Here is a 230,686-nt window from a genome sequence, read left to right as displayed (position 1 = left end):
AGTTGCCCATGAACGGGTTCACCGACGGCGCCAGCGAACCTGGCATGGGTGTGCGCATTACCTCGCCGGTCTCCATGCCCTGGGTGACGCTCGCGCCCGCCGCCCACCAGGCGGTGCTCAGCAGCGACACGTCGAGTTCGACGGCTTCACCGGTGCGTTCGCGGTGCAGCAGAGCGGCCGAGATGCCACCGGCGATGAACATGCCGCCGATAGAGTCGCCGAACGCGGGAATGCCTTGTCCCAGTGCGCCGCCGAGTTCCGCGGGAGTCAGCGCGTAGCCGACGCCGCTGCGGGTCCAGAACGCGGTTCCGTCGTATCCGCCGGTGTGCCGCTCAGGGCCCTTGTCGCCGTACGCCGACCCGCGCGCATAGACGATGTCGGGATTGGCCGCACGGATGTGTTCGACGTCGAACTTGTTCTTCTGCCGCTGCGCCGGCAGGTAATTGGTGAGGAAGACGTCGGAAACCTTGGCCAGTTCGTAAAGCACGTCCTGACCGCCGGGCGTGGACACGTCGACACCGACGCTCCGTTTGCCCCGGTTGGGATGCTCCATCAGGGGATGGCGATCCGGATTGATCTGAATGCCACCCATGTTGAGAAACCCGCGCTGGGTGTCCCCCCGCGCGGGGTGCTCGACCTTGATGACGTCAGCTCCCCAGTCGGCGAGGATGGCTCCCGCCGCGGGGACGAAGGTGAACTGCGCAACCTCGAGGACCCGAATGCCCTCCATCACTTTGATCATCTGCCGGCCTGCTTTCGTCGAGCGGTCACCCAAGTCCCCTACTGTAATTACCACAGTACGAACGTATGCGGGTTGCGCTGGGTGGATCCTGTCGGGCCAGCCGCCGAAAGTGCTCATGAGCAGGCGGTTTGGGCCGCGATTTGGGGCCTCGCGGCGACCTCGGGGAACATTGCAGAAAGCAGTACCGATAGGTATACAGTATGTACTGTGCGCCCGTCCCTCGGCGGGCCGCGCAGCAGCACGAACAGGGATTGGGAGGACGTCCACGATGGCAACGCTGGGCTACCGGGCGATCGACGTCGACAATCACTACTACGAACCGATCGACTCGTTCACCCGTCATCTGCCCAAGGAATTCAAGCGGCGGGGGGTGCAGATGCTGCGCGACGGCAAGCGCACCTGGGCGGTGATCGGGGAGCGGATCAATCAGTTCATCCCGAACCCGACCTTCGACCCGATCATCGAGCCGGGTTGTCTGGATCTGCTCTTTCGCGGCGAGATTCCCGACGGCGTCGACCCGGCCTCGCTGATGAAGGTCGACCGGTTGGAAAACCATCCCGAATACCAGAATCGCGATGCCCGGGTGCGGGTGATGGACACCCAGAATCTCGAGACGGTTTTCATGCTGCCGACCTTCGCGTGTGGCGTCGAGGAAGCCCTCAAAGACGACATCGAGGCCACCGTGGCCTCGGTGCACGCGTTCAATCAATGGCTCGATGAGGACTGGGGATTCGATCGGCCCGATCACCGCATCATCTCCGCACCGATCATCTCGCTGGCCGATCCGCAGCAGGCGGTGCAGGAGGTCGAGTTCGTACTCGGACGGGGAGCCCGAATGGTGCTGGTGCGGCCGGCCCCCGTTCCGGGCCGGGTGAAGCCGCGGTCGCTGGGTGATCCGGTGCACGACCCGGTCTGGGCCCGGCTGGCCGAAGCCGGTGTTCCGGTCGGTTTCCATCTGAGCGACAGTGGCTACCTGGCGATCAACGCGCTGTGGGGCGGCAAGGCCACCTTCGAGGGGTTCGGCAAGAAGGACCCGCTCGACCAGGTGCTGCTGGATGACCGGGCGATTCACGACACCATGGCGTCGATGATCGTGCACCAGGTCTTCACGCGGCACCCGACACTGAAGGTCGCCAGCATCGAGAACGGTTCCTACTTCGTCTACCGCTTGATCAAGCGGCTGAAGAAGGCGGCCAACACCGCGCCCTACCATTTCAAAGCGGACCCGGTGGAGCAGCTGAAGAACAACGTCTGGATCGCGCCGTACTACGAGGACGACGTGAAGTTGCTCGCCGAGACGATCGGCGTGGAGAAGATCCTGTTCGGCTCGGACTGGCCGCACGGCGAGGGCCTGGCCGATCCCATGGCGTTCACCGCCGACATTCCGCAGTTCCCCGAGTTCAGCGCCGAAGACACCCGGAAAGTCATGCGCGACAACGCCCTTGACCTGCTGGGCGGGGCCGGACCGGGCGCGACTGTCAATACTGCGACGGGACACGCCGAACCGGCGTCGCCGGATTCCCACTCGCGGCGCGCGTCGGTGTAACAACCCCGATGAGCGAGTGGACCATCGGAGCGGTACTGGACGCGGTTGCCGACGCTGTGCCCGATCGGGTGATGACTGTCTGTGGCACTCGGCGAAGCACATTCGCCGAATCGGCAGACCGGACCCGTCGACTCGCCAACTATCTGGCCGGTCGGGGATTCGGCGCGCACACCGAGCGCGACGCGCTGGGCAACTGGGAATGTGGCCAGGACCGGGTGGCGCTCGTCATGCACAACGACCTGTACCCCGACATGGTCATTGCCTGCCTCAAAGCGCGGGTGGTGCCCGTCAACGTCAACCACTACTACACGCCGCGCGAAGTGGCCGAGCTGCTGGCTTACGTCAGGCCGCGCGGCGTCATCTACCACCGCTCCCTGGGCGCCAAGATCGCCGGAGCAGACGTCGAACTGCTCATCTCCATTGACGACCGCAGCGACGCTCCCCAACTCGACGGCGCCGTCAGCCTCGAAGAGGCTCTGGCACAGGGTGATTCCGATCATCCCGATACGCCGTCCCCGGACGATCTGCTGATGATCTGCACCGGTGGCACCACCGGCCGGCCCAAGGGCGTGCTGTGGCGGCAGGCCGACATGTACGTCGCATCGATGAACGGTGACGACCATGAGGAAGTGGGTGAGATTCACCAGCGGGCGCAACGCGCCGGAGCGCCATGGTTCGCGGTGTCCCCGCTGATGCACGCCGCCGGCATGTGGACCGCTTTCTCGGCGATCCTGTCCGGGCAGACGGCCGTCCTGTACGACACGCAGCGCAAGTTCGACCCGGCGGCCGTGCTCGAGATCGCCGAACGTGAGAAGGTCGGCCTGATGACAATGGTGGGCGACGCGTATGCGGGTCCCCTGGTCGACCAACTCGGGCGGCGCAGCTATGACCTGTCCGCCTTGTTCGCGATCGGCACCGGCGGAGCGGCCACCAACGTCCGTCACCAGCAGGCGCTGCTGAACTACCTGCCGCATATCACGGTGATCAACGGCTACGGTTCGTCGGAGACAGGCAACATGGGTTTCGGGCACAGCCGGCACGGTTCTCAAACCGACACCTTCACGATCCGGACCGGCGGACTGGTGCTGGCCGAGGACTACAGCCGGTTCCTCGAACCGGGCGAACCGCAGATCGGCTGGGTGGCCCGCACCGGCCGTATTCCATTGGGCTACTTCGCCGATGAGGCCGCGACCGCCAAGACGTTCCCGGTCGTCGGTGGCCAGCGGGTGGTGATCTCGGGCGACCGGGCCTCATTGGAGGCCGACGGGACGCTCCGCCTGTTCGGCCGGGATTCGCTGGTGGTCAACACCGGCGGCGAGAAGGTGTTCGTCGAAGAGGTGGAAGAGGTGCTGCGGGCGCACCCCGCCGTCGCCGATGCCCTGGTGGTGGGCCGCGCCAGCGAGCGGTGGGGACAGGAAGTGGTCGCGTTGGTCGAACCGCGCGACGGCGGCGAACCCGACCTCGACGCGCTACGGGCGCACTGCGCGACGGAGTTGGCGGGCTTCAAGGTGCCGAAGGCTTTCATCGTGGTAGACCGGGTACGTCGGCTCGGCAACGGCAAGGCCGACTACCGGTGGGCCACCTGCCACGCCGAAACCGCCAGCAGCGCAAGGACGGTGCAGTAATGACAGCTGCCGCCCGGCCAGTCATCGACTGCCTCGTCAACGTGCATTTCGGTGAGACAGAGACCCAGCCCGAGTTCATGACCAAGGTGCGCGACGACTACTTCAAGGGCCCGCAGTCGATGTTCGACCCCGTCGACCTTGCCGCGCTGCTCGACGAGATGGACGAACGCGGGGTGCGCAAGGCCATCCTGATGGACAACCTGGCCAAACCGTCGGTCACCGCGCGCAAATTCGTAGACGAACGACCCGACCGGTTCGCGCTGGCCATGGGCGGGATGAACCTGCTGCGTCCGGTGAAGTCGCTGCGGGAGTTGACCGCGGTGGCGGCCGACCTGCCGGTGGCCTACGCGGTGATCGGTCCCAGCTTCTGGGCTGACGGCCAGTACCCGCCGAGCGACGCGGTGTACTACCCGCTGTACGCCAAGTGCGCGGAGATCGAACTGCCGCTGTGCGTCAACACCGGCCTGCCCGGACCGCCGATCCCCGGCGAGGTGCAGAACCCGATCCACCTCGACCGGGTGTGCGTGCGGTTCCCGGAGCTGAGGTTGTGCATGATCCACGGCGCCGACCCGTGGTGGGACATCGCGATCCGGATGCTGATCAAATACCGCAACCTCCGGCTGATGACCTCGGCGTGGTCGCCGAAGCGGTTGCCCGACAGCCTGATTCACTTCATGCGCACCCGCGGTCCGGACAAGGTCATCTTCGCCTCCGATTGGCCGGTGCTGCGCCAGCACCGTGTGGTGCCGGAGGCTCAAGCCCTCGACCTACCCGCGGATGTCCTGGACAACTACCTCTACAACAACGCCAACGAGTTCTTTTTCGGCGCCGACACAAATCAGGAGCGCTAACGCATGGATCGCTACGAATTACGCCGAATCGACTACAGCCTGACCGAGGATCACAAGGCTCTGCAGTCCGCCTACCGTCAGTTGCTGGACACCCATTGCCCGATCGAGACGGTCTGGGCGGCGCAGGAGACCGGGTTCGACAAGAGTCTCTGGGAGCGGTTGTGCGCCATGGGCGCCACCTCGATGGCAGTGGGGGAGCACGCCGGCGGTGACGGGGCGACGCTGGTGGATCTGGCGCTGGTCGCCGAGGAAGTGGGGCGGGCGCTCGCGCCGGTGCCCTGGATCGACCACGTCTGTGCGACGCGCCTCGCCGAGCGGCTCGGTGCAGTGACTTCGGATGCGGTAGAAGGCAACAGGATTCTCGGCCTGGATATCGCCCCGGAACCTGTGGTGGGCCGGCGCCTGGTCCCGACCGCTGCGATTGCCGATGGTCTGATCGTGCGCGACGGTGCGGATATCGTGCTGCTGAGTTTCGCAACCCGGCCCGAGCGGGTGCCCAACCTCGGCCAGCTGCCGATGGCCTGGGTGGATCCCGGCACAGCCGATTCCCGCACGGTCCTGGGTTCGGGCCCGCAGGCCGTCGCGGCGTACGGTCGTGCCGTCGACGAATGGCGTGTGCTGACCGCCGCCGCGCTGACCGGCCTGGTCGAGCAGACGATGACCATCGCGGCCGAGTTCGCCAAGTCGCGTTACACACTCGGAGTGCCGATCTCGACGCTGCAAGCGATTTCGCATCCGCTGGCCAACATGGCGATCGCCGTTCAAGGTGGCCGCAACCTCGCCCGTCGCGCCGCGTGGTTTCTCGACAACGAACTAGACGAGCGACCCGAATTGCCGGGGTGTGCGTTCGTGTTCATGGCCGAGGAGGCGCCCAAGGCGGCCACCATGGCCGTCCACATCCAGGGCGGCCTCGGAGTCTCCGTGGAGGCCGCCGCGACGGCCTATCTGGTCCGGGCCCGGGGCTGGGCGCTGGCCGGAGGCGATCCGGGCCTGACGGCCAGGCAGGTCGGTAGGGTTGTCGCCGAGCGGGAAAGCGCGTAGCCACAATGGATTTCAGCCTCGTTGAGCTCAACGCCGACGACCGGGCCTTTCTCGGCGAAGCCCGCGCCTTCCTCGCCGAACACGTCACCGACGAAGTCCGACGGCGTGACCGGGAAACCGGCGACAACTTCGACGAAGGCGTGCACCTGGCTTTCGGCGCGGCCGGGTACCTGGAAAAAGAGTGGAAGCCGTTGTCCGACGACGGTTTCACCCGCGTCCGTCGCCGTATCTGGGAGCTGGAGAAGCGCCGCGTCCACACCCCCTGGGTGACGTGGGGGACCACGGCGATGGTGGCACGCGCCGTCGCCGCGTTCGGCAAACCCGAACTCGTCGAAGAGGTGATGCCGAAGGTCTTCACCGGTGAGGTCCGAATGTGCCTGGGCTACACCGAACCCGAAGGCGGCTCAGACATTGCGACCTGTAAGACGCGTGCGGTGCGGGACGGTGATCAATGGGTGATAAACGGCTCGAAGATGTTCACCACGGGCGCGCACAACTGTCAGTACGTCTTCCTGATCACCAACACCGATCCGGGTGCGCGAAAGCACAAGAGCCTGACCATGTTCCTGGTTCCCCTCGACCTGCCCGGCATCGAGATCCAGGGCATCCGCACCGTCGACGGCGACCGGACGAACATCGTGTACTACAGCGACGTGCGGGTCGACGACAAGTTTCTGCTCGGTGAGGTCAACGGCGGGTGGACGGTGCTGCGCGGGCCGCTGGATGCCGAGCACGGCGCCGTCTCCGCCGCTTCGGACGGGTTGCAGGACGTCGCGATCATGCAGCACCAGACCGGGTTCATGTCCGCGGCGCTGGACGCCGTGGCCGCCCGCGCCGGACAACCCGATGCGAGCGGGAGGTGCCCGATCGACGACGGATCGGTGGCATATCGGCTGGGCCGCAGCGCCGCTCGCCTGGAGGCTGCTCTGTCGACTCCGAGCATCTTCGGTCGCGTCGCGCAGGCGCAGACCATGCGCGACATCGGCCCGGACCTGATGGATATCGCCGGGCCGGCGTCGGTGCTGCCCATCGAGACCGACGGTGCCGCCGACCACGGGACCTCGGAATACCTCTACCGCTTTGCCCCGCTGGCCGGGATCTACGGCGGCACGCTCGAGGTGTTCCGCAACATGATCGCCCAGCACGTGCTGGGCCTCGGCAAGCCGGCCTACTCAGCCCCCGTGAGCTAGGTGCGCGACGTGGGGCTCTGGGCGGACTCCCACTTCGACTCCAATGACCTTTTGACTGTGGTGCCGGCCGCCAGGTCGACCTGGAACGTTTCGCCATTGTCGCCTTCGAGCGTGACCACATACCCCGAGTCGGTGGAGTCCTTGAACACGACCTTGTAGGACTTCTCACCCGATCCGCGGTCGACGGCGATGACGTCGCCCGGGGCGACGTCGTCGATTCGATCTTTTCCGGAGATTTCGGCCATGCCTCCGACGTTAGACGACGGGAACAGCGACGGTGGCACCGGCGTTGCACCACGCAATGACTTCTGTTGCGCTGGCCGATCGCCTTCTGGATATCCGACGGATCTACCACGAACCCGGCATCGAGCGCTTCGCCCGTGCTCGCGAGGTCCTCGACCGGTTCCCCGATGCCGCACGCATCGAGGTGCCTACGCACCAGTCGATCCCGGGTCTCTACGGCAATGAGGGCAACGTCGACGACTGGGTGCGCATCAAACGCGAAGTGCTGGTCCTCGGAGAGAAGAAGAGCTTGTCCGCGCGCCGCAACGAGCGCTCCAGCGACTGGATCGCGCCGTCGACGTCCAACGGCTGTGCGATGTCCTGCTCGTACTGCTATGTGCCGCGCCGCAAGGGTTATGCGAACCCCATCACGGTGTTCGCCAACATCGAGAAGATCATCGGCTACCTGGAGCGACACGCCGCGCGCCAGGGGATCAAGTCGGTGCCGAACCAGTGCGACCCCGTCGACTGGGTTTACGACATCGGTGAGAACAGCGACTGCTCGGCCGACGCCCTGGTCTCCGACAATGTCCGGGATCTGGTCGACCTGTTCGGCCGGATTCCCAACGCCAAGGCGAGCTTTGCGACCAAGCTCGTCAACCGCGAACTGCTCGATTTCGAGCCGCGTGGTGGCACCCGGGTGCGGTTCAGCTTGATGCCGCAGGAGACATCTCGCGTCGTCGACATCCGTACTTCGAAGGTGGCCGACCGGATCGCAGCGCTGGACGATTTCGTCGAGGCCGGTTACGAGGTCCACCTGAACTTCAGCCCGGTGATTGTGTACGAAGGCTGGCTGGACGACTGGGCGGAACTGCTCGACCAGATCGCCGAGGGCGCCAACGAGCGCACCCGACGACAACTCGCCGCCGAGATCATTTTCCTGACCCATAACGAGGGCCTGCACGACGTCAACCTCGGCTGGCATCCCAAGGGCGAAGAGCTGTTGTGGCGTCCGGACCTACAGCAGCTCAAGCGCAGTCAGAGCGGCCAGTGGAATGTCCGCTACAAGACCCCGTGGAAGGGGCGGTGGGTGCAGCAGCTGACCGATCTGCTTGCGGTGAAATTGCCGACTTGCCGGGTGCGATACGCGTTCTGAAGCTGCGACTTTTTTCGGTCTGGTGCGGACTTTGCACTGTCATTCGCGGCGGCCGCGGGTGCGGCGCAACCACCGTCCGCGCCTGATGTCTTTTCGCTCGGCGACCTCGTTCTTCTCCAGGACACGAGTGTCCTTGGGCGGCAGCTGCAATTCGTGTTCGGCCTCGATTCCGGCCTGCAGCTGCCGTCCCCGTTCGAGTTCGGCGTCGAGTTCGGCACCGAACAACAACGCCAGATTGGTGATCCACAGCCACAGCAGGAACACGATGACGCCGCTGAGTGCGCCATAGGTTTTGTTGTAACTGCCGAAGTGGCTTACGTAGAAACCGAACCCGACTGAGGCGGCGGCCCACACCACGATCGCGACGCCGGCACCGATGCTGAGCCAGCGAAATTTCGGCTGCCGGACGTTGGGGGTGGCGTAGTAGAGAATCGCCACCACCAGCGTGACGATCGCCAGTATGGCCGGCCACTTGGCGATGGCCCACGCAGTCTGGGCGGCGCTTCCCACTCGCACGGCGCGACCGACCGCTTCGGTGACCGGGCCACTGATCACCAGCATGAAAGCCACTGCGGCGGCCAGCACCAGGCCGGCCAGCGTCAGCACCAACTGCAGCGGCCGTAACTTCCACACCGGGCGGCCCTCGCCGATCTCGTAAATCCGGTTCATCGCCCGCCCGAACGCGCCGACATATCCGGACGCCGACCACAGCGCGGCCAGCGCGCTGAACACCAGCGCCAGGCCGGCCGAAGGATTCTCGACCACCTGCTGGATCGGCTGACGCAGCATGTCGACCGCCGACGCCGGAGCCACCCCGGCCACCACCTCGAGCAGGGCGTCGGTGGTACGGCGACCCTCTCCGAAGACGCCGAGCAGCGAAACCAGCACCAGGAGTGCCGGAAAGAGCGACAGCACCGCGTAATACGTGAGCCCGGCGGCCAGGTCGAGGCACTGGTCTTTGTTGAACTCATACGCGGTCTTGCGCAGCACGAACAACCAGGACGCCCTGGTCAGGTCGTCCGGGGAATCCGGTTTGCTCGGGTCATCGGGATCGGGCGCGTGTTTGCGCTCCGTCCTGGGGGCGTCGTGGGCATCGGATCGGGCCATACCATCCGATTCCCGCCGGGGAGCCGGTCCACACTCCGGCGGGCGATTTCGCCGCGCGGGGCCGCGTCTCCCCGCGCCGCGCCAAGTATCGCCCAAGAATCCTCCAAGACCCCCGGCCCAGGATGGAGGTCACTGGCAGCGCTGAGGCAGCGTTCATCACGGTCCAACAGGGGAAAAAACGAATGTCCGCCGACGTCGCGCAAGACAGCCCACCGACTCCGCACCGGCGACTGCTCGGTTACTGCGCGGCATTGGCGTTCAACGCCGGTTTGGTGAACGCGGTGGCGATCATGATCCTGGCCGTGCCGGTCGGCAACCTCACCGGCGTGACCACTCAGCTCGGCATGGACACCGCCAACCCGTGGCGATACGAGAGCCACGTGCTGATCGCCATCTTGTTGGGGTTCCTGGTCGGCTCAGCCGTCGCCGGCGCGCTGGTGACCTCCAGCCGAGTCCCACTCGGCGCGCGCCACGCCACCGTACTGACGATGCAGGCGACACTGCTGTTGTCGGCCGCCGCCGGGGTGGAGGAAACCGCGCTCGGCACCGGGGCACAGGCGTTACTGGCCGCGGCCGCGCTCGGTCTGCAAAATGGCCTGACCTCAAGCTTCCGCGGAATGGCCGTGCGCACTACGCATTTCACCGGCACCATCACCGATCTCGGTCTCATGATCGGTCGCAGCCGCACGCACGGCATCGACCGGGAGAAGGCCGCGATCCTCGCGGTGACGCTGCTGCTGTTCCTGGGCGGAGGGGTGGTGGGGATACTGGCCGGCGCGCAATTCGGCGGATACGCGCTGCTGATTCCCGCCGCGGTCTGCCTGGCTCTGGGCAGTGCCTATCTGCTGCAGAACCGCCACGCCGGCGCCGCGATCACCGAGGGCGCACCGCAGCCCGCAGCAGGTAACTAGGCAGTTGCAGATAGCCGCGAACATCGGTGCATTCGCGTTGCGTCACCTGGAATTGGGATATCCGTCGAGCGCGTCAGCGATCGCCTGGTCCACCCGCACCGTCCCGCGATCGGCGAGTCCGGTGATCCGGGAGGTCACTCACAAGGGTAAATTTCTCGCCCTTCCGGCAGGTAAACCGCCGGATTTCCGCCGAGCAGTCGCAAAGTCGCACTCCAGCGCCCATTTCGGTGCGAGTTTGTGTCTGGTCGGCTTCCGACCGGCACTTGTCTGTATTACTGTAATGATTACCGTAACCGGGCCAGGCGGGAGATGACGAGTTAATGACCACTGCCATGGTGGTTTTCGATCCGTTCTCCGAGGACTTCTTCAATAGTCCCTACGAGACGTACCGGCGGATGCGCGACGAGGCTCCCGTCTACTACAGCCGGCAGTACGACTTCTACGCGCTGACCCGCCATGCAGACGTGGCCGCCGCGTTCAAGGACTACGAGACCTATTCGTCGGCATACGGGGTGGATCTCGCTCAGGTGCGCAAAGGCTGCGTGACCGAGCACGGCTCGATCATCGCGATGGATCCACCCGCCCACCGCCGGATGCGGGGGCTGCTCAACAAGGTCTTCACCCCACGGGCTATCCAGGCGCTGCGGCCGCTGGTGACGCGCGTGGTCGACAAGTACCTGGCCGCCGTGGATCCGGCGCACTTCGACTTCGTCCAGGATTTCTCGGCGCTATTTCCCGTAGACGTGATGACCACCTTGCAAGGTGTGCCGGAACGAGACCGTCAGCAGATCCGGTTGTGGATCGACGACCTCTTACACCGCGGGCCTGGTGAGGTCGAAATGGGTGAGACCGGGCAGAAGTCGGCCATCGACATGGCCATCTACTACTACCGGCTCATCAAACGGCGGCGCGAAAATCTCGGTGACGACCTGCTGAGCCGGTTGATCGAAGCGGAGATCGAACGCGACAACGGCGAAATGGGTCCGTTGGACAACGTCGAAATCACGGAATTCGCAACGCTGTTGGGCGGTGCCGGCGCGGAGACCGTCACCAAGCTGATCGGCAATGCGGCGGTGGTGTTCGCCAAGTATCCGGACCAGTGGCAGAAGCTGCTCGATGATCGCAGCAAGATCCCGCTCGCGGTGGAGGAGCTGCTGCGTTACGAGGCGCCCGCGCAGTACAACGTCCGGCGCTCGACGCGCGAGGTCTCGTTGCACGGTGCCACCATCCCGACCGGCAAACCGGTATTTCTGGTGGGCGCTTCGGCCAACCGAGATCCGTTGGCGTGGAGCGATCCCGACACGTTCGAGATGGATCGCGACCGCACGCAAGCGCAGAACCTCGGACTCGGCTACGGCATCCACAGCTGCCTCGGCGCCGCGCTGGCGCGGCTGGAAAGCGCGATCGCGCTGGACCGGATGCTCGACTTCATGCCCCGCTACGAGGTCGATTGGGCCGGCTGCAAACGGGTCAACATGCAGAACGTGGCCGGCTGGAGCAACGTGCCGGTCCGGGTGTTGGGTTAGCGGTCGCGGCGCCAGACCAGTGTGCTGTGCGTGGTGCCGTCGGCGGAGGTTTGCCGCGCCAACAACGTCAACCGGTCGCCCGCGATGTGCGCGGACCGAATCTGAGGCTCTAGCAACAACTCCGGCATCGTCGCGATCAGCACGTGGTGAGTGACCGTTCCCGCCGCCTCGTCGATCTCGAATCGTCCTCCGTAGGAGACGAATTCGCGACCGGGGCCGGGGGTCAACTGCGCCGACATATGGCCGTCGGTGGTGTAGAGGATGAGACCGGAGGGTTGGTCACCGAACGGGCGGCGGACCGGGCCGTCGTGACGTCGGGAGACGAAGGACTCCAGCAGCCAACCGCCGGGCAACGCCTGTCGCAGGGTCACGGATTCAGCGCCTGCTCGCGCGCCCATCGGTAGTCGGCCTTGCCCGACGGGCTGCGTTCGATCACGCTGCGGAACACGACGGCCTTGGGCAGCTTGTAGCGGGCCAGGGACTGACCGGCGTGAGCCACCAGCTCCGCCGCCTCGACGCTGGCGCCCTCGGCGACTGCGACCACCGCGACCACCTCCTGGCCCCACCGCTCGCTGGGCCGGCCGGCCACCACCACGTCGGCCACCGCGGGATGCGACGCGATAGCCGTCTCGACCTCCTCGGCGAAAATCTTCTCGCCACCGGAGTTGATGGTCACCGAGTCACGTCCCAGCAACTCGATGTGCCCGCCCTCGTGGTGGCGGGCGCGGTCACCGGGAACGGCGTAGCGCACGCCCTCGATCACCGGGAAGGTCGCGGCGGTCTTGGCGGCGTCTCCCTTGTAGCCCAACGGGACGTAGCCGCGTTGGGCGAGCCAGCCGATGCCGTCGTGGCCCGGTGTGAGGATCGTCGAAAAGTCCTCGGCAGCAACGAAAGTGTCCGGTCCGGCATTGAAGGTGCCGGTCGACACCGCGCCCGAAGTCGACATGTGGTGCATTTGCGCGCCGGTCTCCGAGGACCCGACTCCGTCGACGATCATGGCGTTGGGCAGGGCGTCGATCAGGCGTTGCTTGACGTACGGCGTCAGCAGGGCGCCGCCGTTGGCGACCACGAACAACGACGACACATCGGCGATCCCCTTCTCGATCGCGGCCACCAACGGGCGGGCGATGGCGTCGCCGACCACCGACACGACGGCCACGCCTTCGCGCTCGATGGTGCGCACCACGTCTTCGGCGTCCAGATGGTCGACCACCGTGGGGAAGACGATGGTCTGTCCGGTGGTCACCGCCATCATCACCGTCCACTGCGCGGCGCCGTGGATCAGCGGCGGCAACACCATGACCTTGGTCCCGGGACCGGCGGTCACCCGCGCCACGACTTCCTCGACAGAACTCACGAACTGCCCTGTCATCAGGTCGCGACCGCCGAACGAGGTCATGAAGATGTCGTGCTGGCGCCACAGCACGCCCTTGGGCATGCCGGTGGTGCCGCCGGTGTAGAGCACGTAGAGGTCGTCGGGGGAGTGCTGGACCGGCGGCGGCTCGGCGGGCTTGGACACGATGCTCTCGTAATCGACTGCCCCGTAAACCAAGTCGTTGCCCGAGTCATCCGCGATCTGAATAAGTACGCGCAGGTTCGGCAGGTCGGGCAGCACTTCGGCCACCCGCGGCGCGAACGCCGCGTGATAGAGCAATGCGCTCGCTCCGGAATCTGCCAACAGGTACTGCAGTTCGCTCTTGACATAGCGGTAGTTGACGTTGAACGGAGCGACGCGCGCCGCGAAGCTGCCGAACAACGCCTCGACGAATTCGTTCCCGTTGTAGGCGTACAGGCCGAGCAGATCCTGGCCCGCTTCATGACCGGGCAGGTCGGCGCGCTCGGTGTGGCAGCCCAGCCCCCGGGAGTGCAGGTAGGCGGCCAGCCTGTTCGATCGCTCGACAATCTGCGCGTAGGTGAAGCGTTTGTCACCCTGGACCACCAGTTCGCGGTCGGGTATCGCGGCGGCCACGGCCGCCGCAACAGCCGGCACAGTGAATTCAGGCACGTGGTTCCTTCCTGCCGAGCAGTCGCACAATCGCACGCGGGAGTCCCGACGGGTGCGAGTTTGCGTCTGCTCGCGACATCACGGTTGGTGGGGGAGCAGGCGGACCATCAGCCCGCTCGCTTCAGTGAGTACCGCACCATCGGAGCTTGTCATGCTCGCGGTGATGAACACCTTGCGGCCCTCGATTCGGTCGACGCGGCCGTGGGCGGTCAGCGGCGCGTCGATCGGCGTGATCTTGCGATAGTCGACGTGCAGGTAGGCCGTGCGGGTGGGACGGATGTCCGCGCCGGTGACCACCATGCCGAACAGCCAGTCGTAGAACAACGGGATCATGCCGCCGTGCACGGCATGATTTCCGCCGACGTGGGACGCGGTGAAGTGTCCGTGCATGCTGACGCCGTCGGACTTCATCTCGGTGAGGGTCCATGGCGGCATCAGCGGATGGCCCAGTCCGGGAATCTCCAGGACGCGCCCGGCCGGCACCTCGATCTCCGGAGCCCGATGGGTTTCCAATAAGGCACAAGCACTTTCGAGTTGCTCACTGGCCGCATCCCACGCCGCGGCATCCGGTTTGGTGGACACGGTCAGGTCCTGCAGGCGGCGCAGCGCGGTGATGTAGCGCTCCAGCCCGGGCGGTGCGTCCAGTGGCCGCACGTCGGGGAAACCGCCCCGGATTTCGCTGGCTGTGTCTGTCCTGGCTGTGTGTGTCATCGTGTCCCTTCAGCCCAGGCCTCGAGCAACTGGTCGGTGGTGGTGATGGTGGCGAGTAGCGACAGCGTGTTGGTCAGGACGGCGTCGCCGTAGTCGGCGGGGATGCCGGCGACGGCGTCACGCGGCACGACGACCCGGTACGCCTTGTTGACCGCGTCCATCACCAGGTTGGGAATCGCGATGTTGAGCGAGACGCCGACCACCACGATGGTGGTCACACCCATATTGCGCAGCACCGCGTCGAGATCGGTACCGCCCATCGGCCCCACCCCGTGCCACCGGTTCAGTGTCAAATCCGTTGGCTCCGGGCCCAACTCGGGCAACAGGGCCGCACCCGGTGTGCCGGGTGCGATGTCGACGCCGGCGCCGCTCATGGCGAAGATCCTGGCGTTGTGGTTCGAACCGAGACCGTCGGGCCGGCGCCTTACCAGGCAGTGCACGACGTGGACGCCGGCCTTTCGGGCGGCGGGCAGCAGGCGCACGATATTGGGTAACGCGACGCGCCGGGCTTCCGCCGCCAGCAGGGCCAGCCCGGCATCCGGGCCCATCACCGCACCCTGGCATTCCTGGGTGACGACGGCCGTGTGCCCGGGCGACACCAGCGGAGCAAGCGCGGGCTTCATGCGGACGCGGTCACGTTGCCGGCCGCCGGTACGTCGTAGAACTGTTGGGCCCACTTCCGCAGGGCCATATACCCTTTCGCGTCGGCCTTGGAAAGCGCCGGATGCTCCACGTACTTCTGGTAGCGCCAGATCTCCAGATCGTCGAAGACGGTGGACAGGAACTGCTTTTCGATCAGCTCACGCAGCCTGCCCTCGGGCACCTCGCGGTTGTCCCCGGGGGTCCGCGGCCACCAGATCGAGTAGAAGAGATCCGAACACTCGTCGTCGACCGGCGTGCAGGTGAAGATCAGCCGATGATTCTGCGCACCCTCGAAAACGCTGATCGCCCCGCCGAGGCCGAACAGGTGGCTGTGGAACCGTAACGCGAGATCGTCGGGGTTGTCGCTGCGCGCATCCGGCCAGCCGGCCACGAACTGCCATTCCTGGTCGACGATCTTCCAGTCCAGTACCCGTGGCGTCACCGTGGCGTGGTGCACGTACTCGAAATGGGCGCTGTCCGGAGCGTTCTCCGCCACGATCTGTGGGTGCACCGGTTCCCGCTCGGCGCGCCGGGAGAACTCGGGGTACGCACGGTAGTAGGCCGCCGGATCGGTCTCGAATTGCGGGAACTTGCCGAAGATGTCCGGCATCGTCCAGTGTGGCTGCTCCCCGTGCGGGTGGTGCCACAGGAACACGCAGTCGTACTGCTCGGTGACCGGGTAGGCCCGCAGCGTCAACGCCTTGTTGGGCCGGTCCGGTTGGTAGGGGATGTAGCGGTTGGTGCCGTCCGGCCCCCAGCGCCAGCCGTGGAACGGACACTGCACGCAGTCGCCGACCACAGTGCCGCCGTGGCCGATGTGGGCGCCGAGATGCTTGCAGTGCGCTTCCAGAACGTGCAGTTCACCGGACTCGTCTCGGTAGGCAACCAGGTCCTCGCCGAAGTAGCGCAAGGGCCGGACCTCGCCGACCGGAAACTCCGGCGACCAGCCGATCATGAACCAGCCGGTGACCTTCCAGGTGAACGGAACCCTCATGCCGGACACCTCCTGCCGTCTGATACTAAATTCGTTACAGTATAGATTTCAGCAGTTCGGCACCACCCATCCGGTGTCGCGAGGAGCGAGATGACTGAAGCGGTTGCCGGCACCGCGGCGCCGTCCGACGCCGACGTCGTGGTGATCGGCGCGGGCTTCTCCGGGCTGTACATGCTGCATCGCCTGCGCGAGCTCGGTATGCGGGTCCGGGTGTTGGAGGCGGCCGAAAACGTTGGCGGCACTTGGTTGTTCAACCGGTACCCGGGTGCGCGCTGCGACATCGAGAGCATCGAGTACTCCTACAGCTTCTCCGAGGAGATTCAGCAGGACTGGGTGTGGACCGAGTCGATGCCGGCCCAGCCCGAGATCGAGGCCTACCTGAACTTCGTCGCCGATCGCCTCGACCTGCGTCGCGACATCGCGTTCGACACCACCGTCGTGGCCCTGACGTTCGACGAGCAGACGGCAACCTGGCAGCTGCGCACCGAGGCGGGCGAAACGATCACCGCTGCGTTCGTCGTCGCGGCGACCGGGATCCTGTCCGTACCCCTGGAGCCGGACATACCCGGCATGACGTCATTCGGCGGAATGTCCCTGTACACCAGCCGCTGGCCGCGTGAAGGCGTGGATCTGGCCGGCCGGCGGGTCGGGGTGGTCGGTACCGGGTCGACCGGCGTGCAACTCATCCCCGTCATAGCGCGAGAAGTGGAGCAGCTGTTCGTCTTTCAGCGTTCGGCGCCCTACACGCTGCCTTGGCGGGTGCACCGGTTCGAGCCCGGTGAACTGGATGCGATGAAGGCCCGGTACGGCGAGATCCGGGCGGCGCAGCGCGCCCACCCGATCGGGGCGGCCCGGCTGAGCGCGTTCTCTGTGCTGCTCGAGATGCTGGGCAGTCCGCCCGTGAAAGCCGCCACCCGAGCGGAGCAACTCCGTGCCGTCGACGAAAAGGGCGTGCTGGGCGCGCTGAACTGGAGTGACGTCTTCTTCGACATCGACGCCAACCGGATGGCCGCCGAACTGTACGGCGAGGCAGTGGCCCGCATCGTGCGGGACCCGCAGACCGCCGCCGCGCTGGTGCCCACGCACCCCTTCGCCTGCAAGCGGCCCATCATCGACCAGGGCTACTACGAAACGTTCAACCGAGACAACGTGACCCTCGTCGATCTGCGCGCGAATCCGATCGACGCGGTGACCCCGGCCGGGATCCGCGCCGGAGGCCGCGAGTACGAACTCGACGTGCTGATCTACGCCACCGGGTTCGACGCCATGACCGGGGCGCTGAGCCGCATCAACATCCGCGGGCGCGACGGTATGGAGCTGGGCCGGTTCTGGGCGGACGCGGGCCCGTTGTCCTACCTCGGCCTGGCGGTTGCCGGGTTCCCGAACCTGTTCACCATCCAAGGTCCCGGCAGTCCGAGCGCGGCGACGAACTTCGTTGCGGCGCTGGAGCAGCATGTCGAGTGGATCGGCGACTGCATCGCATATCTGCGCGCCAACGGCATCCGCACCATCGAGGCGCTGGAGAGCGCGCAACAGGATTGGGTCGAGCACACCACGGCGCTGGTGGCGCCGACGGTGCTTGTTCACCCGTCCTGCAACTCCTGGTACAACGGCGGCAACGTGCCCGGCAAGAAGCGGATGTACATGGGCTATACCGGCGGAATTCCCGAATACCGCCGGCGCTGTGAAGAAATCGCGGCGACCGGCTACACCGGTTTCAAGCTGAGGTAGGTGATTGGTCATGTCGTGGGCACAGCGTGGACTCGGTATCGGCCGGGAATTGGGCATGGTGCTGCCCAGGACGGTGGCCGGATTCAACGAGTCGACCCGATCGGGCCCTACGGCCCCGCGGGGGGTGCGTCAGTTCGGCGAAGTCTTTCTCGATGAGCTTGTGCTGACCGGTTTTTCGGTGCTCGGGGGCAGCGGGCCGCGCAACGTCCGATCGCTGGAGGCCTGCGCCCCGGCGGCGCAGGAGTTGGCGGCGCTGGGCATCGACGGCGCGCACGCCGACCCGGCTCCGCTGCGGGTGCGGGCCATCAAGCGCCATCGGATCGCCGGGCTGCACTACGAGCGGATGTCCTTCGAGCACGATCCTGCGCTGCCGCAGACGTTGGTCGACGAAGGATTCGGCGGTCCGTCGCGGGCCGCGGTACACCTGTGCCGCCACCGCTCACCCGGTCCGAATGGCCAGCGGCCGTGGCTGATCTGGATTCACGGTGCCGGCCAGGGTGGCGCCGAAGACATGCTGATGTCGCGCATCGACCGGATTTACCGGGAGCTGGGGTTCAACGTCGCGATGCCGATCCAGCCCGGCCACGGAAGCCGCCGGGGCTATTGGCCGACCTATCCGGACATGGATCCGCTGGGCAACGTCGCCGGCATGATGCGGTCGGTGTCGGAGATCCGGGCGGTGGTGCGCTGGGCCCAGCGGCAGGCGAGCACCGTTGTGGTGGCCGGGGTTTCGATGGGCAGCCCGGTGTCCGCGCTGGTATCGCACCTCGAGCGGGAGGTTGACGCGGTGGCGCTGTACACGCCGATCCTGGGACTTAACGCGATGATCGCGCGACACCTCGGGCGCTCAGGATCGGCGCACCGCGAATACCGGCGGCTGCTGCAGTCGGAAGTGGTCTCCCAACTCACCACCGTGATCGACCCGCTGATGGCCGACCCGGCACCACCGCCGCACCGTCGGCTGATCGTCGCCGCGCGCCACGACAGGATGGCGATGCTCGAGCCGGCCCTGGTCCTGCAGGAGAAGTGGGGCGGTCAATTGCACTGGTATGGCGGCGGCCACGTCAGCCACGTCTTCTCCCGCCGTGTGCAGGCCATCTCCGAGCGGTTCCTGCGTGAGGTCCGAGACGACATGGCGCTGCGAGCGGCCGATTGATGGGCGCGGTGCGCACCGCACGCGAGGTCGTCGAGCTCTACAACCTGGTGGTGTGGAACAAGCACGATCTGCGACTGGCCGAGGAGTTGTTCGCCGACAACGTCATTCGGCACGGTGTCGGCGCGGCTCACACCCTGACCCACCGCCAGGCGGTGCAACGCGTCGCCGAAATGTGGCAGGTGTGTGATTCGCTGCGCTTCGAACTCAATATCGTCATTGCGGGTGATGACGGCGAGCACGTCGCCATCGTCTACGACTCGGCCGTCGTGGCCGACGGCGCCGAAACCAACGTGGCCAGCATCGAGGTGTTCCGGGTCGTCGACGGCCGGATCACCGAGGTCTGGAATTGCGGCTACCAGCAAGGGGTTTGGAAGTGAGTGAACGGTTGCTCGACGAACTGGGCTACTATCTGCTGGCCGGGGCGGGCGGTGAGGGGCCGGCCACGCTGATGGACGAGGCGCGCCGCGGCGAAGAACTCGGCTTCGGCACCGCGTTCATCTCCGAACGCTGGAACGTCAAGGAGGCCTCGTCGCTGGTCGGGGCGGCGTGCGCGGTGACCACCCGCATGCAGATCGCCACTGCCGCAACCAATCACAACACCCGTCATCCACTGATCACCGGGTCGTGGGCGACCACCATGCACCGGCTGTCCGGTGGACGGTTCACGCTGGGTATCGGTCGTGGCATCGCGGCGATCTACGGGGCGTTCGGCATACCGGCGGTGACAACGGCGCAGATGGAGGACTGGGCGGGGGTCATGCGCCGGTTGTGGCACGGCGAAGTGATCTTCAATCACGACGGACCGATGGGCAAGTACCCCATCCTCTTCCTGGACCGGGACTTCGACGAAGACATCCGCCTGGCCCTGGTGGCCTTCGGCCCCAACACGCTGGCCCTGGGCGGGCGCGCCTTCGACGACGTCATCCTGCACACCTACTTCACGCCGGAGACGTTGCAGCGCTGCGTGACCACGGTGAAGTCCGCGGCGGAGAAAGCCGGCCGTGACCCGGACAGCGTGCGGGTGTGGTCGTGCTTCGCCACGGTGGGGGATCACCTGCCGGAGCCGTTGCGACTGAAGAAGACCGTCGCCCGGCTGGCCACCTACCTGCAGGGGTACGGCGATCTGATGGTGAAGACCAACAACTGGGATCCTGCGGTGCTGCAACGATTCCGCGAAGATTCAGTGGTCACGTCCATCGCCGGGGGAATCGATCACAAAGCCACGCCGGAGCAGATCGAGCACATCGCGACGCTGATCCCCGCCGAATGGCTGGAGCCGTCGGCGACGGGATCGGCCCAGCAGTGCGCCGAACGGATTCGTCGCGAATTCGACTACGGCGCCGACGCGGTGATTCTGCACGGCGCCACGCCCGACGAACTGGAACCCGTGGTCGCCGCCTACCGCACGTAGGCCAGCGCAACCCGACGCTAGGGCAGAATCACGGTGCGGGTCACCGGCTCCGGGACCGCCTGCCGCGCGTATAGCGCGCGCTGCAGCGAGGCCAGCAGCGCGTCCCGGGTCTCCCGCGGGTCGATGAGTTCGTCGAATCCGAAGCCCTCGGCCGAGCGGAAGGAAGCCTGCAACTCGGCGTCGCGCAGCTTGGCGGTCAGGTCCTCGCCGGCGTGGGAGGCGCGGCTGAGTGCGGCGGCACTCATCGCACCCATCGTGGCGCCCGGATAGGCGAAGGTGGCCGACTGGTGGTCGAAGCCGAGCAGCGACATCACCATGGAGCCGAAGCCGTAGGCCTTGCGCAACGTCAGATGCAGCTTGATCGTGGTCGCGGCGGTCTGCGCCGCGAACATCCGCCCGCCGCTACGCAATACGCCGGTGCGCTCGGAGCGGCTGCCGGGCAGCATTCCCGGGTTGTCGGCGAGAAAGACGATGGGCAGATGGAAGGAGTCGGCGACCAGGATGAAATGCGCCGCCTTGTCAGCGGCACTGGCGTCGATCGAACCGGCCAGCACCTGCGGCTGGTTGGCAACGACGGCGACCGGATGCCCGCCCAGATGCGCCAGTGCGCAGATGATCGCCTTGCCGAACGACGGCTGCACTTCGAACCAGTCGGGGCGGTCGAAGACCACGTCGAGCACCGCGCGCATGTCGTAGACGCGGCGATTGTCGCGGGAGACGATGTTCAGCAACTCCGGGGTCGGGCGTGGCCCCGTGGTCTCGTCGGCGGGCAGGACGGCAGGGTAGGACCAGGCGCTCGCCGGGAAATAGGACAGGTAGCGGCGGATCTCGTCGAGCACGGTTTCGTCGTCCTCGGCGACATTGTGAATAACCCCGCTGGGCAGCGCGACGTCCGGCCCGCCCAGGTCCTCTTTCGAAATGTCCTCTCCGGTCGATTCTTTCACCACCGGTGGGCCGGCCGTGAAGATAGTGCCGTGACGGCTCATGATCCGGAAGTCGCAGACCGGGGCCACCAGGGCGCCGTGTCCGGCCGAGGGCCCCAGCACCGCGGCCACCGTCGGCACCCGCCCCGAACACTGCGTCTGGGCCAGCAGGTCGGTGGGGGTGCGCCCGTAGTGCCCCCCGGTGGGCCGGAAGCCCGCGCCGTCGAGCAGCATCACCAGCGGGACGCGGTCGCGCACCGCAAGTTCGGCGATCCGGTAACGCTTGGAATTACCTCCGGGCCCGATGCTTCCGGCCAGCGTCGTGAAATCCTCCGCGCCCACCAGGACCGGCTTTCCGTGGACCAGGCCCGACCCCGTGATGATCGCGTCGGCGGCCACGTCACCGCCGACCAGGGTGCCGATCTCCCGGAACGTGCCCGGATCGACGAGTCGCTCCACGCGTGCCCGCGCGTCCAGCTTGCCTTTGCCGCGGTGCTTGTCGAGGCGCTCGGTCCCACCCATCCCGCGCGAGTGCCGGCGGCGCCGGTCGAGATCGTCGAGCGTCGCCTGCCAGTCCTGGGAGTTGGCCATGCCTGTGGTCCTCACTCGCTACCGGGCGCTGAAGAGTTTCTGTCGAAGTGCTCACTGTAGCGCCGCGTTGACGTTGACCCTACCGAATCGCTTACTGTAGCTTTTGCCTCATGGTGCGCGGGGGCCTCAAGATCGACGGTGGCATACCCAACAGACTGGACCGGGTGGTCGAGGCGGCCGGCGCCCTGGAAGACCAGGGATACGACGGCGGCTGGACCGCCGAGACGAGCCACGACCCGTTTATGCCGCTGGTCCTGGCCGCCGAGCACACCTCGCGCATCGAGCTGGGCACCAATATCGCGGTCGCGTTCGCCCGCAACCCGATGACGGTCGCGAACCTGGGCTGGGACCTGCAGGCGTACTCGCAAGGTCGTTTCATCCTGGGACTCGGCACCCAGATTCAGGCTCACATCGAGAAGCGGTTCAGCATGCCGTGGAGCCATCCGGCACGGCGGATGCGCGAATTCGTGGAAGCGCTGCACGCGATCTGGGCGTCGTGGACGGACGGCACCAAGCTTCGATTCGAGGGCGACTTCTACACCCACAAGATCATGACGCCGATGTTCACCCCGGAGCCGCATCCGTATCCGCCACCGAAGATCTTTCTGGCGGCGGTCGGTGAAGCGATGACGGAAATGTGCGGCGAGGTCGGCGACGGGCATCTCGGCCACCCGATGGTCTCGAAGCGCTACCTGACCGACGTAACCCTGCCCATCCTGCAGCGCGGCATCGAGCGTTCCGGTCGTGACCGCGGCGACTTCGAAGTGTCAGCCGAGGTGATGGTCGCCACCGGCACCAACGAGGACGAGCTCAAGACCGCGATGGCGGCCACCCGCAAGCAGATCGCGTTTTACGGGTCCACGCCCGCGTACCGCAAGGTGCTCGAATTGCACGGTTGGGGCGATCTGCACGACGAGTTGCACCGCCTCTCCAAGGAAGGCGAGTGGGACGCCATGGGATCACTGATCGACGACGAGATCCTCGGTACTTTCGCGGTGGTCGGCCCGGCCGACGAAGTAGGCAGCGCCCTGCGCGCCCGCTGCGAAGGTGTGACCGACCGGGTGCTACCCATCTTCTATGCCGCCTCGCAAGACTGTGTTCGACTGGCGCTGAAGGATTTTCGCCAATGAGCGCGCCGACGATGGATGAGGCCGCCAGATTACTGGCCGATCCGCAGGCCTACACCGATGAACAACGGCTGCACGCGGCGCTCACCCACCTGCGGGCCAATGCGCCGGTGTGCCGGGTCGAGGTGCCGGGTTACCGGCCGTTCTGGGCGATCACCAAGTACGCGGACGTGATGGACATCGAGCGCAACAACGCGCTGTTCACCAACTGGCCGCGGCCGGTGCTGGCGACCATCGAGGGCGACGAGCTGCAGACCGCCTCCGGCGTGCGCACCCTGATCCATCTCGACGACCCACAACACCGGGTGGTGCGCGCCATCGGTTCGGACTGGTTTCGGCCAAAAGCGATGCGGGCGCTCAAGATCCGGGTGGATGAGTTGGCCAGGATCTACGTCGACAAGATGATGCGGGTCGGCCCGGAATGCGACTTCGTGCAAGAGGTCGCGGTCAATTTCCCGCTCTACGTGATCATGTCGCTGCTGGGCATACCCGAGGCGGACTTCCCGCGCATGCTCAAGCTGACCCAGGAACTGTTCGGCAGCGACGACAGCGAATACAAGCGCGGCACCACGGCCGAGGATCAACTACCGGCGCTGCTGGACATGTTCGGCTACTTCAACGGCGTGACTGCCGCGCGCCGCGAGCACCCGACCGAAGACCTCGCCTCCGCCATCGCCAACGCCCGCGTCGACGGGGAACCCCTGTCGGATATCGAGACGGTGTCCTACTACTTGATCGTCGCCACCGCCGGTCACGACACCACCAGCGCCACCATCTCCGGTGGACTGCACGCGCTGCTGGAAAGCCCGGACCAGCTGAGGCGACTAAGTGACGACCTCAGCCTGATGCCGCGCGCGACCGAGGAAATGATCCGCTGGGTCACCCCGGTCCGGCATTTCATGCGCACCGCTGCCAGTGACACGACGGTGCGCGGCGTTCCTATTGCCGCCGGCGAATCGGTGTTGCTGTCGTACGTCTCGGCCAATCGGGACGAGGACGTGTTCGACGATCCGTTCCGCTTCGACGTCGGACGCGAGCCCAACAAACACGTGGCCTTCGGATATGGCGTGCACTTCTGCATGGGCGCCGCGCTGGCCCGGATGGAGGTCGCCAGCTTCTTCACCGAGTTGCTGCCCCGGCTGAAGTCCATCGAGTTGGCGGGCGACCCGCAACTGGTCGCCGCGACGTTCGTGGGGGGATTGAAGCACCTGCCGGTCCGGTACTCGCTCTCGTAGGATGCAATCGATATGACGCGCAGGACGATTTTGATCACGGGTGCCAGTGACGGCATCGGCGCCGCGGCCGCGCGGCAGCTGACTCGTAGCGGCGCAAAGGTTGTCGTGGTGGGCCGCTCGCAGGCCAAGACCACCGCGGTGGCACAGGAACTCGGCGCGGACTATTACGTGGCCGATTTCGCCGACCTGACCCAGGTGCGGGCGCTGGCGGACAAGATCCGCAGTGAGTACTCGCGCATCGATGTGCTGGCCAATAACGCGGGCGGCATGTGCCGGGAACTCGAGATGACCGCCGACGGCCTGGAAAAGACCTATCAGGTCAACTACCTGGCACCGTTTCTGCTCACCACGCAGTTGCTGGACATGCTGGTCGACTCCCGCGCGACGGTCGTCAACACCACCAGTTCGTCGCAAAGGCTGCTACCGAAAGTCACCATCTCCGATCTCGAGCACACCGCCCAGCGCCGGCCCGGCATCGCCTACGCGCTCACCAAACTCGCAATCGTGTTGTTCACCAAGGAATTACACCGGCGCTATCACGACAGCGGGGTGTCGGCGGCCACCTTCCATCCCGGCTATGTCAACTCCAACTTCGGCGAGGCCTCGGGATCGCGGTTCCTGCGATTCATGAAGTATCACGTCCCGGTGACGGCCCGGTTCACCGCCACCGTGGACGAGGGTGCCGAACAACTGGTCTGGCTGGCGTCGAGCACCCCCGGCGTCGACTGGCAGCCGGGCGAGTACTACTCCGCGCACAAGGTCTCCAAGGCCAACCGCGCGGCGTACGACCCCGTGCTGGCCGGCGAACTCTGGGATCGCACGCTGGCCGCTCTGTCCCGTAGCTAGGGTCGCTGTCCGGCTCTTGCCACGGGGGCGGTAATACTGATTGCGCGACCGGAAGGGGAATTCGTGCTGGGTGTTCATCACGCCGCCATCTGTACCGCCGATGTCGGACGCTCGCTGCGCTTCTGGCGGGACGGCCTTGGGCTGACGGAGTTGTTCGACCACACCTTCACCGGTGACTGGCCGGAACTGTTCGGGGCCAAGACGGATCAACTGAGATCGATCTTCCTGGGGGATCCGCAGGCACCCGACGGCGGCATCGTCGAGTTGGTGGAGCTGTCCGGCGCGGACGAGGAGCCGCGCGAGTACTCCGGTCCCCGGCACGGCTTCTTCCTCCTCTCGTTGCAGCGCGAGGTGGCCGCCACCCTGTCCACGCTGGCCGACCTGGGTTTCACCGACGGCGTCCGCCAGATCACCATGCCCGCCCCCAAGGGCAAGACCGTTCCGATGGCGGTGATCACCGCGCCGGACGGTGTGCTGGTCGAGTTGATCGGACCCGCGGCATGAGCGCCACTGGCGCGTCGGTGGCAGTGGTGACCGGCGGCGGATCCGGCATCGGGCGCGAAGCCGCCGCCATGTTGCGCGAGGCCGGCCACGACGTCGTCGTGTGGGACGTCGCGAATGGCGACATCGACTGTGACATCAGCGATCTCGACTCCGTGACGGCGGCGATGGAGCAGACCGTCCGCGAGCACGGGGTGCCGACCCGGGTGGTGGCATCCGCTGGTATCGGCTCCTCGGGTCTGCTGCTGGCCATCGATGCGGCCGAATGGCAGCGGGTGCTGGCCGTGAATCTGACCGGGACGTTTCACACGATCCGGGCCGCCGCCCGGGCCATGGTCGACGCCGAAGTGGAGGGCTCGATCGTCGTGGTCTCCAGCATCAGCGGCACGGTCGCGGACCGGGATATGGGTGCCTACTGCGTGTCCAAGGCCGGCCTGGACATGCTGGTGAAGGTCGCGGCGGTGGAGTGGGGGGTGCACGGCATCCGTGTCAACGCCGTCGGGCCCGGCGTCACCCGGACCCCGATGCTGCCCGACGCCGAGAAATGGCCCGCCTGGGTCGAGGGTATGTCCAAGCGGACCGCGCTGCGCCGGCTGGGCGAGCCGGGTGACGTGGCGCAGGCCATTGTCGGTGTCCTCGAGATGTCTTGGGTAACAGGCCAAGTGCTGCACGCGGACGGCGGGCTGTCGCTGCACAGCCCGATCGACGCCTACGGCCAGGTCGAGAAGCTGATGAGGCTGAAGAAGCTGCAGGAATTGCATAAGGCGAAGCAGCAGGCCGCCGAGGCTTAGCGCCGAGAGTGATCCTCACGACGCGGCAACGGCGTGTCGCGTCGCCGGATTCGCAGTCGGCGGCCAGGGGGTCGGCCAGCGGGGCGGCGGGGCTTACGAGAGCCCGTAATCGATGACGCCCCTGACGATTTCACCGTTCAACAGGTCGGCATAGGCCTGATTGATGTCATCGAGACGGTAGCGTCTGGTGATCATCTCGTCGAGCTGCAGTTGGCCGGTCTGGTAGAGCCGGGCCAGCCTGGAGATGTCGGCCTTGCCGTTGCACGACCCGAAGATGGTGCCCGCCAACGTCTTGTTCATCAGGATGAACTCCTGCAGATTGATGTTGACCGAATGCGTCAGTTGCGAGGTCATGCCGGTGAGCACGCACGTGCCGCCCTTGCGGGTCAGGGCTACCGCGTCCCGCACGTCGTCGGCGGTGATCAGGGATGGCGACACCACCACCGAGTCGGCCATCACCCCGTAAGTGAGGCCGCGCACCAGGTCGGTGGCCTCGGCCACCGATGCGACGGAGTGGGTGGCGCCGAACTGCAGGGCCGACTTCTGTTTGAACTCCACCGGGTCGACGGCGATGATCTGCGCGGCGCCGTTGATGCGGGCGCCCTGGATGGCGCCCGTGCCGATGCCGCTGGCCCCGATGACGACGACGGTGTCGCCGCCGCGCACCCCGGCCCGGTTGGCGGCCGAGCCATACCCGGTCGGAATCGCGCAGGACAGCAGGGCGCTGGGCACCAACGGTAGCTCACGATCGATCTTGATCAGCGAATTTACCGATGCCACAGTGTGTCTGGCGAATGCGCCGACCTTGGCCAGGTGGCCCAGCGGCTTGCCGTCGGCGGTGTGATGACGGAAGGTGCCGTCGGTCGGCATGCCGGGGATCATGGTGCCCATGCCCTGATCGCAGATGTACTCCATGCCGCTGGCGCACCAGCGGCACTGCCCGCACACCGCGACGAACGACAGCACCACGTGGTCGCCGACTTCGAATTCGGTGACGCCGGGGCCGACTTCGCGCACGATGCCCGAACCCTCATGGCCGCCGATCATCGGGAACATGGTCGGCAAGCCCAGGGCTTTCATCACTTCGTTGGGCGCCGACATGTCGCCCTTGAGGATGTGGTCGTCGGAGTGGCACAAGCCCGCCGCGGCCATTTCGATCAGCGCTTCGCCGGCCCGCGGCGCGTCCAGTTGGAAGTCTTCGACCGACCAGGGTCCGCCGATACCGTGCAGGATCGCCGCGCGGCTTTTCATGCTCGACTGTTCGAGGGGCTGAAGGTGACCGGAAGCTTGTTGGGGGAGCGGAACACCAGTCCGACGATCTTGGATTCGACGCCGGTGCCGTCGTCGGGGACGAACCTGAGATCTTTGACCCTGTCGAACAGGCTGTTGAGCATCACCCGCGTCTCCAGTCGGGCCAGGTGCATACCCAGGCACATGTGAATGCCGCCGGCGAATGCGATGTGAGCCTGCCGCGGACGGCGGATGTCGAAGGTGTTCGGGTCGGTCCAGCGGGCCTCGTCGCGGTTGGCCGAGCCCATGCACATGTCGATCTGTGCGTCGGCCGGAATCGTCTTGCCGCCGAACTCGATTTCCTTCGTGGTGGTGCGCATGACCATGGTGAGCGGGGTTTCGTAGCGCAGGCCCTCTTCCATCGCCAGCGGGATCAAGGAGCGGTCCCGGTACACCATCTCCAGCTGCTCGGGGTGAGTCAGCAACGCGTACAGCAGGTTTCCCGACGAGCGATAGGTGGTTTCCAGGCCGGCCGGCAGCAGCAGGCGCAGGAACGCGATGATGGCCTCGTCGGTCAACTTCTCGCCGTCGATCTCGGCGGCCACCAGGTCGCCGATGATGTCGTTGGTGGGCTTGCGGCGACGCTGTTCGACCTGGTTCAGGAAGTAGCCGTGTAGTTCTGCCGCGGCGGTCAGCCCGGCCATGATGTCGGTCGGGATGGAAATGAGGTCCAGCGACAGCCGGCGGAACATGTCGAGATCTTCGGGCGGCAATCCGAGCAGCGAGGAGATGATCCGGGTGGGGAACTCGAAGGTCACCGCCTTCACCAGGTCGGCCTCGCCCTGGTCTTTGATCTCGTCGATCAGTTGGTCGCACACCGGTCCGATCACCGACGGCTCCCACCGCTCGAGCGCGGTGGCCCGGAAGGCCTTCGCCACCAGGTTGCGGTGGTCGTGGTGCTCCTTGCCGCCCATTGCCAGGATGGTGTGGCCCATCACCAGCCCGATGGTGTTGTCGTACTTCTCCGAGGTGAACGTCCGGTCGTCCCGGAAAGCCTGGAAGACGTCGTCGTAGCCGAACAACGTCCATTCGTCGCTCGGTTTGAGTTCGTCGGGCATCTGCTCCTGATCCGAGAGCCCTCCATGCCACACCGGGTCGGTGTGGCGCATGTGCTCGAAGAACGGATACGGACTGTTCTCACCCGTGAAGTCGAGCGCGACGGGCGCACCCTCTTGATCGGTGCTGAGCGTCATCAGCGCTCCTCCCTGAGCAACCGAGTTTGCCCGTGCACGCGGGCAGGACAGTGGAATGTCGCTATCATAGTATAAATAGCAACCTAGACAACGGTTGGTTGACCGACCGGGCGGAAGGCGGTGATCCGGGTGCCGCAACGCCGATTCGTGTGCTCCCTCGACGAACTGCCGCCCGGGGCGATGAAACTGGTCGACATCGGGAAATTCGGCGTGGGCGTGTACAACGTGCGTGGTTCGCTGTACGCGATCGTGAACTACTGCTCGCACGAGGGCGCGCCGCTGTGCCTGGGCCTGCTGGGTGGCACCAACGAACCGGCGCCCGACCGGCCCGACGGGGTGCGCCGAGTGCGTGACGGTCAGATCGTCCGATGCCCCTGGCACAATTGGGAATTCGACATCACCACCGGGCGTAATGTGGCCGACCCGTCCCGGCGGGTCCGTACTTACCAGGTGGACGTCACCGACGGGGAAGTGTTCGTGACCGCATGATTATCGACACGAATGTGCAGCCGCATTTCCGCTACAACGCCGAGATCCGGCGGTATCTCCCGGCCGCCCACCAGCTGCGGTCGATCCCCGACGTCGAACAGCAGTGGTATCAGGCGCCGGGCGGCGATTACCGGGCCGACCTCTACGGCGACGGGTATCCGGGATCAGACCCGGACACCGTCAGCCGGCACCTGTTCGACGAGGGCCCGCCAGATTCGCGAGCTCGCTACGCCATCCTGAACCCGCTGACCCGGGGCAATATCGCCGACTACCTGTTGAACAGCCGCATCTGCGGTGCGGTCAACGACTGGCTGTTGGACCGGTGGCTCGAACCCGACACCAGCGACCGCTTCCGGGGCACCATCAGGGTCAACCCCGAAGACCCGAAGGGCGCGGTCGCCGAGATCGAGCGTCTGGCCGGCCATCCCAAGCTGGTGCAGGTCGGCGTGCCGATGCAGTCGCGCGAACCGTTCGGCAAGCCGATGTTCGAACCCATCTGGGAAGCCGCGGCCGCGCACGGGCTGCCGGTGGCGGTACACATCAACGGCGGCAACGGCGTCGACCATCCACCGACGTTCGCCGGGCACGCGCACACCTATCCGGGCTATGCGTCCTTCATGCCGCTCAACTACTTCGTGCACCTGGCCACGTTGATCGTCGAGGGCGTGTTCGGACGGCATCCGGGACTGAAGTTCGTGTTCGCCGACGGCGGCTACGACATCCTGACCCCGCTGATGTGGCGGCTGGACACCTTCTGGCTGTCGATGCGCGACCAGACCCCGTGGGTGGACCGCTATCCGAGCGAATACCTGCCGGGCCATGTCCGGTTCTGCTCCTCGGCGCTGGACGGACCGCCCGAGACCGTGCATGCGGCCCGATGGATGGACTTCTCCGGCAAGGCCGATCTGGTGATGTACGGGTCGGGCTACCCGCACTGGTCGACGACGGGGGCCGAGCGCACGGCCGCGGGACTGAGTGCCGAGCAACAACAGAAAGTGCTGTGGCGCAACGCAAGTGAGCTGTACGGGTTGACGGTGAGTGAAGGAAGCACGCTATGACGATCGTGGAACGGTCCGAGTCGGACCCCGAGATAAACACAGCGCAGGATGTCGCGGTCACCGTCGTCGACACCGACGTGCACCCACTGCCCGTCTCCGCCGACGTGCTCAAGTCTTACGCCCCGGCCGAGTGGGTGGACAAGATCTGGCCGACCGGGAACGCGGTGACGCCGGTGCCGCACTTCTATGACACCCCGGACTCGTACAAGACGATGTCGTTGCGATTGGACGCCGCCCCGCCGAACGGTGGATTCGCCGGCAGCGACCCCGACTACGCCGCCAAGCAGTTGCTGGTCGACGCCGGCGTCAGCATCGCCTCGCTGGAACCGATGTGCGACGCGCAGTTGCCGCAGGCCGAGCACGTGCTGAAGTCGACCTACAACGACTGGCTCGCCGACGTGTGGCTGGACAAGCACAACTGGCACGGCCGCTGGCGTGGATCGATCAGTGTCAGCGCGCAGACGCCCGAACAGGCGGCGCGCGAGGTCGAACGGTGGGCCGGCCATCCCCACATGCACCAGGTGCTGATGACGCCGCAGACCCGCGGAATACCGTTCGGCAACCCGCATTTCGACCCGCTGTACGCGGCGGCGGCGCGCAACGGCCTGCCGGTGGCCACCCATCTGATGGGGCAGACACCGTTCGAGCTGATTCCGCTCTATCCGGTCGGCAACCCAGCGCACTGGCACGACTTCTTCGCCTCCTGGCCGCTGCTCTACGTCTCTCATCTGATGAGCCTGGTCTTCGACGGTGCGTTCGACCGCCATCCCGATCTGCGGGTGGTGTTCATCGAGGGCGGCTTCACCTGGGCCATGCCGGTGATGACCCGCATGGACCGGATCTGGGAGGCTCGCCGCGGCGACCTGCCGCACGTGCGGCGGCGCCCTTCGGAGTATGTGCGCGAGCACGTGCGGTTCACCACCCAGCCCCTCGAGGACGCCGACACCGTGCAGTTCCGCGAGTATCTGGAAATGCTGGACCTGGGCGACAACCTGATGTTCTCGACGGACTACCCGCACTGGAGCTACGACTCCCCGACGTATGCGATCAACCGGTTTCCGCGCGAGCAGCGGGAGCGGATCATGCGCGGCAACGCGACCGCTCTCTACGGTCTGCCCGCGACCGTCAAGGCCCTGCCCGGCGAGCGCGCGGGCGGCGGTACGGTTCTCGATTAGCCGTACAAGTCCGTTCCAGGTCGAGCCGGAAGATCAGAGGGCATGACACAAACGAATCTCACCCGGCCGCAGGGCCTGGGCCGTATCGATCCTGAGCTCAGGGATGCCGCCTCGGCCCTGGAAATGGTCGAGTTCAGCTCCGACACGCTGGCCGCCGAGCGGGACCGTGCCGACCGGGCCGCCGCGCAGCGGGCCGCCGCGGTCGACACCACCGGAGTCACCGTTGAGTCACTCTCGATCCCCGGGCCGGACGGCGGCGAACTCAAGCTACGGCTGTACCGGGGTGCCACCGGAACGGGCGTGCCGTTGCTGATCTACGCCCACGGGGGCGCCTTCGTCACCGGCAACCTGGACACCGACCATGCGCACTGCGTGGAGTTGGCGCGCGACGCCGACTGCCTGCTGGTGTCCGTCGATTACCGACTCGCTCCCGAGAACCCGTGCCCGGCCGCGCTCGACGATGTCGAGGCGGCCCTGTGGTACGCCGTCGAGCACGCGTCCGAACTGAATGTCGACGCCGGTCGGCTGGCCGTGATGGGCCGCGACGCCGGCGGCGGGCTGGTGGCCGGCGTGGCCCAGCGCGTGTTCGACGCGGAGGGGCCGCGGATCGCGGTCCAGATCCTGCACCAGCCCATGCTCGACTCCGACGCGACGCCCTCGCGGCGGGAGTTTCAGCGCACGCCGGGGCTCAACGGTCCGGCGGTCAGCCGGGCGTGGGGGCACTACCTGGAGCACGCCACCGGGCAACTGGTACCCGCGCACCGCGCGAACCTGGAAGGGCTCCCGCCGGCGTTCGTCAGCTGCTCCGACGTCGACCCGTGCCGCGACGAGGCCATCGACTACGCCAACCGGTTGCTGCACGCCTACGTCCCGGCCAGCCTGCACGTCATCGCCGCCACGTTCCACGGCTTCGACTCCGTGGTGCCCGATTGGGTTGTCTCGCAGGAGAACCGGGCGCTGCACGCCCAGACGCTGCGGCGCGCATTCGCTGTCTGACCGCAGCGCACCCAGCGTAAACACAGGGCGAGTTTCGGCGCTGTTTCCCGCCCTCAGTTCACGCTCGGCGACGTGGAGGGGCCGGCCTGAACCCGCGCCTGCCTAGACCGGTGTGAACTTGGTGATCAGCCACTTACCGTCCACCAGGGCCAGGTTGACCAGCGCGCTGCTGGCCGCCATCGACGGTTCGGGGTTGTCCTTGCTGGTGGTGCTCTGGTCCACGAACACCAGCACCACCGCGGAGTCGGGGTGTAACTCCTGCACCGCGGCGCGCATGACGTGCGCCGAGGTTTTCAGCGACTTCTGCTTGGCCGCGGGTGCGACGATCTGCTGGGTGAACTGGTCGTAGTAGGACAGGAAGTCACCGGTCAGGTGCGAGCGGGCGGCGGCGAAGTCCTTGTCGAGGGTGTCCGGAGAGTAGGACAGCAACGCGACCGTCCCGTCCGAGGCCGCATTGACGGCCGCGCGACCCACGCTCGGACTGGTCCGCTGATCCGCCCGGTGATAGTGGGCGTACAGCCACGCCGTCACGCCACCGGAGATCAGCACCAGCACGATCAGGATCACCGGGATGGGCTTGACGGTGATCTTGCGGCTCCAGATATCGCGCCGCCAGTTGCGCTTGGGCTCGGCAGGCCGGGTTTCCTCGACGGCCGCAACCTCGGTTTCGCCTTCGGGTTCGTCTTCGCGCTCGTCTTCGAAGTCGTCCGAGACGGCTTCATCGTGGGTGTAGTCGTCGGCGTAATCGTCGGCGTAGTTGTCCGGGTGGTCGTCGGAGTAGTTGTCGAGTTCTTCGTCGTGCTTCTCGCCGACGGTGTCGATCACCGCGGTTTCGGTGTCGTTGGCCGGGTCACTCGTCGCGTCCGTTTCGCGCTTGTCGTCGCTCACGGCACGAACTCAACTTTCGACATCTTGTACTGTCCGTCCTCTTCGGTCACGGTCACCCGCAGACGCCAGGCGCGGGGCTCGTCCTTGGCGCCGGCGGAGTTGGTGACGCGGGAGGTCGCCGACACCAGTACCTGCGCGGTGCGCCCGTCCATGGATTCGATCGCTGCCGCGTTCACCGTTCCCTCGGTGACGACCTTGGACTGTTCGACCACCTTGGTGAAGTCGGCTGCGCGCTGCTGGAAGTCGTCGCGGAACTCACCGGTGGAGCTGTCGATGACCCGCTGAACGTCTTCCTTGGCCTTCTTGAAGTCCAGCGAAGTCATGTTGACCACACCTTTTTTGGCGCCGGCGATGAAAGCCGCTGCCTTCTGGTCCCGTTCGGTGGCGTCGTGGTGCTCCCACATGAAGTAGGTGCTCAGGCCGCTGAAGCCCAGGATGAGCAGCACCGCCACCACTTTGGCGATCATCGATGCACCCGGTAGTCGCACGGCCCCGCGCATGCGTTCCCGCCGCGACGGCTTCGCCGCTACCTCGGGTTCGACCTCGCTGTAGTTCTCCGACTCGTCGTAGTCTTCGGACTCTTCGTATTCGTCGGCGTCGTCCTCGTACTCCTCCGACTCGTCCTCGTCGTAGTCTTCGTAGTCGTCCGACTCGTCGTACTCGTACTCGTCGTCATCGTCGGCCGCGGCGAGTGCTTCACGGCGTAACCGGGCGGCGCGGGCTTTGGCGCGCGCCGCGGCGGCCAGCGCTTCGGCCTCCGCGGCCTCCGCCTCGGCCTCCGCGGCCAGGGCCAGCACGTCGGCCTTCGACGGCACCGCGTCGTCGTCTTTCTCAGCCATTACGGCCACCGCTCGTCATTATCGACTGAACTCCGGTATCTCTTACGGTATCGCCCATTGGTAACATCGGAGTCGCCAGCGAACTCCGACGAGGACCGATCAGGCGGATGATCAATCACCCAATCATTTCCCCCAGCTTCCTTCGCGACCGCGAAGGAATGCCGAGGAATGTCCGGTCGGCATCATGACCGCTGTCGACTCTCCCGAAAAGATACTCTTCACCACCACCAGCCAAGCGTTTCTGTCCAAAGAAGCGTCGCTGCGTCACGTCCGGGAACTGCACGCCGCGGGCGCTTCGTGGGATCCGGCGTGGTGGCGGCGAGCCGCCGAACTCGGCTGGACCGGCCTGTTGGTTCCCGAGGAACTGGGCGGCGGCAGCGTATCGGGGGACGGGGTCGCGGACCTGGCCGTGATCGCCGAACTGCTGGGAAAAACGGTGGCCCCCGGACCGCTGTATCCGGTCAGCACCGTGCTCGCCGCCTTGGTGGACTGCGCCGAACGGGACGCGCACGCGGCGTTGATCGATTCGCTGATCTCGGGCGAGACAGTGGCGTCATGGGCCGTGTCCGAGCCACGACGGGGATGGGCTCCCCACGAGCCGGCGGTCACCGCGACCGCCGTCGAGGCCGGGTACCGCATTGACGGCGTCAAGGACCGGGTGGAAGCCGGCGCGCAGAGTGCGGTGCTGTTGGTGGTGGCGCGGTGTGCTGATGGTGTACGCCAGTTCCTGGTCCCGGCGGACGCGCCAGGTGTGCGGATCACCCCGGTGCAGTCGGTAGACCTGGTCAAGCACTATGCGCGGGTGGAATTCGACGGCGCGGTCGCGTCAGCGGTGGTCGGCACCACCGCCGAGACCCCCGCCCTGATCGACCGGCAGGCCCAGATCGCACAAGTGCTGCAATGCGCGGAGTCGGTCGGCATCTTGCAGACCGTGTTCGACTTCACCGTGCAGTGGGCTCTGGACCGGCACAGCTTCGGCCGGCCTCTGGCGTCGTACCAGGCGCTCAAACACGGGTTCGCCGACATGAAACTGTGGCTGGAGGCGTGCCGCGCGACGACGGCCGCGGCGGTCGCCGACGTGGCGGCCCGGGCGCCGGACGCCGGGTTGTCGGCGAGTATCGCCAAGTCCTATGTCGGTGAAGTGGGCGGTGAGATCGTGCAGCGATGCGTGCAGATGCACGGCGGCATCGGCGTCACCTGGGAGCACGACCTGCACCTCTATCTGCGGCGAATCACGTTGTACCGCTCCATGTTCGGCACGCCAGAAGAGCACAACCTCAAGGTCTACCGGGCGGGTGTGAAATGAGTTCCACCGAGACCGTCGCCGAATTCGCCGCCCGCGCGAAAAGCTGGCTGGCCGAGAACATGCCCCGCATCGACCCGGACTCGCCGCCGGCCGTGCCGCGCGATGCCGAGCAGTCATGGCAGCGGGCACGGGAATTGCAGAAGCGGCTCTACGCAGGCGGATTCGCGGGCATCTGCTTCCCGCGTGAGTACGGCGGCCTCGGGTTGGACTACGAATACCAGCAGGCGTTCGACGTCGAATCCCTCAACTACGAGATGCCGTTGATCCTCAACGTGCCTACCTTCACCATCTGCTGCGCCACCCTGCTCGACACCGGCAGCGAGGAGCAGAAGAAGCAGCACATCGGCGCCGCGCTGCGCGGCGAGGAGATCCTGGTGCAGCTGCTCTCCGAACCCAGTGGCGGCTCGGATCTGGCCGGGGTCATCACCCGCGCCGAACGGCAGGGAGACCGTTGGGTCATCAACGGCGCCAAGACCTGGAGCACCAGTGCCTTCGCCGCCGACTACGGACTGTGCCTGGCCCGCACCGACTGGGACGTGCCCAAGCACGACGGGCTGACCATGTTCCTGGTGCCGATCAACCACCCCGGCATCACGCTGCGGCGCATCACCCAGGTGAGCGGCGGCGCCGAGTTCTGCGAGGAGTTTCTCGACGGGGTGGACGTCGGCGACGACGCGGTGGTCGGTGAGGTGAACAACGGCTGGTCGGTGGCGTCACGGCAGCTCTATCACGAGCGTCGCGCCGTCGGACAGGGCTCGGAGTTCGCCAGCGGCTCGGGCAGCGAGGGTGGGCACACCACGCCGGTGGACTATGCCGATCTGCTGTCCTGCACCGGGCAGGAAGACAACGAGCGTGCCCAGGAGATGGCCGGCCGCGCGCTGGTGCACCGCGCGGTCGCCGAGCAACTGATCAGTCACGTCTACCGCAGTGTCCGCGACGGCTCGCTGCCGCCGGCCGGCGGGACGCTGATCAGGCTCTTCCATGCCGAGACGGTGATGCTGGAAATGGACACCGCGCTCGCGCTCGCCGGAGCCGCCGGCGTGGTCGGGGAGGTCGGCGAAGGGTTGCAGTCCGGGCTGCGCTACCTGTCCCGCCAGTCGGTCGCCATCGGTGGGGGCACCACCGAGATGGCCCGCAACGTCATCGGTGAGCGGGTGCTGAACTTCCCACGGGAATACGCCGCCGACCGTGGAGTGCCGTTCAATCAGGTACGGCACGGCAAGACGCGCTAGTCGCCCGGTCAGTCCTCGACGAGGATGTCCTCGGAGTCTCCGCTGACGACGGGGATCTGAACCAGCGACAAGACGTGGTGGGCGGGGCTTCCCGGTGGTGCCACCAGGACGCAGTCGCCGCCCTGTTTGCGGGCCCGCTCGCGCGCCGCGGCCAGCGCACTGACGCCGGCTGAACCGAGATGGGTGACCGCGCTCAGGTCGATCGTCAAAGACGCTATGCCGGAGCGGCTTTCAACCGCGATCTGGCGATCCAGGGTGGACGCGGTGTTCGAGTCGACCTCGCCGCGCACCACGATGCGGCCACCATCGGCGACCAGCGAGACGAACTCGCGGTCGATCTCCCGCGGACGCCTGACCGGACTGGCCACCGGGTCGCTGACGAAATTCACCGGCCGGCTGAGCCGGTGGATGAGCGTGGCGGTCGTGCCGTCCAAGCTGTGTGTGACGTGAGATTCGGTCACCAGCGCCTCGGCCATCGCCAGCCCGCGCCCGCGACCTTTCTCGCCCTCCAGATGGTCCTTCCACTCCCCGCGGTCGATCACCGACGCGCGCAGCCTGCCGTCACCACCCAAGGACGCTTCAACGATGAGGCCGCCGGAAACGTCAGTGCCGTAACCATGTTCGACCGCGTTCTCCACGAATTCGGACATCGCGTGCACCACATCCGAGATGTCGGCGGCGTCGGCGCCGATCTCGGACAGCCATTCGCGCAACTTGGCCCGGATGCTGCGGGCGGCGTGGATCGTGGCGTCGGACATGATGTGCAGCGGCGGCACCGGTGTCCGGCGCTGCACCGCGAGCAGTGTCACGTCGTCGGTGTAACCTGTTGAGCGCAAAAGCAATTCAAGCGTTTCCGAACAGAGCCGGTCGATCGGCCGGGCAGGCGAATCGAGCACGAAGCCGCGGGTGCCGGCGGCGATACTGCCCGCCAGGTCGGCGAATTCAGCGGTGCTGGCCACCAGCGGGCGGCCCGGGCGCTCAATCAGGCCGTCGCTGTACAGCAGCACCGAGTCGCCGACGGCGAGGGTCTCGGTGCGCACCGGAAAACCGGTGCCGCTGCCCAGCGGGCCACCGCCCGACGGTTGCACGTACCGCGCGCTGGCATCGGCAGCGACGATCAGCGGAGGCGGGTGCCCGGCGGTGCAGTACTGGAAGTCACCGGTCGCCAGGTCCAGCGAGCCGACGCAGATGGTGGCCGACTTCGATCCCGGCACATGCTCGTGGAAGTCGTCGAGCGCCTCTAGCGCTGCGGCGATCGGGCGTCCGGCGGTGATCTGCATGCGCAGCGCGGTGCGCAGCTGCGACATCACCGCGGCGGCTTCGACACCGTGGCCCACGACGTCGCCGACGACGACCACCAGGCGGTCGCCGAGGGGCAGGGCATCGAACCAGTCCCCGCCGGCCGCGGTGTCTTCGGCGGCGACGAGGTACTCGGCGGCGATATCGGCGCCGGGAACCAACGGAACGGATGGGGCCAGCAACGTCTGCTGCATCAGGATGGCCGAGTCGCGCACGTTGCGGTACCGCTGCGACAGCTCCTCGACCCGCGCCTCCGCCGCCAGCCGCGCCTGCACGCGGGCGGTGACGTCGTCGAAGACCAGTTGCACGCCCTCAACGGATCCATCCCGCCCGCGCCGGGGCGTGACGAGGAAGTCGAAGTACCGCTCCTCCAGGCCGGAACCCTGTAGGTCCACCTGCAGGCGCCACTCGGCACCCGACTGCGATTCGCCGGTGTGATACACGCGGTCGAACATGTCGTAGATCTGTTGGCCTTCGAGCTCGGGATAGACCTCTTTGGCCGTCTTGCCCACGGTGTTCAGCGACGGGTTGAAGGCGCGGAAGGCCGCGTTGACCGCGATGAAGCGGTGGTCTGGCCCCTCCAGGCCGACCACCATGGCCGGGATGTTCTCGAAGATGCGCCGCACGTCGTCAGCCGCGCCCACCGTGTCATCCCAGTCCTTTTCGGCCGACATATGGCCGTACCTCCCGCGGACCGATGTAGCAAACTAGTCGGGTGCGCTGACGCCAGCGTCAAGCAACAACAACCAGACTAGCAATGTGCGGGACATGCACCACGCACCAAAATTATTGAGCCGCGCGCCGGCCGCTCAAGCTACGCCGCGGCGAGCGCCGATTCCGTCGTCGGGTGAACGGGCAACACGTGGCCGAACGCGCAGGCTTCCACGATGCGGGCGACGCCGGGGTTGCTGCTCACCAGGCGCAGAGTGACGCCCCGGCGGCGGCTCCGTTCGGCTTCGTCGGCGAGCACGGCGAAGGCGCAGGCGCCCATGAAATCGAGCCCCGTGACATCCACGATCAGCGGGCCGGGCCGGACGGCGACTGCGGACGCCTCGCGCAGCAGTCCCCGCCAGGTGTGCTCGTTGGCGGCGTCGACTTCGCCGCCGGCGCGGATGACGACGGCCGAGCCGCTGCGCACCGTGGTGGCCCGCAGCGTGCTGTCCGGTTCACCCAGCTCCAGGGACAACCGGTCGCTCAACGGCACCGGAATGGAGAAAGAGTCGGATGGACCCAGGTTCATCGTGCACCCCCAATGAGGGCCGCGCGGAAAAATCCCCCCGATGGAATGTCCACTGCGCGCCCGTAAGACGAACTGATGCCTTGTGTATAGCAGAAACTGTTGCCCGATTAGGGCGAATGGCGAGATCGGTAGCAGCTCGATAGACCCGGCTGTCTACCGACCCGCGGGCAGTCAGGCGGAGACCGGTTTTTTGGCCGGCGCCGAGACTTTCATCAGCTTCATCAGGTTGCCGCCCATAATCTTGGCGATGTCGGCCTCGTCGAAGTCGGTGAGTTCGTCGACGAAGGAGATGGGGTCTTTCAGGCCTTCGGGGTGCGGCCAGTCAGAGCCGAACAACACCCGGTCGGTTCCGACCATCTTTACGATCTCGGTGAACCGGTCCTCCCAGAACGGGGTGATGTAGACGCAGCGCTTGAACGCTTCGATCGGGTCTTCGCTGAACGACTGCGGCATCTTCTTGTAGACGCCTTTGAGGCCCTTGAAGAGGTCCGGCACCCAGTCGGCGCCGTTCTCGATCGACAGGATCCGCAGTTCCGGATTGCGGGACAGGGCGCCGTGGCACACCAGCGCACCCATCGCGTCCAGGATCGGCCGATGGCCCATCGCGAAGCTGCGGAATGCGGTCGGCTTGAACGGCAGGAACTCGTCACCGGGCTCCCACACATTCGCGAATTCCGAGTAACCGCTGTCCGAGGCGTGCATCGACACTGGCAGCTCGGCTTTGATGCAGGCCTGCCAGAACGGGTCGAACTCCTCGAGTCCGAAGGACCGGCTGCCCTTGTAGCCGGGCACCGGGGCCGGCCGCACCAGCACGGTGCGGGCACCCCGCTCCAGGCACCATTCGAGTTCCTCGAGCGCGCGCTCGACGATTGGAAGGGTGATCACTGGGGTGGCGAAGATGCGGTCCTGGTAGTTGAACGACCACTGCTCGTACATCCACTGGTTGAGCGCGTGGATGACGTCGTGGGTCATCTCCGGGTCGTCCTTCATCCGCTCCTCGACCAGGCTGGCCAGCGTCGGGAACATCAGGGCGTAGTCGATGCCCAGCTCGTCCATGACCTCCAGCCGGGCGCCCGGCTCGCGGAAGGCGGGAATGGCCTTCATCGGCTCGCCCAGGATCTCGCGGTAGCTCTTGCCCTGCGCGCCGTTGCGGAAGTAGTCCTCCTGAGCGCCCGGGCGGGCCACCACTTCGAACGTCGGGTTGGGGATGTACTCGCTGATGTGGCCGCGCACCACGATCTTGGTGCGCCCGCGAACCTGCACGTAGTCGATGACGCGCTTGCGGTTCTCCGGCAGGAACTTGGTCAGCGCCTCCTGCGGCTCGTACATGTGGTTGTCGGCGTCGAAGACGGGGAAGGGAAGTTCGCGAGACGGCATGGCGATCTCCTGTAGAAGTCTTGATCTCGTTGTGTGGTAATGACGTTACCATTTTTCGCAAGGGGTGCCGCAATCGGGCGTGCCGGTCAGCTGTCGATGGAGCCGGTGTCCGGGTCCGGGCGGCCGACGATGGCGAAATTCACCGTTGCCGTGGCCGCCAGCTCACTGTCGCTGTCGCCGTAGATGTCGATCTGCATGACCAGCGACCGGCGGCCGGCCCGCAGGACTTTGGGGACGGCCAGGGCCGAGCCGTGCCTGATCGGCCTCAGGTAACGGATGACGAGGTCGGAGGTCGTCATGGCGGTGCCCGGTTGGAGGTATTGCAGACCGAGTTGACCGCCCGCCACGTCGGCCAGGGTCGCGATGAGGCCGCCCTGCAATGCGCCGGAGGTGTTCACCACCTGCGGGCTGACCGGCATGGTCATCGCGAAGCCGTCGTCATGAAAGCTGGCCGGGCGCAGGCCGATCTGGGCGAAGAGTTCGGCCAGGGTGGGGTCCGGCGTCTCGTCGCCCGTTTCGCGGATGCCGAGGGCGCGGCTGCAGAAGTCGTACAGTTGGCCGGAGTCGATCGGTGTCCCGTTCAATTCGGTTCCGAGCCAATGCAATCGGAGCGCACCGACCATGGTCTGCATGACGATCGCGGCCGCGGCGCCGACGTCCAGGCCCGGGTTGAAGACACCCTCGGTGATGCCCTGGCCGATGATGTCGCGCATCAGCCGGTGCAGGGGCGAGAGGACCCTCGCATATTCGCGCGGCCGGGTTTCGGCGAGGTTCTGGTTGTACAGGCTCAGCGCGCGGTTCAGGCTGTCCTGCGTCGACGACTCCGGTTGGGCGCCGACGCGGTCGATGATCAGCTTGAGCGCCGCGGTGCTGTCCAGTCCCGCGGTCTCGGCACGCCAGGTCTGCGCCGCCTGCGTCATCGTCCGCTCGAAGAGCGCCAGCAGCAGTTCGTCCTTGCTGGAGAAGTGTTGGTAGAAGGCGCGCAGCGAAGTCTTCGAGCGGGCGACGACTTCCTGCACGGTGAAGTCGGTGCGCCCGGTCTGACCCAGGATCTCGACCGCGGTCTTGATGAAGCGGTCGGCGCGGGTGACTTCGGCTTCGTCGTCGGGTCCGGTCATGGGCGGTCTCCTGTTCGGCGACGTGGCGGACGCTGTGAGAATGAGGTTACCGCCACGCTCTTGGATAGGGTCGGGAGGTGAACGTCGGCGCCGCTGGTGGGGGAGCCACAGGTGGTCGTCTACTCGTGGAGGATGCCGTCACGCGGATGCTGGGCGAGGCGCCGCCCGGATGGAAACACCTGCGGGTGGAATTCGACACAGGGTCGTCCACGGTCACGGCTACGGTGACGGCGGACGCCGAATCGACGCACTTGGCCGTGCCACCCGAAGCCGTTGCGGCGCTGCACGAATACCACCGTCAGGCTTCGGCAAGGGGGTCGGCGTGGCGGCGGCTGTGGATCGATTGCGCATCCGACGGGACGCTCTCGATGCGCACAGATGCGCCCGGGCAGGCAGGTTCGCGCCGTTGGCCGCAACGGGTGTTGGCGGGCATCACGCTGGGGTGTCTGACCGCTGCCGCGGTGCTGTTCGCCGTGGGGTGGCGGTGGTCTCCGCCGCCGCGAGCGTCGATGATCGCGGTGCCTCCGCCGTCGCCTCGTGAGGGGCAGGTGTTCGAGGTGCTCAAGCGCTGGTATGACGCGGAGGATCGCGGTGACGGCGCGGCCATGCGCGCGCTGGCGTGCGTCCGCCCCGGCAAGAATGTCGAGGACGAGATCGAAGGCGTTGAGCAGAGCGGAATCCGCGACGGCGTCACCTACCCGGAAGCGATCACCGGCTTTCGCGACGAGGGCGCGCACGTCTGGGCCATGGTCGCGATGCGTGTGCACCCACTGAGCGAACGGCAGCGGAACGCAGTCGAAGAGAACCTGAAGCATGGCGGTTTTTTCTTCGATTCGTACACGCTCGTGCAGGAAAGCGGTGCATGGAAAGTGTGCGACGCAGACACGCCGCCACTGACATGGTGACGGGCGGATCGGGGCGATGAGGAATGCAAACGGGACGCGGGACCGCCGGCGTGATCGGGTCTGGATCGTGATCTGGGCGGTTGCAGCGGTGGCGTCGTCAGCGCTGTTGCTAGTCGCCATCCTCGGTCGTGCCCACGGTGATGGGCCGAGCCTGCGACCGATGGCTGCGAGTGAATCGATGTCCGATGACGAGGCCCGCGCGGTCGCCGCCAACACCGCACGGGTATGGATGCGAGAGCGCAACGACCGTCACCTGGCCAACCTGGAAGCGTTGTCGTGCAGTGAAACCCGCGATGGGGCGTTGGCACGCGAGATCGGCTTCGTCCGAAATGGTGAACCGTTTCAGAAGTTCGAGCCGTCCGCGGTCGCGAGATTCACCCGCGACGGCCCGGTCTGGACACTCGACGTCTTCCACGCCGGCGGCGGTGGCGAGATGTTCACCTTTCGGATTCGAAACGGCGAACTCCTGGTGTGCCAAGCAGATTCGGCTCCGATTCCGTAGGGCCCGCGTCTCATAAATCCCGCGACTGCCGCAGCACGGCGATAAAGACCAACCCACTTCTTTGTTGCTCGACACCCCAATCCTCATCTCAGCTGAAGCGAGCGCCGCCGGCATTTGATCGGCAAATCTGCGTAGCTGCCGAGTGGCGGCGTGGTGTAGTTAGCCTGGCCGTGACGTCATTGCCGGGGCGGGAGGTGTCGGGTGTCGGGTGCGGGTGCACCGCCGGGGGGCTATCGCTGGGTCGACTCATCCGGGTCGAGCGGTCCGGCGGCACAGCGCCGTCGCCGTCGGTGGTGGGTTGGCGCCGCTGTCGTTGTGGCGGTCCTGATTGTTGCGGTCGCGTGGTGGATGTGGCGCCCCGGGACAGGAGAGGGCCACGGCGGGCAGGCAACCGCCGGGCGGTCTGCGCCGCCACTCGGCACCCCGAAAGAGCTGCTGATCGGGTTCCCGTTGAACCGTCCGCTGACAACGGTCTGGCAGTCCAAAGCCGCCGAACTGGGGTTGCCGGCCGATGCGCCGCTGGGCGATCTGTTCGCCAGCGCGGGGGACAAGGCGTACTTCCTGTCCCAGTTCGTGGATCTGCACTGTTCGGGTCGGTGCCGGCCGCAGGCAGCCTGGGTGTACGGCGTCGACACCCGAACCGGCACCCGGTTGTTCAATCCCGTGCAGTTACCGAACTACCAGTTCGCGGTGACGTGTTTCGGCAACGGGCCGACGACAGCCGTGTGTCTGAAGGCTGACCCGCCGCTGACGGCTTGGGTTATCGATCTGGACCACGGCAAGCTGACCTTCACCGGACCCACCGATGTTGCTTACAGCGCATACGCGGGACAACCCGAGGCTCATCCGGTCGGCACCAGCGTCGGGCAGAGTCGCCTGGTCTCGACCGTCCGGGGCAAAGGTGTCTACGGCATGGGTTCGCACACCGAACGCACGTGGTTCGTTCCCGGAACCGGCTTCCTGTCGCCCGGCGACAATGAGGTGGCCGACGATATACCGGCGACCCCGATCGCCGTCTCGACGGGCGGCGGCAATGACTCCGACCGGGTGTTCTCGGTCATCGACGGCACCGACCTGACTCCCGCGCCTCCGGCGGGAGCCGCCCTAAGCCGGGCCGTCGTGTACAACGGCGGTTTCGCCTACGCGTACCAGAACCCCGGCACCCGGGCCACCGGCGTGCGGTTCTACGACACCAAGGGCACGCTCATCAGTGATCGCCCATTCGGCACGTCGTTCGTGAAGTTGCTGAACAACCCGGCCATGCCGATCATCGCAGCCGATGGCACCTTTCAGGTCTACACCGCCGACGGCAGACAACTCAGCCAGTTCGCCGCCCCGGAGGTCGCCCCGGATCTGCGCACCATCGGCACCAAGCTCTACGTGAACATCGGCGAGCCGAGTCAAAAACGTTGGCAACAATTCGATTTGATGACCGGGCAACCCGGGCCAACCTGCACAGGCTGGCAACTCAAGGGCACGGGTCCTTCCGGTGGTGGCACGTACGTCGCCTCCGACGGCGCGAACATCCTGACCGAGACCGAGGAACTCTCCGGACAATTCGAGGTCACCGACGCCGCCACGTGTCAGGTCCTGTGGCAAACCCCCGCCGACGCCAAACTGCAGATCTGGAAAGTCGGAACCGGACTCCTGCAGATCGACAAAGGCAGCAATGTCATGACGTGGCTACGCCCACCGGCCTGACCGCGCGTCGCCCGGCTAGAGATTCTTGATCCACTGCCCGACGCCACCGATCCAGGCCGCGGCGCCGAGCGCAAGCGCGACGAGCGGATTGAGTGCGTTCTGTGACGTGACGAACGCTGTGAGAATGAGGTGACCCCAATGCTGTTCGATAGGCTCGGGACGTGAAAGTCGGCGCCGCTGGTGGGGGAGCGGTCGATGATAGACGCCTGGTAGAGCAGGCAGTTGCCCTGGTGCTCAGCGAAACGCCGCCGGGCTGGACGCGCCTGAATATTGCATTCGACGCCGCGTCGTCGGAGGTGACGGCAGTTGCGGATGGAGGGGCGGTGCCGCTGCCGGTGCCTCCCCAGGCGGTCGAAGCGCTCAGCGAATACCACCGTCAGGCGGTGTCCAGTGGGTCGTCGTGGCGGCGCCTGTCGATCGACTGCGGGGTCGACGGAACCCTGTCGATGCGAAAAGATGTTGACTCACTTGTTGTTTCGAGCAGGTGGCCGCAGCGCGTGCTGGCGGTCATCACGCTGGCGTGCCTGGTCGCTGCCGCGGTGGTGTTCGCTGTCGGTTGGCGGCGGTCGGAGCCGCCTCGCCTGGGGGTACTCGCCGTGCCACCCCCGGCACGCGCCAAGGCTGCGTTCGCGGTGCTCGAGGACTGGTATGCCGCCGAAGACCACGGTGACGCCGCACGAATGCGGGATTTGGCCTGCGCTCATCCCACGCAGTCGCTCGTCGACTGGATCAACACCATCGCGTACTACGGACAGGATCAGGGCCTCATCTTCCCCGATGCGTTGACCCAGTTCCGCGACGACGGTGCGACCGTCTGGGTGAAAGTGGCGGTGCGGATCCGGCCGATCGACGACCGGATGAAGCGCGAAGTCGAGGAGGCGCAGTCCCGCGGCGGGTTCTTCTTCGAGACGGTGACCTTCGCCGACGAGGGCGGCAGGCTCAAGGTGTGCGATGGCCGGCGCTGAGCCGGGTGGGTCCCGGCGCCGGGCGCGAATGATGTTGTGGTTCTGGGTTTTCACGGCTGCGTCCTCGGTCGCGCTGTTGGTGTTCGCGGTCGTCGGTCGAGACCCGGACGACGGGCCGACATTGCGGCCGAGGGCGGTCGGCGACTCGATGAGCGAAGCGCAGGCTTACGAGGCTGCCGACAGCACGGTGCGGGCATGGGTGCGCGAACGCAACGCACGAAACCGGGCCAACCTCGAGGCGCTGACCTGTCCGGACAACGAGGGCACCGTGACCGCCGAGGTCAATGCGGTCCGGCGGAGGGAACCGCTCGGCAAGCCGATGCACGTCGTCTCCACTGGGGCACTCGGCCGTCACGAGTCGCTATGGACCTTGAGCACTCACTTCGACAATGACGTCAGTGTTCAGTTCGTGCTTGGAGTGCGGCGGGGCGAATTGCAGGTCTGCCGGATCGCTTCGGCCCCGGTGCCATGACTAGCGTGATCGCCAAGACACTGTCGAAGGAAGGGTGGTGACGGTGCCGGGTTCGTCATTGCCCCCGGACGGTTTTCGGTGGGTAGAGCAACCGCCGTCACCGCAGCCTCGCGCGCGGCGATTCTGGTGGATCGGCGCGGCGGTTGTCGTGGTGATTGCGGTAGTCGCGGTAGTTATCGTCGTTGTGCTGCGCCGCCACGCGCCAAGCCATGGCGCCGAGGCGCCCGCTGGGCGCCCGCCTATCGGGACACCGCAAGACCTGCTGGTGTCGTTTCCGCTGAATCGCCAACCGGTGCCGGGTTGGCAGGTCAGCGGCGCTGACATCGGACTGCCTCCCGGCGTCAAGGTCGGAGACCTGTTCTCCCGCAACGGCACCAAGGCCTACTTCATCACCCTGGAGGGCTGCGACAAGTCCTGCCACAATCCGACGGGTTGGCTGTACGGCCTCGAAACCACAACTGGCAGCAGGCTTTTCCCGCCGCTGGCGCTGCCGGGCTTCTTCGGCACCAACTCGGATTGCCATAGCAATGGTCCTGCGGTGGCCGTCTGCACGAGCCGCACCGAAGGCCAGGAAGCGCATCTCCCGCCACCGGGAGCATGGGTGATCGATCTCGATCACGGCGTCCTGACGTATCACGGACCAAACACCCTCAATCCCAGCATCATTGGCGGCGGCATGCAGCTCGAGGCGGTCGGTTACAAATATGGCCCTTCGTATTTGGTGGCCGCCCGCCCCGGAGAGGGCCTGCACGGTGTCGGCGCACACGCCGAGCTGACCTGGTTCCTGCCCGGCAGCGGGCAGATCAGCGTTCCGGGGGCGTGGAATTCCGACATCCCGCCGTTGACCCTCGCCGTACAACCGGTGAAATCTCCCGGCGATAACCGGGGAGATCAGGTCTTCTCGGTTGTTGACGGCAAAGACCTGACGCCCACGCCGCCTTCGGGCACGCGACTGGAGTCGGCCGTCGTGTACAACGGCGGGTTTGCCTACCAGGTCGACGCGGGCTCGGCGACGGGCACCCGGATGTATGACACCACCGGACGTGAAGTGGGCCGGCAGGAACCCGAGCGCAGCTACCCGCGGCAGAACGCCGCGATGCTGACGCTCGTGGTCGGAGCCAACTTTCAGATCTACGATGCGGCAGGCAAACTCGTCGCGACGATCCCGTCGCGCGGTCTCGCCGCCGATTTCGAAACCATCGGCCCCAAGGTGTACATCAGGACCGCGGGCAGCGGCGACGGCGGTAAAGCAGCCTGGCAGCAATGGGACCTGCGCACCGCAACGCCCGGTGCCACCTGCACCATGGCCCTGGGGCCCGACTACGCCGCCTCCGATGGAACCGTGGTGGTCACGAACAGTCATAGCGGCGACGGGTCCCACTACGTGGCCATCGACGCCACAAACTGCCAAACACAGTGGGAGATAACCGGAAAGACCTGGATCCACAAGGTCGGCACCGGCCTGATCCAAGTGGACCATGACCGGGACACGGTCTCTTCGCTGCGGGAACCTCCGAAGTAGCGGTCCTCAGCGACGCGACTCACGCAGCTTTGCAATGTCCTCGGCGATCATGGCGTCGATCCGGTCGCGAAGGTTTTGCACGGTCATCGGCGTCAAGTAGTCGAACGCTGGCGAGTAGATGTAGTCGCCGTCGTTCTTGACTGCTAAGCACGCGACAGTGGTCTTGCGACGGTCGAATCCCCAGTCTCGCGCCGGCTGCCAGCGACTTTGAATGCGGGTGTACCGCGTCACCGCGGTCCGAGATATCGACGATAGTCCCGATGTGCTATCACGTTGCAGGACTGCCGAATTCCCTTCAACGGGTATGCCGCGCTGAGGTGGTTGCCGCACTAAATCGGGAATCACGATTCGTGGGTGCATGCCGGGCTGCGTATGTGCGAGTGAACCGGCTACTGCCGAGCCGAGTTCATAAGGGGGGACTTCGAAGATGTCGACACAATGGTCCGCCGAGTTCTGGGCGGCGATGAATCCCAGTTGACCGTGGCGATGTGCCAGTATCCGTCCTCGTTGCGAGCCCACGATGCTGACAACGCATTCGACCCGGATATCGGCCTGCACGTACGAGGTGAGCCATCTGCTCGTGTCCCGAAGATCGCCGTGGGCGAGCCGTTCGGGTATTGCCGCCACATAGGCCTGGTACTCCTGGAAACTGCCGAAGCGTGACGGCCGAGTCACGACAAACGGGTGCGGTAGGAAGTCCCGCCCGAGACTGTCGCTGACTGCTTGCAGATCGACCAGATCGAGACTGGCGACTCGGCTCAACGCGGTGCGTTTCACGCTGGAATGCCTTGCGCTCGTTTACGTCCGATCTGTCGGATTGGTTTCCTTGGACTCGTCGCCGACGACGGGAACCACCCCTTCGGTTTCACCGATCACCTCTTGGCCGTGCTTGGTGTGACGCAACGCCTTGCTGACCTTGTGTTCTTTGGCGGCGCCACCTTGGCCGCGCTGGCCGGCGACTGGCGTGCCCGCGCCGGCCGACCCGGCCCCGGCTGCCACCCCTGACCTCGCGGCCTGCGCGGGAGTGACTGCCTTGCTCGGCGCCGTCAGTTGGCCGGAAGGTTTGCTGACGGCTGGAGATCGAGCACCCGCACCGCCGGCCCCCGCACCGCGGGCGCCCGATCCCGAACCGGTGGTGGCGCCCTTGAGCCCTTTCGGCCCTAAACCCAACACCCCCTCCGGTAGGCCGCCCGCGCCGCCCTGCCCGCCTTTCGGAGTCTGACCGAGTGCTTGATTTGCGGCGTTGCCAGCCTGGCCCGCGGCATTCTGCGCTTGTTGACCTGCATTGTTGGCTGCGTCACCGGCGCCCTTCGCCGCATCGCCGAGGCCCTGCAGCGCATTCGCCGATGGGGTCGACGCGCCGGGCTGGGGCGCCGGAGCGTCGGGCAGAGCGAGTCCTCCGGGGGACGGAGTCGCGGGCGCCCCCAGACCACCCGGCTTCAGGCCGCCCGGGGGTCCCCCTCCTGATCCACCCGCGCCCGTCGAGGGCGAGCCCCCGATCTGGGGCGGTGCGGTCGACATGTCGGGATGCCGTTGGCCGATCCATTCGATCGGCGGGTTGTAGAACGAGTGGATCGTTTGCTGCGCTTCACGATTGTAATGAGCTACGAGCAGGTCGTCCCTGGCTTCATTTTCCGGTATGTCCATATAAGCGGCCCTGGCTTTGGCGTCGTTATCCAACTGCGCCTTGGCCGCGATGAACCAGTCTCGTGTTTCTTTGATGTCCCGTGAGAATGTGTCGACCAGCGGATCCATGCGTTGAGTCGCGTCGGTTAACGCCATGAGGTAGCCGAGCGATTCCCTGGCCTTTTTGAAGACGGCAGTCGCTGTCGCGCCGGAAAGGCTGTTTTCTGCTGCTGCGATGGCGTCCTGGAAAGCATCGTGTGCACCCTGCAGAGCAGTGCTGATGTTGTTCCAGAGGTTGTGGTGCCCGACCGCGATATCGTCTGCGGCGTCCTTCAAACCGTCGTAGCCTTCGACGAAAGTGTTGATATGTTCAAGGGGCGCGGCTTTGGTTTTCTGGCCCGCACTCTTGGTGCTGTCGAGGTTATTCAAGTCGTTGAAGAGCGTTTGGCCGATATACGACTTTATGAGGTGGGGCAGCTTATAGTTTTCCGGACCCGGGTCGCCGAGATATTGATCGTCGTGAACTGTCCACTCTAGATCGGCCGGATCATTAGACATATGCGGCGCTCTGACTCATCAATGGCAGACACTGCTCAACGGTCGGCGTCGAGCAGTGCGTTGTAAGCCGCATTCGAGAAGTCTCGCAGCGCTGTGGCGAAGGTTGCATACTCGCTGATCCGTTGTCGAATAGCGTCGCCGGTCTCGTTTAAATTGCGCGCGGTGACTCTGGCCGACTGGAAGCTGCCGACGACTCCCTCGTTTATTTTGAGGTTGCCGGCAGAGGCTGCTTGCTCGTGCAGCGCGTCCGCCAGCCGCCCGGCGGCGGCGAACCATTGACTCATGGCCGCTCGGTCGAGTTTGAGAATGTCTTCCGGCACGTTCTGCCCCCATTGGCGCAGTTGTTGTGTCGAATCGTTCAACGATCCCAGTGACGGCGGCTCGTCAACAGACATGGCAGGTAACTCCCCTCAGTGTGCCGTCGGTCGCGTCGAGTGCCGGTTGACTCGACCTCGCCTATCCCCGGAATGGTCGCTGGTTGCCCAGTGCCAGGCGCGTGGCCAACGGAACGTCCTGCCAGCATAAGACACCGAGTCAGCACTATTCCTCGCCAGATTTCCGCACGGGGTTGCCCGGGTCGAGCTCGCGTTCCAACTCGGCCAGTCTTCGACGTGCCGCCGAGGGAGGGGTGGTCGACGCCGTTTGTTGGATGCGTCCGTCGCTACCGACAAGGAACACCGCCGTGTCGAACGGTGCGTGCACGGGCGTCGCCGCAGTACTGGGGTCGACCGGCGCCTTGGCATGTACCAGCCAGCCGTTACCGAGTCGTTCTGCCACCAAAGCTGTCGTGGGGTGATCGATTCCCGCCTCGCCGAGGTGCTCGATCACCGCGGTCACCGCCTGTTCCGCGGTGTTGATCGTCGTGGCGGCGAAAGCGCGGCGCAGTGCGGCCTGAGGGTTTTCGACGGATGGTCCGGCCATGCGGGTGTGCTGGACCCGTTCGCTGAGTCCGACGAGGGTCGCGTACCAGGCTGCGAAACCGAGGGGGACCGCGATGAGTGGGTAGTAGAACGTGGGCCCGCTCGCCCTGGCGGCGAGAACCACTGCCGTGAGGTAGATCCCGAAGAGCAACAGAGGCGGCACCGCAAGTGCTGCCGCGCGCTGCAGCGCATCGATTCGGCCAGGACGCGCCTGTTGCTGATCCATTGCGACGCCGGCGGTGAAGACGCCGAAGGGGAGGCCGAAGAAAATCACGAGCGGCGCGCTGACGACGAACGCGGCGACGGTGATCGCGGTATCGGTGGCCGGGCTCATCGGGTCAGGCCGGCCAGGGAGAGTTGTTCGTACGCGGCGTCGAGATCCGGGTGCCCGAACTGAGCGAAAACGGGGGCGAGCTCATCTCGACTGACCTGATGATCTTGGGCCGAGGACAGAAGCCGGTGACAGGCGGCCTCCACGCCCGGGCCCACGACGGAGGCCATGGCGCCAACTGTCTCCTCGGGGGTCCAGATCACCGGCAGCGGGTCGTCGAGTTCGTCGAAGGTGTCGGTCGCACCACGCCACCAGCGGCCGTCGGTCCACCAATAGCAGAAGCTGAGCAGGCCGTTTTGGTTTCGGCTGTTCAGCACCGAATCGTCGACCCAGACCGGGGCGCCGCAGTAGAGGTCGGGCAGCGGTTGTCGTCCCAGGTAGGCCTCTGTGAGCAGGGCGGAGTTCCACAGTCCGCCCGAGAGCACCGCCCGGTTGCCGGGAAGGAGGTACAAGCTCGATCCGCTGCGAGCGTCGGATTCATACGATGCCAAGCCCACGGCGATCCGCGGCCCCCACTGCGAACGGGCGCCCGCGTAGACCGCGGCGAGCACGGACCACCGGCTCCAGGTGTCGGGCAGCGGCTCGATGTCGTCCGTCTCGGCGCCTTGACGACCCGCCGACTGGTCCGTCGCCACTGCCGCTGCGGCTTGGGCCGCGGTGCGGCCCTGAGCGGCGGGCCCGGCGATGTAGCCGGCAAGCCAGACAGGTAGCCGCGGGCGTGGGTGGGCGCCGATATCGTCGCGGTAATTCTCCGCAGGCTGGAGTTGGTTCTCGGGGAAGGGTTGATCGCCGTAGTCGTAGTCGGCTCTCAATTGGCCATCACTGGTCACCGTGAGCAGCAACCGCCACCAGGGCCCGGCCGACATTTGGGCGCTCGTCTCGCGTTGGGCGTGCACGAGTTCCATCACCGAGCGCGGCACGGTGATCGGCTGCCAACCGTCGCCGGTGGCGAATGCGCACTGGGCGCTGCCGCCCCGTACCGTCAGCGCAAATACTGCGCTGAAGACCTGCCAGCCCGGTGGACCCAGCTGCGCCAGTTCCTGGGCGACCGGGTCCAGCATCGCTGAAGCTCGGGCACCGATCTGTTCATCGCGGCGCGATACCTCCGGATTCTGCGCCGCGCCGTCATCGACCATCGTGAAGTCACGGGCGACCGGCCGGCCTCCGTCGGGCCCCGGGCTGAACGACTCGGCGAATTCGGTCATGAACTCAGCCGAGTCGCCGAATTCACCCGCGTGGGCCAGGGCACGCTCCCGCTCGACGAACCTTTGTCGCGCCAGTTGCGGTGGCGTCGACGACGACGTCTGCTCGATCCGTCCGCTGTCACCGACCAAGAAAACCGCCCGGTCGACGGGCATCGCCAGGAACGCTTCGGGATCACCGGTGTCGACGCGTACCGGCTGGTATACCGACCAGCCCGCTTCAAAGCGGTCGGCGACCAAACCGCCCGTCGGATAGTCGATTCCCGTCGCCCGAAGGTAATCACTGACGGCGGCGATCGCCTCGGCAGCACTGATGCTCACCGCCACCGACCGCCTACATCGTGTGGTCTCCGAGGCGTCTCGCTCTGGACCTTCCGGAGTGTCAGGTTCATGACGGCCGTATCGCGCCTGCGAGAAGCTGGCTATAGGCGAGCCGGCCGAGCAATTGATAGCACGCATCCGTCTCGGTGGGCAGCCGGACGAGCCCGTTCTTGTTTCCGCGCTCTGACCAGTACACCTCCCATGCACCGTCCTGGGCCCGCTCGACGCACCACGAATAGTCCGCATGACCGCCCAAAGCCAGCACTTGGGAGGAAATGCCGATCGCGTCGAGTACGCGAGCCAGTTCGTCCAGGTTCACAGCGGGATCTCCCTCAAATAGCCGGCGTTCACCAGATCGACGATCGAGCGGGGGAAGTAGTACTGAACACCGCCGCCGGGCTGCCCCATGGCGGGTGCGATCGGACCCTCCCAGACCGGCACGGGACGCAGCACTTCATAGCGATGGAAGCCTGCGTCCAGGCTGTGCGGGGGCAACGCGCGTTCGGGAAACGACGTGCCCGCGGGCGAGCCGAACACGCCGAAACCCGGCCCGAATCGATCGAAAAACTGCCCCGGGTTGAGCACCACGGGTGTGCGTGACTCGGGAGAGGCGAAACCTTGCGGATGCATCCCGGGGTCCGGCCAGACGAGCTCCGGGTTGCCGTGCGCGTCGCGGTTGCCGGTCGGCCAATACCTGTCATTCCAGGCCTTCTCGCCGATGCCCGCGAGCGGGTCATAGCTGTCGGGAACCATGTGCTGAACTTCCGGATGTGTGCTGGGTACGCCTGGCGCCAACGCGTCGCTGACCCGGTGCGGGTTTGCGGCCGCGCTGTCCAACAGGCTCAGATCGAGTAGCTCGGCCTGAGGATGGACGAGTCGGTCGGTGGGAATTGTGTGGCCGCTGGCATCGTAATCGCGCTGCGGGGTGACAGCTGCAGGGCCGTCGTCGCCGGGCGCCGGCTCTGCGCCCGCCACGTGTCCTATCGAGTCGGCCGCCGCAAGCTGGCCGGGCCCGCCGGACATGGGCTCGATCGGGTTGCCGTAACGATCGAAGTAGCCGACGGCGGTCCTGTCGACCGCGTCTTGGCCCCACGGCGGCGGCCATCCCGATGGCTCGAAGCGGTCGACCAGATACACCGCGCCGCCGTCATTCACGGCGACGTAGGCATGTCCTCCCTGCTCGGGACCTCCTGCCCACTGGGACGTGAGAAGCGCAGCCGACCCATCACCGTGGCGTATCAGCGCATCGTGGATTTCGTTGTAGTTCGCAAACTTTGACGCGGATCCCCATGCTTCGAACAGATTTCTGGCGGGTACGCCCGCCGCTGTCGACCCGGTCCGCAAATCGACGTCGCGGCCGTAGCGCTCGGAGAGAAAGTCGCTGACATCGTGAGCACACCGACCCTCGTGCACATCGTGCACGCGAGGTTGCGCGCCGTCGTCAGCGATGAGGTGTTGTTGGGCATCGACATGGTTTTCGGCATGGCCGGAGTGCCAGTCAGGGTCCCAGATGCGGCGATTGACTGAATAGGGCTCGCCGTTCGTCGGCTCCAACCGCAGCGGACGGCCCACTACTGGTTCGTCGGTCAGCTTTCCGGCACTCCACCACCGTCGCGCGGTTCGATGCTGATCGAGTTGCACCTCCTCGAAGTGACCCGCTGCGATGCGGCCGAAGTTGGCGAGCGACTCGGTACGAACCCCGAGCCGGGTGTCAAACGCGTAGTAGGCCGTGTGAGTGCCTTTGGTGTCCCAATTGTCCATGTGGTGCGGGAACTCGGCGGTGATCCGCTGTGCCCCGAAACTGTGCATTGCGGGATCGATTCCGAGTCCGATGCCCCGGACCCTTCCCCGCCACACCGGGGCGCGTGCGCCCGCCGCGGTCACCGGGTCACGCGATGACGATGCGACGAAGACGCGGTCGCCGATGTTGAAGTCGGCGGCGCGGTGCTGGGCTGCGGCGCCCGGCGAGCCCAGCAGTGTGACGCTGCGGACATGTCCGGCCAGTCCTCCGTCGCGGCCGGCGAAGCTGGTGGTCGTGGAACCGTAGGAATGACCGAAGATGTGGTTGTCGTTGCGGCGACCCGCGATGACATCGACGGCGGAGTTGAACGCCGCGATGTCGCCGTGCAGGATGGCCCCTCCGGCCCGGGCGAGCCCTCGAAAAGGCGTCCGGATCAATCCCAGGCCGCTGGGCGCGTCGTATCCGATCCACGCGATCGAGGCGGCTGTGAGGTGCGGGTCTTCCCGGCGGGTCGATTCGAGATGGTTCAGCGCATTCGTCAGGTTGATGTCGAGGCTGTTGATGGTGGTGGTGATCCCGGGAACATGCCAGGACACCGACTCTGCGTGATGAGGTTCGTGTCCTACGCTGACCACGATCCGGCCGTCTCCGCCGAATGCGTGCGGATCAAACGCCAGGATGTGGACTTCACCGCCGCGGCCTGCCAGTTCGGCGCGGGCCTTGTCGAGGGTGCTTCGTAGTTGCTCATATCGCCTGAGCTCTTTGACTTCTCGTCGGCTCAGATGCTCGCCCGCCTCTCTGCGGGCCTGCAACTCGTCGTGCAGTCTCGACAGCCGGTGTTCGTTGGCTTCGGTGCGCGCCCAGGCGGGAACGCCTTCGGCGTTACCGATCTCGCGGGCATAGGAGTCGATCAGTGCGCGCTGTTCCTCGCCAGTGAGTCCGCGCCACCAGGTGGCGTTGTCCCTGGCCCGTTGCTCACCGAAGATGCTGTCCGCCAAGTGATGTCGGATCTCGTCCGGGTGCACCGGCGGAACACGTTTCCACAGCGCCTCATTCGCGAGAGCCAGCGCGTGTTCGGCATCGAGGTGCGAGGCGACCGTGCGCCCGCGATCACCGGCGTCGGGGTCGGACGCCGCAGTGTCGCCTGCTAACGCATCACCGTCGCTTCCTCGGGCCACGCTCCCCGGTTCTGCTGACTCAGCCAGAGGGCGCGAGACATCGCCACCCTCGACAGGGCGTCCCTCGGTTCGTGAGTGTAGGTCTGCTTGTTGATGGTCAGGCTGTGCTCCGCCGTGGGTTCGGGCGGCTGTGCCAGGGAGACCGCCGTCATCTGGTAGTCGATGGTCTCGGGATCCTCCCGGGTGCGCCGCAGGGTGATCCGCCATTGGTGCGGGTAGATCTGGTTTCCCGTCGGCCGCCCGGAACGCCTTGCCGTCGTGTAGGTTTGGGCCACCGCGCTGGTCGGCAGGCTGGGGTGGGTGGTGACGATCCCGGTCTCCGAGTCGATCACCAGCTTCGCCTGCCCGATCGGCTGCCCCGCGGTATTGTCCTCCGCCGGGATCGGTGAAACGACCCAACCCATCTCGAACTGGGTCACCCGGAAGGTGCGGTCGGGGAAGATCTGAGCCAGGTAGGCCTGTGCTTGTTCCTCGGTCGCCAGCTGCACCATGTCGGCCTCCTTGGTCGGGTGTGGGTCCGAAGTGATCGGCGGGGATCGGCGTGGACCACAGATACGCGGATTCGCTGACCAGCATGGCGGGCGGGTGGTCGCTGGTCAGGCTGTTCTGGGGATCCCACCACACTGGGCCGGCGCCATCGTGCGGGTAGACGACGACGGTGGCGTGCGAGCCGTCGAGCACCGGGGTTCCGTCCGGGTGGTACAGGAGGCTGCCCGCCGCGTCGCGCGCATGCCACTCGCTGACCACCAGCGCCGACGAGCCCGGCCCCGACAGCGTAATTTCCCGGTGCAGCGCGGCATACTGCTCGCGCACGGAGAGATTCTGATCGGACAGGTGCAGGTCGTCGCGCAACCAGGCCCGCGCCCGATCCAGCCCGCTCGCCTCTCCGCTGATCAAGTCGGTCGTGCCGTCGGGCCGCTGGTCGAGGAACCGGGGGACCGAGACCGTGGGGTCACCGTAGAACGACGCCAGCCCCGCCAGCGCGCAATCCAGGCAATTGTTAGCGCGTCCGTCGACGGTGGGGCCGCCGTCATTGACAAGGTCACCGTAAGCGTTGGTGCGTGGGTCGGCGCCCACCCGGTAGTCGCCGTCCGGACCTTGCAAAGCCTGTTCCAGCGCGGCCTGGTGCATCGGGTCTTCAAGCGGCGCAAGCTCATTGGGCCCGTAGGTGCGGTGGTTGGCCGGATTGTCGAAGCCGGTCGGGTCGATGGGGCCTGGCCCCGGTGGCGGGAGATCGTCACCACCGCGTGCCACGTCGGCGTCGGGACGGCGGGGTGACGGCTCGGATGTCGGCTCTTGTTGCGCGCCAAGTGGATCCGCGGCGCGCAGGTTATCGGACGGCATCGGCCGACCGGCGTCGGGTGACATCGCGGCAGCAAAGACCGATGGGGTGGCTTCGGCAGCGTGCGGCGAATGTGGATCGGGACGGTTCTCCCGCGGTCCGGTGGCACCGCTGCCTCGATCGGCAGCGGATTCTGCGCGCCGGACGGTGTCGGCAGGAGGCTCACCCCCGACGCGGCTCGCCTGTGCCGCAGGACGCGATCTTTCCTCGGCGGTCTCGCCTCGGTGCGGCGTTGCGTCCTTGGGCGACTGGGCATCTCGCGGCGCTTGGCCATCGCGTGACGGCGCTCCGTCGCGGGGCGGCGCTCCGTCCCGTCGCGGCTGCGCGTCGCGTGGCGGTTGCGCGTCGCGTGGCGGCTGCGCGTCGCGTGCCGGTGGGGTGTCGTGCGGGGCCGGGGCATCGCGTGGCGGCGGTGTGTCGCGCGGAGCCGGCATCTCACGCAGGGCCGAGCCGTCCCGTGAAGGTGTCGACTCTCTGGTGAATTCGTGGCTCGGCGGCGTGGCAATCTCACGAGCCGGTGCGACGGCCTCGAAGGTGCGAGCGGCCGGTGCTGCGGCGACGTCGGAAACTCCCGCGCGAGTTCCCGCAGCGTGGGGACCACCCGTCGACGGGCCGGCAGGGCCGGTCGATGGCGCCGTCTGTGGCCCCGTCGGAGCGGATGCGGCGTGGCCGGCTGCCGGCTGCGCGCCGGAAGGCGAGCCGGCCGTCGGGGCATCGGTCGAGGGAGGGGCGGAGTGATGCGGGGCACTGGGGTCCGCGCCGGTAATTCCGCTCGGGTTCAACGGAATTGCATCGTGCGAAGGTGAGCCCAGATTGAGCGGCACGTCGACATCCGGGGGCCGCGCGCCGCTCACGTCGCCGGAGCGACCCGCGGGGGTCGGGGTAGATTCAATCGGCGTTTGCTGATGTTGGGTCGCGGGCAAGGGTTCGACTAATGGTGCTGCCGGCCGGTCACCCGTCAATGCGGTCATTTCTGGGCCGCCACCGTGTACGCCGGGACTGCGCACCCCGTCCACCGCCCCGAAGACCGCCCCCGCGCCGAGGGCATCGGCGAGATTGACATGCCCGGTCAGGGCCTGTTGCGCTGCCGCCGCGCCACCGGCGTTGCCGACGAATGACGCGCCGAAATTCTTGACGCGGTTACCGAGGGCGGAGCCGGCGTCGAAATCGTGCGCGCCCTTGAGGATTGGGCCCATGACGGCACCGGAGATGGCACCGGATTTGACGTCGTTCTGCCAGGACTCCCAGTCGAATTCGTGTCGGTTGCCTTGTGCTATCTGCTGGCCCTGAATGCCCGCATTGAGCCCTGCTGAGATGCCGGCATTGACCGCTGCCCCACCGAGTGCGCGGGTGACGAGTTGCGCGATGACTCGGGCCAGGGCCTCGGACGCTACTTTGGCGGCTGCGGCCCGAATGCCCTGGCTGATAATAAGTTCGATGCCGGCGATGGCCGCGGCAGCTTCGACGGGAGCGCCCCAGTTGATCCATGCCGACGCGGCGAGCGCGACCAGAGTCGCCGCCAGCGCAGCAAGATTCGCGATGAACATCTCTTTGGCGAACTCGATTTCGGTCGCCACGTTGTCGACCGCGTCCGCCATCTGACGCAACTGCCCGGCGGTCTGGTCGATTGACGACGCGTACGGTTTGAGTAGCCCGTCCAGCGTGTCGTGCAGCGCACCGGAGGTGAACCCGGACAAAGTCGTCCGCGTGGCGGCGGCCAGTCCGTCTTTGTGCGATTCCAATTGATCCGCGTAGTACCGCCACCGGTCGGCCTGGCGGCGGCACGCCGTCTCGTCGCCTTCCGGAAACGGCTCGCCGATGAGGTCGCCCACCCACCGTAACCAGCCGGGAATTTCGATGCCCACGGGTCACTTGCCCGAGAGAGGTAATCGAACCCGAACGCGTTTCACGGGGATGGTTCCGGTCAGTTCGCGGCGGCGCTCAGCCGGCCTTACCGCCGTCCTGAGCGACGATGCTATTTGCCGCGTCGGTAAGTGTCGGCGCCACGCTCTGTACCGCCTTGCGCAGATCGCCCGCATTGCTGATCACTTTCGAACGATCCGGATCGAATTTACCGGCGAAACTCGAACCGATTTTGTCGTGCGACCACGGTGAGTCTCCGGACAGCTCGCTGCTCAGACTGTCGATCAAGGAGCCCAGCGATGCCCCGATTTCATCGAATTGGCTGATCCCAGCGCGGGCGGTTCCGTCGTCGTACTCGAAGTGTTCTGCCATGTGCCTCTCCTTGATTCGCTCGACGAGCAGTGCCGTTGCGGGTTAGTCCGTGTCGCGGATACTCGGTCGCCAGTCCTGCGGGTCGATGTGGTCGTGGTTGCCCCCTGCGCCGGGTTCGGCGGCGGTACGCCTGTCCCGCGAGCCCGGCGCCGACAGCGGCACCTGTGGTTGCAGCGCCTTGAACTCGTCGAGCTCGTTGATCGGCTGCACGCCGAACTGGGCCACCTGCTGCCACAATCCGCTCTGAAATTCGTCAGTCTTGGCCCGCATCCTGGCCGCCGCGGCCTGCGCGGCCTGCACCACCGCAGCGGCCGCCTCGGCGCTGGAAGCCGCGGCGAACAACTTGTCGTCGAACTCGACCTGCACGATGACCCCCTGGGCATTCACCCAGGCGTGGGCCAGGTCGTCCTTCGACCAGCCGTCTGCGGTTTCGATCGCCATCCGCTGAGCGGATTGCGCTGCCGCGCCGGTGAATTCCTGCAGATTCGACAGCAAACGCTCCAGGTCGGGTCCTTCCGAACCCACCCCCCCGAACAGGTCGCCGAGACCGCTCACGAATTCCCCCATAACGATCAGCTTGAGCTGTGCCGATAGTTTACGGTGCCGCCGCCGGACAAATATGCATGAGTTTGTGTCCGGGAATCAGTTGCGCGAACCGCGCGGGCGCCCGCGACGACGCGGGCGGACGTGATAACCGCCGCGTTCGGCCAGGGCCCGCAAGCGGCGCAGCGCGAAGTCCCGCGCCCGTCCGGATTCGGGGATGACGACTCCCGCCCATAGTCCCTCTACGCCGGTGACCTGGTACGCCTCGCTGGCGCACAGCCACCGTCGCGGGCAAGCCAGGCAGAGCGCCTTGGCGTCCTCGTCGGGTTCAGTGGTTGTCCACCGCTCGGGCTCGGAAGTGCACGCCGGAACGTATTCGTTCAGCGGTGTGGACAACGGAATTGCCGCAGCAGTCATCGCTTTCCTCCCTGTCCGGGCGCGCATGCGCCGCCGTTGCGACGACATAACCACAAATCTAGCATTAGTGCAACATCTAAAACGTAGCAGCTACAACTTTGTCTGGATCTTGCCGGTGTTAGACATGTGTACTACAACTGAAGCGTGGCACACGTCTTGTCCGGATTATTACCCGGCAGAAGTCCCGTGTGGGTGAAAACCGCAGATAAAGCGGTTGAAGAGAGGTTTGGGGGCCGTGTCGGCTGCAAACCCGTAGCGGGAAAGATGTAGCATCTACAAACGTAGTGCCGAAGGAAGGCTGTAGCGACGTGCCCGAAACTTCGGGGTTCGAGCCGGGGGAGAAGCGCTGTGACGTCTGACCAGGCCGTGTACAAGTGGCCACCGGCTCTGCTGGTGCGACTCGGCGATGAGGTTCACACGTTGGACCCGCGGTCGGGCATCGCCATCATCGGCCGGGACAACTCCGCCACCGTTCGGCTTTCCGACGACCGGATATCACGGTGGCATGTGCGCCTGGAACCGCACCGCGAAGGCTGGCAGGCCATCGACACCAGCACCAACGGCATGTACCTGGACGGCGTGCGCCGCAGTTCGGTGCTGGTCTCCGGCGCGACCACCCTGCACCTGGCCAATCCCGAAGGCTTTCCGATCACGTTGACACCCGAGGCCGACGATGTCACCGGCGTGATCGACCTACCCGAGTCCGACGAGGACGAGTGGTGGGACGCCGACCTCGATCCGGGTGTCGCGCGTGCCGGGCATGCCGTGGCGGCGCGCCGCAACGAACTCGAGATCACGCAGCGCGGCCTGGCCAAGGACAAGATCATCAACGCGGGCACCCTGATCGCGTTCGAGAAAGGGCGCAGCTGGCCGCGGCGCGGGACGCTGGCCAAGCTCGAGAAAGCGTTGCAGTGGTCTCCGGGCACGATCGCCCGCATTCGGAGCGGATCCGCCGTCATACCGATTCCAGGCCTCGCGACCGCGCCGTCCGAGATGCCGGCCGTCACCGACGAGGCAACCGAGTCGCTCACCGATACCGTTCGGGCGCCGCTGATGGCTGAGGCCGTCGAACTGGCGATGCACACCATCAGCGCGGCCACTGCCGATCTGCCCGAACCGTCGGATCCCGCGTTCACCCCGAAGGTCACCAAGATCCTGGCCGACTTGCGCAAGCTGGAGAACGTGGCGGCCAGCGCGGCCCGCAACGCCAAAGGCACCCCCTCGGTGGTGCTGGCGTTGAGCACGGTGCGGCGCACCTACAACGACGTGATGGCAAAGGCGGCACAGTCGCCGGACGCGACATTGGGACAACGGCTCTATCAGGCTCGCCACCGCGCGGAACTCACCATCGACGAGGCCGCGGCCGCAGCTGGTCTGCCCGCCGAACTTCTGATCGATGCGGAGGCCGACCGCCCGCTGCCGGATGAGGTCGCAAGCGCGATCACGACATTGATCGGGCAACTCTCGGTCAGTTAGACGTCCGGTACTCCGGCTCGCTGACCGTCTGCTGGGCGGGCGCCGCCGCCGAGTGCCCCACGTTGGGCAGGCCGGCGGCCGGCGAGGCGGCGTGCGGGGTGGGTGCCTGCCCGGGTTGTGGGTGATCGGCGACGAACTCGTCGTAACTCGCCTGCTGGGGCGCCGCTGCCCGGCGCGGTTCCGGGGCGGTTACCTGTTGCATCTGCTGGGCGTGCGCGGTCGCGCTTTCGATGGCAGCGTCAGGCTGCTCACCCTCGGCGTACTCGCCGTAATACTGCGCGGCGGCCTGCGCATATTGCTCGGCGTAGGCCGCATACCAGGCCTGCTGCTCGTCCGATGCGCTCGGCTGCATGATCAGGGCGCCGACGGCGGCGCCGGCCTGTAAACCGTTGAGCACCAGCACGACCCACATGGCCCAGCCGGGCTGGACGCCTTCGGGCAGCACGACAACCCGCGACAGCGCGTCGAGGAATCCGATGGCGGCCAGCGCCGCGACGAGCCTGCCGGCCTGCCCGGAACTTGACACCTGCCGGGGCAGTAACCCGAATGCGGCAAACAGACCCGCCAACACGGCGAATCGCACATCCCAGTCGATTCCGAAACCGTTGAGCATCGGCCCGAAACTCACCAGGTAGGAGCACAGACCCAACAACGCGACCGCCCAGGTCAATTGGCGGTGGGACACCTTGCCGCGGGTCTCCGGCTCGGGAGACCATGACGACTCGGGAGACCATGACGACTCGGGAGACGAATAGCCGTCGTAACCGGCGTTGGTGTGCTCGGCCGGGTAATAGCCGTGGCTGCCGGGGTAGGCCATGCTCACTCCTTTGAAAGGCTCTTTGAAAGGCTCAGTCTTCCGCGGCGAACGACGCCTTGAGGTAACGCATTTCTTCGTCGGTGGCCACCATGGTGACTACCGAGGAGCCGGTGCGGGTGCTCACTTTGACGGTATCGCTGTCGACGTTGAGCGACTCCAGCGCGACATCGGCGTTGGCCGTTACCGGCGTAGTGGGCGGGACCACCACGATTGCCGTCACCCCCACCCGGACCGATTGCTCGGCCACTCCGTCGAACATCTCCACCGAGTAGTTGCGATCGGCGCCGGCCTGCATGGACCCGCGGTTGAAATCGGAGACCCACAGCAGATCATGGTCGTCGACCTCGTCGACCATGGTGCGCCACTTGGCCGGACGACGACTGTGCACCAGCACATGCGCCCCCAGTGCCAGCGAGCGCAGCACCACCTGCTGCGCCAGATGCAAAGTGCCGGCGATCTCCACCCGCCGGATCTGCGGGCCGAACAGCGACAGAGCAACCGCGCGGCCGTGATCGTCGGCACCGATCACCTGCCCGCAACCGGAGGCCGGCACATCCAGGTGCTGGAAGTCGCGGTCGGCGGTGCCCGCACGGGTCGCGGAAAGGCTTGAGTACGACCAGTGTTGAACTGGACGCGACGGCGGAGGCACCGGCAGGCTGGCCGCGAGCGCGGAGAACTGCCGCCCACGCAGATGGGTCAGGCCGCGCAGTTGGATGCGGGCCCGGCCGTGGGTGTCGAACCGGGCCAGCCCGCGAACCTGGATCGGGCCGCGCGGATCGTCGCGGCGCAACGACAGCGTCATGGTGGTCGAGTAGCTGGGGATGGTCCACAGCAGCCCGAGCCCAGCAGTGGTGAGCATGCGCGGCTTGATTGCGAAGCTGCGCAACCGGAATCGACCTTCCCGGCAGGTGCGCCAGGTCTCCTCGACGGTGCTCAGATCCACACCGTCGGTCAATTGGTTTGTGGCCTGGCCGATTTCGCCGGCCGTCAAAACCCGGGTGCGCAGGCCGCCCTCGGTCAGCCTGTTCGCCACCCGTCGGGTCGCGGTGGTGGCCGCGCGGATGACGCCGTTGCGGCCGCCGCCGCGCCGGCGCACAGCGGCGGCACATCGGGACGGGTCGAGCCGGACCGCGATCCACACGTTGCGCTGGGCGATGGCGGGCAGCGGCCCCAGAACCGCGTCGTACACGGCGGCCACCTGGCTGTGTCCTTGCGACCGGGCGCCCTGGCTGATCACGTCGATCGAATCCAGGGTGATGTCGAACTGCTGTAGGCAGTCCACCAGAGCCTGCACCGGCACGGTCTCCCCGGAGACCGTCATGCCCGGCTCCATGATCGTCATCGCCTGCGGATTCTCTTCGATCTGCAGAAGGGACATCAAAGTGTTTCCGTCCCAACGAAATCCGATCAGTGCGCCGTCGGCCATCGGCACGTCGAAGGGTTCGGCCGGTGTCGTCTTCCGGGTGCGTTTACGGCGCTGCCACCAGAATCCGGTACGCAGCGCGACCAACCGCGGCAGCGTGGTGCCACGCAACCGGACCACCAGGATCAGCGCCAGGGCCAGTCCGGCGAGGCTGCCCTGCCAACCGGGGAAGCCGAGCAGTGGTGCCGCGACCGTCCCGGCAGCGACGATCAGTTGCAGGACCAGCAGGTCGGGCAGGGGCAGCAGGCGAGCGGCGCCGATGTCAGTCGTTGAGCGCAACTGGTTCTGTTCCGAGGTCGCGGCCCGGCGCGCGGGCAATTCCGCTGCGAGGGTTGGACGACGCGGCACAGAGCGATCCTATCCAGAGCGGCGGGCGAAAATTGGCGCGGATTTGCCCGCTGACGCTGTTATACGCTACCCAGGCTCGGTGCTTGCCCGACGCTGATGGGGGTGGATATGCCCGCGCAAGTGACTACGCGTGCGCAGGTCAATGGGTATCGGTTCTTGATCCGCCGGTTGGAGCACGCGCTGATTCGCGCTGACTCCCGGATGATCCACGACCCGATGCGCGGCCAGATTCGCTCGCTGCTGGTGGGCCTGGTGATTGCCGTCCTGATCACCGGGGCGGCCGGGGTGCTGGCCTTCTTCAAGCCGTCGCCCAACATCGGTGATGCGCAGATTCTGCTCAGCACGTCCAACGGCGGACTGTACGTCCGCATCGGTGACCGCCTGCATCCGGTGCTCAACCTCGCGTCCGCGCGGCTGATCACCGGGAAGCCGGACGCTCCCAAATCGGTCAGCGACAAATGGCTCAACCAGCTGCCGCGCGGTCCCATGGTGGGAATCATCGGCGCGCCCAACAGCATTCACGGTGGGGCGGACATGCGGACGTCGGGGTGGACGGCGTGTGACTCGGTGCAGACCCCGGACGTTGCCAGGAGCACGGGCGTGGCCAGCGTGCAGACCACGGTGATCGCGGGCGATCTGACGCTCAACGAGGACATCCGCCGCGCCGCGCCCGCGCAGATGCTGTTGGTGAAATCCGGCGACGCCGTCTATCTGATCTTCGACGGCGTGCGCGCGTTGATCGACCCCAACGACGCGGTGGTGCTCAACGCGTTGCACCTGCAGAACGCGGCGACCAGACCGATCTCGGGTGCGCTGCTCAACGCTTTTCCCTTGGCACCGCCCATCCGGCCGGTGACCATCGCCGGTGCCGGCAGCCCCATTCCCGGTTTGCCCGCCGGATATCCGGTGGGCTCGATCGTCAAGACCGTCGACTCGCGCGGTGAGCAGCTCTACGTCGTGCTGCCCAACGGACTGCAACCGGTTTCCTCGGCCGCCGCCGACATCATCCGGTACAGCAACCCCACCGAGGCCGCCTCGCAGGGAGCGCGCGAAGTGCCACCGTCGCTGGTGAGCCAGGTTCCCATCGTGCACACGCTGCCTGTCGACCACTACCCGAGCGTGTCGCCGCAGATCGTCAACGCCGAACCGGACCGGGTGGTGTGCATGGCATGGGAACGGGCGAACTCCGCCGCCCAAGCTACGGTCGGTTTGCTGGTCGGGCATCGGCTGCCCATTCCCGACGGTGCCCAGCCCGTCGGTCTGGCCACCGGGGATGGCAACGGGCCGGGCGTCGACTCGGTGTATGTCAAGCCCGGCACCGGCGAGTACATCCAGGCCACCGGCGCCGAAGCGGACAGCCGCGCCCTGGGGCAACTGTTCTACGTCTCCGACGCCGGGGTGCGCTACCACATCAAGGACCTGCCCACGGCTGCCGCGCTGGGAGTCAGCGGCGTGCACGATCCCCGGGTCGACGCCGACGTCCCGCAGCTGGCGCCGTGGCCTGTCGTGTCCCTGTTGCCGGCCGGCCCCGACTTGTCCCAGGAGGCCGCGCTGGTCGCGCACGACGGAATGGGCGCCGACCCACGCGGCTCGAAGGTCGAACCGCCGAAGTCGTGAACGCTCTACAGGCGCAGCTCGCGGAATACCGCGTACAGCCGCACGATCCAGAAACACAGCGGGAACACCAGGACGATGGCGAGGTATTCCAGGATCTCGACCTGGCGGCGCATCACCGGTGAGAACTCCAGCCGCGGCGCGACGACACCGCAGGCGATGATCAGCACCATCAGCATCCCCAGGGCCAGCGTGGCATAGAACTGCCGGCCGTCGAGGTCGGCCGTCACCTTGACGATGGACAGCAGCGCGATCGTCATGCCGGCGGCGACCAGCGTCGCCGACTGCACCAGGTCGTGGTGGCTGCGTCCACGCAGGCACAGCACGGTGGCCACTGCGGCGACGAAAACTGTTCCCTGCCAATAAAATCCGCTGCTGAAGTCAAGCGCGAGGTAGCAGCCGGCGGTCGCCGTGATCGCGGCGGCGGCCAGAATGCCGGTCAGGTACTGGCTGGCTCGCCGAACCCGTACCGTCATGCCTTCCTCGGTCGGGATCACCTGTTTGCCTACGGCATTGACACCTTCGACGGTGGTGCCGCCCTGGGTCTCGATGTCGTCCAGCGGCTCTCCCGCGGTCGGAACCCGCGGCACCGGCAGCTTGGCCAGCAGGATGGTCACCCGGGGCGAGAGGTAGACGACGATCACCGACACCGTCGCCAGTACCGCTCCGATGGCCCGCGGCGCCGGATTCCACAATAGGTCGGCCACGCCCGCCGTTCCACCGATGACCGCCAGCGAGATCACCGCGGTGTGCAGCGCGCGACCCCGGCCGGTGATCAGCAACACCAGCAGCGACCCGAGCCCGGTCAAGCCGAAGGCCATCGGCAGCGACTTCGCGCCGAAGCCGTCGGGAACCACGTACAGGGCGCCGCCGAACAACAGGGGAGTGGCGACGGCGGCCAGCCACTCCGAGCGCCGGGCGCCGGCAGAACGATAGGCGATGAGGCAGGCGATGATCACCGCGAGGACGCCGATGCCGAGCGCGGTCGCCGGCACGTATAACTCCGCGGTTCGGCGCGGCAGCAGGAAAGCGACGGTGACGGTGGCGGCCAGGCCGACGCCGAAGCAGGTGATCAGACGTGCGTCGCGCGAGAGCCAGCCGAGTGCTGCATGGTGTTGGTGGGTGGCCTCGTCGGCTGGGGCTTCCTGGATGTCGTCGAAGAGCAGCGGGCGGGCGGGCTGATCCATCTCCCGGATCACCAGCAACTCGCCGTCGTAGATGTTGGCTTCGCTCAGCGAGCGGCCCGGATCGATCGCGTCTTCACCGAGACGGGCGAGGGTCCACTTTCCCTCGGTCGTGTCGAACATGAGGTCGTCACCGCCGGGGTGCGCCGCGAGCTGCTCGTTGGCGATGTCGATCACTTCGTCGATGAACCCGGCAATGCTGTTGTTGGGCGGTAACCCGACGTCAAGCCGCAGATCGCCGACCACCAGGGTGACCCGGCTGAGCGTGGGCTCGGCCTCGGATTCTGCGTCTAATTCAGACAGCGACGGCGGTAGAGTCATCGCTGTCGGCCTCCTGCGGGTTGTGTCATTTGCTGGTGACATTACCTAGGCGCCGAGGGGCAAATCTGAGCCAATTTTGGAATTACGCGTGATTTGGGGGGATTTCAAGGGATGAGGCGTTGAGTACGCAGGGTTTCGTGCGCCGCCTGCGGGTTTCACCGCCACGGATGCCCGGCGGTGAAGTCAACCTGCAGCCGCCGCCTGAGGTGCCGCGGGTAATACCCGGCAACCTCCTGATGCGGCTGCTGCCCTTTGTGATGATCGTCGCCGTCGTCGGGATGATCGCGCTGATGGTGACCGTCGGGGGCCGGGACCTGATGAAGAACCCGATGTTCCTGATCTTCCCGATGATGATGGTCATGTCCATGGCCGGCATGTTCATCGGCGGTGGTGGCCGCTCCGGTAAGGCCGCCGCTGAACTGAACGAAGAACGCAAGGACTACTTCAGCTACCTGGCCAACCTGCGCGACGACGCCGATATGACCGGAGCGGGCCAGCGCACGGCGCTGGAGTGGAGCCACCCCGATCCGCGGGCGCTGGCCGACGTGGTGGGCACCCGCCGGATGTGGGAGCGGCGCCCCACCGACAACGACTTCTGCCATGTTCGCGTCGGTCTCGGCACCCACCGCCTGGCCACCCGGCTCCTCGCGCCGGAGACCGGGCCGCCCGAGGATCTGGAGCCGGTGTCGACGGTCGCGCTGCGCAGGTTCGTCAAGACGCATTCGGTGGTGCACGCGTTGCCCACGGCGGTCTCGCTACGCGCGTTCCCGGCCATCACCTTCGAGGGCGACCGCAAGCTGGCACGGCAGTTGGTGCGGTCAATGATCTTGGAGCTGTGCGCATTTCACGGACCGGACCACGTGCAGGTCGCGGTGGTGACGGCCAACCCCGACGGCGAGAACTGGAGCTGGGTCAAGTGGTTGCCGCACGCCCAGCACGCCTCCGCCCGCGACGGAATCGGTTCGATGCGATTGCTGTTCCCGGGGCTGGAGCTGTTGGAGCGTTCGCTCGCAACGGATTTGGGGGAGCGGGGCCGGTTCAGCCGCAACGCCGAGCCGACCAAGGGTCTCAAGCACCTCGTGGTGGTGATCGACGACGGATACATCACCGGGTCAGAGCGGCTGGTGACTGATGCCGGACTGGACAGCGTCACGCTGCTGGACCTCAACGGCGCCGACGCCCCGGCCAACCGGCGCGGGTTGCAACTCACGGTCGAAGGGGATGACGTCGGCGCGCGCACCGCGGTCGGTGTCGAACGATTCGCCACCCCGGATACGATCACCGTCGCCGAAGCCGAGGCGACGGCTCGCCGGATCGGTCGTTACCGCCTGGCCAGCGCCGCGCACATCGTCAACCTGGAGGCCGACGCACGCGCCACCGACCCGGGCCTGATGGCCCTGCTCAAGATTCCCGATGCCGCCGAGATCGTTCCCGAGCAGGTCTGGCGAAAACGCTCTCCACGCGAACGTTTACGCGTGCCGATCGGATACACACCCAACGGCCAGCCGCTGGAACTGGATATCAAGGAGTCCGCGGAATCCGGCATGGGCCCGCACGGGTTGTGCATCGGCGCCACCGGTTCGGGCAAGTCGGAGTTCCTGCGCACGCTGGTGTTGTCGATGGTCACCTCGCACTCGCCCGAGGTGCTCAACATGGTGCTGGTCGACTTCAAAGGTGGCGCAACGTTTCTCGGGTTGGAAGGGGTGCCGCACATCGCGGCGATCATCACCAACCTCGAGGACGAGCTGATCCTGGTCGACCGTATGCGCGACGCACTGGCCGGTGAGCTGAACCGCCGTCAGGAGTTGCTGCGGTCGGCCGGCAACTTTCCCAACGTCAACGAATACGAGCGCGCCCGGGCCAACGGCGCCGAGCTCGATCCGCTGCCGGCGCTGTTCGTGATCGTCGACGAGTTCTCCGAACTGCTCTCGCAGAAGCCGGATTTCGCCGAGCTTTTCGTGATGATCGGCCGACTGGGCCGGTCGTTGCACGTGCACCTGCTGCTGGCATCGCAGCGCCTCGAGGAAGGCAAGCTGCGCGGGCTGGATTCCCACCTGTCCTACCGGATCGGGCTCAAGACCTTCTCGGCCGGGGAGTCGCGCAGCGTCCTCGGCGTGCCGGACGCCTACCACCTGCCCAGCGTTCCCGGGTCGGCGTTCCTCAAATGCGATGCCTCCGAGCCGGTTCGGTTCAACACCTGCTACGTCTCCGGTGAATACGTCCGGCCGCGCCGGGCGCAGTCCGGCCGCGGCAGGCAATCGGGCGCGCTGGCGCCCAAGCTGTTCACCGCGACACCGGTCAAGAAGGATGCGTTGCCGGCGGCCCCGGTGGCCGAGCCTGATGCTCCCAGCATCTCGTCGTCGCCGGTGCGGACGACTCTGCTCGACGTCGTGGTATCTCGTCTGCGGGGCCACGGCCGCCCGGCCCACGAGGTGTGGCTGCCGCCGCTGGACGAAAGCCCCGCGGTGAATCAGCTACTGCCCGATGCGAACTGGTCCGCCCCCGAGAACCTCGACGGACGGCTGTGGCTACCGATGGGGGTGGTGGACCGGCCCTATGATCAGCGTCGCGACGTGTTGATGGTCGACCTGTCCGGCGCCCAGGGCAACGTGGCGGTGGTCGGTGGGCCGCAGTCGGGTAAGTCGACGGCGTTGCGCACCTTGATCATGTCGGCCGCGGCCACCCACACGCCCGAGCAGGTGCAGTTCTTCTGCCTGGATTTCGGTGGCGGCACGCTGACCAGCCTGGTCAACCTGCCGCACGTGGGCGGGGTCGCCGGCCGGATGGACGCCGACGGGATCCGGCGAACCGTGGCCGAAGTGGCCGGGGTGTTGCGTGCCCGCGAGGTGCGGTTCCGCGATCTGGGCATCGAGTCGATGCGCGACTTCCGCCAGCGCAAAGCGCACCTGGCGACGCTGCCACCCGAGGTGGCGGCACGGGATCCGTTGAGCAAGGACAAGTTCGGTGACCTGTTCCTGGTGATCGACGGCTGGGCATCGATCCGCAGCGACTTCGAGATGCTGGAGCCGACCCTCAACTCGCTTGCTGTCCAGGGTCTTTCGTACGGCATCCACCTGGTGATCTCGGCGACGCGCTGGATGGAGATGCGTGCTGCCGTCAAGGACATGCTCGGCACCCGCATCGAGCTGAAGCTGGGTGATGCGCTCGACAGCGACGTGGGCCGCAGGTTCAACGAGCTGATCCCGGTCGGCCGGCCGGGCCGGGGGATGAGTCACGAACGGCTGCACATCCTGATTGCGCTGCCACGGCTGGACTCCAGTTCAGGGGTCGAGGATCTGCCCGACGGAGTGTCGGCCGCGGTCAAGGCGATGCGGACGCACTACGGCAAACGGCAGGCGCCACGCGTGCGGATGCTGCCGCACAAGGTGGACCGTGCGGCGGTGGTCCGGGTGGCGGGATCGGCCCGAATGCTCGGCAAGGCCCGCTTCGCCATCGGCATCAACGAGGCCGAATTGATGCCCGTTGTACTCGATTTCGACGCGCAACCACATCTGGTCGTGTTCGGGGAAGCGGAATGCGGCAAGACCGGTCTGCTGCGCAACATCGCCACCGGCGTGATGGAGAACGCGAGCCCGGAGCAGTGCAAGATCGTGCTCGTCGACTACCGCCGCTCGATGCTCGGCGTCGTCGCGAACGACTATCTGGGCGGCTACGCCACCGCGTCCCAGTCCTGCACGGAACTGATGGGCGCCCTCGCCGAGACGTTGCGGGAGCGGATCCCGCCCAGCGACATCACCCAGCAGCAACTCAAGGAGCGATCGTGGTGGTCGGGTCCGGACATCTTCGTGATGATCGACGACTACGACCTCGTGGCGACGGGATCCATCAGCAGCCCGTTGAGCCCGCTGGTCGAATTCCTGCCGCAGGCGCGTGACATCGGCCTGCGCATCGTCGTCGCCCGGCGGATCGGCGGAGCCGGACGCGCGATGATGGACCCCTTCGTCGGCCGGCTCAAGGATCTGTCCTGTAACGCTCTGGTGATGAGCGGAACCAAGGACGAAGGAGCGCTGTTCGGCTACAAAGCCAGCGAAATGCCTCCGGGTCGCGGAATGCTGATCTCTCGCACCGCCAAGAGTGGAGTGATCCAGCTGTCCAGAATGGCCGACCTGTGACCGGCGTCAGTGAACTGAGACGGGTCCGGGTGGTCTCGGCCGCCCCCGATCACATCCGGGTGTCGGTCTTTGGAGGCCGGACGCAGCTGGATATCGCACTGCCACTTGATGTTCCGGTGTCCGGTTTCGTCCCCGAAGTGGCGCGCCTGATCAGTTCCCGCGACGCAGAAGAGGACTCGAAGGACGAGCGCCGGACGTTCTGGGTGCTCAGCCGTTTCCACAGCGGTGCCGAGCTGCGACCCGACCAGACGCTGCGTGATGCCGGGGTGGTCAACGGGGAGCTGCTGCGGCTTACGCCGCGACAGGCGCTGACGCCGCCCACCCTCTACGACGATGTAGTGGACGCGGTCGGCCGCTTGAACAAATCCGCCTATGCCGCTTGGGATTCGGTGTCGGCGCGCTGGATGGCGTTCGCCGGGGGGCATCTGGCTTCGCTAGCGATGGTCTACTGTTTGATCGCTGCGACCGGCGCGGTGAATCGGTACCTGATCGTCGGTGTGGCCGGCGCGGTGGTGCTGGCGCTGGTCGGCGGGGCCACGATGGCGCACCGCTCGTACGGCTTGCACGATGTGGCCGCGGCGCTGGGGTCGGCGGCGATTCCGATCACGGCCGGGATCGCCTTCGCGGTGCTGGGCCAGTACGGCTACTCAGGGCTGGCCGCTGCCTGCGGGTCGGTGTCGGTGCTGTGCGCGGTGTACGACCGGGTGATCGGGACGGGGCGCTGGGCGTATCTGGCCGCAGCATTGACGTTCGGGTTGGTCGGTGTCGTGCTGGTGGCTCGCGCCCTGCACGCTCGTGCCGACATCGTCACCGTGACCGGAGCGGTGGTGGCGACGCTCGGATGTCTGGTGGTGCGGCGGTTGACGTCACGGCTGGGGCGGTTCGAGACCCCGACCGTCACCGTCGAAACCAAGCGCGAGGACTGGGATTTCGAGAATCCGTTCGAGCCGTCGGCCGCGACCGACAACGGAGATTCGGGAACTGCGATGCCGACCGCGGAAGCGGTGTGGAACAGGGCTAAGTCCGCTTCGGTCACGCGAGCGGGGCTGCTGACCGGATTGGCCGCGGCCGCAGCGGTTTGTGTGATGTTGCTGCTGCGCACCGTCGTCGACTGGCCTGCGGTCGTGTTCGCGCTGGCGGTCGCCGCCGCGCTGGCGTTGCGCAGCCGGACGTTCCACAGCTGGTTCGAACGCGCCGCGGTGGCGATTCCGGCCGTGGTGATTCTGGTGAGCACCTGTGTGACGGCGCAGAACGGATCAGCGCCCATGCCGCTGGCGGCGCTCGGCGTGCTGCTGTCCGTCGCGGTGGGTGCCGCGTGCGCCGGCCTGATGATGCCGACCAACGGCGCGCCGCGTCGAGTGGACACGCTCCTTTCCTATGCGGATTACCTGGCGGCCGGATCGCTGATCCCGTTGGCGCTCTGGGTGGTGGGCGTCTACCAGCGCCTGGGAATCTGATGAACCGGTTCGTTGCGGTCCTGGGCGCGGTGCTGCTGACGGTGCTGGCCGATCCCGTGCCGGCATGGGCGATTCAGCCGCCGGTCGTCGAACCCGGACCGCCACCCAACGGCCCGGTGGGTCCCCCTGAGCCGACCGACCTCAAAGCGATCTGCGGAGTCCCGACCGGGGTACTGCCGCAAACCGACTTCACCCTGCAGACCAGCGCCGAGGCCATGCTGAACTACACCGCCGCCTGGCGGTTCTCCCGCGGCGCCGGCCAGAAGGTCGCGGTGATCGACACCGGGGTGAACCGGCACCCACGGTTGCCGCTGTTGGAGGGCGGCGGCGACTACGTGTCCAATTCCGACGGCCTGCAGGACTGCGACGCCCACGGAACCTTGGTGGCAGGGCTCATCGCCGGTGCGCCCAGCCCGGCCGACGGCTTCGCGGGGGTCGCGCCCGAGGCGACGATCCTCTCGATCCGCCAGAACAGCACCGTCTACGGCATCAAAGAGGGCGGTTCCGGCCAGGCCAACGACCCCAACGCCAACTCGCCGGGCTACGGCAACACCGTCACGCTGGCGTACGCGATCACGCGGGCGGTCAATCTGGGCGCCACCGTCATCAACCTGTCCGAGGTGGCGTGCAGCCCGGTCGGTGGCGGCTTGGACGACGCTCAACTCGGGCGCGCGGTGCGCTACGCCTACGAGCGCAACGTGGTGGTGGTGGCCGCGGCGGGCAACTTCAACAACCAGGGACTGTGCAAGGCCCAGAATGCGATGCCCGACCCGAACATGCCGCTGAAGAGCGGATGGGATTCGGTGCGCACCATCGCCAGCCCGGCCTGGTTCAGCGACTACGTGCTGACCGTCGGGGCGCTGACGACGTCCGGGGAGCCCGCCGATTTCAGCCTGCACGGTCCCTGGGTAGGCGTGGCGGCGCCGGGCGAACGGATCATCTCGCTGGACTCCGGCGGTCCCGGACTGATCAATGCCGTGATGAGCCAGCAAGGATTGGCGCCGATCAACGGCACCAGCTTCGCGGCGCCGTTCGTGTCCGGTGTGGTGGCTCTGATCCGATCCCGCTTTCCCGAACTGAACGCCGGTCAGGTGATCGATCTGGTCAAGCGCACCGCCCATACCCCGGGTGCCGGCCCCAACGAGGCCACCGGGTACGGCGTCGTCGACCCGATAGCCGCGTTGACCTATCGCCTTCCGGCGCCGAATGAGGCGCCCAACCCCGAGGCCGCGAAGCCTATAGCCGGCAGACCGCACGTCGACCCGGGCAGCCAGCGGGCGCGCATCATCGTGCTCTCGGTGACGGCGGGTGCGGTAGCGCTGGCTGCGGTGGCGTGGGCTTTCTCGGTGGCCAGAAGACGGCGAGAATCGGGGCAGCCGAAGTTGCGGCGCTAATCGAACCGGAAATTATGCGATTTGCGCTACGTAGAATTGAATACGGCGAATAACTGGTTCTAGTGGCGGAAAGGGGGGACGACATTGCCGAAGCAAACGCCCGAGTCGAAACAAACGCCTGAGTCGAATCAAACGCCTGACGACGACCGCGGGTCATTGGCGCGCCCTCCCTGGTTGCCCGGAGAGAAGAAGCGCCGCCGTGTCCAGATCGGCCGGGGGAAGCGGCACGACGAGGCCGACGAACGTCGCGACCGACCGGCCAAACCGGACGAGAAAGCCGAGCAGACCGGGCCGTCGCGCACCCTGGCCGAGGACGTGCCGTCGCCACCCAAGCGGGACCGCGTCCCGGTGTCGCGACACACGCCCGACGTCGAGACCGAGACCCCGGCGGCCGCGACGGACGAGACGGCGGAGTCCCGGCCCAGGCGGGTAGCGGTGCCGTACGACCGCATCAGGCGCTTGCAGCAACTGGAGCCCCAGCCGGTGCCGCCGGTTGCTGAGCTTCCGCCAGAGCCTGAGCCTGAGCTTGAGCCGCCGGTTGCTGAGCTTCCGGCGCAGCCTGAGCCGCCAGTTGCTGAGCTTCCGGCGCAGCCTGAGCCGACACCACCCGACGGACCGGCGGATGACATCGTCGACGCCGCGCCCCTCGCAGAACCGGAGCCGCTGTCCGCCGCGGAAGAGCTGCCGGTCGCACCGGAGCCCGAGGCAACCCCGGAGTCGGTCGAGTGGGTGTCGGAGGCGCTGACGCGGCTGGAATGGCAATACGATTCCCTGCTCGCCGAGTCATTGGTAAGACCTGAGGCGCCGTCCGAGTCAGCGCATGAATCCGAATTCGATGCGGCTGAGGAGATTTCGGCTGCACCGGACCCTGAGCCGGTGAACGAGACGCCGAGTGAACTTGCTTCAGCGGACTCGGCTCTCGAGCCTGACGTGAGCGGCGGGTTGCCAGAACTCTATTCAGATGTCGAGTACCCGCTCGAACCTGTTGAAACTGAGGCGTTTTCGGTGGAATCCGAGCCGGACTCCCAGCGTTGGGAGGAGCCGGAGCTTCCTGAGGCGGTGGCGGAGCCCGTGCCGGTGGAGCCTGAGCCCGCGCCGGTTGCGGCGGAAACGCAGTGGGAGCCAGAGCTGGCTGAGGCGCTGCCGGAACCCGAGCCGGTGGTTGAGGTTTCGACGGAGCAGGATTGGACTTTCGAGGTGGAGCCGGAGCCTGTGCCGGTGGAGCCTGAGCCCGCGCCGGTTGCGGCGGAAACGCAGTGGGAGCCGGAGCTGGCTGAGGCGCTGCCGGAACCCGAGCCGGTGGTTGAGGTTTCGACCGAGCAGGATTGGACTTTCCAGGTGGAGCCGGTGCCGGTGCCGGTGCCGGTGCCGGTGGAGCCTGAGCCCGCGCCAGTGCAGCCTGAGCCTGTGCCGGTCGCTGCCGAACCGCAGTGGGAGCCAGCGCCGCTGCCGGAACCCGAGCCTGTCGAAACCGTCGCCGTCGATTCGGAAACGTCGACGCAGGAGTCTGAATCCGGTGAACTCGACGACATCGAGTTGAGAGCCGCGGCCCTGCTTGAGCAGATGGCCGCCAAGAGGGCGCAGGCCACGGCCGCCCCGCAGGAAGCGGAGGTTGACCTCATCGCCGACGACGCACGGGACGCAGAAGTTTCGGATCGATTGCCCGCTGAACCAACGGACGAATTCGAGTCGCTGGCAAGCGAGGAGCACGCCGACGAGGCGGTGCCGACACAATGGCTGCCGACAGACCCGGTGAGTGAAGTCCAGCAGCCTGCGGCTGAGCCGGAGCCCGACGATGCCCGGTTCGAGGCCGCCCCCACCGAGTCTGTCGCCCCCGCCGAATCTGTCGCGCCCACAGAATCTTTCGAGGCGCCCGCCGAGTCTTTCGAGGCTGAATCGCCGACGCAGGACGTCGAGCGAGCCGCGCCCGCTGCCGAGGAACGGACCAGAGGGCCCCGCCGGCCGGCACCACCGCCATGGCAGACGCCGAGCTCCGCCATGGCGGCGGAGATCGAAGAGGTGGTGATGGACGCTCCTGTCGCGCAACACGAGCCGGCGCGGGCGCCCGAGCCGCCAACCCAACAGGGGCCGTTAATACCCGGCCCACAACCGTCCACGCCGCCGGCTCAGGCCAGAAGACGACCCCGCGCGGGCGGCCGGCCTCCCTGGCCGCCACCGCCACCACCTGGACCGTTCCCGCCGCCGCCTTGGTGGCCGGGTCCGCCGCCCGGCCGGCGTGTCCCGCCCTCACCAAGGCCGGCGGCGTCCACAGCACCGCCGCGGGCCGCGCAGCCGGCACCGCCGGGGGCCGCGCAGCCGACACCACCGCCGGGCCGCCCCCAGCCACCCGTCGGAGGCCCCCCGCCGGGATACCAGCCCTTCCGGATGCCGCCGTCGATCGACGAGGCGGAGATCACCCACCCGGATCGCTTTGCGCCGCCGTCGGGTTGGCGCCGTGCGGTGCACAACGCCACGGGCGGCCATGTCAATCCCGGAGCGTCGCGGAAGGAACGTCAGCAAGATCATCTGCTCGCCGAGATCCGCCAGCCGATCGTCGGTGACTTCCGCATCGCCGTGCTCTCGATCAAGGGTGGCGTTGGAAAGACCACCACCACTTTCGGATTGGGCTCAGCACTGGCCACGGTGCGGCACGATCGGGTGATCGCGGTCGACGCGAATCCCGACCGCGGCACGCTGGGGGAGCGGGTCGGCGACCTGTCGACGCGATCGACCGTGCGTGACCTCTTGTCGGATCCCAACATCAACCGCTACGCCGACGTTCGCAATCACACCTTGATGGCGACCAGCCGCCTCGAAGTGCTTGCCAGCGAACAGGACCCGGCGGTGTCCGAGGTCTTTGGCGCGGACGACTACCGGCGCACGGTGGACATCTTGCGGCACTACTACAACATCATCCTGACCGACTGCGGCACCGGCATCATGCATTCGGCCATGTCCGCGGTTTTGGACCTGGCGCACACCATCGTGCTGGTCAGCTCGCCCGCCATCGACGCGGCCCGCAGCGCGTCGGCCACGCTGGATTGGCTGATGCAGCACGGACATTCGGGTCTGGTGCGGGAAGCGCACGTGGTGCTGAGTGCCTCCCGCCCGGGTTCGGCCGCGCTCAAGCTGGACAAGGTCTACGAGCACTTCCAATCACGTTGCCGCTCTATTCATCTCATCCCGTTCGATCCGCATCTGGCCGAGGGTGCTGACGTCGATTTCGGCCGATTGAACCTCGCGACCAGGCAGGCGTACCTCGAACTGGCTGGCTCGGTGGCGGAGAACTTCGGGCGGCTGCGCGCGCCGCGGGAACAACCCTGAGTCTCGAATTCGCCGATTCACCCGACTGCGGGTGCAAGTCGAATGACGAAGCCCGGACTCACCGAATCCAGTGAGCCCGGGCCACGGTCAGATCGCCGGAACGATCAGCAGCTGATGTTGGCAGCCTGACTGTTGTCGAGGTCCTGAACCTGCTGGTTCTGGTCGACGGCACGCGCCCGAGTGGTGTGCAGATCGTTGATGATCTCGTCCATCTCGTTGGAGAACTGCGTGCGCAGCGCGTGGATCTCTTCCGGGGCGTGGCCGGTGTAAGCCCCCGAAGTGAGCGCGTTGAACAGTTGGTCGACTTCGTTGCGCATCTGCTCGGCGTCGGAGGTGATGCTGCCGATCAGGTCCAGCGATTCGTAGTTCGCCGCGAAGTTGTACTTGATGCTGTGCGTCATGATCTTCTCCTGAATTCCTAGCCGTCGAGGTTCTGGTGGGCCTGGATGTATTGCATCGAGCTTTCCGCGAGATTCTTTGTGCGGTGCTGGATTTGCGTCAGGTGCTCGAGGTGCTCGGTCATGCGTCCGTGGAACACCTGAGCCTGGTTGCCGGCCCAGTTCGGGCCGACCATCAGATTGACTTCATCTTCCATCTTGCGCAGCAGTCGGTCGGTCTCGACCAGGTGCTCGTGGATCGACTTGACCTGTGGTGGTGCGTCTTCGGTGACTTCAAATTGTCCGGGAACTGCCATGTCTACTCCTTTGTCGGGTGCCCTGGATCGTCGGGCACGACGGGTCTGGTCTCATCGAAATACCGTGCTAAACCAATGACGCCTCCCACTGGTCCGTCGATAACTCGACAAGCTGACTGATCGCCTGGCCGACCGAGTGATCCGAGCCAGGCTTCAACGTGGTCCACAGCTGGCCGCTCGGTGAGGCACTCGGCGCCGCGACGATGCGACCCTTCCTGGTGTAGAACACCCCCACCGCCGCCGCGCGTCGGGTGAACCGGTCCTGTTCGGGGCACAGTGCGTAGTACACGATCTCGGCGAACGCCATCCGCGACGAAAGTGCCGCTCCCAGAACCATTGCCGCGCGCGGCTCGGCACCCAGCGCGCGGACCCGGTCGGCCAGCAGCCGTGCGTCATGAGTGCCGATGAGGTTGCGGGTGACGATGTCCGTGGGCGCTCCGACCGGCGTGACCTCGGCGGCTTCCGCCCGCGGCAGCGCACCGATCAGCGCGTGCGTGGCCCACGAGAGACTCGCGGCATCGTCTGCCGCCTGCAGGCTGATATTGTTGCCCGCCCGTCGCGCCACCACACCCGAAGCGCCGCAACGGATCACACTCACCCGGGCAATGCCGTCCGGGGTGACCAGCCGCATCGCGAGCTCGCGCTCCGGCCGGCGCAGCGCCCGCAACAGCGGCACCAGATCAGGATCGATCGCGCCGTCGGCGATCAGGCCGCGTGCGATGAGGCTGCGGGTTGCCGCGTCGAAGGCGGCCTCGAGGGTGTCGACGCGTTCGTACCGCGGCCGCACATCCAGCACGGTGGGGAACCCCTGCACGCCGGCCCGCTCACCGACGACCTGCAGTTCGTCGTCGGTCAGGGTGAACCCCGACGTCACGGCGGCGGTCACAGGGTCACCTCCTGCTCAGCGCCGATCACCGGCGGGGAGACCCACCGATCGGACACCTGCTGCAGCGTGCGCTCGGGTTCCTCGGCGAAGCCCTCCGGTTGCTGCGGATCGGGCGCGGCCAGGTCGTCGAAGATCGCGGTGTTGGGGCCCCAGCTGACGTGCGACACCTCGAACGGAGCATCGCTCTGCTGTGCGGCCGGCAACCAGGTCTGGCCACCGTCGGATAGGCCGGCGCCCGCCTCCCCAGCCCCTTCCAGCGTGCCCGCCTCGCGGAACGACTCGTACGATTGGCCGCTGCCGTCGCGCCGGTTCCCGCCCATCGGGGCGTAACCGCCTGCGCCACGGCCCATTCCGCTGCCACCGGAGCCGTCGGATTTGAAGCTGGTCTTCTTCAGTTCTTTGGCCTCGGCGCTGCCCGCCACCGGCGTGGCCAGCATCGGCGACAGCTGTCGCGCCGCACCACCTCCGCCGCCACCGCCGCCGCGCGATCCGCCGCCGGACTTGCCGTCCTTCTCGCCTTTGAGCGCAGCGGAATTGGTGACCTGCGGCGGAACCGGCTGGTCCCACGGCTCGGCGAGTTCGGCGACGGCGTCCTCGTAGCGATGCATCACTGCAGCGGCGTCCGCCTGCTGCGCGGAAGCGGCCTCCTCGAACTCGGCGAAGCTGCCCTGCACTATCGCACCGTTGTACGCGGATAGGGACGCCATCATGTCTTGTGCCGCTTTGGCTTCGATGGCTTCGGACACGCTGGGCATGGAGAGGATGGCGACGGTATTGGCGACGGCAGCCTCCTCGGCCCGCCGGCCGTTGGCGGCCGCGCTCAGGCTGGCCGCCTGCAACCACTTGCCGAACGTCTCGAGTTTGCGGACCGCGGCCTCGGAGGCGTTGCTTTCCCACGACCCCCGGACGCTTTCGACCAGCCGGTCGTAGTCGGCCGAGATCCTGGCGAACTCGTTGGCCACCCGAATCCAGGCCGCACCGGCCTCACCGACCGAGGACGGGCCGGGCCCCTCGGTCAGGTCGCGCGCCAGCTGCTCGGTGCTGCGCGATTCCCACACCACGTTGCTGAATCCCATTGCCGTACACCCCCTTTCGGCCTCTTATCCGGTACCGCCGGTTGGTTTACTCAGTCAGCAAGATCGGTTTCGGAGATGCGTCCCGCGTGCGTGCGCATCGTCGCCGACACCTCGCGGATCTCGTTGGCGCCCTGGTCGGATGCCTTGGTGAACGACCCGTGCACCTCGTTGAGGGTGTGCGCGACGCGCTGCGACACCTCGTCCTGGCCCGAGGCGATGGTGGTCAGGTTCGCCCGCTCGGTTTCCAGCACGTGCTGCATGCGGTTGGCGAGCTCGTCGAGCTGCCGGGTGACGTCGGTGACCTCGTCGGGCCGGATCGACAGGCGGTTGTAGTCGGTCATGTCAGTGCTCCTAGATTCGAAGTTTGATGTCGGGGCTGTCGTCGGGATCGATTGTGGTGTCGCCGATTACGGCCGGGCTGGCGTGGCCGAGGTCGCCCACGATCTCGCCGCCCTGATCGGTCGTGTGCAGGAATGAGGCTGCGGTGTGGTTGCCGCCGGCGCCCGCTTTGCCACCGTGCGCCCCGGCCGCGCCGCCCATCATTCCCGCGCCGCCCATACCCATGCCGGCGGCGCCGCCGCCGACCGACGCTCGCGCGGCGCCGATGGATCGTGCCGCGGCGGCCCCGCTGTTCTCGTTCTGCACCATGGGCGAGGCGGCCGGGTTGCGGGCCGGAGTGGTCGCCCCGACGCCGCCGCCACCGCCGTGTCCGCCGCCGCTGGGGTGGGTCGCGCTGACCATCCGGCCGGTGTGACCGAGGGCCGAAGCGGGCGAGGCGGCGCCGGCGCCCTGCCCGGCCTGGCCGATGCTCGATATCAGCCCGGTGCCGGCTTGCATGCCCGCCTGCAGGGCCTGGGTGCCGGCCTGGACGCCCATCGTCAGCGGCATCATGCCCATCTGCATCGCGGGGCCGATCATGCTCATCCCGACCGACATCATCGGACCGAGCATTCCCATGGCCATCTGGGGGCCCTGCGCGACGGCGACCGGAGCGCCGGTGGCGGTGGTTGCGGCGGCCTGGCTGGTCAACGTGCTTTCCAGCTCGGTGATGCATTCGGTGGCCAGCGCGCTGGCCCGAGAGGCGGACTCGACCATGTTCGCGGCGGTCCACGGCAGCCCGGCGGCAAGGCCCTCGAGTTCGTGCTGGCACTGCTGCAGAATCTCCAGCAATCGCGCCTGGCCCTGTGCGACGTTGGCCGCGGCCGCACTGTACTCGCCGCCCAGCGCCGTGCCCTGCGCCGCGACGGCGGCGCCGTTCGCCAGGGTCTCGCCGGTCTTGGCGGCCGCGGCGCCGGCGCCTGCGCCGGACCAGCCTTGCCCGCCCATGCCGCCCATCATCTGGCTCATGGCCTGCTGCACACCGCCCGCGGCCTGCTGGAAGGCCTGCGTGATCCCGCCGAACATCTGTGTCGGATTCAGACCCTGGAACAGACCCGGTCCCAACGTGCCGAGCATGTCCGTGACGGGTTTGAGGAGCCCGCTGGTGAAGTTGCTGCCCATGCCGCCGGGGCCGGCGGCACCGGTGAGTTCGGCCGGGATGTCCTCACCGGGAATGCCCGAGAAGTCCGGGCCGCCGGTCGGCAGCTGTCCCATGTTGAACTGGTTCAGAATGTCCTGGACGGGCCGGTTCAGCCACGCCTGCAGGTCGTTTTCCATCTGGTTGACGACCGGGGTGTGATCGAAGTCAGGAATCGGCGCCGGCTGCGGCGCCGGGTCGGTGGTGCCCACGCCGGCTGTCTAGACGTCGGTGGCGTCGACGGCGGTGTGAGTCGCGCCGACGATGTGGCTTGCGACGCCGAGCATGCCGTGCTTGGCGGCCGTCATCATCCCGCTGGCGACATTGTTCGCGGTGGATTCGAACATCGCCGGGATCATGTTCGCCGCCGCGATCGGGCCGAGCGCCATCGAGAACGAACTCAGTTGCGCCGGGGTCACCGCGCTGAACGCCGTGGTGATCGCGGTGCCCGCGGCCTCCTGCGCGTCGGTGAGCGCCTCCATGAACTCGGGCTGCAATTCAAATGTCATCGTCGGCTTCTTTCCCCCAGGATTCCTGCTGAGCTGCCGCTAGCGCTGGTCTCTCAACCTTAAGCGCGGTCTCCACCAATAAATTGCACGAAATTTAAGCAGACTTTCGGAATGGCCGCAGTTCACATGTGTGCAATAAGGCAGCCGGTGGTGCTCGACATATGTGCAATAAGAGCCGAAAATCGACTATCTCGGTTCGATAACGGTGCCATCCGAGCGGGTCAGCGGGGCGTTCTGCAGTTCCTCCATGCGGGTGGTGAACTCCTTGAGGAGGAAGTTGTACCGCTCGGCCGCCACCCGGGCTGCGGCATGTGCGGTTTCAACGATCAGGGTGGCCAGCGCGTCGGTGTCCAGGCGGCTCGCCGGGGGGCCGAGCCACAATCCGGTCAGGCTGCCGAGTCCGTCTACCTCGGCACTCACTGCGCGGTCGCGGCTGGTGACCCGCGCGGTGATGGTCTTGGATTGCTCGGTCATCGCCTGCATCAGGTCGCGTTGTTTGATGGCCCGCGCGATCACGGACTGCGCCAGGCTGGTCATACCGACCTCATCCAGCTGGCCGGGAGTTCGTCGTCGTCTGCGCCGAACAGTTCCTCCTCGGCCCGGGCGAGATCTTCCTCGGTAGGCAGGCCAATCTGGCGAAGCGTCGCCGAGGTGTAGCCCTTGCCGGCGAGCTCCCGGCGGAATGCGACCTGCGCGCGCAACGCCGACAACCGGCACAGCGCCAGAATCTCGTTCGCCAGCTCCTGAGGGGGGCGGGCGAGTTCGGAGCGGTCGAGCTTGAGGGCCGTGGGCAATCCCCGCTCGGTGGTGACGACGGCGATGGTCCCGGTGCGCGAGCGCACCGGTGGCCGCTGTTGCGGCTGTTGCTGTTGTGGCATGCGGCCCTCGATTTTGCTGACTGGATTTGACGACGAATTCAAAGTCGCCAGATCGGTACAATAACTTTCTACCGCCATGTCGTGGCACCTGACGTTTACGTGCATGATTACGCGGGACACTCGAGGGGCAGCGGGTTTGTATGTGCGGCAAGACCACCGCGCGGTAGTAGTGAGGAAACCGAGTAGATGCCTGGCACCAGGGACGCGCAGCGGGTCTTCGACGCCGGCGTGCTGTCACTGGGGATACCCATCGACGGGCTGGAAACCGACCGCGATGTCGCTTATGCCGCACTGGCTTTCAAGCGTGCCACCGAGCATGACCCGCAGATGAGCGACGCCTGGCTGGGGCGCGCCGCCGCCGGCGACGTCAGTAGCGAGGTGCTCTACAACCTGTGGCGGACCAGCAAGGACAACCTCAACCGCGAGCAGCGCCGGCTCGGGCTGCCCCGGCATGCACTCAGCGGCCGGTTCCAGACCGGCCTCTACCTGGATTACACCCTGAGCACTCTCACCGAGGTGTGGCTCGCATACGCGGCGAGCATGATCGCGGGCAAGGACTATGACGAGGCCGAGCGGGTGCTCGACGAACTCGGAACCCTGCGACGGTCCATGCCCGACGGCGACGCCGAGAACAACGAGATCTGCGCCTACATCCGGGCGGTCCTGCACTTCACCACTCAGCGCTGGCCGGATGTCCTTACGGCACTGGCTAATTCAGCCTCATTCAGCGACGAGTACGTCAGTGCCGGATGCCACCTGATGGTGGGTTCGGCCTGTGCGCAGATGGGCTTGTTCGGCGAGGCGATCCGTCGGCTGGATCAGGCGATCGACGGGCCGATTCCGGCCGCGAGCCGGGCCGCGGAGTTTTGCAAGGGGCTGACCCTGCGCGAGATGGGCAAAGAGCCCGAGGCGCGGATCATCTTCGAGCGCATCTACAGCGAGGAGCCCGGCTTCGAGGCCAATGCGGCCGCCCTGCACGACCCGAAGTACCGCCTCATCGTCAGCACCCGGGACGACATCGACTCCCGCACCGACAGATGGGATCCGTCCACCGCGCGCAGCGCCCGGGAAGTCAGTGCCGAAAGCCTCTCCGAGCGCGGCAATGAATATCTGCGCGCCGCCCAGATCGAGCTGGACCGCCAGATCGGCCTGACCGACGTCAAGCTGCAAGTGGCAAAACTGCGCTCGGCCGCGAAGTTGGCCAAAGTGCGCGAAGGGAAAGGACTGAGTGCGGCCGCGCGCAGCCTGCACCTGGCGTTCACGGGGCCGCCGGGCACCGGCAAGACCACCATCGCCCGGGTCGTCGCGCAGGTGTACTGCGGACTCGGTCTGCTGAAGACACCGTCGGTGATCGAGGCCAAGCGCAGTGATTTCGTCGGCGAACATCTCGGTAGTACGGCGATCAAGACGTCGGCGCTGATCGATTCGGCGATGGACGGGGTGCTGTTCATCGACGAGGCGTACACGCTGATTCAGACCGGCCTGTCCGGTGGTGACGCCTTCGGCCGTGAGGCAGTCGACACGCTGTTGGCCCGGATGGAGAACGACCGGGACCGGTTGGTGGTCATCATCGCCGGATACGACGCGGAGATCGACCGGTTCCTGGCGTCCAACGAGGGCATGGCGTCGCGGTTCACCAAGCGGATCCGGTTCGCCTCCTACAACCCGACCGAGCTCGGCGACATCGGCCGGCTGATAGCCAAGACCAGGGATTCCGAGCTGACCGAAGGGGCGTACGACGAACTCGTCTCGGCCTGCGAGGTTCTCTACCGCAACCAGTCGGCGGACGACACCGGTGCGCTGCGCCGCGAGATCGACCTGGTGGGCAATGGACGTTTCGTTCGCAATGTCATCGAATCGGCCGAGGAGGAGCGGGAGTATCGCTTGAGCGAACGCGACGACATCGACGTGGAGGATCTCGGTGAAACCGAGCTGATGCGGATCGAACTCGGCGACATGCGGGCAGCGTTGGAGAATGTGCTCGGTATGACCACCGGCCAATTGATTTCGAGAACCCGATAGTGAGCGAATCCGACGCGCCGAAAACGGGATTCAAGCGCAGCAGCGACGCGGACACGAATCCGATTCCGGTCCGCGAGATTCGGGCCAAGCTGGCCCAGGAGGCTGCCGAGTCCGAGGCCCCGACTGTTGTCGAGGACGTGCCGGTAGCGACGGGCCCGTCGACAGCGGGGACGAAGGTGATGGACGTGCCGCCATCTTCAGAACCGGCGTCAGAGCCGGCGCCCGAGCCCGAGCCTGAACCCGAGCCGGAACCCGCGGCCGAGCTGGAACCCGAACCTGAGCCGGAACCCGTGGCCGAGGTGGAACCAGAACCGGTGCGTCCGGCTCCGACCACCGAAGGCACCCGGGTGATGAATCTTCCCCCGCTGCCGCGGCGTCCAGTGCCGGAACCGCCGGCGGACGCGCCACGGCCTCGTCCGGCCCCGGTGTTCAGCAGGCCACCGGTATTCAGTGAGCCACCGCCGCTACCAGAACCCCCGGCCCCGGAACCCACAGCCGTCATCGAGATCCCGGAGCAACCGCCGGTGCGCCCCGCGCCGATTCCCGGACGCCCCGTTCCCGAAGCGCCGCCACCACCGCCGCCGCCGGCACCACCACCGGCGCCGGCGCCGCCGCCGGTGGTTACCCAGCCGCCTGCGGATCCCAGGCTGAACCCGCCCGCGCCGCCGCCGGTGGCGACCCCGTTCACCCGGGCCGCCCCGAGCGCTCCGCCGCAGCACCACCAGGACCCGCGGATGCCCTCGCACACCGACCTGGGACTGGTGCGCCGCGTCCGGCCGCTGCCCCAGCGCGGCTGGCGCAAGGTGGTGCACCGCGTCACCGGCCTGAATCCCAAAGAGTCCGAACAGGAGAACACCCGCCAGAAGCTGGTGGCGCGGGTGAGCCAACCGGTACGCGGCGACTACAGCATCGCGGTGCTGTCGATGAAGGGCGGCGTCGGCAAGACCACGACGACGGTCGGGTTGGGGTCAACCTTCGCGGCGATCCGCGGTGACCGGGTCATCGCCGTCGACGCCAATCCCGACTTCGGCACCTTGGCCCAACGTGGTCCCGATCAGAGCCGCTCGACGGTGCGGGATCTGTTGCTGGACGACAACATCTTTCGCTACTCCGACATCCGCCGGCACACCTCACAGAGCACCAGCCGACTGGAAATCCTTGCCTCCGAACGTGATCCGGCGACCTCCGAGGCGTTCTCCGAGGCCGACTACCGGGTGGTGATCCGCCTGTTGCAGCGGTTCTACAACCTGATCCTCACCGACTGCGGCACCGGGTTGGTGCACTCGGCGATGTCGGCCGTGCTGGACGAGGCCGACGCGATCGTGCTGGTCGCCTCGCCGGCCATCGACGCCGCGCGCAGCGCGTTCGCCACGCTGGACTGGCTGGAACACCATGGCCGCGGACATCTGGTGCCCAACGCGACGGTGGTCATCAGCGCGTCACGGCCCGGGAGGTCGTCGGTAGACCTGGACAGACTGGCCGCGCAGTTCCTCACCCGGATTCGCGCGGTGCACGTGATCCCGTTCGACGACCATCTGGCCCAGGGGTCGGAGATCGTCCTGGATCTGATGGGCGGCCGCACGCGGCAGTCATTTCTGGAATTGGCTGCGTCCATCGCGGACGGGTTCGCGCATACGAAGCGGTCGGACCGGGCTTCGCGCGGCTGACGGAATCTCTCCTCGCGGCGAGCGTGAATTCTGCGACGCGACGCGTCGGGTAGGCGTCGGCGATTTCACGCTCGGCGTGCCGCTTCGTCGTGGCAGGCTCGGTTACCCGCCCCGCGCCGCCACCATCGCGGAGCGGTTCACCTTGGTGGCTGCGGTGCGGGGGATGCCCTCGACGAATTCGACTGTCTTCGGAACCTTGTAGGGCGCAAGGCGACTCTTGGCGTACTCGATCACCTGCTGCTCGGTCAATGGGTGCGCGGCATGAATGACCGCGTGGACCCGCCGTCCCCACCGCGTATCGGACAACCCGATGACGACGACATCGGCGATGCCGGGGTGTCCGATGAGCGCCGACTCCACTTCTGCCGGAAAGACATTGGCGCCGCCGCTGATGATCATGTCGGCGCGCCGGTCGGTGATGTGCAGATAGCCGTCCGCGTCCAAGTGACCGATGTCGCCGGCCGAGCGGAACCCGTCTTCCGTCGACGGCAGCGGCGGCGCCCCACCCAGGTACCGGTAGCCGGCGCTCATCGGCGCGCGCAGATAGATGTCGCCTTGCTCGCCCGGTCCCAGGGGCCGCTTATCGGCGTCCAGAATCCGTATTTCGGTGTCCCGGAATCCGCGTCCCACGCTGCCCGGATGACTGAGCCACTCGTCGCCGCGCAATGCGGTGAGCCCCAGGTTCTCGGTCATGCCGTAGGCCATCACGATCTGTTCCGGGCTGAGCAGCTCGAACCAGGTGTGCAGCAGCGATGGTGGCATCACCGCGGCGCCCTGCAGGATGAACACGATGCTGGACAGGTCGCGCCGACCGATGTCCGGCAGCGCGGCGACGCGGGACAACATCGTCGGCGTCGCCGTGAAATTCGTGATGCGGTACCGCTCGATCGTGTCCACAAATGTTGGCGCATGGAACTTTTCGAGGATCACCAGGTGGTCGCCGCCCAACAGCATCAGCAGCGGGGCGAACCCGTTGGTGTGATACATCGGGGCGGGCACCATGATCCGCTGCGGCTTGGGCACCGGCGTCCAGTTCTCCAGGAAAGGCTCACCCTGCTGGGGGATCCACAGCGACGGCGCCAGGTTGAGTATCACCTTGGGCACGCCGGTGGACCCGCTGGAACAGATGCCGTTGGCGGTGGGGGAGACCGCTGTCGGCAGCGGAGTCGCCGGCGCGGTGGCGGCGTACGCGTCCAGCTCCCAGCGGCTGACGTCATCGACCACGACGGCGGGGTTGATCACCGCCCGAACCCGCTCGCGTTCCCACTCGGGCAGGTCCCAGTGCATCGGAATCGGAACGGCACCGACCTTCCAGCAGCCCAGCGTCGCCAGCACCAGGTGCAGCGAGTTCGGAATGGCGATGGCCACCAGCGAACCCGTCTCCGCGCCGCGAGCCGCCAGCGCCCGGCCCCACTGATTGGCGCGGGCACCGAGTTCGCCGAAGGTGAGCGCCTGCACGCTGCCGTCCAGCGCCACGACCGTGACCGCGGTGTCGTCAGGCTGTTGCTCGGCCAGCTCGGTCAGCTTGGTCGCGAACGGGACACCGTCCTCGAACGGGTTGGCAGGCACCTCGCTGGTGGCGGGGCTGGGGACGGGGGCGGTGACGGGCTGGTTCATGCCGGGACACGTCCGTTGAACAGCGTCTCGAATGATCCGTCCTGCACGTCCGGGATCAGCCGCAGGGCCAGCGCCTCCGGACTTAGCGGCAACCGGATCAGCGGCTGCGTGTGCCGGTCGAGCACGCTGACGTCGGATTCGTCGCAGAAGCCCAGGGCGCCCAGCAGTTGATGTGCGGTGCGCAACACCTGGCGCGCCGTCTCCGCCGCCTTCAACCGCAGCACCAGGGCATCTGCCGAAAGGGTCTGCGCGGGAACCGTTTCCGGCCGGCACAGGGTGTACTTGGCGAGTTCGTGCAGTCCGCGCACCGCGACCGCGGCATCGGCGACGGTGAACCGGACGGCCTGGAAATCGGCGAGGGGCTTGCCGAACTGCACCCGCGCCTGCACATGCTGCGTGGCGATGTCCAGCGCCTGCTGCACCGCACCCAGAATCCGCCATGATCCCAGCACGAGATGAAGGTTAACGTCGGCGGCCGGCACCGTGCCGTCGGGTGCCGACAAAGTGGCCGGAACCAGGAATGGTCCCAGCTTGGCGGTGGTCCGCGGCGCGGGCCGGACCTGGTAACGCGTGCCGTCGAGGTCCGCGGCGAGCCAGGCGCCGGTCAGGTCGCCATGGTCGATGCGCGGCGCCTGCGGGTTCACCAGGCTCAGCCGGGCACCGTCGATCGTCAGCAGTTCTTCGACGAGCGGATACGGCAGGGCTGTCGCTCCGGCGGCCTGGCAGAGCACCGCGGCCGCCAGCAGGTCGTCGGATCCGGACCGGACGTCGAGGTCGAATGCGCCGACCTCGGTCAGTGCGTCGCGCGCCGCGAGCCGGACACCGTCGTCGGTCTCCGCACGCAGCGCGGCTGGCGGCCCGCCCAGCCGGGCCAGCCGCTTGATCGCAACGGCTGCGAAGTCGGTGATATCTTGTGGCAGTTCGGTATTCACCGGTGTTCTCCCAACACGTCACGTGCCACCATCATCCGCTGCACTTCGATGGTGCCCGAGGCCACGGTGGCGGCCTGCGCGTAACGCCAGTGGTCGTCGACCGCGCCGTATAGTGCCGCGGAGCTGCCGCTGTCCAGCGCCGTCGGGCCCAGCACATCGAAAAGCAACTCGGCGACCAGTTGGTCGCACGTGGTGGTGGCGATGCGGGCGGCGCTGGCCGCCGCGCCGGCCGCGGGGTCGTCCTGCAGCGACACGGCGCGGTAAGCCATCAACCGGGCCACCCGCAAATCGACGAGCGCCCGAACCCACCGAACCCGAATCGATTCGGGCAACCGGTCCCAATCTGCGCCGAGTTCGGCCTGCATCCGGTGCAGCAGCGACTCGCAGCGGGCGTAGCGGGCGATACCGACGCGCTCGAATGCCAACGCCTCGCGCATCACCCGCCAGCCGTCACCCGGCTCGCCGAGCATGTCACCGGGATACGCGGGCAGATCGTCGAGGAACACCTCGTTGAGGTGATGAGGCCCCAGCATGGACGGGATGCCGCGGACAGTGAAGCCGGGCCGGTCCATCGGAATCAGAAACAGGCTCAGCCGCTTGGATTTCGGTGCATCCGGGTGGGTGCACGCGGCCAGCACACACCAGGACGCCATCCGGGCATACGAGGTCCAAACCTTCTGGCCGGTGATCCGCCACCCGTCACCATCGGGGACGGCGCGGGTGCGCAGCGACGCGAGGTCGGTTCCGGCTTCGGGTTCGGAGAAGCCCTGGCACCAGATCACCTCGCCGGACGCAATCCCGGACAGATGCTTGGCCTTCTGCTCGGCGGTCCCGTAGCGCATGATCGCCGGACCGACCCAGTTGATGCCCATGTACTGCGGTCCGCGGGGCTCGTAGTTCGCCCACATCTCTTCGCGCAGCACCGTCTGCTGCCAGATCGAACCACCGCCGCCGCCATGCTCTTTCGGCCACGCCAGCGCCAGCAACCCCTCGGAGGCGAGTAGCTTGCAGAAGGATTCGGTGGTGGCCAGATCGTCGGGATCGTCGGTGCACGCACCCAGGAAGTCGGCCGGGATGTGTTCGGCAATCAACTGCCGCAACCGATTTCGCAGTTCACCGGCGTCGTCGCCGAGGTCATAGTCCATCCTGGTCATCCATCCTGGTCATCCATCCTCGTCATCCCTTCGGCAGCCCGAGCAGCCGCTCGGCGATGATGTTGCGCTGAACCTCGGAGGTCCCGCCGTAAATGGTCGCGGCCAGGGCGTCCTGCCGCTCGAACAGCAGGTCGGGATCCGCGGCCGAAGCTGGTCCTGCCGCCGCCGCGCTGAGCTCCCAAACTCGCTGCAAGGTCACCGATCCGAGCAACTTCATGGTGTCGGCTTCCGGGCTGGGCCGGCCGGCGAGCTCGTTGTCCAGGGCGCGGTATCCGGTGGCCCGCAGCGCTTCCGCGTCGGCGAGCAGGGCACCCAGTTCGGCGTAGATGTCCTCCGATGCGTTCCTGCGGACCGAGTCCAGGCCGCGCTGGATTTCGACCCAGTTCATGATCCAGATCATTTGGCGTTCATGGTGCAACGACGACATGGCGACCTGCCAGCCGCCGTGCAGCGGACCGAGCAGGTTCTGCACCGGCACCTCGACGTCGTCGAGGAAGACCTCGCAGAACGTCTCATCGGAGATCGACGCCATCCGGACCGGCTCGATCCGCACCCCGGGTGACTGCAGGTCGAGGATCAGGCAGGAGATACCGCGGTGTTTGGGCGCCTCCGGATCGGTGCGCGCATACAAGGTGCACCAGCGCGACTCGTGGGCCTGGGTGGTCCAGATCTTGTGACCGTTGACCCGGAACACGGGGCCGTCGCGCTCGGCGCGGGTGCGCAGGCCGGCGAAGTCGGATCCGGCCTCGGGCTCGGACATGCCCAGCGCCCACCATTCGTCGCCGCGCAGCAGCGGCACCAGCAGGCGCTCGATCTGTTCGGACGTGCCGAATTGCCGAATCCCGGGCGCCGCGACGCCGGGGCCCTGGATGTTGGGCAGCTTGGGTGCCGACCGCACCGCGGCTTCGATGCGGATCTCCATCGCATCGCGCAGACCCAGCGACCGGCCGCCGTGCTCGCGGGGCCAGGTGGGTTGCAGCCAGCCGGCCTCGAACGCGGCTCGTTGATAGTCACGCCGCAACGGGATGTCCCAGCGGTAATCGCGGTAGCGGTCGTAGTAGTCGTCGGGCAAAAAGTCGCGCAGCCAGATGCCGAATTCGTCGATAACGGAGGTCATTTCGCGCCCTCCGCAAACCGGCGGCCCACCTCGTGGTACAGCGCGCGACTGTCGCCCAATTGGGCCGCGCCCTGCCAGGCGTGTCGGACGTAGAGGTGGGCGTCGTGTTCCCAGGTCTGACCGAGCGCGCCATGCACCTGGACCATGGTGCGCGCACAGGAGCTCGCGGCATCGGCGGCAGCGGCTTTGGCCAGGGCCGCGGCGGTCCACGCGCCCCGTTGGTCCAACGCCGCCGCGGCCGCGTAGGTCAGGCTGCGGGCGCGCTCGACGCTGACGTAGTTGTCGGCCAGGGCGTGTTTGACACCCTGGAAAGCGCCGATAGGGCTGCCGAACTGACGCCGTGTCTTGGCGTGCTCGACGGAGCGTTGCAGGGCGGCACTTGCCACGCCGACCAAGTCTGCGGCGAGCGCCACCAGCGGCGCCGCCAGCGCGGAGTCGACAGATTCCACCGGCGCGACGGCCAGGGGGGCCGCGTCAATCTCGACCTCGGCGACGGGCTGAGCGGGATCGGTCGACTCGGCGGCCACGACGGTCACCCCGTCGCCGGCGCGCGCGACCGCGGCCACCAGGCCCCGCTCAGCGGCATCGGCCAGGGTCACGATCAGTTCCGCGCGCCCCGCATGGGGGACGGCTATTGCCCGTCCACGCAACCGGCCGTCGCGCAGCGTCATGGTCGGCCCTGGCAGCCGCGTGCCGGGGGAGTGCGCCGCCAGGGTGGCGACGACGCCCGAGGTGATCTCGGCAAGCGCCTCATTGGTCTCCGGGCCGGCTGCACGTAACACCCCGGCAGCCAGGCCCACGCTGCTCAGCAAGGGAACCGGTGCGATGGCGGCGCCGCATTCCTCGAGCACCACCGCCAGCTCGACCGGCCCGAACTCGCCCCCGGCGTCGTATGCGGCCAGTTCGGTCCAGCCCAGGTCGACGAACGTCTTCCACAGGGTGCGCCAGCGGTCCGGATCCGCGCAGGCCTGGCGGGCGGCATCGGGTGGACACTCGGCGCGCAGGATGCCACGCACGGTGTCGCGCAGCGCCAGCTGCTCCGAAGTCAGACCAACATCCATAAGACCCCTAACATAATAAAAATAGTAAACTAGCGACCGGCACGCAATCGCGGCCGACGGGATAAGGGTTGGGGTCGATGGTCGAGTGGTATCTGTTCCTGCCGCAGGTGCGCTTGCCGGTCGCCGACATCGTGGACCGGGCGCAGTGTGCCGAGGCGGCCGGGTTCGACGGCATCGCCTTCATCGATCATCTCGAGGCCCCCGGGCAGCCGGATGAAAACATCTGGGAGGCAATGAGCATTGCCGGCTGGGTCGCCGCCAAGACGCAGCGCCTACGTATCGGTCACCTGGTGCTCTGCGATGCGTTCCGCCAGCCGGCGGTGTTGGCCAAGCAGGCTGTCACCCTGTCGGCGGCTTCTGACGGGCGCTTCGACCTCGGCCTGGGATCCGGCTCCTGGCCCGCGGAGTTCACCAAATTCGAAGTCGGCCAGCAGGATCCGGTGGCCCGGGTCGAGCAACTCGGACGCCATCTCGAGTCGATCACCGAATACTGGGCCGGCGGCCAGAATCCGGGGCCGGCGCATCCGATCCCGCTGGTCCTCGGTGGCAGCGGTCGCCGGATGATGAAACTCGTTGCCGAGTATGCGGATTGGTGGAACCTGCAGGCCAATCACCTCGATCGGCTGCCCCGACTGGCCGGTTCCACCGGATCGGCCCGGATCTCAATTCAGCAGATGGTCGGCTTCGCACGGGCCGGGACCGATCCCGATGCCGTGCGGGAGGTCAGCGTCCGGCGATTCGGTCACCTCGGACCGGGTCTGGTGTGCGGCGACGCCGACGAGCTGATCGCCCATTTCGCGGGACTGGCCGCGCAGGGTGTGGAACGCTGCTACGTCTGGTTCGCCGACTTCGCGGCACCGCAGACGCTCCGGGAATTCGGTGAATCGGTGATCAGGAACTTTCCGAACGGCGGCGGTGCACTTCGGTAGGCACCACCGGCGGACGGGCGAACGGTCCGCGCTGCACCGCGCTGAGCCTGATCTCCGGCAGGTCGACCGAGGGTTCGACGGTGTCCAGCCATGCGACCGCGTTGGCGATGTCGGACACTTGAATCGCATACATCTCGAACGGAACATCTTGCAGCATCTCGGTTTCCACCGGGCCCGGAGTCACCAGGTGCACAGCGATGCCGTCCCGGTCGACTTCCATCGCCAAGGCACGGGCGAACGCGTTCATGCCGGCCTTGGACGCCGAGTATGCGGTCCGGGCCATCATGGGTTCGTGGGACGCCGATGATGAGATGAAGATCAGGCGTGAGCCCGGGCGCATCCGGGGCAGTACCGCGGAGGTCACCACGAAGCAGGAATCCAGGTTGGCCGAGATGATGGTGCGCCACTGCTCGAATGTCTGTTTGCGCGCATAGGTTCCACCCAGTGCGCCGGAGGCGTGCACAACGAGATCGATGTGCTCGAGGGTGTCTATCGCAGCCGCGAATCCGTCCGGGTCGGACGCATCGGCGACGACCGCGCGGGCACCGATCTCCTCGGCCGCGGCACGCAGTGGTCCCGGCCGGCGCGCCACCACCACGACGTCGTACCCGAGTTGACTCAGCTTGGCAGCACACGCTTTTCCGATGCCACCGCTGCCGCCGGTGACCAGCGCGGTCCGCGGGGTCGTCAAGGGCGCCGGACGTCCCGCGGACGCGACAGCGCCTGCGGGGACAGTGCGTAGATCCGTTGTTCCGGTCGGCCGGAGAGCACGTAGGTCTGCGTGTCGGCCAGGTGGCGGCCGGCGATGCGCCGGGCCCGGTCGACGTCGCCCTCGGCGATCGTCTCGGTGAGCTTGATGTGAGTGTTGAGCGCCGCGCGCCGCTTGGCCAGCGACGGATAGGTTCCGCGCGCCGAGCTCTCGTCGGCCCACTGTTGTTCGTGGCTGCTCCACAACGTTTCCAGGCTGCCGACGACGGCAATGATGGTGTGGTTGCCGCAGCCGCGGACGATGAGATTGTGGAATTCGCGGCCGATCTCGGTGAATAACCGCCCGTCTTCCAGGTTCTCGGCCATAGCGTCGTTGACCCGTTTGAGTTCGGGCACCAAAGTGTCCGCGCGGTCCGGTCGTTGGGCGGCCAGCGCGGCGCACGCAGGTTCCAGCTCCTGCAACGCGGCGCCGAGGTCGCTGACGGCGACGGACTCGCTCTGCAAGACCAGACCCAGCATGTAGGCGGCGCTGGTCTTGGCGGGGGCGTGTACGACGGCACCGCCGCGGTTGCCCCGACGTACCGAGACCAACCCCTCGGTCTCCAGGATTCGCAGGGCTTCGCGCAGCGAGACCAGGCTGACCTTGAACTGCTCGACAAGCACTTCCTGGCGCGGCAGCAGATCTCCGTCCGCCAGTTCACCGTCGATGATCTGGCGGCGCAACTCGTCGGCTACGATTTCGGCAATCCTGGGCGCCGATAGCCGGCGACGGGCGTCGGGTCCAATACCCAAGGCGGTCATCCGGTTCCTCGCAACCTGCAGCAGGAGAGAGCGCACGGTGACTGACCCGCGAACTCGGTTGGCTTAGCTATTTTAGCAGTAATGGTATAAATAGCCGCGTGAGTCACGAGGCCGATAACCGGCCGACGCCCCTCGAAGAGCTGCGGGTCGTCGAGATCAGTGACCGACTGGCCGGCAGCTACTGCGGCAAGCTCTTGGTGGACGCGGGCGCTCAGGTCCGCAAAGTAGAACCGCCGCAAGGGGATCCGTTGCGCGGGTTTTCGGCGACGTGCTCGCCGGTGCCGGCGGGTCAGGCGTCGCCGTTGTTCTGCTATCTCAATGCCGGCAAGAGCAGCCTGAGTGTGTCGCCGGAATCACAGCGAATGAAAGCCGACCTGGCCGGGGCCGACGTCGTCATCCTGGCCTTATCTCCCTCGCGCGCCGCGGACCTGGGCATCGATCCGCAGCGACTGCTCGCCGATGCGCCCCGTGCCATCGTCGTCACCATTTCCGATTTCGGCTGGTCCGGTCCGTTCGCCGACCGCGCCGCCACCGAGTTCACGCTGCAGGCGTGGTCGGGCTGCACCGGTTTCCGCGGCGACCCGGCGGGTCCGCCGATCTCGATCGGCGGCGATCTCGGGGAGTACATGGGTGGCGTGTACGCGGCGTTCGGCGCCCTGGCAATGCTGCGCCGCGTGCAGCGCGGCGGTCCGGGCGAGCATCTGGACTTGTCGATGCTCGAGGCGATTACCGCGATGCAGAGCAGCGAATGGCTGCATTCCCAGCTGCTGCGGGTTCCACCGGTCCGCCGCACCCTCGAAGTGCCGTCGATTGTCCCGGCCAAGGACGGCTACGTCGGCATCACCATGGTTACCGGTCAGCAGTGGCTGGACTTTGCGGCGATGGTCGAATGCCCGCAATTCGAGGAGATTCCGCAACTCCGATTCCAGATCGGCCGCTGGGAGTACCGCGACTTCATCTACGAATCGATCGGTCCGTGGATGGCCGAGCGCACGGTCGCCGAGATCGTCGAGCTGGGCCAGCTCTTCCGGCTGCCCATCGCGGCTCTGGGCAACGGCGCCACCATCCGCGACATGGAGTACATGACCGAACGCGGCGTGTTCATCGAGAATCCCGCGGGGTTCCACCAGCCTCGCGCGCCGTGGCTGATGGCGGAATGCGGGCCCGCCCCAGTGCGCGAGACGCCCGCTCTCGGTGCCGGTAACGACGAATCGCCCTGGCAGCCGCGCGAATACGCGACCTCGACCGCGGGAGCCGAGCTGCCGCTGCAGGGTGTCCGCATCGTCGACCTGACCGCTTTCTGGGCCGGGCCGGCCGCCACCCACCTGCTCGCGGCGTTCGGTGCCGACGTCGTGAAGGTGGAGTCCATCCAGCGCCCCGACGGCATCCGCTATTCCGGAGGCATGCGCACCGACGTGGACGACTGGTGGGAGTACGGCTGGGTCTTCCACGCGATGAACACCAACAAGCGTTCCGTCACACTGGATTTGGGAAGCGACGAAGGCCGGGGTCTGTTCCGCACCTTGGTGGCCGGCGCCGATGTGGTGATCGAAAACTTCTCGCCTCGTGTGATGGACCATTTCGGTCTCACCGCCGATGTGCTGCTGAAGATCAACCCGCGCTTGGTCGTCACCCGGATGCCGGCCTTCGGGCTGGCCGGACCATGGCGCGAGCGGGTGGGATTCGCCCCCACCATGGAGCAGCTCGGCGGGCTCACCTGGGTGACCGGGTTGCCCGAAACCCCTCCGGTGACGCCGCGCGGCGCCTGCGACCCCCTGGCCGGGGTGCACGCCGCGTTCGCGGTACTGGCCGCGCTGCATTTCGCCGAGCGGACCGGCACCGGCCAGCAGGTCGAGTTGCCGATGCTGGAGACCGTGCTGAACACCACGGCGGTACAGCCGATCGAAGCCGAGGTATTCGGTAAAACGCTGAGCCGGAGGGGAAATCGCGGACAGGGCGGCGCGCTGCAAAACATTTACCGGTGCGCGGGGGACGACGACTGGATCGCGGTCAGCGTGGGCGATGACCGGCAGTGGGCGTCCCTGGTGAATGTGATCGGCGCGTTGAGCGATGAGGGGTTGACCACCGATGCCGGGCGCCGTGAGCGGGCAGACGAGATCGACCATGTGCTGCAGGACTGGTTCGCCGCACAACCGCTCGATGCGACGGTGGAGTTGCTAGCTGCGGCCGGTGTTCCGGTCGCGCCGGTGGGTTCGCCGTCGTTGGTCACCGAGAATCCTCAGCTGCGCGCGCGGGGCTTTTTCGAGTCGCTGGAGCACCCGCGAACGGGGCCGGGCCTGTATCCGACTCCACCGTTTGCTCTGCTGACCGGCCAACAACAATGGCTGTTGCGTCCGCCGCCGACGCTCGGCGAGCACAATGAAGACGTACTGCGCGACCAGTGTGGGCTGACCGAGGGCGAACTCGCGCATCTTGCCGCCGGCAAGGTGATCGGGAACCGGCCGGTCGGGCTCTGAGGAGGAAGGGGCATCCGATGCGCGTGATCGTCGACGCAGATATGTGCGAGGCCAATGGTTTTTGTGAATCCATCGCCGCGGACATCTTCGAGCTGGGAGATGAGGACGTGGTCCAGATCGCTGATGGTCCGGTGCCACCGGATCGCGAGGTCGACGTGCGGGCCGCGGTCGAACAGTGTCCGAGGGCGGCACTGCGCATCGTCGACTGACGGCGGTGCTTGGCCGTCAACCTAGGGTTCGTCCGCCTCGGGTGTGAGTGGTCGTTCGGGGTGGTGCATGCAGTTGGTGCGGGGTCGTCCGACGTCCAAGTGTTTGGGTGGGCGCCATTCGACGATGCCGTCGATGTTGCGGCGGGTGGTGTATTTGTGGAGCTCGACGAGTCGGTTGTCGGGTGGGCAGGCCAGGCCGAGTTCGTCGATGTGGGTGCGGCGGGTGTTCATCCAGCCTTCGAGGTGGTGGGCCTGGGTCCAGTAGCCGGGCACGGTGCAGCCGGGGCGGGTGCAGCCGCGGTCTTTGCCGAGGAGGGCCAGGCGTTGTTCGGGGTTGGCTAGGCGTTTGCCGTGGTAGAGGGCCAGGGTTTTGTCTTTGTGGAAGATCGTTAAGTAGTGGTGGGCTGGGGAGGCCAGCCGGATGACGTCGGACATGGGTAGCAGGGTGCCGCCGGCGGTCAGGGCGCGTCCGGCGCCGGCTTCGAGTTCGGCCAGGGTGGTGGTGATGATGATGGTGGTGGGCAGGCCGTGGTGTTGGCCGAGTTTCCCGGATTTCAGCAGGGTGCGCAGCGCGGTTTGCAGGGCGTCGTGGGTGCGTTGGGCGGCGGTGCGGGTGTCGCGGTCGACGGCTTCGGCGGGGGCGCGTCCGTCGATGACGGGGGTGGGGTCGTCGGGGTTGCACATGCCGGGGGCGGCGAGTTTGGCGATCACGGGTTCGAGGGTGGCGCGGAGTTCGGGGGTGATCAGTCCGCGGATCTGGGACATGCCGTCGGGTTGTTGGCGGCCCAGGGTGATGCCGCGGGTGCGGGTGGGTTCGGGTTCGTCGGGTGAGAAGTCGCCGTCGGGTTTGAGGCAGTCTTTGAGTACCTGGGCGTATTCGCTGAGTTCGTCGGGGCGGAATCCGGTGGCGGCCAGGGCGAGTTTGTCTTCGGCGTAGGCGCGGGTGGTGGCATCGACGGTGTCGGGCAGCTTGGCGAAGAATTTGCGGATGACCGCGAGGTTGGCGTCGCTGAGGTGTCCGCGGCGTTGGGCGGCGGCGGTGGCGGGCAGCACCGGGGACAGGGGTTGGCCGGTCAGGGCGCGGCGCGGGCCCAGGTCGGCGGCCTCGGCGATCAGCCGGTGGGCGTCGGTTTTGGTGATCCGCAGCCGGTCGGCCAATGCCTGGCCCAGGGAGCCGCCCAACTCCGCGTTGGTGGCCCGGGTGTCCAGTTGGTTGATGACCGCATGCCCGGGTACGCGCAACGTGCGCACCACCCGGGATATGGCGTCGATGATCCCCAACAGTCCCGCGGTGTCGGGTGCCTCGAACGTCAACTCGCACAAGCGTTCCGCGCATGCCTCGAGCCCGCCGAGAACCTCGGCGATCTCCTCGCACGTGCTCGATGACATGCCCCCGATTCTACGAAGGGGCACCGACAAGTCCGCGGCCGCTGCCGACTGAAACGCCCTTGGCTCAAAGGATTTCGTCGTGGGTGAACGCGGCAGGGACTACCCCGTGCCGAAACCGCCCACACGTCGCGGGTAGACCGGCGGAGTTGGTCTCCGCGACGGCCGCGACACACCCGCGTTGACGTTCAATGTCTAAAATAGTAAAAATAGAGCTACGCGCCGAACCGCGGTGAAGTGTGGGCGGCCTCATCGCCGCGCCGCCGCGTGGGAAACGGAGAACTGGTGACGGAAATATCTTCAGACCTGGCTTCAGACCTGGCAGCGTCCGAAACCGAAGACCCTTCGGAACAGGAGTTCGGACCCTCCGGGATCGCGCTGTCCACCTACCGTTTCCCGACCGGTTGGTTCATCGTCGGCTTCGCCTCTGACCTCGCTGCCGGCGAGGTCAAGCGGGTGCACTACTTCGGCGAGGAGTTGGTGCTGTTCCGCACCAAGTCCGGCAGGGTGCACGTGCTGGATGCCTACTGCCAGCACCTGGGTGCCAACATGGGCGTCGGCGGCACGGTGGAGGGCGAACACATCGTCTGCCCGTGGCACGGCTGGCAATGGCGCGGCGACGGCACCAACGCGCTGATCCCGTACAGCAAGATCGGCTGCAAGAACAACGTCCGCATCCGCACTTACCCGGCCACCGAGTGGTACGGCTTCATCCTGGTCTGGCACGAACGGCACGGCCGCGCCCCGTACTGGCAACCGCCAGTGCTGCCCGAACTGGAAACCGACGAGTACTACCCGCTACACCCGCACACCCGGATGGTCAACCGGGTCAAGGTACATGCGCAGATGATCATCGAGAACGCGGCCGACCCGTATCACGTGCAGTACGTGCACAAAGCGGCCAATCCCGCCAACACCGCCTCCTTCGAGGTGTCCGGCTACCACCTGCACGCCACGGTCAATGCCCACTTCGGCGGCGGCCGGGCCAAGACCTGGTTGACCCCGAACGGTCCGGTGGACGCCAAGATCATCTACGACAACTACTCGTTGGGGCTGGGTGTCGTCCGCTTCCCGAGCGACCTGGTCGCCACCTGTCAGGTGACCGGGCAGACCCCCGTCGACGAGGACTACACCGACTACTTCTACACCCAGGCCTCCATCCGCGAGTCGGGGGACAGCGGTGACGCGCCGACCGGTCGTGCGGCCAAATTCCTTGCCCTGCAACAGGAAGTGATCAAGCAGGACTTCTTCACCTGGGAGAACATGAAGTACCTGGAGAAGCCCAACCTGGCACCGGAAGAGGCACACGATTACGCCGCACTGCGGCGCTGGGCGCACCGCTTCTACCCGGGTAAACAACCGTCGCCCAACGACTTCGGCTACACCGCCGACGGCGAGCCGGACCCGGCGGCTGCCGGAGCCTGATGGGACCCCCGCGGCCCGCTGACTTCGGTATCGACAGCTTCACCGTGTCGGCGGTGCTCGATCGCCGCGCCGAGCAGTATCCCGACCGGTTAATGCTGTCGGTGGCCGGCACCGACATCACCTTCGAACAACTACGGCAACGTTCCTGCGCAGCGGCGAACCTGTTGCTGGAAAAGGGCATCGGCCCGGGCGACTGTGTTGCGTTGTTCACCGCCACCTGCCCGGAATGGATCTATTTCTGGCTGGGGGCGGCCCGGATCGGTGCGGTGAGCGCCGCGGTGAACGCGGCCAACAAGGGCGAATTCCTGCTGCACGCTCTGCAGTTGTCCCGGGCCAAGCTGGTGATCACCGATGTGGAGCGCCAACATCGCATCGAGGAAGTCGCCGATGCCAAAACAATTGTGGTAGGCGATGATTCGATAGTCGAAGCGCTGCGTCAAGACATTTCAGTGCCGGCAACTGGCACCCCCGAAACGGTGGCGCTGTTCTACACCTCGGGCACCACCGGCCCGTCGAAGGCTGTCGCGACATCGTGGCAGTACCTGTTCACCGTTGCGGCTACGGCGGTCGCGGCCTGGGAGTTCGTGGCCGGGGAGGTGCTGTGGACCGCGATGCCGCTGTTCCACCTCAGTGCGGCGCCCAGTGTGCTGGCGCCGATGCTGGTCGGCGGAACAACGGTGCTCGCCGGCGCGTTTCACCCCCACGAGGTTTGGGACGAGGTGCGGACACATGGTGCAGTCGGCTTCGTAGGCGCCGGGGCGATGGTGTCGATGCTGCAGAATCTGCCGAGCGACCCGCGCGACGCACAATTACCGTTGCGCTTCATCTCGGCGGCGCCCATTGACGCGGCCTCCTACCGGGAAATCGAAAAGCGTTACGACTGCGCCGTTGTCACCATGTACGGCATGACGGAGGCCTTTCCCGTCGCGGTCACCGGCGTCTCCTACGACGGGATCCCGGGCACCTCCGGCCGGGTCAACCCGAATTTCGAGACGCGCATCGTGGGCACCGCCGGCGCGCAGCTGCCCGTCGGATCCGTCGGTGAGATCACTTGCCGGCCCAGGTACGCCCATGTGATGAGTCAGGGTTACGTGCGCGGGGACAATGACCCCGATGACCCCCGCCTGCAGGTTGATCCTCACCCGGACTGGTTCCGCACCGGTGACCTCGGCTCGCTGGACAGCCACGGAAACCTGACGTACGTAGACCGGGTCAAGGACTCACTGCGCCGGCGCGGCGAGAACGTGTCGTCGGTGGAAGTGGAGGCGGTGGTGACGAGCCACGCGGCCGTGGCCGAAGCCGCCGCGGTCGCCGTCCCGAGTGATCTCGGTGAAGACGACATCTTGTTGGTCGTGACGTTAACACCAGGCACTGCAGTCGATTTCGCAGAGTTGCTGGACTACTGTTCCGCCCGGATGCCCTATTTCTGCGTGCCCCGATACGTCGACATCGTTGATGAACTTCCGAAAAACGTTATCGGGCGCATACGCAAAGACCTGTTGCGTGCCCGCGGTTTGTCGGCGGGGGCATGGGATCGTGAACGCCACGGATACGTACTGAGTCGGTGAAAGACAGGTTGGAGTAATGATGACAATGACCTATCAGGAGCAGCAGATGCTGCAGGCCGCGACGGGACGCGCGGGCATCCTGGACCTGACCGCGCGGCACAACCGGGCTTACTCGGAGGGCAACCGCGAGGCGTGGGTCGCCACCTTCCGCCATTCCGGCGCCCGTTATTCTCGCGGAGGCGAGTCGTTCACCGACCTGTGGTCGGCCTTCGACGGCGGCGACGGACAGCGCCTGGTCTCGGTTGATCATGAGATCCACATCGACGGCGTGCACGCGACCCAACACTGTGTGGCAATACTTTTCGCCACCGTGCACAACGACACCACGCTGCAGGCCACCGGCGCCTACCGGGATCAGCTGACCTACGAGCGGGGTGGTTGGTACTTCACCTCGCGCGAGCTCGTGTGGGATTCGGTGCCGAGTCGCCACCTTGTGATGTGAGTGGTCATGTGAATCCTTCCGTGGAGCTGAGTTACCAGCTGACGTTCGGCACCTACGAAGACGCGTTGCGGATGGTTGGCACGGCGGGCGAACCCCGCACGGCGGCAACGCCGATCAGTGGGGCGCGCATTCAGTTGTTCGCCGCGATGGTTCGGGACGGCAACCGCTCGTACTGGGATGCCGAATTCGCCCGCGAGCAGTGGGGTGGCATGCCGGCGCCACCGGCGTTGTTGATGGGCTGGCTGATTCCGCCGCCCTGGCTACCCTTCCAGAAACAAGGACGCGACCGGCCATCCGCCTCCCTGGCCCTGCGTGTTCCGTTGCCGGGCACCACATTCATCAACGCCGCCAACGACGTTGAGTTACTGCACCCCATCCTGGAAGGGGATCGGCTCACTGCGGTGGAAGAGTTGGTGTCGGTTTCGCCGGAGAAGCGGACCCGGCTCGGGGTGGGGCACTTCGTAGAGACGCTGGAGACCTATCGCCGCCAAGACGGCGCGGTCGTCGCCACTTCGCGCAACACGCTGTTTCGATTCACGCCTGAGCCGGCCCCATGAGCGCACTGGACTGGAATGCGATCAGCATTCCCACGGAGCTGCCCGAGACCCTCGACGACATCACCTACCAGCGGGTGATCGAGAACGCCGGTGCCACCTGGGACTACTTCCCTGGCCACTTCGACCCGGCCTACGCGCAAAGCCAGGGCAATCCAACGATTTTCGTCAATACCATGCACCTGGCGGGATTCGCCGACCGGATCGCCACCGACTGGGCCGGCCCCAGCAGTCGGGTGGTGCGACGGTCAATGCGACTGCTGGGCTCCATCTACGCCGGCGACACGATGGTGGGTCGCGGGCGTGCGGTGGCCAAACGCTGCGACACCACCGTGGATCCGCCGCGCTACCTCGTCGACCTGCAGATCGAGGTGCGCAACCAGCACGACACGTTGTGCTGCCCGGTCGAGATCACTGTGCAGCTTCCCCAACCCCGTTGAGCGGCGGCAACTTTCCGTTGCAGGCGACCGACTGCAGCTCCACGTACTCGTCCAGGCCCTCGGGCCCGAACTCGCGGCCGATCCCGGAGTGCTTGAAGCCGCCGAACGGGGTGCTGATGTCGAGCATGTACATGTTGATGCCGTAGGTGCCTGTGCGCACCCGCGCCGCGATGTCGAGGCCGTGTGCGGTGTCGGCGGTCCACACCGAGCCGGCCAGACCGTAGTCGCTGTCGTTGGCGATTCGTACCGCCTCGTCCTCATCGGTGTATGTCAGCACCGTCAGAACGGGGCCGAAGATCTCCTCGCGGGCGATCCGCATGTCGTTGGTGGCGTCGGTGAACAGCGTCGGGCGCACGTACCAGCCACGCGGCGCCGGAGCGTCCGCGCCGCCGGTCACCAGTCGGGCACCTTGCTGTTGCCCGGACCGGATGTAATCCTGCACCCGGCGCTGCTGCCGTTGCGCGACAAGGGGTCCGATGTCGGTCTTCTCGTCGGTGGGATCACCGACGGTGAGGCTCGACATCATGTCAGCCAGTGCGTCGACCAGTTCGTCGTGACGGTCTCGGCTGACCAGGATGCGGGTCTGCGCGACGCAGGCCTGGCCATTGTTCATCAGGCCGGCGGTTTTCAGTCCGGCCACGGTCTTGCCGATGTCGGCGTCATCCAGGACGATGGCCGCGGACTTGCCACCGAGTTCCAGGCTCACCCGTTTCAGCTGTTCGCCGCACAGGGCCGCGATGCGACGCCCGGTTGCACTGGAGCCGGTGAACGCGACTTTGTCCACGCCGGGATGCCGGACCAGGGCCTCGCCGACATCCGGGCCGCCGGTCACGACCGACACGACGCCTTCGGGCAGCTCGAGGTGTTCGATCATCTCGGCCAACCACAAAGCGTCCAAAGGGGTTTCGGGCGCCGGCTTGATGATCACGCTGCACCCGGCGATCAGCGCGGGAATCAACTTGGGCATGATCAGGCATTGGGGTACGTTCCACGGCACGATCGCCCCGACCACACCGACGGGCGCGCGACGCAGGTGCGCCTCGCCCAGCACGCCCTGACGGCGCTCCATCCAGGGAAAATCGCGCGCGGCCGCAATTGCCAGATGGATCATTGAGGCAGCCCCGGCCGCTTGACCGAGCCGGCTGAAACTGCGTGGTGACCCCATCTGCGCGGTGATCAGGTCGGCCATCTCCTCTATGTGCCGGCCGTAAATCGCCGCCAGTTCTCCGACCTTGTCCATCCGCTCCTGCGGTCGCAGCCGCGGCCACGGGCCTTCGTCAAAAGCGCGACGGGCGGCGGTGACGGCGGCGTCGACATCATCCGGAGTTCCGGCGGGTACGTGGGCGATCGGCTCCTCGGTGTGCGGAGAAATGACCGACAGACGCTCAGCATTCGACGGTTTGCGCCACCTGCCGCCGATGAAGAGTTCGTCGTAGGAACGAAGGCTTGCCGACATCTGGGCAACCACCTCAGGGCAGGCGAAGGGCTATTTCGCTATTGATGCTAACATAGCCAAAAAAGCGGGGTTTCCCGGGTTTTCCCTCAAGGCGAGGCGTGACGTGAGCAGCGATTGGCGAAGCTACCCGTTTGCATTGGTGCCCGGTGACAGTCAACTCGACTTTCCCGAGGCGGAGGGTCAGCACCCAGACCAGGAGTCCGACACCTGGTTCATCGCCGGTGAACTCGACGCGCCCGACCGCTCTTTCGCGTTCCTGACCATCTTCAACCGGAACCGGCCCGGCGGCAGCATCGTCGCCGACTTCTACACCCTGGCGTTGTTCGACCTCGACACCGGTGAGTACGGCACCTATACCGATTACGACATGCCCCCGGCCAGTACGGAACCGGACGCGAAGCCCAAATTGTCCAGCGCGATCGGATATCTCGACGTGTCTTATGACACCGGTGCGGGTACCGCGCGCTGGACGACGGTGCGCGACGCCGACGGCGCACTGCAGCCTTACGCCTATGACATCAGCCTGGTGGGCACCGACCAGGCCGGTCAGGCCATGCGACTGGACCTGACCGTCACCCCCACCCGGGCGCCGACCCCTCTGGGTGCCTCGACCTACAACGGCAAGATCGCCTGCTTCGGCCAGGACGACACCTACTCCTACTTCCAGACCGGCATGGCCATGACCGGGACCCTGCGCTGGGGTGCGACTACCGAGCAAGTCAGCGGTAGCGCCGGGCATGTGGACCGGCAGTGGTTTCCGAAGTACGCCGGCGGCGGAACCGGTGAGCCCCCGCGCACCCGGTCGCACGAATGGCGCACCATCAACTTCGACAACGGCGTGGACATGAGCATATGGCGTCAGTTCCTGCGTACCGAAGGCAATGCGCTGCAACCGTTTACCGGCATCACTACGAGCTATCCCGACGGGCGGCCGGCGCAGTGCGCCGAGGACTTCGACGTCACGATCAGCAGCTACGTCCGCTGGCCCGACGCCATCCGGACCCTCATCCGGCCGCCGAGCAAGGCCCGATACATGCCCGATCGCCACCGGATCGCCTGTGCGGCACTGGAAATGGATATCGTCGGCGAACCGCTGGTGGCCGCCCCCGCGCACGGGCTACCGATCGAATACATGGAAGGGCCGTACCGCTACCGCGGAACCTTAGGCGGCGAGCCTGTAACCGGCTTCGCGTTCAACGAGCGTTCGCTGGCGATGTACCGGGACTGGGAGTTGATCGACGTGCTGGCCGCCGCGGTCGCTGATGACCCCGCCGCGCAGACCGCGGTGGATGAGTTAACGTCGCTGGTCGCGGCGGGCCGTCGCGACGAGGCGCTGGCGTTGGTGGCGAAGTTGCGTGACAACCAACAGGGCACCGCGGCAACCGTTCTCGATGATCTCAGCGCGGCGTTGTCAGGTGTCTGAGCAGGCCTCGTCCAGCGCCCGTTCCCAGGCGATATGACGATGCTGTAACCCAGGTTCGTTGCGGCCGAACGTAAGTCGTTGCCGAGCACCGGATTCCAGGTTCGCCTGCAGGCCCTCAACCAACCGGTAGTCCTCGTCGCGCACGGTGGCGTGGGCGTATTCGAAAACGGCCTGTGCGCCTGCGGCCACGGACTCCTCCGACATGTCCAGCGGAGTCGAGTTCTGGTGAACGGTGATCGATCGGCCCGGCCGGTCGCCGGGGTAGACGCGGAACAACTCACCATTGGCGATCGTCACCGAGATCACGATGTTCGGGAACAACGCGTAGATGACGACCAGGTTGTTCAACGGGACCCACTTGTCCTCGGACGTGTCGTCGAGGTCCAGGATCGTGTTGAGCGGGAAGATCAATCGGTGATGCGGCCCGTAGGCGTCGAACACGGTGCAGTTGCTGCGCGCGATCGTCGCAAACGTCTGCTGGTGCACGGTGGCGAAGTGGTAGTTCTCGGCGAACGTGTCAATGGCCAGCTTCCAGTTGATAGCGGAGTCGAGCACCTTCTCGCCCAGCGGTGACCAGCGACCGATGCCCCACGAGTCGAGTTCGTCGGCCAGTGGTCCCAGGTGTGCGGCCACATCCAGGTCCGACCCGGGATCCATTGCCACCCAGAGGAATCCGGCGAATTCGGTGGCGGGCAGCTCGGTCAACCCATCCGATTTCGGCGTCACATCGGGAAAGCCTTCGCGGCCCGGGACGGTGACCAGGCGGCCGGTGTTGTCGTATGTCCAGGCGTGGTAGGGGCAGGAGAACCGCTTGGCCACCCCGCATCCCTCGACCACCTGCGCCTGCCGGTGCAGGCAGACGTTGTCGAAGGCCTTCACCGAACCGTCGGCGGTTCTGGTCAGCAGGATGGACCGGCCCATCACCGTCTTGGTGCAGTACGAACCCGCCCGCGGCAACTCCGAAACGTAGCCGACCAGTTGCGGGCTGGCCATTACCATGGCGCGGTCACGCTCGTGCCGCTCGGTCGAGGTGTACTCGCGGGCGTCCATCAGGTACTGGGCGGGCGCGAGATCGGTTGTCTTGTCCCGCGCCAGTTTCAGGGCACGACGGGTGAGGTCGATGAGCTGATCGTGTTGCATCCGAACCCCCGGTCCAGCGGTCGCCGTCGTCTAACTTTACTAACTTTATAGTGAAAGGGAAACGTAGCCCTTACCTGGCAGCCGATGCGGCAAAGTGACATAGCTGTGACTATTGAGATCCCTGAGTCTGCTGAGGTTGTTGGCTACCCTGTGGCATGTGCCGCTATCGCGACGTGACGTGCTGAAACTCGCCGCCGCGACACCGGGCCTGCTCGGGCTCGGCGTCGCTGCGGCGTCTGTGTGCGCGACACCGGCGTCCGCTGCGCTCGGGACCTTGCTGGATTACGCGGCCGGTGTCATCCCGGCCAGTCAGATCAGGGCCGCGGGTGCGGTCGGGGCCATCCGCTATGTCTCCGATCGCCGGCCCGGCGGCAACTGGATGCTGGGTAAGCCCATTCAACTCGCCGAAGCCCAGGACCTGCACGGAAGCGGTCTGAAGATCGTGTCCTGCTACCAGTTCGGCAAGGGGACCACCTCCGATTGGCTGGGTGGCGCCGCGGCCGGCATGCAGCACGCCAAGCGTGGTGCTGAACTGCACGCCGCGGCGGGCGGTCCCGCCGGCGCCCCGATCTACGCGTCGATTGACGACGACCCGTCGCTGGAGCAGTACAAGAACCAGATCGTGCCGTATCTGCGCTCTTGGGAGTCGGTGATCGGGCATCAGCGCACGGGCGTATACGCGAACTCCAAGACCATCGACTGGGCCGTGCACGACGGATTGGGCAGCTATTTCTGGCAGCACAACTGGGGCTCGCCCAAGGGGTACACCCATCCAGCCGCGCATCTGCATCAGGTGGAGATCGATAAACGGTCGGTGGGCGGCATCGGGGTCGACGTCAACGAGATTCTCAAGCCGCAGTTCGGCCAGTGGGCGTGAGCAGACCGGTTTCTAAGACTTCGACAAACATTCCAGCAAACACTCGTTCGCTCAGTACCCATTGTCGGCTACGCCGATGAATCCGCGCGCCCGAGGCGCGAGACTCAGATGCGGGCCGACACAGCTGAATTTTTTCGCATAACGATTTGGTAACAATGCTGCTTTGAACAGCGCTGTTATAGCTACTCGACCGTAACCACCTACATGCAGGACGTTTGTTCGAGACGCTCGTGCCAGTTGTCAGAGCCGGTGTTACCCGTGACACGGTTACCCGCGCGTAGAACTCGTCAGTAACCTTCCGACGTCAAGAAAACGTACAGACCCTTATGACACTCTTATGGGGTCCGATGCAGGTAGATGACGCCTCGTCACGGAGGGATCAGGCGCCGACGAAGCACCGGTCAGACGACTATCGGCTGCGATTCGGTGTGGAATCGCCCGGATTGTGACGGGGCCTTCTGGCAAGGGCCGGCCCGAACGAACCGACACGAGGCCCACGCAGACGCGCGACACAGACGCATACAGGAGATTAAAAGGTGACGATCCACGAGCACGACAGGCTCTCGGCAGACCGCGACGGCAGTGGACCGCACAACGCCCATGCTCTGGTCGATCGGCTGACAGCGGGCGAGCCCTACGCGGTGGCGTTCGGTGGCCAGGGCAGCGCCTGGTTGGAGACACTCGAGGAGCTGGTCTCCGGGGCCGGCATCGAACCCGAACTGGCCGAGTTGGTCGGTGAGGTGCAGCTGCTGCTCGAGCCGGTCGCCAAAGAGCTGGTCGTGGTGCGTCCGATCGGCTTCGAGCCGCTGCAGTGGGTCCGTGCGCTGGCGGCCGAAGACACGGTTCCCTCGGAAAAGCACCTGACCTCGGCGGCGGTATCCATACCGGGCGTGCTGCTGACCCAGATCGCCGCCATCCGTGCACTGGCCCGTCAGGGTATGGACCTCGCCGAAACTCCGCCGGTTGCGCTGGCGGGTCACTCGGCGGGCGTGCTGGCGGTCGAGGCGCTCAAGGCAGGCGGCGCCCGCGACGTCGAGCTGCTGGCCATGGGCCAGCTCATCGGCGCGGCCGGAACGCTGGTGGCGCGCCGCCGCGGTATCTCGGTGCTCGGCGATCGCCCGCCGATGGTGTCGGTCACCAACGCCGACCCGGAGCGGATCAGTCAGCTACTCGACGAGTTCGCCCAGGACGTGCGCACGGTGCTCCCGCCGGTGCTGTCGATCCGCAACGGCCGCCGGTCGGTCGTCATCACCGGAACCCCCGAGCAGCTGTCCCGGTTCGAGCTCTACTGCCAGCAGATCTCCGAGAAAGAAGAAGCCGACCGGAAGAACAAGGTGCGCGGCGGCGACGTCTTCGCGCCGGTCTTCGATCCGGTCAAGGTCGAGGTGGGCTTCCATACCCCGCGGTTGTCCGACGGCATCGACATCGTCGGCCGCTGGGCCGAAACGGTCGGACTCGATGTCGAGCTGGCCTGCCACCTGGCTAACGCCATCCTGGTCAGCAAGGTCGACTGGGTCGACGAGATCACCAAGGTGAATGACGCCGGCGCGCGCTGGATTCTTGACCTGGGTCCGGGCGACATCCTGACCCGGCTGACGGCGCCGGTGATCCGCGGTCTGGGTATCGGCATCGTGCCGGCGGCCACCCGCGGCGGTCAGCGCAACCTGTTCACGGTCGGTGCCACTCCTGAGGTGGCCCGCGCGTGGTCGAGCTACGCGCCGACCGTCGTGCGCCTGCCCGACGGCAGGGTCAAGCTGTCGACCAAGTTCACCCGGCTGACCGGCCGGTCGCCCATCCTGCTGGCCGGCATGACCCCGACCACCGTCGACGCCAAGATCGTGGCCGCGGCGGCCAATGCCGGACACTGGGCCGAGCTCGCCGGCGGCGGGCAGGTCACCGAGGAGATCTTCGCCGCCCGTGTCGCGGAGCTGTCCGGGTTGCTCGAACCCGGCCGCACTTATCAGTTCAATGCGCTGTTCCTGGACCCGTACCTGTGGAAGTTGCAGCTGGGCGGCAAGCGCCTGGTGCAGAAGGCGCGCCAGTCCGGCGCCGCCATCGACGGCGTGGTCGTCAGCGCCGGCATCCCCGACCTCGAGGACGCAGTCGAGCTGATCGAGGAACTCAACGACATCGGCATCAGCCACGTCGTCTTCAAGCCCGGAACCATCGAGCAGATCCGCTCGGTGATCCGCATCGCCACCGAGGTACCCACCCGGCCGGTGATCATGCACGTCGAGGGCGGCCGTGCCGGTGGCCACCACTCCTGGGAGGACCTGGACGACCTGCTGCTGGCGACGTACTCGGAGCTGCGCTCCCGCGCCAACATCACCGTCTGCGTGGGCGGCGGCATCGGCACGCCGGAACGCGCCGCCGACTACCTGTCCGGGCGCTGGGCGCAGGACTACGGCTTCCCGTTGATGCCGATCGACGGCATCCTGGTCGGCACCGCCGCGATGGCGACGCTGGAGTCCACCACGTCGCCCTCGGTGAAGCAGATGCTGGTGGAGACCGGTGGCACCGATCAGTGGATCAGCGCCGGAAAAGCCCAGGGCGGCATGGCTTCCAGCCGTAGTCAGCTGGGCGCCGACATTCACGAGATCGACAACAGCGCATCGCGCTGCGGCCAGCTGCTCGACGAGGTGGCCGGCGATTCGGATGCGGTCGCGGAACGGCGCGACGAGATCATCGCCGCGATGGCCAAGACCGCCAAGCCGTACTTCGGCGACGTCGCCGACATGACGTACCTGCAGTGGTTGCGGCGTTACGTCGAACTCTCCATCGGAGAAGGCAATTCGACCGCGGACACCGCCGCCCCGGGTAGCCCGTGGCTGGCCGACACGTGGCGTGACCGGTTCGCAGACATGCTCAAGCGCGCCGAAGCGCGTTTGCACGCACAGGATTTCGGCCCCATCGAAACCCAGTTCGGCGACCCGGCGCTGCTTGAAGACCCCGAGCGCGCCATCGCCACCCTGGTAGCCCACTACCCGGACGCCGAAACCGTGCAGTTGCACCCGGCCGACGTTCCGTTCTTCATCTCGCTGTGCAAGACCCTGGGCAAGCCGGTCAACTTCGTGCCGGTCATCGACAAGGACGTCCGGCGCTGGTGGCGCAGCGACTCGCTATGGCAGGCCCACGACGCCCGCTACGACGCCGACCAGGTGTGCATCATCCCCGGGCCCGCGGCGGTCGCCGGCATCACCCGGTTGGACGAACCCGTCGGTGAGCTACTCGACCGCTTCGAGCAGGCCGCGATCGATGAGGTCTTGGGCACCGGCGCCAAGCCACACGACGTCACCGCACGCAGGCTGGGCCGCGCCGACATCCGCGGACCGCTGGCCGTGGTGCTCGACGCGCCCGACGTGCTGTGGGCAGGCCGCACCACCATCAACCCGGTGCACCGCATCGCCGAGCCCGGCGACTGGCAGGTACACGAAAGCCGCACCGCCACACACACATCCACCGGATCCCGGTTGCAGGTGACGGCCGGCGGTGACAGCGTCACCCTGAGCGTGCCAGTGTCGGGCACCTGGATCGACATTCAATTCACCCTGCCCGCCAACACGATCGACGGCGGCATCCCGGTGGTGTCCACCGAAGACGCCACCGCCGCAATGCGTTCCGTGCTGGCCATCGCGGCCGGCGTGGACGGGCCGGAGTCGCTCCCCGAGGTCGTCAACGGCACCGCCACGCTGACGGTGGACTGGGACCCCGAACGGGTCGCCGACCACACCGGCGTCACCGCCACCTTCGGTGAGCCGCTGGCGCCGAGCCTCACCACGGTTCCTGACGCGCTCGTCGGGCACTGCTGGCCCGCCGTGTTCGCGGCCATCGGCGCGGCGGTGACTGACGCCGGCGTCCCAGTGGTGGAAGGCCTGCTCAGCCTGGTGCACCTGGACCACGCCGTCCAGCTGGCCGGTCAGTTGCCCAAGGAACCGGCTCAATTGACCATCGCCGCAACCGCTTTGGACGCGACCGACACCGACATGGGTCGCGTGGTGCCGGTCACCGTCGCCGTCACGGCGAGTGACGGTGCCGCCGTCGCCACCATGGAAGAGCGGTTCGCGATCCTGGGCCGCACCGGCACCGCCGAACTCACCGACCCCGCCCGGGCCGGTGGCGCGGTCTCCGAGAACGCCACCGACACCCCACGCCGGCGCCGCCGCGATGTCTCGATCGGCGCCCCGGTCGACATGCGCCCGTTCGCCGAGGTGTCCGGCGACCACAACCCCATCCACACCGACAAGGCCGCCGCCCTGCTGGCCGGGCTGGAATCGCCGATCGTGCACGGCATGTGGCTGTCCGCCGCCGCACAGCACGCGGTGACCGCCACCGACGGGCAGGCCCGGCCGCCGGCCCGGCTGATCGGCTGGACCGCCCGTTTCCTCGGCATGGTGCGCCCCGGCGACGAGGTGGACTTCCGGGTGGACCGGGTTGGAATCGACCAGGGCGCCGAGGTTTTGGAGGTTGCCGCCCGCATCGGATCCGACCTGGTGATGTCGGCGACCGCGCGGCTGGCATCGCCGAAGACGGTCTACGCGTTCCCCGGCCAGGGCATCCAGCACAAGGGCATGGGCATGGACGTCCGGGCCCGGTCCAAGGCGGCCCGCAAGGTGTGGGACGAGGCCGACCGGTTCACCCGTGACACGCTCGGCTTCTCCGTGCTGCACGTGGTTCGGGACAACCCGACCAGCATCATCGCCAGCGGTGTGCACTACCACCACCCGGACGGTGTGCTGTTCTTGACGCAGTTCACCCAGGTCGCGATGGCGACGGTGGCGGCCGCGCAGGTCGCCGAGATGCGCGAGCAGGGCGCCTTCGTGGAAACCGCGATCACCTGTGGCCACTCGGTCGGCGAGTACACCGCGCTGGCCTGTGTCAGCGGCGTCTTCGAACTGGATGCGTTGCTGGAGGCCGTGTTCCACCGCGGCTCCAAGATGCACGACATCGTGCCGCGCGACGAGTTGGGTCGTTCCAACTACCGCCTGGCGGCGATCCGGCCCTCGCAGATCGACCTGCCCGACGACGAGGTCACCGACTTCGTCGCCGGAATCGCCGAGCGCACCGGGGAATTCCTGGAAATCGTCAACTTCAACCTGCGGGGTTCGCAGTACGCGATCGCCGGCACCGTGCGCGGCCTGGAGGCGCTGGAGGCCGAGGTGGAGCGGCGCCGCGAAATGACTGGCGGCAAGCGCTCATTCATCCTGGTACCGGGTATCGACGTGCCCTTCCACTCGCGGGTGCTGCGGGTCGGGGTGGCCGAGTTCCGGCGCTCGCTGGAGCGCCTGATGCCGCGGGACAAGGACCCCGACGTGATCATCGGGCGCTACATCCCCAACCTGGTGCCGCGGCCGTTCACCCTGGACCGCGACTTCATTCAGGAGATCCGGGACCTGGTGCCCGCCGAACCGCTCGACGAGATCCTCGCCGATTACGACACCTGGCGTAACGAGCGCCCGCGCGACCTGGCCCGCAAGGTCCTGATCGAACTGTTGGCCTGGCAGTTCGCCAGCCCGGTGCGCTGGATCGAAACCCAGGACCTGCTCTTCATCGAGGAGGCCGCCGGCGGCCTGGGCGTGGAGCGGTTCGTCGAGATCGGTGTGAAGACGGCGCCGACCGTCGCCGGCCTGGCCACCAACACCCTGAAGCTGCCCGAATATGCGCACAGCACAATCGAAGTGCTCAACGCCGAGCGCGACGCGGCGGTGCTGTTCGCCACCGACACCGACCCGGAGCCGGAAGACGAGGTGGCTGAGGATTCCGACGCGGCCGCGTCGGATGCTGCACCGGCTGAGGCCGCGGCGGCCGCCCCGGCGCCGGCGCCAGCCGCGCCGTCGGGTGGCCCCCGCCCCGACGACATCGGATTCGACGCTGCCGACGCCACTTTGGCCCTGATCGCTATCTCGGCCAAGATGCGCCTGGACCAGATCGAGCCGCTGGACTCCATCGAGTCCATCACCGACGGCGCGTCGTCGCGGCGCAACCAGCTGCTGGTCGACCTCGGCTCCGAGCTGAACCTGGGCGCCATCGACGGCGCCGCGGAGGCCGACCTGGCCGGCCTGCGGGCGCAGGTCACCAAGCTGGCTCGCACCTACAAGCCCTTCGGCCCAGTGCTTTCCGACGCCATCAACGACCAGCTGCGTACGGTGCTCGGACCGTCGGGCAAGCGGCCGGCGGCGATCGCCGAACGCGTGACGAAGACCTGGGAGCTGGGCGAGGGGTGGGCCAAGCACGTCACCGTCGAGGTGGCGCTGGGCACCCGGGAAGGAACCAGCGTTCGCGGCGGTGCCATGGGACACCTGCACGAAGGGGCACTGGCCGACGCCGCCTCGGTCGACAAGGTCATCGACGCCGCGGTAGGCGCGGTCGGCGCGCGGCTCGGCATCCCGGTGTCGTTGCCGTCCGCGGGCGGAGGTGGCGGTGCGACCGTCGACGCCGCGGCGCTGAGCGAGTTCACCGACCAGATCACCGGTCGCGACGGCGTGCTGGCCTCGGCGGCCCGCCTGGTGCTGGGTCAGCTCGGTCTCGACGACCCGGTCACCGCACCTTCCGCCGCCACCGACGCCGAGCTCATCGACCTCGTCACCGCCGAATTGGGCGCGGACTGGCCACGATTGGTGGCGCCGACGTTCGACGGCAAGAAGGCCGTCGTCTTCGACGACCGCTGGGCCAGCGCCCGCGAGGACCTGGTCAAGCTGTGGCTCACCGACGAGGGTGACATCGACGCCGACTGGTTGCGGCTGTCCGAACGCTTCGAAGGCGCCGGGCACGTCGTCGCCACCCAGGCCACCTGGTGGCAGGGCAAGTCGCTGGCCGCGGGCAGGCAGATCCACGCCTCGCTGTACGGCCGCATCGCCGCCGGCGCGGAGAACCCGAACCCCGGCCCGCACAGCAACGAAATCGCCGTCGTGACAGGCGCTTCCAAGGGCTCGATCGCCGCCTCGGTGGCGGCGCGGCTGCTCGACGGCGGCGCCACCGTCATCGCGACGACCTCCAAGCTCAACGACGAGCGACTGGCGTTCTACCGCACGCTCTACCGCGACCACGCCCGCTTTGGCGCGGCACTGTGGGTGGTGCCGGCCAACATGGCGTCCTACTCCGACATCGACGCGCTGGTCGAATGGATCGGTAACGAGCAGAGCGAAAGCCTTGGGCCGCAGTCGATTCACATCAAGGATGCGCAGACCCCGACGCTGCTGTTCCCGTTCGCGGCACCGCGTGTCGTCGGCGACCTGTCCGAGGTGGGCGCGCGCGCCGAGATGGAGATGAAGGTGTTGCTGTGGGCCGTCCAACGGCTCATCAGCGGGCTGTCGAAGATCGGCGCCGAACGTGACATCGCCTCGCGCCTGCACGTGGTGCTACCGGGCTCGCCCAACCGCGGAATGTTCGGCGGGGACGGCGCCTACGGCGAGGCCAAGTCGGCGCTGGACGCCGTGGTCAGCCGCTGGCACGCCGAAACGTCTTGGGCGGAACGGGTCAGCCTCGCGCACGCGCTGATCGGCTGGACCCGCGGCACCGGGCTGATGGGTCACAACGACGCCATCGTCACCGCAGTCGAAGAAGCCGGTGTCACCACCTACTCGACCGAGGAGATGGCCGGGTTGCTGCTCGGCCTGTGCGACGTGGAATCCAAAGTCGCCGCGGCCAGTTCGCCGATCAAGGCGGACCTGACCGGCGGCCTGGCCGAGGCCAACCTCGACATGGCCGAACTGGCGGCCAAGGCCCGCGAGGAGATGACCGCCGAGTCTCACGCCGACGACGACGCCGCAGCCGAGGGCACCATCGCGGCACTGCCGTCCCCGCCGCGCGGATACACCCCGGCACCGCCGCCGGCCTGGGCCGACCTCGACGTCGACCCGGCCGACCTGGTGGTGATCGTCGGCGGCGCCGAACTCGGGCCGTACGGATCGTCGCGCACCCGCTTCGAGATGGAGGTCGAGAACGAACTTTCGGCCGCCGGTGTACTCGAACTCGCCTGGACCACCGGCCTGATCCGGTGGGAGGACGACCCCCAACCGGGTTGGTACGACACACAATCCGGTGACCTGGTGGACGAGTCCGAACTGGTCGAGCGGTATCACGACACCGTGGTGGAACGTTGCGGCATCCGCGAGTTCGTCGACGACGGCGCGATCGACCCCGATCACGCCTCGCCGCTGCTGGTGTCGGTCTTCCTGGACAAGGACTTCACCTTCGTGGTGTCTTCGGAAGCCGAGGCCCGATCCTTCGCCGAGTTCGACCCGGAGCACACCGTGATCCGTCCGGCGCCTGACTCGGGGGACTGGCAGGTCACCCGCAAGGCCGGCACCGAAGTCCGCGTCCCGCGCAAGACCAAGTTGTCGCGGGTCGTCGGGGCGCAGATCCCGACCGGGTTCGACCCCACCGTGTGGGGGATCAGCCCGGACATGGCCACCTCGATCGACCGGGTGGCGCTGTGGAACATCGTGACCACCGTGGATGCCTTCCTGTCCGCCGGATTCAGCCCGGCCGAGGTGATGCGCTACGTGCACCCGAGCCTGGTGGCCAGCACGCAGGGCACCGGCATGGGCGGCATGACATCGATGCAGACCATGTACCACGGGAACCTGCTCGGCCGTAACAAGCCGAACGACATCTTGCAGGAAGTGCTGCCGAATGTGGTCGCGGCGCATGTGGTTCAGTCCTACGTCGGCAGCTACGGGTCGATGATCCACCCGGTTGCCGCCTGCGCTACGGCCGCGGTGTCGGTCGAGGAGGGCGTCGACAAGATCCGGCTCGGCAAGGCCGAGTTGGTGGTGGCCGGCGGTCTGGACGACCTCACGCTGGAGGCCATCATCGGCTTCGGTGACATGGCCGCCACCGCCGACACGTCGATGATGCGCGGGCGCGGCATCGAGGACTCGAAGTTCTCGCGGCCCAACGACCGGCGACGGCTCGGCTTCGTCGAGGCCCAGGGCGGGGGCACCATCCTGCTGGCGCGCGGCGATCTCGCTCTGCGCATGGGACTGCCGGTGCTCGCAGTCGTGGCTTACGCGCAGTCCTTCGGCGACGGAGTGCACACCTCGATCCCGGCACCGGGTCTCGGCGCGCTGGGCGCGGGCCGCGGCGGCAAGGACTCCGCTTTGGCGCGCGCTTTGGGCAAGCTGGGTGTGACCGCCGACGACATCGCGGTCATCTCCAAGCACGACACGTCGACGCTTGCCAACGACCCGAACGAGACGGAACTGCATGAGCGGCTCGCGGACTCGCTGGGACGGTCGGCCGGGGCGCCGCTGTTCGTGGTGTCGCAGAAGAGCCTGACCGGACACGCCAAGGGCGGTGCCGCCGTCTTCCAGACGATGGGGCTGTGCCAGATGCTGCGGGACGGGGTGATCCCGCCCAACCGCAGCCTGGATTGCGTCGACGACGAGCTGGCCGGTTCGTCGCACTTCGTCTGGGTGCGTGACACCTTGCGACTCGGCGACAGGTTCCCGCTAAAGGCCGGAATGCTGACCAGTCTCGGATTCGGCCACGTGTCGGGTCTGGTTGCGCTGGTGCACCCGCAGGCGTTCATCGCCTCGCTGGATCCCGGGCAGCGAGCGGACTACCAGCGTCGTGCCGACGCACGGCTGCTGGCCGGTCAGCGCCGACTGGCCTCGGCGATCGCCGGCGGCGAGCCGATGTACCAGCGGCCGCCGGACCGTCGTTTCGACCACGACGCGCCGGAGAAGCGGCAGGAGGCTTCCATGCTGCTGAACCCGGCCGCCCGGTTGGGCGACGACGATGCCTACCAGGCCTCTGCCGGGTGACTCGCCGGATCCGTTAACCTGGCCACCCATGGGAATCGTCGGAATCGGGATTGACCTCGTCTCCATACCTGATTTCGCCGAGCAGGTCGATCAACCGGGAACGGTCTTCGCGGAGACTTTCACGCCGGGTGAGCGCCGCGACGCCTCTGACAAGAGTTCGTCGGCGGCGCGTCACCTGGCGGCCCGCTGGGCAGCCAAGGAGGCGGTGATCAAGGCGTGGTCCGGGTCCCGCTTCGCCCAGCGGCCGGTGCTGCCGGAGGACATCCACCGCGACATCGAGGTGGTCACCGACATGTGGGGCCGGCCGCGGGTCCGGTTGAGCGGTGAGATCGCCAAGCATCTGGCCGACGTGACGATCCATGTCTCGTTGACGCACGAGGCAGACACGGCGGCCGCGGTCGCGATCCTGGAAACCCCGTAGGCGAGCAGACGCGAAATCGCTGTGGAGCTTGCGCTCCGATGCGATTTCGCGTCTGCTCGCGCGGTGGGGCGGGGGCCTTGGTAGCGGTCGGAGAGTGCCCGCCGAGACGGTAAATTGGCCGGCCGCTACTCGTATTTTCGCTGCAGATTTGCAGTCTCGGTAGCTGTGTTGCACTGCTGCGCAACACTTTCCGCCGCGCCGTACTCCGCAGGTGAATGAATTCATTTACACGCGGCGCTTGAAGTACTACTCTTGGTGGTACTACCGAACGTAGTAATACGCGCGACAGCCGGCTCGCAACGGCGCGGTCCGGTGGTGAGGGGATGTTCACCATGACTGCCCACGCAATCGACTCCCGATACCACCCGTCGGCGACGCTGCGTCGTCAGCTGAACAAGGTGTTCCCGACGCACTGGTCGTTCCTGCTGGGTGAGATCGCGCTGTACAGCTTCATCGTGCTGCTGATCACCGGCGTGTACCTGACGTTGTTCTTCGACCCGTCGATGGCCGAGGTGACCTATCACGGCGTCTATCAGCCGCTGCGCGGCGTGGAGATGTCGCGGGCCTATGAGACGGCGCTGAACATTTCGTTCGAGGTGCGGGGTGGGTTGTTCGTCCGTCAGGTCCACCACTGGGCGGCGCTGATGTTCGCCGCGTCGATCATGGTGCACCTGGCGCGGGTGTTCTTCACCGGTGCCTTCCGGCGACCGCGCGAGGCCAACTGGGTGATCGGGTCGCTGTTGCTGATCCTGACGATGTTCGAGGGCTACTTCGGCTACTCGCTGCCCGATGACCTGCTTTCCGGCATCGGTCTGCGGGCGGCGTTGTCCTCAATCACATTGGGATTGCCGGTTATTGGCACCTGGTTGCACTGGGCGCTGTTCGGCGGCGACTTTCCCGGCACGGTATTGATACCGCGGCTGTATGCGCTGCACGTCCTGCTGATTCCGGGGATTCTGTTGGCGCTGATCGGAGTGCATGTGGCGTTGGTGTGGTTCCAGAAGCACACGCAATTCCCCGGCCCGGGTCGCACCGAGCACAACGTCGTCGGCGTCAGGGTCATGCCGACGTTCGCGGTCAAGTCCGGCGCCTTCTTCGCGTCCATCGTTGGTGTGCTGGGCCTGATGGGCGGGCTGCTGCAAATCAACCCGATCTGGAACCTGGGACCTTACAAGCCTTCTCAGGTGTCGGCCGGTTCGCAGCCGGACTTTTACATGATGTGGCCGGACGGGTTGCAGCGGCTGTGGCCGGCCTGGGAGCTGTATATCGGCCACCATACGGTGCCGGCGGCGGTGGGGGTGGCTCTCATCATGGGCCTGGTCTTTGTTCTGCTGACCGTCTATCCGTTCCTGGAGAAGCGGTTCACCGGCGATCACGCGCATCACAATCTGCTGCAGCGACCACGTGATGTGCCGGTGCGCACCGCAATTGGCGCCATGGCGATCAGCTTCTATCTGGTGCTCACCTTGGCGGCGATGAACGACATCATCGCGCTGACGTTCCATATCTCGTTGAATGCGACGAACTGGATCGGGCGGATCGGCATGGTGCTGCTGCCGCCGCTGGTTTACTTCATCACCTACCGGTGGGCCGTGGGGTTGCAGCGCAGCGATCGCGCAGTCCTCGAACACGGGGTGGAGACCGGCATCATCAAACGCCTGCCGCACGGTGCCTACATCGAGGTGCATCAGCCGCTGGGAAGCTCAATCCCGTTGAGCTATCGGGGCGCACCGCTGCCCAAGCGGATGAACAAGCTGGGCTCCGGCGGCTCACCCGGCAGCGGCGGCCTGTTGCTCGCCGACCCGGTCACCGAGGACGCGGCGTTACGCGAGGCGGGCCACCGGGCTCATCAGCGCGCCCTCGCCGCCTTGCGCGACGCAAACAGGTAGGCCGAGCGTCGGACACAAAAGCGCCCTGGAACATGTGTCCCAGGGCGCTTTTGTGCCTGCTCGCGGGAGTCAGCGAGCCAGACTGCGGGCGTAGCCGGTGCCCATGCTCAGCAGCACCAGGCCCACGATGATGAACGCCGCCACCCGGAAGATGCCATCGAGGGTGGCCAGGTCGAACAGGAACAGCTTGCCCGTGGCCGCGCCGGTCAACGCCAGACCGGCAGTGATCGACTCGGTGCGATGCTCCCGGTCGCTGCGCAGCGCATGGACGAAAAGTGCTGCCGCCATGGCGATCCAGCAGATGGTGGCGGCCATGTGGCCGGCCAGGAATCCGCCGCCGGTGCCACCGATGAAGACACCGGCCGTCACGGTGAACGCCGTCACGGCGTAGACGATCAGCGCTGCCGCGGTGGCCACCAGCAAGCCCGCGGCTTCGGAGTCCAGCCACGCCCGGGTCATCACCACCGCAAAGGCAATGACGAGCAGGCTGGCGGCAAGAGTGGACGCCGCGACCGTACCCGGCATCGCGGTGGCCCGCACCAACGAGTAGAGCGGCGCGTAGCTATAGAACAGTCCGCAGCCGATGATGCCGAATCCCAAAGCAATCCAGCGGGCCACGGTCTCCTGGCGGCCCACCATGGCGATGACGATGGCCAGTGCCAACAGCACCGGGCCTTCGACGTAACCGGTGCAGGCGACGGTGAGGGCGATCAGCCCCGAGATCGCCGACCAGACCAACCAGATCTGGGTGACGACCCGCGGGTGCCGGCCAACGAGCGCGGCCGCCAACATGCCCGCCGCCAACGCGGCCGCCAGGACGGCGGCCAGCACACGATCTACCGAGATTGCAGCGGCCAGCACCGGGGCGGTGCCGACCGAGGTCAAAATGGCCAGCGCGCTGGGGTTCTTGGTGGACGGCAGCAGAATGAGACCGCTGGCGATCGCCAAGACTGCGGCCACCGCGCACGCACCGCCGAGCAGCCACGCGTTGTCGCGGGCCGCCGGCAACGCGACCAGCAACGGCAGCGTCGTCGCCGCGATCCGGGCGGCGTGCATCCAGGTCCAATCCTTACCCAGCTGCACCGGCAGCGCGGCGGCGGAGAGCGCGAGCATGAAGCTGATCAGCAGCAGGTCCACTCCGTGAGTGAGCACCGGTGCCAGCCCGATCAACGGCACCAGCACCAGCAGTGCCAGGTGTTCGGAGTCCCAGCGCCGGGCCAGGGCGAGTCCCGCACCGCCGACGACGGCGGCCAGGACCAGCCCGACCGGTGCGGCCACCCACCTATAGATGGTGACGATGGCGATGACATCCAGATACGCGGTGGCAATACCCGTGGCCGCCAACGCAATTGCTCCGATTCGGCCGCCCGGCCGTCCACGCAACCGGACTGCGATCCCCACCAACGCACCCGCCAAAGCGATGCCACCGGTTACCCGGATCTCCGGTCGAAGCAGCCCGGCCTGCGCGGCCAGCACCAGCAGGAGCACGACACCGATCAGTGTCACGGCCACTCCGGCGACCGCGAGCAGCTTGCCGATCCAGCCGGATTCGGCGTGGTCGGACCCGGTGTCCGAGCGCTGGGCGGGAGGGGGCGCAACAGGTCTCGGCGGGCATTGGCGCGGAGGTCGGGGTGCGGGCGGCGAAACCGATGCGGGCTGCCAGTACTGCCAGTAGTTCTGCCAGTACGACGCTGCCTCCTGCTGAGGCGACGCCTGCTGGGGCGCGACGGCCGGTGGTGGTACGAACACGGGCGCCGGGCGCGGCGCGGGTGCCGGCGGCGGAGCGGGCGCTGGCTGCGGAGCGGGCGTTGGCGCGGGGGTGGCCTCAGTGTTGGCGAACAGCCTGTCCAACTGCGTGAGTTCGCCCGACACCCGGGACATTTGCCGGGCCAGGGCATCGAACTCGTGCGAAAGCCGGCTGAGCACAGCCTGATGCGATTCGGTCATGGTGACCCACCCTGCCGGGGCCGCAATGCGATCGGATGAGTAGGACTACCTGAATGCCGCTATTGGTCGAGCCCGTGCTCGATCGCGTAGCGCGTCAGTTCCACCCGGTTGGCGACCTGCAACTTGCGGAAGGTTGCCTGCACATGGTTTTCCACCGTCCGGTGGCTCAACGAGAGGCGCTCGGCGATCTGCTTGGCGGACAAGCCTTTTGCGACGAATCGCAACACCTCGGTCTCTCGCTCGGTCAGGCTGGGCGTGGCCGGGCCGGGGTTCGGGTTCGTCGCGATACGCCGGTATTCGCCCAGCACCAGCCCGGCCAGGCTCGGGGTGAACACGGCGCGCCCGGCCGCGGTGGCCCGCACCGCATCGGCCAGTTCGGCCTTCGAGGCGCTCTTGACCAGATAACCGGCCGCTCCGGCCTTGACGGCCTCCAGCACGTCGTCGCGTTCATCGGAGGCCGAGAGCACCAGCACTTTGGTGGACGGCGAAACCTCGAGCACCTGAATGGTCGCCTCCACACCGTCCCCGTCGGCCAGGCGCATGTCCATCACCACCACATCCGGTTTGACCACCGCGGCCCGTCGACGAGCCGACGCGACGCCGTCGGCGGTCGCGACGACGTTGAATCCGTCGTCCGCCAGGTCGCGGGCCACCGCGTCCCGCCAGATCGGGTGGTCGTCGACAACCATCACCGTGGGTTCGGCCGCCTCAGTCATGACGCGGCACGCTCAATTCCCATTCCGTTCCCTCTCCCGGGCCGGTGTGCAGCTCGGCGCTGCCACCCAACGACATCAACCGTCCCACAATCGACTTCGAAATGCCGACATGTCCCTGACCGACCGCTTCCTGCAGGCGGCCCGGCGCGATGCCCACCCCGTCATCGCGGATGCTCACCGTGACCGAATCGCCCAGGTCCTCGAGCAATACGAAGGCGCGCGCCGCAGGACCGGCGTGGGCTCGCACGTTGTCCAGCGCGTTGCCCACGGCGGCATCCAATTCGGTGGCGACATTGCCGTCCAGCACAACGGCGTTGCCCGGCAGGCTCATCGAGACGCGCTCGTTTTCGCGGCGGCGGAGCAAGGCGCGTACATCGATGGTCTGGTCAGTCTCGGTCTCCATCTCGGTGGAGGTCACCCAACTGCGCAGTGCCCGTTCCTGTTCACCCGCCAGTGTGGCGAGTTCGGCCGCGCCGCCACCGATTTCGCGGCCGCGTTTGGCGACCAGCGCCAGGACCTGAATGACGCCGTCATGTACCTGACGGGACAAGCGTTCTCGTTCTTCCACTGCTGCCGACAAGCGGACCGCGCGCTGCAGTTCGTCGTGGGCGCGGCGGGCCGTGCTGGCTGCCAACCCCACCGCGAGGCCGGCCGCCAATTCGACGATGATTGTCGCGTTGCGTCCCAAGTTGACGTTGATGTAGCCCTTGACGAACTCACTGGCGGCCGTCACCGCCAGTCCGGTCAGCATTCCGCCGGCAGGGCCGAACTGCAGGGCCGCCGAGATGGTGGCGTTGCTGGCCCACAAGGTGGTCGGCCAGGTCTGATTGTTATGCGCCCACTGCCCGGAGGCGACCACCTCGGTGGACAGCATGAGCGCCACCACCACCACGAGTTCGGCGATCACCCACGCCGGCCGCCGTCCGAAACCCCGCAGGTAGGCGAACGCGCAGGCCGCGCTCCAACCGATGAGCACGGCGAACAACGACCAGCCCAGCGCGGGATGACGCAGGTCCGAACTGATAGCGACGTGGAAACCCAATGCATAGAGGCAGCTCAGCAGCCGGAACAGCTGTGCCGCCCGCCACAGCGGTGTCGTCGGGTCAGGGCCGGTAGTCGCCATTACGGGCTCAGCATAGCCAGCGGCGGAGGCCTGACCGATCTGCTTCGGTGGGCTGTCGCTCGCTGGGCTGCTTCGGCCGACGGCTATTGCGCACGCATGGAACAGCGGTTAACCTGCCAATGTTACTCAGCGGTAAGTTAAGTGGGGGTTCGCCCGAGGAGTCGGTCCACGAGTCACCCGGGGGCCGCGCGTCGACTGCGCGTCCAGATCGGCGAGAGTGGTTCCCAGCTAACTCCGCTCGCTCGCGGAAATGCGAGCTCAGTTCGAGCATATTAGCGACCCTCAGCTGTTTTCCTGAGGGTGATAATCCCTGCCAAAAACTATTCTTCGTGCTTAAGTACAGCTTCCTGTCAGTTCGCTGAGAGCCATAGCGGGCACGCAAAATCGCATTAAATTCATCTTCGTTCAGCGACCGCTGGTCACTTTTCTCAGCTAATCAAAGGAGACGTAGATGTCATTCGTGATCGCCGTACCGGAGCTGGTTGAGGCGGCGGCCGACGACTTGGCCGGCATCCGAGCGGCCGTGGGGGAGGCGAGCGCGTCCGCCGCGGCCGCGACGACGTCGGTGTTGCCTGCCGGGGCTGACGAGGTTTCGGCGGCGGTCGCTCAACTGTTCGGTGCTCATGGCCGGGACTTTCAGGCACTCACCACGCGAGCAGCGTTGTTCCACAACGAATTTATGAGTCTGCTGAGTTCAGGTGCGACGCAGTACGCCAGTGCCGAAGTGGCTGCTGCGGCGTTGCTCGCCGGCTCCGGAGCCAGTGCGGCGACGTCGCCCATGGAGGGACTGGCGGCATTCGCCAGTGCTGTCGCGGCCCCCTACCAGACGCTTGTCGCAAATACCGCCGCCAACCTGCAGAGCCTGGGTAATGCCCTCTCGTCGAATCCGATGCCGTTCCTGCGTCAATTAGTCGCAAATCAGAGTGGTTACTTGCAAACGGCCGCTGCCTCGTTCGCGAATGCAGTCCAGAATCTGCCCGCCACAATAGCCAATCTGCCGCTCGCCGTTCAGAATGGCCTGCAGGTGTTCGCAAATTTCCAACCCGGCACCCTGGCGCAGTTGGTGCTCAACAATCAGATCGGTTATATGAACACGATCTCCACGTCACTTCAGGCTGCTGGCAAAGACTTCATGGCGGGATTGCAGGCGTTGCCGGCCAGTTTCGAGGCTGCTGGCCAGGCTCTGCAGGCGGGAGATTTTCAGGGCGCGGTCAACGATGTCTCGACCGGTTTCGTGAATCTGTTCCTAACCGGCTTCACCGGTGAACTCGACTTCGACACCGGCTTCGTCAACGTCGCGGCGACGGGTGCCTTCGGCGACTTGACGCCGGTCTTTTCGATCCCTGGACAGATGGCGCAGAACTTCACCAGCCTGCTGCCGGCCGGTTCGATCCCCGCGATGATCTCCCAAAACATGACCAACGTCATCGAGACGGCGACTGACACGTCCCAGTGGATCAATCTCGGCGTGAGCAGCCTCCCCATCCCGTTGCATGTCGGGTTGCCCGTCGTCCTTGCTCTCGACGCGATAGGTCCCGTGCTCACCACCGGCGATGCGTTGCAGTCGAGCTTGGCGTCGATGACGGCAGCGGTACAAACCGGCGATATCGCGGGGGCGGCGGCGACATTCCTCGGCGCTCCCGCAAATATCGCCAACGGTTTCCTCAACGGGCAAACGGTGCTGCCGTTGAACGCGGGCGTCAGTTTCCCGGGCGGCAGTGGGGTTCTCAATTCGACGACTTACCTCCCGGTGGGGGGAATTCTCACCCCACTGCAGGGCGGCCAACTCGTCACCGACATAACACCGGGCGTGCCGTTCCCACTCGGCGGCGCAGAGTTCGGCGGGATCATTCCCGGATTGCTGACCTACCTTCCGCAACAATTCGCACAGGCCATCGGGGCCCTACCGCCGGCGCTCTAGACCTGGCGGCGGGCAATGCCGCCACTGAAGTGGGCTTGGCTAGCCTCGAACCCGTGACTGATCTGGTTGAGCGGGTGCGCGAGGTGCTGCCGTCGGTACGCCGCGACCTCGAGGATCTGGTGCGGATCGAATCGGTGTGGGCGGACCCGGCTCGACGCGACGAGGTGCACCGCAGCGCCCAGGCGGTGTCGGACCTGTTGTCGCAGGCCGGTTTTGATGATGTCCGGATCGTCAGCGAGGGTGGCGCGCCCGCGGTCATCGCGCACTATCCGGCGCCGGCGGGCGCTCCCACCGTGCTGCTGTATGCCCACCACGACGTGCAACCCGAAGGCGACCGGGGCCAGTGGCACTCGCCGCCCTTCGAGCCGACCGAGCGCGACGGGCGCTTGTACGGCAGGGGCACCGCCGACGACAAGGCCGGCATCGCAACACATTTGGCGGCGTTCCGGGCACACGATGGCCGGCCGCCGGTGGGCGTGACGGTGTTCGTCGAGGGCGAGGAAGAGTCGGGCTCGCCGACGTTGGGCCAGTTCCTGGCCGCCCACCGCGAGGAGTTGGCGGCGGACGTGATCGTGATCGCCGACTCGGACAATTGGAGCACCGAGATTCCGGCGCTGACGGTGTCGCTGCGCGGAATGGCCGACTGCGTGGTGGAGGTCGCCACCCTGGATCACGGCCTGCACTCCGGGCTCTGGGGTGGCGTGGTCCCTGATGCGCTGAGCGTGCTGGTACGGCTGCTGGCCAGCCTGCATGACGACAACGGCAACGTCGCGGTCGCTGGGTTGCACGAGAGTAAGGCAGCGGATGTCGAATATCCGCCGGACCGGGTACGCAAGGAGTCGGGTCTGCTGGACGGGGTGACCGAGATCGGCTGCGGTTCGGTGCCGCAGCGGTTGTGGGCCAAGCCGGCGATCACGGTGATCGGGATTGACACCACGCCGGTGGCCGCGGCTTCGAACACCCTGATTCCGCGGGCGCGCGCGAAGGTCAGCATTCGGGTGGCGCCCGGTGGCGACGCGGCCCAGCACCTGGACGCGGTGGAAGCCCACCTCAAGCAACACGCCCCATGGGGTGCGCAGGTCAACGTGGTCCGCGGCGACATGGGGCAGCCGTACGAGATCGACGCGAGTGGACCGGTCTATGACGCCGCGCGAGCGGCGTTCCGGCGGGCCTGGGGCGTGGACGCCATCGACATGGGCATGGGCGGGTCGATCCCGTTCATCGCCGAGTTCGCGAAGGCGTTCCCGCAGGCCAAAATCCTCGTCACCGGTGTGGAAGACCCTGCGACACAGGCGCACAGCATCAACGAAAGCCTGGATCTGGGCGTGCTGGAACGCGCGGCGATAACCGAGGCGCTGCTGCTGGCGAACCTGGCTACGTGAGTTTCGGGTTGAGATAGACGTAGAGGGTCGCGATCTTGTCGTCGCGCACTACGACGACGTCGAGGCCGGTGTATGCGGGCGGCTCGCCGTGCGGTCCGGACCCCCAGGCGAATATTCCTCCGTTGTGCAGGGCCTGCGGCTCGCCACGGTGGGTATAGACGAAGTCCGGGTGACTCGCGCGCAGGGCTCCGGCGAAGCGGTCCACTGCGTCACGTCCGACGAGGACATCGCCCGGAACGTAGAGCACGCAATCGTCGGTATACAACTCGTCGACGGCGGCGCGCCGACGGGCTGCGTCGACCTCGCCGAAGACGTCCGTCAAATTTCGCTGGAGAACCTCGATCACGCGCTCGTCAGTCGTCATGCCGGGCTAAACGGACTGAAGTCCGATTTCATTCCGCTGCCGGGCGCGGCACCGGGTCAGACCGACAGATCCCGGCGCAACTTCGCCACGTGCCCGGTCGCCTTGACGTTGTACTGGGCGACCTCGACCTTGCCCTTCTCGTCGACGACGAACGTCGAGCGGATCACCCCGGTCACCGTCTTGCCGTACATCTGCTTCTCGCCGAACGCGCCGTACGCCGCGAGCACCTTGCGCTCCGGGTCGGACAGCAGCGGGAACGTCAGCCCTTCGGCGTCGCGGAACTTCGCCAGCTTCTCCGGCTTGTCGGGGGAGATGCCGACGACGTCGATGCCGGCCTCGTTGAGTTCGGCCAGGCTGTCGCGGAAGTCGCAGGCTTGTTTGGTGCAGCCGGGCGTCGAGGCGGCCGGGTAGAAGTACACGACGACCCGGCGGCCCTTGTAGTCGGACAGCTTCACGTTGTTGCCGTCGGCGTCGGGCAGGTTGAAGGCGGGCGCTTTATCCCCTGGCGCCAGCCGCGTGGTCTCGGTCAAGGTGCATCCCTTTCTTGTCGCCGAAGCGTCGGCACTAGGGTAGTTCCTCAGTGCACCAGCCTGACTTGGAGGACAGACACGTGGCGGACCGCGATCCCGACACCATCAAGCAGGAGATCGACCAGGCCCGCGAGCAGCTGGCGGCAACCGTCGACTCGCTTGCTGAGCGGGCCAACCCTCGCCGCCTGGCCGACGACGTCAAGGCCAAGGTCATCGAATTCCTGAACAAGCCCATCGTGACGGTGTCGCTCACCGGGCTCGGCGCGGCCGCCGTCGTCGTGGTGATCTACCGGATCCGCAAGCACTGACACCTGCTGGGTGCCGCGAGGGCCGCGAGCGTGCAGCCAGCTTCACCCTCGGCGCCGAACGTGAAACCAGCCTCACGCTGGGCGCACCTCAATTAGTCCGCAGTCTCAGTGCCGCGACACGAAGTAGCCGGACACCAGCGCGGTCAACCTTCTCGACGGCGACACGGTCGAGGCCACTCGCATCACCTTCGGCCCAAATCCTGGCATTACGGCGACCTGCCCCGTCCGCATCGCGGCATAGCCGGCCGCCGCCACGGGTGCCGCATCCATCATGTAGCGGTCCAGGCGCGACCAGTCCCCGACGCCGGCGGTGCGCCCGAACTCGGTGCGGGTCGGGCCGGGCGCAAGATGCGTGCACGTCACGCCCGTCCCACGCAGATCGTCGGCGACCGACTCCGAGAAGCTCCTGACGTAGGCCTTGCTGGCGGCATAGCCCGCCTCGAGCCCGTGCGGGATGACGTAGGCGGCGACCGAGCTGATGTTGAGGATCGCCCCGCGTCCGGCCCGCACCATGCGCGCGGCATACATCGTCGTCAGCTCCGTGAGGGTCACCACGTTCAGCTGGACCATCTTCGAAACGGCGACCGGGTCGGATTCCTGGATCTTCAGACCCAGGATCCCCACTCCGGCGTTATTGACCAGGTACGTGATGTCGACGCCGAGTTCGTCGACGCGGGAGACCAGGTCGGCACCGGCACCGGGTGCCGCCAGGTCCATCGTGACCGTCTCGACGCGAACGCCGTAGCGTGCGCGCAATTCCTCGGCCAGCTCGTCCAACTGCGCGGTGCTGCGTTCGCTGGACACCGCCACCACATCGACACCGTCGCGTGCGAAGAGACCGGCCAGCTCGCGGCCCAGTCCGGTCGAGGCGCCGGTGATCAGCGCGGCCGTCATGCGGGCAGCCCCTTCATGCCCGGCGCCTGGCTGGTGACGTGGATCGGGATGTCGTCGTCCCAGGGCTGGGCATCGGCCATGTCGGCGACCTCCACATAGCCGCGTTCGAACTCACCCGTCGCGGCGTCGACGAGCCGGTACTCCTGCCGCTGGGTCTGGATGGGCTGGGAGTCCAGGATCACCACGCGCACCTCGCCCGGTTCGAATCCGCACCGCTCCTGCAGCGCCTCTATCAGGCATTCGTTGTGCAGATGCCCGTCGCCGAAATTCCAGCCCAGCACCATGGCGCACAACACCTCACCCTCACACAGGTTGTAGTCGTCCTCGTCGTAGCCGGCCAGCGCCCGGTGCGCGAGGGTGAACAGGGCGCGCCCGTGGGTGTTCATCCCGCGGAATGCGTAGGCGAGGTGGATGGGAACCAGGGTGGCCTCTTTGCTTTTGTACAACCGCTCGAGCTGCAGGTGCTGCATCGGCCCCAGAGCGCGCGAACCGATGCGGATCTTCTCGTCGGCCGACGGCTTGACGCACCACACCGTAGTGTCCCAATTACCGGCGTAGTACCGCATGCCGGGCAGGAAGGAAACCTTGCGCGGGAACAGGTTTCCGATGACGACGGTGCCGGCGACCACCGCGAAGAGCAGTGCCACCCACACGGGCTGGTGTGCGTCGGATAGGCCGACGCCCGCGTGCGCGACGAACAGCCACAGCACCCCGAACATCATGAAGACGTTCCACTCCAGCGGAACCCCCATCGGAAATGCCAGCAGGATGTTCAGGTGGAACACGATCATCACGAATGCGGCGATGGCCGTGGGCCATCCGCCATGCGAGAACAGCAGCACCAACGGCACCAGGCCCTCGATCGCGGTGGAGAAGTGCGCGATGAATCCCGATAAGGCACTGGGCCGCAGATCATCCGGGTATCGCCGGAACAGGGACCGCTTGAGGAATCCCGACGGAATGAACGGGTTGTTCGCCAGCATGGTCGAGATGACGAAAGGAAAATGCTTGTTCAGCTTGGACGTTGCCGCGCCGAGCCAGATGACCATGAAGACGACCTTGGCCCCGACGACGATGTCGGCCCCGGAAAACAGGAACACCAGCGTCAGGGGCGCATACACCTCGCCGCGGGCGGCCAGGAAAATGATCTTGTCGCGCAGGGCAAGCACGGCCAGGACCGCGAGGATCGCCATCGGCTGCCACCGGGGTAGCACACCGATGTTCGTGCCGAGAGCCGGAATCGGCCCGTTGCCGTCGGACACCAACGCGGTGACGAGCAAGACCAGCAGCGCTGCGTAAAGCACAGCCTCGAAAGGGGTCCGGTTGGTGCCCTTGGTCAGCGGTACCCGATCGGGCCACGGTGGCAGCCGGATGGTCCCCGGGCGCAACCAGTACAAGGCGGATCCGATAGGCGGGAAGTAACGCCCGGCCAGCGGCCCGAAACAGCAGCCCAGGCCGACGACTTCGAACAACATCGTGTACAGCACGGCCTTCTGGAAGACGATCGGCTCGGTCCACCACGAGGCGACGTCGGTGAAGCCGCCGATGCCCGTTGTGGTCCAAGCGAATACCCAGGCGCCCAGGATGTAGAGCCCGATCTTCACGCCGTACATCACGTGCATGATCAGCGGCGTGCCGAAGCCATTGGCGGCGATGTGCTGCATCATCGGGATCACGCGTTGGGACCGTGGACGTTTGCTCCAGTCGGCCATCTCGACGACCGGCAGGTTCGGCTGGATGAACCCCATTGCTGCTCCTTCGAACTGTGGCTGGCGAGCGCCCGCGTGTTGCCGGCGACACGCCGCCCTGGCCGGCAATTAGGGGACGCTCGCCAGCCAGGGTCGGGCCGTGTGAGAAAAAACTACCCGTGAGGCGATTGCTGCGACAGGCCCGCGTCGACTCAGCGGGAAAGAATCTGCCGGCCGGATGGGGCCGGTTGCGGTCGGATGTAGGGCGGTTGCAATCAGCCCGATCACATCCCGGTGGCCGGCGATCCTCTCGGCGGCTGACACTGGGTACGACCAGCCCGCCTCGTGGCTCCGCGTTACCCTCGAATCGATGAAATCTGTTGCTTGACAACCTGAATCAGGACAGTCAGGCCCCTGCCCGCGACCGTCAGGGTACGGCGGCTCGGTGGCCTTCACCCACACGGTCGCCGAGCACGGCGTCGGCTGCAACGCCGAGGCGCGCGTGGACGTGCCGCTGCCGGCACTGGCAGCGTGTTCCACAGGTGCGCGCCGGGGGACTGCAAGACAAGTCGGCCATGCGAGAGGAACACGAACGTGGGAACTGCCACGGTACGAATAATCGGTGGCCACAAGCGCTTTGATGCCGACAGCCACGCCCTCAACGACATCAACCTGACCGTCGACGACGGCGAATTCCTGGCGATTCTCGGGCGCAGCGGCAGCGGGAAGTCCACCCTGTTGCGGGTTATCGCGGGCCTCGAGACGCTCACCGCGGGCACCGTCGAGTGGTCCGGCGCCAACGGTGTGGCGCGACCGCACACCGGCGTGGTGTTCCAGCAGGCCCTGCTGATGCCGTGGCTGACCGCCGGTGAGAACGTGACCATCGCCGGGCGATTCGCCGCCAACAAAGCGACATTCCAGCCGGAATACGCCCAGGAATTGCTGCAGCGCTTCGACCTGCAACGGGTGGCCGACCGCTATCCCGATCAGCTCTCCGGCGGGCAGGCGCAGCGGGTGGCGATCATCCGCGCCGTAGCCACCCGACCGCGGTTGTTGCTGCTCGACGAGCCGTTCAGCGCCCTGGACCCCGCCATCCGGGCGGACCTGCAGTCCTGGCTGGCCGTCCTGGCCGCCGAGCTGGGGGTGACCGTGGTGCTGGTCACCCACGACGTGGACGAGGCCCTGTTGCTGGCCAGCCGCGTCGTCCTACTGGGGCCCGACGGCAGGATCCGCCGGGAATGGCAACCGGCCGTCACCGCCGCGGTGCGCAGCGGCGACGATCAACTGCGACAAGAGATCCTGGATCAGTACCGCCTGGTCGAACAGTGACCGCGCTGTTCACGCGGCGCCGCTTGCTGATCGGCGCGGCCGCCGCGGGTGGGCTGGCCGGAATCGCCGACCTCGCCCACGCGGCCAGCATCGACCGCACCAACACCAGCGGGCAACTGCGCATCGGGTATCTGCCTATCACCGACGCGGCGCCACTGCTGATCGCGCACGCGGCCGGCCTCTACCAGCCGGGCGTGGTCAGCTCTGCCAAACCGGTGCTGTTCCGCAGCTGGGCTTCGCTCGCCGAAGCGTTCGTCACCCGTCAGGTGGACGCGGTCCACATGCTGATGCCAACCGCAATCCAGCTGCGTTTTCTGCTGCGCAGCCCGGTGCGGGTACTCAGCTGGAACCACACCAACGGATCGGCCCTCACCGTCGCGCCCGGCATCACCGATCTCGGGCAACTCGCCGGCACGCAGGTGGCCATACCGTTCTGGTGGTCGATTCACAACATCATCCTTCAGCAATTGCTGCGCGCCCACGACCTGGTGCCGGTGGTGCGCCGCAGCGCCTCGCGCAGTGCGCGCACGGTCGAGCTGATCGTCATGAGCCCCTCAGATATGGTGCCGGCCTTGGCCAACCGCTCTATCAGTGGCTACGTGGTCGCCGATCCGTTCAACGCGATGGCGCAGGTACGCAAGATCGGCCGCATCCACACGTTTCTCGGCGACGTCTGGCGCGACCATGCGTGCTGCGTGGTGTTGGCGCACGCTGACCTGATCGAGCACCGCCCGGAAGCGGCTGCCTCGCTGGTCAATTCGATAGTCGGCGCGCAGCAGCGCATCAACTCCGACCGGGTGGCGGCGGCGACCGCCCTGTCGGCGGGAACCTATCTGCCGCAGCCCCAACCGGCCATCAAGACCGCGCTGACCTACCGCCCGCAGGACTACCGGTTCCTACACCCGGACTGGCAGCCACAACGATTGGGCTATCAGCCTTTTCCCTTCCCGAGCTTCACGCGCCGGCTCGTCGAGGCGATGCACGACACCGTCGTCGACGGCGACCGCGCCTTCCTGGACCGGATCGATCCCGCGTCGGTGCATACCGAACTGGTCGACGACACCTTCGTGCGACGCGCGCTGACCGCTCACGGCGGACCCGCAGCCTTCGGAATCTCTGCCGATCTGACCCGAATCGAACAGGTACAACCGCGATGACTCTGAACACCTCGACAGCCGAAGCGCCGTCGCCGGCCCGGCCCATCCGGCAGTGGTGGCCTCCCGCCCTGGCGATCGCGTCCGCGGTCGGAGCCTGGTGGCTGGCGACCGCCGTGCTGGCTCCGTCGCAGTCCCTGCTGCGTGAGACCACGCCGGTGAAAGTGGTGAAGTCGCTGCTCGACCTGTTCAACCGCGGCGTGCTGCTACCCGACACCGGAGTCAGCCTGTGGCGACTGCTCATCGGGCTGCTGGTCGGCGCTGTCATCGGCATCCCCGCCGGGTTGCTGATCGGGCTGAACGACACGGCCGATCGCGCCACCCGTCCCGTCGTTCAGTTCCTGCGGATGATCTCACCGTTGTCGTGGGCGCCGATCTCCGTGGCGCTCTTCGGGATCGGCAACGAGCCGGTGATCTTCCTGATCGCCGCGGCATCGGTGTGGCCGATCCTGATCAACACCGCCGCCGGTGTGCACGCCATTGATCCGGGCTATCTGCAGGTCGCCAAATCGTTCGGCGCCACGCGCCTCGAGCAGCTGACCGTCGTCGTGCTGCCTGCGATCCGCGGCCACCTGCAGACCGGGCTGCGGGTGGCGTTGGGTATCGCCTGGGTCGTGTTGGTACCGGCCGAAATGCTAGGTGTGCGTTCGGGTCTCGGCTACCAGATCCTCAACGCCCGCGATCAGCTGGCGTACGGGCAGGTGGTCGCGGTGATCGTGGTGATCGGGGTGATCGGTTACCTGCTCGACCTGGTGGCACGGCGAGCGCTGGCGGGCTCGCGCCCGGCATAGGTCACGCGACCGCGCGCGACCACGCCAGGGGATTGAGTTCCCGGAACGGGTCGTCGGCCCGCAGCGCCAGCAGATCCCGCAGGATCCCTTCGAGTTCCCGGTGGGTGGTGTCGCGGACCGTGCCGACCCAGGTATCGGCCGGCACCCGCTTGGGTTTGGTGGTGTCGATCGGGTCGCCGAACCGCAGATACATCCGCTGCGGGCGGGGGATGAGCGTCGGGCCGATTCCTCGGAGTACGGGCATCGCCATGTCGGCACTGCCGCTGAATCTCTCGCTGACGGCTTGGCTGAGACGGCCCAGCTTGCTGTCGCGCGTGACCAGGCTCTTGTAGACGTCGTCGCCGCCGACCAGGCCGACCGGCACGATCGGGTAGTCATATTCGGCGGCCAGGCGCGCGAATCCGGACCGGCCCTGCCAGTTCAGCCGGTATTCCTCGCCCTTGAATTTCGCGATCTCGCGGCCCCCGCCCGGGAACACCAGGATGGTCTGGTCGTGGCGCATCAATTCACGGGCGGTCTCCGGGGCGCCGACGACGCCGCCGTAGGCGGCGATGAGGTCACCTCCCAGTCCTTTCGCCTCACCGAACTTGCGATCGGCCAACGGCCGCACCCGGGTGCCCGTCACTCGTCGCACATAGTGCGGAACGAGTAGAATCTCGGCGAAGGCCTGCTGAGTATGGTTGCCCACCAACAGGAATCGCCCATCGGCGGGCAGCTTCTCCAACCCGCTGACGTAGGGCCGGTACAGGTCGACCACGGGCTGGATACCGCCCTGGATCTTCTGCAGCGCCTCACTCAGGATCTGCACCCGGCGGGGGTGGTTCATTACAGCTTCAAGTGTCTCGGTCATCGCCGTTCCTCCAATTCGTCCTCGGCCAGTATACCGAACGAACTAGTTCGTATGGTAGCTTTCTGAGATGCGCAGTACAGACGAACTTCGCGACACGATCCTGGGTGCCGCGCGATCGGAGTTTGCTCAATTCGGGCTGGCCGGTGCCCGGATCGACCGCATCGCCCGAGCCGCAAGTGCCAGCAAAGAGCGGTTGTACGCCCATTTCCGGGACAAGGAGACACTGTTTCGCAGCGTTGTGGCGGCCGACAGTGCGGAATTCTTCGCGGCCGTGGCGGTCCGGCCCGACGCGGTACCGGAATTCGTCGGTGACATCTTTGACCTCGCCTGTCGGCGTCCCGAGCACCTGCGCATGATCACCTGGGCCAACCTGGAGGGGCTGACCCTCGATCCGCCACCCGCGCTCGAGTGGGATTCCGTGCCGGACCGCGATATCCGCGCGATAGAGGAGGCTCAGGCCGCCGGTTATGTCGACCCCACCTGGCAGCCCATGGAGTTGCTGGTGGTGCTGTTCGGCGTGGGACTGTCCTGGGCGCAGTCACCGCACCCGGACGCTCAGACGTCGGATCCCGAGGTACTGGCGGCGCACCGCGCGGCCGTCGTCGAGGCGGCCCGGCGAATCATCGCGCCGCAAGGATAGCCTCGGCGGTGCGGCGCCCGCTCACCAGCGCACCTTGAATCGAGGCGGTGTCGCGGTGGTCGCCGGACAGCCAGATCCCCGCCGCCGTGCGGATCGGGCGACGCACGGACAACGGCGGATGCTGTGCCGGCAGCGCTTTCGGAATCACGTGCCGGATCAAAGGTTTCCAGTTGCGACGGTCGGTTTGCATGATGTCTGCCGCGTGCCCGCGCATCTCGCTTTCCGACGGCACCGCGCCGTCACGGGTGACCACCGCCGAGGCGGCGATGAGGTGTCGGCCCGGCGGTGCGTACGACGGGGCGGCGGCACTTATAACCGCCGTGTTCAGCACCGGTCCCCGGGGACGGCTGCGGCCGTCCACCCGGAGCATCGGTGGGCCGGGCACGGCCTGTTCGGTTGCCCACCAGTCCGTCACGACCCCATGCATCTGCGGTGCCGTCTCCGTGGTCAGCCACGCGGCCGCAACCGCGTCCGTCGCGACCACCACATGCTTCGCCAGGACTTGCGCACCCTCCGCATGCACTAGGTATCCCTTTCCATCGGGATCGATGCGAAATGCTCGGCGCTCGAACGCTATCCGCTCTTTGACTCGAGCGGCCAACTGCTCGGGCAGGGCCTGCATGCCGTCGGCCGGCAGCGCGGGAACCCCGAGTGCGAACATCCGCGCCAGCAGTAACGCGAACGCGTTCGAAGTGGCCCCGGTCGTGTCGAGCAGGACACCCGCAAAGAAGCGGTCGATCACCCTGCGTACCTCACCGCGCAGGCCAGCCCGATCCAGCGCCTCGCTGAGGCTGATGTCCCGATCGGTGTGTTCCTTGAGGTGTTTCGGTCGCACGGCCGGGGCCGCCCAGCGGGCCAGTGCCAGCATGTCACGGGGCGTGATCGCGCCGGAGGACAGCATCGCGGGCACGCGACCGGGGGAGCGTAGCGGATGCACCCACACCTGTGAACCTTCCTCGGAGCGCACCACCACGCCGGCGCCGAAGGGTTGCAGGCGCAGTTGCGCGAGGTCGACCGCCTCGCGCAGCTCCGGGTACGCCGGATTGAGCACCTGAAAGCCGCGGTCGCAACGGAACCCGTCGACGATGTCGGTACGGATCCGGCCACCGACCGCGCTCTTGGCCTCCCAGACCAGCACGTCGCGACCGGCGGCCGTCAGCACGCCGGCGCAGCGGAGGCCGGCCAGCCCCGCGCCGATGACCAGAACTTCTACTTCTTCCATATCAGGTCCATATCAGCTCACTTTTCGGTGACCGGTGATCGGCGACCATACCGCGATGCATGACGCGATCGCCGATCACCCCGCTGTGGTCGGCGCGGTGCAGCACGCAGCGGTTGTCCCACATCACGATGTCCCCTTCCGACCATTCGTGGCGGTAGACGTTGTCCGGTCGCGTGGAGTGCCGAAACAGGAAATCGACGGTCTCGGCCGCCAGCTCTGGCGCCATGCCGCTGACTGCGGCGCAGCGCTGCGGGGCCGAAAGGTACAGCGCGGTCCGCCCCGACTCCGGATGCACCAGGCAGACCGGGTGCCGTGCCGTTGTCTCGTGGTCTGTCTCCTGGTCCGGGTCCAGGTCCAAACCCGTCATGATGTGCGTGATGGTGCGCCCGTCGAGCCGGCTGCGGACCTCGCCGGGCAGTGTGTCGTACGCCGCATACTGGTCGGTGAACAGCGTCTGCCCACCGCGGCTCGGAATCTTGACCGCGCGTAAGGCGGTGTAGGCCGGCGGATTTCGCACGTAGCTGGTGTCGGTGTGAAACGTCGAGCGGGGCGGCCGGTCGCGACCCACGTTGCTGACCACATTGAGGTCCGGGAATCCCGGCACCGGAGTCTCTCCGACAGTGAAGACCGGATCGCCGAAGCGGCGCAGGAAGTGCAGGAACCCCGCGTCGTCGACGTCCTGGTCCTTCAAGACGATGACGCCGCGGCGGGCCAGCACCGAGCGTAGGTCGTGCACATCCTGATCGGTCAACGCGGCGACCGACAGCCCGGTTATTAGGGCGCCGAGGGGTTTCAGCGTTGTGCAGTCAAGCATGGTGCCTCTTCGAGACCGATTTCGCGAAGCTGGTCGGCGAACAACTCCGCGACGTCTATGCCGGCCGCTGCCGCCATGACGGCGATGACGCTGGTAGGAGCAAACGAGCAGTACGGGCCGGCCTCGAGGAACCACGGCTTGCCATCGGGGTCGATGCGGAAGTCGAACAGGCTGTAGTGCCGGCAGCCCAGCGCCCGATGACAGCGTCGGGCCACCTCCCAGACCGCTTCGGTGATCGGGTCGTCAGTGGGGACGATCCACGCATGGCGGGGGTCCTTCGCGACAAGGTACAGATCACCCCGGTCGGTGCGGCGCAGTTTGTCGGTCTGGTCGCGAATGGGTTTGGTCGAGGCGTCCACCGCGTACTCTTCCAGCGGCAGGCACACCAGCTCTCCGTCGCGAACGACGATGCCGCACCGCACTTCCCGGCCCAGCGCGACATAGGATTCGACCAGCGCTGACCCCCCATGCTGTCGGGCCAGATCGATCGCCGGGCGGAGCTGCGCCGGTGCGCGTACCAACGACACACCCACCGAGTTGTCGGCGCAGACCGGCTTGACGACCACCGGTAACGGCAGGGTTGTTTGTTCAGCGGCCCGCACCACCTCGCCGTTGGGCACCGCGACGCCGGCCTGGGCGACGATCGACCGGGTCGTCGCCTTGTCCGCCGCGAACTCCATCACCTCGGGCGGGTTGCCGATGTAGGGCAGTCGCAGTGCGCTAAGCAGTCGGCGGTAGGAGGTCATGCCGGGCAGGCAGAACATCTGCGGCACAACAACATCGACACGCAGCGAGCGCAGGTGTGTGATCGCCTGCGAAATCGGCACCGCAGTGGCCGAACTGAGCGCAGCGTCAGTGAGGTCATCAGGAAACCGCCACGACCCGTCGGGGGACACATATGCGAGCAGGACGTCGTAGCGGTCAGCGAGGACATCGAGACAGGCGCGAGCGTAGAGCCGGGACAGTTCGGCATGGAAGTTGTCGACCGCGGATCCCACCAGGTGCAGGACCGATACGCGCGGTGGTGCGGTCATTCAGTCGCCACCGTTCTCGACGAGTTTTCCGATGTTGAAATCGATACGGCTCCAACCTTTTCGGGCGCGCAGGTTGGCCCATAGCAGGGCCGGGATCTGCAGGTGGTGCACCATCAGGTAGGGCATCGGGTCCCACCCGGTGAATATCGCGTCCTTGCCCCGCAGGATGGTCGCCAGCCTGTTGCGCCGTCCCGGTTGCCGAAGCAGACGCCAGAGTTCGTGATAAATCCAGTAGGTAGGCCGGGAGTCGCGGTTCGGGGTGATGAGGGGATGCGCGTCGTTGAGGTAGGCGGCGGCCAGGCCGGGGTGGTCGTAAAACATGGTGATCGCCGAGTGGGTCCGCGGATTGCATTCGATGGCGTACACCTGACCGTCGCGCGCCTCGATGAAATCGAAGGACACTTGTCCGCTCAGGTTGAGGTTCTTGACGAAAGTCTCTACCCATCGCCGGATTTCGGGCTTGTCGACATGGCCGTAGTTGACCTGGGCCGGCGAGGATTCACAGCAGCCGTACACCTGCAACCGGCCACTGCGGGCGGTGCCGTGCGTGCAGTACTCGCGCCCCTCGATGAATTCCTGCAGTATCCACGGGTCGTCCTCGGAGATCGACAGCGATCGTGCGTAGGCGGCGTTGCGCTCGGGCGTCGCACCGGACAGGCGGGTGAGGTTCATGCGCCCGACCGGGTCGTAGGCAATGCGTTTGAGGATGTAGCTGCGTCCGGGCGGGAACGGGAAGTCCACCACCTGCTGGACACTGGTGATGCGGTGGGAATCGGGCACCTGCAGGCTCAATGATGCTGCAGTCGAGGCGAACTCGGCCTTGTCGTCGAGTAGTTGCACCGTCCTCGCGTCGGAATGGACGACGTCACAGGCGCCGTCGAGCAGTTCCCGGGCGACGGCATCGGGGACGCTTCCGGCGGGGCTCGACACCGGCACGAAGACGTCGACGTTCTCGTATCGGACGATGTTGAGCAGCGCCGGGGCGTAACCCGGTGCGGTCGGTTCCGGCACACAGTAGAACGCATCCACCGCGCGAGAGAACCTGTGCCCGGTCCACCGGTACTTCGCGGATTCGGCGAGAATCACGCGATGCCCGGCCAGGTGGAAGGACCGTGCCAGTTGCAGCGCCTTCGTCATCTTCCCGCCGTTGAGCAGAATGGTCCGCCGGGCCTCGGCCGGCAACCGGTCGCGGGACGGCTGTCGTCCGACGAGTAACGCGACCACCACCAGAGCGAGATCGATGGGAAGGGTGACGAACAAGGCGGCCAGGGTCGCCACCGTGCGGCCCGCATCGACGTCCAAGATCCGGTGTACCCGAACACCGCTCATGGTGGCGCCTTCGTCCAGCGTCGCCGTCACCGCCGCGTGGCCTCCGATGCCGGCACCGCGAACACGTCCACGCCGTCTCCGGCACGGGGGAACTCGAGGCAGATCTTCTTGTGCAGCAACAGCGTATCGGCCAACTCGCCGATGCTGACGTCGTTGAGGAACCGGCACCGGCCGATTGGATCGGGTATAGCGGCACGCAGCAGGCCGTCGCGTGTCTTGAGAATGGCTGACGTCGCCCGCTCGAGAAGCTCCGAAGTCAAGTGTTCGCTGTCCAGAGCCAGACCCAGCGCGCTCATCACGCTCAGGATGCGGTCACGATCGCTGACCGACAGGTGGCCGCGCTGTTCGGCGAGCGTGGTCGACAACGCCATGTCGATGTTGATGGCGTGGCCATGGAAGAACGGGATCGGCGGAGTGAGTTCCAAAGTGGGACTCCATGTGTGGCCGAACGCGATCACCCGGTCCAGGTCGATTTCGTGGAGGTTCGGTGCCTCCAGGTCGAGCATCGTGGCGATCGCCTGATAAGTGAGGCGGTCACCCACATCCCGCAATTCCGGCGTCCCGTCGAGATGGCCGAATCGCGTCCGCAGCAAATCGGCCCCATGATCCTCCAGCAGTTGGAAGATCTCGGCGTTGCCCACCACGGCGATCTTGATCAACTCGGCCATTCCATTGCGCACCTGGTCCTCAGGCAATGTCTTGAGAAAGGAGAAGTCCAGCAGCACCTTCTCGGATGCGTGGTAGGCGCCCAACCGGTTCTTGTGCTTGCCGTGGTTCACGGCCACCTTGATTGACACACTCGCGTCGATCAGACCGATCAGCGTGGTCGGAATCCGGATGTAGGGGGTGTTGCGCCGGTAACTGGCACAAGCGAATCCAGCGACGTCGGTGGTCAGGCCACCGCCGACGACCAGCACGGGCTCGGTGCGTACCAGACCGAAAGCGTCGAAGCGGCTCACGATCTGCTCGTAGGTCTCCAGTGATTTCGCCGTTTCCCGGATCTGTACCGGGATGACGGTGAGCTCGATTCCGTGGTGGTCGAAATACGACTGCATCACCTCGCCGTAGATCCGGTAGACGGTGTCGTCCACCACTGCCAGCGCGCGCCCGTACGGGCGGTAACTGTCCGCGAGCTCGGTGTTCTCCGGCGCGAACACGCCGTCGACGTACAGCAAGTCGTACTCGATACGTTCATAGCCTTCGACGTGAAATGCTCTGTCGCCGGCCGTCACTCGGGCTTGAAGATTGCTCACGGTGCTCCTCCTCGGGGCAGGGTGGCTCGGTGGGGGAGAGGTTCAGGAGGCGGTAAGGCCGAGAACCGTTGCGGGGTCCAGTGATTCAACGATCTGAATCGCGGCCGTAAACTCTGCCTGGCCCGCTCTGCCGGTGTTTTCATTGGGAAACGCGATGCACGGGATGCCCGCTTGTACCGCGGCCGCGACACCGCCCACGTTGTCCTCGATCGCCACAACGCTGTCAGCGCGCTCACCCAGTTGTTCCAGGGCGAATTTATAGGCCGCCGCATCGGGTTTCGCCGCCGATACGGAGTCGTGGTCGACGATGAGGTCGAAGGTCTCGGCGCTGATCTCCGGTGTCAGCGCGGACAGCAGCGCATCGATGTTGGCCTGCGAGGTGGTGGTGATGAAGCCGACCTTGTGGTGGTTCTTCTTCGCCTCGGCGATCGTGGCGGTGACCCCTGCGCGTGGCGACACCGTCGAGTCGCCGAGCAGACGCTGGAAGATCTCTGATTTGCGCGTGTGTACGGCTGCCGCGTCGACGTCTTGCCCGCGCGATTGCGCGTACTCCTGGATCCGCTGAGCGCCGCCGCTGGAACTCAACATCGCGATGTAGTCCTCGCGCGACCACTCCCAATCGAGGCCGGAGTCGGCGAACGCTTCGTTGAAGGCCTGACGCTGTAGTTCCGACGTGTCGGCCAGGGTGCTGATGGATCCGAAAAGGACAGCTGGCATGAGTTTCCTTCGATCGAGTGGGCAATGCTGCGTTGGTTCCCCCGTCCACTACTGATCTAAACGTACAGTAATGATTGGATTTACGGATACTGGATATACAGTCCAACACTGGTCGCCTCGCGATTTGCGGGGACTCGCTCTCGCATCACGCATCCGCGGCCGGTTGTTCAGTAAACTTCTGGCCGAACGAGCCAGCGGGCGGAGAAGGTAACGAAGGGGCCATCGTAGGAACCGGTGCAAGAACACAGGCGCGGCAGACATGACCCCGTTACCGGCTAGCCGGCCGTCCGATGGGGGCGAGGACGCGCGGGTCGCAAGGACACGGGCGGATGTCGCCCGGGCCACCCTCAGAATCCTCAATGAGGAAGGGTCCGAAGCGATTACGCATGCGCGTGTCGCTGACTTGGCCGGGTATTCCAAGACCACGGTGTACACGCACTGGCCCGCGCGCGTCGACCTGATCGCCCTGGCGATCGAGTCGCTCGGTGAGATGCCGCACCACCAACGCACCGGCGATCTGCGCGCGGACCTCGTCGAGGAGCTGAAGGTCTTTCGTTCCGGGATCATTGAAATGCGACTGGACCGCGTGCTCGCCAGCATGGCGCAGTGGGCGTCCCAGGAACAGGTCAGAACCCTCCGGGACAAGGTCAACAGCGACGGTCAGCACCAGATGTTCGCGATGCTGGGCGAGGTCTTCGCCGGCGCGGAGCTGGACGCGGCCGTCTCCATGCTGACGGGTGTGGTCGCGTGCCCATCGCTGATGTATGGCACCCTGCCGGACGACGACATCGTCGAAGCCGCGGTCGACATGGTCTTGCGAAGCGCCGACTCGTCCCGTGTGCCGACTCGTACGGTGAAAAGGTGACCATCTCTGTGCCTGGTTTCAGCGCGGTCAGCGCGGTCAGCGCGGTGCGGCGCGACCTGGGCAGCCGGTTGTTCGGGATGGTGGCCGGGCCCGACGGGCCGGCCAATCGTGAGCGCATTCACCGCACGCCGGGTGACCGCTGGTTCGCGCCGGACCGTCCCATCCGGCGGGTGAACGCGGATGCGTCGATGTTCGTAGGTGGACTGCGGGCGCTGTTGTTGCAGTCCTTGCACCCGTTGGCGATGGCCGGTGTCGCCGAACACTCGGACTACCGGGGCGATCCCTGGGGGCGGCTGCAGCGCACCAGCACGTTCCTGGCCACCACCACCTTCGGTTGCGCCGCCGACGCGCAGGGCGCCGTCGACCATGTCCGTCGCATCCACCGTTACGTGCACGGCGTCGCGCCGGACGGGCGGCCGTATGACGCAACCGACCCGCATCTGCTGGAGTGGGTTCACATCGCCGAGGTGGACAGTTTTCTGCTCGCCCATCAGATGTACGGCGCGGCTCCGCTCGACCAGGCCGGCCGGGACGGCTACGTCGCCGATATGGCCACCGTGGCGTCGGCGCTCGGCGTGCCGGAACCGCCGCGCACCGAGCAGGAACTTCACGACCGGATCAACGAATTCCGGCCCGAACTGCGCGGAACACCGGCCGCCCGGGAAGCCGCCCGGTTCCTGTTGCTGACGCCGCCGTTGCCCCTACCGGCCAGACCCGCTTACGGCATATTGGCCGCGACCGCGGTGGCGATGCTGCCCGCGTGGGCGCGGTTGCCCCTGCTGCTGCCGTATATCCCGCTGCTGGAGGCGACGGTCACCCGCATGGCCGGACGCATGCTCGTCGGGAGTATTCGCTGGGTCATGACGCCGGACGCTGACGCGGCGGTGTCTTAGCACGTCAACGTCCCCGGCGTGACCGGAAGATCTTTTTGCGGCGTGACGGCGGGGCGGTGCTCTGCGAGCGCTCGAGTGCCTTCGGGGCCCAGACCGGATGGCCGGACTCGATGGCGCGCCGGAAGGCTGCCTGCGCGGCCGGTATGTCGCCGTGTTCGGCCCACAGAGTGCCGAGTCCGAATTCGGCGGCGGGCCCTGACTCGGTGTTTCCGGAGTCGACGGCCTCTTGGAACGCGGCCGCCGCACGCTTGACTTCGCCCTGCCCGGCCCACAGGATGCCGAAGCGCAGCGCGGCCGCGGGCGCATGGTCGGAGTGGCCCGAGTCGAGCGCGAACTGGTAAGCGGCCGTGGCCCCCTCGACGTCACCTAATCCGGCTCGCAGCATCCCGAGAGAATTCGCGGCCTCCGGCGCGTGCTCGGAATGCCTCGAATCGATGGCCAACTGGTAGAGCGCCGTTGCGTCGGCAAAGTCGCCGGCCCTCTCGTGCAGCTTCGCCATGTTGATCGCCGCCTTCGGCGCCGCCTCGGCGTCCCCGGTGTCCATCGCCAAGCGATACGACGCCCTGGCCCGGTCGAGATCACCGGATTTCTCCCGTAGCTGCCCGAGATTGACCAGGGCCTTGGGCACCAGTTCGGGGCGACCGGAATCGACGGCGGCCTGCGACGCCGTCACTGCGCCGGCCAGATCGCCCTGCTTTTCCAGCAGGGTGGCAAGGTTGAAGACCGCGATCGGAGCCAATTCCGGGTGATCGGTGGCGATGACGATCTGGTAGGCCTCCGCGGAGCCCTCGACATCACCCAATGCCTCTCTGGTCAGTGCCAGGTTGAACGCGGCCGTCGGGATCACCTCCGGGTTTCCCGACGCGACGGCGATTCGGTAGGCCACCTCGGCCCCGGCGGCATTGCCGCGACCGGCCCGCAGTCCGCCCAGTTGAAGCAGGGCGATCAGGATCGACTGCTCATGCTCGGATTCGATCGCCAACCGGTAAGCCGCTTCGGCTTCGTCCGGGTCACCGTGTTCGGCCAGCAGATTCCCCAGATTCAGTGCCGCCATCGGCGCGTGCTCGGCATGACCGGACTCGGCTGCCAATTGGTAGGCCGCCATGGCCCCCGTCGCATCGCCCTGTTCGGCCAGCAGGAACCCGAGCGCGAATGCGGCCGCTGATGCCCAGTGCGGGTGTTGGGAGTCGATCGCCCACTGGTAGGCCGCGAGAGCACCCTCGGGGTCGGCCTCGGCGGCGCGCTGCCGGCCCAGGGCGAACGCAGCCGGGGCCGCCTGCTCGAGGTCGCCGGAGTGGAGTGCCCGCTGGAACGCCGCCTCGAGATCGTCGGTCTGGTCCGACGCATCCTGCGGTCGTGCGTTCTCGGAAGGAGAGGTTGGCATGTGGTGCGCCGTCAGGGTTTCGAACCCCGGACCCGCTGATTAAGAGTCAGCTGCTCTACCAACTGAGCTAACGGCGCGTGCTCGGCCTGAGACCGGCTCTCGACAATAACAGGCATCGCGTCGCAGTGTGAAATCCCCGGGTCAGGCCCCGGGCAAGGATGCGTAACTTCAGAGCACCAATCGGTCCGATGTCCGCGCCGAGTGGTGGTGAGGCACTACAATACTGGAAACAATTAAGGGTCAGCGGTGACCGTAATTTGCGAACAGAATGTGAAGGTCACTTGATGGCGCCTTTGCGCAGACGTCGATCGTGGCTGGCTGCCGCCATGGTCTTGGTTGCTGTGTTCGGTGTTGCCTGCAGCAGTGGGCCCAGTGCGCCCGTCGCCGCCAAAGTCATCGAAAACAAGGGCACACCGTTTGCCGACCTGCTGGTCCCCAAGCTCACCTCCTCGGTGACCGACGGCGCGGTCGGGGTCACCGTGGATGCGCCGGTGACGGTGAGCGTGGCCGACGGTGTGCTGGCCTCGGTCGCCATGGTCAACGACAACGGCCGCGCGATCGCCGGACAGCTCAGCCCGGACGGGCTGCACTGGCAGACCACCGAGCAACTCGGCTACAACCGGCGCTACACCCTGAACGCCAAGGCGACGGGGCTGGGTGGTGCGGTGACTCGCCAGATGAGTTTCCAGACCAGTTCGCCCGCGCACTTGACGATGCCGTATGTCGTGCCCAGCGACGGCGAGGTGGTGGGTATCGGGCAACCGGTCGCGATCCGGTTCGACGAGAACATCTCCGACCGCTCCGCGGCCGAGAAGGCCATCAAGATCACCACGAACCCTCCGGTCGAGGGGGCGTTCTATTGGCTGAACCGGCGTGAAGTGCGTTGGCGCCCAGAGCATTACTGGAAGCCCGGCACCAACGTCGATGTGGCGGTCAACACCTACGGCGTCGACCTGGGTGAAGGCATGTTCGGCGAGGACAACGTCAAGATGCACTTCACCATCGGTGACGAGATGATCGCGAGCGTCGACGATTCCACAAAGATCATCACGGTGCGGATCAACGGCGAAGTTGTTAAGACCATGCCGACCTCGATGGGCAAGGACAGCACCCCGACCAACAACGGGGTCTACATCGTCGGCGCCCGGTTCAAGCACATCATCATGGACTCGTCGACCTACGGTGTTCCGGTCAACTCGCCCAACGGCTATCGCACCGATGTCGACTGGGCCACGCAGATTTCCTACAGCGGCATTTTCGTGCACTCCGCGCCATGGTCGGTGGGCGCGCAGGGGCACTCGAACACCAGCCACGGCTGCCTGAACGTGAGTCCCAGCAACGCCGTGTGGTTCTACGACCACAGCAAACGCGGGGACGTCGTCGAGATCGTCAACACAGTGGGCAGCATCCTGCCCGGGACTGACGGCCTCGGCGACTGGAACATCCCCTGGGATGTGTGGCGCGCGGGCAACGCGAATACCGGCGATCGCTAGACCCGCAGCACCGAACCCAGCGCTGACAGCGGGATGTGCGCCTCGACAGTGCCCCCGTCCATGTACCACTGCTGGGCGCCGGGGCTGAAGTCGATCGGCTCGTCGTGCCCCACCGGATAGTCGGGCATGTAGATGATCAGCTCGTCCGGTGTTAGCGCCCAAGCCCGGTACGCCCCTGAATACACTCGGTCCGGCGTCCAGCGGTCGGCCAGGAACGGATACGTTCCCGGGTCATGCGGTGGCGCAGCCTGATTGAGGGCGGTCTCGATGTACGGCTGCGCCGGCGGCGGTATGGCGGTCAGCGAATTGCCGTTGGTCAGGTCGGCCAGTTGCACCCGCCGGCCGCCCGCCATGTCGAAGGTGAAGGTGCGGTAGGCGTTGTTCGGCCGCGGACCGTCCGCGTGATAGTCCTCGTGGAAGACGGCGCTGAGCAGGTTGCCGTGCTGAAAGACCTGGTAGTTCTCCTCGCCGTAACTGTCGGCAACCATGTGCGCGTTGGCATTTCGCCAGTTGCCGACCAGGGTCCGCAGGTAGTCCCGGATCACCGGTCCGGTCGTGGGGTTGTCCACCAGGTCGACGGGCACGGCGACCTTGATGTCACGCACGGCGTTGCGTTCGGAGGTCACCGTCGCGTGGCAGTACTGCCCGTCCCAGCCGCCGCCGAGTTCGCCGCAGAAGGACTCGGCCGACGCGTGCGCGGTCGCCGCGCCGAAAATGGTTGTCGCGGCGGTCAGTAGCGACGTCGCGAAGATTCTTGCGATCACCTTTGACTCCGAATCGCTTACAGCAGTTGGACTTTGCTGGCCCGCCAGCGACCGTCGACCTTCTCCATGGTCATCTTGATCCTGCTGCGGTCGATACGCGGATCGGGGACGGCCGCGTTGGCGACGGTCTGGTCGATGAACACCAGCACCACGACCTTGTTCGCGGATTCCGAGGCGATCGCCGAGTCCACCACCACGCCGTGCGCGGTGGCCTTGTTGTCGATCAACAGTTGCCGCAGTTGCACACTCGACTGGGTGTACATGTCCTTGAACTCGCCGGTGGCGCCGTCGAGCACCTGACGGAAGTTCTCGTCCACGTTGTTGGAGTCGATGCTTGTCAGCACCCCGGCATACCTGATTGCCGCCTGCTGCGCTTCCTGGCCGGCCACTTTCACCTGGTGTGCCTGCCATTGCAGCCAGCCGAGGTAACCCGAAACGGCAAGGGAGGCGGCCAGTAAGACGGGCATAACGCTACGGCGCAGATAGTGGCGCCAGGGCTGGTTGAACCGCTTGGGCTTCTTCTTGCGGCTCAGTAGCGGCGAGTCCGCGTCTTCCTCAGCCTCGGCTTCGGCCTTGTCCTCCGCGTCGGTGTTCTCCTCGGCTTCGGCATCGTCCTTGGTCTCGCCGTCGGCGTCGGTGTCGTCCTCGGCTACTTCGTCGGCAAGCTCGGATTCCTCAGCTTCGGCGTCGTTCTCAGTCGTAGCGGTCACTGTCATCTCCTCGTGCTGGATGGGCTCAGTGTGGCGGTTCGATCGGCAGCTGCGGACCGCCGTAGGGCGTCGGAATCGTGAAGCGGCCCCGCGGCGTCGGATCGGTTCTGCGTCCCAGGTCCGCCCCCGGCGGTGGACCCGCGGTGTCGTCGCCGCCCGGTCGCGGCGCGTTCTTGGCGCCCCGGATCCCGAATCCCGGATCGTCGTCGCGGCAGTAGGTGTACATGAACGGCTCGTAGTAGTCGGCGGCCGACGGCGGATGCGACGGCGTGCCGTAGTCGCACGCATAGCGGGGGTAGAGCTCGGCCGTCGCCCACACGCCGTGGTCGTGGAAGGAGCTGGCCACCGCATCGAGCACCGAGCCGCGGTAGTCGGGGAACAAGGCGTTGAGCGCCGGCACCCGCAGGTACAGCAACTGCGAGGCGGTCGCCAGGCTGCCCAGCAGTGCCACCATGGTCTCGGAGTTGTCGGCGAACAGGCCGTCGATCGCGCTGAGCGCCTGCGGGGTCTGCTCGGTCAGACGGCGATAGCCGCCCTGCATTCTGGCGACGCCGGCCAGGGTGCGCTGCAGGTCGACCGTGGTGGCGGCCAGGCCTGCATTCTTGTCGGCCGCCAGCGTCAGCACGACCCGGCTGGTCCGCAGGATGCTGGTCGTTTCGGGCAGCACCGAATCCAGCGTCGACAGCAGCATGGTGCCGCCGTCGACGATGGCGGCCAGCTTGCCCGGCCCCTCCTTGCTCAGGCTCAGTTCCTTCTTGATCAGCTCGAGCTTGTGAGGATCGACCTGGGCCAGCAGCCCGTCGGCGTCGCCGAGCAGCTGCGCCAGGCTGACCGGGACGCTGGTGCGGTCGAGCCCGATGACGCTGCCGTCATGCAGGTAGGGGCCGGCGTCTGACTCGGCTTCGAAGTTGATGTACTGCTCACCGGCCGGCGACAGCGCCGACACGTGCACGGCGGCGCTGGCCGGAATCCGCACCTGCGTGGTGATGCTCGCGATAGCGTTCACACCCCGGTCGGTGATCTGCAGCGAGTCGACGCTGCCGATCCGGACGCCGCGCAGCGCGACGTCTTGATTGGGAAGCAGGCCACCGGATTCCGGCAATTGCACGGTGACTCGGTATGTCGAGGCGAACGGTGTCACCCGCAGTGCGCCGATCAGCAGGTAGGTGGTGGCGACGACCAAGGTGAGCACCAGGCCGGCGACCGACAGCCAGACCTGGCGGCGATGCGCGGCCCGTACGCCGCGGACGATGGCGCTTGCCAGCGAGTCGATCACGGCGGCGGCCCCGGCGTCAGAAGGCCAGGCGCTCCGGGCGCAATAACCAGGCCTCCCGGGACGTTCGGATCCGGCAGCACCGGCACCTGCGGCGAGTTCGGTCCGCGGCCCACGACACGTTCCTGTAACCGCCACAGCGTGTACTTCAGGGAACCGATGAACTCGTTCCAGGTGAACCTGGTGGGCCCGTGCAGGCCCCGGTCGCCGGGGAAGCCGATATCGGGGATCGATCCCAGGATCAGCTGTTCGACGCTCGTGTGCACCGAAATCGCGTTCCCGGCAGTGGATTTGACCAGTGCCGGGATCATCCGGTTCAGCGGCAGCCAGCTGGTGTCGGGGCTCACCGCTACGTCGTTCGCCGCTCCGGCGATGGTGTTCATGTCCCGGACCACGCTGCGTCCGCTGGTGTCGGCACCGCCCAGGGAGGGGAACCGGGACAGTAGCCTGCTGGTGTCGCCAACCTGCACCACCAGGTCCGACAACTCGGTGGTGTTGGCGGCCAGGGCACTGGTCGCCGGGTCGGCAGCCGCCATCACATCGGTGAGGGTCTGGTTCTTGGCGTCGAGTTCCTGGCTCAGGCGGGACAATTCGCTCAGCGCGTCCGAGATCTGTCCGGACCGCGCGTCCATGGTGCCCAGCAGCTGGTTGGACTTGCGGACCAGGTCGCCGAACGCGTGGCCCTGGTCGCCGGTCGCCTTGCCGAAGCCGTTGATGATGTGGGTGAAATTGCGCACCGCGCCGCCGTTCACCAGGATCGCGGCCGAGCTCAGGACCGATTCGACGGTTGCTGCCGCCGCTGTCGAGTCCAGCCCGATGGTGTCGCCATTCTTCAGTAACGGCGTGTCCGGCGCTGCGTCGGCGGGCGGGCGCACCGACACGAACACGTCTCCCAGCGGTGTGGCGGTGCGCAATTCGGCGGTACTGCCGCGCGGCAGCAGCACGCCGTCCCGGATGCGCAACGTGGTCACCGCGGTGTAGTTACGGGCCACCATCGACTCGACCTGCCCGACGTCGGCACCGGCAAGCTTCACCTTGGCGTTCATCGGCAGGTTGAGCGCGTTGGCGAAGACGGCGGTCAGTTCGTACCCGCCCGAGCCCAGACCGGGAGCCGGAAGGGGAAGGCTGGCAAGGCCGTTGGTAGCGCACCCCGAAAGCAGCAGCGCCGCCGCGCCGATCGCGGCCACGGCTCTCGTTCTGGGGCCGGTCATTTCTGACCCATCGCCGCGAGGCCGTCCAGCACGTACGTCAGGCCGAAGTCGGGCCCGAAGTCCTGCACGGTGCCGGTGCTGCAGCCGAGCTGGCGCAGACCCATCAGGTTGCAGACCTCTTTGGTCAGCTGGCTGTCGAAGATCATCCGGTCGGTGAGGAAGTGGGCACGCACCGCGCCGTTCTCCCGGTCGACCATGTTGTAGGCGTTATCGGCCAACATCGGTGCCAAGTCCAGGGTTTCGGCAAGTTCACGCCGCCGGTCGACGAGCGTCGTCGCCAACTTGTTGCCGTTGAGAGCGGCTTGCCTGATGGTGTCACGGTTGGCGTCGAGCAGGTCACCGGTCCGCTGGACCAGCTGGTCGAGCTTCCGGCCGGTGCTGCCTGTACCGAGGTCCTCATCGGCCAGGATCTGGCTGACCTGGTGGATGGTCGAGGCGAAGTCCCTGAGCTTGCCGTCGTTGTTGGCAGCAGCCTCGAACAGCGAGCTGAGGTTCTTGACGATCGCGGTGATCTGTTCGCGGGTCTGCGCGCCGCCGTCGCCGCTCAGCCGCAGCGCCCTGGACAATTCGTCAAGCGCGCCTTTGATTCTCCCGCCGTTGCCGTTCAAGACCTCACTACCCCCGTTGAGCACGTCGGCCAGCGGCCCGCCGCCGTGTCCGTCACCCTCGAGCGACTTGGTCACCTTGTCCAGAACGGCCAGCACGCGGCTGAATTCGACCGGCGTGCGGGTGCGGGTCAGTCCGATGGTGTCGTGGTTCTCCAGTACCGGTCCGCCGCGATAGGCCGGTGTCAGTTCGATCTGCCGGTCGGTGAGGATCGAAGTCGATACGGTGACGGCCTGTGCGTTCGCCGGGACCTTGACGTCACGCTCGACGGTGAACTGCACCTCGACGTAGCCGCCTCTCGGCGTGATCTTGGTGACCTTGCCGACCGGCATGCCCAGCACCGCCACCACGTTGCCCTCGTATAAGCCTGAGGCGCTGTCGAATTGAGCGGTCACCGTGATCGGTTCCTTCTTGCCGGCCAGATACCACCAGAAGCCACCGACCGCAGTGACCACTGCCACCAGGATGGCGATGACGGTGATGACGCGGCCCCTCATTTGCAGTCCTTGTAGTACGGGATCATCCCGAACTGCTGAGCGCGGCCACTGATTGCGCACATCCAGGAATCGACGAGCAGCGCGCTGGGGGCGTTGAAGCTCACCGCATTCGCGTCACCGGTCAGGTTCGCCGCCTCCCGCATGAAGATGGGAGTGGTCTGCAGCAGATCGCGCAGCAGATCGTCGTGTTTGGCCATCATGTCGGTGAACTCCCGCATGTCTTTGAGCAGTCCCTCGACCCCCGACCGATCGTTGACCACGATCTGGTGCAACGTGTCGACCAGGCTGGTCATGGACCGCATCATCGCGTGAAAAACGGCGCGGCGGGCGACGAATTGCCCCAGCAGGTCCTGGGCCTGGTTGACCACGTTGCCGATGCTGGACTGCTGCCGCCGCAGGGTGTTGGTGACCTGTTGGGTGCTCCTGAGGAGTTGACCGAGCTGGTCTCGGCGCTGGGCGATGATCGAGGACAACGTGTCGATGTTCTTCATCGCCTGGGGCACCACGGCGGGCAGACCCTCGAGTTGCTTGCCCAGCACGGCCAGCGATTGCGCGAACCGGTCGGAGTCGACCTGTTCGAAAGTTGTTGTGGCGTCCTGCAATGCGGCTTGCAGGTCGTAGGGGACCTCGGTATGCGTCAAGTCAAAGGTGCCGCGGGGGAGTGCGCCCGGCCCATCCGGCTGCACGGCGAGGTAGCGCGATCCCAGGATGGTGGTGACCTTGATCGAGGCCTTGGAATCTCGGCCGAGTGCGACGTTGTCGCGAATCTTCAGGCCCGCCTCGACGTGGTCGCCGTCCAGCTTCATGCTGGTGACCTCGCCGACCGGTATGCCTGCCACGGTGATCGGATTGCCGGGCCGCAGCGAGGCCGCCTGCAGGAATTCGGCCGTGTAGTGCTTGTACCCGGCGCCCAGCGCATGCACGACGAGCATGGAGCCGATCACGATCGCGACCACGACGACGGCCGAAAGGCCGAGCCACAGCGGGTTGTAGTTCTCCAGCGGGCGCTTCTTCAGTCGTGAAAACTGTTTAGCCACCGGGTCCCCCGTCCGTGTTCCGGCAGCGGGGGGTGTGCCACGCCTTGTTCCCCGGCGTGGCGGCGTTGACGATGATCGGCACCACGTCGTTGAGTCCGGGGAAGAACCCGAACATGTTCAAATCGCACAGGTAGGCGTTGCCGTATGCGCCCTGATTGCCCACCCGGACCAAGCCTTTCAGCAGCAGGGGGACGTTGTCGCCGAAGAACGCCACCTGCGGTTCGACATCCATCAGGTGGCGAGAGACGCCGGGGCGTCTGTCGATGAATTCGCGCAGTGCCGGGTAGTCCTGCTCGGCAGCGACGGACAGGTTGCTCATCATTCGCGACAGGGAGCCCATCGAGGACACCAACTCCGGACGGCGCTGGTCGAGGGTCGCGACCACGTCGCGGGCCTGCGTGATCACCCCGTCAAGGTTGGCGTTCTGCGCGGCGAGGGTCACGACGACCTTGTTCAGGTTGGTGATCACATCGCCGAGCGCCTGATCTTTTCCGGCGAAAGTCTCGGTGAGCGTGGATGTTTGGCTGATCAGCGTGGCGAGCGAGGAGGTGTCACCCTGCAGCGACTCGATGACGCCTTTGGTCAGGTTGTCGGCGTCGCGTGGGTTCAGCAGGCTGAACAGCGGCTCGTAGCCGTTGAGCAGCGCCGTGACGTCGAAGGACGGATCGGTGCGCTCCAGGGGGATGGTGGCACCGGGCGCCAGCTGAGCCTGACTGCCCGCATGTCCGTCCTCGGGGCCCAAAGACAGTCCGAGATAGCGCTGCCCGACGATGTTCTGGTAGGTCACCGAGGCCACGGTGTTGCCGAACAGGTGCTGGTCGGTCTGCACCACGAACGAGACCCTGGCGAGTTTGCCGTCCAGTTCCACCTTTTCGACCCGGCCGACACGCACCCCGGCCATCCGGACGTCGTCGCCCTCGCGAAGCCCGTAGACGTCGGTGAAGATCGCCGAGTACGAGGCCGTGGTGCCCGCGACGTCACGTCGCAGGCTGACGTACACCAGCCACGTCAGGGTGAGCGCGATGACCATGAACAGGGTCAGGCCGATGAGTGGGCCCCGGAACTTCACCTGGCACCCCCGGTCACTGACACGGTGGTGCCGCGGGCCACCGGGCCCAGCAGGATTTCGGTGGCGGCGGTAGCGGGGCGACCGGTGATCACGCCCAGCATCGTGCGCTCGTAGTCGCTGCCGACCGGACCGACGGTGCCGCCGTAGGACGTAGGCCCCGAAGGCACCGATCCCGCTGCGGGCGGACCCAGCAGCGGCGGCGGTGCCAGCGGACCGTGCGCCGGGGGAGACGGGTCCGGGTCATCCGGGTTGGCACCGGTCCGTATCGGTGGTGACGGCGAAATGAAGGGTGGCAGTGGAGGATTGGGGTCGGTGAGGGTGGGCGGTGGGTTGACCAGCGGCGGGCCGACCGCCACCAGGTTGCCGTCGGGGCCAACGACCGTCCCCGGCGGCGGCGCCAAATCCTTGGGTGGGTGGTAATTCTGGGGCAGCAGCACATCCGGCAGATCGGGCTTGTTGGGGACCAGCGGTGCGGTGTAGCAGCTGGGGCCTTTCAGCTCGCCGTAGTGCGGGCAGTCGGCGCGGGTGTAGGCGAACGTCTGGGTGAACGAAAGCCTCGCCCGCATGTTTCCGACGCCGAGTTCCGGTATCCAGACCTCTTCCATGAATTTCCGGGCGAGGTTGTCCAGTTTGTTGACCGCAGGGACGAAGTTGTTGGACCGCATCGCCAGCACACCCAGCACCGGAGTCATCTCGGTCGAGATCCGGATCAGTTGGTCCATGTGATGGTCGAACGATTCACGGGTGGTGCCGATGGTGTTCTGGGCCCCGGAGAGCAACGACGTCAGCTGCCCGCGTGTTTCGGCGAAAGTCTGCATCGGCGCCACGGCTTCGTGCAGTGCGTCGAGCAGGTCGGGAGCGGTGGACTGCAGCCCCCGCGTCGCGTCCAGCAGCGCCGACACCGTCGATGGTCCCGCATCGGTGCTCACGATCGAATTCAGTTGATCGATAAGGCGATTGAGCTGCTTGCCGCTGTTCAGCAGGGATGCCCGGCGATGGTCGGTGGCGGCTGCCAGCGCCGCCAGAATCCCGACCGACCTGTCCTCGCGGCCCCGGCCCGCGGCGGCGAGAAGATCGCGCAACTTGCTGACGGTGGTCTGGAACAGCACGGTCGGGAGGCTCTTGTCCTCCTGAATGTGCGCCCCAGGACGGATGACCGTGCCCGGGCCGTTCCCCACAAGTTGCACCGACGACACCGCGAACACATTGCTGGGCACCACCCGCGCCGTGACGGCAGCTGGAATCGATTGCGCGTATTCGGGTTTGAGGTCGATGTGGACGAAGTTGGGTCTGCCGTGCTCGGCCGGGATCACGCTGTTGACCGTGCCGACCAGCACGCCGTGATACTTGACGTCCGATTTCTGCGGCAGGCCGTCACCCACGTTGACCAGATCGGCGACCACCCGCACATAGTCGTTGAGCCGGCCCGTCGACTTGTACAGCAGCCCGACGGTCAGCACGGTCGCCACCAGCGCGACGGCCACGCCGTAACCGAACAGCTGACGATCCGAAGGGCCGCGCCCGTCGACGTCAAAGGAATTGCCTTTCACCTCAGCCAACGTCAGCCACCGAACCTCGCGCCGGCGTCGACTCCCCAGAGCGCCATGGTGAGCAGCATGTTGACCATGATCATCACGGTGATGCTGGCCCGCATGCCGTGTCCCGCGGCGACACCCACACCCTCGGGACCGCCGCTGGCGTAGAAGCCGTAGTAGCACTGAATCGTGGAGGCGATCCAGACGAAGATGACGGCCTTGAACAACGAATAGAGGATGTCCTTGCCGGCCAGCATCAGCGAGAAGTAATGCAGGTAGGACCCGGCGGAACCGCCGCTGCTGATCTGCACCACCACCTGGGTGCTGAGGTAGCCGATGGCCAGGCACGCCGCGTAGAGCGGGATCATCGCCATCACCGAGGCGATCAGCCGGGTGGTCACCAGGTACGGAATCGGCCGGATGGCAATCGATTCCATCGCGTCGATCTCCTCGGCGATGCGCATCGAGCCCAGTTGCGCGGTGAAGCGGCAACCGCCCTGCATCGCGAAGGCCATGGCGGCCATCAGGGGAGCAAGCTCGCGGGTGTTCACCAACGACGACACGAAGCCCGTCGCCGGACCCAGCCCGAGCAGGTCGAGGAAGTTGTAGCCCTCGATACCCACCAGCGCCCCGACCGTCATGCCGAGAACCACGGCCACACCGGCGGTTCCACCACCGACCACGATCGAGCCGTTGCCCCAGGTGATGTTGGACAGCAGCCGCAGGAACTCGCCGTTGTACTGGCGCAGGGTAAGTGGGATGGCCGCCAGGGCGCGCACGAAGAACACCAGCATGTGGCCCAGCCGGCTGATCGGCTTGGTTCCCCTGCGGTACAACCGGATCAGGCGCCCGGTGAGGGGCGCCAGTGGTAGGTAGGGGGAGGCGGTCACGTCACAGCCCCGTCCGTGGCGACAGCATGATGTAGAGCTGGCTGATCGCGACGTTGACGATCATCAACAGCAGAATCGACTCCACCACAGCGGCATTCACCGAATTCGCCACGCCCGTCGGCCCGCCCTTGGTGGACAACCCTTTCTGCGCCGACACGATGGCGACGATGGCGCCGAAGATGATCGCCTTCAGCAACGCCAGAATCATGTCGCCGGTGGTGGCGAACGAGGCGAAGGTGGACACGAAGCTGCCGGGGGCGCCGTTCTGGAAGTACACGTTGAACATGTAGCTGGCGAAGAACCCGACGAAGCACACGACGCCCGTCAGCGCCACACCGATCATGATCGCGGCGGCGAAACGCGGCACCACCAGGCGCCGGATCACCGACACCCCCATCACTTCCATCGCGTCGGTCTCTTCGCGCATCGTCCGGGAACCGAGGTCGGCGGTGATGGCGGAGCCGACCGCCGCCGCCATCAGGACGGCGGCCACCAGGGAGGCGCCCTGCCGGATCACCGCCAGCCCACTGGCCGCCCCGGCCAATGAGGTGGCGCCCACCTGGCCGGCCAGCAACGCGAACTGGATCGACAGGGTGACGCTGATCGGCAGGGATACCAGGATGGTCGGCAAGACGGCGGTGCCGGCCATGAACGCGCCCTGGCGAACGAATTCCTGCCATTGGAATCGCCCGGTGAACAGGTCGATGAAGAAGTATTGGATGGTGCGGATGCCGAGCACGAACTGTTGGCCGACGGTCCGCAGCGAGGCCAGTGGGTGACGGTCGACGTAGCCGACTCCCCACTCGTGGATGGCGGCGACGCCGTCATCACGCAGTACGGGTTCGGATTCGGTGGTCATCCCAGCACCACCAGCAGGTGTTGTAGCAAACCCAGGGCGCGAATCATCGCGTACCTGGAACCGTCGTCATCGGCGCACTCCCCACCAGTTGCTCCCTGAGCGCCGAGCGGGAATGGGTTGGCTGCCATCGAGCAGTCCCTGCCTTGCAGGTGCCCGTGGTCCCACAACTCTGCAGCTCAATCCGGTTTGCGGTATCACGCTAGCTTAGTTGATAGGCACTATCAATAGTGTAGAGTCACTCATCTGCGAGCGGCGCTTCCATGTGTGGGACTGCACGGTCGTGGCTGAATGTCAGGCTCACAAAGGTGATGGCATGTCCTCAGCAAACACCCTCCGGGACAGGCGACGCGCCGAGCTGCTCTCGCAGATCCAGCACACCGCCCACGAGTTGTTCGCCGAGCGCGGGTTCGACGCCGTGACCACCGAGGACATCGCGGCCGCCGCCGGAATCTCGATCAGCACCTACTTCCGCCACGCGCCGACCAAGGAAGGTCTGCTGGTCGATCCCGTGCGCGAGGCGATCAGCGAAATGCTCGATAGCTTCAGCACCAGGCCGGCCAACGAGTCGGCCGTCGAGGTGCTGATCCAGTTGTTCGTCACCCACGCCAGGGATGCCAGCGAATCCAACCACCTCGACACCTGGCAGCGCGCCATCGTCACCGCCCCGCACCTGCTGAACAAGTCGACGCTGGTGCGCGAATCCGATCAACGAAAGTTCGTCGAGCTGGTGGCGGCCCGGATGGGCGTCGACCCGTCGGCCGATATGCGGCCTTCGCTGCTGGTCTATACGAGTTTGGCCACCGTCAAATTCGTCATCAACCGCTGGCTGACGGCCGACATCGTCCCGGCCGAAGCCTTCCACGTCCAGATGGAGGAAGCGCTGCGGATCACCCTCGCCGGCTTTGCCTGAGCGTCCTCGTTGACTTTGCGCTGAGGGCGGAGAATCGGGCCTTGGGCTCAAGTGATCGCTGCAACATCTGATTCGTTGGAGAGTGGTGTTGCCTCGTGGCTTTTCGTGGTTCTGGGGTGAAGCTGGACGCCGAGTTGGCGGCGTCAGTTCATGAGGAGTTTTGGAAGGCGCTGCGATCGGGGTTGTCGCCGACTGCGGCTGCCACGGTGGCGGGGGTGTCGGGGGGACGGGCCGCAAGTGGGCCAAGGCTGGCGACAGGTGAGGCGAGGATTTGGGCGAAGAGCGACGACGGGATGATGCGGGCACGCGTGACGATCCTTATTCCGGAGGCGTCCGAATTTGACTAGGAGAGCGTTGCACCCGGGAGTTCGTCGGCTCATTCCGTTTCGGCCGCCCCACTCTTAGCGAAGATGCTGTAACGGCCGCTGGCACACTTCACGAAAAAGGGTGTGGAGCCCCCCAGGGCATCAGGCGAACCACTGCGTGGTTAAGCGCGACAGCGCGCAAACCAAAAGCGCTTGCCACGCACTCACTTTCACTACTCGCACGGTCATACGCCCCAAGCAACCAACACAACAACCAAACACTATGCAATACAGTGGGTTTGGTCGCACGGGGGTGGTCCATTGCGAGTAGCCTAGCGGAGCGCCTTTGCCGTCCACGCGGTGTTCAGGCTGTCGCTACTGATCCACATGGGGAAGGGCGGGTCGCGCGGTCGCCGAACCCTGCGACACCCGTCTAAAGAGCCGCCAGTGGCTCCAAAAGAAGCGGATACAAAATGAACCCCCCGACTATGAGCCCGACGAATGCCGCCAAAACGGGTATGCCGAGTGCCAGCGCGGCGAGAGAGATTGGCAACCCGACGGCAGCAATAGCGAGTCCAACGGCAATAAAACTAGCGATTATGGTTAGGTTTTCAAAAAGGTATAGCAGTGGAAGTAGAGGCGTTGCGCTCGCAGACAAAAAATTGACCCAATTCGAGAAGTCCTGCAAAAACGCGGCAATGGCGTCCTCAGCACTGGCATACGCGCCCGCACTGGCAGTTAAGTGCTGGGCAAACTGCTCATAAGACCCAGCCGCTTCCCCGGCCAGCTTCTGATACTCCTGGCCATAATCGGAGAACAGGTGCGCGATACCGGTCGAAACCTCATCGGCGGCAGCGGGCAGCACCGCGACGGTCGGGGCCGCCGCCGTCAGGTGGGCCGCGTTGAGGGTGTCACCGATCTTCGCCAAGTCCGATGCCGCCGCCTCCATCAGCTCCGGCACCGCTAACACAGCTGACATGTCTGACCACCCTTCCGTAGGACTGGGCAGGTGCATTGCGCAACCCATCCTCGCCCGAGACGACAGGGTGGGCTTAAGTGGTCGACTACTGCAGGACGTCATACGCCAGTTGCAGGCGTGTGTCGTCGCTGTACATGTCGTTCATGCGTGCGCCTCAATCGGACTGGCCAGCTTGAGGATGGACTCGCGGTCTACGCGGATCAGCCGCGGGCCTACGCGGTATGCGACGACCCTGAGCAATCCAGCGGCGAACGGTCTTGTCGTCTACTCCGAAGAATTCGGAGGTCTGCCTGATATTGGGTTGGGGCGGCAGACCTGCTCCTTTGTGCGTGCTCATGTACGAAAGCATGAACCTAGGGGTTGACAAGATTGCCGCTGTCGCGCTGTTGAATCGAGCGGTTTACGAGATCACCACTCCTCGGCTCCGGACTTCTCGCAGGTCAATGAAATTGGCATCAAACTCGGCTTTCACTGATCGCACGTGTACGCGTCACCGTTGTCCAGGTCCCCCGGGCCGCGCCGGGGGTGACGCGTTGTAGATCACCGCAGCCGTAGTTGAAGTAGTAGCCGTCGCCGTCGAACTTGAAGACGCATCACATGTCGCCAGCGGTAAACCCGTTGTTCAACAAACCGCTGGTTGCCTTTCGCGCCCCAACGGCACGCTAACCTCACGGCACCGCTTAAAGGAAAGGGTCAGAGGGGCTAAGTAACCCCTCTGACCTGCCGGGTGAGTGACGGGACTCGAACCCGCGACATTCAGGATCACAACCTGACGCTCTACCAACTGAACTACACCCACCATGGCCGCCGGTAGGCCCTGACGAACCTAACGCGCGGCGACGTCGATACTAACCGCTCGAGCGCTCCTCGGCCGAATCGATTTCCTCCGGAGTGTCCATTTCACCCTGAAGATCGGCCACGACGGCGGCGATTTCGCTGGTAGCGGGTCCGGGCTGGGGTACGAACGCGGTTCGCCGGTAGTACTGCAGCTCCCGGATGGACTCGTGGATGTCGGCGAGCGCGCGGTGCGCCAGCCCCTTGGGCGGCTGCCCGAAGTAGATGCGCGGGTACCAGCGCCGGCAGAGTTCCTTGATCGAGCTGACGTCGATCATCCGGTAGTGCAGAAACGAGTCCAGGGCCGGCATGTCGCGGGCGATGAAGGACCGGTCGGTGGCGATCGAATTACCGGCCAGCGGCGCCGTCTTGGGCTGTTTGACGTGCTGGTGAATGTAATCGAGAACCATCGCCTCGGCGGTGGCCAGGTCGACGACGGAGGCTCTGACCTCGTTGGTCAGCCCGGACCGCGCGTGCATATCGCGCACGACGTCGATCATCGAGGACAGCGCGGCGTCGTCGGCATGGATCACCACGTCGATTCCGTCGCCCAGCACGTTCAGGTCGGCGTCGGTGACCAGGGCGGCGATTTCGATCAACTTGTCCGACCCCAGATCGAGCCCGGTCATCTCGCAGTCGATCCACACCAGTTCGTCACGCACAGCGCTCACACTAAGCCCACGCGCAGCTCAGGTAAGCCCTGCCCCTGCCAGGGACGGGGAAGTAGTGTGTTGCTTTGCCCAAGGGCTACTAGTCGGGAAGAGAGCCGCCGTGAGCAGTGAATCAGACGCCGGGGGACCCGCGCAGCGGATTGCGGCGGGCTACGCGGTGCAAGGCCAGGCGTTGGAACTCGGCACCGTCGTCGTCGACGGTCAATCCGACCCGACCGCGCAGATTCGTATTCCGCTGGCCACCATCAACCGGCACGGCCTGGTCGCCGGGGCCACCGGAACCGGCAAGACCAAGACGCTGCAGCTGATCGCCGAACAGCTCAGTGCCGCCGGGGTGCCGGTGTTCATGGCTGACGTGAAGGGCGACCTGTCGGGTTTGTCCCGTCCCGGCGAGGCCAACGACAAGACCGCCGCGCGCGCCAGGGACACCGGGGACGACTGGCAGCCGGCCGGGTTTCCGGTCGAGTTCCTGTCGCTGGGCACCGACGGCATCGGCGTGCCGGTGCGCGCGACGGTGGACAGCTTTGGCCCGGTGCTGCTGTCGAAAGTGCTGGGCCTCAACGCGACCCAGGAGTCGACCCTGGGGTTGATCTTCCATTGGGCCAAGGAGAACAATCGCCCGCTGGTCACCCTGAGCAATCTGCGGACGGTCATCAGCCACCTGGCCGGCGACGAGGGCAAGGCCGACCTCAAGTCCCTGGGCGGTGTGTCGGCCACCACGGCGGGCGTCATCCTGCGGGCGTTGGTGAACCTCGCGGGCGAGGGCGGTGACACCTTCTTCGGTGAGCCGAAGCTCGACCCGAATGACCTGCTGCGGGAGGACTCCCAGGGTCGCGGCACGATCAGCCTGCTCGAGTTCAGTGGTCAGTCGTTACGGCCGGTGATCTTCTCGACGTTCCTGATGTGGTTGCTGGCAGACCTTTTCGCGCAGCTGCCCGAAGTCGGCGATATCGACAAACCCAAACTGGTGTTCTTCTTCGACGAGGCACACCTGTTGTTCGCCGACGCGTCCAAGGCGTTTCTCGAGCAGGTCGAGCAGACCGTCAAGCTGATCCGGTCCAAGGGCGTCGGGGTGTTCTTCTGCACCCAGTTACCCACCGACCTCCCCAACGACGTGCTGTCCCAACTGGGCGCCCGCGTCCAGCACGCGCTGCGGGCCTTCACCCCCGACGATCAGAAGGCGCTGAGCAAGACCGTCCGCACCTACCCGAAAACCGATGTCTACGACCTGGAGTCGGCGTTGACGTCGCTCGGCATCGGCGAGGCGGTGGTCACCGTGCTGTCCGAGAAGGGCGCGCCGACGCCGGTCGCCTGGACGCGCATGCGGGTGCCCCGGTCGCTGATGGGGGCCATCGGCACCGATGAGGTGACCAAGGCGGCCAAGGCAAGTCCGTTGCAAGCCAAGTATGGGCAGACGGTCGAGCAGCCGGAGCCGCCGTTGATCACGACGGGCGGACAAGCCCCGTCGGTTCCGGATTTTCCGCCCGTGCCGACGGACTACGAACTGCCACCCATGCCCGCGCCGGCCGAGCCGAAGGGCCCGGCCATGTGGGAGGAAGTGCTGAAGAACCCCACGGTGAAAAGCGGTATCAACACGGCGATTCGCGAAGCGGTGCGCAGCATCTTCGGCACCGGGCGCCGGCGCCGGTAGCGGCTACCCGCCGCCCAGCTTCTTGTAGAAAGCGCCCACGATCGGCGCCACGATGGCCCGCGGCGCGTACCCGCTCGCCACCGACATCGCCTTCGACGTCAGCCCGGGGACGATGCGCATCTTGTTGCGGTCCAACGCATCCAGTGACACCTGCGCGGTGTGCTCGGTCGAGATCCACAGGAAGTCGGGCACCAGCTTCTCCACCAGCGACCGTTCGTCGCCTTCGGGCAGGTCCGTGCGCACCGGACCCGGCGCGAGCAGCGTGACGTGCACGCCGTGCTTGCGGACCTCGCCGCGCAGCGATTCGCTGAAGGTGTTCGCGAAGGCCTTGGTGGCGGCATAGGTGGCGTTGTACGGAATCGGCGAATTGCCCGCCGCCGAACCCGAAATCAGGATGCCGCCGGCGCCCCGCTGAATCATGCCCGGTAACACCGCAAGCGAAAGATCGTGCACCGCAACAGCATTCAACTGTACCTGGGCCTTCTCGCCGGCCGGGTCGAGATCGGCGACCGGACCGAAGGTCGCGGTGCCGGCATTGGCGCACAGAATCGAGATCGGCCGGGTAGCCAACTCGTCGCAGAGCCGGGCGCGCTCGGCGGGGTCGGCGAGGTCGGCCGGTCGCACCTCGACCGTGACGCGGTACTTGTCGGCGAGCCGGGCGGCGAGCTTGCTGAGCAGGTCCTCGCGTCGCGCGGTGATGATCAGGCTGTGGCCGCGGGCGGCCAGCTCGGTGGCCAGCGCCTCACCGATGTTTTGTGAAGCCCCGGTGACAACAGCGCGTGCGTCGGGGCTGGGAGCGGGAACCGGCATGACGACGATCGTAGACAGTGGGCGGGGGCGGGGTCGGGCGCTGGGGGCACCTCCCGCTTGCGGGGGACGGGTCGCTGCCAGAACCAACGCACCGATCGCAAGCGCGGCGTAGCCGGGCGAAGCGGGTCGCTGCCAGAACCAATACGCTTTCGTGCATGAGTGACCCGGAGCCGGGCGGGACGGATCGCCCAATCGCTGAGACGACGGATTCTCAGCGCGATGTCGAGCACGGGTCCGCCGATCTTCAGCCGCGGCCTGCGCAGCGGTGGCCCGCCGCGAAACGCACCCGCATTGCGGCCTGGGCTTTGTGGGATTGCGGCTCGACCGGCCTCAACGCCATCGCCGCGACCTTCGTCTTCTCCGTCTACCTGACCAGCAGCGTCGGCGAGGGTACGCCCGGCGGTGCCAGTCCCGAGAGCTGGTTGGGGCGTACCGGAGCCATCGCGGGCATCGTCGTCGCGTTGCTGGCGCCAGTCGTCGGGGTCTGGGTGGCGTCGCCCCATCGGCGGCACGTCGCGCTGGGCGTGTTGACCGGTCTCGCGGTGGCGGCGACGTGCGGAATGTCACAAATTCGCGACCAACCCGGCTATCTGTTTGCGGGGCTGGCCCTGCTGGCCGCGACGGCGGCGTGCGGCGACCTGGCCAGCGTTCCGTACAACGCGATGCTGCGGGAGTTCTCGACGCCGGCGACGGCCGGGCGCATCTCCGGTTTCGGCTGGGCAGCGGGCTACCTCGGCAGCGTGATGCTGTTGATCCTGGTCTATCTGGGCTTCATGAGCGGCAACGGCGAGGAACGCGGCCTGCTGCACCTGTCCACACACGACGGGTTCAATGTGCGGGCGGCGATGCTGCTGGCCGCGGCATGGCTGGCGATCCTGGGACTGCCGCTGCTGCTCGTCGCGCATCGCCTGCCCGACGACCAGATCACGGACGTTCCGAAGACGAGCCTGCTCGGCGGCTACCGCAAATTGTGGATCGACATCTCCGCCGAGTGGCGGCGCAACCGCAATCTCGTCTATTTCCTGGTGGCCAGCGCGATCTTCCGCGACGGCCTGGCAGCGATTTTCGCGTTCGGCGCCGTGCTGGGCGTCAACGTCTACACCCTGTCGAAAGGTGACGTGCTGATCTTCGGGGTCGCCGGAAGCGTGGTGGCCGCGGTGGGCGCGGTGCTGGGCGGGTTGATCGACCACCGGGTGGGCTCCAAGCCGGTCATCGTGGTGTCGCTGACGGCGATCCTCGCCTCGGGGCTCAGCTTGCTGGCCCTGTCCGGCGCGCTGGCTTTCTGGGTGTGCGGGCTGTTGTTGTGCTTGTTCATCGGGCCTTCCCAGTCATCGGCGCGAGCGTTGCTGCTGCGCATGGCACAACACGGCAAAGAGGGTGTGGCCTTCGGGCTGTACACGATGACTGGCCGCGCGGTGGCCTTCCTGGGGCCGTGGTTGTTCTCGGTCTTCGTCGACATCTTCGGCGTGGCCCGGGCCGGATTGGGCGGCATCTGCCTGGTGCTGCTGGTCGGACTGCTGGCGATGCTGAAAGTGCGGGTCCCGGCTTAACGCGGGGCGTCGCAGATTGTCAGGCCCTGCCCGGTGCGCTGTCTGACCTGCACGCCCGCCACGGTCACCGAGCAGGTGATCTCGTGGCCGATGTTGACGACCGTGACGCTCGCCGGGGCTTTTGCCGAGGTCGACAAACTGACTTGTTTGGTCCAGGGCAAGGCCACGTTGAACTCGGTCTGAATCATGTCGCCGGCATCCATGTACATCACGCTGATCGCGCGGCCCTCACCCGAGACGGTGTAGACGACGGTCTGCATGGCACCCGGGGTGTTGGGCACGCCAGGGGGCGTGGTCGTGCCTGGCGGAGCCGTCGTGGTGGTGCGTGGCGGCCTGCGGGTGGTCGAGGGCGGCGACGTCGTGCGGGTGGTCGGCGGCGCGACGGTGGTGCTGGGCACCGGCGGCAGGGGCTCGATAGCGGTCTGCTGCTTGAGCGCCCCGTTGGCGATGACCAGCGCCACGACCAGTCCGATGACGAGCAACACCGCCGCCCCGGCCACGAACCACAACCAGCGCGGTGAACGCGGCGGGCCCTCGGGCGGCTGTTCATCCTTCGGCGGCCCATCCTGCTGCCAATACTGTGGCGGCAACTGTTGGGTGGCATTGGATTGGTACGCGCCGGGCGACCACGGCGAACCACCGCCGCCGCCGTAGCTGGCGTACGGCATCTCATCGGCGTATGCCGGGTAGTCGACCGGTTCCGAATCACCGGGGTGCTGCGGCCACGCCGAATGAGACCCCGGTTGAGGGGGACCGAATTGCTGGGTGCGACGTGGATCGTTCATATCCACTTCGAAGGGTACCGGGCATCGGGCGGTACGGGATTTGCGACCGGCCCAACCTGGGCGTGCGGTTAACGACCTCCGGCGGTCAGCGCCGCGAGAGTCATCGCGCGCATGACGGCGCGCGACCGAACCGCGCGCGCCGGTTTGGTGTCGGCCGATTTCATGCTGTGCGGCGTCGAGTTCAACAGCCCGAATGCGGCGTGTGCCATCAGCCGGGCGTCGGCTTCGGCGAGATCGGGGTTGAGTTGACGCAGCACTCCCACCCAGATCTCCACGTACTGCCGCTGCGCTTTGCGCACCTGCCGCTCGGCGGCCGCGGGTAGGTGAGCGAGGTCTCGGTCCTGAATCCGGATGAGGTCAGGTTCGCCGAGCGCGAAATCGAGGTGGAAATCGATCAGGCCGTCCAGAGTCGCGGCCGCGCCGGCACCACGATCCTGCACGGCGCGCGCGCCGGCGAGCAGCCCGGCGCTGATGCCCACCAGCAATTCGACCAACAGCGACTCCTTGTTGGGGAAGTGCCGATAAATGGCCGGACCGCTGACACCGGCGGCAGCACCGATGTCTTCCAGCCGCACCGCGAGGAATCCACGCTCGGCGAACAACCGCTCAGCGGCCGACAACAGTTGTTGGCGCCGGTCGGACTTCAACTGGCTGCGGCGATTTGGCGGCTCGGGCTGCCCGGGGTCGTTGTCCGGGGCGGACGCAGGCATGACTGCCTCCTGGACATGTCGGTTAATCGTCACTAACGTAGCACCCGATCGCCGGCCGGAGGAACCGTGGCAACCGAACGTCAACCGCTTTCCTACGAACGCGGTCCGGGCGCACCCGCATTGCTCGAGACGACCATCGGCGCGAATCTTGCTGACGCCGCAACAACGTTCGGGTCGCGCGACGCGCTGGTCGACATAGCCGCGGGACGGCGCTGGAGCTACGCCGACTTCGTCGCCGACGTGCGCCGGTTGGCGACCGGGCTGTTAGGGGCCGGCGTCGGTGTGGGGGATCGGGTAGGTATCTTGGCGCCCAACCGGTGGGAATGGGTTCTCGTCCAGTACGCCACCGCCGAGATCGGGGCAATCCTGGTGACCGTCAACCCGGCCTACCAGGCCCGCGAATTGGCATACGCGCTAAAGCAATCCGGGGTTTCTGTGGTGATCGCCGCTGCCGGATTCAAGGACGCGGATTATGCGTCGATGCTGGCTGAGGTCAGGCCGGACTGCGCCGATCTGCACACCGTGGTGATCATGGGCACCGCCGGCTGGGACGAGTTGGCAGGTACGGACACCGACCCGGCCGCACTGGCTCAGGTAACAGCGACTCTGACGCCGACCGATCCGGTCAACATCCAATATACCTCCGGCACAACGGGTTACCCGAAGGGCGTCACGCTCAGCCACCGCAGCATTCTCAACAACGGCTACCTGGTGGGGGAGTTGCTCGACTACACCGAACACGACCGAATCTGCATTCCGGTGCCCTTTTACCACTGCTTCGGCATGGTGATGGGCAACCTGGCGGCCACCAGCCACGGCGCGTGCATGGTGATCCCGGCGCCGAGTTTCGATCCCGCCATGACCTTGCGGGCGGTGCACGCCGAACGCTGCACCAGCCTCTACGGGGTGCCGACGATGTTCATCGCCGAACTCGGCCTGGCGGACTTCGCCGACTACGAACTGGACAGCCTGCGCACCGGAATCATGGCGGGCGCACCATGCCCCGTCGAGGTGATGCGTCAGGTGATCGAGCGCATGCACATGCCCGGGGTCTCGATCTGCTACGGCATGACCGAAACGAGTCCGGTGTCGACTCAGACCCGCACCGACGACGCGCTGGAACGGCGCGTCGGTACCGTCGGTCGGGTGGGTCCGCACCTGGAAATCAAAGTGGTGGACCCCGATACCGGCCAGACAGTGTCGCGCGGTGTGTCGGGCGAGTTCTGTACCCGCGGCTATTCGGTGATGTCGGGTTACTGGAATGACCCGGTGAAGACGGCCGAGGTGATCGACGCAGACGGCTGGATGCACACCGGGGACCTGGCCGCGATGGACGCCTGCGGGTACGTGCAGATCACCGGGCGCATCAAGGACATCGTCATGCGGGGCGGCGAGAACATCTCGCCGCGCGAGATCGAGGAGTTCCTCTACACCCACCCCGACATCGTCGATGCCCACGTGATCGGAGTGCCGGACGAACGCTACGGCGAGGAGGTCATGGCCGTGGTCAAGCTGCGTGACGGGGCCGCCGAGTTGACCATCGAAGCGCTGCGTGAGTTCTGCGCCGGCCGGATCGCCCGGTTCAAGATCCCGAGGTATCTGCGGACCGTCGACGGGTTCCCGATGACGGTCACCGGCAAGGTCCGCAAAGTCGAGATGCGTCAGGCGGCGATCGAATGGCTCCGCGGCAGTCAATAGCCGCTGCTGAGCGGCCCACCCGCCCTGGACGCACCCGGTCAGGAATGGTATTCTCACTATCCAGTTAATGATTATTAACTGAAATCGGAGGCTCTGCGACAAATGGACAAGGTGGTGGCTACCGCCGCGGAGGCGGTCGCGGACATAACCGACGGCTCGTCGCTGGCCGTCGGGGGATTCGGGCTGTGCGGCATCCCGGAAGCGTTGATCTCGGCATTGGCCGACCTCGGGGTCACCGATCTGGAGACGGTGTCCAACAACTGCGGCGTCGACGGCATCGGCCTGGGAGTGTTGTTGCAACACAAGCGAATCCGTCGCACCATCTCGTCATACGTCGGCGAGAACAAGGAATTCGCACGGCAATTCCTGTCCGGCGAACTCGAGGTGGAGCTGACCCCGCAGGGCACGCTGGCCGAGCGGCTGCGGGCCGGAGGGATGGGCATTCCCGGTTTCTACACTCCCGCGGGCGTGGGCACCCAGATCGCCGACGGCGGGCTGCCGTGGCGCTACGACGCCTCGGGAGAGGTCGCTATCGTGTCGCCGCCCAAGGAGACCCGCGAGTTCGACGGTGTCACCTACGTACTCGAGCGAGGGATCCGCACGGATTTCGCCCTGGTGCACGCCTGGAAGGGCGACCGGCACGGCAACCTGGTGTATCGCTACGCCGCCGGCAACTTCAACCCCGAGTGCGCGCCGGCCGGCCGGATCACCATCGCCGAAGTCGAACACCTCGTCGAACCCGGTGAGATCGACCCCGCCACCGTGCACACGCCTGGCGTGTTCGTACAGCGCGTGGTGCACGTGCCCAACCCGGAGAAGCGAATTGAGAAGGAGACGGTGCGGTGAGCAGGCTGGACGGTGCCGAATGTGAGGCTGGCCGCACGCTCGGCGACGAATGTGAAGCTGGCCGCACACTCGCGGGGGAAAGGGGCAAGCGGTGACCTGGACCAGAGATGACATGGCGGCCCGGATCGCCGCCGATTTCACCGACGGCCAGTACGTCAACCTCGGCATCGGGATGCCGACGCTGATCCCCAACCACATTCCCGACGGCGTCCACGTCGTCCTGCATTCGGAGAACGGGATCCTGGGCGTCGGGCCCTACCCGCGGCGCGAGGACGTCGACGCCGACCTGATCAACGCCGGCAAGGAAACGGTGACGGTCTTGCCCGGAGCATCGTTCTTCGGCTCCTCCACCTCATTCGGCGTCATCCGCGGCGGCCACCTCGACGTGGCTGTGCTTGGGGCGATGCAGGTTTCGGTCACCGGCGACCTCGCCAACTGGATGATCCCCGGCAAGATGGTCAAGGGCATGGGCGGCGCGATGGATCTGGTGCACGGCGCGCGCAAGGTGATCGTGATGATGGAGCACGCCGCCAAGGACGGCAGCCCCAAGATCCTGGAGCGCTGCACGCTGCCGCTGACCGGCGTGGGTTGCGTCAACCGGATCGTCACCGAACTGGCCGTGATCGACGTCCGCGACGACGGACTGCACCTCATCGAGACCGCCCCGGACGTCTCGGTCGACGAGGTGCTCGCCAAAACCCAGCCACCGCTTATTCTTTCGGACCTGGTGGCGCGGTGACGACGATAGCGCCGTCCTTCGCCGACGAGCATCGCCGGTTGGTCGCCGACCTCAACGAGAAGCTGGCCGCGGCCGCCCTCGGCGGTAACGAGCGCGCCCGCGAGCGGCACGTCAGCCGGGGCAAACTGCTGCCCCGCGAGCGGGTGGACCGCCTGCTGGACCCGGGCAGCCCCTTTCTGGAGTTAGCCGCACTGGCCGCCAACGGCATGTACGGCGACGAATCTCCGGGCGCGGGAATCATCACCGGGATCGGGCGGGTGTCGGGCCGCGAGTGCGTGATCGTCGCCAACGACGCCACCGTCAAGGGCGGCACCTACTACCCGATGACGGTCAAGAAGCACCTGCGCGCGCAGGAAGTCGCGCTGCAGAACTTGCTGCCCTGTATCTACCTGGTCGACTCCGGCGGCGCTTTCCTGCCCCGCCAGGACGAGGTGTTCCCCGACCGCGACCACTTCGGCCGGATCTTCTACAACCAGGCGACCATGAGCGCCAAGGGAATTCCGCAAGTTGCGGCGGTACTCGGCTCGTGCACCGCGGGCGGCGCGTACGTGCCGGCGATGAGCGACGAAGCCGTCATCGTCCGCGAGCAGGGCACGATCTTCCTCGGCGGCCCGCCACTGGTGAAGGCGGCCACCGGCGAGATCGTCACAGCCGAGGAACTCGGCGGCGGGGATCTGCATTCCCGGGTGTCGGGCGTCACGGACCATCTGGCCGAGGACGACGAGGACGCGCTGCGGATCGTCCGTTCGATCGCGGCAACCTTCGGACCGCGCGAACCCGCGCCGTGGGACATCGCGCCGACGGTGGACGCCGCGTTCGACCAGACCGATCTCTACAGCGTGGTGCCCCCGGATCCCCGGGTGCCCTACGACGTCCACGAGGTGATCGTGCGCCTGGTCGACGGCGGCCAGTTCAGCGAGTTCAAGGCCAACTACGGCAAGACTCTGGTGACTGCCTTCGCGCGCATCCACGGCCACCCGGTCGGCATCATCGCCAACAACGGCGTCTTGTTCAGCGAATCAGCGGTCAAGGGAGCGCATTTCATCGAACTGTGCGACAAGCGGCGCATCCCGCTGCTGTTCCTGCAGAACATCGCCGGGTTCATGGTGGGCCGCGACTACGAGGCCGGTGGCATCGCCAAACACGGCGCCAAGATGGTGACCGCGGTGGCCTGTGCGCGGGTCCCGAAGTTGACCGTGGTGATCGGCGGGTCCTATGGCGCGGGCAACTATTCGATGTGCGGACGGGCTTACTCGCCGCGGTTTCTGTGGATGTGGCCGAATGCCCGCATCTCGGTGATGGGTGGCGAACAGGCCGCCTCGGTGCTGGCTACGGTGCGCGGTGAACAGCTTTCGGCCTCCGGCAAGCCTTGGTCGCCGGAGGAGGAAGAGTCGTTCAAAGCGCCGATCCGCGCGCAGTACGAGGACCAGGGCAACCCCTACTATTCGACCGCCCGTCTGTGGGACGACGGCATCATCGACCCCGCCGATACCAGAACTGTTGTGGGACTCGCACTTTCGGTGTGCGCCCAGGCTCCGCTGGAATCGGTCTCCTACGGCGTCTTCCGGATGTGACATGTTTGACACTGTCTTAGTGGCCAACCGCGGCGAGATCGCGGTACGGGTGATCCGCACGCTGCGCCGGCTGGGTATCCGCTCGGTTGCCGTCTACAGCGACGCCGACGCCGACGCCCGTCATGTTCTCGAGGCCGACACCGCGGTACGACTGGGACCGGCGCCGGCCCGGGAAAGCTATCTGGACATCGGCAAGGTGATCGACGCCGCGGTGCGCACCGGAGCGCAGGCGGTCCACCCAGGGTACGGATTCCTCTCGGAGAACGCCGATTTCGCTGCGGCCTGCGACCGGGCCGGAGTGGTGTTCCTGGGGCCGCCGGCACGTGCGATCGAGGTGATGGGCGACAAGATCGCCGCCAAGAACGCGGTTGCGGCCTTCGACGTGCCGGTGGTGCCCGGCATCGCGCGGCCCGGCCTGACCGACGACGAACTGATCGCCGCGGCCGACGACGTGGGCTACCCGGTGCTGGTCAAACCGTCAGCGGGCGGTGGCGGCAAGGGCATGCGGATGGTCGAGGACCCCGCCCGGTTGCGGGAGGCCCTAGTCAGCGCACGACGCGAAGCCGCCTCCGCATTCGGTGACGACACCCTGTTCCTGGAACGGTTCGTGTTGCGCCCCAGGCACATCGAGGTTCAGGTGCTCGCCGACACGCACGGCAACGTGGTGCACCTCGGGGAGCGCGAGTGCAGCCTGCAACGGCGCCACCAGAAGGTCATCGAAGAGGCGCCGTCGCCGCTGCTGGACCCCGCGACCCGGGCGCGGATCGGCGCCGCGGCATGCGACACCGCCCGCAGCGTCGACTACGTCGGCGCCGGCACCGTGGAGTTCATCGTCTCCGCCGCACGTCCCGACGAGTTCTTCTTCATGGAGATGAACACCCGGCTGCAGGTGGAACACCCTGTGACCGAAGAGGTTACCGGGCTCGACCTGGTGGAGTGGCAGCTGCGGGTGGCCGCCGGCGAGAAGCTGGCGTTCGCGCAGGACGACATCGAACTGAGCGGGCATGCGATCGAAGCCCGCGTCTACGCCGAGGATCCGGCGCGCGGATTCCTGCCCACCGGAGGCCGGGTGTTGCAGGTCATCGAGCCGTCCGGACTCGGTGTGCGCGTGGACTCTTCGCTGTTGACCGGCACGGTGGTCGGCAGCGACTACGACCCGATGCTGAGCAAAGTGATCGCACACGGGACGGACCGGGCGCAAGCGCTGGCCCGGCTCGATCAGGCGCTGTCGCGGACCGCAGTTCTGGGTGTCCAGACCAACATCGAGTTCCTGCGCTTTCTGCTGGCCGACAAGCGGGTACAGGCCGGCGACCTCGACACGGCCCTGCTGGACGAGCGGCTGGGTGATTTCGAGCCGCTGGCCGCACCGGACGATGTGTTCGCCGCGGGGGGCCTTTATGTGCAGTGGGCTCTGGAACGGCGCAGTCGCGGCAACCTGTGGGCCGCTCCGAGTGGATGGCGGGTCGGTGCGGCCGCCGCACCGGTGCGCACCGCGATGCGCACCCCGCAACGCACCGAGACGGTCTCGGTGTCGGGGCTGCCGGATGCCGCCGAGGTTCAGGTCGGGGACGGTGAAACCGTCTCGGCGAGTGCGCAACTCGAGCCGGGCCGACTCAGCGTGACGCTCGGCGGTGTGCGCCGGGAATACCGGTGGGCCGAGGCGGATCGGCATCTGTGGATCGCCGACGAGCGGGGCACCTGGCACATCCGCGAGGCAGAGGAGCACAAGATTCACCGTGCCGCCGGCGAGCGCCCGGCCGAGGTCGTCAGCCCCATGCCGGGCAGCGTCATTGCGGTGCAGGCCGATTCGGGTGCCGAGGTTTCGGAGGGCGACGTGGTGGTAGTCGTCGAGGCGATGAAGATGGAGCACTCGTTGGCGGCACCCGTCTCCGGCCGGGTGGAGGTATTGGTGTCCGTCGGCGACCAGGTGACAGTCGACCAGGTGTTGGCCCGGTTGGTCCCGGCCACCAAAGAAGAAGCAGAGAGCAAGGATTGACATGACCACAACGATTCCGGCAGGGACGATTCCCAAGGAGTACGAGGACCTGCGCGATACCGTGGCGGACTTCGCACGCACCGTGGTGGCGCCCGTCTCGGCCAAACACGATGAGGAGCACAGCTTTCCCTACGAGGTCGTCGCCAAGATGGGGGAGATGGGACTGTTCGGCCTGCCCTTCCCGGAAGAGTACGGCGGCATGGGCGGCGACTACTTTGCTCTGTCGTTGGCACTGGAGGAACTCGGCAAGGTCGACCAGTCGGTGGCCATCACCCTGGAAGCCGGCGTCGGCCTGGGCGCGATGCCGATCTACCGGTTCGGCACCGAGGACCAGAAGCAGCAGTGGCTGCCGGATCTGCTGGCCGGGCGGGCGCTGGCCGGATTCGGACTCACCGAACCGGGCGCGGGGTCGGACGCCGGCAGCACCCGCACCACCGCCCGCCTCGACGGCGGCGAATGGATCGTCAACGGAAGCAAGCAATTCATCACCAACTCCGGCACCGACATCACCTCACTGGTCACCGTCACCGCCGTCACCGGAACCATCGCGGACGGCAAGAAGGAGATCTCGACCATCATCGTGCCCAACGGCACACCGGGATTCATCGTCGAGCCGACCTACAACAAGGTCGGCTGGAACGCATCGGACACCCATCCGCTGACCTTCGACGACGCGCGTGTCCCCGAAGAGAACCTGCTGGGCACCCGCGGCAAGGGTTACGCCAACTTCCTGTCGATCCTCGACGAGGGCCGGATCGCGATCGCCGCGCTGGCCACCGGAGTGGCGCAGGGCTGTGTCGACGAGAGCGTCGAGTACGCCAACGAGCGGCAGTCGTTCGGCCAGCCGATCAGCTCCTACCAGGCGATCAGCTTCAAGATCGCGCGGATGGAAGCCCGCGCCCACGTGGCCCGCACGGCGTACTACGACGCCGCGGCAAAGATGTTGGCCGGCAAGCCCTTCAAGAAGGAGGCGGCGATCGCCAAGATGATCTCCTCGGAGGCGGCGATGGACAACGCCCGCGACGCCACCCAGATTCACGGCGGCTACGGATTCATGAACGAGTACCCAGTCGCCCGGCACTACCGGGACAGCAAGATCCTCGAAATCGGCGAGGGCACTACCGAAGTGCAGTTGATGCTGATCGCCCGGTCGCTGGGGCTGTCGTGACGGCGGAGACACCCGCCGAGAGTGAATCCGGCGACGCTGCATCGGCGAGTCGCGTCGCAGATTCCACAGTCGGCGAGTCGGCGGGGGAAGCGGGAAGGCGAGTGGTCCAGCGCGGCCTGTGGTTCGAGGAGTTCGAGGTCGGCACCGCCTACCTGCACCGGCCGGGCCGCACCGTCACCGAGGCCGACAACGTGCTGTTCACCACGCTCACCATGAACACCCAGTCACTGCATCTGGACGCGGCGTGGGCCGCCGAGCAGCCGGGCTTTCGCGGCGAGCGGCTGGTGAATTCGATGTTCACGCTGTCCACGCTGGTCGGGCTGTCGGTTGCGCAGCTGACGCTGGGCACCATCGTCGCCAACCTCGGCTTCTCCGAAGTGTCCTTCCCCAAGCCGATGTTCCACGGCGACACCCTCTATGCCGAGACCGTGTGCACCAACAAGCGGGAGTCGAAAAGCCGCCCCGGCGAAGGCATCGTCACCCTGGAGCACACCGGACGCAATCAGCACGGTGACGTGGTGGCAAAAGCGGTGCGCACCACGCTGGTGCAGAAGCGCCCCGCGAAGGACGCGTCATGAGCCTGCGGGACGCGGGTCCGGGATGGTTGTTCTGCCCGGCGGATCGTCCTGAGCGTTTCACCAAGGCCGCGGCGGCCGCCGACGTGGTCATCCTCGACCTGGAAGACGGAGTTGCGGCGCCGGAGAAGGACGCCGCCCGCCGGGCGCTGCGGGACAACCCGTTGGACCCCGCGCGCACGGTGGTGCGGATCAACGCGGCCGGCACCGACGACCAGGCCCGCGACCTCGAGGCACTAGCCGACACCGCGTACACCACGGTGATGCTGCCCAAGACCGAGTCGGCCGCTCAGGTGGCGGCTCTCGCGCCGCGGGATGTCATCGCTCTGGTCGAGACGGCGCGAGGGGCGTTGTTCGCTGCCGAGATCGCCGCCGCCGAGCGCACCGTCGGGATGATGTGGGGGGCCGAGGACCTGATTGCCACCCTCGGCGGCAGCTCCAGCCGGCGCGCGGACGGCACCTACCGCGATGTGGCGCGGCACGTGCGTTCGACGATCCTGTTGGCGGCCAGTGCTTTTGGTCGTCTCGCGCTCGATGCCGTGCACCTCGACATCCGTGACATCGAGGGGTTGCAGACGGAGGCAGTCGACGCCGTGGCGGTCGGTTTCGACGTCACCGTCTGCATCCACCCCAGTCAGGTTGACGTGGTCCGCAAGGCGTACCGGCCCAGCGACGAAACCCTGGACTGGGCGCGCCGGGTGTTGAGCGCGGCCAGGACTGAGCGCGGCGTGTTCGCGTTCGAGGGACAGATGGTCGATTCCCCGGTACTGCGGCACGCCGAAGCGATGCTGCGCCGGGCGGGGGAGTCCGCACCGGAGTGAGCGCCACCGTCCTGTGGGCACTCGTCGCTGTCGGTGAATTCGCCGGGCTCATCGCGCTATTCGTGGTGCTCGTGGTGTCGCGGAAGCAGCTCAGTGGCGCTCGGGGTGCTTTGGAGCGGATCCGGCAGAACAGGCCGGGCCGTCGGCGACGGCCGGGCGTCGCCCCGCTCGCGATCAGGACCGTGTGGCGGACCACCGATTCGCTCATCAACAAAGGAATCGGTGCAACCGTTCGGAATTCGGTCGAAGACCTTGCTGGCTGGGCCCGGGTCGAGCGTCCCGATCTAGCCAGAATGACCGCCGACGGCATCGTCGTGATCGCCTTCTCCGACATCGAAGGATCGACCGAGCTCAACGAGGAACTGGGCGACCGCGGCTGGGTGAAGCTTCTCGAACGGCACAACAAGCTGATCTACAAGCACGTCGAGGACTGCGGCGGTCACGTGGTGAAGACGCAGGGCGATGGCTTCATGATTGCCTTCCCGGATCCGGCCAAGGCTGTCCGCTGCAGCATCGCGATTCAGCGCGCGCTTCAATCCGACCCGGAGCGCTGGGACCACATCCGGGTGCGCATCGGCCTGCATATGGGTGAATCGGTACGGCGGGGCGACGACCTGTTCGGCCGCAGCGTGGCTATGGCGGCCCGGGTGGCGGGCCAGGCCGGCGGTGGCGAGATCCTGGTGAGCGATACCGTTCAGCAGGCGATCTCGGCAGCATCCGACATCGCGCTCGGCACCCCACGGGAAGTCGAGCTCAAAGGGTTCCGCGGCAGCCATGAGGTCTACCCGGTCCTGACCGCCTAACCGACTTGTTGAACGCGATCGCCGATGTCGATGTTGGCTTGTGGGCGGGCGGGCACGCCACTGTGCACTGCGGACCTCGCGTTGGCGATCTTCTCGCGTGCGGGCTCCGCCAGCTCGGCTTCCAGCATCCTGCTGATCGATTCGTCGATGAAATCAAGAGCGCCGACGTCTGAGCCGGCCCGGGCCGAGCTAGTCAGGGCCGGATACTGAACCTGTTCGGGAGCGAACGTCCGAAACGTCACGGCACGCGAGTACTTTGGTTGCACCTCAACCACTTTGACGCGCAGCTTCTCGGTCGGCAGCTCTCCGATCACCTCGCCCGTTTCGGGATCGACGATCGGCTCGCCCGCGTTCGCCAGCACCGCGAAGACCATATCGGGCTCTGCGCCGTGCGCTGACCCGCGATTGATGATCAGGGTGTGCTGATCTTCCACGCGGGCAACGCTGCCGCTGATCGGCCGGCTCAGGTCGACCGCCCCGGCCGGCAGTGTGCGCCCCCACTGTTGTGACGCGGACTCGGTGACGCCCACCGATATTTCCGTGGCGGTTTTGGCTCGCACCACCTCGATCAGCACGCCGTCATCACTGCCGCTGTCGAGGTGGGTCCGCGCTGCCGAAAGCCGGTCATCCACATACTGGAGCGATCGGCGCAACTGTTGGGTGGTGTGAACCGCGTTCTGCATGGTTTTCCACAGGTGCTGATCGATCTTTTGCCCGGCGTACCAACGCGTTCCGAAGATGCCGATAGCGATGCAGAGTCCCGGGACGAAAGCGATGACGCACGCTTGACCGATGGGATTGGCCGGGAACGCAAGGGCTCCGAAGATGCTCAGTGCGGCGAATCCGGAGAGGAGGGCCAGCTTCTGCAGCGGAGTCGGTTTGATCTCACTGAGCCGCGCGAGGCGCCTGCCCAGCCCGGCCAACCACCCACCCAGGTGCGACAGCCACCGGCTGAGGTGAGTCAGCCCGCTGGCGAGGTGTCCCGGCAGCGCGGCGAACAGCGTTTTCCACGTGGTCTTTTCGGTCCCGGCCGCGACCGCTACCCCGGGCGGAGCGGGTGCCGCCGCTGGGGCGGGCCGTTGCCCGGCAGGGTCCGATTGCCCGGGCGCGCCGGAGCTGTCAGAAGGTGTTTCGCCGTCAGCCACGTTGCCATCATCCCACTGCGCGGCCCGATTACGGGCCTGAAGGAGTGATCGTCATTGCAGCAGATGGCGGTCCACCCCGCTGAATGTTCTTGAATTTTAGGGTCCCCCGACCCCAGAGCTTAGGTCCCCCGACCTTGAAATGAACACTAACGGCTCAAGCCTGCGCCCGCAGGGGATTCGCGAAATTCATTAAAGTTCGCGCCGAGGCGAACCCGCTACTTGCCGCGCCAGCGCAGCACTTCCAACGCGACGGCCACGTTGACACTGCGCTCGGCCAGCGGCCGGGGCAGCAGCTCATCGGCGCGGGCCAGGCGGCGCAGCAAGGTGTTGCGGTGGGTGAACAACCGCGCCGCCGCGCGGGAGGCGTTGCACTGTTCGTCGACGAAAACCCGCACATATTCCTGTAGTTCGCTGCCCGCTCCTTCCAGCTCACCCAGCGCGTGATGGACGAATTCGGTGGCGCGGTCGGTGTCGCCGGTGATCAGCGCCACCAGTTCCACGTCGGCGAAAAACGCGACGCGCTGCGGCGATTGCAGACGCGCCATCATCTGTTGAGTGGTGATGGCGTCGAAATGACTGCGCCGAAACCCGTCGATACCCTCGGCGCACGGCCCGATCGCGACCCGTATGTCGGGCATGGACTCGATCGAACTGCCAAGGGCCACAGTGTTTATAGACTTGCCCGGCACCCACACCCAACGCGTCGCGGTGCTGGCGAGGATGGTCAGCGGCCGCACCCGGGCGGCTTGTCCGAGTGCCTCGGCGGCCGCATCCAGCCGGCCCATGTCACCGGCCGGGTCGTCGCTCCAGATGATTGCCGCGGTATGGGGACCGGTTAGGGCGTAACCCAGGCGTGCTTCGGCCCTTTTGCGGGTGATGGGGGCGCCGTCGAGGATCAGCGCCACGGTTTCGCGCCGTTCGGCGTGGGTCCCGCGGGTCAGGTCGTCGAGTTCCTGGTCGATCTGGGTGGCGATCCCCGCCAGCGTGCCGTCGATGAACGCGCTGATCGACCGGGAGCACACGTCCAGTAGCTCATGCAGTTCAGCGGGGTCCGAGGTCAGCTCGAAGGCGATCTCCATCAACCGGCGCCAGGCCACGGCCTCGCCCACCCGATAGGCGTCGAGGGTGAAAGCGGTGAGCCCGCGACGTGCCACTTCGCGCGCGATGCTCATCGGTTCGGGCCCGGTGTTGGGCGGCACCGGCGCTCCCGGATCGCGGACGTTGGCCGCCCCCCAAAAGTACAGGTTCGCCCGATTGCTGAGGCTGACGGCGGCGGCGAGTTCCGGGTCGGCGGCAATGGCGGGGCTGGCCGCGAGCACCTCGGCGTCGAGTTCTTCCAGCCACTCCGCGCGCGGATTGACGGTGATCTGCGCGCATTGCCGAATCAGCTCCCTGACCGGCTCCGACGGACGTTTCCAAGACATTTAGCCACAGTAATTTAGTGGTGCAATGTGCACCACCGGATCAGGTGAATTGGGCAGATCTTATCTTGGATTGGGCATCCGGGATCGCCACGATGAACACATCAGTTCACCCGCGTCAGGAGCCACGCTCATGTCTCACAAAGCCGTAGACACCGCCATCGAGCACGTCGACGTCCTCATCATCGGAGCCGGCATCTCCGGCATCGGCGCCGCGTACTACCTGCAGCGCGAACACCCGGGGCGCAGTTACGCAATCCTGGAGGCACGCGCAGCCACTGGCGGTACCTGGGACCTGTTCCGCTACCCGGGAATTCGTTCGGACTCCGACCTGCACACCTTCGGCTACGAGTTCAAGCCGTGGCGCGACGAGGACGCCATCGCAACCGCCGACAAGATCCTGGCCTACCTGCGCGAGACGGCAGCCGAGAATGGCATCGACCGCAAGATCCGGTTCCACCACAAGGTGCACGGTGCGGCCTGGTCGAGCGCCGACGCACGCTGGGTCGTCGACGTCGAGCAGACCGACACCGGCGCCCGGACACAGATCAGCGCCAACTGGTTGTTCTGTGCCGGCGGCTACTACCGCTACGACGAGGGCTATACGCCGCACTTCGAGGGCCGCGAGCGTTTCACCGGGCAGATCGTGCACCCTCAGCAGTGGCCCGAGGACCTGGACTACACCGGCAAGAAGGTGGTCATCATCGGCAGCGGCGCCACGGCTGTGACGCTGTTGCCGGCGATGGCCGAACGCGCCGGGCACGTCACCATGCTGCAGCGCTCACCGACCTACATCATGCCGGTGCCGTCGAAGGACGTCATCGCCAACACGGCGCAGAAATTGTTCGGCGGCAAGCGCGGTTACGCCCTGGCTCGCCGCAAGAACATCCTGCAGCAGCGTGCGGTCTTCGAGTTCTGCCAGAGGTATCCGTCCGTGGCCCGGAAGGTGATCCGGTATCTGAACGCCAAGCAGCTTCCGGAGAACTACCCGGTCGATGAGCACTTCAGCCCGAGCTACAACCCGTGGGATCAACGGCTGTGCGCGGTGCCCGACTCCGACTTGTTCAAGGCGATCAAGAACGGGAGCGCGTCGGTGGTGACCGACCGGATCGCGACGTTCACCGAGAACGGCATCCTGCTGGAATCCGGCCGGGAACTCGACGCCGACATCATCGTCACCGCAACGGGTTTGAACCTTCAAGCGTTCGGCGGCATTTCACTGACGGTCGACGGGACGCCGGTCAACCTGCCCGACCACGTGGCCTACAAGGGCATGATGTTGTCCGACGTGCCCAACTTCGCGTACGCGATCGGCTACACCAACTCCTCGTGGACGCTCAAGGTGGGCCTGCTCTGCGAACACCTGTGCCGGCTGCTGGCGTACATGGACGCCAACGGTTTCGACACCGCGCGCCCCGTGCTCGACGACCCGAACATGGACACCCGACCGTTGCTCGACTTCGGAGCCGGCTACGTCCAGCGCGCGGTGCACCAGTTCCCGCGGCAGGGCGAAGGTCAGCCGTGGCTCACGTCGATGAGCTACTACACCGACGTGAAGTCGCTACGCAACGCCGGCGTCGTCGACCCGGCCCTGAAGCTGACCAGTTCGGCCGACGTGCGCAGCCGCGAGGCTGTTCCGGCGTAAGCGGAAGCGGGCTTCACTCGAAATTCAGCTTCTGCGGCGCGAAGCGGTAGCGGAAGAGGTTGTCGAGCGAAGGAAGCTCCCAGCTGCCGTAGAGTCGCGGCAGCTTCGGCAGGTCCCGCATCAGGTACTCGGGAGTGATGGCGGGTGTGTACTGCACCGCCCTGCGCTCGATGCCGACCTGATCGAGGCCATGCACAGCCATGAATTTCATGATCTTCATGGCGAATCGGGTGGACGTCTCCGAACGCTGGGTCCAGGCGGAGTGCCACACGCCCACGGGCTGGAAGTAATTCGGGACGCCGCCCATCATGATGCCCTTGTAGAAGTTGATTCCTGCCGTATCAACCTCGACGCCGTCTACCCGCAGCTCGAACTGGACGAAGTCCAACTGGAACCCGGTGGCGAGAATGCAGATGTCGCCACGGAGTTCCTCACCGCCGGCGAGGACGATGGCGTCAGCGGTAAAGCGCTCGATCGTCGCCGTCTTCATCCGTACCGCACCGCGGCGGACGGCGTCTTTGAACCCGATGGCGACCGGAATGCGTTGCTCCCAAGGGGAGTAGGACGGTGTGAAGTGCTCCTCGAGTTCTGCCCGGCTGACCGTGCCGCGCCAGTGCCTGCGGAAGTACCAGCGCGCCACCCGGGGGAAAGAGCGGAATCCAACGAAGATCGCGTCGTCGCGTGCCTGCAGATACCGACGCAAGGCGTGCATCGGGAACCCGACGCCACGGCCGTAGAGGTACTGGCACAGCCGCATGAGCACTGTAGCGCGGTTGTCGATCTCGTAGATGTACGAAGGTGATCGTTGCAGCATGGTGAGCGACCCTGAGATCCCCGCCAGCGCGGGCGCGGCGCAGACCGCGGTCGATCCGCTGCCCACCAGCACCACGTGCTGGGAGGGAAAAGTACGTCCAGCGTCCAGGTCGAAGGTGTGCACGATCTCGCCGGCGAAGGTCTCGGCGCCCGGGAACGTCGGTTTGTGCGGCAGCGAGAAGTAACCGTTGCCGTTGATCAGGAACTTCGATCGGAAGGCACCGCGGGTGGTCTGCACGGTCCAGCAGCGCTCAGCAGTGTCGAATGACGCGGTGATGACGCGGGTTCCGAACCGGATGTGCTCGAGGATGCAGAATTCCTCCACCACCGACCGCAGGTACCGGTGGATCTCTTCACGTTCCACCAGACAACGTGGCGATGAGTACGGCTTGAAGCTGTAGGAGTACTTGACGAAGTCGGAGTCGCAGCGCGCGCCGTGCCAGCGTTGCGTGTACCAGGTACCCCCGACGTCGTCATCGGCCTCGAGGACGACGTAAGGAAAGTTGTTGGCCCGCAAGTAATACGCCGCACCGATTCCGGTGATTCCGGCGCCGATCACGACGACCATGGTTTCCTGGACAGCTGCCGCCTCGATGTGGACCGCCCCCCACCATGGACCCAGCCGGCGCCCGGGACCGGCCGCCGCACTCTCTGGCGAAGGGAATGGCCGTTTTGGCCGCCCTACTAAACCTTTTTCGACTACCGCAAGGCTGGTGTAACCCCCGGTCCTACAGATGGGTGGAACCCGCGAAGTGCGGGCTTATCAACGTGGAGGATCACCGTGACGACCTTGTACAAACAACCGGCCTTGTACAAACAACCGGCCCTGCCGGTGAAGCTGTGGCACTGGCTTGCCCATCCGCCGACCGACGCGCCGGTGGCGACCCTGCTGATCAGGCTGATGGCCGGCGGAGTGTTCCTGTGGGAAGGGATTCTGAAGTTCGTGTTCCCGAACCAGGGTGTCGGGCGCTTCACCAAGATCGGCATCCCCTTCCCCGAGCTGAGCGCTGATTTCGTTGGTCTGCTTGAGATCAGCGGGGGAGTGCTGTTGCTGCTGGGCTTGTTCACCCGCTTCATCAGCCTCCCGTTCATCGTGGAGATGATCGTCGCGATCCTGTCCACCAAGATCACCATCTTCCTCGGGGTGTCGCCGCTGCCCTTGCCTCCGGTGCCGCCACAGACCGGGTTCTGGGCGGTGCTGCACGAAGTGCGCTCCGAGTACGCCCAGTTGTTGACGGTGACTTTCCTGCTCATCGCCGGGCCCGGCCCGTGGTCGGTCGACGCACTGCGAGCACGACGCCGTGATCGCGGAACGACCAAGGCGACAGACGTCGCCAAAGTGCCGGCGGGAGTTCGCTGACGGAACGGACCGCGCTCCGCGGGGTCAGGCCGTCAGGGGCGGAATGTTGAGCGCGCGCAGCAGCGAACCCAGTCCGGTGGTCACCGCGGACACCGCGGTGACACCGGGCTGGCCGAGGTTGATGGTGAGTCCCGGATCCAGCGACGCGACGTAGGGATAGGTGTCGGGCAGGTATGTCTGCGGCAGCACACCCGCCCATACCAAGTTGGCCTGAACCCCTTGCACGGTTCCCTTGATCAGGTAGCTGCCGACGTTGACCGGATTGATTACCGGGAACAGGCTGGCCGGGGTGGGCAGGTTCGCGTATTCGGTGTTGGCGCCGCCGATATCTCCGTAACCCATATCGATCAGCACCCGTAGCGGCGGCTGTATCAGGTTGAGCAACGGTTGCGGCAGATTCAGCGGCCGCAGCAGCGGCAGGTCCTGGCTTGGAATCATGTAGTAGGTGGTGTTGCCGGTGGCACCGGGAGACACCGGCGCGACGATCGCCGACGCGATCTGCGCGGGCGTGAGGTTTTCGTACGCGGGAGTCGGACTCAGGTGGCCGTAGTACATTCCGGCCAGAGCGTTGGCGTCGGCCAGCAGGTTGAGTGGGTACCGGGGGAAGTGGGCGAACCCGTCGTACTGGATGGTGTAGATCGAGGTGCGGTAGCCCAAATCCGGTGTCGCGCCACTGAATGTCTCGTTGATGCCGGGAAGGTACATCCCGACGAAGCGTTCGAAGAGGCCGCCGTTGGGGTTGTGGGGGTTGCCGGCCAGGACGAAGCTCAGATCCGAGAGTGGCGGCCCGGTAATCGAGCCGTTGGCAACACCTTTCAGATATTCGGTGATGATGGTGGCGCTCTGGGAGAAGCCGAACGCGACGGTGTGCGTGCCCGGTGGTTGGGCGGAGATCGCCTGCTTCAGGATTTGGAGTCCCTGGGCGACCGAGGTGTCGTAGGTCAGGCTGTTCAGCCCGGTCAGCGGGAAACCCTGCTCGGGGGTGGTCAATGCGGTCGGGATGGCCGACTGCGGCGCGATGAGTGGGGCGATATAGGCGTTGTAGATGTTGTTGAGGTAGGTGGCGTTCGGGGTGGGGTTGCCGGTGCCGCCCATGATCAACGTGGTGACACCGCCGGCGAGCGGGCCGGACAGCGTCGTCTGCATCGCCGACGCGCTTATCGCCTCCGCACCGAGATAAGAATTCGACGCCGCGCTCAACGTCCGGACGAAGTTCTGCTGAGCCGCGCCGACCCGCTCACTGAGTGTCTGAAACTCCACGGCGTAATCGGTGAAGAAACGCGCGATCGCGGCCGAAACTTCATCAGCCGCTGCCGAAATCAAACTCATGGTGGGGCGGGCGGCCGCCGCGTTCGCCGAGCCGAGCGCGGCACGGATTGTCTCCAGTTCCGAAGCCGCCGACGCGAGCGCCTCGGGTGTCACGGTGAGCAGCGACGCGCCGCCCCGCAAGTCTGGCCCGCTCATTGCGGACCCTCCTCGCCGGACTCATCGGGCGTCCAGGTGCTGGGTATCATCGGTGTGCTTGGACCACTGCCGAATTCGTCGCCGGCGAGCATCGTCAGCCCGGCGGCGTCGGCCACCACTTCGCGGCGCGCCGTTCCAGTGAAACCCTGTCTCCCCGCGCCCCGGTCCGAGGCAGCTATGGGCGCGGCGTCTGGACCTTGGCCGGTACCGTCATCCAGGTCCATGTACTCGTAGCCGCGGCCGCGCTCCTGCACTCTCGCTGGCCGCTGTCGGCGTTTACGCGCCTTATCTCCCGCCACGGCCGCCAAAGCACCTAAAGTCGAGGCACTTTCGGGAAGCGGTGCCTTCTTCTTGGCGGCGGCTTTTGCGGTAGTGGGGGAGTTCATGCTTATTTGACCGCCGATCAGGTAGGGGAACGGTCCGGCCGGCGTGGTACCAGGCGGCGGTGGCGACCCGGGCATACCAGTCGCGACGGGTGCGGGGCTAGGGATCGGATTGGCCGGCGCGACAGTCGGCGGGGCAGTCGCCGGGGCTGGTGCCGGAGCCGCCACAACCGGGGCGGCGGTCGGAGTCACCGCCGTCACCGGCGAGGGTGGCTCGATCGGGACAGATTCCAGATCTGCGTGAGCGTGCGCGCCCGCCTCCGCGATACCGACGGCGCCGCCGGCTGCCACGCCGGCCAGGGCCGGGCCGGCCAGCAAGGGCGCCAGACCCGCCGCCAAGAGCGGAAAGGTGACCAGAAACTGGATGACCTGGATCGTCACGTCGTACACGATCGCCACTCCGCCGAATGCGTAGGCCGCGGCGAGCAGTGCCGGGTTGTTGCCGGCCGCACCGACAAGCGCCTGCAACAGGGCCGGGTAGCCGCTGGTGGGTGACGAGGCGACGGAGATGTCGTTGAGAATCAGGGACAGCGGATCAGTCCCGGGCGGGACGCTGAACAGGTAGTCCAACAGGGATTGGTTGCCGCCGCCGCCCACTCTGTTGAAGATCTGCTCCACCTGCGTCAGAAATTCGTTCAGCGAGGACAGGGGGTCGGCGGAGGCTGCCGCCGGACTGGCCTTCGCGATCGGCGGCGCTTCCTCGGTGCGGGGTGCCGCGGCCACCGCCGCGATCGAAACGTTCTGGTAGACAGTCATTGTGGTGGCAGCCTGGACCCACATGCGCGCGTAGTCGGCCTCGTTGAGGGCGATCGGGATGGTGTTGATCCCGAAGAAATTCGTTGCCAGCAGGACCGCGTGAGTGGCGTGGTTGGCAACCAGTTCGCCGAGGGTCGGCATCGCGGCCAACGCGGTGGCGTAGCTGACGGCCGCGGTCTCATGCTGAACGGCCGCCGCGGCCGCGTCGGCGGCCGCCTGGGTCAGCCACGCCACATAGGGTGCGTTGGCTGCACCGTACGACGCCCCGGCAGAGCCCTGCCACGCCTGTGTCTGAACAGCGGCCACGAGCGCCGACAATTCTTCGGCCACCGCGATGTACTCCGAACTCAACGAGTTCCATGCCCCGGCCGCCGCCAGTAGCGGGCCCGGCCCGGGGCCGCTGTTGAGCAAGGCCGAATGAACCTCGGGTGGGAACGCCATCCATACCGGCGCGGTCAATGCCAGTCGGACACAATCGGATATCTCTGAGGAATCAGCCGGATCGTCATGGCGGCCACTCAGCTTTCTACTCGCGCTACGGTGCCGGCGGGCCTCGCCCGCCACCAGGCGACCCTAGCAATCTTGCGAAGTGTTTGCAGGTAGAACTGTAGGCGTCAGCGTAACGCAGTTGCGCGCGACCGCGCCAGCACAAATTGCGGGTGCGTACCCGGATTCCGAAGTCGCTGGCGTAGCGCATGATTACCGGGTCGGCCCGCAGCAGGACCGAGATGGCGGAGGAGAGGCGTGGGAGCAGACACTGAACCGAATAACGCGCAGCCGCCGGGAATTCTCAGACCAGCCCGGGTGACCCTCGTCGCGTGCGGCCTGCTGTCGGCGGTCAGCTCACTGGCCGGGATGGCGCCACTGCTGGCGGTCGTGGAAGTGAGCAGACGACTGCTCAACGGTGGCGCGGACGTGTGGCCGATCATCATCGTGGCTGTCGTCGCACTGGCGGCAAAACAGTTGGGCGTGCTGACTGCCGGGGTGCTGACACATCTGGCCGACATCCAGGTGTCTTTCCGAATCCGCCGTGAACTCTTGGCCAAGCTCAGCAGGGTCCCGCTCACTTGGTTCAGCGAGCGCAACTCCGGCATCGTGAAGAAAGCGGTGGAAGACGATGTGGCGGCGCTGCATCGGCTCGTCGCGCACTCGGTCGTAGAACTTAGCGCGGCGTCGGTGCCGCCGGTGGTGGCCTTCGTGTACCTCTTCGCCTTGGACTGGCGGATGGCGTTGGCGACGCTGTTGCCGGTCATCGCCGGGTTCGCCGCATATCAACGCGCAATGGCCAGTGCCGGTACCAAGTATCCGGAGTTCATGGACTGGCTGGTGCGCCTCAACAGCGCGGCAGTGGAATTCGTCAACGGCATCGGCGTGGTGAAGGCATTCGGCACACCAGGCGCGGCGAGCCGACGATTCCGGGACGTTTCAAGGGCTTTCGCGCACTTCTTCCTCGACTGGGCCAAATCCACCAGCGTCGCGGGAGTGACCGCTGAGATCCTGCTCTCACCGCCCAGCATCCTGCTGGTGGTCGCCGCCGCCGGTGGCTACCTCACGGTCAACGGCGACCTCGCGCTGGAAGACTTCATTGCCTTCCTGGTGTTCGGCACCGTCATCACCGCCGGCTGGATGACTGTGCTGATGTCGGTGCACCCACTGGTCACCGCGGTGAAGGTGGCCCGGGAAATCCGTGAACTGCTCTGTATCCCAGAGCTTTCCATACCTGATGAACCGGTGACGCCCGACCCGGCGGCGGCCGGTCCGGTGGTGCGGGTGCGTGACATACGCGTCACCTACGGCGACACAGTCGCGCTCACCGGCATTGACCTGAGCCTGGAACGGGGCACCATCACCGCGCTGGTCGGTCCGTCCGGTTCGGGAAAATCGACCCTGGCCAAGCTGCTGCCCCGGTTCGATGACCCTAGCGCGGGCTCGGTCGAACTTTATGGAGTGGACCTGCGGCGAATCGATCCCGCCGAGCTTTACCGGCAGGTCGCATTCGTGTTCCAGGATTCACACCTGTTGTCCACCATGAGCATCCGCGACAACATCCGCCTGGGTTGTCCCGACGCCAACGACGCGGCCGTGCGCGCGGCCGCGGGCAAAGCCCAAATCCTTTCGAAGATCGAGGGTCTACCGCGCGGATTGGACTCCGTGGTGGGCCAGGACGCGGCGTTGTCCGGGGGCGAGCGGCAACGCGTCTGCATCGCCCGTGCGATTCTCGCCGACCGCCCGATTCTGGTGCTGGACGAGTCCACCGCCAGCGCCGATCCGGAGAACGAGGCGCGCATCCAGGATGCACTCAGTGAGGTCGCAGGGGGCCGGACGGTCCTGGTGATCGCGCATCGACTCAGCACCATCCGGGGCGCCGACAACATCGTGGTATTGGACGGCGGCCGGATCGCCGAATCGGGGAAACATGCAGACCTGCTGGCGGCCGGCGGAAGCTACGCCCGGTTGTGGCAGCAGGAAAGGAACGCCGAGCGCGGCATCATCGGGCAATTGGAGGGTGGGCGGTGATCGTCGTCATTCGTTACCTGCTCGAACTGCTCGACGGTCGTGGGCGCCGCAGACTGCGCACGATGGTGATATTGCAAGGCGCGCAGGGGGTTCTGCAGGGCATCGGTTTTCTGTTCGTCGTTCCGCTCATCGGCGCACTTATCCAGCGCCCCATCAATCAGGGGCAGCTCTGGTTCGCGGTCGCCGCGATCGCATTGACGGTGGCGGTCCATCACCTGTTGCTGGCGTGGAGCACATCGCTGGGCTATCTGGTCGGCACGGACGCGCTGACCGGATTTCACGGGCGGATCGGCGATCACCTGGCCGGCTTGCCGATCGGGTGGTTCGGGCCCGACCGCACCGGGCCCGTCGGACGCCTGGTGGCCAAGGACGCCATCGACGTCGCGGACTTCCCGTCTCATCTGCTGCGCCACGTGATCGTCGGTGTGAGCGCGCCGCTGACGTTGATCGTCGGGAGCTATTTCAGCGACTGGCGTATCGGACTGGCGCTGACGGTGGGCGCCGTATTGTGCGCGCTGTCCGTGCGGATGTTCATGGGCGTCGTGCACCGCAACGACGGCGACTACGAACACGATATCGGGGCTACCGCGTCGCGGATCGTCGAGTACGCGCGCATGCAGCCGACGCTGCGGGCATACGGTGTGTTGGGCCGCCGAGAGTTGGGCACACTCGAAGAATCCCTGCGCAGGCAACAACATTCGCAATCGAAGCTCACCATCCGCGGTGCGTGGGGGCTGATCGGATGCTTCGGCACCATGCAATTGGTGGTGACGGCAGTCATCGCCTTCGCTGTCATGCTGACGGTGCGCGGCGAGCTGGCGCTTCCCACCATGATCGGCTTGCTCATCATCACCCTGCGCATGATCGATCCCATCTCTCAGCTTGGCGACCTCGCGGGGCACGTCCAGGTGACCGCCGACGCGATCATCCGGGTGCGTGAGCTGCTCGCGGTGCCTGCCCTGCCGGAACCTGAGACCGAGATCCCGGCCCCCGTGGACTTCGACGTCGAGTTACGCGGGGTTCGGTTCGGTTACCGCAACGGGGAGAACGTCATTCACGGCGTCGACGCCGTCATGCCGTCGGGCAGTCTGACCGCCATCGTGGGCCCGTCCGGGGCGGGCAAGACCACGTTGCTGCGACTGATCGGCCGGTTCTTCGACGTTGAGGCCGGCAGCATCGGCATCGGTGGCCACGACGTGCGTCAGCTCGGCACCAGCAGGGTCGCGCACTTGACCGCGCACGTCTTCGAAGACGTCTACCTCTTCGAAGGGACCATCGCCGACAACCTCCGGATGGCCGCTCCGGAAGCCTCGGACACCGCGCTCGACCGCGTTGCGGCCGTCTCTCGGTTGGACGAGGTGATCAATCGGCTCCCCGACGGCTGGGAAACCCGCGTCGGCGAAGGCGGATCGGCACTTTCGGGAGGAGAAAGGCAGCGGGTCGCCATCGCCCGGGCACTGCTCAAGGACGCCCCCGTCGTCCTCCTCGACGAAGCGACCGCGGCGCTGGACGTCGTCAATGAGGCGGCAATCGCCGACGCCATCCGGGAACTGGCCGCTGACCGCACCGTTATCGTTGTCGCGCATCGACTTTCGACGGTGATGGAAGCCGACCAGATCCTGGTGCTGGAAAATGGACGCATCACCGCGCGCGGCCGCCATGCCCAATTGCTATCCGGCGGTGGCACCTATGCCCGCTTCTGGCGGGAGCGCCTGCAGGCCCGCGGCTGGCAACTGGGGGCCAAAAATCAGGGAGCGGCTCTGAACAGATTGAATTTGTAGGTGTTGACCATCGACGGCAACAGCCGCGCCAGCACCGACATCCCGATCCGCCGTTTCATTGGCCAGGATTTGGTGATCTCCGGCTGCGGGGTGGCCAGCGTGCGCGTGTCGAGCAACTCGAGTCCGCAGGGCTCGACGTCGCGCGGATCGTCGCAGACCCAGCGCAACCGAGCCTGCACCTTCGCCAGCGACCGGTTGCGGTCCTGCCCAGCGACCATTCGGCTGCCGGCGGTGTCGAACGCCACCAACGAGCCTGGAAACCGTTGTGCCAGTTGGGTGAGAACGCGACGCACGTCCGCGTCGCGGAGATAGATCAAGACGGCCTCGCTCAGGAACAGGTGCGGTCCCGGGGAGGCGGCCACCACGTCCAGCCAGTCGGTGTCCAGCACGGAACCGGCCAGCATCGTGCACCGTTCGCTGTCGCTGAAAAACCGTCGGCGCATGGCGATGGTGTCGGGGAGGTCGAGATCGAACCAGTGGATGCGGCCGTTGTCGAGTCGTTCGAACCTGGTGTTCAGCCCCGTTCCGATCTCGACGACCGTGGCGGCGGGGTGGTCCTGGATGAACCGAGCCGCCCAGGTGTCGAAGATCGACGATCGATACACCGCTCCGGACAACGACGAACCACCGAATCCGCTGAAGTCGTAGTCGATGGTTTCGACGAGGTCGCGTGCCCGGCGATCGCCGAGCACCGGCCGGCGCGATGAGGCGTCGCGGGCTCGGGCGTAGAGCGGAATCAGTAACGTTTCTTGGACCTCGCCCAGGTCCGGAGCGGTCCTGCTCATGAGGTCAGCTTGCCAGTTATCAGGCCAGGTATTACAGCGTGCCGCCCAAGGCATGCCCAAGAATGCTGATCAGACCCGCGGTAGCCCCGATCGGACCCACCGGTATGGCCGGAATACTGAGGGAGCCGCCGGCGAAGTCGTCCGGTGGATAGAATCTGAATTCGAGTCCTAGGGCGTTGAGCATCGAGCCGCCGCCGGTCCCGTAGTAGAGCGGTCCGCTCGCGCCGCTGACCACCTGGCCCGGGCTGAACAGCCCGCCGAAGGCGTAGCTGAGGCCGTCGAGTTGCTCGCCACCCGCGGAGCCGGAAGTGACGAACGGGCCGAAAACCGGTGCCAACGGGTCCAGGTTGAGGGTGGCTCCATTGAAGAACGCGTCGACGACGTGGGCGGGTGTGTCGATCAGATGGCCGAGCGCCGCCGCCGGCGCTCCGCCGGTGAGGTCGGTGAGGATGTTGCCCGCGCTGTTCCACAACGCCACCCCAGGGCTCACAAAGGGTCCGAGAGCTCCGAGCAGCACCCCACTGGCCGGCGACGCAGCGAAATTGGTCAGACCCCTGACGAACGCGGACTCCAGCGTGGACCCTGTCTGGAAATCTCCCAGGCCCGCGAGGCCCTCGTACAGCTGCACATGTACGTCATTGACCGGAACGATCTCCGGAGGAATGACACTTCCGTTTGTCGCCTGGGTGACGCCGCCGAGGGTGTGCTGCACGACGGCCGAGGCGACATCCTGGGGTGCGCCCACCAGGAACACGGATTGCGCTGCGGTCTGCAGGTTTCCGAAGAACGTCGCGGGATTGGCGGCGAACTGGCGCAGCCCGGTGGAGATCCCTGTGGCGAAGGTGTTCAGGCTTGCCCTCGACGCGCCGAAGACCGTCTGGGCATTGGTGAGCGTATTCGAGGCCAGCGCCTGGTACGGGGAGGTGGCAGCCGCAATGGGCGCGCCTGCTGGGGCTGCGCCTTGTAGAACCTGTTGAGCATTAGCGATTTCGGCGCCCGCGTAGGCTGCCGCACTCGTGTTCAGCTGGCTCACGAACTGAGTATGAAACGCCTGCGCCTGGGTGCTGAGAGCCTGGAACTGCCGACCGAAGTCGCCGAAAAGTTCGGCGAGTGCGGCCGATACCTCATCCTGTGCCGCAGCCGCGATCGCAGTCGTGGGACCAGAAACGGTGGCGGTGGCGTCGGCCAGGGACGAACCGATACCCGCCAGATCCTGGGCCGCGCCCTGAACGAACTCGGATGCTGCGATCAGGTACGACATTCGGTGCTCCTGAGCTCTCAGAGTTGACGCGCGCCGGCATTCGAAAGCATCTGCAACTTCCTGCATATGATTCGCATGTAGTAATCTGGTGCCCAGCCTGCTGCTTGTCAAGCAGAAAACGCTCAGCTCACGGCGCGGTCTTTGTTCAGGTGTCCGCGTCGAACCCGCGTGAGTTGATGGCGCTGCCGTGCCGATGATAGGCGCGCAAAACCATTGCGGTGGAGATGATTTGGTGTGCTGCGTGGTCGGATCGGCCGAGTCCGCCGCCCCGGGCCGGGCCATTGATCAGACTCGCCGAAAACTCACTGACGAGAACCCGTGTTGCACATTGTTTGCAGGTAGTAACTTGCTTGGAGAGCTAACCGTTGACGAGGGGGCCGACGCGTCTGCGCCGGTCAGGATCGGAGGAGGAAGGGATGGTGTTCGCGGCGACCGGGACACCGAAACTCTGGACCCGTGAGTTCGAACCCGACCGAGCCGGCGCGCCAATCGATCATCGACGCGTTCCGGAGGTGATCGGCGAGTGGGTGCACCGGCGCCCCGAGGCGGCCGCGCTTCGCATGGTCGACGAGGCGGGCGCGGACGTCTGGACCTACCGGCGGCTGTGGGAACGGGTCTGCCGAATCCGGGACAACGCCTTCGGAGATCTGGAGGTCGGATCGCGTGTTGTCATGGCCCAGGCCGGTGACGCCGACTACGTGGCCGGTTTCATTGCCGCGCTGGACGCCGGGCTCATCCCGGTCCCGCTTTTTCTTCCCGCCGCGGATGCGCCCGAGAGATTTCTACGACGGGCCCGGCACATCTTTCAGGACTGTGAGCCGTCGGCCGTTTACACGAGTGCCGACCTCGTCGGATCGCTGGAACGCGAAGCGCTGCTGGACGGAATCGCGCTGCGGACACCGGATTCGAGCGTCAAAGTCGCACAGCGTCCCACCACCGCCGGTGAGGTCGCCTTTCTGCAGTACACGTCAGGCTCCACCGGCGAACCGAAGGGAATCGTCAACACCCACAAGTCGATGCTGTATCAACGAGCGATCGGGTTGGCGCTGTGGAACCACCAGGATGACATCCGGACCGTCAGTTGGCTGCCGCTGTATCACGATCTCGGCATCTTCTGGGGTGTGTTGCTGGCCCTGGCGACCGGCGGGACCGCGACGGTCATCTCACCCTTCGATTTCGTGCGTAACCCCCGCATCTGGCTGAAGACCGTCCACGATGTGCGCGGAAACTGGATCGCCGGGCCGGATTTCGCCTATCGACTCTGTATTGATGCCTTCGACGACGCCGGCGTCCAGTCCCTGGACCTCAGCTCGCTGCGGCTGGCCATCAACGGTGCCGAACCGGTCCGGCCCGCCACGCTGCGGGACTTTGTGGAGAAATTTCGACCGGCGGGCCTGCGGGCCGACGTCATGGCCCCGCAGTACGGACTCGCCGAAGCCGGGCTGGCCGTTTCGGGTACGACCAAGCCCCGGCAGTGGGTGCAGACCCCTTTCGACGCTGAGCAACTCAACCGGGGGCGTGCGGTCGAAATCGATCCAGCGTCACCAGCGGATCGGCGCACCCACACCCTGGTCAGTTGCGGTGACAGCACACTCGGCTGGGACGTTCGCATCGTCGATCCTGAGCTGTGCGTCGTCCTGCCCGATGGCCGAGTCGGTGAGATCTGGGTAGCCGGAACGGGCCTGCCGGCAGGATATTGGCGACGGCCCGAGCAGACCGCGGACACGTTCGGCGCCAGGACATCCGACGGGTCGGGCCCCTACCTACGCACGGGCGACGCGGGATTCCGCCTGGGCGGAGAGCTGTACATCTGTGGACGGTACCGCGACCTGATCATCGTCGGTGGCGGCAACTACTTCCCGAATGACATCGAGCTGACCGTCGAGGAGGCCGGTTGCGGTGTCGGCAGCGGGGGTGTATGCGCGGTTCAGTCGGAGTCATCGGCCGGGCAGTGGTGGTTGGTCGTGGAAACAGATTCGGCGGCAGAAGATCTCGACGACCTCAGCCGCATCCTGCACCGGCGCATTCTGGCCGCACACCAGACCGCACCGGAGCGCATCGTCTGGGTACGGCCACGGGTCCTGCCCAGAACGACGTCGGGAAAAATCCGCCGGCGTAAGACGCTCGAGCTGCTGGTGGTGGGCAAACTCAATGTGGTGCAACGGGTTACGCCGAAAACCCCGCTGCCGGCCGAGTCGACGGAGTTGGCAACGCGCGTCGCGGATCTGCTCGGCATGGCGTGGTGCGACCTTCGTGGTGAGACGGATCTGGTGGCGCTGGGTCTGACATCGGCGATGACGGCACAGGTCGTGGAATGGGCGGCAGCGCGGTCACGGCACTTGGACTTCGCTGACCTCTATGCCCAACCCACCCTGGACAATTGGCAGCGACTCTACGACGCCGCCGCGCTTACCAGCGCGCCGCACATCCGCTCCGACGGATCGATGACGGCTTTGCAACGCGCATACTGGATCGGTCGCGGCGCCGAGCAACCGCTCGGCGGGGTGGGCTGCCAGACCTACTTCGAACTCAGCGGCGGGGCCATCGACGTGGATCGGCTGGATGCCGCGCTGGACGGGCTGGCCCGCCGGCATCCGATGTTGCGCAGCACGTTTCCCGATGCCGATCGATTCCGCATCGCTCCACAGAACATCCACGCGCCGCTGCGGCTTCACGATCTGACCGCTGCGACCCGCACCGACTGCGACCGGCACCTCGGCGAAGTCCGCGCCCGACTGCGCACACACCGATTCGCCATCGAGGTAGGAGACACCTGGCGGGTCGAGCTCACTCAGCTAGCCGATCGCTGCATTCTGCACTTCGCGGTCGACCTCATCATCGCCGACTTGGTCAGCATCGGCATCTTCCTGCGGGATCTGGCCGCGCTCTACCGTGGTGACGAATTGCCTGGGCTTTCAGCCACGTTCGAGGTGGTGGCCTCGACGCGGCCGTCGTCACGCGCCGACGTCGAGCAGTTGCCCGAAGGCCCGCAGCTGCCCCGGGTCTCCGAGCGGGAGGTGTTTTTCCGACGGAAGCAACACGCGCTGAACCAGGCCTCGACAGCGTCGTTGGACGCGGCGTGCCGCGCCCACGGCGTGACCCGCGCCGCGGCCTTCCTCGCCGCTTATGTGCTGGTGTTGCAGCGCTGGAGCACCACACGCGACTTCCTGGTCAACGTCACGACGTTCGGACGTCCGCCGGGTCTGGCGGACGTGATCGGTGACTTCACCCAGACGCACCTGCACCGCACCGGCGAGCATGGTGCGACCGGTTTCGCCGAGCAGGCGCGCCAAGCGCAGCGGGGTCTGCGTGCCGCACTCGCTGCGCCGGAATCCACCGAGCTGATGGCGGATCAACTGCAGACGGGTGCCGGACACAGCGGAATCGCCCCAGTGGTGTTCACCTATGCGGCCGATACCACCGTGCTGCGGCAGGCCGACGCCGAAACTCTAGGCGCCGTCGGCGAAGTGACGTCGATGACTCCGCAGGTGATCATCGACAACCAGGTCGGCGCGCTCGGCGAGGAGCTGATGGTGTCCTGGGATTACCGCGCGGGCTGCTTCCCCGATGGTGTCATCCCCGACATGTTCGCGGCATACGTCGGGCTGCTGGAGCGCCTCGGCGCCCACGACTGGGCCGTACCGGTGTCGATCGGGCTGCCGTCGCATTCCGCCCTGGTTCGTCAACAACGTAACGCCACGACCGGGCCTACGCCGCGTGCCGGGCTTTACCAGGCATTCCGGGAGCACGCTCGACGCGATCCCGCCGCGATCGCGTTGCGCTGGGCCGCCGACGAATTCGGGCCAGCCCCCAACGGCGACCCGATCGCTGCCGATCGTAGGAACCTCACGTACGGGCTGCTGGACGAGCTGGCATGCCGTGTCGCCGGGGCGCTGGCCGCCCGGCACGCGCCGGGCTCGGTCATCGGAATACAGCTTCCCAAGGGGCCCGCACAGGTCGTCGCCGTGCTCGGAGTTTTGATGTCCGGCTGCAGCTATCTCCCTATCGGTGTCGACCAGCCCGGCGAGCGGTTCGCCCGCATCTGCACGCTGTCCGGAATGGCGGCCCTGATTCGGTCGCCAGGCCAGGAGAGCAGTGCGGTCGCCATGGGCCCGCTGATGCACGACATCGGGTCACTGCTGCGGACCCCGCCGGCCGACCCGACTCCGGTGGATCCGGACGGCATCGCCTACGTGATCTACACTTCCGGCTCAACGGGCGAACCCAAAGGCGTTCTCATCTCGCACGCGGCGGCGCTGAACACGATCGTCGACGTGAACCGCCGGAACGCGATCGGCAAGGCCGACGTCCTGCTGGCGTTGTCGGCGCTGGACTTCGACCTCAGTGTGTACGACATCTTCGGACCGCTGAGCCGCGGCGCCAGCATGGTGACGATTTCGGAGGAGCACCGGCGCGACCCGTTCCGTTGGAAGTCGCTGATCTCCGAATTCGGGGTAACCGTGTGGAATTCGGTTCCACCGTTGCTGGACATGCTGCTGATCGCGGCGGCGGAAGACCCGAGTGCGCTGTCGACCGTGCGTGCGGTGTTTCTCTCCGGGGACTGGATTCCGCTGGACATGCCGGCGCGCCTGCGCGGTGCCGCCCCGCAGGCGCGGCTGGTCGCCATGGGGGGCGCCACCGAAGCCGCCATCTGGTCCAACGAGTACGTCGTCGCCGACGTAGACCCCGACTGGTCATCGGTGCCGTACGGATATCCGTTGTGCAATCAGGTATTCCGGGTCGTCGACCACAGCGGCCAGGACAGCCCCGACCACGTGGCGGGCGAGTTGTGGATCGGTGGAACGGGTGTCGCGTTCGGCTACCAGCGGGCACCCGCGCTGACTGCCGAGCGTTTCGTGGCGGGCGGGGAGGGGCGCCGGTGGTATCGCACCGGCGACCTCGGATGCTATCGGCCTGACGGCACCCTGCACTTTCTCGGACGAGTGGATGCCCAGGTCAAGATCAACGGGCACCGGGTGGAATGCGGTGAGATCGAACACGTGCTGCGGAAGCATCCGGGAGTCAGTGGCGCGGCGGTGGTCCCGATTCACCGCAACAGGGCGCTGGGTGCCATCGTCGTCGGAGATTGCGGCACTGCAGAACTGAGCGCCGCCGACTTGCGCGAGTACCTCGAGTCACGGTTACCGCAGTACATGATTCCGGCCTCCTTCCGCTTCGGCTCCTCGTTGCCGCTGAGCAGCAACGGAAAGGTCGATCGCCGCAAGGCCGCACTGGACGTAGAGGCCTGCGCACCGGCGGTATCGCGCGGGCACCCGACCGGTGCGCTGAGCGCGGTAGAACAACTGGTCGCCGGTGTGTGGTCGGCCGTACTGGACTCAGCGATCACCAGTCGCGATGACAACTTCTTCCGGCACGGCGGGGACAGCCTGCGGGCCACGCAGGTCGCCGTGGAACTGAAACGCCGGGGTGTGCGCGGCGGAGACGTGGGTCAACTCCTCAAGCGTCAAACGTTGGGTGAGTTCTGCTCGGTGTGTGTCGCCGGCCCGCTCCCCGAGGATGCGGCCGAAGACGCCGTCGCGACCGTCGCGGGTGCGTTTCCGCTGACGCGTCTGCAGCAGGCCTATGTGCTCGGTAGCGCTGGACTGAACGGATCCGTTTGTGCGCCGACGTATTTCGCGGTGATTCTGACGTCGGGCGAGGACGATATCGACCGAGGCCGCTTCGCCGCCGTGGTCGGGCGGTGTATCGACGAATTCGAAGTGCTGCGTTGTGGGTTGGATACCGACAGCGGACAGCGTGTGCACCCCTCCGCGGGCCCGGTGGCTGTCACGACGGTAGACGGCATCGACCCCGACGTGCTGATGCAACGTATGGCCACCGCGACGTTCGATCCGCACGCGGTTCCGACCGTCCAGTGTTTTGCGCTCACCGACTCGTCGCGCCACATCGGGCTGTTGATCAACTACCTCAGCCTCGACGCGCGCAGTCTGACCACGGTCATCGCGACCATCGTCGCCGATTACCAGCGCGCCCCACGGCCATTTGAGGTTGATTGCAGCGCCGCCGTTTTCGCCCGGTTCGCGGGCGCCGCGACACCCCACAACGGCTTCGCGCATGGACACGGCCCGCCGCCCGTGCTGCCGTTGAGCGTCGGCGACCCCGGCCAGAACACCAGGGTCCGATTCACGCGGTCCACCTTCACCCTCGACGCGCATGAGTTCGGACAACTGCGCGAGCGGGCATCGCGCACGGGTGTCACCCCCACCGCACTCATTTTTGAGGCTTTCGGCGCGGCGCTGTATGCGATGGGTGCCGGCCCGCGGTTCGCGCTCGTGGTGCCCACATCACACCGGCCCGACTACGCCCCGGCGGGCCGCGAGGTGCTGGGCAACTTCACCCGACTGATGCTGTGCGACCTCGACTACGGCGTCGCCCAACCTGGCTCCGAGGAGGCAGTCACTGCCGCGCAAGAGCAATTATGGTGTGCGGTCGGCGATCCTGGTGACGCGACCGGGCACCTTGCCGCGCTGCGGGCAGCCGGATCGGCTGGGTATCCGGTCGTCTTCACCAGCACGCTGGGTCTGGTCCCGCACAGGGCCGCCGAGTTGTCGAGCCTTCGCACCCTGACCCAAACTCCGGGGGTGTGGCTGGACTGCCAGGTCGAAGACGACCGGGGAGGTGCCCGGATCAGCTGGGACGTCGCCGTCGGCGTCATCTCCGAACAGCCACTGACACAGGCATTCTCGTACTTCGAAGGCTTAGTGCGCGACAAGGACAGCACCGGGCCGCCCCCGCACGCCGGGGACTCTGATTGGCCCACCGCGGTGATCGAGAGAGCGAGGCGGTTGTACCGCCGTGATCAGGTGCGCCCGGAGTATGCGGACTTGGTGCGGCGTTGGGAACACCTGGGCAGCGACGGTACGGCGGCGCGGCATGACACCGAACGCGCGGCCCGCCGGGTGGCTGACATCGTCACCGGCGCCGCATCGCCACAGACCCTGATCGGTGACCCACAGCTCGCCCCCGAGGCCCTGTTGCTCGCCGATGCGCGCCTGCAGCAGGCGCTCGACGACCTCACCGAGCGCGTTTTCGCGCATTCGCGCCAAGTCGGCCGACGGCTTCGGATCCTGGAGATCGGCTCGCGAACCGGTTTGGTCTCCCAGCGGCTCACCAGTCTGATCGGCGCGGTCGCCGAGGAGTACCTGTGCTTCGAGCCGAACCCCGTACTGGCAAGCATTGCCGCCGGACGGAACATGGAATCGGGTGTCCGGCGGCTTACTTCGGGCCAACAGATCGAAGTGACCGAGGTGGATGTCGTCATCTGCTGCGGCTCCCTGCACCAGATCGCGGACGCGGGCTCGGTGCTCGACGCGGTCACCGTGTCCAAAGACGGCTGGCTCTGGGTAGCCGAAGTCTGCGAGGTCACCTCGGCGACACTGATCAGCGCAGCCCTGCTGAATCCCGATCTACTCTCGGCCGGATCGCTGCCCGCGGCGCACGAGTGGTGGCAGTTTGTGGCGCAACGGCATTGGCAACCGGCGCAGATGACGCAGGACGGGCCCGGCCTGACTATCATCGCCCACCCGCGGCGCAGCGATCGGCGGCTGCCGGTACCGCGCCCGTCCGGCATCGCGCCGCCGGTGGCAGGGGAGTCGCGCGTCCGGGTCGTGGACGAGTCGGCGCTGGCGACGATCGCGGGAATCTGGCGTCGGCACTTGAACATTGCCGCGTCTGCCCCGCCCGCTGCCGACGACGATTTCTTCCTGCTCGGCGGCGACAGCCTGGTGGCAACCCGGGTGTACGCCGATTTGCAACGCGCCGGATTCAACCGGCTGTCCCTCGTCGACCTGTTCAACTATCCGGTGCTGGCCGACCTCGTCGAGCACGCGGGGACGCCCGCCGCAGCGCATCCAGGTCAGCAGCAGGCGGCCATCCCGGCCGCTGACCAATCGACGTTTCCGCTCACCGTCGTCCAACAGGCCTACCTGGCCGGCCGCTTCGGCGGATTCATGCTCAGTGGCGTTGCCGCACACTGCTATTTCGAATTCGAGGTGCACGAATTCGACATGGCGAAATTCGAGACGGCCGCGCGGCAACTCATCGAGCGCCATCCCGGCCTGCGTGCCACGGTGACGCGCGAGTCGTCGCGCTGGTGCGCGGTGGTGCATCCGGCTCCGATCGAACCGGTGCTACGTGTCTGTGACGAGGTGCGGACGACGATGCTCGACCAGGTCATCGACCTGACGACGCGGCCGGGGATCGACCTCGGCGTCCAGCTGTCTCGGGGCGGACCCGCTGTCGTCGGAATCAGCATGGACAACATCATGCTGGACGGCACCAGCATGATGCTCGCCCTGGCGCAGCTGGCATACCTCTACCGGGGTGGCGACGCCGATGAAATACCCTCGCCACCAATAACATTCGCGAGCTATGTGGCCGGTCACCCGGAATTGTGGCCCGACACCGACGAAAGCGGAGTGCCGAAGCTGGCCGCCAGCCGTGACTATTGGCGTGCCCGCCTGGGCTCGCTGCCGGCGGCGCCGCAGTTGGCCGCAATGCAGGTGCTGCTGGCCATCGACAAGCCGGTGTTCGAGCGGGTGAACGCCACTGTCGACTCGAAAGACTGGCGACGGATAACCGCGGCGTGCCGCTCCGAACGGGTAACCGCTGCCGCGTTCTTGCTGGCTCACTACGCGCGGGTGCTCGGCCGGTGGTCGGGCAACGACCACTTCTGCGTCAACGTCACTCTGTTCGACCGGGACCCCGATGTGCCGGGGATCGAACACGTCATCGGCGACTTCACCTCGTTGCTGCTACTGGAATGCCACGTCGACACGGGCGCGTCGATATGGGAACAGGCGCGCCGGTTGCAGCAACAGCTGGTCACCGACCTGCCCCACCGTGCTGCCGACGCCGTATGGCTGCAGCGCGAACTGTTGCGCCACCACGGCCAACCGGCCAGAGCGGTGTATCCGGTGGTGTTCACCAGCGGGCTCGGCCTGATCGACCTGTCGCGTGAAGCGCCTTTCGACTTGGGGCGGCTGGTATTCGGCCTCTCTCAGACTCCGCAGACGGTGCTGGACTTTCAAATGTGGGAGAACGCCGGGGGACTGTCGCTCTCGTGGGACTTCGTCGCGCAGGCGATTCCGCCGGAAGCCGCGCGGCACCATCTGGACACGATGGTCGACGATATGTTGTCGGCGATCAACCCGGCCGCTGTGCCGCCGGATGCTGTCGGCGACGAACTCAGCGAGAAGGTCCTGCGGGTATGCGCCGCTGCGCTCGGCATGTCACGAGTCGCCCCGACGGACAACTTCTTTCAGCTCGGCGGGGACTCGGTAAGTGCAACAAGGGTGGTGGAACAACTCAGCCGGGAGCTGTCGACCGCTGCGACGCTGCGCCTGTTGTTCGAGCACCCGGTGATCGGTGATTTCGCGGCTCAACTCAGGACTGTCGTCGGCGGCGCCGAATCGGAGTTCGAAGAGGGCGTGCTGTGAGCGCCGCCGGGTTGATCGAGCAGGTGCGCAGCATGGGTGTGCAACTCTGGGTCGACGGCGCGAGCCTGCGCTTCAGGGCTCCGCAAGGAGTGCTGGACGCCGAACTGAAAGCGCAACTGTCGGCAGCCAAGTCAGACCTCATCGAGGAGCTGAACCGTGAGACCGAGGTGCTGCGGGCACCGCAGGACAGGTTTGAGCCCTTTCCCCTCACCGACGTACAGGCCGCTTATTCGGTCGGCCGAACATCTGCCTTTCGATGGGGTGGCGTCGGGTGCCACGGCTACGCGGAGTTCGCCGTCGATCACACGGTGGCCAGGCCCGACGCCCGCGCGTACCGCAACGCATGGCACAAAGTCGTGGAGGCCCACGACATGTTGCGCTGTGTCGTCCAGCCCGACGGTTACCAGGTGATAAGCCCAGGCCTGGCGGACGGTCTCACGGTTCTGGAAAGCGCCGACCACCAGCGGATCCTTGATGAGCGCGCACGCATCGCGCAGGAACTTGCCCAACGGACCTATCCGCTGGGCCACGGCCCGATGTACGACATCGTGGTGACGATCGGACCCCGCGACACGCTGGTGCACGTCTCGGTCGATCTGCTGATCGCGGATTTCGTCAGCATTTCCGTCCTGATGACCGACTTTGGCCGGTCGCTCCTCGCGCCGGAAATTCCGTTGCCTGGCCACGATTTCAGCTTTCGCGACTATCTGCTTAACCTCGTCCGTCACCGCGGCACGGTTGCCGGGTCCTCGCGCCGGCGGCGAGATCTCGCCTACTGGCAGGCACGCCTCGGACAGCTTCCACCGCCGATTTCGCTGCCGATGCGACCCGTCGATTCAGCGCCCGAGTTCGCACCGACCTTCACGCGACGCTCGATGCGGCTGGCGGCTAACCAATTTGCCGAATTCAGCCACCTCGCGACGCAGCACGGGGCCACCGCCAGCGTCGCAATCACCGCCGCATTCGGCAGCGTGCTGGGTCGGTACGGTGAGTCTGACCATTTCCTGCTGACCCTGACCACCATGAACCGCCACCCCTTCACCCCCGACGTCAGCCGGCTGGTCGGGGACTTCACCGGGACGAGCCTGTTGGAGATGGACGTCCGTGACGGGCGCCCCTTCACTGAGCTGCTCCGTACGGTCGGCGGACGTCTGTTCGAGGACATGGACCACGCCGCCGTCGGCGGCGTCGAGGTCGCGCGCATGCTGGCCCAGAGCGACGAGAATCGCGGCGCACACTCACCTGTGGTGCTCACCTCGACACTTGGCGCCGGCATCAGGCAGGACCTGGGCGCCGATGCGTCATTCCTGCGCCCGGTGCCGGGCCGTGGTCTGAGTCAGACTCCCCAGGTGCTGCTGGACTGCCAGGTGTTCGAGACCGGTGGGGAATGCGAGATCAATTGGGATACCCGGGATGGGGCGATCAGCGACGAAATACTCGACCGGGCCTTCGCCGACTTCCGCGACGTGCTGCAGACGCTCAGCACCGACCCCGAGGCGTGGCGCCGTCCCGTGCTGCCGGTGGTGGCTCCGGCGCTCACACCCATCACTGAGACCAGCGAAGCCACGCTTCTGCATTCCGGTTTCATGCACCATGCCGGGCACGCGCCGGACGCGGTGGCCATCCGGCAGGGCGACGAGTGCACCAGCTACGGTCAGTTAATGGCCGCCGCCCACGCGGTCGCGGTCGAGTTGTCAGTCGCTGGTGTCGGCAGCGGCGACTATGTCGCAATCCGCCTGCCGGAAGGGCGAAGTCAAGTCGCCGCCATGCTGGGTACCCTGCTGGCCGGCGCCGCCTACGTGCCGCTCGACGTCGAATGGCCGGATCAGCGGACCGCACAGATCATCCGGCAGTGCTCACCAGCCGTCGTCTGCGAACCCGGCGGACCGATCGACGACCTCCTGAACGAATCGGCCGCCTGGCATCCGCGCAGCCTGGTCATCGAACCGGCCGTGCCCACACCCGATGACATCGCCTATGTGATCTTCACGTCGGGTTCGACCGGAATTCCGAAGGGAGTCATGGTCACTCATCGCGCCGCGATGAACACGGTGGCCGATATCAACGACCGGCTGCGTATCACAGCCGGTGACGCGGTGCTCGCGGTCTCGCGGCACACCTTCGACCTGTCGGTGTACAACGTCTTCGGGTTGCTCGCGGCGGGCGGCACGATCGTGTTCGCCGAAGGCGGCGCGCGAAACGACCCCCGGGCATGGGCCGATGCCATCTCGAAACACCGTGTCACGGTCTGGAATTCGGTCCCGGCGCAGATGCAACTTTTGCTGGACGATGCCGGGGGCCGCACGTTGCCCACCCTGCGGCAGATCATGTTGTCCGGCGACTGGATCCCGGTCTCCCAACCCAGACAGATCTCATCGTTGGCGCCGCAGGCGTCAATGCTCAGTCTCGGTGGTGCGACAGAGGCGGCGGTCTGGTCGATCTGCCACCCGATGGAGCCGCGCCGCTACACCCGCAGCGTTCCGTACGGGACGGCGATGCGCAACCAGGCTGTCCATGTCCTGACCCACCGCGGCGAGCCGGCCGCGCCGTGGCAGATCGGCGAGATTCACATCGGCGGAGCGGGTCTTGCGCAAGGCTACGTTGCGGACCCCGCCCTGACCGCGGCCGCGTTCATCACCCACCCCGTAAGCGGTGAGCGACTTTACCGGACCGGTGATTACGGCCGGGTCACCGACGACGGCGTGATCGAGTTGCTCGGACGGCGGGACAATCAAATCAAGATCCGAGGGCACCGGATCGAATTGGCGGAAGTGGAAGCGGCGCTGAGCGCCCTGCCGGGGGTGCGGGCCGCGATGAGTGCCGCCATCGGCGTATCCCCCCACGAACTGACCATCGCTGCGGCAGTGGTCCCGGACATCGCCGACGACGAGGAGCACTCCCGGCGGGACCGCCGCGCGGCGGCAGTCCAACGCGCTCTGGACAAGGCGCACCGGCATCAGATCGCCGATCTCGAGGTAGACCAGGTGCTGCACTTCGCCTCTGCCGCCCGCGCGACCGCATTGGCGAGCATGTCTGCCGCGCTGGGCACGGTCGTGCGCGCGGGTGAACGTATCGCTATCGCCGAACTGGCCGGCCGGCTGTCGCTCCCGGACCGGTTGAACCGGTTGTTCCACCGCTGGCTCGATGCGCTCGCCGACGATGGCCGAGTCCGGCGGCTGGCCGGATCGCAGATTGAACTGGTTGAGCATCAGCGGCTTTCGGACTGCGTCGGTGACTGGCAGCGAGTCCGTGAGCTGGGCGCGGAGGTCGACTACGGCGACGATCTGCTGGCGTATGTGGGGGAATGCATCGAGCACCTGCCCGGCCTGTTGGCGGGCACCGTCGATCCGCTGCAACTCCTTTTTCCGGAGGGCACCGTGGACACCGCGACGGCCGCATACCGTGACAATCTGCTCAGCCGTTACACCAATCACGTTCTGATATCCGGTATCACCGCGCGCGCCGGGCGAGCGACGGAGCAGCGGACGCTACGAGTCCTCGAGGTCGGTGCCGGTGTAGGCGGTACGAGCGTGGGATTGATCACCGCGCTCGCGCCCTATCCCGTGCACTACACCTTCACCGACGTTTCCCACTTCTTCCTCGCCCGCGCTCGAAACCTGTTCGCAAAGCATGATTTTGTTGACTATCGTCTCTTCGACATCAATCGGCCACCGGCAGAGCAGGGCTTCACCGCGGGCTCGTTCGACGTCGTCGTGTGCGCCAATGTGCTGCACAATGCGCTCGACATCGACGACGCGCTCGTCATGCTGGATCGCCTGCTGGCGCCCGGAGGGTCACTGGTCTTCGTCGACGCGACGGCCGTCAACCATCCACTGATGATCTCCATGGAATTCAAGGAAGGCTTGCACGGCTTCACCGACGTGCGCGCGCAGACGAACTCGGCATTTCTCACCTATGCGCAATGGGACGACGCACTGCGTCGGTCACCATTCGGCAAGGTGCAGAGTTTTCCTCCGCCCGAGCATCCCCTGGGCTTGCTCGGTCAGCATGTGTTCTGGTGCGACGCAACATCTCCCGCCCAGGCGCTGCGGCCGGCAGAACTGATCGAGGGTGCCCGGCGGGCACTGCCGGTTTATATGGTTCCCCAGCAGCTGGTCTGTCTGCCGGCATTCCCGCTGACTGCCAACGGCAAGATTGACCGGCGCGCGGTGATCGCCGAACTCGAGGCGCTCCGGGACGCGGCCCGGGTCACCGCCGGCGAGGCGGGACGTTCGGCGATTCTGGACGGAATGCAGTCCCGCATCGGCGCCATCTGGGCGTCGGTGCTGGGCTTGGGCGTCGACCAGATGTCGCCCAGCTCAGACTTTTTCGCACTCGGCGGCGACTCGCTGCTGATGGCGCAGGCGATCGGGCGGATTCGTCGGGAGGTCCCCGAAGCATCCGGACTGGCGTGGGATGAACTGCTCCGTGCGATGGTGAGCAATCCCACCTTGGCCGCTGCCGCCGATGCGGTGCGCCGCCCCGCGGCGGACTGCTCAACGGGTGCGTGCACGCCTGTCGCGTCGCCACTGGTCTATCTCGGTGCGGGCCAGGGCTTTTCCACGGGCGGCGAGATCGCGGTGCTGGTCCACGACGGAAGCGGGGGACTGGCCCCGTACGACAAATTAGTTCCGTACCTGCAGGCGAGGGGCCGGGTACCCGAGCTGTACGGGCTGCGCAGGGTGCCCGGTGACGGGTATTCCCAGATCCCGCCCGCTGAGCTTTTCACCACGCTGGCCGCCCGCTACAGCGAACCGGTTGTCGACCTTGCGCCGGAGAAGGTTCACCTGCTCGGCTACTGCATGGGCGGCCTGCTGGCCGCCGAGATCGCCAAGCGCCTCGAAGAGGCCGGCATCGCCGTCGAAACCGTTACCGTCGTTAGCTCATACCGGGTGCCCATGGACGTGGAAGACGACGACATCCTCGACTACTGCTTCGCCCAGATCCTCAGAGTTCCACCCGAAGTGCTCGGGATGCACGTCGACGAGGATGCGGTGCGCGGCGCGTTCACCCGGGCCCGGTCACGGTATGCCGATGTCATACCGGCGGGGGCGCTGCGCAGCGTCGCCGAGCCCGTGCTTGCCGAGTGCCTGCAGCGAAGTGCGCAAGCCGGACCGGCACGGCTGCGCCTGCTGGCGGAATCCGGGGTCCTGGGACGGTCGTGGGACGTGGACTCGTTGAGCGAACTGCGGTCGGTGTTCGTGCACAGTCTCCGCGCAGTGGTGCACGGCGCGGCCGAGCCGTTCCTGGGCGACATCCACTTCCTCCGACAGCGCGGTGACATCCACTTCCTGCCCACATTGCAGGAGGACATGACCGCGTTCTGGTCGGACTACTGCCTGGGCACGTTGACCATCAGCACCATTGACGGCAACCATTTCGACTGTCTGACTGGCGATAACGCGGAATCCGTCGCCGGGCTGCTGGCGAATTCCTGGGTCACAAACTCGTGAAGGTACTGCTGTTGGGCGCCACTGGGGCGGTCGGGAGGAGCTGCCTCGACGTTCTGATGGAAGCCGAGGATGTCTCGGCAGTACTGGCCGGTCGCGACGAGGCGAGGCTGCGCGAAGTGGCTGCCGCCGCCCACGGAGACATCAGCACCGCGCGCCTCGACCTGATCGATGGCGCCGCGGTGACGGGCTGCGACATCGTCATCAACTGCGCCGGGCCCTCACATCAGCTCAGCGCGTCAGTCGCCGGGACCGCCATCGAAGCCGGGGTGCCCTACGTCGACCCCGGCGGGGACCAGGCGCTGCTGAACAGCCTGATCGCCACCAGTCCCGCCGTTCCGGTGGTACTGCAGGCGGGTGTTCAGCCCGGCCTCTCCGGACTGCTGCTGCGTGAGTTGGCCCGCGACCTGACCGACCAGGCTCTCACCGTGTGGTGTGGCGGACTGCAGAAGCTGACGCCGGCCTCGGTGCTCGAATACCTCGCGAGCCTTCGCGATCGGAGCAGCCACCCCGGTGCCGAGTTGCGCGGCGGGAGGATTCAACGCGTCCAGCACGCCGACCGCTCGATGCCCCCGGCCCCCTACTTTCCCGACTCGGTCACGGTGCATCCACACCTGGATGCCGAAACCCTCTCGGCAGCTGCGTATCTCGGCATCGAAAATGTCGTATGGATGAATGTGTTCGACGGCGCGCACACCACCCGGGCGATGCAGGCACTGGCGCTCGACGGAACGAGCGGCGCCGACCTGAGCGCAGTGCTGGCAGCTGCCAGACTCGATATGTTCGGACGCCGAACGTACTTCGCGATCGTCGGCGTTGCCGGCAAGAGAACGGTGGCATTCAGCTGTCCGGACAGCTATCGCGTTACCGGGGCGACGACGGCTTACGCCGCCCGGCTCGTTGCGGGGATGCCGGCGGGCGTGCTGCCCTTCTGGCGCGTCGACGAGCCGCGGCGCGTGCTGGATTTCGTGACCGGAGTAGTGCCCGAAGCCGCGGTGACGTACGCCGATGATGCGGTGCCGCCCTTGATAGAGGAAGGAGCGCTGTGACTGCGTCCAGGCGTCCGCGCGCGATCGTCGTCGGAGCGACGTTTGGCGCGGTGTACGCCGAGGCGCTGGCGGCCGCCGATTCACCGGTGGAGCTGGTTGGGCTGGCCTCCACGGGATCGGCGGCCTCGGCGGCACTTGCCGATCATCTCGGCGTCGCGCTCTACCCGGACCTGGACGGCCTGCCGCGCGTGGATGTCGCGTTCGTGGTGGTGCGCTCGGGGGTGGTGGGGGGAGACGGCGCCCAGATCGCCGAGCGGTTGCTCATGCGCGGTATCCACGTGATGCAGGAGCAGCCCGTACATGCGGATGAGATTTTGTCGCTATTGCGCACGGCGAAAGCGAATTCCGCCTGTTACGCCGTCAACGACTTTTACAGCCGTATAGCGCCGGTCCGTCAATTCATTGCCGCCGCAAAAGGTCTCGACAAACGTGCGCGTGTCCGTTACGTGCACGCGCGGTCCTCGATCCATGTCGTCTACCCGTTGTTCGCCATCCTGAGTCACATCGTCGGACCGCTCACGCCGGCGCGAATCGTGGTGCCGAGGGAACGGGGATCCGGCCCGTTCGCCGCGGGCCGCCTGGTGCTCGGTGACGTGACGGTCGACCTACTGGTGCAGAACGAGCTGTGTCCCAGCGACCCCGACAATCACGCGCGATTGCTGCACGCGATCACCATCGGATCCGACGCCGGCGAACTCGTCCTGACCCATACGCACGGGTCGACCCGGTGGCATCCTCGCCCTCGCGCCGAAGCCGCGGAGGCAGACTGGCCGATCTCCGAGTTGGTCGGTGTCGATTTCGAACCGACCACCGCGATTGTGCGAAATGTGCTGTGGCCACAAGCCGTTCGGCTGGCGGCCGCAGACTTCATCGAGTCGATCCGTAGTTCGGCGCCACTGGTCAACCAGAGGTTCATTCGGGCGACCCGACTCTGGTGGGAGTTCACCTCGGCGTTGGGTCCCGTGGATTTGATCGAAGACCAAGCGGTGGAGCATGTCTCGGCGGCGGATTTGCTTGGCCCGTCACAGGGCGCGTTCCCGCACGATCCGTGCGAGATCGAGGCGGTGAATCCGTTGCACCATCGGTAATTGAGCCATCGCCGCCGCGCCCAACATGGCGAACGCCACCACCATCGGTGTCGTCGCGTGCATCTCCAGCCGCAGCGGGTAGCCGAGGCTGTGGTAGGTGGACAGCAGCCGATCGGCAAGTAGCACCCCACCCACCAGGCCGAACGGCAGTCCGATCAACGCCACGGCGACGTTCTCAGCGGCGATCAAGCGGGACAGCATCCCGGCGCCCATCCCCTCGGCGTGCACTGCGCCGAGCTCGCCAAGTCGCTCGGATACGTTGGCAGACATCGCGTTATACAACAGCGCGGCGGCCATGACGGCAGCGAATACCAGCATGATGCCGACCAGGGTGTCATAGAGGCCGAACGCCTGCCGCATGGTCGCGGCGAGCGCCGTCGCCGAACGGTAGGCGACCACTCCCGGCAAGGCGGCTATCCGGTCACCCGCCGCCCGTGCGTCGGATCCCGCGCGCAACGTGATCAGAACGCCATTGACTGGCAGTGAAGCCGTTTGCGCTGCAAGCTTATTCAGCGAAATATAGACGACAGGCGAGAAAGGTTCGTCGACGAACCCGGCTACCCGCTCGGTGAGTCGCACTCCCGACTGCGGGACCACCACGTCGATGCGGTCGCCCAGCGACACAGCCAACAGCTCGCGCAGGCCCACGCCGAGCAGAACGCCGTCGTCCGACAACTCGTGTGAGCCCGATTCCGCTGGAAAAGAATGCATTGTGCTCTGCGGCGCCAGGCCGATCAACAAAGTCTGGTAGCGGTGCGTCCCGGCCGAAACGGACGCGCCGTAGGCACTGTACGGCTCCGCCGCGGTGACGTCGCGGTCTCTGCGCAGCTTCTCGGTGACGGTGTCGGCCGAGCCGGACACCACGAGCTCGCCGTCTTGCTTCGCGATCTGCCCGAATTGACGGTCCACCATGCCGGGCAGGGTGTCGCGCATGCCGGCGAACACCATTACCAGAATCACGGACACCGCCACGCCTGTCACCGTGAACACCGTCCGGCGCCGATTGCGCAGCAGCGACCGCAGTACCATCCGCCACCTGGTCGGGACGCGCCCGGGCCAAATCGGGCGCCCGGCCCTGCGGCGACGGTCCTGGGGCGGGCCCACCCGCATCGCCGCAGCGGGTTGCATTCTCGCGGCGGTATTGGCCGGTGCCACAGCGGCCGACAGAGCGACAACGGTGACGGCGACGGCTGCCAGCAAGTAGGTGAGGGGATGAATCGAGGTCAGGTGCATCGGCAGCGCGATGGCCGCGGTGTATTTCGCCGTAATCCACTGTCCCAGCAGGTAGCCGCCGAACAGCCCCGGAGGAATTCCCACTGCCGCACAGGCGAGCCCGTATCCCAGGTAGTGCCTTCGTACAGCGGGCGGCGAGAGCCCGTTGGCTATCAGGGTTCCGATTACGGCGCGTTGCGCGGTGACGATCCGCGAGAGCAGCACGTAGGTGCCCAGTACGACGGCGGCAAGGAACAGCCACGGCAGAATTCCGGCGAGACTGCCGAACTGCATGACGTCGTCCCGCAGGGTGTGGAATGACGGTTGCTGCTCACGGGGAAGAAACTGCAACCCGTTGTCTTGCGCCAGCGTTCCGACGGCCGCGGTCAGCGACTCGGCCATCGAGCGGTCGCGCGCGTACACGGCGAGTTGCTCCACCGACCGCGGCAGGACACGCAGCAGTTCATCGTCGCGCAGGAAGACGACACCGAAGTCCTCGGGGGTGGTCAGGACCTCCTGCGGAGAGCGCGCCGGCCACAGGTATTCGGTCGACAGAGCAGTGCCTGCGATCGTAAAAGGTTGCCAGCCTTGCCGTCCCAGTACCTCCAGCACGTCACCGGGGGCCAGGTGATAGTGGTCGGCGAGGTGCTGCTCGATAACCACCTGTCCGGCGCCCGGCAACGTCCCGCTGTGCATGTCGAGCAATGACACGTTCGGCTGCCCGGAGGCGGGTATACCGACGGCGCGTCCGTACACCGCGTGGCCGTTGAGTCGGATGCCGACGTCGGCCTGGTGCCGAACATCGACGAGCGGACTGCCTGCCATCTCGGCGACGGCAGCATGCAATCCGGCCGCGCCGGGTCCGGACACGATTGCGTCCGGCAACCGCTGACTGGTGTATGAGCGCTCGAACGATTGATCCAGGTTCTGGTAACCGTCCGTGGCAGCGACGAAGACCGCGACGCCGATGGCCATGATCGTCGCGATCGCGCCGAAGCGCCATCGCGCCCGCCATACGTCACGGCGCAACTTGCGCCGCAGCGTGCGGCTCACCAGTCCAATTCCGATGCATCCACCGGATTTTCGATCGACTCGCTCCTGCTGATGGCACCCGCATGCAGCCACAGCACTCGATCCGCCATCCGCGATATCTCGGTGTTGTGGGTCACGACGATCACGGTTTGCCCACCGTGACGAGCGAGGTCACTCAGGGCCCCCAGGACTTGACGGCCGGTTGCCAGATCCAGGCTTCCGGTCGGTTCGTCGCAGAGCAGCAACGGCGGCTGTTTGACGATGGCTCGGGCGATCGCGACCCGCTGTTGCTGGCCCCCGGAGAGTTGCGCAGGAAACCGATCTGCGATGTCGCCGACTCCCACGCGTGTCAACGCGGCAGCACTGCGCGATCGTGCATCTGCTCCCGTCAGTTCGGCAAGCAGTTCGACGTTCTCGCGAGCTGTCAATGTGGGCACCAAGTTGAAGAATTGGAAGACGAAACCGACCTGCTCAAGCCGATAACGCGTCCGAAGTTTGCGGCTGAGCGCTCCGATATCACGGCCACCGATTTCGATGGTGCCTTGCGATGGTTGATCGATGCCGCCAATGATGTTGAGCAGGCTGGTCTTTCCCGATCCGGACGGGCCGAGCAGCACCACGAATTCGCCTGCCCGGATCTCCAGGTCGACGGCATCCAACGCAATGACCCGGGTCTGCCCCGAACCGTAGGTCTTGCCGACTCCGGTCAATCGCACCAGCGGTAGGCCGATTGACAGGCTCGGCTCCGAGTCCGCGTCCCCGTCGTCCGGTTGTGCGCTCATGCCCTCACTATTTCATCTCCGTCCCGGCCCACCGGGGCAGTCCGTCCCGCGCCCCGTTCGTTCCGCTCGCCGTTTGTTGTAGCCAGGTGAACGATCCCAGTGGTGGCTGTTCTCGAGTCCGAGGTTGCGGCACCCACATGCCCACGTGGCCGTCGGCGGGTCCACACTTATGCAATGAACGTCACTGATTTCACCGCCACAGCCCCCGCTCAGGAGGCGTGATGGCGCCCGCCGGCCCCGATCCGCGTCGCCCACTCAACGGTCTCTCGGACGTCCGCGCGTTCTTTCACAACAACACCGTGCCGCTGTACTTCATCTCGCCCACGCCGTTCAACCTGCTGGGCGTCGACCGCTGGATACGAAACTTCTTCTATCTCACGTACTACGACGCTTTTGAGGGCACACATTCGCGCGTGTTCGTGCCCCGGCGACGAGACCGCCGCGACTTCGACTCCATGGACGAGGTGTGCAGCCACCTGCTGTCCGATCCCGAGACGCTCGACTTCATCGGGGGTAAAGGCCCGGGCGGCAAGTGCTGCTTCGTGATGATGAATGAGGAAATCCAGGCGAAGGCGCGGGCGGCGGGCTTGCAGGTCATGCATCCGCCGATCGAGCTGCGCGAGCGGCTCGGCTCCAAGATCGTCATGACGCGGCTGGCCAACGACGCGGGTATCCCGAGCGTCCCCAACACGATCGGACGGGCCGGCTCCTACGACGAATTGCTGACGCTCGCGCAGGAAGCTGAGTTGGGCGATGACCTCGTCATCTCCATCGCGTACGGCAACGCCGGCAGTGGGACGTTCTTCGTGCACGGTCAGCGCGATTGGGACCAGCACGCCGGTGACCTGGTCGGGCAGGAACTGAAAGTCATGAAGCGCATCCGCAATGTCGAGGTGTGCCTCGAGGGTGCGGTGACCCGCCACGGCACCGTGGTCGGCCCGGCGATGACGAGTCTGGTCGGCTATTCGGAGCTGACGCCCAGCCGGGGCAGCTGGTGTGGCAATGACATCTGGCACGAGGTGTTGCCGCCGGCCCAAACCCGCGCCGCGCGAGAAATGGTGACAAAGCTCGGCGACGTCATGCGCCGCGAGGGTTACCTCGGCTACTTCGAAGTGGACCTGCTGCATGACCTCGACTCCGACCAGCTCTACCTCGGCGAGGTGAATCCGCGCCTGTCCGGCGCCAGCCCGATGACGAATCTGACCACCGAGGCTTACGCCGACATGCCGCTGTTCCTCTTTCATCTGCTCGAGTACATGGACGTCGAGTACGAGCTCGACATCGACGAGATCAATGCGCGGTGGGAGCGGGGCTATGGCGAAGACGAAGTCTGGGGCCAGGTGATCATCACGGAGACCTCGCCGGAAATCGAGATCTTCACCGCGACGCCGCGGACCGGCGTATGGCGTATCGACGACGACGGTCGCGTCTCCTTCGCGCGGACCGCGAACGACTGGGCCACCCTGCTCGACGGCTCCGAGGCGTTTTACATGCGGGTCGCGGCGCCCGGCGATTTGCGTTCCGAGGGTGCTCAACTCGGCGTGCTCGTCACTCGTGGACACCTGCAGACCGACGACTATCGGCTGAGCGAGCGCTGCCAGCGCTGGGTCAAAGGTATGAAGGCGAAGTTCACCTCCACGCCTCTGACGCCCGCCGCGCCGATCGTCTCGCGGCTCGTCGCACGAGCGTGAGCGCCCCGGTCGGCATCTCCCTGGACAACTGGCTGGCGCCGCCCTACGCGAAGTGGTCATTCCAGCACGTCGAGGACTACGTGCCGACCGCGGTCATCTCGCGGGGGAGCGGGCCGGTCGCTGAGCTGCCCACGGTCGGCGCTCCGTTGGCGGACATCCCCGTGTCCAGCGTCGGCGGAGTGGCCAGCACCGTCGGCGCGGTGATGACCGCCACCGCGACCGACGGGTGGGCTGTCGCGCACCGCGGGTCCATCGTGACCGAGGAGTATCTCGACGGCATGCGGGCGCCGACCCGGCACCTGCTGTTTTCGGTCAGCAAATCGCTGGTGGCCGCCGTCGTCGGCGCGCTGCACGACGCCGGTGCTATCGAGCTTGCTGCGCCGGTCACGAAATTCGTTCCGGCCCTGGCGGATTCGGGTTACGCCGGGGCGACGGTGCGCCAGCTGCTGGACATGAGGTCCGGTATCGCGTTCTCCGAGAACTACGACGACCCGGCCGCGGAGATTCATCGCCTCGACCAGGCGATGGGATGGGCGCCCCGAAGCAGTCCCGACGCCCCCGCCACGCTGCACGACTTTCTGCTGACCTTGCGACGCAAATCACCGCACGGCGGACCCTTCGAATACCGCTCGTGCGAAACCGATGTGCTCGGCTGGATCTGCGAGGTCGCCGGCGCCCGGCGCATGCCTGAGCTGATGTCGGAACTGCTGTGGAGCCGCATCGGCGCCGGGCGTGACGCCACCATCGGCATCGACGCGGTCGGCACCGGACTGTTCGACGGGGGCATCAACGCCTGTCTGATCGACATGATCCGGTTCGGGTCACTGTTCCTGCGCGACGGCGTCTCATTGACCGGTCACCAGGTCGTACCGACGGCGTGGATCGCCGACACGCTGCAGGGCGGTCCGGACTCGAGGCGGGCGTTCGCCGCGAATCCCGACAACAACGAGATGCCCGGTGGCATGTACCGCAACCAGATGTGGTTCCCCTATCCGGGCAGCAACGTCGTGTTGTGCCTGGGCATGTGCGGTCAGATGATCTACGTGGACCGGTCGGCAGAGATGGTCGCCGCCAAGCTGTCCACCCAGGCGCACTCGCACGAGCCCCACATGCTGGACACCCTGCGCGCCTTCGACGCGGTAGCGCGCGAACTGCACTGCGGGTAATCGGCTGCACCGCAACACGATCAGTGCCTGGGAAATCAGCGCGCCGGCTCGGCGGTGATAACGAACCGACGGTCACGGTAGGGGCGGCATACAATCCGATGCGACCCGGACCCATGGTCACGACATTCCCGCTGTGGCCTATTGAACTCAAAGCAGGGCCATGAAAAAGCGCTATAAGGGACAAACTCCGGCGGCTCGACGCCTTTTTCCAATATCCCGCGGTACGCCGGCTGTGACTACCTGATGAGGTCCGGTTCCCGCGGCCGGAAAGTCCACGCCGAGTTTTCCGCCCGGTTATTTTTAAATCTCTCGGGTGTGCAAGAGGGGTCCGAACAGGGGATCCTCTGAGGGTCGCAGGGCCCACACTGCGAGACGCAGTTGAATTCCGGGTAAACCAGCTACAGCGCCGGAAATTCAAACTGCCCTCGCAGTCGACAGATTGGAGAATAATGACCACCGCCGCATGTGATTCCTTCGCGCCGCCGAAGTCGCCGTTTGTGGGAAATCTGAGTTTGCCGCTGCCCGATGGGAATTGCAGACTTGTCGTATCGAATCCCGCGCTCGACCCTACTTTGTGGACCGAGTATCTCGATGGTGCAGTTCGGAGCTACACCGAACACGGGGTGGAACGTACTTTGAATATCGACGCAGTGCGGGATGGCGTGGATACCCGGCTGTTTTACGCAGCGGTGGACAGTCAGGGTGCTGTCGTCGGGGGTGCCCGTGTTGTGGGCCCACTGTGGTCAGCCGATGATTCGCATGCTGTGATCGAATGGGAGGGCAGTCCCGGAGCGGTCGCGGTTCGAAAGATGATCGACGATCGGGTGCCGTTCGGGGTTGTCGAAGTGAAAACGGCGTGGGCCGACAGCGCTTCGCGCCACCGAGGTGCCATCGCGGCAGCCCTGGCACGCACGGCATTGCCGAGCATGGCGCTGCTGGGGGTCCAGTTCGTGATGGCAACGGCTGCCGCCCACGTGTTGGACCGCTGGCGGGCATCGGGAGGAGTTGTGGCGGCGACGATCCCCGCGGTGGCCTATCCCGACGAGCGCTACCGAACCAAGATGATGTGGTGGGACCGCGGCACCCTTGCCAACCATGCTGACCCTAAACAACTTTCGAGAATGTACAAGGAGACCGGCGAGCTGATGAGGGACGCTGAGGCGTTGAGCGCAAACACCATGACGAGCGCGGGCGCCGGCCGGTGACAAACGCCCCCGACGGCGAGAACTTCACCGCGCTGGTGCTGTGCGACGACGATCCCGATGATCGCCGCGCACTGGAACGGCTCCGGTCAGATCAGGACATCCATTGGATCGACCGGTTCGAAGAGCAGCTCGACACCGCACGGCGCTCGTTGCCGCCGCCGGATCCGGATCTGCTGAGCGAAGCCAAACGGTGGGTGCATTACCCCTGGCGCCGCACGGTCGCTGCCATCCTCGGGCCCCGGGCCTTTCGTGCCGTACGCCTGGACCGCAACCGACACCTCATCACCGCGCAGGAACAAAGCATGCTGAACGGCCTGCGGGTCGGTGTCGTCGGCGTCAGCGCCGGGCACGCGATTGCCTACACGCTGGCAGCCGAAGGCGCTTGTGGCACACTACGACTAGCCGATTTCGATGAGCTGGAGCTGTCAAATCTCAACCGGGTGCCTGCGACTGTCCTCGACATCGGCCTCAACAAGGCGATTGTCGCGGCCCGGCGGATCGCCGAGTTGGACCCATACCTCAAAGTCGAGGTCGTCGCGTCGGGGCTTTCGCCGCAGTCCGTCGAGGATTTCCTCGACGGGCTCGATGTCGTTATCGAGGAATGTGACTCGCTGGATATGAAAGTGCTGTTGCGGCAAACGGCGCGGGCCCGTGGCGTCCCGGTGCTGATGGCGACCACCGACCGCGGCCTGATAGACGTCGAGCGCTACGACATCGATCCCGGGCGAGCGATCCTGCACGGTCTGCTGGGCGATTTCGACGCGGACCGGCTGAGCGGGCTGACGACCCGGGAAAAAGTACCTTACATCCTCAATATTCTTGACAGTCAACAGCTTTCGTCGCGTGGCGCGGCTTCGCTGGTCGAGGTCGGCCAGACGCTGTCGGGTTGGCCTCAGCTGGCCGGCGACATCTGGGTAGGTGCGGCGACGGTGACGAGCGCCGTGCGCCGAATCGGCCTCGGGGAACCCCTCGATTCCGGCCGGGTACGGGTGGATGTCAATGCCGCGCTGGACCGCCTCGCCGAGCCCGCAACGACCAACGGCAAGCCGGTGACAACGCAATCGGCGCAAACCATTGCGCCCGAGGCGCGACAACAGGTCAGCGCGGCCGTAGCCGAGGCGGCGATGTGCGCGCCCTCCGGCGGCAATGCGCAGCCCTGGCATGTTGTAGCCGAGCCGGATTCGCTCACCGTGCGACTGGTGCCGGAACGCACGTCCATGATGGACATCGCCTTCCGGGGAAGTGCCGTGGCGCTCGGTGCGGCGATGTTCAACGCCCGGATCGCGGCAGCGGCTCAGCAGGTTCTGGGGCCCGTCGAATTCGACGCGACCCAGCCCGGCTCACCGTTGCAGGCGAGACTACAGTTCGGCCGCGGCGAGGACGAGAGTCTCGCGGCCCTCTATCAGCCCATGCTGCTGCGAGCTACCAACCGTTACTGCGGCACGCCGACTCCGATCGACTCCGCGACCGTGGCGTTGCTCGAAGACGTCGCGGCAAACGAAGGCGCGCGGCTACAGTTGTTGGTGTCACGTGACGAGATCGACCGGGCAGCAGCGATTTTGGCCGCCGCGGATCGCGTTCGCTATCTGACCCCCAGGCTGCACGAAGAGATGATCTCCGAACTCCGTTGGCCCGGGGATCCCTCGCCGGAGACAGGCATCGACGTCGCGAGCCTGGAGTTGGAGCCCAGCGAGATGCGCGTTCTCGAGTTGGTGAGCCGCGCCGATGTCATTGCGCGCCTGGCGCAATGGGACGCCGGCGCGGCGCTCGGCACCAACATGTCCGAACGCGTCGCATCGAGTTCGGCGCTCGCCATCATCTACGTGAAGGGCGCCGAACTGATCGATTTCGCCCGTGGCGGTTCGGCGATGCAGGCAGTGTGGATTGCCGCCCAGCAAGGCGGGCTGGCCGTGCAACCGGTGTCGCCGGTCTTCCTCTACGGCTGTGCGAAAGAGGACCTGCAGAAGGCGTCACCACACTTCGCCGCGGAGCTGTACCGACTGCAGCATGAGCTGCGCGCCCTGGCCAATCCCGGGGAAGACGAACACGAAGTCCTCGTGTTCAGACTGTTTCACGCCCCGCCGCCATCGGTGCGCAGCCGCCGGCGCCGGCTCGGAATCGACTGAGAGCCAAGAACTTCGAGAAATGCACGACGACGCCGCACCGTACCGGCTTGACCAGATAGTCACCGCCGTTGCCAATCAACTCATAGCCGCCGACGCCAGCACGGCGGTCGACGTCAGCCGGCGGGTACTGGGTTACCTGGTGGAGCAGCTGGGCGTGGACGTCAGCTTCCTCCGCTACAACGACCACGACATCGATGCGACGAAGCTGGTGGCCGAGTGGCCGCCCCGGCACGACATCCCCGACCCCGATCCACTCGCGGTGATCTATTTCGCTGACGCGGACCCGGTCTTCGCGATGTGCAAACACGCCAAGGAGCCTTTGGTCGTGCGGCCCGAGCCGGCGTCCGACGACTATCAGCGGCGCATCCAGGAAGGCCGCCATATCATGGCCACCTCGCTGGCCGCCGTCCCGCTGATCTCTGCGGAGGTCACCACCGGGACGCTGGGGTTCGTCAAGTACGGCGACCGGGAGTGGCACGAGGCCGAGCTCAACGCGCTGATGGCCATCGCCAGCCTGTTTGCTCAAGTCCAGGCCCGGGTGGCCGCCGAAACGCAGCTCCGCCACCTCGCCGACCACGACGATCTGACCGGCCTGCACAATCGCCGGGCACTGTTGCGGCATCTGGACCAACGGCTGGCTGCCGGGCAGAGCGGCCCGGTGGCGGCGCTGTTCCTCGACCTCGATCGCCTCAAGACCATCAACGACTATCTGGGTCACGCCGCCGGTGACCAGTTCATCCAGGTGTTCGCGCAGCGACTCCGCACCGCGTGCTTGAGTGACAGCTTGATCGCGCGACTCGGTGGCGACGAATTCGTCATCGTGCCGCCCTCCCCGATGAGCGCCGACGCCGCCGTGCGCTTCGCCGAACGCCTCAGCGACCAGTTCAAGGAACACGTTTCCATCGGGGGTGAGGTGCTCACCCGCACGGTCAGCATCGGCACTGCCTGCGCGACGCCCGGAATCGACACTCCGTCGAACCTCATCCGCCGGGCCGATCAGGCCGTCCTGGCGGCCAAGCATGCCGGCGGTGACGGCGTCGCGGCCTTCACCGCGGATATGTCCCAGCGAAGCGAACTGCGCAACGACATCGAGCTTCACCTCCGCAGTGGCATCGAGTCCGACGCGCTGCGCCTGGTCTACCTACCCGAGGTCGACCTGCGGACCCGCTCGATCATCGGAGTCGAGGCCCTGGTCCGGTGGCAACACCCGACGCGCGGGCTGCTGCCACCCGATTCGTTCATCCCGGTCGCCGAATCGGTCAATCTCGCAGGCGAATTGGACAGGTGGGTGTTGCGTTCGGCGTGCAAAGAATTCGCGGACTGGCGCGCTGCCGGCCTGGGCCGGGATCTGGTGTTGCGAATCAACGTCTCGCCCGGTCAGCTGGTGACCGGCGGATTTGTGGATTTCGTCGCGGAGACGATCAGCCGGCACGGTATCGGCGCGTCCTCGGTCTGTCTGGAGATCACCGAGAACGTGATCGTCCAGGACCTGCAGACCGCCCGCGCCACCCTCGCGGGCCTCAAAGACATCGGAGTCCGCATCGCGATCGACGACTTCGGAACCGGCTACAGCGCGATGTCGCTGCTGCAGACGTTGCCGATCGACACCCTCAAGATCGACAGAGGGTTCGTGCGGCGGCTGGGAACCGACACCAGTGACCTGGTCATCGTGCGCGGGATCATGGTTCTCGCCCACGGCTTCAAACTCAACGTGGTCGCCGAAGGCATCGAAACCGAGGCGGCCGCGCAGGTGCTGATCGATCATCAGTGCTACCGCGGCCAGGGGTTCCTGTATTCGCCACCGGTGACCGGGGCCGCCATGCGCGACATGCTCGCCGGATAGCCGCGGCAAGCGGCGCAACGCGCCGCCGCCACCTCCGTGTTTGACACACGTCGAATCGGGTATTCGCGGGGCCCCCGGCCTAGGAGGAAACGGTGAAACGCAGCGGCCCGCGACTAGCTGCTGACGGCGCGATCGAACCGCAAACGCCACAGCAGTCACCCTGGTCACTCAGGGTGACAGACGCCCCGGTCGGCGCCCCCGGCACGACTCGAACGTGCGACCTAGGGATTAGAAGGCCCTTGCTCTATCCACCTGAGCTACGGAGGCAATGCGCAGGTCAGTCTATCGAAAGCCGAAAAATCAAGGGGCGCAGGCGACACAACGCGCCCGAAAAGAGTTTGAGTAAGCCAGAAATCGGTTATGGTGTGAGCCTCGACACACGTACAACACCGGCCGGTCATCGGCCGTTAACCGCAACGAGGCGTGTGCCTGACGTCGAGGGGTGTGCTTAGCAATGTGTATTGCAAGTGTGACTGCGCGGTGCTCGCAAGCGGGTGCCGAGGCGTTGCGCCAGGGCGCGCAGCTCGCGGCCGATGCCCGGGGTATATCCCGGGCGGGTGCGGTGCTGCTGCGTGGTTCGCCTTTCGCCGTTGGCTGGATCGCCGGGTGGCTGGCCACCGAGTTCCCGCCGCACGTGCTGACCGGGCATGCCTTGTCCCGGGTCGCGCCGCCGTCGATCAACCGGGTCGGCACCACGTGGGCCGCCCAGCGCGCGGACCACGCGCTCACCGCTGCCCTCGAGACGTCGTTCGGGTCTGATTTCCGTGATCAGGTGTTCCACCCGACCACGAACCCGGCGCTGAGCGTGCGCCGCGGAATTCTGCCCAAGCCCAAGCCCGGCCCGCACCGCCGCTACGCGGCGAAGACGTCGGACATCTCCTACGGGCCGGGTGGCACCGAGCACCTGCTCGACATCTGGCGCCGTCCCGACCTGGCCCCCGGCCACCGGGCCCCGGTGTTGATCCAGGTTCCGGGCGGGGCGTGGAGCGTCAACGGCAAGCGTCCGCAGGCCTACACCCTGATGAGCCGGATGGTCGAGCTCGGCTGGATCTGCGTCTCGATCAACTACAGCAAGAGCCCCCGCGCGAAGTTTCCCGCGCACATCATCGACGTGAAGCGCGCGATCGCCTGGGTTCGGGAGAACATCGGCGACTACGGCGGCGACTCCGACTTCATCGCCATCACCGGTGGGTCAGCGGGCGGGCACCTGGCCTCGCTGGCGGCCCTCACGCCCAATGACCCGACGTTCCAGCCCGGGTTCGAACGTGCCGACACCACGGTGCAGGCGGCGGCTCCGTACTACGGGGTCTACGACTTCACCGACTTCGAGAACATGCACGAGATGATGATGCCGTTCCTCGAGCACTTCGTCATGAAGACCCGGTTCGCCGACGAGCCGGACCGCTTCACCGCGGCTTCGCCGATTTCCTATGTGCACCGCGACGCACCGCCGTTCTTCCTGCTGCACGGCGACCGGGATCAGCTGGCACCCATCGGCCAGGCCCGCGCGTTCTGTGCGGCACTGCAGGGAGCCGGGGCCCCGACGGTGGCGTACGCCGAACTCGCCAACGCGCATCACGCCTTCGACATCACCCCGACGGTGCGGTCCCGACTGGCCGCCGACGCCGTCTCCGACTTCCTGGGTGTCGTCTACGGCCGGCGGGAGAGCGCGCTCATGGGCTCGTTCGCGCTGTCCGCCTCACCCGCCAGCTGAGTCGCCGCCGCGCGGGCTTGTCACCACTGCGCGCAACGCCGTGCGCCGGCCTGCGGACTGAGAGCACCCTCACTTTCACCACCGCCGCAACCGGACTAGCGTTGGGTGGGCATTGCGGTGGCGGGGCCTGATAGCAGGAGGTTTGATCAGCGGTGAAGCGGTTGACGTGTCGGGTGGCCTGGATCGCGGGGGGTCGTGACCATGGCTGAGGCCGTGGGGTTGTCCGACGAGCTTGGGCCGGTTGATTATTTGCTGCACCGCGGCGAAGCGAATCCGCGGACACGCTCGGGCATCATGGCGCTGGAGTTGCTCGACAGCACGCCGGATTGGAACCGCTTCCGCTTCCGGTTCGAGAACGCGTCCCGCAAAGTGTTGAGGTTGCGGCAGAAGGTCGTTGTGCCGACGCTGCCGACCGCCGCACCGCGCTGGGTCGTCGATCCGGACTTCAATCTCGACTTCCATGTCCGGCGGGTGCGGGTATCCGAACCCGGCACCCTGCGCGAGGTGTTCGATCTCGCCGAAGTCATGCTGCAGTCGCCGTTGGACATCTCACGGCCGCTGTGGACGGCCACCCTCGTCGAAGGACTGGCCGACGGCAAGGCGGCCACGCTGCTGCACCTGAGTCATGCGGTCACCGACGGGGTCGGCAGTGTGGAGATGTTCGCCGAAATCTATGACCTGGAGCGCGATCCCGAGCCCCGGCCGCTGCCTCCGCAACCGATCCCGCAGGATCTGACCCCCAATGACCTGATGCGCCAAGGGATCAACCACCTACCCATGGCGATCGTCGGCGGCGCGCTCGGCGCATTGACGGGAGCCGTGTCGGCCGCCGGAAAGGCGGTGCTGGATCCGTTGTCCACGGTGTCCGGGATCCTCGGCTACGCCACCTCGGGCGCACGGGTGTTGAACCGGGCGGCCGAACCCTCGCCACTGTTGCGCCGGCGCAGCCTCACCAGTCGCACCGAGGCGATCGACATCCGGCTCGCCGACCTGCACAAGGCGGCCAAAGCCGGTGGCGGATCGATCAACGACGCGTATCTGGCCGGTCTGTGCGGGGCGCTGCGTCGCTACCACGTCGCCCTCGGCGTGCCGATCAGCACGCTGCCGATGGCGGTGCCGGTGAACCTGCGCGCCGAAGGCGATGTGGCAGGCGGCAATCAGTTCACCGGCGTGAATCTCGCCGCGCCGGTCGGCACGGTCGATCCGGTGGCCCGGATCAAGAAGATCCGGGCACAGATGACGCAACGCCGGGAAGAGCCGGCGATGAACATCATCGGGTCCATGGCGCCGGTGCTCAGCGTGCTGCCGACCGCGGTGCTCGAGGGGATCAGCAGTTCGGTGATCGGCAACGACGTCCAGGCCAGCAATGTCCCGGTGTATCCGGGTGACACCTACATCGCGGGTGCAAAGGTGGTGCGCCAGTACGGTATTGGCCCGTTGCCGGGCGTCGCGATGATGGTGGTGCTGATCTCCCGGGGTGGGTGGTGCACCATCACCGTGCGCTACGACAGGGCAGCCGTGCAGAAGGACGAATTGTGGGCCCGGTGCCTGCTGGAAGCTTTCGACGAAATCCTCGCACTGGCCGGCGATCCGCCACCGCACGCGATCGCGGCATCGTTCGAAGCCAAGCAGGTCGCCTCGGCACGATCGGTGGCGGGCTCGTGAGCGCCGCCGACGAGAAGGACGCAGGCGCCCCGGTCAAGGACCTGCGGTTGCCAGGTTCGGTGGCTGAAATCATGGCCAGCCCAGCGGGTCCGAAGGTCGGGGCGTTCTTCGACCTGGACGGCACACTGGTGGCCGGCTTCACCGCCGTCATCCTCACTCAGGAGCGGCTGCGTCGCCGCGACATGGGGGTGGGGGAGCTGCTGAGCATGATCCAGGGCGCGCTCAACCACACCCTGGGCCGGATCGAGTTCGAGGAACTGATCAGCAAGGCGTCCATGGCGCTGGCCGGTCGGGTGTTGGAGGACCTGGACGAGATCGGCGAGCGGCTGTTCAATCAGCGGATCGAGTCCCGGATCTATCCGGAGATGCGGGAACTGGTGCGCGCGCACGTGGCACGCGGTCACACCGTGGTGCTCAGCTCGTCCGCGCTGACCATTCAGGTCAACCCGGTGGCGCGATTCCTGGGCATCTCCAACACGCTCACTAACAAGTTCGAGACGAACGAGGACGGGCTACTCACCGGTGGCGTGATCAAGCCGATCCTGTGGGGTCCGGGCAAAGCCGCTGCGGTGCAACGCTTTGCGGCCGAGCACGACATCGACCTGAAAGACAGCTACTTCTACGCCGACGGTGACGAGGACGTCGCGCTGATGTACCTGGTCGGCAATCCGCGCCCGACCAACCCCGAGGGCAAGATGGCCGCCGTGGCCAAGCGCCGTGGCTGGCCCATCCTGAAATTCGACAGCCGCGGCGGGGTGGGGTTGCGTCGCCAGATCCGTACGCTGGCCGGCTTCGGCTCCATGGTTCCGGTCGCGGCCGGCGCCGTCGGGCTGGGCCTGCTGACCCGCAACCGGCGGCGCGGCGTGAACTTCTTCACCTCCAACTTCTCCTCGTTGTTACTGGCCACCTGCGGCGTGCACCTCAACGTCATCGGCGCGGAGAACCTGACCGCGCAGCGGCCCGCGGTGTTTATCTTCAATCACCGCAACCAGGTTGACCCAATCATCTCCGGTGCGCTGGTGAAGGACAACTGGGTGGGCGTGGGCAAGAAGGAACTGCAGCGCGACCCGATCATGGGCACGATGGGCAAATTGCTCGACGGGGTGTTCATCGACCGCGACGACCCGGACTCCGCGGTCGAGATGCTGCGCACGGTCGAAGACCGCGCCCGCAACGGCCTGTCCATCGTGATCGCCCCCGAGGGCACCCGCCTGGACACCACCGAGGTCGGCCCGTTCAAGAAGGGGCCGTTCCGGATCGCGATGTCGGCGGGAATCCCCATCGTTCCCATCGTGATTCGCAACGCCGAGATCGTCGCGTCCCGCAACTCCACGACGCTGAACCCCGGAACCGTGGATGTCGCGGTGTTCCCGCCGATTTCGGTCAAGGACTGGACCTTGGACACGTTGTCCGATCGCATCGCCGAGGTCCGCCAGCTCTACCTCGACACTCTGGCGGACTGGCCATACGACGGGCTGCCCGAGGTGGATCTGCACGCGAAGAAGGCGCCGGCCAAGAAAGCCGCCGCGAAGAAAGCTCCGGCGAAGAAGGCTGCTGCGAAGAAGGCTGCTGCGAAGAAGGCTCCGGCCAAGAAGGCTGCCGCGAAGAAAGCTCCGGCCAAAAAGGCCGCCGCGAAGAAGGCCGCCGCGAAGAAGGCTCCGGCCAAGAAGGCTGCCGCTGAGCAACCTCCCAAGCCGACGCCGGACTCCACTCCGCACGAATCGAGCGTGGACCCGAAATCCGTGAGTGAGAGGCGACAAGAGAACTCGGAGCAGTCCGACTCGTCGACCTCCCAGCCCTGAGGTCCGTCGTGACCAGACCGGCCGCCGACACCAGCGCAGTCCTGACTGCCGACGATTCGCTGGTGCTCGCCTCCATGGACACTCCTGTGGAGATGGAGCTGATCATGGATTGGCTGGGCGAGCAGCGAAACCGGCTGCCGCAGAACAGGTTCGACGTGCTGAAGCTGCCGGGCGGTAACGCGTCGCCGGGGGCGCTGACCGCGTTGGTCGAGAAACTCGAATCGTGCGGCGACCGCTCGATCGTGCCGGTCCGGGTGTTCTGGTTGCCCGCCGCCGACCGGGGCAAAGTGGCCAAGGTGGCGGCCCTGCTCCCGGGCCGGGATCCCTACCACCCCAACCAGCGTCAGCAACGGCGCATTCTGCGCACGGAGCCGTGGCGGGCACGGGTGGTGGCCGGCGAGTCGGCCAGCGTGTCCGAACTCCGCCGGCAATGGCGCGACACCACCGTCGGAGAGAACACCCAGGAATTCGCGCAGTTCGTCACCAGGCGGGCGCTGTTGGCGCTGGCGCGGGCGGAGTACCGGATCCTGGGTCCGCAGTACAAGTCCCCGCGCCTGGTGAAGCCGGAGATGTTGGCCTCAGCGCGATTTCGGGCCGGTCTGGAGAAAATCCCCGGGGCCACGGTGGAGGAAGCCGGCCGGATGCTCGACGAACTGGCGACCGGGTGGAGCCAGGCATCGGTCGACGTGATCTCGGTGCTGGGCAAGATGCTCAGCCGCGGGTTCGACCCGGACTTCGACTACGACGAATATCAGGTCGCCGCCATGCGCGCCGCACTGGAATCTCACCCGGCGGTGCTGCTGTTCTCGCACCGGTCCTACATCGACGGGGCCGTGGTGCCGGTTGCCATGCAGGACAACCGGTTACCGCCGGTGCACATGTTCGGCGGGATCAACCTGTCGTTCGGCGTGATGGGGCCTCTGATGCGCCGCTCTGGGACGATTTTCATCCGCCGCAACATCGGTGACAACCCGTTGTACAAGTACGTGCTCAAGGAGTACGTCGGCTACATCGTGGAGAAGCGGTTCAACCTGAGCTGGTCGATCGAGGGGACCCGGTCGCGGACCGGAAAGATGTTGCCGCCCAAGCTCGGTCTAATGAGCTACGTGGCCGACGCCTACCTGGACGGGCGCAGCGAAGACATTCTGCTGCAAGGTGTCTCGATCTGTTTCGACCAGCTGCACGAGATCGCCGAATACGCCGCGTATGCGCAGGGTGCCGAGAAGACACCGGAGGGCTTCAGCTGGCTCTACAACTTCATCAAAGCCCAGGGTGAGCGCAACTACGGAAAGATCTACGTCCGTTTTCCCGAAGCGGTGTCGATGCGGCAGTATCTCGGACCACCCAACGGGCCGATCGCGGGCGATCCCGCCGCTAAACGCCTTGCGCTACAGAAGATGTCGTTCGAGGTGGCCTGGCGGATTTTGCAGTCGACGCCGGTGACCGCGACGGGTCTGGTGTCCGCGTTGCTGCTGACCACCCGCGGCATGGCGCTGACGCTCGATCAGCTGCACCACACCTTGCAGGACTCGCTGGACTACCTCGACCGCAAGCACACGCCGGTCTCCACCAGTGCCTTGCGGCTGCGCTCGCGCGAGGGCGTACGCGCAGGGGTCGACGCCCTCTCCAACGGGCACCCGGTGACTCGCGTGGACAGCGGCCGGCAACCGGTGTGGTACATCGCACCCGCCGACGAACACGCCGCGGCGTTCTACCGGAACTCGGTGATCCACGCGTTCCTGGAGACCTCGATCGTGGAACTGGCGCTGGCGCATGCCCGCAACGCCACCGGTGACCGGGTCGAAGCGTTCTGGGCGCAGGCGATGCGGCTACGTGATCTGTTGAAGTTCGACTTCTACTTCGCCGACTCGGCGGCGTTCCGGGCCAACATCGCCGAAGAGATGGCCTGGCACCAGGATTGGGAAGCCCAGCTTGCCGCCGGGGGCGAAGCCGTCCAGAAGATGCTGTACGCCAAGCGGCCGTTGATGTCGGACGCGATGCTGCGGGTCTTCTTCGAGGCCTACGAGATCGTCGCCGACGTGCTGCGCGATGCGCCGCCGGACATCAGCCAAAAAGAGCTGACCGATCTGGCCCTCGGAGTCGGTCGTCAGTACGTCGCCCAGGGCAGGGTCCGCAGCAGCGAATCGGTGTCGACGCTGCTGTTCGCGACGGCCCGGCAGGTCGTCGCCGACCAGGATCTGATCGCGCCGGCGCCCGACCTGGCCGAGCGGCGGGTGGCCTTCCGCCAGGAACTGCGCAACATCCTGCGTGACTTCGCCTACGTCGAGCAGATCGCCCGCAACCAGTTCGTCGAGCGCGAGTTCCAGATGCGCCAGCGCCGCTCCGAAGAACCGGCGTAAGCACCCGTCCACAGTCGCGGGTTTGTCCACAAGCGCGCCCGGCCACCGTGCCGCGCCGGCAGGTTTCGTCGGTGCCGACGGGCGCAATGGGTCTCAACACAGCACGACCCGAGAGAAAGTTGAGCCAATGTTCGAAACATGGATGACCATCGTCGGCCACATCGTCAACGACCCCCAGCGCCGACGTGTGGGTAGCGAAGAACTGATCAAGTTCCGGGTAGCCAGCAACTCACGCCGGCGGACCGGTGACGGCAACTGGGAGCCGGGCAATTCGCTGTTCATCACCGTGAACTGCTGGGGCCGGCTGGTGACCGGGGTGGGTGCCGCGCTGAGCAAAGGAGCGCCGGTGATCGCGGTGGGTCACGTCTACACCAGCGAGTACGAGGACCGCGACGGCAACCGACGCTCGTCGATGGAGATGCGCGCGACCGCGGTCGGACCGGACCTAGCACGCGCCATCGTGCGCATCGAGAAGCCGAGCTACACCGGTCCTCACCCGGTCGAGAATCCGGTGACCGAGGGTGCCGGCGCGGCTGCCGAACCGACCGAAGCCGCCGTCCCCGGCGACACGGCCGACAGCACCGACGGCGCCGGAGCCCTGCCACTGTCGGCCTAGTGCTCCCGGCCGGTGCATAGGATGGTCCGCGGATATCCAAAGACCAGAAAGGCAACACCGCGGCATGGCTGAGTTCATCTACACGATGAAGAAGGTCCGCAAGGCGCACGGCGACAAGGTGATCCTCGACGATGTGACGTTGAGCTTCTACCCGGGCGCCAAGATCGGCGTCGTCGGCCCCAACGGGGCGGGCAAGTCGAGCGTCTTGCGGATCATGGCCGGACTGGACAAGCCGAACAACGGCGACGCTTTTCTGGCAACCGGCGCGACGGTCGGCATCCTGCAACAGGAGCCGCCGCTCAACGAGGAGAAGACGGTCCGCGGCAACGTGGAAGAGGGCCTCGGCGAGATCAAGGTGAAGCTCGACCGCTTCAACGAAGTCGCCGAGCTGATGGCCACCGATTACTCCGACGAGCTGATGGAGGAGATGGGCCGGCTGCAGGAGGACCTGGACCACGCCGACGCCTGGGACCTGGACTCGCAGCTGGAGCAGGCCATGGACGCGCTGCGTTGCCCGCCGCCGGACGAGCCGGTCACCAACCTCTCCGGTGGCGAGCGTCGCCGGGTGGCGTTATGCAAGTTGCTGCTGTCGAAGCCCGACCTGCTGCTGCTCGACGAGCCGACCAACCACCTGGACGCCGAAAGTGTGCAGTGGCTCGAGCAGCACCTGGCCAGCTACGCGGGGGCGATCCTGGCGGTCACCCACGACCGCTACTTCCTGGACAACGTGGCCGAATGGATCCTCGAGCTCGACCGCGGCCGCGCCTACCCGTACGAGGGCAACTACTCCACGTACCTGGAGAAGAAGGCCGAACGTCTGTCGGTCCAGGGCCGCAAGGACGCCAAGCTGCAGAAGCGGCTGACCGAGGAACTGGCCTGGGTCCGCTCCGGTGCGAAGGCGCGCCAGGCGAAGAGCAAGGCTCGCCTGCAGCGCTACGAGGAGATGGCCGCCGAGGCCGAGAAGACGCGCAAGCTCGATTTCGAGGAGATCCAGATCCCGGTCGGGCCCCGGCTGGGCTCCGTGGTGGTCGAAGTCGAGCACCTCGACAAGGGCTTCGAAGGCCGGACCCTGATCAAGGATCTGTCCTTCACCCTGCCGCGGAACGGCATCGTCGGCGTCATCGGCCCCAACGGTGTCGGTAAGACCACGCTGTTCAAGACCATCGTGGGTCTCGAACAGCCCGACAGCGGCACCGTCAAGATCGGCGAGACCGTGAAGCTGAGCTACGTCGACCAGACGCGCGCGGGCATCGACCCGAAGAAGACGGTCTGGCAGGTGGTCTCGGACGGGCTGGACTACATCCAGGTCGGGCAGACCGAAGTGCCGTCGCGTGCCTACGTGTCGGCCTTCGGATTCAAGGGGCCCGATCAGCAGAAGCCGGCGGGCGTGCTGTCCGGTGGCGAGCGCAACCGGCTGAACCTGGCACTCACCCTCAAGCAGGGCGGCAACCTCATCCTGCTGGACGAGCCGACCAACGACCTGGACGT

179 protein-coding genes, 3 tRNA genes and 2 pseudogenes (2 of these 184 only partly in view) are annotated in these 230,686 nt (G+C 66.5%); 91 read left to right on the top strand and 93 right to left on the bottom strand.

Annotated features, from left to right (window positions below; all coding sequences use genetic code 11):
* Positions 1 to 730 carry the 5' portion of a CaiB/BaiF CoA transferase family protein gene (locus C0J29_RS22105; protein ID WP_120794896.1) on the bottom strand. The gene continues 485 nt to the left of window position 1, outside the view, so only the first 730 of its 1,215 coding nucleotides appear in the window; it begins with the start codon at positions 728 to 730; its stop codon lies beyond the left edge, outside the window.
* 280 nt (positions 731 to 1,010) lie between these two features.
* Here C0J29_RS22105 and C0J29_RS22100 point away from each other — a divergent pair, with 280 nt between their 5' ends.
* From C0J29_RS22100 to C0J29_RS22080, 5 genes are read left to right on the top strand one after another with little or no spacing between them, the layout of a single operon-like run.
* A complete protein-coding gene (locus C0J29_RS22100; protein ID WP_120793579.1) occupies positions 1,011 to 2,288 on the top strand; it encodes an amidohydrolase family protein in 1,278 nt (425 codons plus the stop codon).
* An 8-nt stretch (positions 2,289 to 2,296) separates the two neighbouring features.
* Positions 2,297 to 3,913, top strand: coding sequence for an acyl-CoA synthetase (locus C0J29_RS22095; protein WP_120793578.1), 1,617 nt, complete (start codon positions 2,297 to 2,299; stop codon positions 3,911 to 3,913).
* A complete protein-coding gene (locus C0J29_RS22090; protein WP_120793577.1) occupies positions 3,913 to 4,764 on the top strand; it encodes an amidohydrolase family protein in 852 nt (283 codons plus the stop codon). The genes C0J29_RS22095 and C0J29_RS22090 overlap by 1 nt, the downstream gene beginning before the upstream one ends.
* 3 nt (positions 4,765 to 4,767) lie before the next feature.
* Positions 4,768 to 5,805: an acyl-CoA dehydrogenase family protein gene (locus C0J29_RS22085; protein ID WP_120793576.1), complete on the top strand. Its 1,038-nt coding sequence runs from the start codon at positions 4,768 to 4,770 to the stop codon at positions 5,803 to 5,805.
* Positions 5,806 to 5,810: 5 nt separating this feature from the next.
* On the top strand, positions 5,811 to 6,995 hold the full coding sequence (locus C0J29_RS22080) for an acyl-CoA dehydrogenase family protein (RefSeq protein ID WP_120793575.1): 1,185 nt from the start codon (positions 5,811 to 5,813) through the stop codon (positions 6,993 to 6,995).
* On the opposite strand, the gene C0J29_RS22075 is transcribed toward C0J29_RS22080, so the two are convergent.
* Positions 6,992 to 7,240, bottom strand: a complete 249-nt coding sequence (locus C0J29_RS22075; RefSeq protein WP_120793574.1) for a hypothetical protein — start codon at positions 7,238 to 7,240, stop codon at positions 6,992 to 6,994. The two genes, C0J29_RS22080 and C0J29_RS22075, sit on opposite strands and share 4 nt — an antisense overlap.
* Before the next feature lie 56 nt (positions 7,241 to 7,296).
* Between C0J29_RS22075 and C0J29_RS22070 the strand changes: the two genes are divergently transcribed.
* Positions 7,297 to 8,373, top strand: a complete 1,077-nt coding sequence (locus tag C0J29_RS22070) for a spore photoproduct lyase family protein (RefSeq protein WP_120794895.1) — start codon at positions 7,297 to 7,299, stop codon at positions 8,371 to 8,373.
* Between the two features lie 39 nt (positions 8,374 to 8,412).
* Here the strand turns inward: C0J29_RS22070 and C0J29_RS22065 are convergent, their stop codons facing one another.
* On the bottom strand, positions 8,413 to 9,480 hold the full coding sequence (locus C0J29_RS22065) for a YihY/virulence factor BrkB family protein (protein ID WP_120793573.1): 1,068 nt from the start codon (positions 9,478 to 9,480) through the stop codon (positions 8,413 to 8,415).
* Between the two features lie 182 nt (positions 9,481 to 9,662).
* Between C0J29_RS22065 and C0J29_RS22060 the strand changes: the two genes are divergently transcribed.
* Both C0J29_RS22060 and C0J29_RS22055 read left to right on the top strand, forming a co-directional pair.
* Positions 9,663 to 10,391 carry a YoaK family protein gene (locus C0J29_RS22060; protein ID WP_065044924.1) on the top strand — a complete coding sequence of 243 codons (729 nt, stop codon included), beginning with the start codon at positions 9,663 to 9,665 and terminating at the stop codon, positions 10,389 to 10,391.
* A 320-nt stretch (positions 10,392 to 10,711) separates the two neighbouring features.
* Positions 10,712 to 11,917, top strand: coding sequence for a cytochrome P450 (locus C0J29_RS22055; protein ID WP_120793572.1), 1,206 nt, complete (start codon positions 10,712 to 10,714; stop codon positions 11,915 to 11,917).
* Here the strand turns inward: C0J29_RS22055 and C0J29_RS22050 are convergent.
* The 5 genes from C0J29_RS22050 to C0J29_RS22030 all read right to left on the bottom strand — a co-directional run bounded on the left by C0J29_RS22050 (position 11,914) and on the right by C0J29_RS22030 (position 16,269).
* The gene (locus C0J29_RS22050; RefSeq protein ID WP_242460519.1) at positions 11,914 to 12,288 is read right to left on the bottom strand and encodes a lipocalin-like domain-containing protein; all 375 of its coding nucleotides are present in this window, start codon (positions 12,286 to 12,288) and stop codon (positions 11,914 to 11,916) included. The genes C0J29_RS22055 and C0J29_RS22050 overlap by 4 nt on opposite strands.
* Positions 12,285 to 13,922: an acyl-CoA synthetase gene (locus C0J29_RS22045; RefSeq protein ID WP_065163156.1), complete on the bottom strand. Its 1,638-nt coding sequence runs from the start codon at positions 13,920 to 13,922 to the stop codon at positions 12,285 to 12,287. Before C0J29_RS22045 ends, C0J29_RS22050 begins: the two co-directional genes overlap by 4 nt.
* Before the next feature lie 78 nt (positions 13,923 to 14,000).
* A complete protein-coding gene (locus C0J29_RS22040; protein WP_120793570.1) occupies positions 14,001 to 14,633 on the bottom strand; it encodes a PaaI family thioesterase in 633 nt (210 codons plus the stop codon).
* Positions 14,630 to 15,256, bottom strand: coding sequence for a cysteine hydrolase family protein (locus C0J29_RS22035; RefSeq protein WP_065044929.1), 627 nt, complete (start codon positions 15,254 to 15,256; stop codon positions 14,630 to 14,632). Before C0J29_RS22035 ends, C0J29_RS22040 begins: the two co-directional genes overlap by 4 nt.
* Positions 15,253 to 16,269, bottom strand: a complete 1,017-nt coding sequence (locus C0J29_RS22030) for a Rieske 2Fe-2S domain-containing protein (RefSeq protein WP_065163158.1) — start codon at positions 16,267 to 16,269, stop codon at positions 15,253 to 15,255. Before C0J29_RS22030 ends, C0J29_RS22035 begins: the two co-directional genes overlap by 4 nt.
* Positions 16,270 to 16,359: 90 nt before the next feature.
* Between C0J29_RS22030 and C0J29_RS22025 the strand changes: the two genes are divergently transcribed.
* From C0J29_RS22025 to C0J29_RS22010, 4 genes are read left to right on the top strand one after another with little or no spacing between them, the layout of a single operon-like run.
* Positions 16,360 to 18,000 carry a flavin-containing monooxygenase gene (locus C0J29_RS22025; RefSeq protein WP_120793569.1) on the top strand — a complete coding sequence of 547 codons (1,641 nt, stop codon included), beginning with the start codon at positions 16,360 to 16,362 and terminating at the stop codon, positions 17,998 to 18,000.
* 10 nt (positions 18,001 to 18,010) lie between these two features.
* Positions 18,011 to 19,156: an alpha/beta hydrolase family protein gene (locus C0J29_RS22020; protein WP_120793568.1), complete on the top strand. Its 1,146-nt coding sequence runs from the start codon at positions 18,011 to 18,013 to the stop codon at positions 19,154 to 19,156.
* A complete protein-coding gene (locus C0J29_RS22015; RefSeq protein WP_120793567.1) occupies positions 19,156 to 19,533 on the top strand; it encodes a nuclear transport factor 2 family protein in 378 nt (125 codons plus the stop codon). Before C0J29_RS22020 ends, C0J29_RS22015 begins: the two co-directional genes overlap by 1 nt.
* Positions 19,530 to 20,567 (top strand): TIGR03857 family LLM class F420-dependent oxidoreductase, encoded by a 1,038-nt coding sequence (locus C0J29_RS22010; protein WP_174814856.1) that lies wholly within the window; start codon positions 19,530 to 19,532, stop codon positions 20,565 to 20,567. The genes C0J29_RS22015 and C0J29_RS22010 overlap by 4 nt, the downstream gene beginning before the upstream one ends.
* A 17-nt stretch (positions 20,568 to 20,584) precedes the next feature.
* Here the strand turns inward: C0J29_RS22010 and C0J29_RS22005 are convergent, their stop codons facing one another.
* The gene (locus C0J29_RS22005; RefSeq protein WP_120793565.1) at positions 20,585 to 22,081 is read right to left on the bottom strand and encodes an acyl-CoA carboxylase subunit beta; all 1,497 of its coding nucleotides are present in this window, start codon (positions 22,079 to 22,081) and stop codon (positions 20,585 to 20,587) included.
* Between the two features lie 110 nt (positions 22,082 to 22,191).
* Between C0J29_RS22005 and C0J29_RS22000 the strand changes: the two genes are divergently transcribed.
* The 5 genes from C0J29_RS22000 to C0J29_RS21980 all read left to right on the top strand — a co-directional run bounded on the left by C0J29_RS22000 (position 22,192) and on the right by C0J29_RS21980 (position 26,581).
* Positions 22,192 to 23,211: an LLM class F420-dependent oxidoreductase gene (locus C0J29_RS22000; RefSeq protein ID WP_120793564.1), complete on the top strand. Its 1,020-nt coding sequence runs from the start codon at positions 22,192 to 22,194 to the stop codon at positions 23,209 to 23,211.
* An 11-nt stretch (positions 23,212 to 23,222) separates the two neighbouring features.
* Positions 23,223 to 24,443, top strand: a complete 1,221-nt coding sequence (locus tag C0J29_RS21995; protein ID WP_120794894.1) for a cytochrome P450 — start codon at positions 23,223 to 23,225, stop codon at positions 24,441 to 24,443.
* Positions 24,444 to 24,455: 12 nt separating this feature from the next.
* The gene (locus C0J29_RS21990) at positions 24,456 to 25,289 is read left to right on the top strand and encodes an SDR family NAD(P)-dependent oxidoreductase (protein WP_120793563.1); all 834 of its coding nucleotides are present in this window, start codon (positions 24,456 to 24,458) and stop codon (positions 25,287 to 25,289) included.
* Between the two features lie 63 nt (positions 25,290 to 25,352).
* Positions 25,353 to 25,793 (top strand): VOC family protein, encoded by a 441-nt coding sequence (locus C0J29_RS21985; RefSeq protein ID WP_065043905.1) that lies wholly within the window; start codon positions 25,353 to 25,355, stop codon positions 25,791 to 25,793.
* Positions 25,790 to 26,581: an SDR family NAD(P)-dependent oxidoreductase gene (locus C0J29_RS21980; protein ID WP_120793562.1), complete on the top strand. Its 792-nt coding sequence runs from the start codon at positions 25,790 to 25,792 to the stop codon at positions 26,579 to 26,581. Before C0J29_RS21985 ends, C0J29_RS21980 begins: the two co-directional genes overlap by 4 nt.
* Before the next feature lie 93 nt (positions 26,582 to 26,674).
* On the opposite strand, the gene C0J29_RS21975 is transcribed toward C0J29_RS21980, so the two are convergent.
* A complete protein-coding gene (locus C0J29_RS21975; RefSeq protein WP_120793561.1) occupies positions 26,675 to 27,832 on the bottom strand; it encodes a Zn-dependent alcohol dehydrogenase in 1,158 nt (385 codons plus the stop codon).
* Positions 27,829 to 29,064: a cytochrome P450 gene (locus C0J29_RS21970; RefSeq protein ID WP_120793560.1), complete on the bottom strand. Its 1,236-nt coding sequence runs from the start codon at positions 29,062 to 29,064 to the stop codon at positions 27,829 to 27,831. Before C0J29_RS21970 ends, C0J29_RS21975 begins: the two co-directional genes overlap by 4 nt.
* 129 nt (positions 29,065 to 29,193) lie before the next feature.
* Here C0J29_RS21970 and C0J29_RS21965 point away from each other — a divergent pair, with 129 nt between their 5' ends.
* From C0J29_RS21965 to C0J29_RS21950, 4 genes are read left to right on the top strand one after another with little or no spacing between them, the layout of a single operon-like run.
* Positions 29,194 to 29,553, top strand: coding sequence for a Rieske (2Fe-2S) protein (locus C0J29_RS21965; protein ID WP_082977877.1), 360 nt, complete (start codon positions 29,194 to 29,196; stop codon positions 29,551 to 29,553).
* Entirely contained in the window at positions 29,550 to 30,611 is a 1,062-nt protein-coding gene (locus tag C0J29_RS21960; RefSeq protein ID WP_065043910.1) for an amidohydrolase family protein, read from the top strand. The genes C0J29_RS21965 and C0J29_RS21960 overlap by 4 nt, the downstream gene beginning before the upstream one ends.
* Positions 30,608 to 31,786 (top strand): amidohydrolase family protein, encoded by a 1,179-nt coding sequence (locus C0J29_RS21955; protein WP_120793559.1) that lies wholly within the window; start codon positions 30,608 to 30,610, stop codon positions 31,784 to 31,786. The genes C0J29_RS21960 and C0J29_RS21955 overlap by 4 nt, the downstream gene beginning before the upstream one ends.
* 42 nt (positions 31,787 to 31,828) lie before the next feature.
* On the top strand, positions 31,829 to 32,782 hold the full coding sequence (locus C0J29_RS21950) for an alpha/beta hydrolase (RefSeq protein WP_065043912.1): 954 nt from the start codon (positions 31,829 to 31,831) through the stop codon (positions 32,780 to 32,782).
* A 102-nt stretch (positions 32,783 to 32,884) separates the two neighbouring features.
* On the opposite strand, the gene C0J29_RS34685 is transcribed toward C0J29_RS21950, so the two are convergent.
* Together C0J29_RS34685 and C0J29_RS21940 are read right to left on the bottom strand one after the other, a co-directional pair.
* On the bottom strand, positions 32,885 to 33,607 hold the full coding sequence (locus C0J29_RS34685) for a hypothetical protein (protein WP_371872497.1): 723 nt from the start codon (positions 33,605 to 33,607) through the stop codon (positions 32,885 to 32,887).
* A 59-nt stretch (positions 33,608 to 33,666) separates the two neighbouring features.
* Complete coding sequence (locus tag C0J29_RS21940) at positions 33,667 to 34,518, bottom strand: hypothetical protein (protein ID WP_370530821.1); 852 nt, start codon at positions 34,516 to 34,518, stop codon at positions 33,667 to 33,669.
* Positions 34,519 to 34,693: 175 nt separating this feature from the next.
* Between C0J29_RS21940 and C0J29_RS21935 the strand changes: the two genes are divergently transcribed.
* Together C0J29_RS21935 and C0J29_RS21930 are read left to right on the top strand one after the other, a co-directional pair.
* Complete coding sequence (locus C0J29_RS21935; protein WP_120793558.1) at positions 34,694 to 35,815, top strand: acyl-CoA dehydrogenase family protein; 1,122 nt, start codon at positions 34,694 to 34,696, stop codon at positions 35,813 to 35,815.
* The gene (locus C0J29_RS21930) at positions 35,812 to 37,047 is read left to right on the top strand and encodes an acyl-CoA dehydrogenase family protein (RefSeq protein ID WP_120793557.1); all 1,236 of its coding nucleotides are present in this window, start codon (positions 35,812 to 35,814) and stop codon (positions 37,045 to 37,047) included. Before C0J29_RS21935 ends, C0J29_RS21930 begins: the two co-directional genes overlap by 4 nt.
* A gap of 8 nt (positions 37,048 to 37,055) precedes the next feature.
* On the opposite strand, the gene C0J29_RS21925 is transcribed toward C0J29_RS21930, so the two are convergent.
* The 4 genes from C0J29_RS21925 to C0J29_RS21910 all read right to left on the bottom strand — a co-directional run bounded on the left by C0J29_RS21925 (position 37,056) and on the right by C0J29_RS21910 (position 42,081).
* Complete coding sequence (locus tag C0J29_RS21925; RefSeq protein WP_065163552.1) at positions 37,056 to 39,020, bottom strand: SpoIIE family protein phosphatase; 1,965 nt, start codon at positions 39,018 to 39,020, stop codon at positions 37,056 to 37,058.
* 140 nt (positions 39,021 to 39,160) lie between these two features.
* Entirely contained in the window at positions 39,161 to 39,586 is a 426-nt protein-coding gene (locus C0J29_RS21920; RefSeq protein WP_065163551.1) for an anti-sigma factor antagonist, read from the bottom strand.
* Between the two features lie 171 nt (positions 39,587 to 39,757).
* Entirely contained in the window at positions 39,758 to 40,963 is a 1,206-nt protein-coding gene (locus C0J29_RS21915; RefSeq protein ID WP_065043918.1) for an amidohydrolase family protein, read from the bottom strand.
* Between the two features lie 86 nt (positions 40,964 to 41,049).
* Entirely contained in the window at positions 41,050 to 42,081 is a 1,032-nt protein-coding gene (locus C0J29_RS21910; RefSeq protein ID WP_120793556.1) for a hotdog fold thioesterase, read from the bottom strand.
* A gap of 77 nt (positions 42,082 to 42,158) precedes the next feature.
* Between C0J29_RS21910 and C0J29_RS21905 the strand changes: the two genes are divergently transcribed.
* The 6 genes from C0J29_RS21905 to C0J29_RS21880 all read left to right on the top strand — a co-directional run bounded on the left by C0J29_RS21905 (position 42,159) and on the right by C0J29_RS21880 (position 48,148).
* Positions 42,159 to 42,986 carry a hypothetical protein gene (locus tag C0J29_RS21905; RefSeq protein ID WP_162951529.1) on the top strand — a complete coding sequence of 276 codons (828 nt, stop codon included), beginning with the start codon at positions 42,159 to 42,161 and terminating at the stop codon, positions 42,984 to 42,986.
* 160 nt (positions 42,987 to 43,146) lie between these two features.
* Positions 43,147 to 43,488 (top strand): hypothetical protein, encoded by a 342-nt coding sequence (locus C0J29_RS21900; protein WP_162951528.1) that lies wholly within the window; start codon positions 43,147 to 43,149, stop codon positions 43,486 to 43,488.
* A 315-nt stretch (positions 43,489 to 43,803) separates the two neighbouring features.
* Positions 43,804 to 45,189, top strand: a complete 1,386-nt coding sequence (locus C0J29_RS21895; RefSeq protein WP_120793553.1) for a hypothetical protein — start codon at positions 43,804 to 43,806, stop codon at positions 45,187 to 45,189.
* A 161-nt stretch (positions 45,190 to 45,350) separates the two neighbouring features.
* Entirely contained in the window at positions 45,351 to 46,154 is an 804-nt protein-coding gene (locus C0J29_RS21890; protein ID WP_133435900.1) for a hypothetical protein, read from the top strand.
* Positions 46,141 to 46,626 (top strand): hypothetical protein, encoded by a 486-nt coding sequence (locus tag C0J29_RS21885; RefSeq protein ID WP_120793551.1) that lies wholly within the window; start codon positions 46,141 to 46,143, stop codon positions 46,624 to 46,626. Before C0J29_RS21890 ends, C0J29_RS21885 begins: the two co-directional genes overlap by 14 nt.
* 37 nt (positions 46,627 to 46,663) lie before the next feature.
* Positions 46,664 to 48,148: a hypothetical protein gene (locus C0J29_RS21880; protein ID WP_162951527.1), complete on the top strand. Its 1,485-nt coding sequence runs from the start codon at positions 46,664 to 46,666 to the stop codon at positions 48,146 to 48,148.
* 6 nt (positions 48,149 to 48,154) lie between these two features.
* On the opposite strand, the gene C0J29_RS21875 is transcribed toward C0J29_RS21880, so the two are convergent.
* From C0J29_RS21875 to C0J29_RS21820, 10 genes are all read right to left on the bottom strand, one after another.
* Positions 48,155 to 48,925, bottom strand: coding sequence for an ESX secretion-associated protein EspG (locus C0J29_RS21875; protein WP_120793549.1), 771 nt, complete (start codon positions 48,923 to 48,925; stop codon positions 48,155 to 48,157).
* A gap of 21 nt (positions 48,926 to 48,946) precedes the next feature.
* The gene (locus C0J29_RS32935) at positions 48,947 to 50,332 is read right to left on the bottom strand and encodes a hypothetical protein (protein ID WP_162951526.1); all 1,386 of its coding nucleotides are present in this window, start codon (positions 50,330 to 50,332) and stop codon (positions 48,947 to 48,949) included.
* A gap of 35 nt (positions 50,333 to 50,367) precedes the next feature.
* On the bottom strand, positions 50,368 to 50,727 hold the full coding sequence (locus C0J29_RS21855; RefSeq protein WP_120793545.1) for a hypothetical protein: 360 nt from the start codon (positions 50,725 to 50,727) through the stop codon (positions 50,368 to 50,370).
* A 145-nt stretch (positions 50,728 to 50,872) separates the two neighbouring features.
* Positions 50,873 to 51,586, bottom strand: a complete 714-nt coding sequence (locus C0J29_RS21850; protein WP_120793544.1) for a hypothetical protein — start codon at positions 51,584 to 51,586, stop codon at positions 50,873 to 50,875.
* Entirely contained in the window at positions 51,583 to 53,106 is a 1,524-nt protein-coding gene (locus C0J29_RS33940) for a hypothetical protein (protein WP_242460518.1), read from the bottom strand. The genes C0J29_RS21850 and C0J29_RS33940 overlap by 4 nt, the downstream gene beginning before the upstream one ends.
* Before the next feature lie 67 nt (positions 53,107 to 53,173).
* Complete coding sequence (locus tag C0J29_RS21840; RefSeq protein ID WP_065043931.1) at positions 53,174 to 53,425, bottom strand: hypothetical protein; 252 nt, start codon at positions 53,423 to 53,425, stop codon at positions 53,174 to 53,176.
* Complete coding sequence (locus C0J29_RS21835) at positions 53,422 to 59,232, bottom strand: glycohydrolase toxin TNT-related protein (RefSeq protein WP_120793543.1); 5,811 nt, start codon at positions 59,230 to 59,232, stop codon at positions 53,422 to 53,424. The genes C0J29_RS21840 and C0J29_RS21835 overlap by 4 nt, the downstream gene beginning before the upstream one ends.
* Before the next feature lie 76 nt (positions 59,233 to 59,308).
* Positions 59,309 to 59,602, bottom strand: coding sequence for a hypothetical protein (locus C0J29_RS21830; RefSeq protein WP_120793542.1), 294 nt, complete (start codon positions 59,600 to 59,602; stop codon positions 59,309 to 59,311).
* A 42-nt stretch (positions 59,603 to 59,644) separates the two neighbouring features.
* Positions 59,645 to 60,169, bottom strand: a complete 525-nt coding sequence (locus C0J29_RS21825) for a YbaB/EbfC family nucleoid-associated protein (RefSeq protein WP_120793541.1) — start codon at positions 60,167 to 60,169, stop codon at positions 59,645 to 59,647.
* A 75-nt stretch (positions 60,170 to 60,244) separates the two neighbouring features.
* Positions 60,245 to 60,562: a WhiB family transcriptional regulator gene (locus C0J29_RS21820; protein WP_055577762.1), complete on the bottom strand. Its 318-nt coding sequence runs from the start codon at positions 60,560 to 60,562 to the stop codon at positions 60,245 to 60,247.
* A gap of 348 nt (positions 60,563 to 60,910) precedes the next feature.
* Here C0J29_RS21820 and C0J29_RS21815 point away from each other — a divergent pair, with 348 nt between their 5' ends.
* A complete protein-coding gene (locus C0J29_RS21815) occupies positions 60,911 to 62,038 on the top strand; it encodes an FHA domain-containing protein (protein WP_082977876.1) in 1,128 nt (375 codons plus the stop codon).
* Here C0J29_RS21815 and C0J29_RS21810 read toward each other — a convergent pair.
* Both C0J29_RS21810 and eccE read right to left on the bottom strand, forming a co-directional pair.
* Positions 62,031 to 62,855 carry a DUF5336 domain-containing protein gene (locus C0J29_RS21810; protein WP_120793540.1) on the bottom strand — a complete coding sequence of 275 codons (825 nt, stop codon included), beginning with the start codon at positions 62,853 to 62,855 and terminating at the stop codon, positions 62,031 to 62,033. The genes C0J29_RS21815 and C0J29_RS21810 overlap by 8 nt on opposite strands.
* A 31-nt stretch (positions 62,856 to 62,886) precedes the next feature.
* Positions 62,887 to 64,557 carry a type VII secretion protein EccE gene (eccE, locus tag C0J29_RS21805; RefSeq protein WP_120794893.1) on the bottom strand — a complete coding sequence of 557 codons (1,671 nt, stop codon included), beginning with the start codon at positions 64,555 to 64,557 and terminating at the stop codon, positions 62,887 to 62,889.
* Positions 64,558 to 64,746: 189 nt separating this feature from the next.
* On the opposite strand from eccE, the gene eccB reads away from it, so the two are divergent.
* Entirely contained in the window at positions 64,747 to 66,243 is a 1,497-nt protein-coding gene (eccB, locus tag C0J29_RS21800; protein ID WP_242460516.1) for a type VII secretion protein EccB, read from the top strand.
* 5 nt (positions 66,244 to 66,248) lie between these two features.
* Here eccB and eccD (C0J29_RS21795) read toward each other — a convergent pair whose 3' ends face one another.
* Positions 66,249 to 67,745, bottom strand: coding sequence for a type VII secretion integral membrane protein EccD (gene eccD / locus C0J29_RS21795; RefSeq protein ID WP_120793538.1), 1,497 nt, complete (start codon positions 67,743 to 67,745; stop codon positions 66,249 to 66,251).
* Between the two features lie 119 nt (positions 67,746 to 67,864).
* Between eccD (C0J29_RS21795) and eccCa the strand changes: the two genes are divergently transcribed.
* The 4 genes from eccCa (at position 67,865) to C0J29_RS21775 (ending at position 78,053) form a co-directional block, all read left to right on the top strand.
* Positions 67,865 to 71,878, top strand: coding sequence for a type VII secretion protein EccCa (gene eccCa / locus C0J29_RS21790; protein ID WP_174814855.1), 4,014 nt, complete (start codon positions 67,865 to 67,867; stop codon positions 71,876 to 71,878).
* The gene (gene eccD / locus C0J29_RS21785) at positions 71,875 to 73,335 is read left to right on the top strand and encodes a type VII secretion integral membrane protein EccD (RefSeq protein ID WP_242460515.1); all 1,461 of its coding nucleotides are present in this window, start codon (positions 71,875 to 71,877) and stop codon (positions 73,333 to 73,335) included. Before eccCa ends, eccD (C0J29_RS21785) begins: the two co-directional genes overlap by 4 nt.
* Entirely contained in the window at positions 73,335 to 74,729 is a 1,395-nt protein-coding gene (gene mycP / locus C0J29_RS21780; protein WP_120793536.1) for a type VII secretion-associated serine protease mycosin, read from the top strand. Before eccD (C0J29_RS21785) ends, mycP begins: the two co-directional genes overlap by 1 nt.
* Positions 74,730 to 74,903: 174 nt before the next feature.
* Positions 74,904 to 78,053: a MinD/ParA family ATP-binding protein gene (locus C0J29_RS21775; protein WP_242460514.1), complete on the top strand. Its 3,150-nt coding sequence runs from the start codon at positions 74,904 to 74,906 to the stop codon at positions 78,051 to 78,053.
* A gap of 104 nt (positions 78,054 to 78,157) precedes the next feature.
* Here the strand turns inward: C0J29_RS21775 and C0J29_RS21770 are convergent, their stop codons facing one another.
* The 9 genes from C0J29_RS21770 to C0J29_RS21730 form a co-directional block, all read right to left on the bottom strand.
* Positions 78,158 to 78,454, bottom strand: a complete 297-nt coding sequence (locus C0J29_RS21770) for a hypothetical protein (protein ID WP_065043942.1) — start codon at positions 78,452 to 78,454, stop codon at positions 78,158 to 78,160.
* A 17-nt stretch (positions 78,455 to 78,471) separates the two neighbouring features.
* The gene (locus tag C0J29_RS21765; RefSeq protein ID WP_120793535.1) at positions 78,472 to 78,747 is read right to left on the bottom strand and encodes a hypothetical protein; all 276 of its coding nucleotides are present in this window, start codon (positions 78,745 to 78,747) and stop codon (positions 78,472 to 78,474) included.
* A gap of 67 nt (positions 78,748 to 78,814) precedes the next feature.
* On the bottom strand, positions 78,815 to 79,633 hold the full coding sequence (locus C0J29_RS21760) for an ESX secretion-associated protein EspG (protein ID WP_120793534.1): 819 nt from the start codon (positions 79,631 to 79,633) through the stop codon (positions 78,815 to 78,817).
* Positions 79,630 to 80,709, bottom strand: coding sequence for a PPE domain-containing protein (locus tag C0J29_RS21755; protein ID WP_120793533.1), 1,080 nt, complete (start codon positions 80,707 to 80,709; stop codon positions 79,630 to 79,632). The genes C0J29_RS21760 and C0J29_RS21755 overlap by 4 nt, the downstream gene beginning before the upstream one ends.
* Positions 80,710 to 80,759: 50 nt before the next feature.
* Positions 80,760 to 81,050, bottom strand: coding sequence for a PE family protein (locus C0J29_RS21750; RefSeq protein ID WP_065043946.1), 291 nt, complete (start codon positions 81,048 to 81,050; stop codon positions 80,760 to 80,762).
* Between the two features lie 10 nt (positions 81,051 to 81,060).
* Positions 81,061 to 82,437, bottom strand: coding sequence for a hypothetical protein (locus C0J29_RS21745; RefSeq protein ID WP_242460513.1), 1,377 nt, complete (start codon positions 82,435 to 82,437; stop codon positions 81,061 to 81,063).
* Between the two features lie 9 nt (positions 82,438 to 82,446).
* Positions 82,447 to 82,734 (bottom strand): hypothetical protein, encoded by a 288-nt coding sequence (locus C0J29_RS21740; protein WP_065043947.1) that lies wholly within the window; start codon positions 82,732 to 82,734, stop codon positions 82,447 to 82,449.
* A gap of 186 nt (positions 82,735 to 82,920) precedes the next feature.
* Complete coding sequence (locus tag C0J29_RS21735) at positions 82,921 to 83,271, bottom strand: YbaB/EbfC family nucleoid-associated protein (RefSeq protein WP_120793532.1); 351 nt, start codon at positions 83,269 to 83,271, stop codon at positions 82,921 to 82,923.
* Positions 83,268 to 83,612, bottom strand: coding sequence for a hypothetical protein (locus C0J29_RS21730; RefSeq protein WP_065043949.1), 345 nt, complete (start codon positions 83,610 to 83,612; stop codon positions 83,268 to 83,270). Before C0J29_RS21730 ends, C0J29_RS21735 begins: the two co-directional genes overlap by 4 nt.
* 186 nt (positions 83,613 to 83,798) lie before the next feature.
* Between C0J29_RS21730 and eccA the strand changes: the two genes are divergently transcribed.
* Together eccA and C0J29_RS21720 are read left to right on the top strand one after the other, a co-directional pair.
* Complete coding sequence (gene eccA / locus C0J29_RS21725; RefSeq protein WP_120793531.1) at positions 83,799 to 85,634, top strand: type VII secretion AAA-ATPase EccA; 1,836 nt, start codon at positions 83,799 to 83,801, stop codon at positions 85,632 to 85,634.
* On the top strand, positions 85,634 to 87,301 hold the full coding sequence (locus tag C0J29_RS21720; protein WP_242460512.1) for a MinD/ParA family ATP-binding protein: 1,668 nt from the start codon (positions 85,634 to 85,636) through the stop codon (positions 87,299 to 87,301). Before eccA ends, C0J29_RS21720 begins: the two co-directional genes overlap by 1 nt.
* Before the next feature lie 102 nt (positions 87,302 to 87,403).
* Here the strand turns inward: C0J29_RS21720 and C0J29_RS21715 are convergent, their stop codons facing one another.
* From C0J29_RS21715 to C0J29_RS21695, 6 genes and pseudogenes are all read right to left on the bottom strand, one after another.
* A complete protein-coding gene (locus tag C0J29_RS21715; protein WP_120793530.1) occupies positions 87,404 to 88,918 on the bottom strand; it encodes a class I adenylate-forming enzyme family protein in 1,515 nt (504 codons plus the stop codon).
* Entirely contained in the window at positions 88,915 to 89,850 is a 936-nt protein-coding gene (locus tag C0J29_RS21710; RefSeq protein ID WP_120793529.1) for an acyl-CoA dehydrogenase family protein, read from the bottom strand. The genes C0J29_RS21715 and C0J29_RS21710 overlap by 4 nt, the downstream gene beginning before the upstream one ends.
* Complete coding sequence (locus tag C0J29_RS21705; RefSeq protein ID WP_172834828.1) at positions 89,847 to 91,004, bottom strand: acyl-CoA dehydrogenase family protein; 1,158 nt, start codon at positions 91,002 to 91,004, stop codon at positions 89,847 to 89,849. Before C0J29_RS21705 ends, C0J29_RS21710 begins: the two co-directional genes overlap by 4 nt.
* A gap of 22 nt (positions 91,005 to 91,026) precedes the next feature.
* Positions 91,027 to 91,437, bottom strand: a pseudogene (locus C0J29_RS35000) (acyl-CoA dehydrogenase family protein); the annotation flags it as partial.
* Between the two features lie 60 nt (positions 91,438 to 91,497).
* A pseudogene (locus tag C0J29_RS34995) lies at positions 91,498 to 92,121 on the bottom strand (acyl-CoA dehydrogenase family protein); the annotation flags it as partial.
* Positions 92,118 to 93,182, bottom strand: a complete 1,065-nt coding sequence (locus tag C0J29_RS21695; protein WP_120793527.1) for an acyl-CoA dehydrogenase family protein — start codon at positions 93,180 to 93,182, stop codon at positions 92,118 to 92,120. The pseudogene C0J29_RS34995 and the gene C0J29_RS21695, both read right to left, overlap by 4 nt.
* Positions 93,183 to 93,259: 77 nt before the next feature.
* Between C0J29_RS21695 and C0J29_RS21690 the strand changes: the two genes are divergently transcribed.
* Complete coding sequence (locus C0J29_RS21690; RefSeq protein WP_120793526.1) at positions 93,260 to 94,111, top strand: LLM class flavin-dependent oxidoreductase; 852 nt, start codon at positions 93,260 to 93,262, stop codon at positions 94,109 to 94,111.
* Here C0J29_RS21690 and C0J29_RS21685 read toward each other — a convergent pair.
* Positions 94,074 to 94,802 carry an SDR family oxidoreductase gene (locus C0J29_RS21685; RefSeq protein ID WP_120793525.1) on the bottom strand — a complete coding sequence of 243 codons (729 nt, stop codon included), beginning with the start codon at positions 94,800 to 94,802 and terminating at the stop codon, positions 94,074 to 94,076. The two genes, C0J29_RS21690 and C0J29_RS21685, sit on opposite strands and share 38 nt — an antisense overlap.
* A complete protein-coding gene (locus tag C0J29_RS21680) occupies positions 94,799 to 95,620 on the bottom strand; it encodes a FadR/GntR family transcriptional regulator (protein ID WP_055577788.1) in 822 nt (273 codons plus the stop codon). The genes C0J29_RS21685 and C0J29_RS21680 overlap by 4 nt, the downstream gene beginning before the upstream one ends.
* 98 nt (positions 95,621 to 95,718) lie before the next feature.
* Here C0J29_RS21680 and C0J29_RS21675 point away from each other — a divergent pair, with 98 nt between their 5' ends.
* Positions 95,719 to 98,097: a CaiB/BaiF CoA-transferase family protein gene (locus C0J29_RS21675; RefSeq protein WP_371872429.1), complete on the top strand. Its 2,379-nt coding sequence runs from the start codon at positions 95,719 to 95,721 to the stop codon at positions 98,095 to 98,097.
* Positions 98,098 to 98,114: 17 nt separating this feature from the next.
* Complete coding sequence (locus tag C0J29_RS21670) at positions 98,115 to 98,306, top strand: ferredoxin (RefSeq protein WP_065044080.1); 192 nt, start codon at positions 98,115 to 98,117, stop codon at positions 98,304 to 98,306.
* 21 nt (positions 98,307 to 98,327) lie between these two features.
* On the opposite strand, the gene C0J29_RS21665 is transcribed toward C0J29_RS21670, so the two are convergent.
* Positions 98,328 to 99,695 carry an HNH endonuclease signature motif containing protein gene (locus C0J29_RS21665; RefSeq protein ID WP_120793523.1) on the bottom strand — a complete coding sequence of 456 codons (1,368 nt, stop codon included), beginning with the start codon at positions 99,693 to 99,695 and terminating at the stop codon, positions 98,328 to 98,330.
* A gap of 291 nt (positions 99,696 to 99,986) precedes the next feature.
* On the opposite strand from C0J29_RS21665, the gene C0J29_RS21660 reads away from it, so the two are divergent.
* The 5 genes from C0J29_RS21660 (at position 99,987) to C0J29_RS21640 (ending at position 104,121) form a co-directional block, all read left to right on the top strand.
* Positions 99,987 to 101,117: a Rieske 2Fe-2S domain-containing protein gene (locus C0J29_RS21660; protein ID WP_242460663.1), complete on the top strand. Its 1,131-nt coding sequence runs from the start codon at positions 99,987 to 99,989 to the stop codon at positions 101,115 to 101,117.
* Positions 101,117 to 102,685: an AMP-binding protein gene (locus C0J29_RS21655; RefSeq protein WP_120793522.1), complete on the top strand. Its 1,569-nt coding sequence runs from the start codon at positions 101,117 to 101,119 to the stop codon at positions 102,683 to 102,685. Before C0J29_RS21660 ends, C0J29_RS21655 begins: the two co-directional genes overlap by 1 nt.
* Positions 102,686 to 102,704: 19 nt before the next feature.
* A complete protein-coding gene (locus C0J29_RS21650) occupies positions 102,705 to 103,127 on the top strand; it encodes a nuclear transport factor 2 family protein (RefSeq protein WP_120794887.1) in 423 nt (140 codons plus the stop codon).
* A 71-nt stretch (positions 103,128 to 103,198) separates the two neighbouring features.
* Positions 103,199 to 103,684, top strand: coding sequence for an FAS1-like dehydratase domain-containing protein (locus C0J29_RS21645; protein ID WP_120794886.1), 486 nt, complete (start codon positions 103,199 to 103,201; stop codon positions 103,682 to 103,684).
* Positions 103,681 to 104,121 carry a MaoC family dehydratase gene (locus C0J29_RS21640; RefSeq protein WP_065164022.1) on the top strand — a complete coding sequence of 147 codons (441 nt, stop codon included), beginning with the start codon at positions 103,681 to 103,683 and terminating at the stop codon, positions 104,119 to 104,121. The genes C0J29_RS21645 and C0J29_RS21640 overlap by 4 nt, the downstream gene beginning before the upstream one ends.
* Here C0J29_RS21640 and C0J29_RS21635 read toward each other — a convergent pair.
* Positions 104,093 to 105,577: an aldehyde dehydrogenase gene (locus tag C0J29_RS21635; protein ID WP_120793521.1), complete on the bottom strand. Its 1,485-nt coding sequence runs from the start codon at positions 105,575 to 105,577 to the stop codon at positions 104,093 to 104,095. The genes C0J29_RS21640 and C0J29_RS21635 overlap by 29 nt on opposite strands.
* Positions 105,578 to 105,680: 103 nt before the next feature.
* On the opposite strand from C0J29_RS21635, the gene C0J29_RS21630 reads away from it, so the two are divergent.
* Positions 105,681 to 107,000 carry a lipocalin-like domain-containing protein gene (locus C0J29_RS21630; RefSeq protein ID WP_120793520.1) on the top strand — a complete coding sequence of 440 codons (1,320 nt, stop codon included), beginning with the start codon at positions 105,681 to 105,683 and terminating at the stop codon, positions 106,998 to 107,000.
* Here C0J29_RS21630 and C0J29_RS21625 read toward each other — a convergent pair.
* Entirely contained in the window at positions 106,989 to 108,140 is a 1,152-nt protein-coding gene (locus C0J29_RS21625; RefSeq protein WP_120793519.1) for an aromatic ring-hydroxylating oxygenase subunit alpha, read from the bottom strand. The genes C0J29_RS21630 and C0J29_RS21625 overlap by 12 nt on opposite strands.
* Before the next feature lie 157 nt (positions 108,141 to 108,297).
* Between C0J29_RS21625 and C0J29_RS21620 the strand changes: the two genes are divergently transcribed.
* From C0J29_RS21620 to qcrB, 4 genes are all read left to right on the top strand, one after another.
* Entirely contained in the window at positions 108,298 to 109,017 is a 720-nt protein-coding gene (locus C0J29_RS21620; RefSeq protein WP_120793518.1) for a DUF1906 domain-containing protein, read from the top strand.
* 536 nt (positions 109,018 to 109,553) lie between these two features.
* Positions 109,554 to 118,781: a type I polyketide synthase gene (locus tag C0J29_RS21610; RefSeq protein ID WP_120793517.1), complete on the top strand. Its 9,228-nt coding sequence runs from the start codon at positions 109,554 to 109,556 to the stop codon at positions 118,779 to 118,781.
* A gap of 28 nt (positions 118,782 to 118,809) precedes the next feature.
* On the top strand, positions 118,810 to 119,202 hold the full coding sequence (gene acpS, locus C0J29_RS21605) for a holo-ACP synthase AcpS (RefSeq protein WP_065044432.1): 393 nt from the start codon (positions 118,810 to 118,812) through the stop codon (positions 119,200 to 119,202).
* 332 nt (positions 119,203 to 119,534) lie between these two features.
* Positions 119,535 to 121,091, top strand: coding sequence for a cytochrome bc1 complex cytochrome b subunit (gene qcrB, locus C0J29_RS21600; protein WP_242460511.1), 1,557 nt, complete (start codon positions 119,535 to 119,537; stop codon positions 121,089 to 121,091).
* 69 nt (positions 121,092 to 121,160) lie between these two features.
* On the opposite strand, the gene C0J29_RS21595 is transcribed toward qcrB, so the two are convergent.
* From C0J29_RS21595 to macS, 3 genes are read right to left on the bottom strand one after another with little or no spacing between them, the layout of a single operon-like run.
* Complete coding sequence (locus C0J29_RS21595) at positions 121,161 to 123,038, bottom strand: DUF2339 domain-containing protein (protein WP_120793515.1); 1,878 nt, start codon at positions 123,036 to 123,038, stop codon at positions 121,161 to 121,163.
* Positions 123,039 to 123,097: 59 nt separating this feature from the next.
* The gene (locus tag C0J29_RS21590; RefSeq protein WP_065044435.1) at positions 123,098 to 123,754 is read right to left on the bottom strand and encodes a response regulator; all 657 of its coding nucleotides are present in this window, start codon (positions 123,752 to 123,754) and stop codon (positions 123,098 to 123,100) included.
* Entirely contained in the window at positions 123,747 to 124,877 is a 1,131-nt protein-coding gene (gene macS / locus C0J29_RS21585; RefSeq protein ID WP_120793514.1) for a MacS family sensor histidine kinase, read from the bottom strand. Before macS ends, C0J29_RS21590 begins: the two co-directional genes overlap by 8 nt.
* Before the next feature lie 451 nt (positions 124,878 to 125,328).
* On the opposite strand from macS, the gene C0J29_RS21580 reads away from it, so the two are divergent.
* Positions 125,329 to 126,798 (top strand): PE family protein, encoded by a 1,470-nt coding sequence (locus C0J29_RS21580; RefSeq protein ID WP_120793513.1) that lies wholly within the window; start codon positions 125,329 to 125,331, stop codon positions 126,796 to 126,798.
* A 53-nt stretch (positions 126,799 to 126,851) separates the two neighbouring features.
* The gene (locus tag C0J29_RS21575) at positions 126,852 to 128,180 is read left to right on the top strand and encodes a dipeptidase (protein ID WP_120793512.1); all 1,329 of its coding nucleotides are present in this window, start codon (positions 126,852 to 126,854) and stop codon (positions 128,178 to 128,180) included.
* Here the strand turns inward: C0J29_RS21575 and C0J29_RS21570 are convergent.
* Positions 128,173 to 128,544: a nuclear transport factor 2 family protein gene (locus tag C0J29_RS21570; RefSeq protein ID WP_120793511.1), complete on the bottom strand. Its 372-nt coding sequence runs from the start codon at positions 128,542 to 128,544 to the stop codon at positions 128,173 to 128,175. The two genes, C0J29_RS21575 and C0J29_RS21570, sit on opposite strands and share 8 nt — an antisense overlap.
* A gap of 56 nt (positions 128,545 to 128,600) precedes the next feature.
* Positions 128,601 to 129,074: a thioredoxin-dependent thiol peroxidase gene (gene bcp / locus C0J29_RS21565; protein WP_120793510.1), complete on the bottom strand. Its 474-nt coding sequence runs from the start codon at positions 129,072 to 129,074 to the stop codon at positions 128,601 to 128,603.
* An 80-nt stretch (positions 129,075 to 129,154) separates the two neighbouring features.
* On the opposite strand from bcp, the gene C0J29_RS21560 reads away from it, so the two are divergent.
* Positions 129,155 to 129,382, top strand: a complete 228-nt coding sequence (locus C0J29_RS21560) for a DUF3618 domain-containing protein (protein ID WP_065044463.1) — start codon at positions 129,155 to 129,157, stop codon at positions 129,380 to 129,382.
* Positions 129,383 to 129,487: 105 nt separating this feature from the next.
* On the opposite strand, the gene C0J29_RS21555 is transcribed toward C0J29_RS21560, so the two are convergent.
* Complete coding sequence (locus C0J29_RS21555; RefSeq protein WP_065164156.1) at positions 129,488 to 130,276, bottom strand: SDR family NAD(P)-dependent oxidoreductase; 789 nt, start codon at positions 130,274 to 130,276, stop codon at positions 129,488 to 129,490.
* Positions 130,273 to 132,024, bottom strand: a complete 1,752-nt coding sequence (locus tag C0J29_RS21550) for a DUF3556 domain-containing protein (protein ID WP_120793509.1) — start codon at positions 132,022 to 132,024, stop codon at positions 130,273 to 130,275. Before C0J29_RS21550 ends, C0J29_RS21555 begins: the two co-directional genes overlap by 4 nt.
* A gap of 534 nt (positions 132,025 to 132,558) precedes the next feature.
* On the opposite strand from C0J29_RS21550, the gene C0J29_RS21545 reads away from it, so the two are divergent.
* Genes C0J29_RS21545 through C0J29_RS21535 form a run of 3 tightly spaced genes read left to right on the top strand, consistent with a single transcriptional unit; the run spans position 132,559 to position 135,238 of the window.
* Positions 132,559 to 133,293, top strand: coding sequence for an ABC transporter ATP-binding protein (locus tag C0J29_RS21545; RefSeq protein ID WP_120793508.1), 735 nt, complete (start codon positions 132,559 to 132,561; stop codon positions 133,291 to 133,293).
* Positions 133,290 to 134,450 carry an ABC transporter substrate-binding protein gene (locus tag C0J29_RS21540; RefSeq protein WP_242460509.1) on the top strand — a complete coding sequence of 387 codons (1,161 nt, stop codon included), beginning with the start codon at positions 133,290 to 133,292 and terminating at the stop codon, positions 134,448 to 134,450. Before C0J29_RS21545 ends, C0J29_RS21540 begins: the two co-directional genes overlap by 4 nt.
* Positions 134,447 to 135,238, top strand: coding sequence for an ABC transporter permease (locus C0J29_RS21535; RefSeq protein WP_120793506.1), 792 nt, complete (start codon positions 134,447 to 134,449; stop codon positions 135,236 to 135,238). Before C0J29_RS21540 ends, C0J29_RS21535 begins: the two co-directional genes overlap by 4 nt.
* A 1-nt stretch (position 135,239) precedes the next feature.
* Here the strand turns inward: C0J29_RS21535 and C0J29_RS21530 are convergent, their stop codons facing one another.
* On the bottom strand, positions 135,240 to 136,088 hold the full coding sequence (locus C0J29_RS21530; RefSeq protein ID WP_120793505.1) for a lysophospholipid acyltransferase family protein: 849 nt from the start codon (positions 136,086 to 136,088) through the stop codon (positions 135,240 to 135,242).
* Positions 136,089 to 136,155: 67 nt separating this feature from the next.
* On the opposite strand from C0J29_RS21530, the gene C0J29_RS21525 reads away from it, so the two are divergent.
* Positions 136,156 to 136,728, top strand: a complete 573-nt coding sequence (locus tag C0J29_RS21525) for a TetR/AcrR family transcriptional regulator (protein ID WP_120793504.1) — start codon at positions 136,156 to 136,158, stop codon at positions 136,726 to 136,728.
* Here C0J29_RS21525 and C0J29_RS21520 read toward each other — a convergent pair.
* The 6 genes from C0J29_RS21520 to C0J29_RS21495 are packed head-to-tail and all read right to left on the bottom strand — an operon-like array spanning position 136,709 to position 143,097.
* On the bottom strand, positions 136,709 to 137,950 hold the full coding sequence (locus C0J29_RS21520) for a flavin monoamine oxidase family protein (protein WP_120793503.1): 1,242 nt from the start codon (positions 137,948 to 137,950) through the stop codon (positions 136,709 to 136,711). The genes C0J29_RS21525 and C0J29_RS21520 overlap by 20 nt on opposite strands.
* A 1-nt stretch (position 137,951) precedes the next feature.
* The gene (locus C0J29_RS21515) at positions 137,952 to 138,764 is read right to left on the bottom strand and encodes a TauD/TfdA dioxygenase family protein (RefSeq protein ID WP_120793502.1); all 813 of its coding nucleotides are present in this window, start codon (positions 138,762 to 138,764) and stop codon (positions 137,952 to 137,954) included.
* On the bottom strand, positions 138,743 to 139,798 hold the full coding sequence (locus C0J29_RS21510) for a D-alanine--D-alanine ligase family protein (RefSeq protein ID WP_120793501.1): 1,056 nt from the start codon (positions 139,796 to 139,798) through the stop codon (positions 138,743 to 138,745). Before C0J29_RS21510 ends, C0J29_RS21515 begins: the two co-directional genes overlap by 22 nt.
* Positions 139,799 to 141,157: an ATP-grasp domain-containing protein gene (locus tag C0J29_RS21505; RefSeq protein WP_242460508.1), complete on the bottom strand. Its 1,359-nt coding sequence runs from the start codon at positions 141,155 to 141,157 to the stop codon at positions 139,799 to 139,801.
* The gene (locus C0J29_RS21500) at positions 141,154 to 142,380 is read right to left on the bottom strand and encodes a sedoheptulose 7-phosphate cyclase (protein WP_120793500.1); all 1,227 of its coding nucleotides are present in this window, start codon (positions 142,378 to 142,380) and stop codon (positions 141,154 to 141,156) included. The genes C0J29_RS21505 and C0J29_RS21500 overlap by 4 nt, the downstream gene beginning before the upstream one ends.
* A gap of 42 nt (positions 142,381 to 142,422) precedes the next feature.
* The gene (locus C0J29_RS21495) at positions 142,423 to 143,097 is read right to left on the bottom strand and encodes an HAD-IA family hydrolase (RefSeq protein ID WP_120793499.1); all 675 of its coding nucleotides are present in this window, start codon (positions 143,095 to 143,097) and stop codon (positions 142,423 to 142,425) included.
* 259 nt (positions 143,098 to 143,356) lie between these two features.
* Here C0J29_RS21495 and C0J29_RS21490 point away from each other — a divergent pair, with 259 nt between their 5' ends.
* Positions 143,357 to 143,962: a TetR/AcrR family transcriptional regulator gene (locus C0J29_RS21490; protein ID WP_065044452.1), complete on the top strand. Its 606-nt coding sequence runs from the start codon at positions 143,357 to 143,359 to the stop codon at positions 143,960 to 143,962.
* 77 nt (positions 143,963 to 144,039) lie between these two features.
* Entirely contained in the window at positions 144,040 to 144,855 is an 816-nt protein-coding gene (locus tag C0J29_RS21485) for an oxygenase MpaB family protein (protein WP_120794884.1), read from the top strand.
* 4 nt (positions 144,856 to 144,859) lie between these two features.
* On the opposite strand, the gene C0J29_RS21480 is transcribed toward C0J29_RS21485, so the two are convergent.
* Complete coding sequence (locus tag C0J29_RS21480; protein WP_065164144.1) at positions 144,860 to 146,239, bottom strand: tetratricopeptide repeat protein; 1,380 nt, start codon at positions 146,237 to 146,239, stop codon at positions 144,860 to 144,862.
* Between the two features lies 1 nt (position 146,240).
* A tRNA-Lys gene (locus C0J29_RS21475) sits at positions 146,241 to 146,316 on the bottom strand.
* Between the two features lie 207 nt (positions 146,317 to 146,523).
* Here C0J29_RS21475 and C0J29_RS21470 point away from each other — a divergent pair.
* Positions 146,524 to 147,732 (top strand): L,D-transpeptidase, encoded by a 1,209-nt coding sequence (locus C0J29_RS21470; RefSeq protein WP_120793498.1) that lies wholly within the window; start codon positions 146,524 to 146,526, stop codon positions 147,730 to 147,732.
* Here the strand turns inward: C0J29_RS21470 and C0J29_RS21465 are convergent.
* The 11 genes from C0J29_RS21465 to C0J29_RS34500 are packed head-to-tail and all read right to left on the bottom strand — an operon-like array spanning position 147,729 to position 158,311.
* Entirely contained in the window at positions 147,729 to 148,496 is a 768-nt protein-coding gene (locus tag C0J29_RS21465) for a mannan-binding family protein (protein ID WP_120793497.1), read from the bottom strand. The two genes, C0J29_RS21470 and C0J29_RS21465, sit on opposite strands and share 4 nt — an antisense overlap.
* Before the next feature lie 17 nt (positions 148,497 to 148,513).
* A complete protein-coding gene (locus C0J29_RS21460) occupies positions 148,514 to 149,212 on the bottom strand; it encodes a YfgM family protein (protein ID WP_120793496.1) in 699 nt (232 codons plus the stop codon).
* 19 nt (positions 149,213 to 149,231) lie between these two features.
* Positions 149,232 to 150,482, bottom strand: a complete 1,251-nt coding sequence (locus C0J29_RS21455) for an MlaD family protein (RefSeq protein ID WP_065044131.1) — start codon at positions 150,480 to 150,482, stop codon at positions 149,232 to 149,234.
* Positions 150,479 to 151,690 carry an MlaD family protein gene (locus C0J29_RS21450; RefSeq protein ID WP_120793495.1) on the bottom strand — a complete coding sequence of 404 codons (1,212 nt, stop codon included), beginning with the start codon at positions 151,688 to 151,690 and terminating at the stop codon, positions 150,479 to 150,481. Before C0J29_RS21450 ends, C0J29_RS21455 begins: the two co-directional genes overlap by 4 nt.
* Positions 151,687 to 152,793: an MCE family protein gene (locus tag C0J29_RS21445; protein WP_120793494.1), complete on the bottom strand. Its 1,107-nt coding sequence runs from the start codon at positions 152,791 to 152,793 to the stop codon at positions 151,687 to 151,689. The genes C0J29_RS21450 and C0J29_RS21445 overlap by 4 nt, the downstream gene beginning before the upstream one ends.
* A complete protein-coding gene (locus tag C0J29_RS21440; protein WP_065044134.1) occupies positions 152,790 to 153,830 on the bottom strand; it encodes an MlaD family protein in 1,041 nt (346 codons plus the stop codon). Before C0J29_RS21440 ends, C0J29_RS21445 begins: the two co-directional genes overlap by 4 nt.
* Entirely contained in the window at positions 153,823 to 154,899 is a 1,077-nt protein-coding gene (locus C0J29_RS21435; protein ID WP_065044135.1) for an MCE family protein, read from the bottom strand. The genes C0J29_RS21440 and C0J29_RS21435 overlap by 8 nt, the downstream gene beginning before the upstream one ends.
* Complete coding sequence (locus C0J29_RS21430) at positions 154,896 to 156,449, bottom strand: MlaD family protein (RefSeq protein WP_120794883.1); 1,554 nt, start codon at positions 156,447 to 156,449, stop codon at positions 154,896 to 154,898. Before C0J29_RS21430 ends, C0J29_RS21435 begins: the two co-directional genes overlap by 4 nt.
* An 11-nt stretch (positions 156,450 to 156,460) precedes the next feature.
* Positions 156,461 to 157,324 carry an MlaE family ABC transporter permease gene (locus tag C0J29_RS21425; RefSeq protein WP_065044136.1) on the bottom strand — a complete coding sequence of 288 codons (864 nt, stop codon included), beginning with the start codon at positions 157,322 to 157,324 and terminating at the stop codon, positions 156,461 to 156,463.
* A gap of 1 nt (position 157,325) precedes the next feature.
* Positions 157,326 to 158,183, bottom strand: coding sequence for an MlaE family ABC transporter permease (locus C0J29_RS21420; RefSeq protein ID WP_065044137.1), 858 nt, complete (start codon positions 158,181 to 158,183; stop codon positions 157,326 to 157,328).
* Positions 158,180 to 158,311 (bottom strand): hypothetical protein, encoded by a 132-nt coding sequence (locus C0J29_RS34500; protein WP_277950726.1) that lies wholly within the window; start codon positions 158,309 to 158,311, stop codon positions 158,180 to 158,182. The genes C0J29_RS21420 and C0J29_RS34500 overlap by 4 nt, the downstream gene beginning before the upstream one ends.
* A gap of 185 nt (positions 158,312 to 158,496) precedes the next feature.
* Between C0J29_RS34500 and C0J29_RS21415 the strand changes: the two genes are divergently transcribed.
* Complete coding sequence (locus tag C0J29_RS21415; protein ID WP_120793493.1) at positions 158,497 to 159,093, top strand: TetR/AcrR family transcriptional regulator; 597 nt, start codon at positions 158,497 to 158,499, stop codon at positions 159,091 to 159,093.
* 738 nt (positions 159,094 to 159,831) lie between these two features.
* On the opposite strand, the gene C0J29_RS21405 is transcribed toward C0J29_RS21415, so the two are convergent.
* The 3 genes from C0J29_RS21405 to orn all read right to left on the bottom strand — a co-directional run bounded on the left by C0J29_RS21405 (position 159,832) and on the right by orn (position 161,873).
* Positions 159,832 to 160,377, bottom strand: a complete 546-nt coding sequence (locus C0J29_RS21405) for a PE family protein (protein WP_120794882.1) — start codon at positions 160,375 to 160,377, stop codon at positions 159,832 to 159,834.
* A gap of 726 nt (positions 160,378 to 161,103) precedes the next feature.
* Positions 161,104 to 161,176, bottom strand: a tRNA-His gene (locus C0J29_RS21400).
* 49 nt (positions 161,177 to 161,225) lie between these two features.
* Positions 161,226 to 161,873 carry an oligoribonuclease gene (orn, locus tag C0J29_RS21395; protein ID WP_065044139.1) on the bottom strand — a complete coding sequence of 216 codons (648 nt, stop codon included), beginning with the start codon at positions 161,871 to 161,873 and terminating at the stop codon, positions 161,226 to 161,228.
* Positions 161,874 to 161,982: 109 nt separating this feature from the next.
* Between orn and C0J29_RS21390 the strand changes: the two genes are divergently transcribed.
* Positions 161,983 to 163,533, top strand: coding sequence for a helicase HerA-like domain-containing protein (locus tag C0J29_RS21390; protein WP_120793491.1), 1,551 nt, complete (start codon positions 161,983 to 161,985; stop codon positions 163,531 to 163,533).
* A 3-nt stretch (positions 163,534 to 163,536) separates the two neighbouring features.
* On the opposite strand, the gene cmrA is transcribed toward C0J29_RS21390, so the two are convergent.
* A complete protein-coding gene (gene cmrA, locus C0J29_RS21385) occupies positions 163,537 to 164,343 on the bottom strand; it encodes a mycolate reductase (protein ID WP_120793490.1) in 807 nt (268 codons plus the stop codon).
* A gap of 155 nt (positions 164,344 to 164,498) precedes the next feature.
* Between cmrA and C0J29_RS21380 the strand changes: the two genes are divergently transcribed.
* The gene (locus C0J29_RS21380) at positions 164,499 to 165,893 is read left to right on the top strand and encodes an MFS transporter (RefSeq protein ID WP_120793489.1); all 1,395 of its coding nucleotides are present in this window, start codon (positions 164,499 to 164,501) and stop codon (positions 165,891 to 165,893) included.
* Here the strand turns inward: C0J29_RS21380 and C0J29_RS21375 are convergent.
* Together C0J29_RS21375 and C0J29_RS21370 are read right to left on the bottom strand one after the other, a co-directional pair.
* Positions 165,890 to 166,678, bottom strand: a complete 789-nt coding sequence (locus C0J29_RS21375; protein ID WP_065044142.1) for an MmpS family transport accessory protein — start codon at positions 166,676 to 166,678, stop codon at positions 165,890 to 165,892. The genes C0J29_RS21380 and C0J29_RS21375 overlap by 4 nt on opposite strands.
* 68 nt (positions 166,679 to 166,746) lie before the next feature.
* On the bottom strand, positions 166,747 to 167,388 hold the full coding sequence (locus C0J29_RS21370; RefSeq protein ID WP_120793488.1) for an SACE_7040 family transcriptional regulator: 642 nt from the start codon (positions 167,386 to 167,388) through the stop codon (positions 166,747 to 166,749).
* A 66-nt stretch (positions 167,389 to 167,454) separates the two neighbouring features.
* Here C0J29_RS21370 and C0J29_RS21365 point away from each other — a divergent pair, with 66 nt between their 5' ends.
* The 9 genes from C0J29_RS21365 (at position 167,455) to C0J29_RS21325 (ending at position 177,608) form a co-directional block, all read left to right on the top strand.
* Positions 167,455 to 169,086 (top strand): AMP-binding protein, encoded by a 1,632-nt coding sequence (locus tag C0J29_RS21365; RefSeq protein WP_197748221.1) that lies wholly within the window; start codon positions 167,455 to 167,457, stop codon positions 169,084 to 169,086.
* Between the two features lie 102 nt (positions 169,087 to 169,188).
* A complete protein-coding gene (locus tag C0J29_RS21360; RefSeq protein WP_065044145.1) occupies positions 169,189 to 169,932 on the top strand; it encodes a CoA transferase subunit A in 744 nt (247 codons plus the stop codon).
* Between the two features lie 91 nt (positions 169,933 to 170,023).
* Positions 170,024 to 170,671, top strand: coding sequence for a CoA transferase subunit B (locus C0J29_RS21355; RefSeq protein WP_065164520.1), 648 nt, complete (start codon positions 170,024 to 170,026; stop codon positions 170,669 to 170,671).
* On the top strand, positions 170,668 to 172,245 hold the full coding sequence (locus C0J29_RS21350) for a carboxyl transferase domain-containing protein (protein ID WP_120793486.1): 1,578 nt from the start codon (positions 170,668 to 170,670) through the stop codon (positions 172,243 to 172,245). Before C0J29_RS21355 ends, C0J29_RS21350 begins: the two co-directional genes overlap by 4 nt.
* Before the next feature lies 1 nt (position 172,246).
* Complete coding sequence (locus C0J29_RS21345) at positions 172,247 to 174,241, top strand: acetyl-CoA carboxylase biotin carboxylase subunit (RefSeq protein WP_120793485.1); 1,995 nt, start codon at positions 172,247 to 172,249, stop codon at positions 174,239 to 174,241.
* A gap of 1 nt (position 174,242) precedes the next feature.
* Positions 174,243 to 175,409, top strand: coding sequence for an acyl-CoA dehydrogenase family protein (locus tag C0J29_RS21340; RefSeq protein ID WP_120793484.1), 1,167 nt, complete (start codon positions 174,243 to 174,245; stop codon positions 175,407 to 175,409).
* Positions 175,406 to 175,987, top strand: a complete 582-nt coding sequence (locus C0J29_RS21335; RefSeq protein ID WP_120793483.1) for a MaoC family dehydratase — start codon at positions 175,406 to 175,408, stop codon at positions 175,985 to 175,987. The genes C0J29_RS21340 and C0J29_RS21335 overlap by 4 nt, the downstream gene beginning before the upstream one ends.
* On the top strand, positions 175,984 to 176,805 hold the full coding sequence (locus C0J29_RS21330) for an HpcH/HpaI aldolase/citrate lyase family protein (RefSeq protein WP_120793482.1): 822 nt from the start codon (positions 175,984 to 175,986) through the stop codon (positions 176,803 to 176,805). Before C0J29_RS21335 ends, C0J29_RS21330 begins: the two co-directional genes overlap by 4 nt.
* The gene (locus tag C0J29_RS21325) at positions 176,802 to 177,608 is read left to right on the top strand and encodes an adenylate/guanylate cyclase domain-containing protein (protein ID WP_120793481.1); all 807 of its coding nucleotides are present in this window, start codon (positions 176,802 to 176,804) and stop codon (positions 177,606 to 177,608) included. The genes C0J29_RS21330 and C0J29_RS21325 overlap by 4 nt, the downstream gene beginning before the upstream one ends.
* On the opposite strand, the gene C0J29_RS21320 is transcribed toward C0J29_RS21325, so the two are convergent.
* Positions 177,605 to 178,531 (bottom strand): MreC domain-containing protein, encoded by a 927-nt coding sequence (locus C0J29_RS21320; RefSeq protein ID WP_162951525.1) that lies wholly within the window; start codon positions 178,529 to 178,531, stop codon positions 177,605 to 177,607. The genes C0J29_RS21325 and C0J29_RS21320 overlap by 4 nt on opposite strands.
* A gap of 437 nt (positions 178,532 to 178,968) precedes the next feature.
* Complete coding sequence (locus C0J29_RS21315; RefSeq protein WP_120793479.1) at positions 178,969 to 180,177, bottom strand: Rv1453 family transcriptional regulator; 1,209 nt, start codon at positions 180,175 to 180,177, stop codon at positions 178,969 to 178,971.
* Positions 180,178 to 180,307: 130 nt separating this feature from the next.
* Between C0J29_RS21315 and C0J29_RS21310 the strand changes: the two genes are divergently transcribed.
* On the top strand, positions 180,308 to 181,819 hold the full coding sequence (locus tag C0J29_RS21310; RefSeq protein ID WP_065044154.1) for a flavin-containing monooxygenase: 1,512 nt from the start codon (positions 180,308 to 180,310) through the stop codon (positions 181,817 to 181,819).
* Between the two features lie 13 nt (positions 181,820 to 181,832).
* On the opposite strand, the gene C0J29_RS21305 is transcribed toward C0J29_RS21310, so the two are convergent.
* Positions 181,833 to 183,200: a flavin-containing monooxygenase gene (locus tag C0J29_RS21305; protein ID WP_120793478.1), complete on the bottom strand. Its 1,368-nt coding sequence runs from the start codon at positions 183,198 to 183,200 to the stop codon at positions 181,833 to 181,835.
* 213 nt (positions 183,201 to 183,413) lie between these two features.
* Here C0J29_RS21305 and C0J29_RS21300 point away from each other — a divergent pair, with 213 nt between their 5' ends.
* Complete coding sequence (locus C0J29_RS21300; RefSeq protein ID WP_242460507.1) at positions 183,414 to 183,992, top strand: DoxX family protein; 579 nt, start codon at positions 183,414 to 183,416, stop codon at positions 183,990 to 183,992.
* Between the two features lie 24 nt (positions 183,993 to 184,016).
* Here C0J29_RS21300 and C0J29_RS21295 read toward each other — a convergent pair whose 3' ends face one another.
* Entirely contained in the window at positions 184,017 to 185,456 is a 1,440-nt protein-coding gene (locus tag C0J29_RS21295) for a PE-PPE domain-containing protein (protein ID WP_120793477.1), read from the bottom strand.
* The gene (locus C0J29_RS21290; RefSeq protein WP_120793476.1) at positions 185,453 to 187,054 is read right to left on the bottom strand and encodes a PPE family protein; all 1,602 of its coding nucleotides are present in this window, start codon (positions 187,052 to 187,054) and stop codon (positions 185,453 to 185,455) included. The genes C0J29_RS21295 and C0J29_RS21290 overlap by 4 nt, the downstream gene beginning before the upstream one ends.
* Positions 187,055 to 187,399: 345 nt before the next feature.
* On the opposite strand from C0J29_RS21290, the gene C0J29_RS21285 reads away from it, so the two are divergent.
* Together C0J29_RS21285 and C0J29_RS21280 are read left to right on the top strand one after the other, a co-directional pair.
* The gene (locus C0J29_RS21285) at positions 187,400 to 189,112 is read left to right on the top strand and encodes an ABC transporter ATP-binding protein (RefSeq protein WP_231513371.1); all 1,713 of its coding nucleotides are present in this window, start codon (positions 187,400 to 187,402) and stop codon (positions 189,110 to 189,112) included.
* Positions 189,109 to 190,893, top strand: coding sequence for an ABC transporter ATP-binding protein (locus tag C0J29_RS21280; RefSeq protein ID WP_174814854.1), 1,785 nt, complete (start codon positions 189,109 to 189,111; stop codon positions 190,891 to 190,893). The genes C0J29_RS21285 and C0J29_RS21280 overlap by 4 nt, the downstream gene beginning before the upstream one ends.
* On the opposite strand, the gene C0J29_RS21275 is transcribed toward C0J29_RS21280, so the two are convergent.
* Complete coding sequence (locus tag C0J29_RS21275; protein ID WP_065163101.1) at positions 190,860 to 191,678, bottom strand: class I SAM-dependent methyltransferase; 819 nt, start codon at positions 191,676 to 191,678, stop codon at positions 190,860 to 190,862. The two genes, C0J29_RS21280 and C0J29_RS21275, sit on opposite strands and share 34 nt — an antisense overlap.
* A 31-nt stretch (positions 191,679 to 191,709) precedes the next feature.
* Entirely contained in the window at positions 191,710 to 192,939 is a 1,230-nt protein-coding gene (gene gjpA / locus C0J29_RS21270; protein WP_162951524.1) for an outer membrane porin GjpA, read from the bottom strand.
* 416 nt (positions 192,940 to 193,355) lie between these two features.
* Here gjpA and C0J29_RS21265 point away from each other — a divergent pair, with 416 nt between their 5' ends.
* Genes C0J29_RS21265 through C0J29_RS21250 form a run of 4 tightly spaced genes read left to right on the top strand, consistent with a single transcriptional unit; the run spans position 193,356 to position 209,984 of the window.
* Positions 193,356 to 202,397 (top strand): non-ribosomal peptide synthetase, encoded by a 9,042-nt coding sequence (locus C0J29_RS21265; protein ID WP_120793474.1) that lies wholly within the window; start codon positions 193,356 to 193,358, stop codon positions 202,395 to 202,397.
* Positions 202,394 to 207,850 (top strand): non-ribosomal peptide synthetase, encoded by a 5,457-nt coding sequence (locus C0J29_RS21260; protein WP_162951523.1) that lies wholly within the window; start codon positions 202,394 to 202,396, stop codon positions 207,848 to 207,850. The genes C0J29_RS21265 and C0J29_RS21260 overlap by 4 nt, the downstream gene beginning before the upstream one ends.
* Positions 207,851 to 207,861: 11 nt before the next feature.
* The gene (locus tag C0J29_RS21255) at positions 207,862 to 208,896 is read left to right on the top strand and encodes a saccharopine dehydrogenase NADP-binding domain-containing protein (protein WP_242460506.1); all 1,035 of its coding nucleotides are present in this window, start codon (positions 207,862 to 207,864) and stop codon (positions 208,894 to 208,896) included.
* Complete coding sequence (locus tag C0J29_RS21250; protein ID WP_242460505.1) at positions 208,893 to 209,984, top strand: Gfo/Idh/MocA family oxidoreductase; 1,092 nt, start codon at positions 208,893 to 208,895, stop codon at positions 209,982 to 209,984. Before C0J29_RS21255 ends, C0J29_RS21250 begins: the two co-directional genes overlap by 4 nt.
* On the opposite strand, the gene C0J29_RS21245 is transcribed toward C0J29_RS21250, so the two are convergent.
* Together C0J29_RS21245 and C0J29_RS21240 are read right to left on the bottom strand one after the other, a co-directional pair.
* Positions 209,919 to 212,249 (bottom strand): ABC transporter permease, encoded by a 2,331-nt coding sequence (locus C0J29_RS21245; RefSeq protein ID WP_120793472.1) that lies wholly within the window; start codon positions 212,247 to 212,249, stop codon positions 209,919 to 209,921. The genes C0J29_RS21250 and C0J29_RS21245 overlap by 66 nt on opposite strands.
* Positions 212,246 to 213,010, bottom strand: a complete 765-nt coding sequence (locus C0J29_RS21240) for an ABC transporter ATP-binding protein (RefSeq protein ID WP_120793471.1) — start codon at positions 213,008 to 213,010, stop codon at positions 212,246 to 212,248. The genes C0J29_RS21245 and C0J29_RS21240 overlap by 4 nt, the downstream gene beginning before the upstream one ends.
* 221 nt (positions 213,011 to 213,231) lie before the next feature.
* On the opposite strand from C0J29_RS21240, the gene C0J29_RS21235 reads away from it, so the two are divergent.
* The 5 genes from C0J29_RS21235 (at position 213,232) to C0J29_RS21215 (ending at position 221,041) form a co-directional block, all read left to right on the top strand.
* Positions 213,232 to 214,701: a biotin carboxylase gene (locus tag C0J29_RS21235; protein WP_120793470.1), complete on the top strand. Its 1,470-nt coding sequence runs from the start codon at positions 213,232 to 213,234 to the stop codon at positions 214,699 to 214,701.
* Complete coding sequence (locus C0J29_RS21230) at positions 214,698 to 215,867, top strand: serine hydrolase domain-containing protein (RefSeq protein ID WP_120793469.1); 1,170 nt, start codon at positions 214,698 to 214,700, stop codon at positions 215,865 to 215,867. Before C0J29_RS21235 ends, C0J29_RS21230 begins: the two co-directional genes overlap by 4 nt.
* 449 nt (positions 215,868 to 216,316) lie before the next feature.
* Positions 216,317 to 217,072, top strand: coding sequence for a hypothetical protein (locus C0J29_RS21225; RefSeq protein ID WP_120793468.1), 756 nt, complete (start codon positions 216,317 to 216,319; stop codon positions 217,070 to 217,072).
* Positions 217,069 to 219,198 carry an Rv1355c family protein gene (locus C0J29_RS21220; protein ID WP_120793467.1) on the top strand — a complete coding sequence of 710 codons (2,130 nt, stop codon included), beginning with the start codon at positions 217,069 to 217,071 and terminating at the stop codon, positions 219,196 to 219,198. Before C0J29_RS21225 ends, C0J29_RS21220 begins: the two co-directional genes overlap by 4 nt.
* Before the next feature lie 19 nt (positions 219,199 to 219,217).
* Positions 219,218 to 221,041 (top strand): putative bifunctional diguanylate cyclase/phosphodiesterase, encoded by a 1,824-nt coding sequence (locus tag C0J29_RS21215; RefSeq protein ID WP_065045108.1) that lies wholly within the window; start codon positions 219,218 to 219,220, stop codon positions 221,039 to 221,041.
* Between the two features lie 193 nt (positions 221,042 to 221,234).
* On the opposite strand, the gene C0J29_RS21210 is transcribed toward C0J29_RS21215, so the two are convergent.
* Positions 221,235 to 221,308, bottom strand: a tRNA-Arg gene (locus tag C0J29_RS21210).
* Positions 221,309 to 221,495: 187 nt separating this feature from the next.
* Between C0J29_RS21210 and lipQ the strand changes: the two genes are divergently transcribed.
* The 6 genes from lipQ to ettA all read left to right on the top strand — a co-directional run.
* Positions 221,496 to 222,755, top strand: a complete 1,260-nt coding sequence (lipQ, locus tag C0J29_RS21205; protein ID WP_065045109.1) for an esterase LipQ — start codon at positions 221,496 to 221,498, stop codon at positions 222,753 to 222,755.
* Between the two features lie 201 nt (positions 222,756 to 222,956).
* Positions 222,957 to 224,420, top strand: a complete 1,464-nt coding sequence (locus tag C0J29_RS21200; RefSeq protein WP_120794875.1) for a WS/DGAT/MGAT family O-acyltransferase — start codon at positions 222,957 to 222,959, stop codon at positions 224,418 to 224,420.
* A complete protein-coding gene (locus C0J29_RS21195; protein WP_371872425.1) occupies positions 224,417 to 226,222 on the top strand; it encodes an HAD-IB family hydrolase/lysophospholipid acyltransferase family protein in 1,806 nt (601 codons plus the stop codon). The genes C0J29_RS21200 and C0J29_RS21195 overlap by 4 nt, the downstream gene beginning before the upstream one ends.
* Positions 226,223 to 226,230: 8 nt before the next feature.
* Positions 226,231 to 228,582, top strand: a complete 2,352-nt coding sequence (locus C0J29_RS21190) for a glycerol-3-phosphate 1-O-acyltransferase (protein WP_120793466.1) — start codon at positions 226,231 to 226,233, stop codon at positions 228,580 to 228,582.
* Between the two features lie 127 nt (positions 228,583 to 228,709).
* Positions 228,710 to 229,198 carry a single-stranded DNA-binding protein gene (locus tag C0J29_RS21185; protein ID WP_065045112.1) on the top strand — a complete coding sequence of 163 codons (489 nt, stop codon included), beginning with the start codon at positions 228,710 to 228,712 and terminating at the stop codon, positions 229,196 to 229,198.
* A 64-nt stretch (positions 229,199 to 229,262) separates the two neighbouring features.
* Positions 229,263 to 230,686 carry the 5' portion of an energy-dependent translational throttle protein EttA gene (ettA, locus tag C0J29_RS21180; protein ID WP_065045113.1) on the top strand. The gene runs 253 nt beyond the window's last position, so 1,424 of the gene's 1,677 nt are visible here — the first part of the coding sequence; its start codon is at positions 229,263 to 229,265; its stop codon lies beyond the right edge, outside the window.

It is taken from the genome of Mycobacterium paragordonae (genome assembly GCF_003614435.1).
Lineage (GTDB): Bacteria > Actinomycetota > Actinomycetes > Mycobacteriales > Mycobacteriaceae > Mycobacterium > Mycobacterium paragordonae.
This window is presented reverse-complemented; position numbering and strand designations above follow the sequence as displayed.

Bases quoted from the DNA above. Each gene is read 5' to 3' on its own strand.
- C0J29_RS21330 (WP_120793482.1), top strand. From the start codon at position 175,984: ATGAGCCTGCGGGACGCGGGTCCGGGATGGTTGTTCTGCCCGGCGGAT.
- C0J29_RS21445 (WP_120793494.1), bottom strand. From the start codon at position 152,793: ATGAGGGGCCGCGTCATCACCGTCATCGCCATCCTGGTGGCAGTGGTC.
- C0J29_RS21655 (WP_120793522.1), top strand. From the start codon at position 101,117: ATGGGACCCCCGCGGCCCGCTGACTTCGGTATCGACAGCTTCACCGTG.
- C0J29_RS21200 (WP_120794875.1), top strand. From the start codon at position 222,957: ATGGCTGAGGCCGTGGGGTTGTCCGACGAGCTTGGGCCGGTTGATTAT.
- C0J29_RS21340 (WP_120793484.1), top strand. From the start codon at position 174,243: ATGACCACAACGATTCCGGCAGGGACGATTCCCAAGGAGTACGAGGAC.
- C0J29_RS21460 (WP_120793496.1), bottom strand. From the start codon at position 149,212: ATGACAGTGACCGCTACGACTGAGAACGACGCCGAAGCTGAGGAATCC.
- C0J29_RS21345 (WP_120793485.1), top strand. From the start codon at position 172,247: ATGTTTGACACTGTCTTAGTGGCCAACCGCGGCGAGATCGCGGTACGG.
- C0J29_RS21530 (WP_120793505.1), bottom strand. From the start codon at position 136,088: ATGACCGAGACACTTGAAGCTGTAATGAACCACCCCCGCCGGGTGCAG.
- C0J29_RS22020 (WP_120793568.1), top strand. From the start codon at position 18,011: ATGTCGTGGGCACAGCGTGGACTCGGTATCGGCCGGGAATTGGGCATG.
- C0J29_RS22080 (WP_120793575.1), top strand. From the start codon at position 5,811: ATGGATTTCAGCCTCGTTGAGCTCAACGCCGACGACCGGGCCTTTCTC.
- C0J29_RS21595 (WP_120793515.1), bottom strand. From the start codon at position 123,038: ATGACCGAATCGCATCAGGCTGTGCTCAGCCGGCTTTCGCACGAGTTC.
- C0J29_RS21495 (WP_120793499.1), bottom strand. From the start codon at position 143,097: ATGCCAGCTGTCCTTTTCGGATCCATCAGCACCCTGGCCGACACGTCG.
- C0J29_RS21740 (WP_065043947.1), bottom strand. From the start codon at position 82,734: ATGACATTTGAATTGCAGCCCGAGTTCATGGAGGCGCTCACCGACGCG.
- C0J29_RS34500 (WP_277950726.1), bottom strand. From the start codon at position 158,311: ATGGCAGCCAACCCATTCCCGCTCGGCGCTCAGGGAGCAACTGGTGGG.
- C0J29_RS22055 (WP_120793572.1), top strand. From the start codon at position 10,712: ATGACCACTGCCATGGTGGTTTTCGATCCGTTCTCCGAGGACTTCTTC.
- C0J29_RS21480 (WP_065164144.1), bottom strand. From the start codon at position 146,239: ATGCCAACCTCTCCTTCCGAGAACGCACGACCGCAGGATGCGTCGGAC.
- C0J29_RS21275 (WP_065163101.1), bottom strand. From the start codon at position 191,678: ATGAGCAGGACCGCTCCGGACCTGGGCGAGGTCCAAGAAACGTTACTG.
- C0J29_RS21960 (WP_065043910.1), top strand. From the start codon at position 29,550: ATGATTATCGACACGAATGTGCAGCCGCATTTCCGCTACAACGCCGAG.
- C0J29_RS21305 (WP_120793478.1), bottom strand. From the start codon at position 183,200: ATGGTCGTCGTGATCGGCGCCGGAATCACCGGAATCGGTGCGGCGTAT.
- C0J29_RS22100 (WP_120793579.1), top strand. From the start codon at position 1,011: ATGGCAACGCTGGGCTACCGGGCGATCGACGTCGACAATCACTACTAC.
- C0J29_RS21730 (WP_065043949.1), bottom strand. From the start codon at position 83,612: ATGCCACAACAGCAACAGCCGCAACAGCGGCCACCGGTGCGCTCGCGC.
- C0J29_RS22085 (WP_120793576.1), top strand. From the start codon at position 4,768: ATGGATCGCTACGAATTACGCCGAATCGACTACAGCCTGACCGAGGAT.
- C0J29_RS21625 (WP_120793519.1), bottom strand. From the start codon at position 108,140: ATGCAACACGATCAGCTCATCGACCTCACCCGTCGTGCCCTGAAACTG.
- C0J29_RS21930 (WP_120793557.1), top strand. From the start codon at position 35,812: ATGAGTTCCACCGAGACCGTCGCCGAATTCGCCGCCCGCGCGAAAAGC.
- cmrA (WP_120793490.1), bottom strand. From the start codon at position 164,343: ATGCCGGTTCCCGCTCCCAGCCCCGACGCACGCGCTGTTGTCACCGGG.
- C0J29_RS21755 (WP_120793533.1), bottom strand. From the start codon at position 80,709: ATGGGATTCAGCAACGTGGTGTGGGAATCGCGCAGCACCGAGCAGCTG.
- C0J29_RS21375 (WP_065044142.1), bottom strand. From the start codon at position 166,678: ATGAACGATCCACGTCGCACCCAGCAATTCGGTCCCCCTCAACCGGGG.
- macS (WP_120793514.1), bottom strand. From the start codon at position 124,877: ATGGCGACTACCGGCCCTGACCCGACGACACCGCTGTGGCGGGCGGCA.
- C0J29_RS21885 (WP_120793551.1), top strand. From the start codon at position 46,141: ATGGCCGGCGCTGAGCCGGGTGGGTCCCGGCGCCGGGCGCGAATGATG.
- C0J29_RS21970 (WP_120793560.1), bottom strand. From the start codon at position 29,064: ATGACGCTCAGCACCGATCAAGAGGGTGCGCCCGTCGCGCTCGACTTC.
- C0J29_RS22015 (WP_120793567.1), top strand. From the start codon at position 19,156: ATGGGCGCGGTGCGCACCGCACGCGAGGTCGTCGAGCTCTACAACCTG.
- C0J29_RS21470 (WP_120793498.1), top strand. From the start codon at position 146,524: ATGGCGCCTTTGCGCAGACGTCGATCGTGGCTGGCTGCCGCCATGGTC.
- C0J29_RS21810 (WP_120793540.1), bottom strand. From the start codon at position 62,855: ATGGCCTACCCCGGCAGCCACGGCTATTACCCGGCCGAGCACACCAAC.
- C0J29_RS21955 (WP_120793559.1), top strand. From the start codon at position 30,608: ATGACGATCGTGGAACGGTCCGAGTCGGACCCCGAGATAAACACAGCG.
- C0J29_RS21215 (WP_065045108.1), top strand. From the start codon at position 219,218: ATGCACGACGACGCCGCACCGTACCGGCTTGACCAGATAGTCACCGCC.
- C0J29_RS21315 (WP_120793479.1), bottom strand. From the start codon at position 180,177: ATGTCTTGGAAACGTCCGTCGGAGCCGGTCAGGGAGCTGATTCGGCAA.
- C0J29_RS21915 (WP_065043918.1), bottom strand. From the start codon at position 40,963: ATGCCGTCTCGCGAACTTCCCTTCCCCGTCTTCGACGCCGACAACCAC.
- C0J29_RS21950 (WP_065043912.1), top strand. From the start codon at position 31,829: ATGACACAAACGAATCTCACCCGGCCGCAGGGCCTGGGCCGTATCGAT.
- C0J29_RS21490 (WP_065044452.1), top strand. From the start codon at position 143,357: ATGACCCCGTTACCGGCTAGCCGGCCGTCCGATGGGGGCGAGGACGCG.
- C0J29_RS22005 (WP_120793565.1), bottom strand. From the start codon at position 22,081: ATGGCCAACTCCCAGGACTGGCAGGCGACGCTCGACGATCTCGACCGG.
- C0J29_RS21650 (WP_120794887.1), top strand. From the start codon at position 102,705: ATGACAATGACCTATCAGGAGCAGCAGATGCTGCAGGCCGCGACGGGA.
- C0J29_RS21520 (WP_120793503.1), bottom strand. From the start codon at position 137,950: ATGGAAGAAGTAGAAGTTCTGGTCATCGGCGCGGGGCTGGCCGGCCTC.
- C0J29_RS21420 (WP_065044137.1), bottom strand. From the start codon at position 158,183: ATGACCACCGAATCCGAACCCGTACTGCGTGATGACGGCGTCGCCGCC.
- C0J29_RS21635 (WP_120793521.1), bottom strand. From the start codon at position 105,577: ATGTCGGCAAGCCTTCGTTCCTACGACGAACTCTTCATCGGCGGCAGG.
- C0J29_RS22095 (WP_120793578.1), top strand. From the start codon at position 2,297: ATGAGCGAGTGGACCATCGGAGCGGTACTGGACGCGGTTGCCGACGCT.
- C0J29_RS21310 (WP_065044154.1), top strand. From the start codon at position 180,308: ATGTCTCACAAAGCCGTAGACACCGCCATCGAGCACGTCGACGTCCTC.
- C0J29_RS21450 (WP_120793495.1), bottom strand. From the start codon at position 151,690: ATGACCGGCCCCAGAACGAGAGCCGTGGCCGCGATCGGCGCGGCGGCG.
- mycP (WP_120793536.1), top strand. From the start codon at position 73,335: ATGAACCGGTTCGTTGCGGTCCTGGGCGCGGTGCTGCTGACGGTGCTG.
- C0J29_RS21935 (WP_120793558.1), top strand. From the start codon at position 34,694: ATGACCGCTGTCGACTCTCCCGAAAAGATACTCTTCACCACCACCAGC.
- C0J29_RS21975 (WP_120793561.1), bottom strand. From the start codon at position 27,832: ATGAAAAGCCGCGCGGCGATCCTGCACGGTATCGGCGGACCCTGGTCG.
- C0J29_RS21535 (WP_120793506.1), top strand. From the start codon at position 134,447: ATGACTCTGAACACCTCGACAGCCGAAGCGCCGTCGCCGGCCCGGCCC.
- C0J29_RS22090 (WP_120793577.1), top strand. From the start codon at position 3,913: ATGACAGCTGCCGCCCGGCCAGTCATCGACTGCCTCGTCAACGTGCAT.
- C0J29_RS21555 (WP_065164156.1), bottom strand. From the start codon at position 130,276: ATGACGGCCGCGCTGATCACCGGCGCCTCGACCGGACTGGGCCGCGAG.
- C0J29_RS22000 (WP_120793564.1), top strand. From the start codon at position 22,192: ATGGTGCGCGGGGGCCTCAAGATCGACGGTGGCATACCCAACAGACTG.
- C0J29_RS21925 (WP_065163552.1), bottom strand. From the start codon at position 39,020: ATGTCGGCCGAAAAGGACTGGGATGACACGGTGGGCGCGGCTGACGAC.
- C0J29_RS21645 (WP_120794886.1), top strand. From the start codon at position 103,199: ATGGTTGGCACGGCGGGCGAACCCCGCACGGCGGCAACGCCGATCAGT.
- C0J29_RS21590 (WP_065044435.1), bottom strand. From the start codon at position 123,754: ATGACTGAGGCGGCCGAACCCACGGTGATGGTTGTCGACGACCACCCG.
- C0J29_RS21235 (WP_120793470.1), top strand. From the start codon at position 213,232: ATGGCGCCCGCCGGCCCCGATCCGCGTCGCCCACTCAACGGTCTCTCG.
- C0J29_RS21185 (WP_065045112.1), top strand. From the start codon at position 228,710: ATGTTCGAAACATGGATGACCATCGTCGGCCACATCGTCAACGACCCC.
- lipQ (WP_065045109.1), top strand. From the start codon at position 221,496: ATGTGTATTGCAAGTGTGACTGCGCGGTGCTCGCAAGCGGGTGCCGAG.
- C0J29_RS21910 (WP_120793556.1), bottom strand. From the start codon at position 42,081: ATGACCGGACCCGACGACGAAGCCGAAGTCACCCGCGCCGACCGCTTC.
- C0J29_RS21570 (WP_120793511.1), bottom strand. From the start codon at position 128,544: ATGACGACTGACGAGCGCGTGATCGAGGTTCTCCAGCGAAATTTGACG.
- C0J29_RS22035 (WP_065044929.1), bottom strand. From the start codon at position 15,256: ATGAAGCCCGCGCTTGCTCCGCTGGTGTCGCCCGGGCACACGGCCGTC.
- C0J29_RS21485 (WP_120794884.1), top strand. From the start codon at position 144,040: ATGGTGGCCGGGCCCGACGGGCCGGCCAATCGTGAGCGCATTCACCGC.
- eccA (WP_120793531.1), top strand. From the start codon at position 83,799: ATGCCTGGCACCAGGGACGCGCAGCGGGTCTTCGACGCCGGCGTGCTG.
- C0J29_RS21695 (WP_120793527.1), bottom strand. From the start codon at position 93,182: ATGGATGTTGGTCTGACTTCGGAGCAGCTGGCGCTGCGCGACACCGTG.
- C0J29_RS21750 (WP_065043946.1), bottom strand. From the start codon at position 81,050: ATGACCGACTACAACCGCCTGTCGATCCGGCCCGACGAGGTCACCGAC.
- C0J29_RS21705 (WP_172834828.1), bottom strand. From the start codon at position 91,004: ATGACCAGGATGGACTATGACCTCGGCGACGACGCCGGTGAACTGCGA.
- C0J29_RS21265 (WP_120793474.1), top strand. From the start codon at position 193,356: ATGGTGTTCGCGGCGACCGGGACACCGAAACTCTGGACCCGTGAGTTC.
- C0J29_RS21405 (WP_120794882.1), bottom strand. From the start codon at position 160,377: ATGTCAGCTGTGTTAGCGGTGCCGGAGCTGATGGAGGCGGCGGCATCG.
- acpS (WP_065044432.1), top strand. From the start codon at position 118,810: ATGGGAATCGTCGGAATCGGGATTGACCTCGTCTCCATACCTGATTTC.
- C0J29_RS21900 (WP_162951528.1), top strand. From the start codon at position 43,147: ATGGCTGCGAGTGAATCGATGTCCGATGACGAGGCCCGCGCGGTCGCC.
- C0J29_RS22040 (WP_120793570.1), bottom strand. From the start codon at position 14,633: ATGACACACACAGCCAGGACAGACACAGCCAGCGAAATCCGGGGCGGT.
- C0J29_RS21665 (WP_120793523.1), bottom strand. From the start codon at position 99,695: ATGTCATCGAGCACGTGCGAGGAGATCGCCGAGGTTCTCGGCGGGCTC.
- C0J29_RS21360 (WP_065044145.1), top strand. From the start codon at position 169,189: ATGGACAAGGTGGTGGCTACCGCCGCGGAGGCGGTCGCGGACATAACC.
- C0J29_RS21415 (WP_120793493.1), top strand. From the start codon at position 158,497: ATGTCCTCAGCAAACACCCTCCGGGACAGGCGACGCGCCGAGCTGCTC.
- C0J29_RS21735 (WP_120793532.1), bottom strand. From the start codon at position 83,271: ATGACCAGCCTGGCGCAGTCCGTGATCGCGCGGGCCATCAAACAACGC.
- gjpA (WP_162951524.1), bottom strand. From the start codon at position 192,939: ATGTCGTACCTGATCGCAGCATCCGAGTTCGTTCAGGGCGCGGCCCAG.
- C0J29_RS22065 (WP_120793573.1), bottom strand. From the start codon at position 9,480: ATGGCCCGATCCGATGCCCACGACGCCCCCAGGACGGAGCGCAAACAC.
- C0J29_RS21240 (WP_120793471.1), bottom strand. From the start codon at position 213,010: ATGAGCGCACAACCGGACGACGGGGACGCGGACTCGGAGCCGAGCCTG.
- C0J29_RS21680 (WP_055577788.1), bottom strand. From the start codon at position 95,620: ATGACCGCCTTGGGTATTGGACCCGACGCCCGTCGCCGGCTATCGGCG.
- C0J29_RS21980 (WP_120793562.1), top strand. From the start codon at position 25,790: ATGAGCGCCACTGGCGCGTCGGTGGCAGTGGTGACCGGCGGCGGATCC.
- C0J29_RS21850 (WP_120793544.1), bottom strand. From the start codon at position 51,586: ATGAGCCCGGCCACCGATACCGCGATCACCGTCGCCGCGTTCGTCGTC.
- C0J29_RS21295 (WP_120793477.1), bottom strand. From the start codon at position 185,456: ATGAGCGGGCCAGACTTGCGGGGCGGCGCGTCGCTGCTCACCGTGACA.
- C0J29_RS21715 (WP_120793530.1), bottom strand. From the start codon at position 88,918: ATGAACCAGCCCGTCACCGCCCCCGTCCCCAGCCCCGCCACCAGCGAG.
- C0J29_RS21770 (WP_065043942.1), bottom strand. From the start codon at position 78,454: ATGACGCACAGCATCAAGTACAACTTCGCGGCGAACTACGAATCGCTG.
- C0J29_RS21855 (WP_120793545.1), bottom strand. From the start codon at position 50,727: ATGTCTGTTGACGAGCCGCCGTCACTGGGATCGTTGAACGATTCGACA.
- C0J29_RS21225 (WP_120793468.1), top strand. From the start codon at position 216,317: ATGACCACCGCCGCATGTGATTCCTTCGCGCCGCCGAAGTCGCCGTTT.
- C0J29_RS22075 (WP_120793574.1), bottom strand. From the start codon at position 7,240: ATGGCCGAAATCTCCGGAAAAGATCGAATCGACGACGTCGCCCCGGGC.
- C0J29_RS21640 (WP_065164022.1), top strand. From the start codon at position 103,681: ATGAGCGCACTGGACTGGAATGCGATCAGCATTCCCACGGAGCTGCCC.
- C0J29_RS21830 (WP_120793542.1), bottom strand. From the start codon at position 59,602: ATGGCAGAACACTTCGAGTACGACGACGGAACCGCCCGCGCTGGGATC.
- C0J29_RS22060 (WP_065044924.1), top strand. From the start codon at position 9,663: ATGTCCGCCGACGTCGCGCAAGACAGCCCACCGACTCCGCACCGGCGA.
- eccD (WP_120793538.1), bottom strand. From the start codon at position 67,745: ATGACTCTACCGCCGTCGCTGTCTGAATTAGACGCAGAATCCGAGGCC.
- C0J29_RS21525 (WP_120793504.1), top strand. From the start codon at position 136,156: ATGCGCAGTACAGACGAACTTCGCGACACGATCCTGGGTGCCGCGCGA.
- C0J29_RS21990 (WP_120793563.1), top strand. From the start codon at position 24,456: ATGACGCGCAGGACGATTTTGATCACGGGTGCCAGTGACGGCATCGGC.
- C0J29_RS21580 (WP_120793513.1), top strand. From the start codon at position 125,329: ATGTCATTCGTGATCGCCGTACCGGAGCTGGTTGAGGCGGCGGCCGAC.
- C0J29_RS21670 (WP_065044080.1), top strand. From the start codon at position 98,115: ATGCGCGTGATCGTCGACGCAGATATGTGCGAGGCCAATGGTTTTTGT.
- C0J29_RS21510 (WP_120793501.1), bottom strand. From the start codon at position 139,798: ATGACCGCACCACCGCGCGTATCGGTCCTGCACCTGGTGGGATCCGCG.
- C0J29_RS22070 (WP_120794895.1), top strand. From the start codon at position 7,297: ATGACTTCTGTTGCGCTGGCCGATCGCCTTCTGGATATCCGACGGATC.
- C0J29_RS21920 (WP_065163551.1), bottom strand. From the start codon at position 39,586: ATGAACCTGGGTCCATCCGACTCTTTCTCCATTCCGGTGCCGTTGAGC.
- C0J29_RS21515 (WP_120793502.1), bottom strand. From the start codon at position 138,764: ATGCTTGACTGCACAACGCTGAAACCCCTCGGCGCCCTAATAACCGGG.
- C0J29_RS32935 (WP_162951526.1), bottom strand. From the start codon at position 50,332: ATGTCTAATGATCCGGCCGATCTAGAGTGGACAGTTCACGACGATCAA.
- C0J29_RS21995 (WP_120794894.1), top strand. From the start codon at position 23,223: ATGGATGAGGCCGCCAGATTACTGGCCGATCCGCAGGCCTACACCGAT.
- C0J29_RS21550 (WP_120793509.1), bottom strand. From the start codon at position 132,024: ATGGGGTTCATCCAGCCGAACCTGCCGGTCGTCGAGATGGCCGACTGG.
- qcrB (WP_242460511.1), top strand. From the start codon at position 119,535: ATGACTGCCCACGCAATCGACTCCCGATACCACCCGTCGGCGACGCTG.
- C0J29_RS22030 (WP_065163158.1), bottom strand. From the start codon at position 16,269: ATGAGGGTTCCGTTCACCTGGAAGGTCACCGGCTGGTTCATGATCGGC.
- C0J29_RS21820 (WP_055577762.1), bottom strand. From the start codon at position 60,562: ATGACTGCTGCGGCAATTCCGTTGTCCACACCGCTGAACGAATACGTT.
- C0J29_RS21825 (WP_120793541.1), bottom strand. From the start codon at position 60,169: ATGGGGGAATTCGTGAGCGGTCTCGGCGACCTGTTCGGGGGGGTGGGT.
- C0J29_RS21370 (WP_120793488.1), bottom strand. From the start codon at position 167,388: ATGCCTGCGTCCGCCCCGGACAACGACCCCGGGCAGCCCGAGCCGCCA.
- C0J29_RS21690 (WP_120793526.1), top strand. From the start codon at position 93,260: ATGGTCGAGTGGTATCTGTTCCTGCCGCAGGTGCGCTTGCCGGTCGCC.
- C0J29_RS21765 (WP_120793535.1), bottom strand. From the start codon at position 78,747: ATGGCAGTTCCCGGACAATTTGAAGTCACCGAAGACGCACCACCACAG.
- C0J29_RS22025 (WP_120793569.1), top strand. From the start codon at position 16,360: ATGACTGAAGCGGTTGCCGGCACCGCGGCGCCGTCCGACGCCGACGTC.
- C0J29_RS21380 (WP_120793489.1), top strand. From the start codon at position 164,499: ATGAGTGACCCGGAGCCGGGCGGGACGGATCGCCCAATCGCTGAGACG.